Origin of the sequence: Mycobacterium sp. GA-2829 (assembly GCF_001499965.1) — a bacterium.
Classification (GTDB): Bacteria; Actinomycetota; Actinomycetes; order Mycobacteriales; family Mycobacteriaceae; genus Mycobacterium.
On record NZ_LQIT01000034.1, the window covers coordinates 1 to 206,014 of the forward strand.

Genomic DNA, 206,014 nt, shown 5'->3' on the forward strand with positions numbered 1-206,014 from the left:
GACCGGCACCTCACCCCACGTGAGCCAGCCCATCCCGGCCCTCACAACACAATAGGAAGAAAATCCGGGGTAGTTCAGTTCCTTCATGTTGAATAACACCCGACGATAAACTGGCAATAACAATGACTTGCCCAGCATTGACCCCGTTGTCGCATACATAGTTTCGAGCGTGTCGCCGATTCCAGGTAGCGGCCGGTGCCCAGGTGGGCGACGATGTCCCGATTCAGCGCTGGTTGGTGATCGAAGTTGACGTCCTCTAACGATTTGCGGGTCGGAAAACCGGCCGAGCGGATGCGAGTCGCCGCACCGGAGGCCTCGCGGGCCGCGCCCTCCCTGGATAGCACCGCCGCGAGGTACTCCTCGTGGGTCCAGCCGGCGTCGCGGGCTTGCTCGGCCAGTCGGGCGGCGGACTCGCGGATGCGCGGTGCTTTCAGGGCCTGGGCGCAGTGCAGACGGCCTTGATCGGGTCCTCGGCCATACTCACGCCACGTCGCCATCGCAAGTCACTGCGCCGGTGGCGAAGTCGACGCCGAATGCGCGGTCATAGTCGGCAGCCAGGTCGCGCACCAAGTGATCGCCTTCGGTCGGTGGTGGGCCGGCTTAGAACTCACGGCGCAACACCGCGGCGGTCGAGACGTGGGCGGGATCGGTGAGTGCTTGTCGCGCCGCCCAGCAGCATTCATGGGTTGACAGCAAGCCGGCCTGATCGGGTCACCGTCACCCGATCAAGGGTGGTGATCACCTCGACCAGTTGGCCGATCGCGCCCGGATCCACGGAGTAGTCGTTGCCGGCCACCCGCACGTAGTAATTGCGGCCCAGGCGCACCGAAGAAACCGACTGCACCACTGGCGGCACCGGTGGCAGCGCCAGCATGTCAGCTCGATCGCGCGCGCTGCGGTGGCCTAAGTAGCGCGATGCAGAAGGACACGGCGGACAGCATGCTCACCGCGAACGCGAGAAGGAACCACCCGATCCGCGGCGGATGATCTGCCCCACCACCGTAAGAAATAACACGAGCTTCGACCGGCCGGGCGCAGAGTCGCCATCAGCACGTCGTGGGCGGTCGCCGTCTCTGGCGAGGGCTGAAACAAACTGGGGTAGCCGGCGCCGGGTGTCCAGCGCGCGTTCGACGTTTTTCACCGGCGACGGCGCGGCCATCCGCAGCAGCCGCCGCAGCCCGGGCCGCATCGCCGCGAGTTGTTCGGCCTGCGTGGCGAACACCCGCACGTCGACCGCGGCGCCGGCGTCGACGAACGCCGGGTACCCACGGACCGTGTGGCCACCGCTGGCGTTCTCCACCGTGCGCGGCAGTTCGTCGAGGTCATCCGGCCACGAACGCAATCCGCTGCGTTCCAGACCGTCGGCCACCGCGCGGGCCACCGCCGCCCGCACCGGCGCCGCGAGCTGCTCCTGCAGCGCTTCCAGATCCTTACCGCGCGCGACCTCGGCGCCGTCGCGCTCGACCGCGAACGTCACGCGCAGGTGGGCGGGGATCTTCTCCAAGTCGAACGCGTCGACCGGCACCGTCACCCCGGTGCGCCGCCACAGCTCGTGCTGCAGGCTCTCCAACAACCGCCCACTGCCCGGGTCGATGGTGCGCAGGACGTCTCGCGCGGTGTCCGGCACCGGAACGAAGTTGCGCCGCAGCTCCTTGGGTAGCGACTTGATCAGGGCGGTGATCAGCTCCTCACGCAAAGCCGGTACGTGCCAGGCGAATTCGTCGCCACCGAGGCGGGCCAGCACCTCGACGGGCACGTGCACGGTGATGCCGTCGTCGGCCGCACCCGGTTCGAACCGGTAGGTCAGCGGCAGCGCCAGATCCCCGGCCTGCCACTCGTCGGGCAGCTCGTCGGTGCCGTCGGCACGCAGCAGATCCTCGCGCGTCATCGTCAGCAGGTCGGGCGTCTTGTGCCGCTGTTTACGCCACCACGCGTCGAAATGCCGTGCGGAGACGCCATTCTCAGGGATACGCGAGTTGTAGTACGCGAACACTTCCTCGTCGCCGACCAGCAGGTCACGCCTGCGCGCCCGCTCCTCGACCTCCTCGAGTTCCGCACGCAGCCGGGCGTTGTCGCGGAAGAAGTGGTGCTTGGTCTGCCAGTCCCCCTCGACGAGGGCGTGCCGGATGAACAGCTCGCGCGCCAGTTCGGGGTCGATCTGCGCGTAGTTGACCCGGCGGCGCGCGATCAGCGGCAACCCGTAGAGCGTCACCCGCTCGTAGCCCATCACCGCACCGCGTTCGGCGTCCCAGTGCGGCTCACTGTACGTGCGCTGCACCAGGTCCCCGGCGATCCGCTCGACGGTGTCGGGGTCGATGCGGGCGCCGATGCGGCCGAACAGCCGGCTGGTCTCCACCAGATCGGCCACCACGATCCACCGCGGCGGGCGTTTGGTCAGCACCGAACCCGGCGCCATCACGAAGCGGGTGTTGCGGGCGCCCTGATAGTCGCGGCCGTCACCGTCGCGCAGGCCGACGTGGGACAGCAGCCCCGCCAGTAGGGCGGCGTGCACGCCGGCCGGCTGGGCGAGTTCGTCGGATTCGCGGATACCGAGGTCGCGATGAGCTGCTCGGCGGCCTCGGGCGCCGCGTCCTGGACGCTGCGCGCCCGCTCGACGGCCCGGCGCGACTCGAGCAACGTGGCATGCCCGTTGACCAGCGTGCGCGCGAGATTCACCAGCACGGCCTGCGGGTCCATGTCGAAGACACCCTCGCGGGGATCGGGTGCGGGGGCGTCGTCGGCGGTCATCGGACTCCTTGGTGGTCGTAGGCGTGGGTCATCGGCTCACCTGACGGCCCCACCTCGTCTGAGGTCAGTGACGTGGCGGCGGACAGGATCCGGGTGACGGTGGTGTGATGCACCCCGTGGGTGCGGCCGATGGTGCTGGGCGGGATCCCGGCGTCGCTGTCGGCGAGGATGCGGGCCACCAGGTCGGTGTCCTTGGAGGTGACGCCCGCGGACACGAGCGATATGGCGGCATCGCGCCACGGCGCGACCGGCCCACCACCGCCCGCAACATCACCGGTAACGTCCACGTCGTTGGTAGCAGCTTCGCATTCCTTTTGCATCACAACGTTTTCCGTCGCCTGGGCCATCGTTGCTGGGTCACCGCCGCGCCGCCCCACCGACAGCAGACACAAGGTCGCCTGCGCGATGGCGACATCGATCGCGCACGGCCACAGCCAGGCGATCGATTCGGGCATCCCGACGGTGACCGCGAGGTCGCGCAGCGCGGTGAACGACAGCACGAACGCGCTGCCCGCCAGCGCGAGGGTCATCAGCACCGCGCACCAGTACACGGCGCCGCCGACGCGGCTGCGCACCAGCAGCGCCACCGAATGGGTGGCGGCGAGAAGCACGATCGGGGGCACCAGTGCCGCGCCGGCCGCCAGCAGCACGGTGCGCGGCTCGACGACGAGCACGGCGTGGGTGACGTTGCCGGCGATCGACATCGCGGTCGCCACGATCAGCCAGCCCCAGAAGAACCGGGTCGCCGCCGGGGAGGTGCCCGCGGCACCGCCCGCGATCGTTGAGCCTGTCGCCCTCGCCGTTTCGCTCACCGCCGCCGCCTGCCCGGTGCCTCGCCCACGCCCCTCAGCCTAAGCGCCGCACCACCCCGCTCCGGACGGGAATCACCGCGACGGGTTCGCTGCGCAATGTCGAGACTCCGCAGCGACGGCCAGAAATTGTGCACAGACCCCGGTGCGGACGGCCGTAGGCTGCCAGAAGGCAACGAACGAGGTGGAGATGTCGCTGACGCTGGCCGATCTGGACACCTGGGATCCCGACGCGATCCACAGCGTGTTCCAGGCCGCGACCGACCGCGCCACCGGGGTCCGCGACGCCGCCGGGCAAATCGGCGACGTCATCGCGAGCACGCCGTGGGTCGGCGACAGCCACGACGCCGCCGTCGCCGCCACCGGCCGGGTGCGCGCCGACCTGCTCGACCACGGCGCCGAATGCGATGCGGTCGCCCGCGCCGCCGCACTCGCCGAAACCGAAGTCCGCGAGATCAGAGCGGAATGGACACGCCTGCAACGCATGGCCGACCGCTGGGGCATCAGCATCGACGTCGCCTCCGGGGAGCTGTCCTACCTGCCGCCGGCCGATCCCGACGACGCCGCGGAGATGGAGCGGCGGATGGACATCCTCGAAGCCGAGATCGCCGACCTGCTCGCCCGCACCGCCGACGCCGACGAGAACCTCGCCGCCGCCATCCGGGTGGCCGCGGGCCTGGACTCCCTCGACGGGCTCAACGCCGAACTCGCCGACAACCCGCCGGTGACCATGGACGCCGAACAGGGCAGCGCCGACGTCCAGGAGCTCTACACCAGCGGCACCCTGAGCCCAGAAGCGCAGGCCCGGCTGAGCGCCGCGACCACGTTGACCCCCGAGCAGCAGGCCGCCCTCGAGCAGGGCGACCTCGTGCTGCCCCGCGAGCAGATGGAGTACTTGGCGGGCCTGTCGCGCGGGCTGGGCGGCAAGACCACCGAGGAGCTGCGGAGGTTAACCGCCGCACCCGGCGGCGACAAGCTCACCTCCGCGATGCGGCTGGCGACCAATCAGCACGTCAGCGGCGACGCCGCGGGCCGGGGCGCCGCGGTGCGCGGCGAGCTGGCCAACGCGCCGGCCGCGCTGCGGGAGGTGCTGCAGGATCCGGTATCGCGGGTCTCGGAAGACACGTGGAAGTGGCAGTTGGCCAACGGCGGTCACGGATTCGATCCCCGCTCCATGTTCACCGACTGGGCCGGCATGAAGGATCTCGCGGCGATCCTGAACCACGGTGACCCCGCGTTGATGCGGGGCAGCGACCTCGACGTCGGGCTGCTCGGCAAGTCCGAAGAAGCCCTCAGGCTCATGCACACCGGCACCTGGGGCGACACCGCCCCGTTCGCCGACGACATGACCACCGACCTGCAGACGATGCTCGGCGTCGCCGGACGCGACCCGGTCGCGGTGCACGACGCCCTGGTGTCCTACGATGCCACCGGAAAACCGGTGTACGACAACGAGTTCCTCGGCAACCTGATGACCCATCAGTGGACCGACGGCAGCACCGCGGTGGCGAACATGCTCACCGGCATCCCGGACACCGCGGTGATGAGCGACCCGGCCGATTCGAGCCAGCTCGCGGTGGCCACCCGCGCTGGCGAGACCACGCACGCGTTCGCGCAGTACGCCGCCGACCACCGCGACCAGCTGCTCGACATCCCGGGCACCGGCGGCAAGTCGCTCGGCGAGGTCAGCCCTGACCTCACCCGCGCCCTGGCTGCGGCCAGCGTCCCCTACATCGACGACATGCTCGAGCACAACCGCGACGACACCGCCGGGTTCGCCGAGCTCGACGATTTCAACGACCCGGGCAAAACCCGTATGCGCGACTTCTTCGGAGTCATCGACACCGATGATTTCGCCGCCCACACTCTCAACACGGCCGCCTACGCCGAGATGAACCAGTACCAGGAGGACTTCGCGCGCCACGTCGGCGGGGACACCGAGTACTCGGCCCTCAAATCGGCCGGCGCGCTGCAGGGCGTCGTCGACGTCGGCGCCAACATCGCCGCCAACGACGCCATCGCCGACCAGAACGCCGCGGCGCAGCAGGCCTACGAGCACAAGAAGCTCTGGTACGACGCGGCCACCCGGATGCCCCAGTTCGGCGACATCGTCGACAAGGTGGGCAAGGTGCCCGGCGCGGACTCGGTGCTCGAGGAACTCGTCCTCGGGAAGGCGCCGGTGCCCATCGACGCCGAGAGCGTCACCCTCCTCAACGACGCCGGCCTGCGGCACACCCTGGCCAACAAGCTGCTGCGACTTGGCGCCGGCGACACCAGCGTGCTGACCGACGCCGGTGTCGTCAGCCCCGACGGCGGCATCGTCGCCTACGACTCCGGCGCGGTGACCGACACGGCCATCAGCGACGCCATCGACCGCTACCTCGACTCCATCGGGTGGACCACCAACACCGCGCTCGACGGCTACAACGACCGCTACTCGAAAGTGGTCGAGCAGCACTACCTCGAGCGGGAGTAAGGAGCGCGGGCTCCGTCCCGGGCCGCGCGGGTCCCGCTCCTCGAAGGAACGCTGGCCGGCAGACATCGATCGCCGTGACGCGCGCGCGGTGCCGTCGCGCGGACCGTAGCAATACCGACCGTCGGTGCATTCAAAACAGCACTTCAGCGAGCGCACCGCTATGAAACTGTAGCGATATGGCGGTTCGATAGACAATTGCTACGGTTTATTGCTGCGTTTTCGTTCGTCACGCCGACAGGCGCCACCGAGAGACAAGGAGCGGCCCGTGACCGCACGCACCGTCGCCACCGCCGCCGCGGCCACCTTGATCGCGCTCGCCGCCGCGGCGTGCGGCACCCAGTCCGCCACCACCCCGCCGGCGGCCGTCTCGGTGGTCGCCGACGCCTCGGCGTGCGCGCCGGCCACCTCGGCGCTGGAAGAGATCCCCACCCGCGTCGACACCGACCCGGCCATGTCCATCCCCCGCCCGGCCGGCTGGGAGCGCTTCACCATGATGGACAGCGATCTGGTGCGCTACATGCTCGTCAACCGCGACCTGGTCGCCGACCAGTTCGCCCCCAACGTGGTGGTCACCATCGAGTCGATCCCCGGAAACGAATCCGCGGACTCGGTACTCACCAAGAACCGCACCGCCATCGAGACCCTCGGCGGGGCAACAGATCTTGCCTACACGCCGACCACGGTGTGCGGGCAGCCCGCCGAACGCATCACCTACACCGGCGCACCGCAGGGCACGACCCCGGCGCGGCCCATCATCACCCTGGCCACGGTGATCCACACCGGCGGACGGACGTTCGGGATCGCGGTCACCGCTCAGGCCACCCGCCCGGACAACCCCACCTACCAGCGCGACGTCGAGGCGATCCTGACCGGCTTCCAAGTCTTGGCCGCGACCACCGCCAACCCCGCCTGACCCGCACCCCGAGATCGGAGTCCATCATGATCGGCCTGGCCATCCTGCTGTGCCTGCTGGGCGCCGCACTGATCTTCTTCGCCTTCACCCCGAAGCTGTCGTTCTTCCTCGAGGAAGGCTGGAAGTTCCGCGACAAAAGCGGACCCTCGGAGCCCTACGTCGGGGTGAATCTTCTCGGCCGCTTCGTGCTGGGCGTGGTGGGCATCCTTGCGGGAATTGGCTGCCTGATCGCCGCCATCACCGACGCCAACACCGCCGAGGCCAGGGCTGACGCGGAGGCCGCGGCCGAGGCCGCCCACCAACGGTGCGAAGACGTGCTGCTGCCCCGCTTCAACGACACCATCCAGTGGGACGGCGCGGTCGTCGCCAATCCCGACGAGGTGCGGGCGCTGGCCCGCGAACTCGGCGTCGAGGTCGAGATCACCCGCCGTGCCGACTACGTCCACCACGACCAGCCCGCCGACGACGTCGACGTCAAGGACCCCGCCAACCCGCGCACCGACAAGACCGCCGTGTTCTACATCGGCGGCCCCCACAGCAGCTTCGGCGTCGGCAACACCGACAAGTGCTTCTCCTACACCCCCGACCCCCACTGAGTCACAGCACCAACCGAAAGGACAACCATGTATCCCACCTACGCCCATCAGCCCGTCTTCACCGTCAGCACCACCAAGCACACCGGCCTGCTGCTGATGTGGATGGACCAATCCGCCACCGTCGCTGGAACGTTCGAGCAGTGCGACGCCGCGCTCCGGCAGGCCCAAACGCGCAACCTGCTCGCCAGCTGGTGGAGCCCGCTGTCGATGCTGCTGCTCAATTGGTTTGCCCTGCTGGCCAACTGGTCGGCCCGCAAGACCCTGCACCGACAAGCCGCCCGCGCCCGCGCCATGGCCGCCCATCCCTCGGCGCAGCCCACGCATCCGTACCGGTACCCGGCCGGCTTCCCGCAGTATGCGCCGATGCCCGCCCAGCCCGCCGGCTACCGGGCCTGATCCCCGCCGATGCTCCGCCGACTCGCGACACTGCTCGGCCTGGCGGCCGCCGCGGCGGCACTGACCGGACTGATCGCCGGGTATCTCCCGATCACCCGCCACAGCCTGCTGATCGTCGCGTCGGCCTCGCCGTACCTGATGCTCGGCGCGCCGATCGCGGCGGCGCTGCTTCTCGGGCGAGGCTGGATCCTCGCCTCGCTCGCCGCGATCCTGACCGCGCTGCTCGTGACCATTCAACTCCCCCTCTACGCGGGTGCGGAGGTCGTGGAGCCGTCGATGGGTGTGCGAGTGATGACGTCGAACCTCGGGATGGGGCAGACTGATCCGGCCGCGCTGACCGCGACCGCGCAGCAGTCCACTGACATACTGGTGCTGCAGGAGATGACCGGCGAGGCGGCCGAGGGGCTGTCGGCGGCGGGCATCGACCGGACCTTCCCCCACCGGCTACGCAACGCCCGGCCCGCCGCATGCGGTGTCGGGATCTGGAGTCGATACCCGCTCAGCGAAGTCACCGCCGCGAGGGGTATTCGCTGCCGAACCTGCGGGCGCGGCTGCAAATGCCCGGGGCGGCCGTGGCGCCGACGGTGGTCGCGATCCACATCGCGGCGCCGTGGCCGCAACCGATCGACGGGTGGCGGAATGACCTGGCGCGGTACCCGGCGCTATTGCGCTCTCCGGCAACGGGACCCGGCGCGATGATCGTCGCGAGCACTTCAACGCCACCCTCGACATGGGGCCGTTCCAGTAAGTGCTCGCTGAGGGGTACGGGGGCGCGGCCGAGCAGGTCGGCACCGGCCCGGCGCGCACCTCCCCGAATCGAGAGGGGCGGCCCGCGGTCTTGGGCACCGACCATGTCCCGCTGCATGACGCCACCGCGACTTCAGCGCCCACGGTGGCGCAGTAACGACTCGGATCACCATGCACCATGCGTAGCGGTCATCGTTCGGGCATAGCAGCGGGCAGCGTCAAAGACCGTGCAGGCAGTGTCTGCACTGGCGCAGGCGAGGTTGTTTCTCGAAACCGGATCGACGGCGACGTGGTTCAGCCCGGCGGATATGCCGGGGGTGGGTAGTTGCCCCGCAGAATCCAGGCCAACCAGTTGATTCCGTACTCCAGTTCGTCGCTGGCGTCATAGTCGGGATAAGGGTCCATGGCGAAGTCCTCCAACTTCGGCTCGGGGGTGATTGCGTAACGACCTAACTACTATGCGGTCGGCGTTGCGCCACGGCTTCGCCAGGGTCGAGGTCAGGACGCCGCCGCCCGCCGCCCGACGTGCGTGTAAGAACACCGGCAGCTTGGTTCATTCAGGAATAACGCCGACGCCGTCGTTCAGGTGTGCCGTCGACCAGGTATGTAACGGTGAGGTCATCGATGTCAGTTGCGATCCGCTTCCAGTGCTGCGCGGACATCGAACAATGCGCGGCGAGAGGCCTCGTGCTTGGACGCGTACTCATGGGATAGCGCCACGCCGAGGTAGAAGCCCAGTTCGTCGAGGAGAGACGAAGTTGGAAGATTTGCAGTTGCTGGTGGGTCCGCAGGTCGCTCACGGGGCGGGGCCGGGCGCTCATCCGCGAGCAGGTCATCGAGGAACATGCCGCTGTGGCTGGGTGAGTGTTCCATTCTCAGGCCTCCTTCGCCTTGCCGACCGCGCTCACCCTACTGCATGAGCGGTGATATCGGACGGTTTTCGTTCAAGATTAGGTGACTCTATTGCGAGTGCGCCAAAACAACGTCGGTGCCGCGTCTCGGGCGACATCGACGTACCTCGGCGTCCCCCATTCGTCTCGGAGACTCGCTTGACGAGTGCTGCGCGACTTCGACGTAACTGGCGCGGCGGCTGTGGCCGTATTCGGCGTCTCGCCGTCGGTGGGTCATGGCGGGTCATCGCCGATGAGGGTATGCCCGCCGGGGGCCTCGACACGTGTCATATCGTGACGGTCATGGACTTCGCGATGTCGGCAAAGGCGCAGGACTACCACCAGCGGCTCACCGATTTCATGACCGAGTACGTCTTCCCCGCCGAGGCGGACTGCCACCGCTACCGCGAGGAGGCTGGACCGAAGGACCACACCGTCCCGCCGGTCGTCGAGGACCTCAAGAAGCTGGCCAAGGAACGCGGGCTGTGGAACCTGTTCCTGCCGTCGGTCTCCGGGCTGTCGAACCTCGAGTACGCCGAACTCGCCGAGTTGTCCGGCTGGAGCATGGAGATCGCCCCCGAGGTGATCAACTGCGCCGCCCCCGACACCGGCAATATGGAGACCCTGCACCTGTTCGCGAACGAGGAGCAGCGCAAGCAGTGGCTCGACCCGCTGCTCAACGGTGAGATCCGCAGCGCGTTCGCGATGACCGAACCGGCCGTCGCCTCCTCCGACGCCCGCAACATCGAGACCACGATGCTGCGCGACGGCTCCGACTACGTGATCAACGGCCGCAAGTGGTGGATCACCGGCGCCGCCGATCCGCGCTGCAAGATCCTCATCGTCATGGGCCGCACCAATCCCGACGCCGCGAGCCATCAGCAGCAGTCGATGATCCTGGTCCCCGCCGACACCCCTGGGGTCGACATCCAGCGCTCGCTGCCGGTGTTCGGCTGGCAGGACCAGCACGGTCACTGCGAGATCGTGTTCGACAACGTGCGGGTACCCGTCGAGAACCTGCTCCACGAAGAGGGCTCCGGGTTCGCGATCGCCCAGGCCCGCCTCGGACCCGGCCGCATCCACCACTGCATGCGGGCGCTCGGTGCGGCCGAACGGGCGCTGGCGCTGATGGTCGACCGCGTGCAGAAGCGCGTCGCGTTCGGCAAGCCGCTCGCCGAGCAGGGTGTGGTGCGCGAGGCGATCGCCAAGTCGCGCAACGAGATCGACCAGGCACGGCTGCTGTGCCACAAGGCGGCGTGGACCATCGACCAGCAGGGCAACAAGGCCGCGCACGTGCTGGTGTCCCAGATCAAGGCCGTCGCCCCGCAGGTGGCGTGCGACGTCATCGACCGCGCGATCCAGGTGCACGGCGGGGCGGGCGTGTCCGACGACTTCCCGCTGGCGCGGCTCTACGCGTGGCACCGCGCGATGCGGCTGTTCGACGGGCCCGACGAGGTGCACATGCGGACGATCGCGCGCGCGGAGTTGGGTCGGGAGAAGTCGGCGTTCGCGGCGGCGGTGACCCGCTAGTGCCGTCAACCGGCAGCGAGCTGTCCGGGGCGTGGAACTTCCGCGACGTCGCCGAACAGACCGGCATCGCCCCAGGGGTGTTCTACCGCGCCAGCGAGTTGTCCCGCCTCGACGACGACGGCCGGGCGGCGCTGACCGGTTACGGGGTCACCGACGTCGCCGATCTACGCTCGGACCGCGAGGTCGCGCGTCGCGGGGCGGGTCAGGTCCCGCACGGCGTCGACATCCACCGGTTGCCATTCCGGGAAGTCGGTGCTCATGCGCCGCACGAGCAGGGCTTTGAGCAGATTCTGGCGGAGAACACCGAGGGTGCGGAGGATATCGCCGCGGCGGCCGCGCGGTACATGACCGAGGAGTACCGAAAGTACCCCGTGATGGCCGGTGCGCAGGCTGCGGTGCGCCAGGCAATTGCATTGATCGCCGACCAGCGGACGGTACTCACCCACTGCTTCGCGGGAAAGGATCGGACCGGGTTCACGATCGCCGTTGTTCTCGAAGCTGCGGGAATCGACCGAGACGCGATCATGGCCGATTACCTCCGCAGCAACGATGCCGTCCCGCTTTTGCGCGAGCAGATCCTGGAGTCGATCCGCGCCCGCGCCGCCGCCCAGACCGACGAGATCGTGACATTCGCCGAAGCCAACTTCGCCGACGAGGTGCTCGGGGTGCGCGAGTCGTACCTCGACGCCGCTCGTGACGTCATCGATGACGAGTACGGCTCGATGAAGACCTACCTCGATGCCATCGGCGTGACATCCGATCAGATTCGACGGTTGCGCGCCCGACTCCGATGACTTGTGGGGGCGCCAGTCACCGGATGGTGTCAGCGAGCGCGCTGATCCGTGCCTGACATCCGTTGACGAGGTCGAGCACGATGTCCCGTGTGGGGCGCAACTCGGTGAACGACCCCACCACCTGTCCTACGAAGAACGTCTCCAACTCCAGGGCCCCGGCGTGGCCGGCCGCCGCCGCCTCGTCGATGCGGTGGAATGCCTCGTTGACGAGCATGGGTTGAAGCGGCATTGGGAGCGCTGAGATCTCAGAAGCGCTGTCCCACTCCTTGTGATAGGCGCTGCGGAGCTGTCGGGCCGGCTTTCCCGTACGCAGCGCGGATCTGATGGTGTCGCTGCTGCGCGCCGACAGGAATTTCCGCTTGACCGGTAGCGGGGTGATGTCCTCGATGCTGTTCAGCCACACCGACCCACACCACACGCCGGAGGCGCCCAACGCCAGACCGGCCGCCATCTGCTCCCCCGATGCAATGCCGCCGGCCGCTAGTACCGGCCGACCTCCTGCAGCGGAGACCACCTCGGGAGTCAACACCGTGGTGGCAATGGTGCCGGTGTGTCCACCGGCTTCGGTGCCCTGAGCGATCAGCAGATCGACGCCCGCGTCGATCTGGCGGTGCACATGCCTCCCCTGTCCGACGAGAGCCGCTACGACGACATTCGCTCTACGCGCACGATCGACGAGCGATTCAGGTGGGGTCCCGAGCGCGTTGGCGATGAGAGCGATCGGATGGGCGAAGACGACGTCGAGCAGAGCTTCGGTGCCCGTGGGATTGAGGGCGGCGGCGATGTCATCGTTGATCGGGGCCGAAACACCCGGGGGGACTTGTGGAATCTCGAACTTTTCGAGGAGACCCTCGATGAACCTGCGATGGCCATCCGGAATCTGCTGCCGCAGGCTTTCGACGAGATCGTGCGGATCACCAACCGCTACCTTCTCCGGCACGAGAAGGTCCACGCCGTAGGGTCGCCCGTCTAGCTGGCCCTCAATCCACGTCAACTGCGCATCCAGCTCGTCGGGTGTATAGGCGGTCGCCGCAAGAACACCCAAACCACCGGTCCTGCTGACCTCGGCCACCACGGCGGGTGATCTATTGAATCCGACCAGCGGATGTTCGACACCCATGAGATCGGTGAATGGCGTTCGAATACTCATGCGAGTCCCTTCCACGTCGCCTTCAAGCTAACGTATACCAAGACGAAGTTCGTCCGAAAGTGTGGGTTTCGTCGCTACCCGGCATATCGGAAGTCCTCTTTTTTTCGGACTGTTATCGTTCGGTAACCCCATCAACCCCGCTGGTGACCGCGGTGAAGATTCTGCCTGCAACGCAATCACCTCTCGCAGCTGACCCCCGGGTTGCCGCGATCGGCGCGAGATGGATCGCCTCGGAAGAGCTCACCGTCGAGCCGCGGCATCCGCGCCGCATGCATCATGTAGCCGCGTCAGAAAGGTCTAACATCATTGAGCACCTTGACCACTCTCGCCGTCGGCAACTTCATGGACCCGACGTATTGGCTCGGAGAAAACGGCCTTTTCGCGTCGGCGGTACAGCCCGGCATCCTGATCATCGTCTTTGTGGAGACTGGGCTGTTGTTTCCGTTTCTTCCCGGAGACACGCTGCTGTTCACCGGCGGCTTCATGGCCTCTGCAGACAACTCCTCCTTGAGCATCGCGACGCTGGCGCCGACCGTGGCGGTTGTAGCCGTTCTCGGTGACCAGTGCGCGTACTTCATCGGTCGACGAATCGGTCCAGCGTTGTTCGATAAGGAGGACTCCCGCTTCTTCAAGCGGCGGTATGTCACTCAATCGCATGCGTTCTTCGAGAAGCACGGCCCCAAGACCATCATCCTGGCGCGGTTCGTACCGGTCGTGCGGTCGTTCGCGCCAGCGCTCGCCGGCGTCTCTGCCATGCGCTATCCATCCTTCCTCGGCTTCGACATCCTTGGCGGAGTCTTGTGGGGCGGCGGCCTGACGTTAGCGGGTTACTTTCTGGGAAGCAGAGTTCCGTTCGTTCACGACCACGTCGAACTCGTCGTCCTGTTCATTGCGCTGATCTCGCTGCTGCCCGGGGTTCTTTCCGGAGCGCGGACGATGGCGAGGCGATGGCGCGATCCGGACAGGAGCGAGCCGAAGTGCCCGTGAGGCCCGTCGTCAGCGGGCGAATCGTGTGAGTGTTTCTTACTGATCGAGAACCGTCACCACTCCTGTGCATCCGTTGACTTCAACGAACTGTCCGTCGCGGAGTCTCTCGCACGCATCCTCGGTGCCCACGACCGCCGGAACGCCGAACTCTCTAGCAACGATCGACGCATGCGACATCAGCCCACCGATGTCGGTGACCACAGCCGCCGCTGCGGCGAAGAAGGGCGTCCAACCGGTGTCGGTCGACCTCGCGACAAGCACTTCACCCGGCGCTAAGTCGTCGTCGGGAGTGCGCAGGATGCGAACCGGCCCACGGGCGACGCCGCGACTGGCGGGCACACCTCTGACGGTGCCGCCGGGTGTGGTGCCGGCGATGGCGTCGGGGATCATCATCGGGTGCGTGAACCGCAGCGGATAGTCGAGTTTCGCGAGCCGCTCGCGCTCGCCTCGCCGACGGTAGACTACCCAGGACATACCCGAAGCTGGACCGAAGAGCTCTTCGTGTCTCAGGTAGAAGACGTCGTCGACCGCGTACAGGCGGCCCTGGGCAACCAATCGGTTCCCCCACTCGCGCAGCGCAAGGCGTAATTGGTGCGTAAGCCGCATGACTGCATCCCGGCACCTTTCCCGTTGCGAGGTGGTGGACCGGCTGAGCTTCGACAGTCCCGTCCGTACCGGCCCGTGACTCGTCACGACGACAGCGCCGGCCCGAGCGTCCCGCGCACCAGCGATCGCCCGCAGCAGCAGCCACGGCGCATCGGCGTACACGGGGTTCGCCAGTTCGGTTTCACCGGGCCCACGATGGCCCGCCTCGTCGAGCAACTCCGCGACCTGCCGAGCGAAATCCGGATCACGGCGCCGCAGTTCAGGCCAGCTCGCTTCATCGATGCACCCGTCGAGTACTGCGGCCGCGTTCGGCCGTCCGGTGATCGAAGTCGCCAACCTTAAGACCCCTTGCAGTAGACGTGAGCTGGCAAGAGCCCTGGAATGTGCGTTGGCTTGGGTAACCGCCTCAGTGCCATAACGTCTTTCGAGCAATGCGCTTGGAGCGCTGACCAGGAACGTGCACAACAGACCAACTTTCCAGCCCTCGATGCAATCGTCCCACAGCGAGTCGATGCGCGCGCACAGGCGTTCATCGCTCATCTCGGTGAGTGATGTTCTGTGCGCGCACACCTCGTCTGCCCGCTTCTCGAGCTCGGACACGGCCGACGGGATGCCCGACAGCCGAGGGCCGGAAGTCACCGCGAACCTCAGATACTCGAGTACGTCCTTCGCTGTCGTGCGGGGCCTCGTGTATCCCTCGGGGTAAGCCTTGCCGTTGATCTGATGGTCGTAGTCCTCTGGCGTCTGCCCCGGGATGCCGGCGGCCATTTCGCGCAGCACGCTGACGTTCTGGTAGAAGCGGTGACCGAAGATGGCGAGTTGGCGTCGCCGGACGTTGTCACGGATCCGCTCGTTCAACGGGAGCAACTTGGCCACCTGATCGGCGCCGGTGAACAAAGCGTCGCCGATCAACTCGAGCGACAACGGTGTCATGGGGCCTGGAAACGCTTCGGCGAGATTGGCGCACGTCCATTCGGGATACGCGGGATCGGCGCGGGCCGTGTCGAATTCGCCACGCGCGTCACCGGTGACCACCTCGATCCAGCGACCGTCGGAGCCCGCCTGCGCGGCGGGATGGGGCCGGGCCCTGTCCAGCTTCAACGGGCGACGGATCTCCCTCATTCCCAGCACGAAGTGGCTGGTGGCACTGCGGCCTTGATCGGCCATCGCCTCTGCCGACGAGTAGCCCACTTTGAACTTGAAGTCTTCCTTCAACCGGGTGGTGTCGGCGATCGGCCAGTGCAGGAACATGTCGAACAGTTCGGGCGCCGAGCGGGCCACCGGGGCGACCCGGGCCAGGGTTCGCACGGCGGGAACCAGAAGTCTCGGCGGTGTCGGCAGACCCGGCCGACCGGCCAGGCGCGCAACCTCCTCCCACGTGAGAATGTCATCCGCCGCAAGGTTGACCGCACCGACTGAGGTCACGTCGCAGGCATGTGCGAAGAAACGGCCCACGTCATCCTGGTGGACCATCTGAATCTTGGCCGCCCCGCCCAGCGTGGGAATCGCCGGCTGTCGGTACACGTTTGCCGGCGCATTGCGCGCATCGCGTCCCACGACAACGGTAGGTCGGACACGTACTGCCTCAATTCCGCCATCGACGATGATCTGCTCGGCCACGGCCTTATGCCATTCGTAGACCAAGCCGTAGGCTGGCTTGAGCTCTTCGTGCTCCAGCCAAGGTTGGGGGTGGTCCGGGTGCGCGCCGTAGGCCGTGACCGATGACGCGAACACCATACGGCTGCAGCCGGTGTCGGCCATGGCGCGCAGGACGTTTCGGGTACCGCCGATGTTGATCGGCTCCGCGGCCGCATGCGTGACCGAACCGCTCAGCGCCCACGCGAGGTGCACAACCGTGTCGCAGCCCGCCATGCCACGGTGTACGGATTCGGCATCGGCGATGTCGCCCCGCACGAACCGGGCACCCCTGGGGAGGGCATCCGGCTCGTGGCGGGCGAACACGGCGACGTCGTGGCCGGCGCGGGTGAGCCACTTCGTGGTGGCGATTCCGAGGGCACCGGTTCCGCCGGTGACCAGGACGCGACCGTTCGTTGACATGTGGTCAGCCGTTGGTGGCGTCGTCGAAGGAGGGCACCTTGCTCTCGCGGATCCGGTCACCGAAGGTTTCCAGCCAGCTGAAGCCCAGCCGCACCGTGCGATTGTCGCCGACTCGGCGGGTATGACCGGCTTGCGCACGATACCCACCCCACCGGGCCGCGGTGAATTCCGACAGCTTGCCGCCTTCTTCCAGATCGAAGGTCCACTCCTGGCCTGTCGAGGCCTTCCAATGCGCGCGCTGTGCCCAATCATCGTCGCCAAGGTCGATCCCGCCGGTGACGCCACTGTCCATGACGACCGCGCCGTTCTGGTCGCCCACACCCGCGAAATTGAAGCCGTTTCGACCCAGGCACAGATGCCCCCACTCGATCGTTCCGTCCTCGTACTCGTTGGCGAAGGCTTCCCACCCGAGCTGAAGATCTTTGAACACCCGGAATTCTTTCCAGTCGTACCCCGCGGGCCAGTAAGAATGGTCATAGAAGACGAAGCCCTCGACGTCGTCACCCAGGACCTTGCCGCCGACCTTGTACAACTCGCTGATGTAGAGGATCGGCTCCTTCTCGTCGGGCGCGAAGATCTGCACGCCGGGACCGACAAGTTTGCCGTCGAGGCTAAGGAGATCACCTTCCCGCCATTCGAACTCGCCAGGTGTCGCCTCGAAGCGGAAGGCTCCACCCGAGTCGCCCACCTTCTCCATCATCGCTCCGTGCAGCAGCACCCGATCGTCGGAGTACTCGCGTTTCACCTCTCCGCGCACGGTTTTTGCGGACACCGGTTCGATCGACACCGAGCCGCCGCGGGCATTCATCAGCCACAGCCCGGCCGTCATGGGCCCGATGAACTTACGTTCGAAGACGTGCAGAGTGCCGTCCGCTTCGCGCCACCCGCCGTAGAAGTACACCACCTGTTCGGTGAGGCCGAAGGGAGTGTTGAACGGGTGATGCACGCTCACGTCCGGCGCGTAGGGCGCGGTCAGCGCGCGGTGCTGAAACGACCCGATGTCTGATGCCATATCTGTTCCTTCGCTGTAGGGGGTTCCGGTCGGCGGGATCCGATACTGCTGAGCACCGTCAGCGACGTGCCGAAGTGACCTAGACCACCGCGAGCTTATTACCGACACATTGTGTTGGCAATAGTGTTCCGGGGTAATGTTGGGCCGTACTCCAGAACTCCTGAAGGGATTCCAGTGCCCGACACCGCGCACGGCGCCGACGAGTCCGGCACGGATGGGGCGGCGGGCACGGCCTCACGACCGCGCCGACGCCGCCCCGGCGGCGGCCGTCGCCGCGATCCGGCCATCGACGCCCGAGTGCTGCACGCAGCGCGGACAACATACGCGGAATTCGGTTGGGCCGGATTTCATTTCGATCGCGTCGCCAAAGTCGCGGAGGTAAGTCGCGACGTGCTCTATCGGCGCTATACCGACCGAGAGGCCCTCCTGATCGATGCGCTCGCCGATGCTGTTTTACCTACAGTCGGCGGCCCAGGATCGATCCGCGAACAGTTGATGCGGTACGCGCGCGACATCTATGCCTACTTCACGTCACCGGAAGGCATCGCGAGCCTGCGCATCCATCTCGAGGCGGCGCAATTCCCGGACCTGTACCGCACCTACCGCGCCCGAGTGGTCGACCCCAACTTCGACGTCAACATCACCGCCCTCGATGACGCGGTGCGCCAGGGGCAACTTCGCGAGATGGCCGATCCCGTCGCGATTCTCGAGTCCGTTGGCGGCGGCATCCTCATCCATGCGCTCTACAGCCAGCACGCCGGAGCCTCACGTGCGGCGGAACGCGTGAGTCCCGATCACCTCGAGTCCGTACTACGCAATTTCGTCGAACTGGCACTCGACGGCGACCCGGTTCAGTGACCGCGACAGCGACGCCATCCCGCCTCCCGCTACGGTACATAGGGTTAACCAGGTTGACCTGATTTGTTCGGGCGTGGAAGCAGAGGATCAAATGGGTACGAAACCCTTGTCGGGTAAGACCATGTTCATCTCGGGCGGAAGCCGTGGCATCGGCCTTGCCATCGCGAAAAAGGTGGCAGCCGACGGCGCGAACGTCGCGTTGCTGGCCAAGACTGCGGAACCACATCCACGACTCGAGGGCACGATCTACACGGCCGCAGAGGAAATCGAGTCCATCGGCGGACACGCCCTGCCCATCGTCGGTGACGTCCGCGATGGCGACTCGGTTGCGGCCGCCGTCGCCTCGGCGGTGGAACAGTTCGGTGGCATCGACATCTGCCTCAACAACGCCTCGGCGATCAACCTGGGGTCCATCGAGGAGGTGCCGCTGAAGCGGTTCGACCTGATGAACGGTATCCAGGTACGAGGCACCTACGCCTTGTCCCAGGCGTGCATCCCCCACATGAAGAGCCGTGAGAACCCCCACATCCTCACGCTCTCCCCACCGCTGCGGCTCGAAAACCACTGGCTCAAGCCCACCGCATACATGATGGCGAAATTCGGTATGACGTTGTGCGCATTGGGGATCGCTGAAGAGATGCGTAGCCACGGTATCGCGTCGAACACCCTGTGGCCCCGCACGACGGTGGCCACAGCCGCCGTGCGGAATCTGCTCGGTGGTGACGAGGTGATGGCGCGATCGCGCAAACCGGAGGTCTACGCCGACGCGGCCTACGCGGTACTGAGCAAGCCGGCACGTGAATACACCGGCCACACCCTGCTGTGCGAGGACGTGCTCGTCGAATCTGGCGTGCCGGATCTTTCGGCCTACGACTGTATTCCGGGCTCCGAGCTGGAGGTCGATCTGTGGGTGGACACCGTCAACCCGCCGGGCTATCGGCAATGAGCCATCCCGCCGCCGCACGGCAAGTGGTCAAATCAGCTGGTCGCTGATCGGCTGGCGGGAACGCTGCCGGGACACGGTCTTGGGGCTGACCCCTCAGCCGCGGCTCTCGCCGCGCGAACAGGCAAGCAGTCGCCCGCGTGGAACCCCGCCTGAGTGGTCGTTGCGACAGCGTCACGCGTATTCGAATGCTATAACCAGGTTGATGGTATCGTGTTGATCACACAAACCGATAGCGGTGATCCAGGTCACAACGAGGCGCTCCTGGGTGGGTGGCGCCGTCTCGCCGCACACTTCCGGAAGGACGAGTCATGGAGCGCCTCAGCGGCCTCGACGCGGGCTTCCTCGCGATGGAAACCGCGAACGCCCAGATGCACACACTGAAACTCGCGGTCTTCGGCCGGGACGACGGCCAACCGGTGGACACCGAGTGGTTCACCAGCATGCTCACCGAGCGGATAACGCTCGTGCCGTGCTACACCCAACGCATCGTGCGTACGCCGCTCGGCCTACATCGTCCGATACTGGTGCACGATCCGACGTTCGATCCCCGGCAGAACGTTCACGTGATCAAGGTCGAGGCGCCCGGGGGGCGACGGCAACGGGACGAGGCGATCGCCAGAGTGTGTGGCAGCGCACTCCGGCGCGATCGGCCGCTGTGGGAGGTGTGGTTGTTCGAGGGCTTGGCGCACGGCGAACTCGGCTGCCTTCTCAAGCTGCACCATGCGCTGGCCGACGGGCGCGTGGCCGCGAATCAGATACGAGTATTCAGCGACCCGTCGACGAAACCGCCGGCGCGGTCAACCTCACACGGGTCCCCTGGCCGGTCCGTGATCGCTTCCGCGCTGCTGGACCGCGCGGAGACGATGTCGGGGATCCCACGGCTGATCCGCGACACCGCGCGGAGCGGTCGCACGACGCGCAACATCCGCCGAGACAGCACGGTGAGTCCGCCGGGATTGCTGGCAGGTGGCCCGAGGACCCGCTTCCGTCGGCGGATGGATGCACAGCGCACGTTCGGAACGATCTCCGTCCCGCTGGCCGAGATCATCGCCACAGCGAAGGACCACCGAGTTACGGTCAACGACGTCCTGCTGGCCGCGGTCGGTGGCGCTGTCCGCACGTATCTCATCCGCAGAGGTGAGCTGCCGCGCCGTTCGCTGACCACCGGAATCCCCGTCGACACCTCGACGGCGGCCGACACCGGTGCCCTTCGCGGCAACAAATGGGCATACTTGGTCACCACGCTTGCGACAGACATCGGGGACCCTGCCGCGCGACTTCAGCAGATCCACCGAACCACCGCGGTCGCCAAGACACTCCACGCGGCGCGTGGCGACCTGCTCGAGAGATGGTGGGAGTGCGTGCCCATGTCGCTGGTCCGAAGTGTCGCGTCACTGGGTTCAAGGCTGGGCGTGCTACGACTGGCACCGCTGCCCACACTAGGCGTGTCCAATGTGAGGGGTCCGAGCGACCAAGTCGAGATCGGCCCTGCGTGCGTGAGGCAGTTCTACTCCGTAGGCCCGCTGATGGACGGCGTCGGACTGAACGTGACCGCCTGGAGTGTCGCGGGCCATTTTCATATCGCGCTGTGCAGCGCGATCAACATCGTCGAGGATCCCGAGGAGCTGCTGGACGCTCTTCACCACGAATTACGTGTGCTCCGCGATCCTGCCGACGAGCCCCACCGGACGCTGGCCGCTGTGTCCTCCCCGAGGCAGTCGGCATGACGGCGGGCCAGAGTCGAATCCACGAAGCGGTCGGCACCGCCCGCATCTTCTCGCGGGTCGGCGTGCTCCCCGTGGCGTGGCCGTGGACCTATGTGACGCTTGCGAGGGCAATGCGGCGCTACGGCCTATCGCCGGCGGCCACCTTCGCCGCGGCCGCTATTCGCAAGCCAGATCACGTCGCTGTCATCGACGAGCGCGAATCGCTGACCTGGTCGCAGGTGGTGACGCGGTCGTCGACGCTTGCTGCGCGGCTGGTCGAAAGGCATGGCGATTCATTAACCGTGGCGTTGATGGCGCGCAACTCGGTTCCCTTCGTGGAGGCGGTCGTCGGCTCGCTCATGGCGGGCGGTCGCGTTGTCCTGCTCAACACCGGCTTCGGTGCACCGCAGCTGGCAAGCGCCGTAGCCGGCGAGCGCAGCGATCTACTGATTGCCGATGCCGAGTTCGGCGAGCTGTTGGGCGACATCCCCGAGGAGCTTCCGAAACTCGTCGCCGCTACCGAGGCGGGTGCTTCGACGGACACCGTCGACGGCCTCATTGACTCGGCACCGGATGGGGCTCGGGTGTTGCCGAAGAGGCCCGGCCGGATGGTGCTCCTCACGTCCGGCACCAGTGGCGCGCCCAAGGGCGCGGAGCGGGGCGGGACATCATCGGGTGTCGCGACGTTGGCCGGCTTCTTCGATCGGATCCCGCTCTCGTCTGACGACGTCACCGTGATCGCCGCACCGATGTTCCATGCCTGGGGCTTCGCGGGGTTGACGCTGTCGTCGCTTCGCGCGAGCACCGTGGTGGTAAGTCGGCGTTTCGATCCGGAATCCGTTCTGGCGCAGGTGCATCGGCATCGAGCCACCACCATGTGGCTGGTGCCGGTGATGCTCGAGCGCATCATGGCACTCGATCCGGCTGTGCGGCGCAAATACGACCTCTCCAGCCTGCGTGTCGTGGCGTTGTCAGGATCGGCGGTCCGCCATGAGGCAGTGGTCGGATTCATGGACGAGTACGGCGACATCGTCTACAACAACTACTCGTCGACCGAAGTGGGCTGGGCGGCGATCGCAACGCCGCACGACCTGCGGTCCTGTCCCGGGACCGCAGGCAAGCCGCCACGCGGGACGGAACTGAAGATACTCGACGACCACAACCGCGCTGTGCGCGACGGCTCTACCGGCAGGATCTTCGTCCGCAACGACAGCCTGTTCGAGGGTTACACCGGCGGCGGAGGGAAGGCGGTCGTCGACGGGTACATGGAGACCGGCGACGTGGGACATCTCGACGTCACCGGACGCCTATACGTCGACGGCCGATCTGACGACATGATCGTGTCCGGCGGAGAGAACGTCTACCCGAGGGAGGTGGAGATGGTGATCCAAGAACACCCGTGCGTGGTCGACGTGGCCGTGGTCGGGGTGGCCGACGACCAGTTCGGGCAGCGCCTGGACGCGTTCGTGGTCGTCACCGACGACACCGACCCGGCGCGGGTCGCCGACACGCTATGCGGCCACGTGCGGGCAAATCTCGCCCGGCACAAGGTGCCGCGACATGTATATGTTGTCTCCGAACTGCCCCGCAACGCGGCCGGCAAGGTGGTCAAACGGGACCTGACCGCGATGGTGGGTGACGCCTGATGATGTATGAACGCCTCAGCGGGTTGGACGCTTTGTCTCTCCACATCGAGAGCGGCGCAATGTCCTCGCATGCCCTCGGCGTGCTTGTCTTGGATCCATCGACCGCACCCGGTGATTTCGGCGTAGAGGATGTCCTCCGCTCCCTCCGCGAAAGAGCGCCGGCCTCACCCGCCTTCCGGAAGCGGCTTATATCGAAGCCGTTCATGCTCGGGCAGCCGATATGGGCGGAAGACCCCCAGTTCGATGTGTCGCACCACATCCATCGCGCTTCGTTGCCCGCTCCCGGTGGTCACCCTGAACTATCTGACCTCGCCGCCGACATCGCCCGCTACCCACTGAGTCGGCGTCGCCCCCTATGGGAGGCCTGGGTGGTTGACGGATTGGCCGACGAGCGGCTGGGGTTGATCATCAAGGTGTCTCACGCACTGACCGACGGAGTCGGCGGTATCACGTCGCTGCTGCCGCAGTTGATGACCACCGACCCGCGGGAGGGCTTTTCGCTGGTCGCGGTGGATGCGCCGTCGACGGGGCTCCCGTCGGATCGCCAGGTCATCGGCGATCTTCTCCACGAGATAACGGAGAACACGCTCGCCGGCATCAAGTTGGTCGCCAAAGTGGCGCCTAGACTGGCCAGGTCGGCGGTGACCGGCGTCGCCGGTGCGCTGACCAATCCCACGCGACGCTCACGCAACTCGGACGAGGATGACACCGCCCGCGAACCAGCAAGCGGTGTGCCGCGCACGATCCTCAACGAACCGCTCACTGACCGCCGGAGTGTGGCGATGGGGACGGTGGCTCTCTCGGACATGAGGAAGATCGCCGAACACTTCGAAACCACGGTTAACGATGTTTACCTGGCCTGTCTGTCCTCGGCGCTCAGAGAGTGGCACCGCTGCCACGACCGCATACCCGATGGGCCCCTGGTCGGATTCATGCCGATCTCGACGCGCACAGAAGGTGACGATTCGCCGAACAGTTGGACCGTCGCACTGATCAAACTGCCCATGCAGGGCAGTGATACCACTCAACGCCTGCAAGCGATCACGTCCACCACTCGGCGTCTCAAGAAGTCTCGACGCTCGGCTTCGCCGGTGAACGCCGCCGACGTCACGCAACTGATACCCCCCTTGGTGGCCCGGACTGCTGCGACGGTGTATGTCGACTGCGAACTGGGGCGGCTGCATGCGCCGTTGTTCCACACACTGGCGTCGAACGTCCCTGGGCCGGCCGCCGATATCTACGTGGCCGGCGCTCTGGTCGAACGGATGCACGCCTGTGCCCCGTTGTTTGCGGGCGCGAATCTCAGCATCGTCGCGGTGTCGCACGGCGACCGATTCGATCTCGGCATCACCGCCTGCCCAGATAACGTGCCGGCGGTCGACGAGATTGCGACGTCATTCGAAGAGGCTGTCGGCGAACTCCTGGCGAAAGTCTGAGGCTCGAATGAGCTCGACACTCAGCGCCCGCGCCGATGCCGGTGCGAGCTGTGCTACCTCACTTCTGAGCGTATTCGCTGATCCGCCGTGTCGCGTACGCGAGCAGTCCGGGGGCGAACCGCCGCACTCTCCAGAGCACTTTCGTCGTGAGATCGGGAAAGACGAAGGCGCTCTGGCGACGCCGCCGCAGCGACGCGTCGACAGCGTCGACGACGGTTTCCGGCGCGGTGGTACGGGAGAGCTTGCGCATTCCGTCTAAGAGCCCGTTGGCGAAGATGCCGTCCAGCATGGGAGTCGCCACCGCGGACGGGCACACCACGCGAATCCTGATGCCCGTTCCGTACAACTCCATCGCGAGTGTCTCGGTGAAGCCGACGAGCGCGAACTTGGTGGCGACGTAAGCCCCCATTCCAGGGGTGGGCAGGAATCCGGCGAACGACGCGTACAGCACGAGGTCGCCCGAACGCTGCGCCCGCATATGGGGAACGACGGCCCGTACCCAGTGCACCGTGCCGAGGTAGTTCACGTTGGTGATGCGCTCGAAATCCGCGGCACTGACATCCACGATGGCGCCGGGAATGGCGATGCCCGCGGCGTTGACGAGACGGTCGACCGACCCGAAACGTTCGATCACTGCCGCGGTGAGCGCGCCGACCTGTTCAGGGTCGCTCACATCGCACGGCGACGGAAACACACCCGGTGTCTGCGCCAACTGGTCGAGTCGCTCGCCGGGCAGATCCACTGCGATCACCGTCCACCCGGCCGTCGCTTGCCGTTCGACGGACAGGCGGCCCATGCCACTGGCCGCGCCCGTTACCACCGCGACACGTGTCATCGCCGCGCAGCACCCGCCTCGGCCCAAACCCTACGAGCGTGTGCAGCAACGGAATCCAGTGCGTCATCGGCGCTCTGGAGGATGCCAGCGTACGCCTGGAAACCGTGCCAGACGCCCGTGAATGTTTGGTCAACCACCTCGACACCGAAGGATCGTGCGCGTTCGGCGAAGCGGACGCTGTCAGGCGTGCTCGGATCATCGTCCGAGATCTGCATCAGGATCAGTGGCAGTCCGGTCAGATCGGCCAAGAGAAGCTCACGCGCCGGATGGTCGGGTGTCGTACCGGCCAGGTAGCGCGCCGCCGCCACCGCGAGGAACTCCGGCGTCAACGCCGGATCGTTGTTCTCAACGGGATAATTGGGCGACAGATCGACCCACGGACACAGCATCGCCAGCATCCCGGGAGGTTCCAGGCCCGCCTCAATGGCCCGCAGGGCAAGCCCGACCGCGAGCCCGCCTCCTGCGGAGTCGCCGGTGACCACGACGTCGCTCGGCGCTATCCCCGACGCGACCAGCGCCTGAAAGGCGGCGAAGGCGTCGTCCTCAGCCGCCGGCCACGGATACTCGGGGGCGAGCCGGTAGTCGAGCACGTAGACGGGGCATCCGAGCCGCATGGCGACCTGCCCGCCGAGGCCTTGGTGCGATTTCGATGATCCGAAGACGTAAGCACCTCCGTGCAGGTGGATGGCCGCGCGGGTGAGGTCGGGGGCACCCCACGTCACGCGGCGTCCGGGCACGTTCCCCAGTGCGACGATTTCGACCGTGGACCCCTTCGGCGGCGGCAGGACCTTCGCCAACTGGTCAGTGGCGAACCTCTGCAGCCGCAGCGGTGTTCGCGCGTCGAGCAGCGGACGCCCGCTTAGCCTCGTGATCGCCCTCATGGTGTTGGCCGACAATCTCGGCATTGAATCCTCCTGCGCTGTCATAGATGAGTTCGTACTCGTCCAGGTCGGGTTCGCGGAGCTCATTCGTGTGTTCGTCGACTGCGAAAGGCCACAATTCGATCCGCCCGTCACCGTCCAGGTACCAGCTGTTGCAGTCGCCGGTTGCCCACACGGTCGTCGCGATGGCGGCTGCGATCCGCGCCTCGAACCGATCGGTGGCCGCCACGGTCGGATGCAGTGCGCGCGCGCCGGCAAGGGTCGCCTTCTGCAGCGCGCGCACCAGGAACGCCGCCTGCGCTTCGGCCACCGTGGCGATCGAACTGTTGGCCAGCGGACTGTACGGGCCGGTTGTCAGGAAGAGATTTGGGAATCCGGGGACCATGACGCTGCGATGGGCGCGTGCGCCGTTGCTCCACGCCTCGTCAAGGGATTCACCGTCGATGCCGCGGACGTTCATCGGGCGCATGTAGGCGTGCGCGTCGAAGCCCGTCGCATAGACGATGACGTCGAGTTCGTGAAGTACGCCGTCGCCGGTGATGATGCCACGGTTCACGATCCGCTCGATGCGGTCCGTGATGAGCGCGGCATTCGGACGCTGGATCGCCCTGTAGTACCCACCGGAGAGAATCGTGCGCTTGCACAGGATCTCATAGTCAGGCGTCAGGCGTTTGCGCAGATCCCTGTCGCGGACGGTACGAAGGCCGTGGTGCGCGGCGAGCTTGAACAGTTTGCGCATGACTCCGTCGTAGCGCGCCGCGTTGCCCAGCGGGACGAACAGCTTCGTGTAGCGACTATGTCGACGCCGCGCGATGGCCGGAACGCGCTTATGGAGTTCGACGCTTCGCCGACTGTAGCGGAGGTTGGGGAACGGGATGATCCACTGCGGGGTGCGCTGGAAGTGCACCACACGCGTGCCCGACTCGGACAATGCCGTGACGATCTGGACGCCGGTCGACCCGGCGCCGATGACGCCGACGCGCAGTCCGGACACGTCGAGACCTTCAGGCCAACGGGCGGAGTGAAAGGACCGGCCTGCGAAGTCGCCCATGCCCGCGATGGTTGGCAGCGTCGGGTGGTGGAGGTAGCCGGTGGCGAGCACGACGGCGTCGTGCCGCCGCGTGCTTCCATCGGCGAGTGTCAGGGTCCATGCCCCGTCGTGCCAGTCGGCGCCCGTGACCTCCGCGCGATACTGAATGAGGTCGGAAACACCGAAAGTTCGCGCGGTATCGCTCAGGTAGCGGTGAATGTTCTTCGCGTCGGCGAACAGGGTTGGTGATGTGCTATTGGGAGCAAACGAGTAGCAGTACATGCGCGCTGGTGCGTCGCAGTACAGGCCGGGATACCGGTTGTCACGCCACGTACCGCCGAGATCGTCGGCCTTTTCGTAGACGGCGATGTCGCGACATCCGGCGTGTCGCAAATACATCGCGGCGGCGAGTCCGGACAGACCGGCGCCGACGATACCGACGGAGTGGGGTACCACCAGGCTCATCACGGACTCCTAACTCCAAATTCATGACGGCGGGGAGGCCCCGACACGTCAAGATGTCGATGTGAGTGCCTTCTCACCTCCGCCATGATGCGGATCAGCGAGTCAAGCTGAGGCCGGCGGTCCACCGCCATGCCTGCGGTGAATCGTCGTGAGGAACCGATCGACGGCGGCGACGGTCGCCGCCGTGCGGACGCTGGGCACTGCCTCCCACATATGTTGTGCCCCAGGCAGTTCGGCGAATACGACCGGTTGGCCGGACACCTTGCGAAGTTCCTCTGCGAAGGTACGTGCGGTCGAAGGCGGGGTGAGAGTGTCGATTGAGCCGTGCAGTACGAAGAACGGCGGCGCATCCTCCCGGATCCAGTGGATCGGCGATCCCTCGTTCCACAGACTGGGAGCCCTCTCGGGCGAGGCCCCCATCACGATCTTGGTGAGGAACAATCTCTGCTCCGGAGGCGCCTTGTCGCTTCGGTCGAGCAGGTCGTAGACGCCGTAGAACGGGACCGCCGCCGTCACCGAGGTATCCGCGTCTTCGAAGCCGGGCTGGAACACCGGCTCGTTCGGGGTGAGGGCGGCCAGCGCAGTCAGGTGTCCTCCCGCCGAACCGCCGGTCAATGCCACGAAATTCGGATCCCCGCCGTAGTCGGCGATCTCGCGTTTGACCCAAGCCAAAGCGCGCTTGACGTCGACGATGTGAGCCGGCCAGCGCGCGGCCGGCGCCAGGGAATAGTTGATCGCCACACACACCCAGCCCCGCTCGGCCATGTGCGCCATGAGCGGATAGCCCTGCCCGCGCTTACTGCCGGCAACCCAGGCGCTTCCGTGAATCTGGACGAGAACGGGCGCCCGGCCATCGCGCGGCAGGTCTTCGCGATGCCAGATGTCCAGGTTGTTTCTGACGCCCGCCGTCCCGTACGACAAGTCGGCGTGCCGCAGATACCGGCGACGCTCGCTGAACCTGGGGAACCACGTGTCCTGCAGCCGCATGGGTGTGTCCTGTCGAACGGCCTCCGGGAGCGTCGCTTTGTAGTCTGAGCCGAGTGCACCACTCAACGCCTGGTCGAGGACGGCGGCAGTAGCCAGGCCCCGGCGACGCGCACGGCAGAGTCCGAACCACGAGGTCGCCACGGCCGTGAGCGCCCACCGTCCCCGTCGCCGACGTATCGCGCGAGGCCCCACCATCAACGCGGTCGCGGCTTCACCGGCCATCAGATGAAGAGGAAACTCACTGGCGAACAGGCTGATTGAGGCCAGCGGCACCACGGACCCCGCGGACGACAGACGCGGCAGGATGCGCCGGAGCACACGATCGACCGTCGTCGAGTTCCCAACGGCCGCAGCTAGTGCACTGAGCGCGGCCAACGCGATCGCGGAGGCCACTGCCCGCTCTCCATTACGCGATGTTCGTGTGAGCGCTTTGGTACGACGCGAAATCATCATCCGCCTTCGGGGAGGGCCTGCAGTTCGGTGACGAGAAATTCGATGTTGTCCTTGGCGCGCTCGGCCAGTGCCGGCTCTATACGTCCGCTGTAGTCCACGATGGACGCATAGGTCAGGCCGGACATGGCGTACTCCGCCAGCGTCTCGGCGACCTGTTCGCGAGTCCCAACGAAGAACGCGAGATCACCGACGGCCTCTGGTGGAACCTCGTCCACTGCGGCATTCAACTCGTCTGCGGTTGCACGTCCTGGCGCCGCGTGTCGGGCGTAACCCCAGTCGTCGCCCAGCGGGTGCACGTAACCTCTCGCGCGCCACTGCACGCCTCGGTCGGCGCCGAGCAGCATCGTGTAGAAGCGGGCGACTCGGCTCTCGCACAACTCGCGCAGTGTCGCTTGATCTTCGGCGATCAGGCACAGGGCCACACCCGCCACGTCGATCCGTTCGATGCCGCGTCCGCAATCCTTCGTCGCTGCCCGGAATTGCTCGACGTCATGCCGAAAGCCGGGCACTCCCCCTCGATGTCGTTTGAGGCTCGTCAGCATGCCGTCGGCGCACCCGCCGAGCACCTCCCACGGCGGACCCGGTGTCGACCACACCGGCGGCGGACGATCCCCGTACGGGCGGATCGGCATCCGACCGCCGTCCAACCGCCAATACTCGCCGTCGACGTGCACCGGTGCGCCGTCCGAGTCCAGGAGCGCCCGGAGGCAGCGCAGGCTGTCGATCTGCCTGCCCAGTGCGCCCTTTCGGGAATAGCCGTAGCCGGCGAGCTGTTTCACCTCGCCTGCCCCGAGCGCTAGCACGACGCGCCCCTTGGTGGCATGATCCAACGTCAGCAGCGTTTGAGCCAGCACCGCAGGTCCACGACGCACGGTGTCGTAAGCGCTGACCACCAGCTCGATGCCGTTCGTGGCCTGCCCTGCAGCGGAAATCACCGGTGCGGGATCCGGGAAGCCCATACCGATGCGATCACTACCGAGGCGTCGTCCGGTCACCGCCTCGAGTACTTCCGGGTCGTAGTAGCCCTGCATCTGACTGGTGAAGAAGCTGGCGCGATGTCCTCGACGCTCGGCGGCGACGGTCGCCGACACACACACGTCGAAGGTCTCGAAGTGCAGATTCGGTGTCCCGCACTTCATCGGACCGGCGACGGTTGAGCCCAGTGCGTCAGCACGCGACGCTGATCCGGAAGTCGCTCATCTTGGACAAGCTCGGTTCACGGGTGGCGTAACCCCTGGCGTCGCCGTCGATCTTGATCGTCCCGCCGACCACGCTGGACTCGGCCGTCCCTTGCAGCCCTTCCCAGAAACTGCCCGTGAATCCACCGACATCGCGGATGATCAACGACTTGGCGGCTACCCCGCTGGCGTTGTCGAGCGTGATATCGATTCCGTTCGCCGGGCTCCCGATGGCGATTTTCGTCAGGGTGTTGCCCAAGGCCTGACACTTCACGGCGGTCTCGGTCAACTCGGGCTCCGAAGCCACGACCACCGTCGCGGTTCCGGGCTGCAGTGCGCCGGCGGGCAGTGGAGGCGGGCCTTCTTCGGACGAACACGCGACAACGCTTAGCAGGACCGCGCAGGCCGGTACGCACAGATGGCTGCGCATTGGACGACTCCTCTCAAAGTGACGTCTATGCGACGTGCTCGGTCCATCAGCGAGCGGCCGACAGCAGTTCGTCAACCGATCCGACGTTTTCTTCACGGAAGCGCTCCATGAACGACTCCCCCCACGAAAAGGCGACTTTGACGTCGCGGTCGTCGCCGTGGCGTGAAATCCGGCCGGCCTGAGCGCGGTAACCGCCCCACCGAGCCGCCGAGAACTGCGACATCTGACCACCCGGCTCCAATTCGAACACCCACGTACGGCCATCATGTGCCTGGTACCCGATCCGCTGTGCCCAGTCCGCGGGGTCGGGGTCGACGCCGCCGGCAGTGTCCACGTCCATCACCAGGGGACCGTTCTCGTCAGCCACCGCAACGAAGTTGAACCTCTGCCGGCCGATCGCGACCTGTCCCCATTCGACGTGACCGTCGGCGAATTCGGTGGCGAAGGCCGACCACGACAGCTGAGTGCCGTTGAAGATCTGGTATTCCTTCCAGTCCCGGCCGTGCGGCCAGTACCCGTGGTCCAGGAATACGAACCCTTCGACATCCTCGCCAAGGACCGAACCACTGACCTTGTATAGCTCACTGGTGTAGAAGAACGGCTCATTGTGGTCGACGGACGCTATCTGGATGCCGGGGCCGACCAGGGCGCCGTCGAGCTGGAGAATGGTGCCCTCGCGCCAGTGCATCGCGCTCGGCGTCAGCCGGTAGTCAAGTCCCTCTTCCGGTGCGCCACCGGCCTTTCCGAGCAACGAGCCGTGCAAGTGATGCTCGGTGGCCGAATACTCCCGCTTCACTTCGCCGCGGACCGTCTGCAGGGACTCGGGCGCCAGCGTCACCTTGCCCGATCGGTTGGTCATCATCCAGAGACCGGCCGTCATCGGCCCGCAGAACTTTCGTTCAACGATGTGCAGTGCGCCGGACTGGTCGCGCCACCCACCGTAGAGGTACATCGACTCCTCGGTCAGCCCCAGGGGCCGCGCGGTCGGCAGGTGCACAGCCAGGTCCGGCTGGTAACAGCTGACGGACGTGGCGAAATCGAGATCGCCGACCACGGGCGCTGAAGTCATCTCGTGTATCTCCTCAGATGTCTCTTTTATCGAGCGGACGTCGGGATCTGCCAAGCGACGTACTTCACGGTGGTGTACTCGAGCAGGCCTTCCCAGCCGACTTCGCGCCCGACCCCGGACTGCTTGTATCCGCCGAAAGGTGCTTCGTTACTGGACGCGGTGGCGTTGACGCGCACCTGCCCCGCACGGATGCGGCTCGCCACCCGCAACCCGAGCGTCGTGTCAGCTGTCCACACCGCGCCGACCAGCCCGTAAGGACTGTCGTTCGCGATCCGCACCCCTTCATCGGGGTCGCCGCTGTACCGGATGACAGCGATGACGGGTCCAAAGACCTCCTCGCGAGCCACCGTCATGTCATTCGTGACGTCGGTCAAAAGCGTTGGCTGCACGTAAAATCCGCCATCCGGGACGCCGTCGGCTCGTCGACCTCCGAACGCGATACGCGCGCCTTCGGCGGCGGCGGCATCGACAGTGGCTTCGATGCGGTCCCGGGCTACCGCCGAGATGACCGGGCCCATCACGGTCGACGGGTCATCGGCCGGCCCCACCCGCACCTGACGCATGGCTTCCGTCAATGCGTCGACCACACTGTCGTGCAACGCATCCGGAACGAGGACTCTGGTCAGTAGCCCACATCCCTGACCGGCAAGGGTGACGAACCGCATCACTGCCGCGACCAGCGACGGCACGTCGGCATCGGGAAGCGCCAGCAGGGCTGACTTCCCGCCGAGCTCCAACAGGGTGTGCTTGAGGGTGGCGGCAGCCGATTGGGCGATGGCACGGCCGACCTCCGATGAGCCGGTGAACGCCACCATGTCCACGCGCGGGTCGGCCACCAGGGCCTGGCCGACTTCGGCACCGCCGGTCACCACGTTGAGCACCCCTGCGGGCACTCCAGCTTGCGCTGCCAGTTCGCCGAGCAGCAGTGCGCAGCTGGGCGCTTCGGGTGCCGGCTTCAGCACCATGGTGTTACCGGTCGCCAGCGCCGGTGCCACCTTCCACAGGTTGAGCAGGTGTGGGGCGTTCCACGGGGTGATGGCGGCAACCACCCCCCACGGCTCGCGGACCACGCGCTGGCCGGTGACGGGCGGGCCGGGCAGCTGCGGGAGAGTCCGACCCAGTTCAGAACACGCCTTCGCCACCATGTCCCGGTAATGGTCCATCGGGCGGATGACCTGGCCCGGCCCGGCCACCCGGCGGCATGTGCCCACCTCGGTCTCGACGAAGTGGGTGAAGTCCTCGGTGTGCGCTTCGACGAGGTCGGCCAGCCGAATCAAAACTCGGCCACGTTGCTCAGCCGACATTCCGGACCAGTCGCCGCCGTCGAACGCGCGACGCGCCGCAGCGAGTGCCGCATCCGCGTGCGCCGGACCGCCGAGCGGCACAGTGCGCGCCACCTCACCCGTCGAGGGATTCACGACGTCGAACGTCGCGCCGACATCCGCGATCAGGTCACCGTCGATGAGCAGACGGGTGCCGACCGTGTCGAGCGACGTCACTGCGGCGCCCCTGCGGTGAAGACGACGGGCATGCGCTTGACGCCCCGCATCATCAACGGACCGTGCGGTTCGTAGGTGTAGTCGTCGGCCAGTGCCAGGTCGGGGAGTCGGTCCAGCAGCACCTCGAGCACGATGGTGGCCTCGAGACGCGCCAACGAAGATCCGATGCAGAAGTGCTCGCCGAAGCCGAACGTCTGGTGATTTCGGTTGCGCGCGGCAGGGCGGTCCATGTCCCACTCGTAGGGGCGCACGAGCCCTTCAAGGCTGCGGTTCGCGTGCCCGACCGCGTTGCACACCAGCGAACCCGCCGCGATGGTGGTTCCGGCGAGTTCGACGTCGACCGCCGCCTTCCGAGGCACCCAGTACAGCGGCGGGTCGTAGCGCAGTGTCTCCTCGACGACGTTCGGGATGAGCGTTCGATCGGCCTGGAGCCGCTCCCATCGGGACCGAGCCGCAAGCAGCTGATGCAGCATCGACCCGATGAGATTGGCCGTGGTGTCCGTTCCCGCGAGAATCAGCATCCGCACCAGCGCGACCAATTCATCAGTGCTGAGCCGGTCTTCGCCGTCATGGACCTGGATCAGGTGACTCAGCAGGTCGTCGCCGGGGGCGTCACGCCGCTGGTCGATGATGTGCAGGACATAAGCGCGGAGGTCGGGATCAGACGCTGCGTAGCCGGTGGAACCCGGACCGGCGGCGGTGATCGCATCGTCCGCCCACTGGACGAACTGCGAGCGATCGCCGGCCGGGATGCCGACCAGTTCGGCGATCACCATGGCCGGCAACAGGAACGCGAACTCCGCACACATGTCCGCGGTGCCGCGGGCGATGAAGCGGTCGATCAGTTCGTGGGCGATGGCGTAGGTCGGGCCCTCGAGCTTCTTGACCGCCCGCGGCGTGAACGCCTTGACGACGAGCTTGCGCATTCGCGTGTGCTCGTCACCGTCGAGGTGCACCAGGCTGGGTTGGGTGCCGGGCTTCGGCGGGCGCAACTCGCTGCGGAACGACGCCGAATCCTTGAAGACGGTCGCCACATTCGCAGCGCCGGTGATGACCACCGCACCGCCAGGAGCGCGTACCACCGGGCAACGTGCAGCGGCCTCGCCGAGCGGCGTATAAGGATCCTCGACGGGCGTGAAGGGATCGAACTGCGCCGCGGTGTCGGCGTTTTGTTCAGGCATCTGTGTCCTCGCTGACGGAGATCGCGGATTCAGGGCAAGCCTCGGCACCAGCCACGGCCTGCTTCAGTTGGTCACCCTCAACGAAGGGTTTCAGGACAACGCAGAAACCCTCCTCATCGGGTTCGTAGACGTCTGGTCCGTGGGCGTAGCACTGCCCATGGCCCATGCAACGCTCCGAGTCGACAGCTACCTTCATGGCGCCGCCGCTGCCACCGCCGGCGCTCCCACTCGGGCGCGCAGGTCGGCTTGTGTGGCCGGAGTCAAGCCCCGCTTCGTGATCAGGTCGACCGCGCGGTCGACCATCTCCGCATTGGTCGCGGTCGGGTACGCCCACGGGCAGTCGCCTACCCCCACGCGGATTCCCAGCCCGCGGTCGAGCGCTCGTTCCCAGAGCCGTTCGCACCTCTCGACCGAGCTCATCGCATAGGGCACAACGACGGTCTCATGGTCGATGTCGTCGGGGATGCGCGAGATGAGGAAGTCGATCACATCTGGGTCGGGGTCGTTGTTAGACACCCATCGATCCGAGAAGAACAGCTTGATGTTCAGCGGCTGGCGGAGCACGCCGATACGGGCGGCCAGCGCCACCCAGCGCATGTCCGCAGCGTTGAACACCGCGATGTTCGGCACCAGCCCGAGGTCAGCGAACCGGTCCAACTCCGGCGGGTACGGTGGGTTGGAGTTGTTGGGATCGTCGGGACCGAAACTCACTACGCCGAAACGGTTTTCGTCCTCAAGCCACAGCACACGCTTGATGTGCTGCACGGGATCGAACGGCGTCAACAGGAGCCTCGTCCCGGTCGGCGGGCGCTCCGCCAGAGCCCAGATGTGGTCGAGGCTGCCGTGGTAGCTTGGATATGCCAGCGGGTCTACGTCACGAGCGGCCGTCGAGAGAACCGCACGCGAGACCTCATCGTCGACCCAGGCCTGCTTACCGTCGTCGTATCGGGCATGGAAGTGCACCACGGTGGCGCCGTGCTGGATGCACTCGACGACATTCCGCGCGGTCTCCTCGGCGCCGTACGGCACGTGGGGATTGTCGTCTTTGCTGACCACTTCGTTGACGCCGACCTCGAGGTACACCTTGCCCTCATCGCGGAAGCTCATTGTGCTCCTCCTGTTGTGTCGTCAGCCGCTCGATGTGCTGAAGCTCGTTGTAAGTACGCAATTTCCATTGGCCGTCGGAGTCAACGGCGATGCGCGTGAGAGAGCCGTAATGCGGTTCGGTGAGTGGCACGCGCGTGCCGCCGAGGGCCCGTTCGACGCAGGTCCTGATGACGCCACCGTGACAGAACACTGCGGCGATACCGGAGGAGGTTGTCACAGCGATTCGTTCCACTGCAGCGATCGCGGCTCGACGGAAGTCGGCGAGGGGACCTGCCATGTCGGGTTGTGCCATCAATTCCCGCCATCGGTCCAAGCGAGGGTCGCCCTCGGCGATCATGTCCTCGATCGGGATGTAGAAGTCCGCCCCGTTGTCGAACTCGGCCAAGTCGTCGTCGACAGCGGCCCGAAGGCCGAGTTTCTCTGCGGTGGGCGCGGCGGTCTGACGCGCGCGTTGCATATGGCTGCTCGCGATGGTGCGAACCGGCAGGTTGACCAGCACCTCGGCAACGGCTCTCGCCTGGGCGAATCCGGCCTCGGTGAGTCCGGGATCCGGGTTGGCAACGCTTTCGATCCGGTTCGGAAGACCGTGCCGGATCAGCACCACTTCGACGGACCCGCTCATCGGCGCACCAGCAATGCCGCGCCCGCGGTGGGTCCACCGCCGACTCCGACGGCCACCGTGTTGGGCTCGCCCGCCTGCCGGTCGCCGCCGCGGCCCGCCAACTGCACACATGCCTCGTACAGCAGGCCGCAGCCGTGCAGCCGACCGCCCGACAGTTGACCGCCGCCGGTGTTCAGCGGAAGTGGTCCGTCGAGTGCGATCTGCTTGCCCGCCGAGAGAAACGGGCCTGACTCGCCCTTCCCGCAGAAGCCCAGAGCCTCGAGCCACATCAAAGGTAGGAAGGAAAAGCCGTCGTAGAGCTGAACCTGGTCGACGTCGGCGGCGGTGAGGTCACTGCGCTCCCAGAGGTGTGCGGCGGCGTCCCATGCCGCCATCTCGGTCCAGTCGGGCCACTGATCCCACAGTGGTCGGTGCCGCATCGCCCAGCCGATCGACTCGATGCCGATGGAGGGGTGCGGCCCGTCGTCGGCGGTATCGACGTGGGATACCACGAATGCGACGGATCCGTCGCACGGAACGTCGCAGTCGTACATGCCGAATGGCGTCGAGATTATCCGCGCACCGAAGTAGTCCTCGAGCGTCATCGGTGTGCGGTACACCGCGTTGGGATTGCCGCTTGCGTTCTGCCGGTTGTTGACGGCGATCGTGCCCAGATGCTCTCGGTTGGTGCCGAATTCATGCATGTGCCGTTGCGCGTACAGAGCGATCCAGTTGACCGGCGAATGGGCGTCGAAGGGCGCCAGCCACCTTCGGAATCCCGACACCGCGGCATCGGCCCCACCGGCCAGTGCCGCGGCCCGCCCGGCGGCGCCTTGGGCGGACGCTTCTCCGACAGTGCGGTATACGAGGACATGACGGGCGAGCCCGGTAGCGACCGCGAGAACCGCCGAGAAGAAGCCGCCGAGTTGACCTCCCTCGGGCCCCCCGTACTTCCAGTTCGTGGATAGCCCCAGAGCTGCGTGGACTTCGTCAGCGCCCGGCCCGGAAAGTCCGGGGGTGTCGAATCCTCCTCCGGGGAAGGTGGCCAGCCCGTCGATCTCATCGCGCGAGACGCCGGCGTCGGCAAGCGCGGCCAGGCATGCGTCGACGGTCAGAGCCATCTCACTGACTGGTAGTCGCCGCCCCACCGTGGAGGACCCGAAGCCTCGGATCACCGCATGCTGCTCCGGACGTGTCATCGTCTGCTCCCTTCTGCGGACGTGAAGAGCGGGGCGAAAAGTTCATCGCTCAGCGCCTCGAACATGACACGCACCCGCATTCCGATCGCGACGTCATCGACGGGGGTGCCGACGATACGACTGACGAACCGCAGACCGGGTTGTTCGTCGAGTTCGACCACGATGACCGCATACGGTTCGGTCAGATGCGGCAGCCACGGCTGGTGATTGACCGTGAACGAGTACACGGTGCCGTTCCCACTGACGGGTTCGTAGGCCACGTCACGTGACAAACAGCGGTGGCACACCGGATTCGGTGGGTGTTGCCAACGTGAACAGGGCCGGCAGCGCTGCATGCGCAGCGTGCCGTCGGTTCCCGACTGCCAGAACTCCAGCTCATCGGGAGTGGGTGCCGGCCGAACGCGCGTCATCGACCGATAATCCGCCCAGTCGTCTCCCAGGCATTGATGGCGGGCGGGAAGAATTCGTTGTACGAGTGGTAGACCACCGGTGTCCGCGTTTCACCCGCGCGGCGAAGATATCCCTCGGAAGAGCGGTAGAAATCATGCCCGGAGGCCTGGTCAGGTAGTTCACCGTCATCGACGGCCGACCACTCCCAGTCGACACCGTCGACCTCGTAGTACATGTGCTCTGGGAACGTGTCGGGCTTGTACTTGATGTCACGCGCGGCGACATCTGAGGTGCAGTGCAGCACCTCGCCGTCGCCGGTGGCGATGAGCGCGAAGTTGAATCCGTTCGCGCCGTAGCAGATGTGTCCCATCTCGACCGACCCGTCCGAGAACTCGGTGCCGAACGGCGTCCAGGCGAGCTCGACGCCTTTGAAGAAGTCACTGTTGCGCCACGTGACCCCCGGCGGCAGATAACACTGATCCAGCCAGAGGAAGCCTTCGGCGGGGTTGCCGAACGCGGTGCCGGAGACGCGGTGCTGCAGCGAGGTGTAGAACAACGGTGTCGGACCGCTGGGGACGTATACCTGCATGCCGGGGCCGATGCGCCGGCCGCTGAACTGCAGTTCCTCGCCCTCGTGGTAGGTCAGTTCCGCATCGGTACGGCTGAATTCGAACGGTTGCCCGGTGGCGTATCCGGGCTCCGCGGGCTTGCTTCGCATGCGATAGACGTCATCGGCGACGGTGGTTACAACCGGACCGCGGAAAAACTCTCGGCCCTCCGGCATCGCGACCTTGCGCAACGCCCCATCCCGAGATTCGTTGCACGTGAAGTGCATTGATCCCTCGAGACCGAGCACTGTGCGGTATGCGAAGTGCAGCTTGCCGTCGGCGTCGCGGAAGTTCAAGTAGAACCACGTGCACGACAGTGACAAACCGAAGTAGGTGCGCGTCGGATCGCCGTCGGCGGCGGCGGGCTCGTAGGTCCCGACAATGGTGCGATGTCCGTAATCGCCCTTCGTTGACATGGTTGCGCGCTCCTAACGCTCGTTGTGTTCGTCGTCGATGATGCGCACCGCGCCTGCGGTGCCGTCGACCTCTACCAGTTGGCCGTTGGTCAATCTCTGTGTCGCCGTCGCGGTGTTCACGACGGCGGGAATGCCGAATTCCCGGGCCACGATGGCGGCGTGTGACATCGGCCCGCCCACGTTCGTGACGATCGCCGCCGCGCAGCCGAAGAACGGTGTCCAACCCGTGTCGGTCACATTGGCGACCAGCACCTCCCCCGGCTCGAAGTCGTCATCCGGGTGCGAGAGAATGCGGACGGGCCCGCGCGCCACTCCCGGTGACACGGCTTGACCGGTGATCAGGTCGTCGCGCACCGCGCTGACGTCTTCCGGTGTCCAGGGTTGGGTGAAGTGCACGGGATAGTCGAGCGCAGCCAGACGCGCCCGCTCGGCCCGGCGGCGTGTCACCAGATCCTTCGAATCGACCGGTGGGTAGTAGATCTCGTCCATTGACAGATAGTGGACGTCATCCGCAGACGTCAGCGTGCCCCGTGCGGCGAGCCGCCGGCCCCATTCTCGGAGCGCCAGCCGCAACTCATAGGTGATGCGCATGGAGACGTCGCGCCCGTGCTCGCGGCGCTCCATGGCGCCCACCGCCAGCCGTGTGAGCGCTCGAGCCAGAGGTGAGCGGGACTCCGCAGCCGGCGCAGGGGCCGCAGTGCGTATGCTGCCAACGACCGCGCGCAGCAGCAACTCCGGAGCATCGGCGAACACCGGGTTGCTCAACTCCGTCTCCCCGGGACCGCGATGCCCGCAATCGGCGACCAACTGATCGAACTTGGCGGCGAACGCGGGGGCGTCGCTGCGCAACTTGTCCAGGACGACCTCACGTGGACTGTTCTCGATGAGTACGCGGAGGTGGGCGTCGGCGGCGAGGACGTCGGCCAGTTCACGCACTCCGCGCAGCAACGCGGCGCTACGCAGGTTTTGCGTGCCCGCACGAACGTTCATCGCGGCGCGCTCGCCGTACCGCTGCGTGATCAGATTCATGGGAAGACTCACCATGAAGGTGTTCATGTTGTTGAGGTCCCACGCGCGGACGACGAGGTCGCAGACCAATTCGATGCGCGACAACAACTGCTCGTCGGTGAGCGCGGCCAGATCGCCTCTTTCGGCGATCAACTTGTTGGCACGCCGCTCCATGTCCGCCACCTCGCGGCCCAGGCCTGCGATCTGAGGACCGCCCTTGAGTGCGGCTTTCAGCCCGGCCACGGCGTCGTTCACGGTCAACGGCGGATGACGGTAGCCCTCCGGCAGCGGGGTGCCGTTCATCTGCAATTCGAAGCTCTCGGGCGTCTGGCCCGGTACGACCTCGGCGAGCCTCTTCATCACTGTCATGTTGTTGTACAGGCGATGCCCGATGGTGCCGACCTGTTTGGTGCTCACCGTGGTGATGAGGTCACGATCCATCGGAAAAAGGTGGTCGAGCATGTTGGCGCCGCTGAACAGGATGCGGTTGGCCAAGCCGAGCGAGAATGGCGTCATCGGCCCTGGGAAGGCCTCCGACAGATTCGCCGCGCTCCACTCCGGCAGCTGCGGATCAGCTGTCTTACTGTCGAACTCGCCCGTGTACTCGGGCGGCATGATCCGCGTGGCAGCGCCGTTGGAACCCGATGTCACCCGTGGGTACACCGTAGGCACGGCCAGCCGGATCGGCTTGCGAACGGACCGGGTTCCGACGGTCCACATGCTCGAGGACCAGTCGGTCATGTCTGCCACGGCGTCGGCTGAGGAGTAGGCGCACGTGAAGCCGAATTCCTCGCGCAACCGGCGTGTGTCACCCTTCGGATAGTGCAGGAACAGGTCGATGAGGTCGGGTACCGAACTGAATCGCTCGGCCTTCCCCAGTACACCGGCGACAGTCTTCGCGAACTGCTCGCCGGAGTTCACGACGGGACGTCCCACGATGCGGGCCATCTCGGTGAATGTCAGGGCATCGTCGGCGTTGAGGTTGACGGTGCCGGTCGGTCCGCCAAGTGCGGCTTGGGCACAGAACCGGCCGACGTCGTCTACGTGGATCAGCTGCATACGCGCCTCGGGTCCGGGCGTGACGACGACCGGCTGACGGAAGATGTTGGCCGGCGCGCTCCAGGAGGAACGTCCGACGATGACGGTCGGCCGGACGTTGACCGCCTCCACACCGGACTCGACGATCATCTTCTCCGCGCGGACCTTGTTGCGCTCGTAGTGAAACGACGCGGCGGGACGGGGGGTCTCGTCCTCGGTGAAGGGCTGCGGGTGATCGGCGTGACCTCCGTACACGGTGATCGAGGACGCGAACACCATGCGGCGACAGTCGTGCTCCGACATTGCCCGCAGCAAATTGGTGGTGCCGCCGATATCGATGCCCTCAGCGACCTCGGCGCTCTGCATGGCCGACACCGTCCACGCGAAATGGACGATCGCGTCGCAACCGGCGACAGCGCGGGACACCCCGGCCGCGTCTTGAATGTCGGCGGCCACGTACTCGACTCCCGCGATCGGAACCGCGGGGGTCCGGCGGGCCAGCACGACGACGTCGGCCCCTATGCGCTTGAGCCACTTGACGGTCGCCGCGCCGGCTGCACCGGTGCCTCCAGTGACCAGAACTCGTCCCGTCATCTCACCTTCGCAATCTCACCCAGCACGAATAAAGCTAACCTGGTTATATGTTATTCCGACTGTGGCATGAAGCACAACCTTAGCCTCTGACCGAGATTACGTGACGCAATCCGTCCGGAAAGCGTGCGGCCGGTACCTGCCATGCCCTGGTTATACGATTACCGTGACGGAGGTCACTCACCACTCGGCGGCACGCAATGTCTCGAAAGAATCCATCGTTGATGTCGGCGTCTACGGACGTTTCAGCCCGCCAGTGCAGGACGCGGTCGAGTTCTCGGCATCGTGCGAGCAGATCGGCCTCGACCTCGTCGCGTTCACCGACCAGATCGCCGGCAACCTCCCGAACGAGGTGTGGGCGGAAACCGCGGCGGGCAAATACCTTCGGCGGCAACACAACTACCTTGACGCGTCAACCGTCATGGCGCTACCGGCCGCGGCGACGTCGCGCATCGAACCTCTATCTGGGCGCATCGATGTCGTACGGAACGTGCCGTCGAGGCTCGCGCAGACGTTCGTCACGCTGAGTCACGCCGCGCAGGGGCGAGCCTGGTTCGCACTCGGCGCGTCGGATCAAGAACCTCACCGAGTTCGGACACTCGCGGATGGGATCCGCAGCCACCCTCGTTGGCTGAAGAGCTCTGCCAACCTCGACCGCTTCACCAAGGCGTTGAGGGGCGTAGAGCCGGGCTCCAGCGCTCAGGTTTGGCTTGGCGGCGGGCAGGAAACGACGTGACGCTACGTGTCGCTCACTGACCGACCGGCCTGGTCGCTGACCGTCAGTCGAGCAGTCCGTGAATTGCACAGACGCGTCGGCACTCGCCCGCGTCGGTGAAGATCACCCCCACCAGACCAGCCGTCGTGGCGCCGAGGACGTTTTCTTTGGAGTCGTCGAAGTACAGCAGATCACTCACTGCACATCCCATGCGCTCGGCAGTCAGCACGAAGATCGCCGGATGGGGTTTGCGGATGCCTACCTCTGACGAATCGACGATCGCATGGAATCTGTCCACCGGCAAGACACCGCTGTTCCACCACGATTTCGCTTCTTTGGCATTGTTCGTCAGCAGACCAACCTTGACGCCCTTATCGGTCAGTTCGCCGATCAACGAGACCATCTCGGGCCGGACCCGTTGACCGGCAGCCAAGCATTTCGCTAGCCGACGAATGTCGACCGACACCCCGTGACGTTCCTCAACATCTCGGCACGCGAACTTCAAGAAGTCGCGCACCGTGCGATCACCGGTCTCCACCTGCGCGAAGACCGGGCCACGCAACTGTTCGACGAACGTGTCGGTGGGCACCCCGAGTTCGCTGGCGTATTGGCGACAGTCTTCGAATGGGTCGACGGTGAGGACGCCGCCCATGTCGAACACGACGGCGCAAACCGACTGGCTCTGGGAAATCGACGGCACCTCACTCACCGGGGTGCATTGGCTTGTGCAGCCTTGATTCGCTCCGCCGCCCGTATCAGTTCCTCGAGTCGCTTCCGCTCCGCATCGACGCCTGCGGCCTCAGTCGCAGGCGTGTTGGCGCCGTCGGCCAGCACTTCCTCGGCTTGGCGAATCCGTTCACGGGACGCCTTGATCTCCTCGACGAGACGTTCTGACGCCTCGACGACCGTGAGCAGGTCTTCGTCGTCCCAATCGGACGGCCCCAGCATCTCCTCCGGCGGGATGGGAGCCACGGGGTCCTGGCTCATTTCTCGACGCGGGGGAAGTTGAACACCTTGCGGGCGTTGAGTTCGACGATCTTGTGGACGTCCTCGTCGGGGATCTTCATGAAAACCTCCTCGGCGATCTTGCGACTGTTCGGCCAGTTGGAGTCCGAATGCGGATAGTCGCATTCCCACAGGATGTTGTCGATGCCGACCTCATCACGGTTGTGGAGGCCGTGCCGATCCTCGATGAAGCAGGAGTAGACGTGCTGGAAGTACAGCTCGGACGGCCGCCGCTCCTGATTGACGTTCTGGTAGAAGCGGTGCCGCTCCCACACATAGTCGGCGCGCTCGAGCATGTAGGGCACCCAACCGATGCCGCCCTCCGACAGCGCCACCTTCAGCTTCGGATGCCGGTGGAAGACCGGCGAGAAAAGCAGGTCCGTCAGGGCGGACATCGAGTTGGTACCGAACAGGGTGATGCTCACGGCCATCGGGCCCTCCGGCGAGGGCTTCGGGGATTGTCCCGACGTACCGAAGTGCATCGACAGCGGCAGGTCGTACTCTTCGGCGACCGAGAACAGCGGATCCCAGTGATCGGTGTGGATCGACGGCAGACCGAGTGGTGCCGGATTCTCCGGGAAGGCGATGGTCTTGGCGCCCTTGGCGAAGGTGCGGTGCACCTCGTCGACGCACAGTTGCACGTCCCACAGTGGCAGGACGACCAGCGGGATGTATCGGTGCGGCGCCGCGGCACACCATTCGTCGAGGATGAAGTCGTTGAACGCCCGCACACACGCGAGCGCAACGTCACGATCGGCGCCCTCAAGGAACACGGTGCCCGCGAAACGGGGGAAGGAGGGGAAGCAGAGAGCGGCTTCCACCCCGTCGAGGTCCATGTCGGCGAGCCGCTGCACCGGGTCGTAGCACCCCGGCAACATCTCGTCGAACCGCGACGGGTCGATGCCGTACTCCTCGGGCTTCTTGCCCGCGACGGCGTTCAGACCGATCTGAGGGTAGGTCTTGCCCTGGTACTCCCACACCTGGCTGGGCGCGCCGCCCTTGGCGCGCGGCACCTCCACGATGCGCGGGCCGAGCTCGGCGTACTTGGCCGGCAACCGATCGGCCCACACCCGGGGATGCTCGATCAGATGGTCGTCCACCGAAATCAACTGCATGTGATCCTGCAGCGGCATGGTCAACTCCTTCTAGATAACCTGGTTAGTCAATACCCTACCCGTTTCGTGGGCTTGGGAAAGGGTCCAATGGCGCTAGGCGGCCCGGCGCTCGAGGACGTGCACCGCGCACGCGCTGCCCAGGCCCAGGACATGGGCCAGCCCGACGCGAGCGCCGTCGATCTGGCGGTCACCGGCCTCACCCCGCAGATGCGTCACGACCTCGTAGATTCCCGCGATACCGGTGGCACCCAGAGGGTGTCCCTTCGACAACAGCCCGCCCGAGATGTTGACCGGTGTTCTGCCGCCGCGCCACGGCGCCCCAGAATCCAGGAAGTCCGCAGCGCCGCCGGGCTGGCAGAGTGCGAGGTTCTCGTAGTGCGCCAGTTCGGCGGTCGCAAAGCAGTCGTGCAACTCCACCATGTCGAGGTCGGCGGGCCCCAGCCCGGCGGCCTCGTATGCCTGATGAGCGGCGTTCCGGGTGATCGTGTCGACGTCCCAGCACGCCTCCGCTTGTTCGACCCAGGGGTCGCTGACGAGCACCGACGCGCTCACCTTGACCGCCCGTGCCCGGACGCCGGGGTCGAGCTTGTCCAACGCCGAATCGGTGGCCAACACGACCGCCGCTGCTCCATCTCCGGTAGGCGAGCACATCAGCGCGGTGTTCGGATACGCGATCACCTCGCCGCCGGCGATCTGCTCGAGGCTGAACTCCTTACGGTACTGCGCCAACGGGTTGAGCGTCGAGTTCAAATGGTTCTTCTGCGCCACCTTGTAGAAGTGCTCGACCGAGGCCTCGGAGTTGCGCGCGAGGTACGCGACACCCGCCTCGGCGAACACCGACGGCATCAGTGAGCTGCCCATCACGCCTTCGGGATCGACGACCGAACCGTCCCGACCGCGCGGGGTGAACTCCGAGCCGCGCGGTTCCTCGCCGGCTGCGAGCAGCCCGCGCTTGCCGAGCTGCTCGCAGCCGACCGCGAGCGCCAAGTCCGCCTCACCAGCACGCAGAGTGAGCAGGGCGGTGCGCATCGCGGTTGCGCCGGTGGCACACGCATTCGACACGTTGTAGACGGGCGCTCCCGTCTGGCCGATCTGGTGCATGATGCGCTGCCCCACCCCGGTGATAGCTTCAAAGACGTTCCCCACTGCGACCGTCTGCATCTGCCCAATGGTGGTTCCGCTGTCGGCCAGCGCAGCGCGCGCCGCGGCCGCGCCGAGATCGACGACGTCGGACTCGGGAAAGCGACCGAACTTCGTCATCGCTGCACCGACGATCCATACCGTTTCGGTCATGACTGCTGCACCTCGAACTCGTATCCGATGGCTTCCACGCCTCGACTGTCGGTCGCGACCCGGCGCGTTCGCAGCACTGCCCGACGCCCGATCGTGGCGACGACGTCATCGACCGCCCCGGAGAGATTGGTTCGCACATAACCGCCGCCGATCAACGCCACGACGCCGCTGACGAACGGCGTCGGAACGCCCTGGGGGCCGCGATGGACGACAGTTGCGGCCGTTACCACACCGCTGTCACCCAGATCTTCGCGCGCGCCGAAATCCGCTGCCCCGCAACGAGAACACGCCGATCGGCGAAGCAGATAGATGGCGCCGCATTCGGCGCACCGGAAGCCCGCAAGGTGGGGGTGGTCTCCGAGAACCAGGTACTCGGCGACAGGTACGACTTCAGATGTGACCGGAGCACTCACGGTGTGTTCCTTTCGACGTCTTCGGCCAGTTCGAGTTTGACCGTGGCGGTACCCGAAACAGCCATTCCGCCTCCGACGCGCGAGATCGACAGTTCGAGCTCAGCGGTGGTGCCGGCATCGGTTGACTGCACGGATGTGATCGCCCCACCGCACACCAAAATGTCACCGGGCCAGACCTGTTCGGCGAATCGCACGGCGATACGACGCACGCTTTCCGCGCCGAAGAGGTCGACACAATACGTTCCGAGGTACCCCGCTTGCAGCATCCCGACACTGAACACTCCGCGCATGCCTGCGGTCCTGGCGAATTCGGGATCGTGGTGGATGGGGTTGAAGTCGCCACTGGCACCCTGGTATCGGACGATATCGGTGTGTGTCTGCGGACCGAAGGTGCGGTCCGGTAGCCGCGTCCCAGCGACCGCGTCGTCGAATCTCAGGCGGGTCGTCACAACACCCCCCGCTCGATCACGGTTGCGCGGGCCTCCGCCGCGACCGTCGAATCGGGCCGCGTGAATCGGGTGAGTACAACGATGACCGTCATCGCGCCACCCCGACTGCTCCGCTTGTCCGTCACCGATTCGACCGATGTCTCGGCATGCAGGCTGTCGCCGGCGCGCAGCAGCGGTCCGACGAACGTGTACTCCTGACCTCCCTGCAGCACCCGTCCCAGGTCCAGGCCCAGGAGCGTGGCCAGGGGTGGGTCCTGCGGTTCCCAGTGCATGCTCGAGGCCAGGAAGGTCGGCGGCACAGGTGGATTGGGGCCATCGTAAATGGCGCCAGCTGCACCGGTCGCCGCAGCGAACTCGCGGATCTTGCCGCGTTCGATCGGCATGTCGTAGCTGAACAGCACTTTTCCGACGAGGCTCTGCGCCGGATGGGTGGTCGTGGTGCTCATTGCGCAGGCCGGTGCCCGGTCATGTCGGCATTAGGCGCCGCCTTGGCGAGCAGTGCGGGCATCTCCTCGTTGAGCCGGTCGATGGTCCAGCGTTCGTCGCTGCGAATCTCCGGACCGTAAGCCCATCCCTCGACCACGGCGATCGTACCGCCGATCGCGGCGAACACCCGACCGGTCACCTCACGGGCGGCGGGGCTCGCCAGCCACAGCACCACCGGTGAGACACCCTCGGGCGCAAGGTCTACCTTTTCGGCCATCTCGCGTGCGGCGGGAAGGTCGTCGGTCATCCTCGTCAGCGCCGTCGGGGCGACAGCGTTGACGGTGACACCGTAACGCTGTAGCTCCATCGCGGCGATCAAGGTGAATCCAACGACACCCGCTTTCGCCGCACCGTAGTTCGTCTGCCCCGGGCTGCCGAACAGGCCCGACGGCGAGGTGGTATTGATCACGCGAGCGTCGTTGGACTCGCCGTTCTTGGCGCGATTGCGCCAATACTCCGCGGCGTGCCTGGTCGGCCCGAAGGTGCCCTTGAGGTGGACGGCGATCACCGCGTCCCATTCGGCCTCGGACATCGACGTCAACATCCGGTCGCGGAGAATCCCTGCGTTGTTGATCAGGACGTCGAGTCCGCCGAAGGTATCGACCGCCTGGTGGATCAGCGATCTCGCGCCGTCCCACGTGCTGATGTCGTCGGTGTTGGCGACTGCCCGCCCACCCGCTGCGGTGATTTCATCGACCACCTGCTGGGCGGCTCCGGCGGACCCACCGCCACTACCGTCGCGGCTGCCGCCGAGATCGTTGACGACAACGGCAGCACCCGCCGATGCGAACGCCAGCGCGTGCGCCCGCCCGAGACCGTTTCCGGCCCCGGTCACGACGACAACGCGATCAGCCATATCCGACTGCACTGTCGAGCTCCTTTGATTGCGAGATTAGGGTTATTGTGTTGCAGACAAAGTCTTTTCGAAATCATCGCGCACCTGTTTGCGCAAGATCTTCATCGCTGAGTTGCGTGGGATCTCATCCGTCATCTGCACCCGGACCGGGACCTTGTATGCGGGCAGCTTCATTCGCGTCCACGCGATCAGGTCATCTTCCGAGACATCCCCGGCGGCAACCACGACGGCTACCGGCACCTCGCCGAGACGGTCGTCGGCCACGCCGAAGACCACCGCCTCGCGAACGCGCGGGTGTGATTCGAGGCAGTCTTCGAGCTCGGCGGGGAAGATTTTGAACCCGCCACGATTGATCACGTCGTCTGCGCGCCCATGGATCCACACGAAGCCGTCGTCGTCCACGCTGCCGAGATCGTTGGTCCGCACCCACTGACCGTCGCCGCCAGATGCCTGTGCGGAACGCACCTGCAGGATTCCGTGTTCCCCGGAGCCGAGCGGATCGCCGGTCACGGGATCGATTACCGAGACCTCGACGCCCGGATGGGTCCGACCGACGCTGCCGCGCTTGGTGTCCTTCCACTGATGCCAGTCTTTGAGTGACCAGCCTGTGATACCACCGGTGAATTCCGTAGCGCCGTAGCTCAACAGCACAGGGCAGCCGTAGGTCTGCTCGAACTCCGAGGCCAGGTCCGCGCCGGTCGGCGCCGCACCCGCCCAGACCGCCTTGAGGCTCTCGAGCTTGGCGGGTTCGATGGCGGCGTCGAGCACCATGCGCAGCGCAGCAGGCGGCAACGAGACCGATCGTGGTTTGAACTCCGCCACCGCATCGGCCCACGCGACCGGCTCGAACTTGTCCTGGAGAAGCGCACGCCCACCGCCGCTGAGCGCCGTGATGATCGCCCAGAGCCCGCTGATGTTGGTCGACGGCAAGGAGATGATCTGCACTCCACCGCCGCGTACACTGCCGGCCCGCGCACTGCCCGACATGTAATGCTCCTGTGCGCCGCGGAGAGCCTGTTCGATCTCGGTGTACCGCAGCGGGATTCGCTTCGGCGGTCCAGTGGTGCCGCTGGTCGGCATCAGGATGGCGACGCCCTCGTCGAGGTTGGCAGGCTCCAAGGACGGCGACGCCTCCACCACGACGTCCACAGCAGGAGTGTCGCCGGTGGTGACGTCCACACGAAGTCCCAGAACACCCGATTCCGCGACGGCGGCGCGAAGCGGTTCGCGCGCCCAGTCCTCCCCATCAGCCAGAACTGCCGCAGGCCGTACCGCCGTCACGTCGGACCCAACAGTTTCGTCGGGCATTACGGGATTCAGCACGACGAGGGGCCGTTCGGTGGCGAGCACCGCGGTCACCGCCGCGACGAGGCCTGGGCGATTGCGCATGAAGATGCCGACGGGGCTACCCCTGCGCACACCGTGATCGGTCAGCAGCGCGTCGATCGCCTGTGCGGCCTTCCCGAAGGCTTTCTGACTCCGCCACGCGCCGCGGTAGCACAACAAGGGTTCGTCTCCGTCAGCTTGCATCCGCTGCTGCATCGTCTCGATCAAGTTCATTCAGACACCCTCACCATGCAAGGCATCGCCGCTCGCATCTGGCTAATTTATATAACCAGGTTACATTAACAGGACGTGGGCACTCCCCGGAAGATCATGTGGGGAAGTGGTCGTATCCAGAAGTAACGGAAGCTCTCAGGTGATGGCGCCGTCGATCTTCATCTGCACGAGGTCATCCCAGCTGTAGCCGAGATCGAGCAAGACTTGATCGGTGTCGGCGCCGAGTTGGGGCGCCGGCGCGGGATCCGCCTGCGTGGCGTTGATCAGCACAGGTGGCCGGGCGACCGTGACCGTCGCGCGTTCGTCGATCGGCATGGCCGTGACGTAGTCGTTGGCAACCACCTGAGGGTCGGTGCGGGCCTCGCTCGGCGACTGGACGATCGCCCATACGCCGCGCTGACGACTGAGGAGCTCCCGCCACTCGGCTGCCGTACGCGCGGCGAAGATGCCGTCCAACTCTTCGATGCACGCCCTGCTGTTGTCGCGGCGGGCGGCCGAGTCGAGGAACCGCTCGTCGCTCGCCAGATCGGGGCGACCGATGACTTCCATCAGCGGCGCCCAGAAGCGGTCGGACTCCAGCATCACGAGGGCGACGAACCGCCCGTCCGACGTCCGGTAGGTGTTGCTGAGCGGATTGTGCGCCGAGGTGTGGTCACCCCGCGGCATGGCATCGATGTCGAACAGCGAGGAAGCGGCGATATGCGGCGCCGTGGCCCACACCGCCGCCCCGAGCAGGCTGACGTCGACCACCTGCGATGCACCGGTCCGTTCTCTGGCGAACAGGGCTGCCGCGACGCCACCGGCGGCATACATCCCCGATTGCAGGTCACCGAAGGCGGCGCCCGGCATCGGTGGCGGGTAGTCGGCACCTTCTGGTGTGCTGACGTACGCCACTCCCCCTCGTGACCAGTACGAGGCGAGATCGAATCCACCGGTATCGGCCTCGTCGCCGTTCGGCCCCAGCCCGCTGCCGCGCGCGTAGACCAGGCGCGGGTTGACCTTCTTCAGGTCGTCGACGTCCACCTTGAGCTTTTTACGGACGGGCGCAAGGTAATTGGTCAAGAAGACGTCTGCGGTCTCGACGAGTCGATACAGCGCCTCGCGTCCCGCGTCCATGGTGAGGTTGATCCCGACACTGGACTTGTTGCGACTGAAGGTCTGGAACATGAAGCTGACCGGTTGCTCGCCAGGCGGAGTCAGCGCCGCGCTGACTAGACCGCGCATCGGGTCACCATGCGACGGGTGTTCGATCTTGATGACCTGGGCACCCCAATCTGCCAGCGCAACGCCGCAGGATGGGATGAATCCCCAAGTCGCCAGCTCGACGACACGTATCCCGTCCAAGACACCGGGCATGCGGCTCTTCCCTTCATCCGACTGTGTGGGCACAATGGACTAACCACGTTAATGGAATCACGAGTAAGCATGTGCAGTCGACGAGAGGTGTGCAATGGCGCGGGTCGCAGGCAAGAAGGCGTTGGTATCGGGAGCTGCCCGCGGACAGGGGCGCGCGCATGCGATTCGTCTGGCGGAGGAGGGCGCCGACGTCGTCCTGATCGACATCTGCGCCGACATCCCTGGAGTGGGCTACCCGATGGCCACCCCTGAAGACCTCGAGGAAACGGTACGACTGGTCGAGAAGTTCGACCGCAAGGCGATTCCGGCGGTTGTCGACGTGCGGGACCGGCCCGCCCTGCAAGAAGCGGTGGCCGCGGCCGTCGATACCTTGGGCGGACTCGACGTGGTGGTGGCGAACGCCGGCATCTGTCCCATCGGCGCGGGGTACCCCGTGACTGCGTTCGCGGACGCCGTGGATGTGGACCTCATCGGCGTGCTCAACACGATTCACGTCGCATTGCCGTACGTTACGTCGGGTGGCTCCATCATCGCCACCGGATCCGTCGCGGCCATGCTGCCGAATGCCGTCAGCAATCCCGGCAACGGTCCGGGAGGTGCGGGTTACGGGTTGGCCAAGCAGTTCATCGCCGACTACGTCGTGGTGTTGGCACGTCAGCTCGCAGCGCAAGGAATCCGCGTCAACGCGGTACACCCCACCAATTGCAACACCGACATGCTGCACAGCGCGCCGATGTACAAGGCGTTCCGCAAGGATCTCGAGCTGCCGACCCGAGCCGACGTGGAACAGGCCTTCCCGCACATGCAGTCGATGCCCATCCCCTATGTGGAACCCGAGGACATCGCCAACGCAGTGGTCTATCTCGCCTCCGACGAGTCGCGTTATGTGACGGGTCTGCAGCTGCCGGTCGACGGTGGCGCGCTACTCAAGATCTAGGGTCAGTGACCCTGCCGTGCAGGATCTGCTGCACGAACGCCGTCAATTGACGAGCCACCGCGGCGTCCGTGGGTTCCACGGCGCCGAGCGGGGGCGACGCCAAGGCGCAAATCATGACGGCACCGCCGAGGGCCTCGATCACCGCCGATGGCGACACATCCGCATCGATGCGGCCGTCTCGACGCGCCTGTTCCAGGACCTCGACGGCCTTCGCGAGCTGTGGTTCGACGACGCGGTTCCGATACTGCTGGAGAATCGCCGGATGCTGCGGCCCGTCGACGTGCACCCGCAAATTGGCGTAGCCGTCGCCACCCGCGAAGTACCTGAATAGATCGTGCGCGAAGGCGATGAGTGCCTGTTCGGGGGGCTCGTCGGCAGCAAGCGTCGGAATGCTCTGGTCAGCCAAGGCGTCCAGAAGCAGTGCCTGCGCGTCGGTGTATCGCCGGTAGATTGCATCTTTGCTGACTCCGGCGGCCTTCGCCACGCCGTCGAAGTGAAATCCGGCCCAGCCGTCGCGCGCGTAGAGCGCCCGTGCGGCGCGTCTTAACCGATCGTCGATAGATGGATCGCGTCGTCGACCCGCGCCCGGTTTACGACTCGACCGGCGAGTGGTCGGAGTCGCGCTCACCGAGAGGGCCGTTACGTCGTCTGTCATCGACGTCCTTTCGTCCCTTCAAGTTTAGCCGGAACCGGCTATTTGCCGACGGCGCACGTCGGTATTAAGGTAGACGTGGGTCACAGTTCGACCCGGTGCGAAGGGAATTGCATGCTCGAGCGGCAGCCAGGACAGCGGCGGACGCGTGCCGCGCTCACACCCGCACGCTGAGTTCCGCAGGCGTACCAACAGAAAGAACACGATCAAGCATGAACAAGGTCATCGTGACCGGCGCCGGCTCGGGCATCGGTAGGGAGTTCACCCGGTTGTTCCTGGAAGACGGCTCGCATGTGCTGGCGGTGAGTCTTCTTCAGGACGAACTGGATCAGCTGCCCGTCGATTTCGCATTCGCAGCGACGCGGCTGCAGACGCTGCAGATGGATCTCGCCAAGCCCCACGCCGCGGCGGCGCTCCTGCAGTGGTGCCACGACAACGATTGCTTCCCCGACGTTTTGGTCAACAACGCCGGTTTCGCGTGCTTTGGTGACGCCGTCGATCTCTCCCCGCAGCGGGTGGCCGCCATGTTGGAGTTGAACATCGTCACCCTCACCATGACGTCCATGTTGTTCGGTCGTGAGATGAAGCAACGCAGGCGGGGCAAGATCCTAAACGTCGGCTCGACGGCGGGCATGGTGCCCTCGATGCGGTTCGCGTCGTACGGCGGCAGCAAGGCCTACGTCAATGCCTTCACATATGCGCTCGCGGCCGAACTCAAGCCGTTCGGCGTCACCGTCACCTGCCTGACACCAGGAGCGACTCAGACCAAGTTCGCCCAAACCGGCGGCATCGACGCGTTCGGCGGAAAGTCGATGTTGCACAGCATGTTCAAAAAGAACAAGGCCGGATCACCCGCGCAGGTGGCTCGTGCCGGTTATGACGCGCTGGCGGCGGGCAAGAACAACGCTTTAGTAGGTACCGGCTCGAAATTCGCCGTGCTCGCATCACGGCTCGTCGCCCAGCATCGCCTACCTCATCTGGTGAAGAATCCATGATGTCGACGCCGGCGGTGGGCACGCCGTCGCACTTACACCCGCGACGGCTGTCACGCGGAGTGTGGGTCGCCGCGCTCGCTGAGGTCATCGTCGCCATCGTGGTTGCGGCGATCCTCGTTTGGACAGCCCGACCGGGTCACTCGGCGGCCGGAATGCCCGGCATGCACTATCACCACTCTCCGCCGGTTACGTGGACTACAGCATTTCTCGCGTTGGCCGCGGTCGCTGTCACCGTTCTCGTCTGGCAATTGGTCACGCGAGCACGGGTGGCCGCCGCCATCGCCGCCATCAGCCTCGCTGCGGTCACCACGACACCCGAGGTGCGCACCATCGCGTTGCAGTCCCATCTCTGCGCGATGATCGTTCTCGAAGCGCTCCTCGTTGCCGTACCGCTTCTCGCGCTGGCGGCGCTGCCACCCCGCGCGACTCCGAAAAGCTCGGCCAAACAGACATTCTGGTCCGTCGTGGTGGTCATCGCCGTCGGCCTAAACTCGGCACTTCTGATGACGCTTCACCTGCCCGCCGTGCATGACCGCGGCGCATCACTGACCGCCTTGCCCGCGTCGGTCATCCCCCTCACGGCGGCAGTGGGCACCGCATACTGGGCCGCCATCCTCCTCACCGTGGGCCGCGCCCCTCATTCACTGCGCCGGGGCGCCTTGATCGTCGGTCAGGAGGTGGCTGCCGTCCTCGGCCTGGCGGCCCTCATCTGGCCACCGACGACCATGGGGGGCAGCGGTGTCCTCGGTCTGTCCTCGACGCTGGATCAGCGCCTGGGCGGGCTCGTCATGCTGATCACCTGCGCCGCTGTGGCGCTGCCCATGCTCAAACGTCTCGATGCGCAGACACCTTCGCAACAGCTGAGAACGGAACACGATGTCCACTGATGTAGCGAGTTCGAACGCACCCCTTGCGAACGACACCGCAACCGAACTGATGGCGATGCTCGACGCACAGCGCGCGGATTTCCTCAAAGAAGGACCACCGTCGGCCAATGTGCGCCGCAATCGGATCGACCGGTTGACCCTCATGCTCACCGAGCACGCCGACGAGTTCTCCGCGGCGCTCAACGCCGACTTCGGCAATCGGCCCCACGTGGTGAACCTGTTGTCCGACATCGTCGGATCACTGCCCGATCTCGCCGCGAACCGCCGCAACCTCGAGGTGTGGATGCGCCCGGACCGGCTCAGGTTGTCGGGACTCGCCGCGCTACCGACGGTCGTCGAGAAGAAACCCCTCGGCGTCGTGGGAATCATCGGACCGTGGAACTTCCCGATCAGTCTCGTGGTTCAACCCGCCGCGTCGGCATTTGCGGCGGGCAACCGCGTGATGATCAAGTTTTCCGAAGTCACGAGCCGCACGGCTGAAGTCTTCGCCGCTGCGGTCGAAAAGTATTTCGAGGCAACCGAGCTCACGGTCGTCACAGGAGGCGCCGACGTTGGCGCGGCGTTCAGCGCCCTGCCGTTCGACCATCTCTTCTTCACGGGCTCTCCCGGCGTCGGCGCACTGGTGGCCGCTGCGGCGGCCAAGAATCTCGTCCCCGTCACTCTGGAACTCGGAGGCAAGAACCCGGCCGTCATCGCGCCGGATGCCGACGTACCCGCGATGGCCCGTCGAGTGATGGCGGCGCGGCTGGCTAACGGCGGCCAGATATGCCTGTGCCCCGATTACGTGTTCGTTCCAAGGGCCAAGGTAGAGGCGTTCATCTCGAATGCGCTGGCGACGGCGCGAGAGCTGGCGTCGGGAAGTGGCGAGAACGGATTAACAAGCATCGTCGACGACAAGAACTTCCGCCGCGTCACAGGTCTGATTGCCGACGCCGTTGCGCATGGCGCCACCGCGCACGAGGTGGGCGTCCCCGCCGATGAAGCGGCCCGCCGTATCCCGCCGACCGTGCTGACCGGGGTTACCGACGCCATGCGCATTGCGAGCGAGGAGGTCTTCGGGCCCGTGCTTACGGTGTTGCCGTACAACTCCATCGACGAGGTCTGTGAGTACGTCGCCAGCCGACCGTCTCCGCTCGCCGCCTACTGGTACGGACCGAAGCAGTCCGGTCTCGACGAGTTTCGCCGGCGCACGCAGAGCGGTGGCATGACGGTCAACGACTTCGCGATGCACTGCGCCATGATGGCGGCACCCTTCGGCGGGGTAGGCCACAGCGGCTCAGGTGCGTACCACGGCAAGACCGGTTTCGACACTTTCAGCCACCGACGCACCATCACCACGAGCAAGCTACCGTTCAGCTTCGCGAGCATACTCACCCCGCCGTACTCGCCGATGCTCAAGAAGGGCCTCACGGCATACATCGGATGGGTGCGTCGAGCGGCCGCTCGACGCCTCGGTCGCCGAACCGGCAGTTGACACACCGTGGCCTGCTGCCTCTTGATCGCCGCACTGCTCACGCGAATGAACGAGTGGCTGCACCGACGTGGATTCCTTCGGAACCACGCCACTCCTCGAACCAGCCTGTTCCCGGCCACGCACCCGACCTCGACCGGAGGTAGTACGCCATGAGTCTCGTGCTCGACAACGCACTCCGAGAATCGGGAGATGACTCTTTCGAATTGCCGCAGCGGACCCGATTCAACGGTCCGGTGGCGTCACACCGACTGCGCCGCTCGCTGGCGCTGTATGTCACCGTTGCCGTACTCGGCGGTCTGCCAGCGATTCTCGGATCGGCGCTGCCCTGGCAGGCACTCGGGCTGGGCGTCGTGCTGCCGGGCGGCGGGTTCTTGGTGTTGCGATGGTGGGCGGTGCTCGGCATCGCCCTGACGACCGTCCTTTTCGCCGTGGCCTTCCTGCTGTGGTTCGCCACCGGAAACGTACCTGCACCTGTTTTCATATGGCTGGGAGCGGCCTTCGTCGCGGCGGGCATCGCGGTCGGGCACCCGCAACCGGCGTCGCCATACGGCCCGCTTCTCGCCGCCTTGGCGATCGTCGCCGTGATCGCGGCGCTGATGGTCCTGCGCAGGTTCAGCGCTGTACGTCGCGCCCGCCGCGTGCGCGCCGAGCGTGCCGCCTACCTTCCCGCTGAGCTCCAGGCACTCGATCGTCGGCTCGAGCCGGAGGTGACGGGGCCTCGCGAGCTCGATGACACCCAGATCGGCCATCTGCGCTGGCTGCTCGCACTCGGCCTGCGGCCGGTCGACAGCTTTGACGGTTTCGACGTCATCGAGCAGTTCCATCCAGCCGTCGGCATTGCGCTATAAGATCAGCCACGTTTAGTACGCGCTCGCGCAGGTGCAACGCCGCTACACGCCCAACTTCCACGGCTACCTCTCCGAGGCGCAGGAGAGACTGATCGAGCAACTGACCGTACCCAAGGTGTGGAAGTACTGGCGGCTGGAACGACTTTGGGGTCGTTTGAGCACCTACTACGATCCGGCGGGCTTCGAGAACATCATGCTGACCGGTTGGTCGGGGATCTGCCTGAGCACCTTCCACGCGAACACGGGTAGCGACCGGTTCGTCACCCCAGGATCACTCACGCTCACCCTCGGCAACCCGAAGAAGACCTACCGTCACGACACTCATTCGTTCAACGACTCTCTGATGTGGAACTTCGGCCGTTCGCCGCAAACGGCGTTCGCGTGCGAGCCCGATTGGACGTACTCGGACATGCAACTTCTATGGCGTCAACAGTGTCGCGTCCCACGACGCCGCGTTCGGTACCGAGCACCTCAGTGAGCTGAGTCAACCGTTCCTGCGCGGGTTGCGTGAAGAACTCATGAGTCCTGCCGGGGACATCATCCCGTTCCGCTCCGACTACACGGGTGTCTCCATACCGTTCGGCGGCGAGTTGGTGTACTTCCGAGCCGCGGGGTGGATCGCACCGGTCTACCCGCAACTGGCCCAAACGCTCTGGGCCATCGCCTGTTACGAGATCCTCAAGATCCACTCCGGGGGCGTCGAGGAGTATCTTGCGAAGCCGTTCCCCCTGGATGCCGGTAACTACCGGAGCACAGGGCTGTTCGCGCGTGCGATCATCCTGCTGGCTGCCCGTGAATTCGGCGACACGCAGATCGCCGATGCCGCCGAGCGGGCCATGCTGGCGCACAACGACGCGGTCGAAATTTACGGTATGCGCCGCTTTACGAAGGGATCGACCTACGCCAATGCGCTTGCAGCACAAGCACTTCTCACCCGACGCGGGGACTGGAAACGACTCATCACAAGCCCGCCGGCCGAGAGCGCGCTCAATGGCCCGCTGCTCAAGCATGTCCGGCTCGATCAAGCCACGGTCGCACAGGCGATCAGCTCGGGAAGCGACCTCCGGCTCGTCCTGCATGGGACACCCGAGCTCACGCCCACAGATGACGTTGCACTAGAAGTGACTCGACTCCAGCCGAATACGCGATACACCGTTGACATCGACGGTCGGCAGGCGGACCTGGTGGCCGACGGATCCGGCGCTGCACGTCTGACTGTTCGTGTCGTGGGCCGTGCGGAGATAGTCATCACTCCGTCCCGGTGATCAGCCGCATCGCCCGCGTTGCATCGCCCGCGTTGCACCGCGGGCGATGCGCTCGACGTCTTCACCTCAGGAGATAGTCGACCAGTCCGGTGGCGTAGAAGTCGGCTGCGGCCGCTAGGACGCCTCGCTTCGACGGCGGTGTGGCCATCACGTGGTTCATTACTCCGCCGGCGAGGCAGTCCAGTAGCAGATTGACCGGGGTGTCGGCCGAAGTTTCGCCCCGTGAGATTCCGCGGCGGACGATCCGCCGCGCGGCATCTAACTGGGAGCGCCGTAGCGACTCATATTGCGCCGACAGCACCGGCGTTGCCGGCGCCTCGTGGGCAAGGCGTTGTGCGGCTCGGCCGGCGTCACCGAGGTAGAGACCGAGCAGCTGGCGTGCCAACGCGATCAGATCTCCACGCAACGAGCCGGTGTCGACGTCGGCCAGATGCCCCATGTGCACCTCGAGCGCGGCAGTCAACAGCCTCTCCTTGTCCGGCCATCGCCGGTAGATCGACGCCTTTCCCACCCCGGCCCGCCGAGCGACCGCGTCGATCGTGAACCCCGACCAACCGTCTTCCCCGAAGATCGAGACGGCTGCGCTCAATGCGCGCTGATCGACGTCAGGGTCGCGGGGTCGACCCATGGCTGTCACGTTGACCGGACTCGGCATCAACACCTCTTGCGGACGAATTTCGTTCAGTATATCTTCGGCTCGAAATACGGTACTAGATTCGTCCGTAACGCGGATCCCCCCGTTTCAGACACCGCGAATCGAGGAGCAGATGACCACTGCCGACCCATCCATGTCGATTCGCGAGCAGGCGCACGCGTGGATATGTGAGCACTGGCGCGGCACCGATGACCGCAAGTGGCGTACGGCGTTGGTCGAGGCCGGTTGGGCGGTGCCCACATGGAGCACCGACAGCGGCTATGGGCGTGGACTCTCCCGCGCGGACGCCCAGGCGGTCGCTGACGAGTTCGCCACTGCGGGCGCCCCCGGCGCCGCGCTGGACCTACGCTCGTTCCGCGCGTTCCCTTGGTTGCACCTACTCGGTGACCCGCTCAAGGCGTTCGGGTCTCAAGCAATGAGAGACGAGCTGCTTCCCAAGCTCCTGAGCGAAGAATGGGCGGTCGGCTGCCTGCTCTACAGCGAACCGGGTGCGGGCTCCGACCTGGCCGGCCTGCAGACGCGCGCCGACGCCGACGGTGATGAGTACGTGGTCAACGGGCAGAAGAGCTGGACCACCCTGGGCCATGAGGCCCACTTCGCCTTGCTGATCGCCCGCACCGACTGGGATGTCGTCAAGCACGCCGGGTTGAGTTTCTTCGTCATCGACATGGACTCCCCGGGCATCGAGGTACGCCCGATGAAACAGATTACGGGTGATACGGAATTCAACGAGGTCTTCCTGACCGACGTACGCGTGCCGGCGTCCCGGATGCTGGGTAACCCGGGTGACGGGTGGAAGGTCATCCAAACCGCGCTGGCGGCCGAACGCGCCGGAATGGGCGGCGAGGCGTTGGCGTCCTCGGGCGACGCAACACTGACCGATGCGGCAACCGATCTCATCGAGGCGGCGCGGGCGGCCGGACGCGACAACGATCCCATTGTCCGCCAGGAAATAGCGAAGATCCTTTCGTGGCGACTGAGCAACACCTGGACCGGGCAAAGAGCCCTGTTCGAGGCGTATCGCGGGTCGTTCGCGCTGGCAAACACCGGGAAACTCGCCATGTCACGGATCCTGCACAGTGCCGGTGACCTCCAGTACCGACTGCAGGGCCGGCAGTCACTGGTGTACGACTACGACCACCCACAGGACTACCCCGTCGACCACGGGCTGATGTTCGCGTTCATCAATTCAATCGGCGGCGGATCGGATCAGATCCAGCGCAACATCATCAGCGAGCGAGTTCTCGGTTTACCCAGAGGATTCGAGCCCGACAAGGGTGTCCCGTTCCGCGACGTCCGCAAGGGCGGCACCGCCCAGGGCACGCATTGACATCAGGAGAGCATCATGATCAAGGACTTCACCGAAGAACAGCGCGAACTACGCGCCACCGTCCGCCGCTTTCTCGATGAGCACTCGGCCGAAACCGACGTCCGCGCGCAGATGGACACCGAGCGCGGCTACGACCCGAAGGTGTGGGACAGGCTGGCGAACCAACTCGGCGTACACGCGCTGGCCATCCCCGAGCAGTACGGCGGTCAGGGCTTCAGCTGGGTCGAACTCGGCGTCGTCATCGAGGAGATGGGCCGCGCTCTGCTGTGTGCCCCGATTTTCTCGACTGTCGTCCTCGCCGCGACAGCGATCCTGGAATCCGGCGACGAGGAAGCCAAGCAGCGCCTGCTGCCGGGCATCGCCGACGGCTCGACAATTGCCACCCTCGCACTGCCGGATGAAGGAACCTGCGTCGAGGCCACGCTCGACGGAGACGCGTGGACGTTGACCGGCAAGGCCGACCTCGTGCTCGATGGACATGTCGCCGACCTATTCGTGGTGCCCGCCACGACGACCGACGGCGTGCGACTGTTCACCGTCGACCGGTCCGCCACCGGGATGACCGCCACCGCAGTGCCGACTTTGGACCAGACTCGCAAGCTCGCCGACATCTGCTTCGACAGCAGCTCGGCGACGCCGCTCGGCGGCGCTCCGGCCGAAGAAGTGGTGGCCCGAACGCTCGACCACGCGGTCATCGGCCTTGCGCTCGAGCAGGTAGGCGGAGCTCACGCGGCACTGGAGATCTCGGTTGAATACCTCAAGACCCGCGTGCAATTCGGCCAACCCATCGGTTGCTTCCAGGCGCTCAAGCATATGGCCGCCGACATCTTCGTCGAGGTCGAAACCGCCCGATCCGCCGCCTATTACGCGCTTTTCGCGCTAGCTGAAGGGACTGACGAAGTCCCCGCTGCCGCGGCGCTGGCCGCCGCATATTGCAGCGATGCGTTCGTCTCCACCGCACACCAGATGATCCAATTCCACGGCGGCATGGGTTTCACCTGGGAGCTGCCCGCGCACCTGTAGTTCAAGCGCGCCCGCTCGAGTCAACTCCTGCTCGGTGAGCCGCAGCAGCACCGCGAGCGGTTGGCTCAGCTGATCGGACTCTGACCGCAACGGTGCGCGGTAGCGTGGGCGCGTTCTCGGCCCGCTGCTACCGCGACCCGCTTGCCACCGCCCAGCTCGGTTGACGCTTCTCAGCGAATGCGGCGAGCCCCTCGCGACCCTCCTCAGAGGCGAAATAGCCGGCCGAGACGCGTTCGAGATCGCTGAGCTCTGCTTCCAGCGCGGCGATTGCCGCGTCGGTGCGGCTGAGGCGTTTAGTGGCCGCCAGGGCATTCGGCGCGGCCAGGTCGAACGCATCGGTGATCTGCTGCACCGCGCCGTCGAGCTCATCCGGTTCCGCCACGACATCCACCAGACCCGCTTGCTGTGCCCACTGTGCCGACACGGGCGTGGCCGTGAGGTAGAGCCGGTGCAGTGCCGCCGGCGACATCCGCGGCCGCATGACCGCCGAGATGACCGCGGGCACGACGCCGATGCGCACCTCGGTGCACGCGAAAGTGATTGCGCTGCTAGCGATCACAACATCGCATGCGGCGACGAGACCCAGGCCACCTGCCCGCGCGACCCCGCCAAGGGCCGCGACAACCGGCTTCGGCGACCGCCAGATCTCGACGACTATCTGCGAGACAGTCGGAGTTCCGTCAGCCGGCGCGGCGCGGTTCTCCTTGAGATCGGCACCGGCGCAGAACACGGAACCGGTGTGACCGAGGACGATGCTCCGGACACGCGGATCAGCAGCGGCCTCGCGCAGCCCCTCGTAGAGCTCGGTGCGCAGCTGCCTCGAGAGCGCGTTCCGATTGGCCGGCGAATCAAGGAGCAATCGCGCGACGCCACCGGAGCGTTCTACCCGCACGACGCTCATGCGCCGCGTCCCGCCTCGGCTTCCTCGGCGCGCGTCAGACCAGCGAGTCCGATGAGGTCTTCGTGCAGTTCGAACCACACCGTGTGATAGCTGTCGACAATAGGTTTGGAGACGAAGCCGTGATCGCCTGCGGCGACCGCATCGGCGGCTTTGACCAGACGAATCTTGTAGTGGCTCAGCCGTGGCGCGGCCTCGGCAATACGATCGAGCAAGGGGAGAACCTTCTCGTGCAGCGCTTGTAGCCGCTGCAGCACGCTGTCGTCGTATTCGGCATCGGCATGGTCGTTCGGCTCATCGGGCCCGCGGGTCTGCCAATCCGTGATGATCGTCTTCAGGTCAGCGTTGTAGTCGGTGAAAGCGCCGTAGATCTCCTTCACCGTGGCGGAGTCCGCTTGATCGCGTTCGGCGGCAACGAGTTCGGTACACCGCTCACGTCCGCTCGTGGTGATCCGGTAGCCCATCGGGGTGGGTTTGAGGAGCTCACGCTGAGCGAAGTCGTCGAGCTGGGCCGTCACCTCCGATGGGTCGGCGCCCAGGCTGCCTGCCACGGCGTCGGGCGAAACCCGTCCCTTGATCGCCACGAGGCGAAGGATGGTCAACTCGTCGGTCATGCGTTCATTCCTCCGTATTCAGTCCGGCCGACTCGGCGATGACTGCGCGATGCGTTCCTGGCGCACCGAGCAAGGTGGCGTTGCTGCGCGCGCGCCGCAGATACCAATGCGCCGAGTGTTCCCACGTGAATCCGATGCCACCGTGAATATGTATGCACGATTCCGCCGCTGTCACCGCGGCGCGGGTGGAAACCACGAACGCCAGTTCAGCATCGACGAGCGTGCCGGTGTGAACCGCCTGCTTCAGCACCGCATCGGCGAGTTCGGTATCGAGAAGGACGTCGGCGCAACGATGCTTGATCGCCTGGAAGGAGCCGATCGGTGCGCCGAACTGGCTGCGAGTCTTGGCGTACTCGACCGTCATCTCCAGGCACGCCCGCGCCACTCCCAATTGTTCAGCGCCGACGGCCAGCAGCGCGCGACGATGAGCCGTGGCGAGCAGCTGGTGCGTCGCTTCCGGGTCGGCCAACTGTCGTGCCGCGGCATCGAGTCTCACCTCGATCAACCCCCTACCGGGGTCGAATTCGTCGGCGGCGTCGAACGCGATGTCCTCGACCTCGAACAGCGCGACCCCGGCGCCGGTGGCCGCCGGCGCGATCACCCGCGACGGAGACGGCGAAGCGGCCACCGCCCAGGCGGTACCGCGCACGTGCCAGCCACCGTCCTCGGTGGAGGTCGCCGAGACGTCGTTGGATGCAGTCGCCCACGAGCCGTCGCGCCCCGCGATCACCACGGCCAGGTTCGGCTCGACCACAACGCCGCTCAGCGTGGCGCCCAGTACCGCTGACTCCAGAAATGACGACTTCGCCGCTCGACGTCCGATCTCCTCGGCGACCAACACCATTTCGAGCTCACCCATACCGAGGCCGCCGCGATCATCGTCGACCAGTAATCCCGAGAGGTCGAGTTGATCAACAATGTCCCCGCCGTTGGCGGCGGTGAGGGCCTCGCGGGTGGTCGCCCTCAGATCGTCCAACAGCTCTGCGTTCATGTCCCTCTCCTCCAGCCTGACTGGAGAAAAGTATAACCAGGTTATCTCAAACGTCGATAGGCGGTCAGCCGATGAGATCGAGCAGTTCTCGCTGCCCCTGATTCTTCAGCATCTTCTCCGTGGTCTCTTCGAGATGGCGCCTCCAGAGCAGTTCGGCGTCAGCCGCTTTGCCGTCTTCGACGAGACGCACCAGCTTCCGGTGCACTCGGTGAGCGAGTTCGCTGTCAGAGCGCTTCTGCAGCTCATCGCCGGCGTGCTGCCAGACGGCCTGAGTATGAGCCGTCGTGATCTCCGACATGATGTTGGCGAACAATGCAAGCGTATTGCTGCCCGAGAGTTCGACGACCAGAGTGTGGAAGTCGGCGTGCACCTTGCCCCACCGGCGTGAGTCATTGATGGTGTTCGATTCGAGTTCCAACGCTTCGCGTAACCGTTGGATCGTTGTCTGCGTGGCATTCTCAGCGAGTAGCCGCACCGCGGGCGGTTCGATGATGGCGCGGGCGCGGAAGACGTCGAACACAGTGGTGTGCCCGTACTGCAGCAGTCCACCGGCCTGGCGCGCCACCGGCTCAGGTCGCGGAGCGTTGACGCGGGCGCCGCCTTTGCTTCCGCGTCGAATCGTCAGCAGCGACTCGGACTGCAGGATGCGGATGGCCTCACGCAACACCGGTCGTGACACGCCATATTGGGCGAGGAGTTGCGCTTCGTTGGGCAGGAAGTCCCCGTCGTGAAACTCGCCGAGTATGATTTTGCGGCGGATGTTGTCGGCGACCAGCTGACCCGCCGTCGGGTGTGAAATCGCATCGCTATCCGGATACACCCGATGATTGTCGCATCTAAAGAGGAATCCTGGTTAGCCTAATGACCCATCGGCGTTTCTCACCCTGTCCAGGAACGTCCGTAACACCGGGAGGGGGTGCTCCGCGGCAACGATATCACCGGGCGCGACGGTCATCGTTGACGGATCGCGATGATCCACCGTCCGCCGACCGCGTGCCTCGTCGGTGCCGGTCTTGTACACCTGCACCGAGCATCGTTCGCGCGCCCACCCCAACAGGACAGCCAGGTTCGGATCGCCGTCCTCCGACGGACGGGTCAGTGGCAGCAGGCCAGCGTAGATTTTGCCGCTGGAGCCGTCGACGGTGACCTCCGTTCCGCTCAGGTCCTGCAACGAGCCCTTGCCGCAGCCCACCACGCACGGTGTGTGCAGTTCTCGGCTCACGACCGCCGCGTGCGAGGTCGACCCGCCCTGTTCCGTGATGACGGCACGAGCGGCGATCATGCCACCGACATCGTCGGGACTCGTGGTCTCCCGTGCCAGAACCACGTCCTCGCCGTCGTCGAAGGCATCCTCGGCGGAGTCGCTGTCGGTCACCACCCGCCCGGCCCCCACACCGGGACAGGCCGGCAACCCACTGGCGACGACGGTGGCCTCGGCCAGCGCGGACGGCTCGATCACCGGTGTGAGCAACGTGTCGAGTTGCGCGGGCGTGACGCGGTCGAGCGCCTCGGCGGCGTCGATCAAACCCTCGCGCTGCAGCGCAACCGCGATGGCGACCGCGGCCTGAGCGGACCGTTTCGCCGTGCGCGTCTGCAACAGGTAGAGCTTGCCGGCCTCGACCGTGAACTCGATGTCCTGAACGTCGGACCCGTCGCGCTCCAGCCATTTGGCCGCATCGAGCAACTGGCTGTGGATGTCGGGATGCTGCTCGGCGAGCGCCGTCAGCGGCAGTGGGTCGAACTTCCCACTCACGACGTCCTCTCCCTGCCCGCGTGGCAGCCACTCACCGTAGGGAACGTTATCTCCGGTGAGCGGGTTGCGGCTGAAGAGCACCCCGGTTCCGGACTGCTCGTCGAGATTGCCGAAGACCATCGCCTGGATCGTCACGGACGTCCCCGGCATCTTGCCCTCGAGATGATGGTGGCGCCGGTAGGACACCGCTCGGGCCGAATTCCACGAGGCGAAGACGGCGACGACCGCGGCGCGCAGCTGCTGCAGCGGATCCGACGGGACGTCGCCACCGGCCGGGTCGACCACCTGACAGAACAGTTCACGGAATCGGCGGTGGGTGTCCGCGGCAAAGGCGGGACCGCACTTCTGGGCGAGGATCTGCTCGACATCATCGTTGATGCCCAGGTTCAGCACCGTATCCATCATCCCCGGCATACTCGCCGGCGCGCCACTGCGCACGGAGACCAGGAGCGGAACAGGGCCGCGCCCGAAAGTGTGGCCAGACTCCGACTCGAGCCAGGCCAGCCCGTCGAGGATCTGCGGCCAGGCGCGGGCCATCAGGTCGTCGGCGTCCTCGAAATACTGCTTGCACGCATTGACGGTGACATTGAAGGCCGGCGGGGTAGGCAGGCCGGCGGCGCGGATCTTCGACAGGCCGTGCGCCTTGCCGCCCACCGTCATGCGGGGGTAGATCCGACTACCGTCGAGGCGGACGACGAGCTGCCCCTCCTCGATTCCATCCGCGACCAGGGCAGCCGCCGAAGCGGACGACGGAGAGCTCACTATGACTCCTCTGTGCAACGTGATATCACTAACATATAACCAGGTTAGTAATTAGTGTGCCAAGTGCGCGCCCGACTGTGGAGGAGTGTGATGGATACACAGCCACCCTCGATCGAAACCTTCGTCGAGGAGGCGAAGACCTTCCTCGACGCGCACGCCGAACACCGTCCCGACGGCTTTCCCGACGCGATGTTCGCCCAGTTCCGCTACATCGCCGACCCGGAAGCGTGGCGTCAGGACTGCGTCGCTTGGCAGAAGAAGCTCTACGACCACGGATTCGCCGGCCTGACGTGGCCGACCGACGTGGGAGGGCGGAACCTTCCGTCCGAGTACGCGCTCGCATGGGCGGACCTGGAATCGGAGTACGACGTCCCACGCGGCTACTTCGGCGTCACCCTGGAGATGGTGGGTCCCACCCTGCTGGCCGTGGGCACCGCCGAACAGCGGCGGCACTGCAACGCCATCCTGCGCGGCGAGGAGCTGTGGTGTCAGCTGTTCAGCGAACCGGGTGCGGGCAGCGACCTCGCCGGCGTCGCGACCAAGGCCGTGCGCACCGAGTCCGGCTGGCGCGTCAACGGCCAGAAGGTGTGGACCTCCGAGGCCCGCCACGCCCAGTACGGATACCTGCTTGCCAGGACGGATCCGTCGCAGGCGCGCCACCGCGGGCTCACGGCGTTCGTCGTCGACATGTCGGCTCCCGGCGTCGACGTGCGGCCGTTGCAGCAGATGACCGGTGGGGCCTCATTCTCCGAGGTGTTCTTCGATGACGTCGACCTGCCTGAGGAAGCTGTCCTCGGCGAGGTCGGCGGTGGTTGGGCCGTCGCGATGACCACCCTGGGCTTTGAGCGGTTCTCCAGTTTCGGACGGTCCCTGGGACGGCTCGTGCGTCAAGCCGCAGACCTCGGCTGGGGCGATGTCGCCGCGCGGGAGAAGTTCGTCGACGCCGTCATCGACCAACGGGCACTGGCTGCATTTGAGGCCGGGATGCACCGGCGGCTCGTCGCCGGTCAGCCCCCCGGACCGGAGGCCGCCTTGGCGAAACTTGCCACCGGCGCGGTGGTGTCGAAGCTCGCCGACGCCGTCTCCAGCCGGCTCGGCAACGCGCTGTCCAGGTCCAACGCGGGTCTGGACGATTGGCGGCTGGTCGTGCTGTCGGCGCCCGCCTTCCACATCGCAGGCGGCACCGACGAGATCGTCAAGACGATGGTTGCCGAGCGCGTGCTCGGCTTACCGAGGGGATGAGCGGTGGCAATCGAGTCGCAATCGGTGACCATCATCGACGCGTGGGTGCAACCGTGGCTGCCTGACACGGTGGCCAAGATGCCTGAGCGCAACTTCACACTGGCGGACCGCATGGAGCACGGCGCTCGACTGCGGTCAGGGATGCCGCTGGAGACCTTGATCGACGAGATGGACGCCAACGGTATCGACACGGCCCTGTGTTCGGCGGGACCGCTGATCCCCAACGAGGATGTCGTCGACGCGGTACAGCGCTACCCCGATCGCCTGATCGGGATAGCCACGGCGAATCCGTGGTCGGTCGACGGTGTCATGCCCGCGGTGCACACCCTGCGCCGGCTGGTCCATGAACACGGCTTCAAGGGGCTCAAACTCGAGCCGTTCATACTTGACAAGCTGCCCACCGAACCCCAGTGGTATCCGCTCTATGCGGCGTGCGTCGAACTCGACGTCACCCTTCAAGTCCAGGTCGGCGGCACGGGCCCGTCGACCTATACCTCAGAGACCGGCCGACCTGGACACATCGACCGCATCGCCATTGACTTCCCAGAACTGCGCATCGTCGCCGGCCACATCGGGTGGCCGTGGACCGACGAGATGATCGCGGTCGCCGCGAAACATCCGAACGTGTACATCGACACCAGCGCTCACCTGCCCAAGTACTACCCGCCGGCCTTCACCCACTTCCTGCGCACCTACGGCCGACGCAAGTGCATCTGGGCCAGCGACTGGCCGATTTTGACGTTCGAGGCCGCGATGGCAGGACTCGAGGAACTCGAGCTCAAGACGGAGGTGCGACAGATGTTCATGCACGACAACGCCGTCGCGGCGTTCGCGCTGAAGCCGGATACCGGTAATGGTTGATACCGATTCCGCCGCGGTTGCGCCGAGCACCGATGTGGCCCTGCAGGGTCTCACCATGTCCCTGCAGGAGGCGATCGAGACTCAACGGGCCATCCGGCGCCTGCACCCCGATCCCGTGGACGATGCGCTACTGCAACGATTGTTGGAGCTCGCCGTAAAGGCACCCAATGGCGGCAACGAACAAAAAGCCGCCTTCGTCGTGGTGACGGACGCGGCGGTGCGGGCTCAACTGGCCCGGTTGAACCGCACTGGTTTTCCGCTCATGTCGTTGTACTACCGCCGGCGGAATCGCAGCGACACGGCATGGGCGCGCACCTGGAAGGCGATCGAGTGGCAGCGCGACCACTTCGCTGACATACCCGTCGTGATCGTCGTGTGCTGGTCGGGGCGAATCTGGCGGCGGCCGGTGATGCTCAACTCGGCACCCTACGCATCGGTGTACCCGGCGACCCAGAATCTGCTTTTGGCGGCGCGCGCCGTCGGCCTGGGCGCAGGCTTCATCTCCCTTCCGCTGTGGCGAGTGCGCAAGCTGCGCCGCATCCTGGGCATGCCCCGCAGCGTCACACCGGTCGGTGTCATCCCACTCGGATGGCCACGTGGTAAGTACGGGCCCAGCACGCGCCGACCGATCGGCGAAATCGCGCACATCGACCGCTGGGGCAACCGGCCATGGCAATAAAGGCCGTCCCCGGCGCCTACGCACCCACCGCGGCGTGGACCTTGACGCCCGCGCCCTGTCACGCCGCTTGCCTCACGCCCAGAACTTTTATATAACCAGGTTAGAGATTTGGAGGATCTGTGCCCGTACTCCCCAGCGAGGTGATCACCGGTAGCGAGCCCTATCAACGGGCCCGCACCAGGATGAGCGCATTGCTCGCCGAGATCGAGCAGCAGCACGGAATGGTCATCGGCGGGGGATCCGCCGCCTCGGTGCAACGCCACCGCGACCGCGGCAAGCTCCCGGTGCGAGAACGCCTGGCGCTGCTGGCCGACCGGCACGGATTCATCCTCGAGCTCTCCCCCCTTGCAGGCTGGGGCACCACCGATCCGCTGGGCGGAGGCATCCTCACCGCGATCGCCGAGATCAACGGACGTGCCGTCGTGGTCATCGGCAACGACCCGACCGTCCGCGGTGGCTCACTGTCCCCGACGTCGATCACGAAGACGCTTCGCGCGATGGACATCGCGGAGTCCAACCGTCTCCCGGTCGTCACCCTGGTCGAGTCCGGCGGCGCCGACCTCGACAAGCAGGCCGACATATTCGTTCCCGGCGGCGAGCAGTTCCGTCGGCTCACCGAACTGTCCGCCGCAGGCATCCCCACCGTGTCGCTCGTATTCGGCTCCTCCACGGCGGGCGGTGCGTACCTCCCGGGCATGAGTGACTACACCATCTTCGTCAAGGACCGCGGCTACGCCTTCCTCGGCGGGCCGCCGCTGGTGAAGATGGCCATCGACGAGGACGTCACCGAGCAGGAACTCGGCGGCGCCGACATGCACGCGCGGGTCTCCGGGCTCGCCGATTACCTGGCCGCCGACGAGGCCGACGCCATCCGGCAGGCCCGTTCGGTGATCTCCCGGTTCGGGTTCCCGGACCCTGTGCCGGGGGGACCGGCACCCGTCCACGACCCCGACGAGCTGCTCGGCATCGTGCCCGAGGACCCGAAGACCCCCTTCGACATCCGCGAGGTGATCGCCCGCATCGTCGACGGGTCGTCATTCGACGAGTTCAAACCGTTGTACGGGCCGAACCTGGTAGCGGGTTGGGCCGAGTTGAACGGCATGCCGATCGGCGTGCTGGCCAACAACGGCATTCTGTTCTCTCCGGAATCGCAGAAGGGCGCGCAGTTCATCGAACTGTGCAACCAGCTCGGCACCCCGATCCTGTTCGTGCAGAACATCACCGGCTTCATGGTGGGCTCGGCGGCCGAGAAGGGCGGCATCATCAAGGACGGCGCCAAACTCATCAACGCCGTCGCCAACTCCCGCGTCCCGCACGTCACCCTCATGGTCGGTGTCAGCTACGGGGCCGGGAACTATGCGATGGCGGGCCGTGCGTACCGGCCGCGCCTCGTCCTGACGTGGCCGACCCACCGCATCGCGGTGATGGGCGGCCGGCAGCTCGCCGGCGTCATGTCCATCGTGCGGAAGCGCTCGGCGGAGTCCCGCGGTCGCGACTTCGACGAGGCGGCCGACCAAGCCCAGCGGGCCGAGGACGAAGCCCGCATCGAGTCCGAATCCACCGCGCTCTACGCGACCGGTCGCGTTTGGGACGACGGCATCATCGATCCCCGGCACAGCCGCGCCGCACTCACCGTCGCTTTTGCGATGTCCCGCGTCTCCACCGACCGAGCCCGGACCCGGCCGCCGAGCGGTTTCGGCGTCTTCCGCTTCTAGTGAGGAATCCTGTGCATCGCCTGTTGATCGCCAATCGCGGTGAGGTCGCCAGCCGCATCGCACGTGCCGCACGCGCCCGCGGTGTCCGCACCATCGGGTTGTACTCAGATCCCGACGCCACACTGCCCTTTCTCGACGACGTCGACGAGGCGGTGGCACTGCCGGGCGAATCGGCCACCGACACCTACCTCAACATCAACCTCGTGCTGGACGCCGCGAGGCGGACGAACGCCGACGCGGTGCACCCCGGCTACGGGTTTCTCGCCGAGAGCGCCGAGTTCGCCGCGGCCGTCACGGCAGCAGGCTTGACGTTCGTCGGGCCACCGGCCGACTGCGTCGCCGCCATGGGTTCCAAGGTGCGCGCCAAGGAACTGGCCCGCAAGGCGTCGGTGCCCGTGCTGCCGGACGCGGTCATCACCGGCGACGCCGTCGACCTGGGAACGCTCGGCGACAGCGTCGGCTACCCGCTCCTGGTGAAGGCCAGCGCCGGCGGCGGCGGGCGAGGCATCCGGCTGGTCGAATCCGCCGACGATCTCGCCACCGCGGTCACCTCGGCGCAGCGAGAAGCGAGGGCCTCCTTCGGTGACGAGACCGTATTCCTCGAACGTTTCCTCGAGGGTCCGCGCCACATCGAGATCCAGGTCTTCGGCGACACCCACGGCAACGTCGTGCACCTCGGCGACCGCGAGTGCTCGGTGCAGCGTCGCCACCAGAAACTCCTCGAGGAATGTCCGGCCTCGCTGGTCGATTCCCAACTGCGGGCGGCGATGTCGTCCGCGGCGGTGAGGTTGGCCGAGGAGATCGGCTACGTCGGGGCCGGCACCTGTGAGTTCCTGGTTCAAGGCGACGAATTCTTCTTCCTCGAGATGAACACCCGCCTGCAGGTCGAACACACCGTCACCGAGGAGGTGAGCGGCCTCGACCTCGTCGCACTGCAACTCGACGTCGCCGACGGAGCGGCGCTGCCGTTCGGTCAGGCGGACGTCACCTTCACCGGCCATGCCATCCAAGCACGGGTGTGCGCCGAAAACCCATGCGCCGGATGGCTGCCCAGCACCGGCCATGTGCACCGTTACTGGCATCCGGACGACGATGGTGTCCGGTACGAGGACGGCATCGCCTCCGGAGTCACCGTGAGCCCGCACTACGACTCGATGATCACTAAGGTGATCGCGAAGGGCTCCACACGCACCCACGCGATCGCCGCGCTCAGCGGAGCGCTGTCGACCTTGGAGCTGCACGGCCCGGCCACCAATGTGACTGCCCTGCAAACGATCCTCGCGGACGCCGACTACCGCGACGGTGACGTGACGGTCAACTGGCTCGAGCAGCGGACAGACCTCGTCGCCGCTCCTGCGCTGTCCCCGCACGCGGTGGCCGCCGCCGTCGCCGCGGCGCTCGAGGCCGGACCGGACCGGTTCGCGCTGCCCGCGGCGTGGTCGAACATGCCCCGCCCACCTGCGCAGTGGAGCATCGCCGACGACCACGGCGGCACCCACGCGCTGTTCTACCAGCCCTCCGAGCACCCCGGCGGCCGGTTCGTCACCTTCCGACTGGACGACGAAGAGCACGCTGTGCGCCTGCTCGCGCGGTCCGGGAGCCGGTGGCGCATCGAGGTCGATGGGACGGCACAGGTCCTGCGGTTGGACGCCGACGGTGAGCTCGGCTCGGACGCCGCCGTCCGGGTCTGGGTCAACGGATCCGACGGGCAGACGGCCTTCACCATCGATTCTCGATTCACCGACTCGAGCATCGACAGCATCGTCGGCGGCCCCACGTCACCGATGCCCGGGACGGTGCAGTCCGTGCACGTCACCGTCGGACAAGAGGTCTCGGCCGGTGACCGGTTGGTGGTCGTGGAGGCGATGAAGATGGAGCACGTGATCCGCGCGTCCGCCGACGCCGTGGTGGCGCAGGTGCTCGTCGAGGCCGGCCAGGCCGTGACGGCCGGACGTGTCCTGGTGGAACTCGAGGACCGTTCATGACATCCCGTCCGGTTCGGGTCGCGAACTGTTCCGGCTTTTTCGGTGACCGCGTCGTCGCGGCCGCTCAGCTTCTCGACGCGGGGGAGCCACTCGACGTACTGACCGGAGACTGGCTCGCCGAGCTCACCATGTCGATCCTGGCCAAGAGCCGGTCACGCGGACGCGCCGGCTTCGCGGGCACCTTCGTCACGCAGATGGAACAGATCCTCGGCCGGTGCCACGAGCGCGGTGTGCGGATCGTCTCGAACGCCGGCGGCATCGACCCTCAGGGGTGCGCGGATGCCGTCCGCGACATCGCCGACCGCCTCGGTATCCCGATCACGGTGGCCGTGGTCGACGGCGACGACCTGACCGGCCGCATCGAGGAACTGCGCTCGGGCGGCGAGGCCTTCCGCCATCTCGACACCGACGAGCCGTGGACCGGTGCGGTCGATGACGTGGTGTCCGCGAACGCCTACCTCGGCGGGCACGCGATCACCGCGGGGCTGCGGGCGGGCGCCGACGTGGTGATCACCGGCCGCGTCGCGGACGCCGCGGTGGTCACCGGCGCCGCGGCCTGGTGGCACGGTTGGGGCGCCGACGACTTCGACGCCCTCGCGGGAGCCACCATCGCGGGACATGCCATCGAGTGCGGGACTCAGGTCACCGGTGGAAACCTCGCGTTCTTCACCGAGATCGCCGACCTGACCGAACCCGGCTTCCCCGTCGCCGAGATCGCCGAAGACGGCAGCAGCGTTATCACCAAGATGAGCTCCACCGGCGGTGCGGTGACGGTGGACACCGTCACCGCGCAGCTGCTCTACGAGATTTCCGGTCCTCGCTACCCCGTGCCGGACGTAGTCGCCCGGTTCGACACCGTCCACCTCAGCCAGGTGGGCCCTGACCGCGTTCAGATCTCGGGGGCCCGCGGCGAAGCCGCGCCCACGCACGCCAAGGCACTGCTCACCTTTCCCGGCGGCTTCCGCAACGCCATGACGCTGGCCATCACCGGCACCGACCGGCACGCCAAGGCCGACCTCGGGGAAAGAGCCGTATGGGCGCAGATCCGCGGAGGCCGTGAGCGTTTCGCCAAGTCGCACGTCGAGGTCGTCGGCGCCAGCCTGGACTCCAACGCGCCGAACGACCAGAGTTACCTGCGGATCTCGGTGTCCGACGCCGACTCCGCCGCGGTCGGTCGCGAGTTCTCCTCGGCGGTCGTGGCCACAGCTCTGGGGAGCTACCCGGGGCTGTATCTCACCACGCCGCCCACCCCGGCCAGCGAATATATGGTGGGATGGCCGACGCTGGTCGACGTCTCCTGGCTACAGCCCCGTGTCCGCCTCGGCGAGACCCTCCTCGACGTGCCGGCACCGAGCACCACGCAATCGCTGACCGTCGACCGACCGCGTGCCGCGGCGACGACGCACGGCCTCGCAGACACCCAGCTGACCGGCATCGAGGTCGGTCGCTACCTCGGCGCCCGCTCCGGTGACAAGGGCGGCAACGCCAACCTGGGCCTGTGGGTGCGCGACGAGCGGCACCTTCCGCTGCTCGACTACCTGACCGACCCTGCTCGGCTCCCGCAGATCTTCCCCGAGTTCAACGGACACGAGATCCGCGTGTACCCGCTGCCCAACCTCTTGGCGGTCAACGTCGTGGTCATCGGGCTGCTGGGCAACGGCGTCGCCGCGTCGCTCCGCGAAGACCCGCAAGCCAAGAGCCTCGGTGAACGCTTCCGCGCGGTCCGCGCGGAAGTCCCCGCCGCGCTGCTGCCCGAACTCATCGCCACGGAGGCCTGACATGCAATTCACCGGAGAACACGACATGTTCCGCGCCAGTGTGCGCGAGATGCTCGCCAAGACCGTCGAACCTCGCTACGAGGAGTGGGAGGAGCAGGGCCAGTTCCCCGGCCACGAGCTCTTTCCTGAGTTCGCGAAGCTCGGTCTGCTGGGATTGGAATACGACCCCACCTACGGCGGTGAAGGCGCAGACCACTGGTTCACCGTCATCGCCTGTGAAGAGTTCGGCCGGTTGCCGGGCAACGGCATCCCGATGGCCTACAACGTGCAAGCCAACATGGCGACCCCGTCTCTGCACGCCCACGGAAGTGACGAGCTCAAGCGGGAGTTCCTCGTGCCGGCCATCGCGGGTGAGCAGATCTGCTCGATAGCGGTCACCGAACCGGACGCCGGATCGGACGTCGCGGGGATCCGCACCAAGGCAGTTCGCGACGGGGACGACTGGCTGATCACCGGAGCGAAGACGTACATCACCAACGGAGTCCAGGGCGATTGGCTGTGTCTGCTGGTGCGCACCTCCGACGACGGCGGCTACCGCGGCATGAGTCAGGTGATCGTGCCGACGAAGAGCCCCGGTTTGACCGTCAGTCGCTCGCTGAAGAAGCTCGGCAACATCTGCTCGGACACCGCCGAGCTGACCTTCGACCGAGTCCGTGTGCCGGTGCGCTACACGATCGGTGAGATCGGCCGAGGCTTCCAACAGCAGATGGAGCAGTTCCAGACCGAACGCATCAGCGCGGTGTACCAGGCCGTCGGCCAGATGGAGACGGCCATCGAACGCACCGTCGGCTATCTCCAGGATCGCCCCGCCTTCGGCGGCAAGCTGATCGACAATCAGTACCTGCAGTACAACCTTGCCGAATTGGCGTGCGAAGTGGATGCCCTGAAACGGTACGCGCATTCGTGTGCCGAGCTCATCGTCGCGGGCGCCGACGTCACCCGCCGAACCAGCAGCGCGAAACTCCTCGCAGGCAAGTTGATTCGTCGGGTGGCCGACACCTGCCTGCAGTATCACGGTGGCATGGGATACATGGCCGAGACGTGGACGTCCCGCTTCTTCCGCGACTCCCGACTGCTATCGATCGGTGGCGGTGCGGACGAGGTGATGCTGCGGGTGCTCGCCCGCGATGTCACCGCCAAGACCTTCTTCACAGACCCCAAAGGAATGAGCTGACATGACCGCTGCCGAGACGACGACCTCACCACCCGAGCAGGGCGAGCGGGTGCTCCTCGAGAAGGACCACGACAGCCACATCGCCCGCATCACCATCTCGAATCCCGCCAAGAAAAACGCGATGGCGCCCGAGGACTGCGAGCTGATGGGCCGCTACCTCGACGACGTCGCCGAGGACGACGCCATCAAGGTAGTCATCGTCCGCGGCGAAGGTGGGGTTTTCACCACCGGTGTCGACCTGAACCGCGCCTATGGCTGGTACAGCACACCCGGCGACGACCGGCGCCCGAGTCAGCGCCGTCGGTTGACGGTGGACCGCAAGGGCCAGCGCATGTTCCACGAATTCATCGGGTTCCCGAAGGTCACTGTGGTCCAGCTCGAGTCGTTCGCCCTCGGCCTCGGCTTCGAGCTCGCGCTGTCCGCCGACCTGGTGGTCGCGTCCCGTCAGGCGAAGGTCGGGATGCCTGCGGCCCGCTTCCTGGGACCCGTCCTCGGCAATGTCGCGCTGTTCCTGCACCGGCTCGGGCCGGTCGTCATGCGGGATCTCATGCTGACTGGGCGAATGGCGGAAGCCGCAGAGTTCGAGTCAATGAAACTGTTCACCCGGTTCGTCGACGAAGCCGACGTCGCCGCCGAAACCGAGGCGTTGGCCGCACAGGTCGCGAAGATGCCCGCAGACGGCATCACCATCGCCAAGGAGGCCTACCGGCTGGTGGAGGCGAGCTCGGCGCTCGGGCTCGAGGAGACCACCGCATACCTGTTCCACAGCTACGGCACCAACCTGCGTTTCGAGCCGGACGAGTTCAACTTCGTCAAGGAGCGCAAGAAGAGCGGCACGAGCGAGGCTTTCAAGAAGCGTGACGAACACTTCGGAACGGGGTCGGCACAGTGAGCAATGAGACGTACACGCGCAGCATCCCCGACAAGGTGCTCGTGATCGGCGGCAGCCGGGGCATCGGCCGGTCGACGGTGGTCCAACTCACCGCCGCGGGCATCCGGTGCGCCATCGGCTACGTCGAGAATGACACCGCCGCCAAAGAGACCCAGGAGTTGGCGGCTGCCACCGGTGGGCCGGAGCCGACACTGGTGCGTGGCGACCTGGGCAAGGACGCGGCGGGTCTGGTCAACGCCGCCATCGATGCTCTCGGTGGGCTGGGAGGACTGGTCACCACGGCCGTGCCCATCGTCGCCGGCCGAACGCTGAAGGTGACCCGGGAAGAGTACGATCGCGTCTTCGATGTGCAGGTCTGGGGCCTGTGGGAGGCGATCCGCACCGCGCTGCCCGAACTCGAGAAGGTCGGCGGTTCGGTCGTCGCGGTCAGCAGCCTCGGCGCCAACCATTACGCCCGCTACTACGGCGCGATCGGGCCCGCGAAAGCCGCGATGGAGAACCTGGTGCGGTACTTCGGCGCCGAGCTCGGGCCGCGCGGTGTCCGCGTCAACGGCATCTCGCCCTCCCTCGTCGACAACCCGGGACACGGAGGCGAGGACCTCATCGCCGGCGTTGCCGACATGCAAGCCGCCGTGGCGCAGAAGACGCCGCTGCGCAGGCTTGGTCATCCCGATGAACTGGCTTCCGTCATCGTTTCGATGCTGTCGAGCGACTTCCGATTCGTCACCGGTCTGACCGTCCCGGTCGACGGTGGTTACAGCCTGCTCGCCTGACCGGCACGCAGACACGAAAGGTCCCTGCACACATGCGGTTTCGTCTTGACGAGGCAGAGAGCAAGCGGCGTGACGAACTGCGCGCCGGCATCGACGAGTTCAGCGCCGAGGACATGGCGGCGATGCGCGCGGAGATGGCGGAGCTGGAGAGCGACCGCCAAGCCCCAACTGTTTTCCATCCGTGGCTGGTCAAACAAGATGTCATCGGCCTCGGCTGGCCCGCGCCGTCGGGTCGCCCGGCTACACAGACGGAGCGATTCGTCGCCCATGAAGAGATGGACTCAGCGGGCCTGCCGACCTATGGCCTTGAACAGGCTGAGGCGGTGGGCTGGATGCTGGCCACCTTCGGGCCGCATGAGCTTGCGGCAGAACACCTTCCGCATATCTTGGATGCCACGTGGAGCTATGCCGGCGGCTACAGCGAACCCGAGGCCGGAAGTGACATGTTGGCCCTGCGGACGAAGGCCACCCGTGGCGACGACGGCGACTTCGTGGTCAACGGCCAGAAGATGTGGACCTCGGGTGCTCATCTGGCGGACTGGATCTTCACGTTGGTGCGCACCGACCCCGAAAGCACACGTCACCGCGGTCTGTCCTTAGTCATGGTCGATGCGACCGCTCCGGGTGTCACGATCCAACCCGTGCGGGTCATGGGCGGTTGGCGCGTCAACGCGTGCTTCTTCGACGATGTGAAGGTCCCCGCGCGCAACCTCATCGGTGAAGAGGGAAAGGCCTGGACGATGATGTCGCAGGCGCTCGACATGGAGCGCTCGATGAGCTTCGGCGGCCGCGAGGCTCGACTCCTTCTCGCCCGCTACCTCGACCGGATCGCAACCCGAGGCATCGAGCTCGACGACGCCGCCTACCGCCAACTGGGTGAGTTCATCATGGAGTTGCAGGCCGAACGACTGCTCGGCCAGCAGGTCGTAGCGCTCGGTGAGCGCGGCGAAGCCGCCAGTGGTGAGGCGTCGATGAGCAAGCTGCATGGGCCGGCGGTGGCTCAGCGCGTGGCACAGTGGCTCGTCGACCAATTGGGTGCCGACGCGTACACCTGTGGCAGCGGGGACACGCTTGCGGAGGATGCCGAGCATTTCCTCCGCGCGTCGACGGTGTTGTCGATCATCGGCGGCACCAGCGAGATCCAACGCAACATCATCGCTCAACGCGGACTCGGGTTGCCGCGCGGTTAACGGAGAAGGGCGTCGGTTGTGGATCTCGGTTTGAAAGACAAAGTCGCCCTGGTGCTGGGCGCCACCCAGGGTATGGGTCGAGCCACCGCGATGCGTCTAGCGGCCGAGGCCACTCATCTCGTCGTCTGCTCGCGCGGTCACGACACCGGTGACCGTGACTACGACTTCACAACGAAGCCGGAACTGGAGGCGGTGGCGGCCGATGCACGTGCTGCCGGTGCCGCGTCCGCGTTGGCCGTTCCGGCGGACCTGACCGAGCCCGGCCACGCCGAAAGACTGCTCTCCGCAGTGGGTTCCGAGCATGGCAGGCTGGACGTGCTCGTGAACACAGTGGGCCTGTGCGAGCTCGGTGAGTCGCCCGTGGAGCCGGACGAGCTGTGGGAACGGTCGTACCAGTCGGTCCTGATGACCTCGGTGCGCGCCTGCCGCGCGGCGATACCGCTGATGCTGGAGTCGGGGGGCGGTGCCGTCGTCACCACGTCCGCGATGTCGATGCGGCACTTCATCCCGCGTCTCGCGCATTACTCGGCGCAGAAGGCCGCGCTCGCTCACTTCACCAAGAATCTTGCACGCGAGTACGGTCCACAGGGCATCCGCGCGAACGCCGTCTTACCCGGCATGATTGTGAACGAGCAGATCGCCGAGAAGCGGCGACGGTGGATGGCCGAAACCGGCGGCTCGGAGGACGATTATTTCGCCGAGGCCAACGCCCGTTGGCACCGAGCCACCTGGGGCACTCGGCTAGGCGCTCCAGAGGACATCGCCGATGCAGTCGCGTTCCTGGTCTCTGAGCGTGCGAGCTACATCAACGGCGTGCTGCTCAACGTTGATGGCGGATCCGAGTATTTCTGACGGGGGCGCCGATTCCCCCTCAGATTCATCGGACGGTATGCCACTCCGCGGCCTCCGGCGACCGCCGAACATCCGCGACGACGATCTGAAATCGGCTGCTGGACTGCTCGATCTGCTGGTGCCTGAATCGTTCAGCCCCGATCAGCTGATCTTCGGCCAAGGCCTTCCGGGTGATCGCGTCCACATCATCGAATCCGGTGTCGTCAAAATCAGGCGCTCAGACCTGGGCGGACGCGACCGTCTCATCGCGCTTGCCGGGCCCGGCGACATCGTCGGTGAGTTGGCAGTTCTGGATCCGGGGCCGCGTACGAGTTCGGTCGTCGCCCTCGATTGGGTCGAGACCCGGTCGCTGGACCGGAGCGCACTACGCGAATGGATCGCGGGTGATCCTGCGGCCGGCTCGGTGTTGCTGCAACTACTCGCTCGACTGGTGAAGCGCCAACACGACAGGTTCGCCGAGCAGCGAAAGCATGACACCGAGACGCTGGTCGCCCGAGTGCTGGTGGATCTCAGTGAACGGCTGGCCGTCGTATCGGATGATGGATCAATCGCCACACCGCCTCTCACCGATGCTGAACTCGCCGACCTCGTGGGCACATCGCAGGACGAGGTCGCCACCGTCCTCCGCTCATTCGCGGACAAGGGGGTCATCGCCTTCGAGGGAGCCACCGTCGTGACATGTGACCGAGACGAGTTGCGCCGACATTCCGGGCTGGACCGTCCGTAACGTCCGCGACGTCAGCTCGGCCCGACGGGCGTGACCGTTCCGCGAGTGCCGTCGACTTCCACGATGGTGCCGTTCTCGAGATCGAGCGTCGCCCGGTTCGTCCCGACGACGCAGGGGACGCCGAATTCCCTTGCCACGATTGCGGCATGAGAATGCAGCCCTCCGATATCGGTCACCACCGCGGCGACGCACCCGAAGATCGGCGTCCAGCCCACGTCGGTGACATGGACCACCAGTACGACATCAGGGTCGACGTCGTCGATCTCAGTGCTGGAGTGAACGACCTGCACCGGTCCGCGGACGATACCGGGCGAGGCCCCGACGCCTTGGAGCGCACCGGCATTCGTGATGCTACCGGTGCCGGCGTTCAGCGGTTCCCAGCGCAGAGTAAACACGGGCGGAAGGTGCAGGGCAGACAGGCGCGAACGCTCGGCTCGCCGAGCCGGTATGCGCTCGGCGAACAACTCTGGCGCGGCGATCTCTTCGGGGGTCAGGTAGAAGACGTCTCCTACCTCGTCGAACACACCCGCGTCGACCTGCCGTCGCCCGACCTCGCGCAGCGCCACCCGCAGAAGGTGGGTGCTCCGCACGGCGACATCCTTCGACCGCTCACGCCTGCGCACCGCGGAGTTGAGCACTCCAACCGCGCGGCGTGAAACACCCGACAGCGGGATGTGTACGCCGGCTTCACGAGACGGGCCGTCAAGTGCTTTGCGCACCACCTCGAGCAGCTGAGCAGGCTGATCGCCGTACATCAGGTTCGCCAGTTCGGTCTCTCCCGGGCCACGGTGACCGGCGTCGTCGATCAACTTCCAGAATGCCTGGCCGAACATCGGGTCGACATCGTCGAGTTGCTTGAGCAGGTCTTCTCCGCGCTCATCGCGCAACAGCTTCTCCACAGATGGCTGCGCTCGCGCCATGTCAACGAGATGACGAACCCCTGACAGGAGGGAAGCGCTTGCAAGACCCTCGGTTCCACCCCGCATCGCACCGAGGTCGATTTTGGGCGCGACTTTTCGCACCAGTGTCTGTGCTGCCGATGCGACCAAATTGGTCGTGGTGCTATAGGCCCACGCATCCAGCGTCAGCTCACGAGCCGAATCGATCAGCGTCAGCAGCGCATTGCCGTCGAGGTCCCGCAGCTCATCGCTCGACAAGTTCATGGAGCGAACGCGGCTTTCGATATCGGTGACCCGGCGTCCGGTGCCGGCCATCCGCATGGCTGCGTTCGGGACGCTGAACGCGGAACGGACGGTCTCGACGACGGAGTGATGATCGTCGACACCGCCTGTCATACGGGGAATGCCGAGGATGTGCTCGTCGACCTCACGTGCGTTGGTTCCCGGCATGGCGGCGGCCATCGCGTGCACGACGGACAAGTTGGTGTAGAGGCGATGGCCGACGGAGGCGATGCTCAGCGTGCGCTGGGCGGCAACGATATCTTCGTCGCGCATACCCAGCACCTCGACCTGAATGGCTCCTGCGAGCCGGAGCGCGTCGCGGCCGACGCTGAGTGACATCGGCGTGAGGGTGCCGCCGAACGCCTCGCCGACGTTGGCCGTCGTGAGCGTCGGATAGCGGTCGTCGACGTAGTCGTCGAACTCGCCGCGCAACCCCGGCGGCGCGGGGTCGACGCGATGTTCATGGGGCGGAGAGTGATCGCGCGTCCAGCGGTGGTCCGGCGATGGGGTTCTCCATGGTGTCGGCACCTTGGCGGTGCCCAGGTAGGTGACTGCCCTGACACCGGCCCGCGCATCGGCCAGCGCCGACCGCGAGTCGTGCACCGGCGTGTATCCCCACTCGTTGACCAGTCGGTTCGTGTCGAGGGTGGGCATGTAGCGGAAACCGTCGAGATCGGCTGGGCTGAGTTCCAGGAGATCGGCGCGCCACGCGGCGCCGGCACCCGACTTGAGCGCCTTGAACGGCAGTCGGATGAGCGGTTTGCCGAGGATCTCGGCGATCTCGTCGATCGTGATGCCTGTATCGAGCGGCCCCACGTTGACGACGCCGGTTCGGTTGCCCAGTGCCGCTTCCGCGTGGAATCGCCCGACATCGTCGGTGTGCAGGAACTGCCAGGGCCGCATCTCCCCGGCGGGAGCGACCAGCATCGGATGGGCGAGGAACCGGAACTCGTAGTTGTCCATGTCCCGACCGGCAACGACGCACGTGCGCGTGATGACAGCGGGAACCCCGGACTCGTGGATCATCTCCTCGCACAACGCCTTGTGCTTGGCGTACAGCACGTCGGGGTGCGGCCGCAGAGGATGGTCTTCGGGAATCACCTCCGGATTGTCCGGCCACGGCCCGTAGGCCAATGTCGACGAGGTGAAGACGAGGTGGTTCGCACCTGTGGATTCCATGGCGCGCAGTACGTTCCGCGTCCCGCCGATGTTGATGTCCTCGACGCCCGTCGACGATCGAAGTGGGGCGAGCAGGAAGGCGAGGTGGACGACGGTGTCGCACCCCTGCATGGCACGCTCGACGGCCTCGGCATCGCGAATGTCACCGCTGATCGACGAAACCCCGGGGATGTCGACGGTTCGGCGCGCCAGCGCCACCACATCGGCGCCTCGACGCACCAAGTCCCGGCAGATCACGCGCCCGAAGACTCCGCTGGCTCCGGTGACGAGTACTCGCATGGTCACATCCTCTTGAGAGAGTTGAGTTCGAGCGGGTCAAGAGCGCTAGACGCGACTGGGGAAGACTTCCTGCCACGCCCAGTGCCGCTTGAGGGGTCGTGTCTCGCCGACGCGACGGATGACGCCCGTGTGACCGGACCAGCCGGGACGCGCGGCGGAGAAGTCCACCATCTTCCCGTTGGGGTCGGTGACGAACTCCCAGGGCTGGCCGTCACCGACGTCAAACGCGATGCGATCAACGAATTCCTCGTCACGCCAATCGATTTTGGCTTTCACCGACGGCGAGTTCACCAGCACGGAGTCCGCGGAAGACACGGCGACGAACCTGAACCGATCCTTGCCGATGCTCATGTGACCCCACTCGATGGAGCCGTCCTCGTACTCGTTCGCGAAGACGTTCCATCCGCCCTGCAGGCGCATCCAGATTGCACTGTTGTTCCAGCCCACGCCACACGGTAGGTAGCTGTGGTCCACAGCGAAGAACCCGGTGACGGGCTTTCCGAGCATCGTGCCCTCGGCGAGGTACGGCGTGGACGTGTAGAAGCACGCTCCCACTTCGCCCGGCACGCCGCCCTCCCCCGCTTCCGTACGCCACGGCACGTAAACCTGGAAGCCGGGCGCGGCAAGGGTGCCGCGGATGTCGAGTAGCGACTCCTCGGCACCTTGCTCGCGCCAGACGAAGTCTCGATCACCAAGGCGAACCTCAAAATTGGCGCCACGCGACGACCCGCCGACGAACGTCTCCCGTCCGTCGACGAGGCCGCGTTCGACCTTGCAGCCCTTCGCACCCTGCGCGCTCGCGGGATGCACACGCAGCCCGGTGTTGTCGGCGGCCATGATCGAGATATCACGGGTGGTGTACGTGATCGCCTTGCGAATGAAGGCGAACTCGTCGCCGTCCTCGGTGTGCATGATGCCGTAGAAATATGTGCCCTCCAGCGGCAATCCGAAATAGGACTGGTGCAGGAGGTGCTGGCTTGCTTCCGGGCGGAAGAATCCGACAAGCGGCTGGTGACCGAAATCTGCGCGGCGGGGGAAGCTCTTCATCATTGTCGACGTCCTCTCCAGGCGATTAAATGCACAAAATGCAGTTAATTGCCCGCACGCTACTCCCCCAATGTCAGTGCGAGCAAGAGCCAGCCAATCAGCTCGGCGGGCGCCTTCCCTCCAGTAGGAAGTCGACGAGCCGTTCTGCCTCAGACCGAGCGTTTCTGATCCGCTCCGGAAAAGCCATCTGGGTGTAGAGACCTTCGATCATCGTGGCGCCGGTGAGGCTGCGGAGAAACTCGGTCGACGCGACGTCGGCTCTCCACTCCCCACGTGCAACCCCCCGCGCGAGTACCTCTGTGGCGCTGCGTAATCGGACAGTGTTGATCTTCTCCCACTCGATCCGTAGGTCTTCGTCGTCCCGGCTGTCGAGCACGATCCGGACCGTCGCCAAACCCTGCACGCTCGAAAAACCCTCCAGCAGCTGCTGAGCCACCGAGACCAGCTGATCTCGCGCGCTGCCCACATCGGGGACGTCTAGACTCGCATCGAAGGTCCGCACCGCCGCCAAGAGCAGCGCCTCTTTCGTAGGCCAGCGTGAGTACACCGCCGGCCGGCTGCATCCAGCGGTCTTCGCGACCAGGTCAACGGTGAAACCGGCCCGACCGTGGGTCGCGTACACCTGCAGCGCAGCGCTCAGCACTCGGGCGTCCATGCCCACGTCCCGCGGTCGGCCCGGGCCGGTCCCGGCGATCCGACGCACGCTCATCCGCGCATTGTTCCACGCGAATCACCTACTCCGAAGTGTCGACCCCGGCCCCGCGCTGATGAGACGACCGCTCAATCACCTTCGCGGACCCACCGAGGGAGCGTGAAACCCCGGTCGAACTGCCACAGATCTTTCACCTTGTCGCGTTTCGACGGATCCGCCAGCGTTCGCGCAGTATCGGCCAGCCAGTGGGTCGGATCAGGCATCTCGGATGTCCACGAGCGGATCCTGCGGGAGTACAGCTGACAGTCGGCTTCTATCGTGAATCCGTAGCCACCGAGAGCCTGATGTATGGTGCTGGCCGCCTGCCGAGATGCGCTGCGCGCTTTGGCCGCCGCCATGACTGCCGCGGAAAGCGGTAGTACGCCATCGTTTTCGGCGAGATACGCGGCATGCCGGGTCAACAGGTCGGCAGCCTGCACTGCGGTCGCCGCCTCGGCTAGCGGGTGAGCCACTCCCTGGAAGCTCCCAACCGGCACCCCGAACTGCTTCCGGTCGGACACATATGCAACCCCGTACCGGATCAGCGCCTGGGCCGCACCGACCAAGCGCGCCGCCTCCAGAAGGAAGCCCCACGCGCGGAGGTCATCGGCGTCTCCATCGATCGGCTGCACCGTCGCCACCGAGACATCCACCAGGACCAACGGCTCGGATGCCGCGCTGATCCGAACCTCGGTGGGGGCGTCGACGATCCCGATCCCGCCATCAGTGGCGACCGCGACCCTCGGAACGCCGGCGGGTACCGTGGCGCGGTCCACGCCATTGGCGATCCCAGTTTCGCCGAGGACGATTCGGCACGGTGTCACGGACACGAACGGCACCGGCGTCAGATGGACGCCGAGGCTCACCGCGGCGCGCGTCACGAGAAGAGGTTCGGGCGGAAGATCCCAGAGACCGAGCTGCTCGAGCGCCTGCTGCAGCCGCCCGAGTCCGTCGGTGGACTCGGCGGCATGCCGTTCGTCGATGGAGCGCAGCACATCCGGCGCGGAGTACTTGACCAGGACCGCGTCCAGCGCTTCGGCGAGCTCATCGGCCTCCGCCGGCCAACGTTCATCGAACATCAGTGTCTCCGAGCCTTCGTGACCAATTACACCAACCAGGTTATACTATTCGGCGTGCCTCATGACACCACCGCGCCGACGCCGGCCGGTCTCGACGCACTCGACATCGATCTGTCCGACGACGATGCCGCGTTCGCCACGGAGTGGTCGAGCTGGCTGGACGACCATCTGCCCGCCGTTCACGCGAAGTACGCCGAAGCCCGCAGTGCGGCCGACAAGCACTCGCTTGCCCGGCAGTGGCAAGCCGAGATGGCCGAAGGGCGCTGGGCGGCGATCACCTGGCCGCCCGAATACGGCGGCCGCTCCGCGACAGCCCGGCAGCAGTTGCTGTTCTACCTCTCTTCCGCCGAGCGGCGCGTGCCACCGCTCGCCGGCCGCATCGGCCTGAATCTGTGTGGTCCGACGTTGATCGCACACGGCACTCCCGAACAGCAGCAACGCTTCCTGCCTCCGATGCTCGATGGCCGCGAAGTCTGGTGTCAAGGGTTTTCCGAGCCCGGCGCCGGTTCTGACCTCGCTTCGCTGCGGACCAGGGGCGTCGTCGACGGCCATGATCTCGTCATCACGGGGCAGAAAATCTGGACATCAGGTGCCCAGGTCGCGGACTGGATGTTCGCTCTGGTGCGCACGGACCCGGAGGCGCCGAAGCGGCGGGGCATCAGTTTCGTGCTGGTACCGGTCGACGCCGACGGTGTCGAGGTACGACCCATCCGGCAGATCTCCGGGGACGCCGAATTTAACGAAGTCTTCCTCGACGAGGTCCGAGTGCCGCTGAGCAACGTGGTCGGACAACTCAACGAGGGCTGGAACGTCACCCGGACCACCCTCGCCAACGAGCGGGCGATCCTGTTCATGGGCCAGCAGATGGCCTTGTCGGCGACCCTCCGCAAGGCCGTCGCGATGGCGAAGACGCCCGACCCCAACGGTGTTCGAGCCGCCGACGACCCGCATCTGCGCGACCGCATCGCGCAGGCTTGGATCGACGTGGAATTGGTGCGCCTGAACGGTATGCGTAACTTGGCGAAGGTGCTCTCCGGGAAGGAACCCGGTCCGGAGGGAGCCATGTCGAAGCTGTTCGGACAGCACGTCGAGCAGCATCTGCACGAGCTCGCCCTCGACCTCGGCGGTGAGTTCGGCATCCTCGATCGCGGCGCCGCCGACGCTCCGAACAAGGGCAAGTGGGCGCTGGGCTGGCTGCGGACGCGCGCCTCGACCATCGGCGGCGGTACCTCCGAGATCCAACGCAACGTGCTGGCCGAGCGCATACTCGGGCAGCCTCGAGACCCGTGGGCTGACGCATAGATGAAATTCGAATTCACTGAAGAACACGATGCGCTGCGCGCACTCCTCCTGGATCTCTGCGGCGACGAGACGACGGGCCGCGCGGTCTACGACTCGGACGACATCATCGACAGTCGACTGTGGGAGTCCTTGGGCCAGTTAGGATTACTGGGCGTCGGCGCACCGGAGGTATACGAGGGCGGCGGCGCGGGACCCGTCGAGCAGACCGTTATCGCCGAGGAACTGGGCCGCACTGTCGGCGCCGTGCCCTTCACTGAACACACTGCCGCTGCCAAGGTCGTCGCTGACTTCGGTTCCGAGGACCAACGCAAGCGGCTGCTCATCCCGCTGGCACGAGGGGAAGCCGTTGGCGGCATCGTGCTTGCCGAATCCGGCGGCGTCACCGCCCGACGCGACGGCTCACAGTGGCGACTCGAGGGTGCAGTACCGCTGGTGCCCAACGCCGCCGCGGCAACCCTGCTCGCCGTCGTCGTCCGAGTCGACGACCAGGCGCAGTGGTTCACCACCGAGGCCGCAGCCACCACGGCGCTGCCGACAGTGGACCGGTCGAGACCCGCCGCTGCGGTGGAATTCGCCGGATCGGAGGCAGCCCTGCTGCCCGGAACCGGTACGAGTACCCGTCCGCGCGACCTGCTGTTGACGTTGGCCGCGGCGGAGGCGGCCGGCGCCGCGTCATCCGCTCTTGATCGGACAGCCCGCTATGCGACCGAGCGGCACCAGTTCGGCCTGCCGATCGGCACTTTCCAAGCGGTCAAGCACCGACTCGCCGACATGCTGGTGCTCGTCGAGAACGCGCGGTCAGCCGTTTATGGCGCGGCCTGGGCGTTCGCAGAGGGCGGACGAACTGACCGTTCGGCGGCTCTGGCGCAGGCTGTCGCCACCCAGAATGCCGTCTCGGTGGTCAGTGACGCCATCCAGTTGCACGGCGGTATCGGCGTGACCTGGGAGTGTGACCTGCACCTCTATCTGCGGCGAGCCAAGGCGCTCGAGCTCACCTACGGGTCTCCGACCCGGCACCGGGCCCGCATCGCCGCGAGCCTGCTCGACAGCTGAGCCCTCGGCCTCGGTGCACGCAGTGAGAGCTGCGACGGGACGCCCGCGCGATCCCGAGATGGAGGACCGGATTCGGCAGGCCGCGTGCCGCCTGTACGGCCGCGTCGGCTGGGCGGGCTTCAACATCCAGGCGGTCGCGACCGAGGCACGCGTAGGGAAGTCGTCCATCTATCTGCGGTGGCCGGACCGGACCGCTTTACTGCTCGACACTCTCCAATTCCACCTCGATTTTCCCTACCACACCGACACCGGCAGCCTGCGTGGCGATTTGCTGGTACTGAGCCGCACCATCTTCGATCTCCTCGCCAGCGATGTTGGTGACGCACTCGTTCGACTGAGCGCCGAGGCCCGCTCGGTGTCCGAGTTGGCTCCTCGATGGTGGGATTTCACGGCCGCTCAGGTGGCCGTAATTCGCGCGATCGCACAGCGCGGGATCGACCGTGGGGACCTCCCGACCGACGCCGCCGTCCCCCTTATGCTCGACGCGCTTTTCGGCGGCCTCCTGATGCACCAGATCGCGGCCCCGTCGACCCACCTCGACAGGACGGGCTATGGGTCAGACAGTTACCCCGTGGCTCTCGTGGACATGGTGCTGGCTTCGGTCACCAGACGCTGAGTGGACTCACTGGGACTGCGAGGTCGACGAACGCTCGTTCAGTTCGCGGGCGAGCTCGCGACGCAACACCTTCCCGGTTGGCGACACTGGCAACTCGTCACGCAAGACGATTCGGTCAGGCGTCCGCGATCCGCGCAGCCGGGCCCGGACCCACTCCCGCAACTCGTCACCCGGCGGGTTGGTGTCGGGCTCCGGCACCACCACAGCCACGATGATCTGACCCCATTCCGGGTCGTCAGCACCCACCACAGCCACGTTACGTACCGACGGGTGCTCGACGAGCACGTCTTCCAGTTCCGCCGGCGCGATGTTCTCGCCGCCACGAATGATGGTGTCATCGCTTCGGCCGTGGATGAACAGGTAACCGGCGTCGTCCTGTGTTGCGAGATCGCGGGTCGGGAACCAACCCTCCGGGTCGAGCACCGAACCGATGCCGGTGTAGCGGCCCGAAATCTGAGGGCCGCGTAGGAACAGTTCACCGGTCACGCCGGCCGGCACGGGCTGACCGGAATCGTCGCGAATCTGAACCTCGATGCCAGGTACCGGTCGCCCCACCGATCCGAGCCGTCGTGCGGCATCGTCGGAGTGTGCATCCGCGATCGCGGCCCAGTGGTCGTCGGGGGTCAAGATCGCCACGGTCGAACTGGTCTCGGTGAGCCCGTAGGCGTTGACGAATCCGACATGCGGTAGCAGCGAGAGCGCCTTTCGTACCAGCGGAAGTGGCACCCGGGAACCACCGTAGGCCAGAGTTCGGAGCGAGGTCAGCTCTGTTGGGTGCGAGTCCAGCGCGGAGACGATCCGGTCCAGCATCGTCGGCACGACAGTCGCCGATGTCACGCGCTCCTGATCGACCAGGCGAATCCACTGCACAGGATCGAAATTCGGCAGGTACACGAGCCGACGCCCGGCATACAAGTTGGACAGCACCGCTCCGACTCCGGCGATGTGGTAAGGAGGCACGCATACGAGAGCCGCGTCCTCCGGTGTCGCCGAACCGAACTCGACCGTACCGGTCACGTAGCTGAAGAGATTGTCGTGCGACAACTCCACCGCTTTGGGACGGGCGGTGGTGCCCGAGGTGAAGAGGATTACCGCAACGTCGGACCCGTCTGGCGTTGCCGGTGAAGGCTCGCTCTCTGCGGCGCGGCGAAGGAACTCTTCACTGGTGAGCACGTCGACGCCGGCCGTCGGATCGACGGCATCCAGGTATGGCGCGTCAACGACCACCAGTGGCGACTGCAGTCGGGCGAGGAGCTCGTTGAGCGCTGTGCTGCTGAGCCGGTAGTTCAACGGACAGAACGGAACTGCGGCAGCCGCACTGCAGAACAGCAGGAGCGGGAGCATTGCGCCACCAACACCGATGTAGACCACGTGGCGGGCCCCGCTGCTTCGGACCGTTCCTCCACCGCCAGCGGCGAGCCGATGCAGATCGTCCACCGCCCATCTGACATCGGCGTCTACGACCGCCAAACGGTCCGCGTCACTGGAAGCCATTTCCATCAGAAGCGAGAGAGTCACCAGTGAGATTCCTTCTAGACGAAAACACTAACCTGGTTAAGCATAACAAGTTGGGGACGCGGGTATCCGAACACGTCCCAAGATCGAAACTGGGTGACACCATGAGATGCGCGACGAACGGAGAACGACATGAAGCGCCAGCCGAGACGGGTTCCGTCGCCGCGGATGAGTCACCACATCGTCGAACTCGACGACGGTCACCGTGTCGGTGTCATGGTCGGCGGGAGTGGGGTCCCCCTGGTTTTCCTTCACGGCATTGCGCTGAACACTCGCGTCTACATGCGCTTCCTGAGTCGACTGAGTGCGCACGGTTTCCGGGTGATAGCGATCGATGCGGCTGCGCACGGTCGTACCGCCCCACTGCCGGGAAAAAGCTTCAGCGCGAGTGTGGATCTCGTGGCACGCGCCATGGACGCTCTAGGAGTCCGGCGTGCGGTGGTGGTCGGCCACTCGATGGGCGGGCGCGCCACCATTGAACTGGCGGCGGCGTGTCCAGACAGGGTGGCCGCAGCAGTTCTGCTCGACGCTGCGGCCGGCGACGCTTTCGATGCGAGTGCCAAAAAGGCTTTCCAGTCGTTCATAACCCTGCCGGTCGGCGTGGTGGGCGGCCTGTACGACACCACCGTCGACTGGTGGCGATGCTCTGATTGGCGCGAACGGCGTCTCTACGGGATATCAATGGCAGCAGCTCTCGGACGATGGGGCCGACGGCCCCAGTCCTTGGCGGGCGTCATGCGAGCTATCGCCGGCTCCGCGCCGACACAAGAGCTGCTGCGTCAGGCGCGTACGAGCAATGTTCCGTTCATCGTCGTGCACGCGGAGAACGACCTAGTCGTCCCTCGACACAACGCCGAGGCAACGGCGCGGCATTCGAACGCCAAGCTCCACGTGGTCCCGCGCGCGTGCCACTCATGGATGATCGCGGATCCGCAACGGGGTGCAGATACGCTGGGCACGCTGCTCTCGCAGGAACTCCCAAAGAATCTCCGGCGTGACGCGGTCTCATTCCTGGCTCCCGACGCCTTGGTGACTTCGCTGGACGCTCCCGCCCGCGTCAGTTGACTCACTTCGCCAAGTCCAGGACTTCGTCGAATCCCCGCTCCATGCACTCGACGAAGACCTCACCGTCCGGTATGGCGCCGACGTTCGACTGCACAGCCACGTCGACGTTGGCGGCGTACGACACCAGGGTGAGATTCGTGGGCACTGCGCCAATGGGACCGTAGAGCAACAGTTTCGCGATTTCAGCTCCACAGATGCTGAGTGGCACCGGCGGTCCTGGCACGTTGCTGGTACCGAGGTCCAGACCGCGTGCCATGCCGGCCTTGTACACCGGTAGCACCAGCTGCGGCGGCATTCGCGTGAGGACATCCGCCAACGAGGTGAAAAGGTTCAGTCCGGGATCCCGGCGCGCGATGTCAGATCTGTCGTGGATCAGCTGAATCCGCCTCACAGGATCTGACTCCCCCGCAGGCACCGCGAGTTTCGTCACCACCCAACGGTTACCGGCCTCGCCTTCGGTCTTCTCATCGCGGATGTTTATCGGCATGATCATCGTCAGATCTCCGACGTCGACCCCATGACGCTCGTGATAGATCCGCATGCCGCCAGCGACCGCGGCCACGAAGGCGTCGTTGAGCTTGCCGCCTCCTACTCGGCCAGCAGCTTTGAGATCGGCCAGCGGTCGGCTGATGAGGTCACACCGCACACTCAGCGACCGATTGGTGGTCAGCGCGCTCCGTTGGGCCGAGCCGCCGGCCATCACCTGCCCGATGCTGCGGACGGCTCGCACCGCATTGACCGCCGATGTCGCGGGATGACCGGCCGCGGAAGCCACCCACCCCGCCGCAGCCCGAACAGTTCTTGCGCCGAACCGGAATTCGTTCTGCACTCCTTCGCGGGCGAGGTCCAAGGCGGTCGGTCGTTCCGGCAGTGGCGCGGCCGGTCCGGCGACGTCGTCTTCGGCCATCCCGTCGAACAGGGGAGCCAGCATTGCGATGCCACCGACGGCGTCAGTCAAGGTGTGACTGGCCTTGAACAGTAGGGCCGCGCCTCCGTCGGGTAACCCCTCGATGACCGTGATCTCCCACTGCGCACGGTGTTTGTCCAAATCTTGGACTTGTTGCACCTGCACATAGTCGAGGAGGTCGCGCAGCGAGGAGGCCGGTGGCAACGCCAGCCAACGCAGGTGGTAGTTCAAGTCGAAATCAGGATCCACGACGTAGCGGGGGGCCGAGATCCGCAGCGGTACCTCGACGACCTTCTGGCGGAATCTCGGTACGAAGCGCGTCAACAACTCGACACGTTGAGTGAGTTTTTTGCGGTCGGGGGGCGACTGGAGGAGGAAGAGACCGACCCCCGCCGTGCGCATGCTCGGGTCGGTTTCGAACGCGTGCATCAGAGCATCGGTGCCAGACATGAACCGGCCGTAGTTGAAGGGCTGAGCCACGCCGCCTCCCCTGTCCAGAGCATCACGCCCGCCATAGCGGACGGTGTGCGTCCCGAAAAGGTCGTGTACGACCTCTATCGCAAAGGTAACCCGTTGAGGAGGCGGAGAAACAAGGAATGGTCGGCCTACTCCGGCCGGCGCCGCCATCATTACGGACGGAAACCGTACAAAAGGGGGCACGCGCCGACGAGCACGCCCCTATCCGCTCACGGGGACCTCGCCGAGTACCGCGCCACGAGTTCCTGCTTGTACAGCTTGCCGGTTTCAGCTCGTGGCAATCGCTCCTCGAACGAGATCGATCGAGGACACTTGTAATGCGCCAGGCGACCGCGCAACCATGTGAGTAGTTCCGCGCTGAACTCCTCGGTGGCGTCGGAGTGATCGGTCAACTGCACCACCGCCTTGACCGCTTGCCCCATCTCCGGATCCGGGATGCCGAAGACGGCGGCGTCGAGCACTTTCGGATGACCTATGAGCGCATCCTCTGTCTCGCGGGGATAGATGTTGACGCCACCCGAGATGATCATGTGGGCTCGCCGATCCGTGAGATACAGGTATCCCTCCTCGTCCAGGTAGCCGACGTCTCCGACGGTGACCCGGCCCCGGCGATCACGATTCTCAGCAGTCTTGTGCGCATCATTCAGATACGTGAACGGGAGGCCTCCGTCGTAGTAGATGTCGCCGATTTCGCCCGGAGGGAGTTCGGTTCCCTCGTCATCGAGGATGTGGGGGGTGCCGACCAATGGCCGCCCCACCGACCCGGGATGTGACAACCACTCCTCTGCGCTGATGAAGCTTGTTCCGGCTCCCTCCGACGAGGAGTAGAACTCGTCGATGATCGGACCCCACCAGTCCAGCATCTGTCGTTTGATCTCGACGGGGCACGGGGCCGCCGCATGCACCACACGGCGAAGACTCGACAGGTCGTAGGCGTTGCGCACCTCGGGCGGCAGCTTCAGCATCCGCACGAACATCGCCGGAACGAAGTGGGCATGGGTGATCCGGTATCTCTCGACCGCGGCCAACGCCTGACGCGGATCGAACTTCTCCATGACCACCACGGTCCCGCCCAGCGACTGCACCGACAACGACCAGTAGCTGGGCGCGGTGTGATACAGCGGTGCCGGCGACAGATAGACCGACTCGCCGTCGATGCCTACCGCATCGAAAAGGGGCGTCAGCAAGCAGGGCGACGTCGCCGGACTCGTATGCGTCAGGGCGCGCACGATCCCCTTCGGGCGACCGGTAGTACCCGAGGAGTACTGCAGTAAGTCACCCTCGACCTCGTCGGCGATCGGAGTGGGCGGGTGTTGGGCCACGGCTCCTGGATAGCGCTCCCATCCGCCGACATCGGCGTCGGCGATCAACCTCAAGGCGGGCAAGCCACCGGACAGAAACTTCGGCAACTCCTGACACAGCGCACGGGTGGCGCGCGAGCCGATTACCGCTTTCGCGCAACAGTCGTCGACGATGTAAGCGGCTTCTGCCGCCGTGAGAAGTGTGTTGACCAGCACGTAGTACAGGCCGGACCGCCTGGCCGCCCACATGACGGAGTGGATGTGGGCGTTGTTCTCCATGATGACCGCGATCACGTCGCCTTCGCGCAGTCCGGCGGCGCGAAACGCATGCGCCAACCGGTTGGCGGCCTCCTCGAGTTCGGCGAAACTGATCGATGTTCCGGACGGATGCAGGATCAGAGCGGGCTTCGACGAACCGACATGTTCGCGGATCTGCACGGTTCAGCCGCCGGAGACCTCGAGGACTCCCTCGGCGATCAGGTCGTCGACCTGACCGTCGGCCAACTTCAGGATCTCCTTACAGATGTCCCGGGTGTCGGCACCCATCAGGGGCGCCCGCCTCAACTCAGGTTCGGGCAGCTTCTCGAAGAGGGCCGGGCCCATGTCGACGTCGAGTGGCGCGTCGAATCCCGGCTGAACGAGATGTCCCAGCTGCCGCCGGAAAACCAATTGGGGGTTCCGCAGAAGATCGGCAACGTGGGCGGCCGCACCCGCCGGCACCCCGGCGGCCTGTAAGCGGTCCTGTGCCTCCCACGGCGTGAGCGGACCGATCCACTCCTGGACCGCGGCATCGAGGTCGGCCCGCTTCGCGACCCGCTGGGCGGCGCTGGCATACGCGGGATCTTCGGCCAGGTCGGACCTGCCGATCGCCTCGGCCAGGGCGGCCCACTGAGCGTCCCCGTTCACGTCGATCGCGCAGTACGCATCCTCGCCGGTGCAGGCGTAAACGCCCGACGGAGCGTCGAATTCACCGACGTTGCCGCGCGCGACCATCGTGCCGGGTGTCAAGGACTCACGCAGGTAGTCGGTGGCGAGCTGACTGAACACTGTTTCCATCTGCGCGAGACTGATCTTGCAGCCGGCGCCCGATCGCTGCCGGGCGATCAGAGCCGCCATGACAGCAGTGACGCCGACGCGGGCTGCGGAATGGTCCGGGTACACGGTCATGTCGTCGCCGAACGCCTCCGCGGAGTCGGGGTGCCGCCACAATTCGGTCAGGCCGACAGTCGCGCGCACCAAGGGGCCGTAACCCATCTGCCTGCTCCACGGGCCGGTGCTGCCCAGTGCACTGCTCTCGATGCTGATGATGCCCGGATTGATCGTCCGCAGCGCCTCGTGATCCAGACCGAGCGACTCGAGAGTGCCGGGCTTGAAATTGCTCAGAACCACATCGGATTCGGCGACCAGCTTCTTGAAGATCTCCTTGCCGGCGTCGCTGCGCAGGTTCAGCCCGATGCTGCGTTTCCCACGGTTGCCCAGGGCCGAGGTGTAGCTGCAACTGGTCGGCTGGTCGAACTGGCGCAGCCCGTCGATGAACGCACGGTTCTCCACCTTGATGACCTCGGCGCCTTGATCAGCGAGCAGCCGCCCGGTCTCCGCCCCGACCACGATGACGCCGAGGTCGAGGACGCGTATGCCCTCGAGCGGACGGTTCCCGGAAACTGGCCCGGCGTTGCGGTGCTCATGGGACCCTCTCCGCTGCTCCGAGAGTACGGCAATGGTGTGCTCCCCGAGCTCCGGGGCGCGGTGCCTGAATCCTGCACGGTATGAGTCGATCTCGACGAAACCGTTCGCGACCGCGGCGGTCACGCCCGGCGCTACTTCGGCGCGGATGAACGAGTTGCGTTCGCGGACATGCTCCGAGCGGAGCACCTCCTGGGCCGTGTGCAGCGCGGCCACGGCGATACCCAATTCCGTTGCCTTGGCGACGATCTGCTGACGGCTCTGATCGGCGAACAAAACGGTCAGGGCATCGCGGATCTTGTCCCAGTTCATCAGGCGAGTGAACATCTGCTCGTACGACGGGTCCGCGAACTCTTCCGGCTTCCCCAGCCAACCGAACAACGCACGCCACTGCTTGGCCGACGCGATGAACATGCGCACATGGCCGTCTGCACAGGGGAAGATCGGGTAGAGCATCCTGCGGTCCGGACGCTCGTGTGGGGCGTTGACCTGCGGCTGGCCCATGGTCGCCGAACCGCCCACGCCGAACCCGGGATCGAGGCCCCGCAGCACCAGGTCGAAGATCGAGCAGTCGACATGGTCCCCGTGTCCGGTGGCCCTGGCCCGGTAGTACGCCAGCAACACGGCGAAGGCGGCTTCGACCGCGGCCGTTTCGCTGGCCAGCTCGCCCGGCGGAACCAGTGGTTCCCGGCCCGGAGCCCCGGACCGGGTCAGCGCAGCCGACATAGCCGTCAGCACCGGCTCGGTGGCCTGCCACGTTGCGAAGGGGCCGTCTTGGCCGAAGTTGGTGATGGAACCGACGACGAGGCGTGGATTGCGCTCGCGCATGCGCTCGGGGCCGATGCCCAGAGCTTTCAGATGGCCCGGCGGGTACGACTCCAAGACCACGTCGGCGCCGTCGAGTAGCCTCAGCAGCGCCTCGCGGTCGGGCTCGCTCGTGAGATCCAGGACGATGCCTCGCTTGTTGTAGTGCGCGGTCGCGAATCGGAGGCTGTGCCCCTCGTGCTGTGGCTCTTGCCGACGTGAGGGCACACCCTCCGGAGGTTCGACGAGGACGACGTCAGCGCCTAGGTCGGCGAGGATTCGTCCGCTGACGCCGGCGACGCCATCGGTCAGGTCAATGACGCGGACACCGCTGAGTGGGAGGTTCTGATCAGGCATCTTCGCCCCTTCTGTTCGCCGTGGCTACTGCTGGTCGTTTTCTCCGCGCGGTATCGCGGTCACCGGTTCTGCCAGTGCGGCTTTCGTTTCATCGCGAATGCCGTCATGCCCTCGATCGCATCCGCACTGGTCATCAGTTCGTCGACGACATCCGTGGGAGCTGTGACGGCGTCCACAGTGTCGGCAACGCCTTGCGTCTCCAGCATCAGCTGCAGGGACAGCCGCACCGAAGTGGGCGATCCGGCGAGGATCTCTTCGGCAAGTTCTCGAGCCACTTGCAGCGCCTGGCCGGCCGGCGCAATTCTGTTGACCACGCCGAGCTCCCGCGCTTGTTCCGCGCCGATACGGCGACCTGTCAGGATGAGCTCGTTGGCGACGTTCTGCGGAATGGCCCGAGGCAGTCTGACTAGGCCGCCCGCTCCCGCGATCAGCCCGACCCGCACCTCGCTCAGCGCGAAAGTGGCCGACTGGTCGGCCACGACCAGGTGGCAGGCCAGGGCGATCTCGAAGCCGCCTCCCATAGCGAACCCGTTGACCGCGGCGATCACCGGCTTGGTCAATCGCCGGCTGGTGAGGCCGGCGAAACCGTTGAGCGGCACGTACATCGGCTTGCCGCTCGCGCTGTAGACGAGGTCGTTGCCGGCACAGAAGGCCTTGTCTCCGGACCCCGTGATGATCGCCACCCACAGATCCTTGTCGGCCAGGTAGGCGTCGAAGACATCGTCGAGTTCTTCGTGAGCCGGCGGATGCAGGCAGTTGCGCACCTCGGGGCGGTCGATGGTGATCTCCAACAGGTGTCCCGCCCGGCGTACCTGGACGAACTCGTAGTCGTCGCGCAGCGTGGGCGTGCGCGGCGGCAAAAGTTCTGCGGCTTTGGCCTCGCTGATCGTGACCCGGTTGCCCCGACCGGTGGGAGTCACGAAGATCGGCCGCCCGACCGGGTCGTCGGCCTCCTGAAGCAGCGTCATCAGTTCGGTGTCGCCCGCATGGACCATCGCGATAAATCTCTTGTCGTCGGCGATGAGACGACCGATCACGATGCCGGTCTGGCCACGGCGACTGTGCTCGATGGTGAATGTCTCGATCGTGGCCCACCCGCGCGGGCGGGGCTCATGGCGCGGTGCATCCGCAGCATCGATGTCACGCTGAAGGCGATCGCTGGCATCGGGACGGAGCTCCGTCGGGGTCGTGCTGTACACGCCCACCGAGGTCTTGGACAGGACACCGCCGTTCGCGGAGACGAGCGCATAGCTGCCGGGTTTGTCACGCAGCCGTGCCACGGCCTCTGCGACCGCGTGCATCGAGTAGTTGTTGCCTGGTCCCCCGAAGAACGGCAGACCGCCCGTGAGCGTGAAACCACGCGGGTCGTCGGGCGAGAGTCCCAGAGCCTCGGTGATGTTGGTGACTGCGATCGGAAAGCACGAATACAAGTCGATGAAGTCAACGTCATTCATCCCGATACCCGCGACCTCCAGGGCGTGGCGAACCGCCATCGGGGCAGCGGGTGCGGTCTCGAGACGGGCGCGTTCGAGAAGGTCCCTCTCCCGCAGGTCGGCCTGGCCGTGCAGGAACACCCACTTGCCCTCATCGATACCCAGTCGGCGCGCCGCGCCCACCGAGGTCAGCAGCACAGCGGCTGCCTGGTTGACGAGGTCACGAGCGACTACGAAACGGGTGTAAGGCTCGGCGATTTGTCGATTCCGCTCGGTCACGGTGACGAGCTCGGCCGCGGTGCGCACTTCGGGTGCGGTCGAGTAGGGGTTCGCAGAGGCCACCTTGGTGAACGGGGCGAACAGCTCACCCATCGCGGCCTTGTACGCTTCGCGACTTTCGCCTTTCGCCGACCGCCGTGCGTTCTCCAAGAGGGCGTACTGCACGGGCGCGTTCACCAGTCCGTGGTTGGCCTGCTCCATCGTGACGAGACCGCGGAGGCCGAACCCGCGGTCCTCGAAGACGCCGTCCGGATCGTCGGGGTCATCGGAGAAGTCCGGTTTGTTCTCCGACTTCGCGAGATGTCGGATAGTGGAGATGGCCTCGGCACCCGTCAGCAGCACGATCTCGGCGTTGTGGTCTACGATCTCGCGGCTGAATTCGGTCACGAGATGCTGTGGTGACTGTCCTCCGGCGATTTCGAGTACGGCGCGCTTCGGCGTCACACCGAGGCGCTGCGCGACCGATAGCGTGAACTTCGTCGACTTGCCCAGGGGGGCGGGCGCGCCGGGAGTCGAGTCCTCGAACTGGCGCGTCGCAGCAATCGTGTCGATCGCACCGATCAGGCTGTCGAAGTCTGCTCCGGTGTCGATTAGCGCGGCGCGCGATGCGGCCACCGCCAAGTCGATCGGTGAAAGCCCACGGTAATCGTGGTCGTCCACCCTCTCGGCGAATTGCCCGACTCCGACGATGACGGGCGTGCGCGGGTCGACTTCGGTGGTGGTCACGGTCATGCTCCCCAATCATTTGTGCCGCAGATGGACGGAGCCGACTCCAGCACCCGGTGGCCACATGGCGGTGACGTTCCAGGCGCCGAAGCGACCAGGCCCTAATACCGACGAATCTCGTCCGATAACCCCATCGTAGGAGGCAGTCGTCGCGCGTCGCAAGCCTGCGCTCGTCGCGCGAGGGCCGCGAACGTGCAAGCAGTTCAGGAGGTGTCCAGTTCGATGGTCGCGACTACTCGCCGACCGTGGGCGACTTCGACCCGCCGCCCCTCGGATACCCGGTCGAGAATCTTCCCGCGCGCGAGCGCAATTCGGCTACGTTCACGCGCAAGGTTCCGCTCGGCAGCGGTTCCAGATGACCTTCGCCGTCACTTGCCGACCGGATCACTGCGCACGGCCGCCCACGGCGATGAACATGCACGCGTTCACCCGGTCGAAGCGTCAGCACCATGGTGACCACGTCGCTGCGCAACTGACCGACCCCGATCACTCGTCCACCGCCATCCGCCAACGGTGGTCGCGTATCAGTTGAAATTAGAGCCATGATGTTCCCCCGTCGTGCGCGGCGGCCGCACTCAAATGCAGCCCGTCGCGCACGGATCGGGAGGAATCCGCTCCTCCACGGCACCCTCGGGAGCCTCAGGAGTTCTCGGCAGTTGTTGACCATTGACGACCGCCGAGTCCTGAGTGAGGTCTACGTCGTGGTCGAGGCTCGGGGCAATGGGGGCAAATCGGCACAGAAGCGTGACAGCGAGGCCGCAGGGGTCCTCGACCGGCTCAGCGACGGCGGGCGTGGCCAGCACGACGCTCGCGCACATTCCACCGGCGGCAACCGCCGCCGCGGTCATGAATCGCATGCTCATCCCTATCTTTCGTCGCATCGGCTCAGCCGCCGACATGCTGTTGTCAATCGCTTGCCGGCAACGGCGCAGCCTGCTTGAGCACCAACGGCGTCTGCCCCACCGCGAGCGTGCCCACGCCCGCACGAGTGACCAAGACCTCTGCGCCGTCGGGTGTCGTGTACCTCTTGCCCATCAGATTGCCGTCCGACCAGGCCGGGTCGATCGTCGCGGCGCCCGTCGACTCAGCGCCCAGAGGGATCATCGGGACACCGCCGGCCCGCAGATCGGCCAGCGCGTCGGTTGCCCGGACGACGATCACCTGCGTGTCACAAACCTGGCTTTGGAGCCGTTCGCCAGTCTTCACCACAATGTTCTCCTCTTCTTTGGGCCGTGGGCGCCGCGCCCCGTGGTGTGAGCGTCCTCGACGAGTGCCGGCAATGGTCGCTTCCGTAACGGTCGACACGCAATGCGATGACCAGGTTATACTATTTGTGTGAGCCAGGACACTCCGCCGCCGGTAAACCCAGTGGGCGCCATCCCGCCGCTGCTCGACCGTGGCACGTTCGCCACGGTCCGCACGACGTCCGCCGCCACGGGAGGTCGGTCCCGGGGGGCGCAATCCCGGCTGACGGTCGTATCGAAGGCTCGGTCGCACGACGTGACGGTCCGCACCGACCGTGTCGCGGCCGGCGGTCCCGGTAGGCCCGTGACATCGCTTCGGCTGGCGCACTCCGCCGGGCGCTCATCGCGAACGGGTGCAGCGGGGCTGAACGCGGTCAGCAGGACCGAGTGCGAGCGAGGCGAGGCGCGGACTCCACCGTCCAATGACGTCCAGTACCTCCTGTCTCAACACCGCGTCATCGACTTTCTGGCGTTGGCTCGCCGGCAGAAATGGGATTTGAAACCGGTGCTGCAGGCGACGGGAATGGTCTCCGCCGGCCAACACGCTCATTGTCTCGGCATCACCAAGTCGGGCCTCACCAGGCTGCTCCGGGAACTCTGGCGGTCGACCGGCGACGACCTTCTCGGATTGGGCACGCACCCGGTACCCCGCGGCACGTTCCGGATGCTTGGATACGCCCTGTCGAGCAGCCCCGATCTGCGCTCGGCCTTGGCACGGTACGCCCAGTTTCGCTCGGCGGTGCCCGGGGTCCCCGCCATCACCTGCGTGGACGACGGCGAAACCGTCACGCTCGCAATCGAGTCGCACGGCAGCGGGCGCGCCGATCACGCCTACACCGAGGCGATGGTCGCCGTGGGACACCGCATCGTCAACTGGGCGATCGGCCATCCGCTCCCCCTGATTGAGGTGCAGCTTCCGCGGGTCCAACCGTCCGATGCCGCCCAATCGGAGGAGTACGAATCTCTGTTCGGTGCACCGGTGCGGTTCTCGACATCCCAGGCGGCACTGCTCTTTGCCAGCCGGTCGCTTGGGGAGCCCCTTGGCCGGACCTGTGAAGAGGTCGAAACCTTCCTGGACAATGCGCCCTTGGGGCTGATGACCGAATGCACCGCACAGCCAAGCCATGCCGAGCGGGTGCGCACCTTACTGAAGGCATGGGTGGGTTGTCGGGGGGCGAGCGCCGACGACATCGCGGCCCAGGTCGGCATGAGCCGGCAGACGCTCCACCGGAGACTGCGCCTGGAGAACACCTCGTTGGTAGACATCAAGAACGAGGTGCTCCGTGACGAGGCGCTGCAGAGCCTCAGCAGAGGCGAGGAGACCATCGCCGCGCTGTCGCAACGCCTTGGCTTCTCCGAGCCCGCAGCCTTCACTCGAGCCTTCCGACGGTGGACGGGCGTACCGCCGTCGGTGTACCGCACCCGAGGCGTCATGCTCGGCACTGCAACCACGCAATGAGGCACGTAATACACCCGTCACGACCTTGTGACATTGGTATAACGTGGTTAGAGTAATCGCACTCGACTCGTATCCGCGGCGGGCTGTGCCGTCGTTGGCGGGCCGCAGGTTTCGGCGGATGACCGGATATGGGGTGAGGATGGTTAGCGAGAGCGCGTACCGCGGATGGTCACTGAGAGCAGCGCGCGTCATCGCGGCTATCGCCTGCGCGATGGCCACCTTCGCCCCGGCAGCGAGGGCCGCCCCGACCGTCGAGAACCTCTTGGTGCCGTCGGCGGCGATGGGCCGTGATATCCCGGTCTCCTTCATGGCTGGCGGCCCGTACGCGGTCTACCTACTCGACGCCTTCAACGCCGCGCCGGAGGTGAGCAACTGGGTGACTGCCGGTAACGCCATGACCATCCTGGCAGGCAGCGGATTGTCGGTTGCGGCCCCAGCCGGCGGCGCGTGGAGCCTCTACACCGACTGGGAGCAGGATCGAAGCCGGCAGTGGGACACCTTCCTCTCTCGTGAGCTGCCCGATTGGCTGGCAGCCAACAAAGGACTGGCGCCAGGCGGACACAGCGTCGTCGGCGCCTCCCAAGGAGGGACCGCCGCGCTCACGTTGGCCGCATCCCATCCTGATCGCTTCCGCTACGCGGGCTCGATGTCGGGATTCGTTACACCCTCGGCGACCGCGATGAACGGCGCCATCACCGCTGGGCTCCAGCGCTACGGCGGCGTCGACACCCGCAACATGTGGGGGTTGCCGCAGCTTGGCCGCTGGAAATGGCACGACCCCCACGTCAACATCAATAATCTCATCCGCAACAACACCCGAGTCTGGCTCTACAGTCCCCGGTCGGTGGTTGCGAGCGACCCGGCCGCCATGCTCGGTTACGCCGATCAGGCGCAGGGCAGCAACCTGCAGTTCATGGAAAGTTACCGAACCTTCGCTGGCGCGAACGCTTCCTTCCAATTGCCGACGGACGGCGATCACGGCTGGCCGTCGTGGAGCTCTGCGCTGCAGGCGATGGTGAGCGACTTACAAGCCCATCTCAAGTAGACCCCCATCTCGATCAAGCGGAGTGGACTGATGCCCATGAAAGCGACCCGACAGCATTGCGATTCACGATCGGCTACGTACGCGGGTCGCGCCCACCGTGGATCGGTATCCGTGGTGAAATGGGGGGCGGCCGCTGTTGCGGTGGCCGCCACCACCGGGCTGCTTCTGAGCCCGACTGCCTCCGCAGACGAACTATGTGGTTTCACCCTGACTGCACCTGAGGTCGCGCATATGGCCTATGGCGTCGACCTTGTCACCGCGACGTTGACTCCGGGGAAGTGCCCAGGCAAGACGGCGGTCAACTCGGTAACGGTGTGCGTCGCGGCCGCCGGACAGCCCGGCCGCTGCAAATCCGAGCCTGGAAACAACGTCGCCAAGATCTTTCTTGAGCACACAGCCCGTGGGGCCGTCTACACCGCGACAGGAAAAGGCTGCTCTCGCTACGGCGATCCCATTCAGTCCACCTGCGTCACCTACGGGCCGGCGCAAGCGACCCTGTGACCGCTGAAGCAACTGCTATCGAGACATCGCAGAGTCCCTGACTGCAACGCCAGCCGGTTGAGGCCGCCGCTCGAGACGTGAGATCGCGAACGGTCTTCGACCATTACACGTGCCCGAACGCAAGTGGCGGGTGGCAGTTTCGACGATGTGGACCTGCTGCACCGGGGTCGGCGGACCGCACGTCGACATGCGCAGCTGTGGCCGGCCTGGGTACCGCGCTGCCAGACCGGCTTGCTCCTGTGAGCCGACAACGACGCGCCACACGTGAAACTACGGTATCACGAGCGGCTTTAGCCGTGCGTTACGCGTCAGCGAAGGGCGTATCGCGCTTTGCGGGTCTGTGGACCAACACCGCCTGAATGGTCAGCAGACCTCGGATCAGCCGCCCGCATCGCTTGCCGCATGACGGCTCCATAGCTGCCGCCGTTCACGCCGTACGGCATGAAGGCGAGTTGACGATCCCGGTGCCGGCGGTACAGCCGAACGCCGGACTCGAGAGTAAGAAGTGCCACCGCGAAGCGGCCTAGGTGACCGAGTTTCAACGTGCCCCCTTGTGATCCGAAGGGGTCGCCGGCGATGTCTCAGCGCCTCTCGCCGCAATCGCGGTGCGATCTTTCCAGAACTGCCGAAGCTCGAGCAGCCTGCGGTCAAACCTGTGGTATGCGGGCTTGTCGGGCTCCTGTCGATGGATCATGACCATGGCGTCCTGCCAGACCGCGAAGAACAGCAACCGCGCCATCATCTCTTTAGCGATCGGCTTACTCAACGCGCGCAGCACCGGATTCTTGACTCGAGGCATGAAGAAGGTGCCGTACAGGATGTGTGAATCCTTGTCGCAGGGTGTGTGGCTGAGGATGTATGCACCCTCGCCCGCCGCCTCAGCGGCGGCTTTCGCCACAGCCACCCAGAGTCGCGGAAGTAGTTTGACCGAAGCATCGCTGCGATCGATGGGCTGTTGCGACGGCGCGATCGTGTAGAGGTGGATCCCGGAACCGTAGGGTATGGACCGGACGTCTCCGCTGGTCATAGCGTCGACCAGCAGCCCGGGCAACTCGCCGCGGCGGTAAGCGCGCTTCACATCCGCCCATTTCGGATAGGACAGCCTGTCGTAGAAGTGTGCGATGAACTCGAGTTTGGTGGCGTCGTGGACGAGGATCTCGGAATCTCCCCAGCTGCCAAAGCCGTGCAGCGCGCTGAAATGTGCGGCGTCAGGCCCGTTTTCCATCAACGGTTTGCCTGCAAACGGCAGCTTGAAGCGAATGTGTTCGAAGTAGACGTCGTCCTCTCGCAGCCCCGCCTCGGCCAGCGCGTCGGGTAGGTCATGGTCGGGAACACTTGGACCGTTCCACAGGAAAATCGTGCCGTACCGCTCGACGACCCGGTACACCTGCAGGCAGGCTCGGGTCTTGAGGCGCCCCTCAATTCCCGGGATGGCGACGACCTTGCCTGCGGCGTCGTACTGCCATGCGTGAAACGGGCAGCGCAGCGTGTCGTCGATCACCTCGCCGCCATAACCCATGTGTGCGCCGAGGTGTCCGCAATGCGCGGACGCACAATGCAGTTCGCGGCCCGAGTCGCGCCAGACCACGATGTCGCGTTCTAGGACGCGCAGCGGAACAACCTCGGCCACCGCCACGTCCGCCGAGAACGCCACCTGCCAGTACGACGCGGGGTATTCCGGGTTGAGAACCGAGTACATCTGCTCAGCCTCGGCCTGGTCGCCGACTGACGGCTGCATCCGCAGGGCGTCGCCGACTGCCGGGTCGATCTCCGTCGTCATAGCGTCTCCTGAACTGTGTTGGGGTGTGGCGCGGGTCACCTTACTTAAGCAGCATCAGTGATGCTTGTCAAGCTACATTGATGCTGCTTGCAGGACGGCCGATGCCTCTTCGAATACGTTCCTCATTGATCGGCTGTGCCATCATCTGCTCCATGGAAGGCTCCGACCCCGAACTGGCGAATCAGCCCCGCGGCCGGTCCCGTCGACGTCCGGCCGAGGTACGGCAACAGCTGCTCGAGGCGACTGAGCGCGTCGTGATCGAGAAGGGGCTCGCTGTCACCGCTCAAGACATCGCGTCTGAATCCGGTATTCACAGGACTGTGCTTCAGCGCCACTTTCCCGACATCGGGGAACTGATCCGCGAAGCCGCGCTCCGACCGTTTCGCGAATTCCTCGCGGTCATGCAGTCGCGCGCCGAGAAGGGACAGCCGGGCACCGACGTACCGACGTGGGACCTCACACGGGACCTCGTCGCCGAGATGACCACCAATTTCCTACGACACCGCGCCTTCATCACGCGGGTTCTGGCCGATCGCTCCGTTCTCGGCGACGCCAATTGGGCAATGCTCCAGCAGACGCTCGACACGTTGATCGACAGCCTGGCTCCGCTCACCGAAGAGCAGATGCGGTCGCGCGGCTTCACCCCGGAATCGATGCGAATCAAGTCTCGACTTGCTCTCGCGATGATCGCGGGCATCGCGAGTCACGGCGACTGGATTCTGCCCCAAGCCGAAGACTCGCTTCCATTCGATCGGCTCATCGACGAGATATGCGATTTCGCGCTGTACGGAACACGGTCGGAATCCGCAGCTGCAAAGAAACGCGATCGCAAGCCGCCACAAAACCACACCGATGTCTAGCGACCCACCGCGTGTGGCCGGGGAGAGTTACGATAGGACGTCACGCTGGGGCTCAGACGTTTTCGCGATTCCCCAAGACCGCCCGCCCTGATCGATCGCGCAACGTCACGACCGAATACTTGCACGCGCCCGCCGTGCGGTGTAATCACCCGCTGTCGCCGCAGATGCGCGCCACGAAGAGGCCCCTGCGTACGCAGCGGGATCGCGGCCGTTGGCGATGGAGGGCGTCAGCTCCTAATTGTTGGTCAACTCAGTCTCTTGCGTGATGAAGGCGCGCATCGAGTCTCGATCCATGAACTCGGCCTCATCACGGACAAGCACCTGGCCCTCTTCGGTCGCGTACCAGGCCAATGTCTCTTCCAAGTCGCCTTGGCTGTCGAACCAGAATTCGGTGCAGCAGTCAAAATTCAGCTCGGGAATGCCAGGCACGGGCGTCAGGTAGTTGCGCACGTACTTGCGAAGTTTTGGCAGCGTGCGCCGAGCGAGCGGTGCGTGACCGGACTCGTAGCGATCCGCGAACTCCTCGTGGGTGAAGTCGTCACGTCGGCGGACCAACAGAATGAGCTTCGGCATCAGCTCCGCTCCGCCGGTTGAAAGCTAATCGATACTGTCTCAATCATGGTGTCGCAGACACTGTTTGAGCACCTCGGCGATCTCTTGGGCGAGATGCTGCTTGGTCCAGCCTTCCTGCAGACCCCGCACCAAAGTGGGTAGAGCTGCCTGCACCTCACGGGTCGGTCCAGGAAGGGCGATCACCCGCGTCCACTGGACTTGGCCAACTCCTACTCGCACGTGCGGCTTGACGTGGCGCCCGTGGCCAACCGCGTACGTCGCCAGCACCGCTGTCGCCAGATCGGGATCACACCGCTGCAGCGACTCGATCGTGCGGTCCTTGTCTTCGGCCCCCACGCCACCGGTCGTGATGACCACGCCGAAACCGTCTGATACGAGCCGCAATACGCGGCCGACGATGGCGTCCTCGTCATCGACTACGGCGCCCGCAGCCGTGACTTCGAAGCCTGCGCCGCCCATGACGTCGACCACCGCCGCGACGTTGGTGTCCTCGATATTTCCAGCGACCACCTCTGGGCCGGTCGACACGACCGCCACGCGCGATGACACGTAAGTGCGTAGCTGTTGGTCGATCCGCTCTGCTCGAGCGAGAGTCTCGTCCACCTCGTCGGGCGGGGTGCCGATCATGCCGATGACTCCACGGGAATGCACTGACGCATCGTCGGAAAGGGTCACGCCACGAACATCCGCTAACGCCGATAGTAATTCAGATTGTCGGCCAACAATATTCGCCAATTCCATTCGCGGTTGCAGAACGTCGAAGACCACGTGGTCGTCGCGCGCGTCGGTGACGAATACCAGATTCGGGCCGAGCTGTAACGCTTGGGCCGCAGTGGCGGCCAGAGAGCGCAGATCTGTGTGGTGCAAGGTGATTCCGCGCACCCAGACTTCGGTTTTGTCCAGCAGCTCCACTTCAGGCATAAAGCACTCAGCTCAAGGAGACAGTCGGGAGACCACGCTGTGCCAGCCATTTTGGCATGCGCACCTTTTCGACGTCCTCGATCACCCGCGGGGCAGCCTCGCGGAGCTCCTGCGCGAGCGATTCCGAAACGTGCAAGGCACCGGGCAGGTTGTCGTAGACGAGGACGTTGTCCGACTGCGCGATCGCCTTGCCCCGCGCGACGGCGTCGGCCAGACCGTCAGTCACCTCGGCCAGATTACCGATCCAGCACCCCGACGGGTCCTGCTCCAACCAGTCCATCACCTTCCTGCTGGTGACGAAGGTGGGCACGCCCTTGAGGAGGTAGATGTACGGGACACCGCCGGCCATGTAATTGATGACAAATGCCTTGATATTGGCGTTCTCGCCCATCATGTATTGCCCCACCATGCCACGGATCGACTCGGGCATGAGCACCGCATAGAGCGCAGGGTTGTCGAGGTCGAGCCAATCTGCGTTGGCGTAGTACAGGACATCAAACGGTATGCCACCCGCGTAGCTGTAGATCGTGTTGCCGTGACCGTCGAACACAACGGTCACGTCCTTCACTTCGCTCATCAGCCGGATCAACACGGCATAGTTGCGGAAGATGTCGGTGGCAACGCGCTGGTCGAGCAGGCCGAGATCGTTGTCCGCGTCGACGTCGATGACTCCCTCCGGGCTGGTGTTGAGTACCACCGTCGACACATAGCGCTGCTGCACGTAGTGGCTGTCGAAGACGGCGCGGGCCACCAGCTGACCGGTTCGTGGGCCGTAGCCGAAGTGATACGCGGACCTCGTCTCCAGCCGCGTGTAACCCATCCCGAACGGCTTGTACAGGCGGTCGACCATTCGATGGAGGTAGCCTTCGCGCATCTCTGTGACGTGGGTGTGGATGAAGTGATCCCCGTTGAACAGTTGTCGGGTGAGATACATAGGCCCGACGCGGGTTTCGATCTCGACACCCTGACCGATCTGCGGGCATTCCTTGGCGTCGCCGAACCGGCGTTCCAAGTCGTAGATCTTCATCCAGTCGGGATTCTCGATGTGGCCCATCGATTCGGCGATCCGCAGTCTGACCTTGGCACCCGTCGTCTCCTGCACATACTTCTGGATTTCTTCCAGCAGCGCTACGTAGGCCATCCCCGAGAGCGCAAAGCCATGCGGGTTGGCGAGCAGGTTGACCTTGTCCCCGCGTTGGATCTTGGACCAGTCGACCGACTCGAGCCTGGCCCGGGTGCGGCCGCGCACCTCGTCGAGATCAGTGGGCCCGAAACGGGCTTCGGGTGCCCAAATCGGTTTGGGAAGCCAGGGTGTGAGCTCGCGGATCGGCAACGTGACGATTCCGTCGAGCTCAGCCGCTCGCGTTGTCACCACATCTGCCGGCGTGCGCCCGTTCCACGTCGGATACAGCGACGGCGCGGGAATGGCAATGGTCATGATCAGGCCTCATCCATCTTGAACATCATCGCGTTCACATCTTTTTGCATTCGCATGTGCGGATAGGCGTTCGCCAGATCGGGATCGACCTGACCGTCGGCGCCCACGAAATTCATGAGCCTGCCCGGAATTCCGTACCACTGGTAACCGTTGCGCGGGTTTCGTGGGGCATCGCCGTGTCCCGCGGCGGCCAGCAGCCGCAGGATCGGGTCAAGGCAAATTTCCGCGCAACCTGTTCGCGCCCCCGTCTTGATGGCGACGTCCTCCGGTGTGTGTGCTCCGTCGAGAATGGCCGCCGCCAGCTCACCCGCAGTGGTGTCGGTACAGACGCAGATCAACATGTCGGGCAGTACCCCGCACTGCATGCACAGCTGCCCGATCTCATCGGCAGACGCCTCGGGCTCGAATCTGCCGACCTCGAACGGTTCCTCCAACGGACGCATCACAATCGCGTCGTCCGGGCACAACTCCATACAGTTCTGCGCGTTGTAGCAGACATCGTCCTGCACGACGGCGATGTTTCGACCGGGACCCGGTTCGTCGGGACGTCTCGGTCGCATGGTTATCGCCACCGTCGGGCAGGTCAGCACGCATTTGTTGCAGCCTGTGCAGTTGTCTTCGACGATCGCCGCGACCATCGTGATGCGTTTCGCCATCGACTTTCTCCCATTCCACCTTAATCCGGATTAAGTGCAAGGTAATTCGGACGGTGGTCGTTCGTCAATGCCGCTGACGGTCCACCCACCACCCCCGACGTACGCGAGGAACATGTCCACCAACCGGTCGCTCAGGTCGAGCAGAGTCGATTCGGCCAACCCCGTGTCCGAAGCCACCTCGACTCCGAACAAGCAGCTGGTCAACAACTCGACCGCGACATCGAGGTCCACATCGCGACGCACTTCACCACGGTCCACGCCCTTGGCAAGGACATCGCGGACGAACGCGTCCCACGCTCCACGCGCCCGCTGTATGGCGGACTTGACCCTGACAGAGTCGTGGATATGCAAGACGGCGTCGTTGAGCAGACGCAAGCGCGGCGTCGGCATGGCGGCCCACCGGTGTAGCCGAGTGCGAAGTCGCACCTCGACAGAACCCGACGGTTCATCAGTTTGCGCCAGGTCTTCGACATACTCACGAGCAGTGACCTCGAGGACCTGTTCAATCAACTCTGCGCGGCTAGCGAAATGGGTGTATAGAGCCGGCGTAGTCAGACCTGCGGACTTCGCAATATCAGCCAGGGTCAGCTCGGCGAAGCCTCGGCTCGCGGCGACTTGCTGGGCGATCCGGATCAGGTTGGCCTTCCTGCCACCGGCAACCACCGTCTCGGTCGCATGCGTCTCCGCCAGAAAGCGCTGGTGTTCGGGTTTTCGGGTCGTCTCGACGCGACCCAGCGCCAAACCCGCGAGGTTCCAGCAAAATTGCCCCAATTCATGACGCGGTATCGGTTGGTCCGCATGCAGCCGGTACACCGTATGGCTGAGTACGGTGCCCGTCAGGACCTGAGTTACCGCCTCAGCGGACATGTTCGGTACAGACTCGCCCCGCTGAATCGCACGGTCCAGCGCCGTCTCCGCGTGAGCGATCATGGACCGCGACACGTCGGTGATCCACTGCCGAAACGGCTCCGTTTCATCGTGGAATTCAGTCGTCAACCGCATCAACGCCGCACCGTCCGGCGACACGTACAGCTCCATCAATGCACGACAGAACTGCGCCAGTTCCGTCTGCACGTCACCAAGATCTGCGATCGCGCCTGGCAGGGGAATCGAACGTAGCGCGTCCATCAGCAGATCGACGGGCGACGCCCAACGCCGATACAGCGCAGCCTTTCCGATCGACGCCCGCGCCGCAACGTTGCTGAAGGTGACGTAGGACTTTCCGGACTCGCCGTAGATGGACCGGGCGGCTTCGAGCGCGCGCCGTTCGACCTCGGGATTCCGAGGGCGGCCGGCCCCTTGCTGGCGCCGAGAGTTGTTGTTTCGCAACGTGCTCGGCGACACTGACGTAGTCATCTATCCGACACCCGACGGAGCCGTCAAGGTCACGAACGCCCGCCCTGGCGCATAGGGGGCCTCGTCGAGAGTGATGGACCGAAGGCCGGGCGCCGCGCGGCGCATCGTGGCGAGCACGTCGGACAGCACACTCGGCGTCACCTCCTCGCGCGCGTCGGCGCCGACTTCGACGATGACTTCGTCTGCCTTGATCCGGCAGCGCACCACCTGCAGCCCCGTACGCGCCCGCAATACGTTCTCGCCGCGGTCGATCGCCCGCAACAGCTCTGCGGTGACCGCGGTTCCGGTGTAGAGCCGACTAGCCAAGCAAGGCGCCGCGGGCAGATCGTGCCACAGCCTCCCCCGCTGCCGCGCCAGCATGCGGATTTCGGCCTTACTCAGGCCAGCCTCGACGAAAGGGTGCCGAACGTCGTGCTCGGCAGCGGCCGTCAGCCCAGGCCGGTACTCGCCGAGGTCGTCGGTGTTGGCGCCGCTCATCACCGCCCAGTCGACACCGCGCTCGCGGGCTGCCGCACTGACCCGATCCAGTTCGGTGTAAAGGTTGGATTTGCAGAAGTAGCAACGGTTTTTCGGGTTGGCCAGATAGTCAGGATCCGCGAACTCGCGGGAGTTGACCAACTCGAGCCGCCAGCCGAGTTCGCGCGCCGCCTGCCGGACCCGCTGTGTAGCCGATGGCGGAACAGCCGGGGATACCGAGTGTGCGATGATCGTCGTGTTCGGCCGCAACTCATGTGCGACGTCGGCCAGCAGGAGGCTGTCCACACCACCGCTGCAGGCGACCACGCGGCGCGGTGAGCTATCCAGCACCTCGGCGACCGCGTCGAACTCGGCCGGCCCTTTCATACGACGACTTCCATGTGCAGATCCCACAGCGGTGCATCGAGGACCGCGCGGCCGATGTCCACGATGTGCGCGCCGAGATTGGCGATGCGCCGCAGCTGAGTCGCGTTCACCCCACCTGCGTAGGCGAGCAGGACGTCCGCGCCGCACGCGTGCATCGCAGAACTGACCGCCTCGAGATCGGCCAGACGACCGGTGTCGACCATGACCACTTCCGCACCGGCGTCGGCCGCCTCCAAGGCCTGTGCGACGTCGACGACCTGGACGGAAACCGGTCCGTTGTCCAATCCGCGTGCCGCCGTCACCGCGGCCGGCACACCGCCGAGCATCGCAACCTGATTCTTGCCCACGTAGACGAATTCGCCGTCGAGGAGCCGGTGGGACAAACCCGCTACGTCGAGACCGGCGCGCAGCACCGGCTTGAGCTGGGCGGGCAGCTTCTTCCAGCCGCCGCAGACCACGCGAAGCCCTGCCGGCGCTTCGGCCTTGATCTCAGACCCACGCCGAGCGACCCCGCCCGCGAACCCGAGAACCCCCATGACGTGATCCTCGGCCACAGAGATCTCCCAGGCACTGCCCTCGATGTAAACCAGCGGCTGCCCGCGGTCGGCCGATTCGCCCTCGACAGCGAGGATGTCCCATCGTCCAGCCGGATCCGCAGATGCCGGGTGGACCAGCGCCGTTCCCGCCACCAGTCCGGGCTCCGTCGGGCTGACCACCGCGCTGTACCGCCTCGTCAGGCCGCCAACCAGCTCCGCAGTGATGCGCCGCGGCAAATTCGAAAGCGACTCGCCTGCCGCCACGGGCTTCTTCAGACTTGCCCGCGACATGTTGTCGCGGAGCGACGTAAATGCCGTCATTGTGGTCAGTTGCCCTTCAACTTCGCCTAGCCGGTCCTGCGACGGAATCGGAGACCCGCTTGATAGAGACTGTATCGGTCCGTAATCTAGTGCACAAGATGAACGCCATGGACGAACCCGCGAAGAACACCGTTTCCCCGGCAGCCGACACTTTGATCTACGACCGCGATCGGCTGGCCCGAATCGGCCTCCCGGAAGCAGTGTTCTGCTTGAACAAGAGCACTGCCGACGTGGCACGTATTGTCGAGAGCCTCCTCGCTGATGGAGTCGGCCCCGTGCTGTTCACCCGCATGTCGGAGCAACAACGGCAATTGGTCTGCGAGAACACCCACGCGATCGTCGACTATGACGCCTTATCGCAGACGGCATTTCTCAACGGGACGCTGGGGAAGCGGAACGCACGAGTAGGCATCGTCGCCGCAGGCACGTCAGACCGATCAGTGGCGGCAGAGGCGCAGCGCACACTGCAGTTCCTCGGTATCGAATCAAGTCTTCACCTCGACGTGGGCGTGGCTGGGCTGTGGCGGCTACTCGAACGCGTCGACGACTTGCGCCGTGAGCAGGCGTTGATCGTGGTCGCAGGCATGGACGCTGCACTGGCTTCGGTAGTCGGAGGACTCGTGGCGTGCCCCGTCATCGCCGTACCGACATCGACCGGCTACGGCGCCGCGCGCGGCGGCGAAACCGCACTTAACGCGATGCTGGCAAGCTGCGCCCAGGGCGTCGTAGTGACCAACATCGACAACGGATTCGGTGCGGCGTGCGGCGCCGCGCGGATCGTCGGCCATTCATGAGCTGCACGCTCTACATCGACTGCGTCGGCGGGATCGCCGGCGATATGTTGCTGTCGGCGCTGATCGATGCGGGAGCGTCACTGGCCGATATTCTCGCGAAGCTACCCGTCACCGGTGTCGGTCTCGACATACGTGCAGTCGAGCGTCACGGCATCGGCGCAACAGCGTTGACCGTGAACGCTCCCCACGAACACGCCCATCGGCGGATTCAGGATATTCGCGCGATCATCGACTCCAGTTCGATGCCCGCCGGCGCGAAGGCACGAGCCCACCGGGCCTTCGAGGTGCTTGCGGTGGCCGAGGGCCACGTGCACCGCATTTCACCCGACGACGTGACGTTTCATGAGGTCGGGGCGCTCGATGCCATCGTCGACATCTGCGGTGTCGCACTGGCGTTGGACCAGCTGGCGGTCGGTGAGATCGTCTGCTCACCGCTTCCCATGGGCCGCGGAACCACCCGCAGCGCACACGGCGTACTTCCCCTGCCGGCGCCGGCCACCTTGGAAATCCTCCGCGGCAGTCCCGTGTACGCGATTGACGTGGAGGGCGAAACGGTAACGCCGACGGGGGCCGCCTTGGTGAAATCCCTGAGTGATCGGTTCGGCTCGATGCCATCGATGACGCTGTCGGTCATCGGTATCGGATCGGGCACCGCTGATTGGGGGGCAGTGCCGAATGTGGCGCGCGCGGTCCTCGGTACACCAGATCCAGCGCAGCCGGATCCTGGTAGGGCGGCATTAGTCCTGGAGACCAATCTCGACGACATGCTGCCCGAATGGGTGCCCAACGTGCTACAGGCGTGTCTGGATGCCGGTGCGCACGACGCCTGGACGACGCCAGCGGGCATGAAGAACGGCCGACCCGGAATCATGCTCTCCGCCCTGGTTTCCACATCGCACGAACGCGCGGTCGCCCGTGCGCTGCTGCGGCACACTACCACTCTCGGGGTTCGGGTCCGGCGGGTCGAGCACCGATGGGCCCTGGAACGGCGTTTCGAATCAGTCAGCATCGACGGTCATCAGATCAGCGTCAAGTTCGGCACGCTCGACGGCGAAGTCGTCAACGTGAAGCCGGAACACCGGGACTGCGTCGCTACGGCTGAGGCGACGGGACGCAGCGTCAAGTCGGTGTGGATCGAGGCACTCGCAGCAGCACATCGGGGAGACACCAACCGGTGAGCCTGCGGCAGGACACCATTCCAACGATTCATCCCAACCTACGGAGTAACCAAGATGGCCAACGCTGAACCAATTCGACTGGGAACAAGCGGACTGCAGATATCACCAATCGTTCTGGGGTGCATGAGTTTCGGTGATCCCAGTCGCGGTCGGCATTCCTGGGTGCTCGACGAGGACACGGCGCGACCACTGCTGATCGCGGCCATGGAGGCCGGCATCACAACTCTGGACACCGCGAACGAATATTCGAGCGGATCGAGTGAAGAGGTCATCGGCAACTTCGTCGCCGACGTCGGATCCCGTGAACAATTCATAATCGCTACGAAGCTCTTCGCACCAATGCGCCCCGGCCCCAACGGATACGGACTCTCACGCCGTGCGGTTATGGAACAAGTGGATGCATCGCTGCGTCGCCTGCGCTGCGACTGGATCGACCTGTATCAGATCCACCGCTTCGATCCCACGTCACCGATCGAGGAGACGATGGAGGCACTGCACGACGTGGTGAAAGCCGGAAAGGTGCGCTACATCGGCGCCTCATCGATGTGGACATGGCAGTTCGCCCGCATGCAGCACACCGCAGAGCTTCACGGCTGGACGCGCTTCGTTTCCATGCAGGACCAGTACAACCTCGTGCAACGCGAGGAAGAACGCGAGATGCACCCCTACTGTCTGGCTTCCGGAGTCGGAGTGCTGCCGTGGTCACCATTGGCTCGCGGTCGGTTGACCCGCGACTGGGATGATGCGTCGACGGCACGTGCGAGCAAGGACGAGTTCGGCAGGTTCTTGTACCGTCAAGCCGAGGAATCCGATCGCGCCATCGCCGCTGCCGTCGCAAGGATCGCTGAGCAGCGCGGTGTTTCGCGCGCACAAATCGCGCTCGCCTGGGTGCGCCAACAGGCCGCGGTGAGCGCACCCATCGTCGGGGTCACAAAACCCCACCATCTCGACGACGCCGTCGCCTCGCTGCAGATTCGCCTCTCTCAAGAGGAACTGACAATGCTGACCGAGCCCTACACTCCTCGACGGCCCGAGGGCTTCTAGTCAGGCCCGCAACGCGCACCAGCTTCGGACAGTGGCCTGTTACCAACTCATTTCAGGAAGGTTCGAATGGCGATCAGCCGAATCGATTACGTGTCGGACGCCGAGCACCGCATCCAACCCAGCGACTTTCTTGAAGCACCGTCGTCGGCGGCGTCGGACTGGCAAACAAGCTCCCCATGGTTCGACGACGCGGGATGGGTGCTCCCCCTCGGAGGCTTCCTGATCCGCACAGAAGGACGGACAATCCTCATCGACGCCGGGATCGGACCCAATATCGACATCCTCGACCACAGCGGCCAACTGCTGACCTCGCTCGGCCAACTCGGAACCGCCGCCGACGAGGTCACCGACATCATCCTGACGCACTTGCACGTCGACCACGTCGGGTGGATCGCGCCGGCCGGTGAGCCGGTTTTCAGTCACGCCCGCCATTACTGTCACCGCGCCGACTTCGACCGCCTGGGCAGCGACACAGGCAGCAGTCCGGCGATGACGGGGGTGCACGACGCCGTGAAGGCGGTGTCCGACCTTCTGAATGTGGCCGATGGCGACCAGACCGAGATCACCTCGTCGATATCGTTGCGGCTCTTCCCTGGACACACGCCAGGCAACTGCATCGTCGACGTCGACACCGCTGAGGGACCGGTTCTGCTTCTGGGCGATACAGCGCATCACCCCGTGCTGCTCGTCGAGGACGGGTGGACCGACCGGCTCGATGAAAATCCTGCCGAAGCGGCGCGGGCGCGCGTCCGGGTCGCCGAGGAGATGGAGCGCACCAACGCCGTGGGGCTGGGCGCACATTTCCCGGGAGTTCGCGGAGGACGCATCACACGTGATGCGTCTGGCAAACGACAGTGGCGCCCCACGGCGTGAAGCAGGGCGCCCGCGCCTCGCCAATGCAATCCGTGCCAGTCGACCCACGCTCGCGCGTTCGGTTGACACGCTGCGCAAGCGGCTTGCCTGCACCGGCACCACACGGTGTTGAACACTGATCCTGGGACTCGTGCTCACGAGGCACCGCGGCGGCTCAGGAGATCGACATGAGTGAGGCAACACAAAAGGGGCGTGGTCGTCCGCGCGACCCGCAATTGGAGACGCGCATGTACATAGCGGTTGCCGCGTGTACGCCCGGACGGGATGGGGCCGGTACGAGCATCGAATGGGTTGCGCGCGAGGCGAAAGTGGGGAAATCATCAAACTATCGGCGGTGGCCTGACGCCGGCGCCTTATTGGTCGACGCACTCGCCGCGCAGATCCAGTTGCCAGTCGAGATCGACACGGTTCTGTCCGAACTGACCTCGTCATACTGGCCCGCGCGCTGTCCGCCTTGTTCGTCAGTGATAAGGGCGAATCGATCGTGCGGTTGTCGGCGGAAGTGGCGTCGATTCCGACGCTATGGCCGCGATGGCGCGCTTTCGCCGATGCACTTCTCGCGGAGAAGGGACCGGTCGTGCGCCGCGGCATCGACCGCGAGTTGCGAGCCGCTACCGATGTCGGCGTGTTACTCGACATGGTCTTCGGAGGCCTGCTGCTGCACTATCTCGCCTCGGCCGACCGGCGGGCACCCGCGGTACACAGCGACGAGGACTACCCGCAGATGCGCGTCGCCGCTGCGATCCGCACCGCAGCAACAGATCTCACCTGATAACTCTTTGCGGTACGCTGGGTGTCCGTATAACGTGGGTCACATCCCATGGGATGTGGCGTGCAATGCGCATCACTGCCCGACACTCAACGGCGGCTCTCGGCATTGACGCTGATCGAAGCATTCGCAAAATCCGAATCAACAGACGGCTTAAAGGTGCCGACCGAGCGCTTCCGCGATGGCGTTCGCACCGCGGGCATCGACGACGACGGCGAGATCCCGCATCTGTCAGCCACATTGATCCGCAAGTACGTCGACGATCTCGATCTCCTCGGTCTGCTCGAGGGCAGATCGTGGCGGTTCGAGCACTGCCGTGTATTCACGATCCCGTCTGAAAGGATGCTGTTGTGGCACGCTGGTATCCGTTGGAACCGGTCGATGTCGACTTCTTCGCATCGGCACCGCTCGTGTTCTCGTATCGAAGACGATTCGCCGCGACACCTGAACAGGTGTGGAAATCGCTCACGTCGAACGAATCGGTTGCCGCATGGGGTACGTCAATCAAGGCCATCACATGGACCTCACCCTCTCCGTTCGGTAATGGGACTACCCGCCAGGCGGCAGGCCTGGGCGGAGCCGCCCTGCGGGAGCGCTACTTCCGCTGGGAGGAGGGGCACCGCCACTCATTCTATGCGTACGAAGCGAACATGCCGTTCTTCAAACGCTTCGCCGAGGACTATGTAGTCGAACCCTACGACGCTGCAACGATGTTCACGTGGACAGCGGCTGTGGAGCCCACAGCGCCGTTTGCGCTGCCCCTCAAAATGCTCTCCCCGCTTCTGAAGAAGCTGTTCGAACGCATCCCGAACGAGGGTCAGCGGTACTTCGGCGATGCGTGATACAGACCGATGCGAGTACCACCGCGCGTACCGTTGTGTCGATGCTTCTGCCCTGTCCGCGTCCCTACCGTCGGCGAGATCGAGGCTCGCTAGGACTCGTCGGGGTGCTTTGGCCGCATCTACGCGTCTGGAGGCGATCCCCTCACCCTGACATCGAAGCAGCCGTAGCACGTCTCACGCATATCGGCGGCTACCAGTGGACACTCGCCGATCGAGAGCGAGCTGACGATCACGACACCGTCCTCGGAAGTCGACCCGTCGGCCTCGTTCCCTGTGCCGAAATTGAGCGCAGCCAAATTATTTGCCTGCCGCGCTCTGGGGGAACATCCCGCTCCGCACCAGCGAGTTCGCGCTTTCGAGAGTCGAGATTTCTTCGTCAGACAGTTCGAGGTCCGTCGCGGCGACGGCGTCGTCGATGTGGTGTTCCTTCGTCGCACCGACGATGGGCGAGGCCACGATCGACTTGCTCGAGAGCCAGGCCAAAGCAACGCGTGACATCGGCTCGCCTCGTCCGTCGGCGACCTCTTGCAGAGTCTGGACCACCTGCCGATAGGCGGCTTCGTCGCGGTCGTACAGCATCGTCGCCATCGGGTCGTTGCTCGCACGCTCACCGGAACCCGACGCCTGCCACGGCCGCGCGAGCCGGCCGCGTGCCAGCGGGCTCCATGGCAGTATTCCCAGACCGGTAGCCGCACAGAGCGGCGCGATCTCGCTTTCGAGATCGCGGACCATCAAGTTGTACTGCTGTTGCAGTGAAACGAATTTCGTCCATCCGTTGCGCTCGGCCGCCCGCTGCATCAACGCCAGCTGCCAGGCCATAAGGTTCGACGCACCGATGTAGCGAGCCTTACCCGCCCGCACGACGTCGTGCAATGCCTCCATGGTCTCCTCGATCGGCACGGTCGCATCGAAACCGTGCAGTTGATAGAGGTCGACGTAGTCGGTGCCGAGGCGGCGCAGGGACGCGTCGATCTCATGAAGGATCGCGACACGGCTGAGACCGCCGCCGTTGCGTCCCTGGCGCATACGCCCGAAGACCTTGGTGGCGATCTGAAACTCCTCGCGCGGAGCCAACTCCGCGGTCAGAGTACCGAGAATCTCCTCGCTACTGCCGTCGGAGTAGGCGTTCGCTGTGTCGAACGTCGTAATGCCGGCCTCGTACGCGCGCCGGATGAACGGTCGCGCGTCGTCGACACCCAGCGTCCAACTCGGGTAGCCGCGCTGCGGATCCCCGTAGGTCATCATGCCCAGAGTGACGGCGCTCAGTTCCAATCCGCTGGCCCCGAGTCGTACGGTCTTCATTCCTGTGTCCCTTCCTGCTCTTCTGAAAGAGCTGTGTTCTCAACCGGCATCCACCGGCGCTCACCATTTGAGTCGACGACGATGCGTCCCCCGCGACCGCCAGGGAAGTGCGCGCCGATGCCGACTGCGTCTCGGCGAACGATTTCCTCGGCGATCCGAGCCCGCGCGCGGGCGGCTTCGTCGCGGTCCTCGTCGAGGTTGTCGAACCAGTCCTCTTCGACGAGCAGCACCGGATGGTGCGCGGTGTCGCCGAGTAAGAGGACCGGGCCCTGCCCGGTGCTCACGTCGACAATGCAGTTCCCCGGTGTGTGACCGGCGAACAGGCGCAACGCAATCGAGGACGTGAGCTCCGTGCGGTCGCCGTCGGCGAGGACCAGGAGGTCCGACACCGTACGCACGGCGGTCTCGACCCCGGCCATAACCGGGTTGGTGTCGCCGACAGCAGACAGCCAATCGAAATCGGCTCGGTGGCAGTGGTGTCGGGCCTTGGTGAACACGGGGGTACCGGCCGGTGCGACCCAGCCGACGTGGTCGCCGTGCAGGTGCGTAAGCACCACGTCGGTCACGTCCTCGAGAGCGACATCGAGTTCAGCGAGAGACGTCAGGAGACGACCGCTGTGCTCGTGTCGAACCGGTACCCCGACCTGATCGCCGATATCGTCGGGAACGTACGGTCCGAGGCCGGCATCGACGAGAATCGTCCGGCCCTCCTCGCGCAGGAGGAAGCCACCCATCGGTAGCACCCATCCCGCCTCGTCGAACCACGGTGGCGACGTGGCCCAGCCATCAGGCGCGGATGGCGGCGGCTGGAGAAGCACGTCGGGTACCGTGCCGATTCTGGCGTCATCCACGTAATCGATCCGGTCGACGGTCATCGCACGTCTCCTTGGTTGACGAGGCCAAGCACTTTCAAACCAGCGGGATAGGCCATGATGACCTCCTTCGTGATGTGGGGAATCTCGCCGTCGCGACCGATCTTCTGGTCGCGGACCGCCGCCTCGAAGCGCTGCGCCGAGAGCGTGCCGCCGTCGTGCGGGATGTCGGGCCGGCGCCAGAACTCGATCATCGGAAGGATCGAGGCCCGCCGTTGCTTCTCCGGAAGCGTGCGCAGGGCCGCTTCGACGGACTCGACCCACACTCCGTAATCGACCACGCGGTCGATCGGGTATCCGGCGTCGACGAGCCAGTCGACGAACTGATCGAGACCGACGCCATCGTCGTGGACGTTGACGACATGGTAGGTGGCGAAGTCGTGCGTTTGCTCACCCAGTGTCGCAATGGCTTCCGCGGTGAAGTCCACAGGGAGGCCGTCGAAGTGTGCACGCTGACGGCTGCCGTCGCCGGCCGGTTCGTAGAACGTCTCCGGGGCGGTGCCGGTCGCCAGCACGGTGAGCATCAGGCGGGTGATCCGGTCCGGCAGGTTCAGCTGCCCCACGTACTTAGTGCCCGGCAGGATCATCGACGGCCGGAACACCGCCACCGGTAGCTTGCAGATCTCGTGTGCCTCGCGGAGCAGTACCTCACCACCCCACTTGCTGGTGGCGTACCCACTGGCGTATCCGTCGTCGAGCCGCCTTGTCGCGCTGATGATACGGATGTCGGCGTCCTCGGTGAACACGGCCGGGTCCACCTGGTCGGCGACACCTCGCGTCGATACATAGGCGTAAGGCTTGCGCCTGGTCGTCACAGCTAGGCGGATCAGTTCGGCGGTACCGGCCGTATTGGGGCCGAACAACTCGGCGTATTGCAGTGCATGATTGACCAACGCAGCGGGGTCGACGATGAGGTCGACGGTGTCAGCGAGGCGCCGCCACGTATGCTCGTCAAGTCCGAGATTCACCTCAGCCTTGTCGCCGGCGAGGACTAAAAGGTGACCTTCGGCGAGTTCTCGGTAACGGTCGACGAGCCGTGCATCGCCTCCGTCGAAGACCGCGTCAAGACGTCGCCGTGCCGCCGCATCGTCCTCGCCCCGCACCAGACAGATCAGCGTGCCGTCGACACGCGACAGGCGCTCGAGCCATTCCAGAGCGACATATCTGCCCGTGAATCCTGTTGCCCCCGTTAGCAGCACCGTATGAGCCTCACCATTCGCCAGAGGCAGATCGCGAGCGTTTCGCAACGTAGCCTCGTCGATGAACTTGTCCAGTGTCAGGTCGTGAGCGTGCGCGACAGTCGCGCCGCGGCCGTGAACCGCTTCGAACGTGACCTGCCCTGCGGTCGCACCGCGGTGTTCCTCGATGTAGTCCGCGATTGCACGGAGGTCGTTGACGGGACCGATGATGAAGCCGACCGGGACGTCAACGTCGATTGTCTCGCGCAACACGTTGGCGAACGTCACCGCTGACAGCGAGTCCCCACCGATATCAGTGAAGTTCGAATCGGGTCTTACGACAACGTCTGTGGAACCGGTAAGCGCGGACGCGGCGGCAAGCACCGTCTCGAGCACGGATCGGCCACCTGCAGCGCGCCGCATGTCCCGCAGCGCGGTTTGCTCGCCGTCCGCGAGGTCGGCGTACAACTGCTCCAGTCGCTGGCCGTACCGTTCCTCCAGCTTGCGGCGTGCGGGTTTTCCGATGGCCGTCAGCAGCCCGTTCTCCACGGTGAACGGGACGGTCTCCACGATGAACGCCCGAGGCAGCTCGAACGGTTGCAGCCCGGCGTTCCTGGCGACCTCGCGCAGCGAATCACCGATCAGCGACGTCAACTCGTCGCCTTGGGAGTCCGACAGTGCAGCCTCGGTGGGGACGACGACGGCCAGCAGGTACGCGTAGGCACTGTTGCCGTATACGTAGATCTGCTCCACCAGTGGGCTGTTGCGGAACTCGGCCTCCAACCGGGACACGGCGACGAATTCGCCCTGGGCCAACTTCAGCACATCGTTGCGACGCCCGAGATACTGCAACTCATCTGGCCCCGTCTCCTCGAAGACGTCACCGGTTCGGTAGTAGCCGTCCGCATCGAAGACCTCCGCGGTCACGTCGGGCCGGTGGTAATAGCCCGCGAACAACAACTCGCTCTTCACGACGACCTCACCGCGGGGATGCGGTCGATCGCTGGAGAGGTAGCCGAGTTCGGGCACGTCGACGAGCTTGTAGTCGGTGACGGGCGGACGACGGACACGGCCGTCGACGATCCAGCCGTGGCATTCCGTGGACCCGTAACCGACCATCAGCGGCATGTCCAGGAACGCCTCCACCCAGTTGCGCGTCTGCGCGGACATCGGCGCCGAACCCGTCGTCGCCGCAACGTAGCGGCCGCCGAGGACGCTGCGTCGCTGCTCGGCCATGACCTCCGCCTCTGCCGCGGCCGCGTCGCCCCCGGCCTGGACGCGGCGGTCGACTTCGCGGCGCACCTCCTGACGAAGCACGTCCCACACCCGTGGCACGAGACCCAGTTGAGTCGGGCGAACCAACGCCAGATCCTCGAGCAGTGTCGACTGGTCTTCGGAAGATCCGAAGTAGGCCGTCCCGCCGGCGCCGAGTGCTCCGTAGAGGGCGTAGCGACCGCCGTTGTGGCTCATCGGCACGGAGTGCAGGATGATTGTCGGCAGGGCTGGGCCGACGTTGAAGTTGTCGGACATCGTCGTCTCCAGCCACTGGTTGGCCACGACGTGCTCGGTGTGCATCGCCCCCTTAGGGGTGCCAGTGCTCCCCGAGGTGTAAATCAACAGGCGCAATGGATCCGGGTCGTCGAACATCGCCCACCCGACGGGCAACCGGTGGTTGGCCCATTGGATCACCTCATCAAGGGTCGCCACTCGGGTGCGGCTCCCCGTCCCGGCCAGCCGAGCGCGGGCCGCGTCGAGGGCGTCACGATGGTCGTCGATGTCCGGGTGATAATCGAACACCACTACGCGGTCCGGACCACCTTCGGCGCTGACAACGTCGATCATCGTCGCCAGGTGATCGACACTCGCCGCGAAGACCGACGGACGCGTCTCGGCGATCACGGCTCGCAGGTCAGACACCGACGCAACGGTCTGCAACGGCACCGAGACCGCGCCGAGCTTGAGCAGCGCGAGGTCCACGGTGGCGTAATCGACGCTGGGAAAGCCGAGCGTGCAGACGCGATCGCCCGGCTGGACGGGTTCGCCGGCGAGTCCGGTCGCTACTGCGCTCGCGCGGTCCCAGAGCTTGTGGTACGTCACCGTCTCGAACCTCGGCAGCCGTTCGAGGACGGAGCGCCCGGTGACGGAGTCCGTCCTCCGCCGCAGAGCGCGATATCCCAGCGCCGGGCGATCGGCGTACGCAGCCATGACGACATCGACGATGCCGGACAACGGCGTCGCCGGCCGATGGATCGCCTCGGTGACTGCGACGTCGGGACGCGCGGCGGCGAACTGCTCGTCGTTCCGGAGGAGATCTGCGACCCGCCGATCGAAGCGCCCTCGTCGAGCATCCGTCCACATGACGTTTCTCCCGTCCTGAGTTGAAGCGGGGCGATCGCCCCGGTTAAACTCGACTATACGGGGCGCCTGCCCCGTTTCGTCAACGGCAGGATGTGTGAGATGGCTCAACCGGGACGATCCCTGCGCGCCGACGCCGCGCGCAACCGCGCCCGCGTCCTCGAAGTGGCCTACGAGGTGTTCGCCACCGAGGGACTGTCGGTGGCTCTCGACGAGATCGCCCGACGGGCCGGCGTCGGACCGGGCACGGTGCACCGCCACTTCCCCGCCAAGGACGATCTCGTCCGCGCCGTCGTCGAGGAACGTCTGCAGCGCCTCATCGCCGAAGGACGTGCCCTGCACGACGACGGAGATCCCGGCACGGCGCTCTTCGACTTCATGCGGTCCATGGTGCTGACGCGGGGGGCGGCGGACCGCGGCCTCTCGTTTGCGCTGGCAGGCATGGGCACAAGCGTCAGAGGCGTGGTGCCGGAGGCCGAGACGGACTTCCTCGACATGGTCGACGATCTGCTGACCGCCGCACAACGCGCCGGCACCGTTCGGCCGGACATCGGAGCCCGAGATGTCAAGACACTGCTTGTCGGATGTCAGGCCATGCACGCGTCCGACGTTGCGGCGGCACCCCGCCTCCTGGACGTGATGTTCGCCGGGATGCGCGCACCGACTCGCGACTGACTACCCCCCAAGCGCTGCAAACGAGGCGGCATTGACCCGTCGCGGCCGCCGTGTCGGCACGGTCACGTCCAGTCGCCCTTGCCCAGGCCCCTCTCCATGAACCGACCCATGGCCGAAACCGCGACTCGGCGCGGTAGAAGTCGGGTGTTGATGAGCGTGAACACGCGGTTCGGCCAGCCCGGCATCACCATCTGCTTACGTCCGATCGCGCGCAGTGTCTCCGACGCAGCGTCTTCGGGATCGGCGATCTGCCAGCGCGGGTAGTCGTCGAGAGCGGCACCCTGGGTATCCATCAGACCCGCGGACATCACCAGGACGTCCACGCCCGCGCGCCGCACCTCATACGACAGCACCTCGCCCAGCACGATCTGGTACGCCTTATTCGCCGCGTAGGCACCTGTATACGGCGCGGGCACAAGTCCGGCACCCGATGCGACCAGCAATACCGCGCCGCGACCGCGGTCGACCATCGGGTTCACGAACAAGTGCACCAGCTGCAGGTACGCCCGTGCGTTGATGTCGATCATCGCGTTGTGCACGTCCAGGGGCATGTCCAGGATCTTGGGCGTGTCCTTCGGCGTGTACATATGATTGCAGACCAGCACGTCGACGTCGACGTCGGCCACCTCGGCGGTGATACGCGGGTAGACGGACAGATCGGCCAGGTCCGCGGCGATCGAGCGGACCTCGACACCGTGCCGAGACGTCAAATCCGCGGCCCTTTCCGCCAACTCCTCCCCGAGGATGTCGACGAGAATGAGATTGATTCCCCTGCTGGCGATCTCGCGGGCAAACGCGAAACCCAGACCACACTCACCGGCACTACCGGTGACCAACGCCCACGACCCTGCGTATCGGTCGAGCGGATGTGACCGACTCATCACATCTCCAACAGCGCTCGGCCGTCCAGCGTGCGGATCGGACGCCCAAGCTCTTCCAGCAGCGGCAGCGACTTGCAGACCCGTCCGTTGGGCCCGTCTCGATCACCGGTGACCAAGGCAAACGCCGCCTCGGCCATCGCCTCGACGGGTTCGAGAATGCCCTCGCCTCCGATGGCCTCTTCGCTCATGGTGGCCTTGACGCCTTCTGTGAGAACCGCTTTCAAAGGCGCGAGAGCATTCGACACGATGGAGTCGGCGTAATACTCGGACGCGAGCCCCTCGCTGAGCCGGTTCAGCGCTGCTTTGGAGCCGCCGTACGCGGTGCCCTGCATGTGGTACACCGGATCCGGAGGCGGCGTCGTGGGAATATCGCCCGAGAACGACGTGATGTTCAGAATCCAACCGCCGCCCCGCTCCTTCATCGCCGGAATGACGCGCTGGCACAAGTCGAACGGCGCGAAATAGTTGATAGTCGTGATCAGTCGCAGCCGTTTCTCGGAGATCTGAGTGATCGGCGCAAAGATCGACGTCGCCGCGTTGTTCACCAGTATGTCGACCGGCCCCAGGTCAGCAACCACACGCTCGAACATCTCCGCACGGGACTCCGACGACGTGAGATCCACCTGGAACGGCACCGCCCGTCCCCCGGCGGCCTCGATGTCGGCGACGGTCCCGCGCAGCGTCCCCGGAATGACGCCCTGCGCCGGCTCGTCGAGGCTGCGCGCCGCCACGGCGACCATCGCACCCTCGCAAGCCAAGCGCGTGGCTATGGCCGCGCCGATCCCCCGGCTGGCGCCGGTGACGAGGGCGACCCGCCCGTCGAGCGGCCCCGTCATGCCAGCGGCTTCTGCGTGACGAAGCGTCCCTCGGCCACCGGCGGCGGCCACAACGTCGAGGGCAGGTCGGCGTAGCGGAAGTGCTTGGGCATCTCCATGCTCGGAATACTGATCCGGTCCATGAACGGCTTCGGCGCCTTCCCCGACTTGACGATCTCCATGAAGGTGTGCGCGGTAGATCCCAAGTCGAACCAGTCACGCTGCCAACCGATTCGGAGCTCGCCGTCGGTATCTCGCACGACTCCGAGCCAGCTCCCCCCGATCCCGCGGATCTCGTACTCGTTGCCGTCCTCGTCGGGCAATCCGGACAACTGCTTCCAGAACCCGACGACCATCCCGTTCTCCTCGTCCATAACGGTGGCCATGTAGTCGTAGTGCCACCCGTCGAGGCCCGCCATCTCGGTGCCCAGCGCGAACTCGCGGATCTCCTCGCGGCCCATGGCCATGAAGTGCTCGTCTGGCGTGAACATCCAGCCGTACGTGGCGTCCAGTGCGTAGCAGTCGGCCAGTGGACCCCAGTCCTTGGTGCGCTCGGCCACCCGGTTCACCTCGAGCCAATTGGCCCAGAACTCCTTGAGTTCAGCGCGCGTGACGTTGTCGCTCACACGGTTTCCTTCCATCGGTGTGACGTTCAGTACTGGCGGTAGCGCCGTTGTACGTGGTCTTGGCGAACCCGGATTTGCTCGCGTCGTTGCTGCGGGGAAACGCGCGCTGAAGCCGCCACGTGGTCGCCGACGTCGGTCACCCGAACCACGCGCGCGGAAACCGTCGGGAGCCGTTCGGCCGGCTCGGGATATGTCCACCGCATGGCCATGAATCCGCGTCGGAGCCGCGTCGTGTCAACCCAATTGGCCACGCCGGGATCACGATGTGCGATCACGTAGCGGTAGTGACCGTCGTCGTCAGGGACCGCCTGAGTCCCGTTGAGACTACTCACGTGGTTGGCGAAGTCGTGCGACTCACCCCACACATTGGACAGGTGGAACCCCATGTACGCGGGAGGCTCGAACACCTCAACATCGATAACCAGCGCCTCATCCTCTGCGAGGTCGTAGATGCCGCCCGCGTAGACGTTGGTGCTCTGGCCGCCGCCGGTGGCCAGCGAGGCCCCCGCGGGGGCGTTGAAACCGTTGCGCGGCATAGAACCGTCACCGGCGCCGTGGGCTTGCAGTACGACGTCGTAGAACTTGTTCCAGAAGCGTATCTGGTTGTCGACGATCTCACCGATGCGGTGCATCGCCGTGACGGCGGCGGCCGGATTGAGGGCCGGCGGATGCTCACCGACCTTGTCCAAGCGGTGAATCGACAACTCGGGCGACTCCTCGCGTTCCCAGTCGTGGAACAGGAACCGGACCGCGACGTATTCGGCGTAATAGGTGTTCCCGCTGCGCCTCGAAACTCGTCTCGTGGCAATGAAGTTGCCGGTGTAGTCGGCAGGACGCTCCGGTGCGAGCAAGATCGCGACGGTCCCGTCCTCGGCGACGTCGAGGTCGCTGGAGTCGAGCGTGCCGGTGTTGCCACGCACGCCGGGCTGCAACTCGGCGAGGTCGCCGCTGTCACCGGCGTAGCCGGTGTGCGCCTCGATGATCACGTACTGCGGTGCGATCGGCCCCGACACGGCCCGCGCGCCCCGGCGCCAGTGCGTCGTGTCGGCCACGCCGCCGGCGATGACATGCGTGTACCGCCCGTTGATCGGCGTCGACAGGTACATCGCGTCCGAGTTGTCGATCGTGGCCTTGTCGAGCAGGTGAATGCTGCGCCGGAAGTACGGGAACTCGGGATTGCCGTGGAACGCCCGCTCGATAGCGGAGTGCACGAACCCGAGCAGATAGCGATAGCCCTCGGCGGTCTCGCGCGGATCGAGATTCGGCGGGGCGTGTAGCTCGCGGGATTCCAGTGCCTCCCGCGCCCTGCCGAGCTGATCGAGCATCGCGTCCCACGCGGCGCGTAGTTCGTCAGGCACGATCGGTCTCCCATTCGAAGCGGTCGAACAGCGGTGCCAGATGGGTGCGGATTCCATCTCCCTCGAGCCCGAACTCCTCGAGGCTGTAGCTGTGTCCGGATCGGTACTCGCGACCCGTCTCGGCCGCCAACGCCGTGTCCAGTTCCGGGACCATGGTGACGCCGATCTCGGCGTACGCGCGCCGAACGGTGCCCGCGGGGTCCGTGACGAGGTCTCGGTAGTCGATGACGGCACTGGGCACCTCCGGATGTGCTTCGAGGACGTCCAGCGGGTGCATGTAGTAGTGGTACGACGATTCCACGAACGACTGGAACGACCTGTGCATATCCTCCTCCGATCGTTTGCGCGCCGACCAGGCGAACTGCATGAGCTTGAGGAAGCTCGGGATCGTCTCGTGCGGGTTGCGCACCGGCACGACGAAGCGGGCGTCGGGGAACACTTCGATGAGGCTCTCGACCCGGCCGCAGTGGATCGGCGCCTTCGACAGGTGCATGTCGGCTCCGTTGAGCACCAGCTGTCGGCGCACGCACTCCCGGTAGAACCGCATGACGCGTCGCCGTTTTCGGGCCGGCCACCGGTCGTCGACGTAATAGAAGTCCAAGTCGTCGACGTAGGGGTACTGCACGACCCAGAACCCGGACGCGGCCGACATCGTGAGGAGGAACTCGTCCTCCTCGGCTGCGAACAGGCCCGATTCGTGCACGCTGTTGCTCCTGCTGAACAGCCGCTCGTCGAGGGCGTCGATGCGCCGACGCAGCCGCCCCCCGAACCGCTCGTCCCACCTCAGCACGGTCCGCAGCACCTTCTTCTCGATGAGCGAGGGGAAGAACATCTCCCACAGCAGCACGTACGAGGCCCGCGGGTCGTTGGCCATCATGCGGTGCAGATACGTGGTGCCGCTGCGGGCATGGCCCACGACGAAGATCGGACTGCGAATCTCCTTGCGCCGTGACGCTGGAAACACCAACGGGTCGAGCGCGAACGTCACGGTGTGCAGCACGGCGAACAAGGGAACCACCACGCACAGCGTCCGATACGAGTGGCGGCGACGCGCCGGTTCCTGCTCACGACGGACCAGTCGGATCATGGTCCACCACGTCCGAAAATCGAAGTAGAAGACGTTGTCCATCACGGGTTCACCTTGCTGATCACCTCATCGGCGAAACGCTCAAGCCGCGCGATCTTGCCCTCGATCGGCTGCGTGTCCTCGCCCTCGATGTACGGATTGCGGAAGCCGATCACCACATCTGTCACGCCCCTGTCCTCGAGTCGCCGGCAACCGTCGACCGAGCGCGCGTCCGGGGTGACCGCGTGAATCTCGAAAGGCTGGTCCGCCCTTCCCCGTTCAGCGCGTATCGCGTGCAACTTGCCGATCATCGCGTCGAGAAGGTCGTTGGGACCGCCGGCGTGCATCCATCCGTCACCCTTGGTCACCGCCCTTCGCAGGGCCGACTCCGAGTGCCCGCCGATCAGCAATGGAACCGGCTGCGTGGGAACGGGACAGAGCTTGAACGACGGAACGTCGTAGAAGCGACCGTGATACTCGAAGAACTCGCCGGACTCCAACCCACGGAACACGTCGATGGCCTCGTCCATCCGGGCGCCCTTGTGGGCCGGATCCACACCGGCCATCAGATAGTCGTCCGGGAACGGACTCGTGCCGATCCCGATGCCGAGCCCCAACCGGTTACCGGTCAGCTTCGCGACCGAGAACGCCTGCTTCGCGGCCCACACCGGCGCACGCAGCGGGAACTTCACCACGAATGTGTTGAACCGGATGCGCTCGGTGATCGCCCCCAGATGTGCTGCCAGAACGAAAGGTTCGATGAACTCCTTCCCCTCCAGGAAGCTGCGGTCGCCATCGGCGGTGTAGGGATACACGGCATCCGAATGCTCGGGATAACCGATTGAATCGGGAATCGTGAAGCCCTCGTAGCCCGCCGCCTCCGCGGCCACGGCTAAGCGCGGCAGGTACTCCGAGCGCGTCATGGTGTCGCTGAAGGTGAACCTCATCAGTCCGCCATCTCGAAACTCCCCGCGAGCGCCCGCAGCGGAAGGTCGGCACCGGTGATGCATCCGGGACGAGCCTCGACGACGGCCCGAATCGAGTTCAGCGCAGGCAGTCCCGTGACGGTCATCCCCACGGATGCGAGCGCTTCCGGCGACGAGAAGTCGGTGCCGGGCCGCGGCAGGATGAGGTGCTTGCTGTAGATCGCCGGATCGGCGTCGATCTTGGTGATGTAGCAGCCTCGGATCTTGATCTCGGGATCAGTCTTCGGACTCATGGCGAGTTCGATCACCGACTCGATCCGCGGTGCTCCGTTGACCTTCCCGATGTACTTCAGTCGGCAAGCGCCCAACGACCCCTTCGGCAGGAACCACCAGCCCAAGTCGATGCTCTCCGTGCACGCACCCAGCTCGTAAACGAACTCGGGCGGCCCGTCGAGTTCGACGCCGAAGCAGTCGGCCAGCAGGTACACACCGTAGGCGTAGACGCGAGTGCCGATCTCCAGCATCCCCGGTAGTTCCGGGTCGTCCAGCGGGCGCGCGAATCCGCAGTTCTCCCAGCATCCTACGGAGTAATGGCATGACGCGTCCGTCGACTCGGTGACGCTGACGTACTTGATCTCGGCGGTGTCACAGCTGTGGATGACACTGAGAATATGGCACAAGCCGGGGTTCATCCCGGTGCCGTAGAAGGTCGATCCGCCCCGCTGGCAGGCGTCTTCGAGCACCTCGCGCTCCGAACGTCCCGACGGGTGCGAATTGTTCTGTTCGCGGTGGTGCCCGGTGATCCAGTCCGCCGTGGTCACGATGGTGAGTCCCGCGCTCAGCACTCGCTCGTAGAGGTCGAGATCGGGGAACACGCCGTGGAACGTGACGACATCCGGTGCGGCCGCGATGATCTCGTCGATCGTTTCGGTCGCCGTCACCCCGACAGGCGGCAAGCCCGCGATCTCGCCCGCATCCCTGGCGATCTTCTCCGGGCTGTAGTAGTGCAATCCGATGAGTTCGAGATCAGCATGGTCTCGAATGCGTCCGATCATCTCGGATCCGACATTGCCGGTGGCTACCGGAAACACCCGAATCGGCTCCCTCATCGCTATTCCTTGTCGTCCACGTGTGTCTCGCGTCATCGCTCAGCGAGCCGATACCTGCCACTTGGGGACCATCCGCGCGCTGGTCGACCTAGCCGCATCTGATATCCGCGACGACGACAGCCGCACCCTCCTGCGCTCTTCTCCGTGCGGTCGCCGCGCCGATGCCGCTACCCGCACCGGTGACGTGGCCACCTCGTCCGTGAGTCGATCCGTCATGCCGACCCCTCACAGCACCGTCAACGGGATCGATCGACGCTCTATGAAGCTCCACATCGAGCCGCTTCCGAACTTCGCCAACGTGATCTCCTTCGACTCCGGCGCCGGTTCGTGTCCGTCGGTGATCCGGGCAGTCCACCGGTCGTGGTCACCGACCACGTCGACATCAAGGGTGGGACTGACCGCGCGGACGATCGCCTGAAGTGGGCGGACTTCCTCCGGGACGACGAGGGAGATCCACGCTGAATCCTCATGGGCCGGCGACGGCGTCACGGAGACGGTGTGGTGCCCGAACGTCGCCGTCACGTAGGCCGCCGGATTCAGCAGGGGGTGCAGTTCCAGAACGCGCATCGCGCCTTCGGCGTCGGGCTTCACGCCGAGTGCGTCCCGCAGGCGCTCAGCGGCGAATGCACTCCACCCGGTCAGCTGGGCAGTGAACATGGAACGTGCCTTCGGCGATTCACAGCGCAGTTGCGCCCGAAGATAGCCCAGTGCCAGCAGATGCATCTCGACGCACATCTCGTCCGCGAGACGGACTAGCGCGGAGTGTGAGAATACTCGGAAATCGATGTCGCCCCGGAGATCACCCGTGTAGTTGCCTCGGCCGTCCTGCGTGCGGTCGATCAGCTCGAGTTCCAAGGTCGCGATGCGGGTTCGACGCATCTCCTCCAGCCCGCCCGGTTTTGCAACTTCCGGGTGTTCGTCGTCGATGGTCGCGGTCCACGCGCAGTAGGGATGGCGATTGGACGGCACGCGAGGCAGCCGGTGAATCGGTCGCACGTGGGCGCGCCGATTGGTCGCACTGGCCGTCGCGTCGAAAGTCGGGTCTTCGATCGTGTGACACATGCCGTGCACGTAGTCCTCACCCATCGGCTCGAGATCGACGAGCGCGCCGCAGTGGTCGAGCCGGAACTCACCGTGGTATTTGTTGTCGACGGGCCGAATCCTCGACCAATTCGACCAGCTTCGTTCGCGATGCGTCGCGGACCTGGAAGCTTTCGATCGGGAGATAGGGGTCGACAGAGCAAAGCGGATCGGTGCCGCGCTCCAGACCGTGGTAGTACTCGGCGAAACGATCGTCGATCTCGTCGCGGAACTTCTGCCCGATGAGGCACGCGGTCGCGTGCAGATCGTCAAGTCGGCGAAGAAGTCGGGCAGGTTGATCTCGCCGGCATCGCCCCGGTCGGCCGTCATCGTGCGTACTTCGGCCTCGATGCGGGCGGCGTGCCCCTTCATCTGCTCGCCGCGCAGCGCGGAGTTGTGCAGCATCTCCTTGCGCCGCTCACGGCTGGCGTCGAACACCACGCCCTCGCCGAAGATCGGCGTCATGAACGGGTAGGCCTCGGCTTGATTAAGATCCTCATCGGTTGAGCGGAAGAAGAACTCGTTGGCCTCGGCCCCGGTGAGCAGGATGACGTCCCTGTCTGCGAGTCGGAACATGCCGACTTCACCACACTCGTAGCGGACGCGCTGCATCAGCCCGAGTGGGTCGGTGCGGAGCTCCTCGAGATGACCGAGTTCCTCCTCGCCGCCGGACACCCGTGGGACTGCTGCACTGGTCATTGCGGGTCCCCGGTGGTTATCACCGACGGCCGCCTGCAGAGAACCATGGAAACGGCGTCGTTTAATTGCTCGGCGACCTGGAGGTAGCCCCCTGCCGATGATCGCGCGTGCATCATCGCGCCGCTGAACAACAGGTGCAGCGTCGTCGTGACGGCCGGCGGATATCCGGGTCCGAGAGAAGCTGCGATTCGTCGACTCACCTCCGAGGCGATGTGGACCCGGACCTCGTTCACCGCGACGTTGTCGGCCATCAGCGCGATGGTGCACGCGTCGGCGAGGTGCGGACGGTCCGCGATCAGCAGTGCCAATTCGCGCAGTTGCGCCTTCACGCGGGCTTCGGCCGACTCGTTGACGTCCGTGAACACCGCCGCTTCGCGCACCAACCGGAGGTAGACCTCGGCGATCAGTGCGTCCTTCGACGGAAAGTAGGTGTAGGCGGTCGTCGGCGAGACCGCCGCCCGCGCGGCGACCGAACGAACGGTCAATTCGCCGTAGCTCGATTCGCTCAACTCCTCGATCGCCGCGGCGACCAACTTGCGCATGCTCCGCTCAGATCTCACGTTGCGACGCCGTGGCGTGACCGGCGCTGCCGGTTCACGCACCTCGTTTCCGGACACGTGTTCAGATTAACCAGTCAGGCTTCGACAGGCAATAAGAATCGCGATTCAGACCCCTACAGGACAATTTGGGTGCGCCAGACAGTTTCAGCGCAGTACGAGCCGTCCGCTGGCACAAGTGTGCGAACACCTTTGTTGAACACGTGTCCGCCTCACCTCAAGGCCGGTGAACCGCGTGCACCTCCTTGATGCCGTGCAGCCATCCAGACGGCAGCCGACGCGGCTCACCCACCAACCGGATGGCGGGGATGCGGTCGGCTATCCCGTTGACATCAGCGCGAGGGTGGCCGAGGCGCTGCCCCGCTGCGCTTCGAGCGCCTCCGAGTTCGAGATCGCGGCGGGCGGTCCGCTGAAGGCAATTTCGGAGCGGCCCACCTGACATTTTCGCTGGCCGTTGTCGTGGGCCGGTCCCGCTTGACCATCTCCCACTCATCCGATTTCTGCTGGGTTCACCGTGGGCGTCCGCGTTCACCATGGCCGACACCACGTCGCCCCGCCCGGTCATGCCCTGCCGAGTTCCCTCGTCGAAGTTTGGATCCGAGAGCACGCTGAACACCGGCCATGGAACCCTCACGATTCGAAGACTCGCCGCGTGAAAACTGACGTATCGGCTGTCCCTGACGGCCATGCTCGTCCATGTCGTGCTCGATCACCGACTCCGAGCACGCGCCAATTCCGCGAGCCGTCTGCTCGGTGTTGGCGGGGCTAACCGGGACGCCAGACAGCCGCGAGGGCGCACCAACCACTTGCCCACGACGCGAATGCGCACCCCGCCATGCCCGTCCATACACCTAGGACGAAGTGACGACTCCTTCATGACCTCATGGCCAAAATGCGCCGCGAACTGCCGAGTGCGACGCCGATATTCAGCCGACGACGACCAGGAGATCCCCACCGTCTACTTGGGCGGTTTGCCCGACAGCGACCCGGGTCACCGACCCCGACTTCGGCGCGGTAATGGCGGCTTCCATCTTCATCGCCTCGATGGTCGCAATGGGCTGGCCGGCGTCGACCGGGTCTCCCGCCGCCACTGTCACGGTGACAACGCCCGCGAACGGGGCGGCGACATGGCCGGGATTCGACCGGTCCGCCTTCTCCGCCGCCGGCACGTTGCTGTCGATGCTGCGGTCACGCACCTGGATGGGTCGCAGCTGACCGTTGAGGATGCACATCACAGTGCGCATGCCGCGCACGTCGGGATCCGAGACGGCCTCCAATCCGATGATGAGTTCGACACCGCGCTCGAGTTGCACGCGGTGTTCCTCGCCGTGTCGCAACCCGTAGAAAAACTGGTTCGCCGACAGTTGCGAAGTGTCGCCGTAGCGGTCCCGGTGCTGCTGAAATTCTCTCGTCGGGCCGGGGAACAGAAGTCGATTCAGCGCTTCCTGCCTCTCGGTTCCCGGCCGCGCCAGAACCGCTTCGTCCTGGGCCGAAAGGGTTTCGGCCGGGCGGCCGAGCGAGCGTCCCTCGATCGCCCTCGTCCGCAGCGGTTCCGGCCAACCGCCGACCGGTTCACCCAGTTCACCGCGCAGAAACCCGACGACCGAGTCGGGTATGTCGAACTTCGTCGGGGCGGAGGCAAATTCTTCGGCGGTAGTCTCGGCTCCCACCAGCGCGAGTGCGAGATCGCCGACGACCTTACTGGAAGGCGTGACCTTGACGAGGCGTCCGAGCACACGGTCAGCCCCGGCGTAAGCGTCTTCGACCCGTTCGAATTGATCGCCGAGACCCAAAGCAACGGCCTGCTGGCGTAGGTTCGACAGCTGGCCGCCGGGTATCTCGTGCCGGTACACCCGCCCGGTCGGCGCAGGTAGTCCAGATTCGAACGGCGCGTAGACCTTTCGCAGGGCTTCCCAGTAAGGCTCGAGATCGCACACAGCATTCAGCGACAGCCCGGTGTCGTAATCGGTGTGCGCGGCTGCCGCGACGATGGAACTCAGCGCCGGCTGACTGGTCGTTCCCGCCAGCGGCGCAGATGCTCCGTCGACGGCGCTCGCCCCAGCCTCCCACGCGGCGGTGTAAGTGGCGAGTTGTCCACCGGGCGTGTCGTGGGTGTGCACATGCACAGGAAGATCGAAACGCGACCGCAGCGCGCCGACCAGAATACGCGCCGCGTGCGGTCGCAACAGCCCCGCCATGTCTTTGATCGCGAGCACATGCGCACCAGCATCGACGATGCTGTCGGCCAGCCGGAGATAATAATCGAGGGTGTACAAATCCTCCGCAGGATCCGACACGTCACCGGTGTAGGACATCGCTACTTCGGCGACGGCGGTGCCGGTTTCGCGCACCGCGTCTATCGCAGGCCGCATCGACTCAACGTTGTTCAACGCGTCGAAGATTCGAAAGATGTCGATACCGGTGACAGTCGCCTCCTCGACGAAGGCGCGGGTAACCGTGACCGGATACGGGGTGTATCCGACGGTGTTGCGACCGCGCAGCAACATCTGCAGGCAGATGTTGGGAACGGCCGCCCGAAGCGCTGCGAGTCGCTCCCACGGGTCCTCTTTGAGGAACCTCAAGGCCACGTCATAGGTGGCGCCACCCCAGCATTCCAGTGAAAACAACTGTGGTGTCAGCCGCGCGACGTGCGGTGCGACGGCAAGTAGACCGGTGCTGCGGACCCTGGTGGCCAGTAGCGACTGGTGGGCATCGCGGAACGTGGTGTCGGTGACGGCGACGGCGGGTTCGTCGCGCAGCCAGATCGCGAATCGGTCTGGCCCCAGTGCGGTGAGCCGCTGCTTGGTCCCGGCAGCCGGCTCTGTGCGTAGATCGATGTCCGGTAGCTTCATGCGCGGATACACCGCTGACGGTCGCGCGCCGTGGGGCTGGTTGACCGTCACGTCGGCGAGGTAGCGCAGGATGCGCGACCCGCGGTCAGCAGGGGTGCGCGCGGTCAGCAGGTCGGGGCGCTCTTCGATGAATGCGGTTGTCACGAGCCCGGTCTCGAAATCGGGGTCGCCGAGCACCGCTTGCAGGAACGGAATGTTCGTGGCGACGCCGCGGATGCGGAACTCGGCCAGCGCGCGGCGCGCGCGACGCACCGCCGTGGTGAAATCCCCTCCTCTGCAGGTGAGCTTGACCAGCATCGAGTCGAAATGGGCGGTGATCTCGGCGCCGACGGTGGTACCACCATCGAGCCTGACGCCGGCACCGCCCGGGGTGCGGTATCCGGTCACGCGCCCGGTGTCGGGACGGAAGCCGTTGGCAGGGTCTTCTGTGGTGATCCGACACTGCAACGCCGCGCCGCGCGGTACCAGGGTGTCCTGGCTGAGGCCGAGGTCGGCCAGTGTCTGGCCCGCCGCGATACGCAGCTGGCTGGCGACCAGGTCGACGTCGGTGATCTCCTCGGTGACCGTGTGCTCCACCTGGATCCGCGGATTCATCTCGATGAACACGTGCCGGCCGCGTTCATCGAGGAGGAATTCGACGGTGCCCGCGCAGGTGTACCCGATCTCACGGGCGAAAGCGACAGCGTCGGCACAGATTTGCGCACGCAACTCTTCGGCGAGATTGGGTGCCGGCGCGAGTTCGATCACCTTTTGGTGGCGGCGCTGCACACTGCAATCCCGCTCATAGAGGTGCATGACCTCCCCGGCAGTGTCGGCGAGGATCTGCACCTCGATGTGGCGAGGGTTCACCACCGCCTGCTCGAGGAACACCGTTGCGTCGCCGAATGCCGACTCCGCTTCGCGCGACGCCGCCTCGATGGAGTCACGCAGCGCCGATGGCTCGACGACTCGGCGCATACCCCGGCCTCCACCGCCGGCGACGGCCTTGACAAAGAGCGGGAACTCCATCGTCTCCGCCGCTGCCACAAGGTCGTCGGCGCAGTCCGACGGCGCCGAGGAGGTGAGCACCGGCAACCCGGCTGCGCGAGCCGCGTCGATTGCCCGCGCCTTATTCCCCGCCAGCTCGAGGACCCCCGCATCCGGGCCGACGAACGTGATCCCTGCGTGCGCGCACGCCGCCGCCAATTCCGGGTTCTCCGAGAGGAATCCGTACCCGGGATATATGGCGTCGGCTCCCGCGTGACGCGCAACGCGGATGATCTCATCGACCGACAGATAGGCCCGGACCGGATGTCCGACCTCACCGATCTGGTACGACTCATCGGCCTTGAGGCGATGGGGCGAGTTGCGATCCTCGTACGGGTAGACAGCGACGGTGTCGATGCCCAACTCGGTTGCCGCCCGAAACGCACGAATGGCGATCTCGCCGCGATTGGCGACCAGAAGTTTCTTGATCATGCTGTATGCCTTGCGTTGGTGACGGCAGCACAGCGCCCGTCGAGGGAAAGGGAAGCGTCAGTGTCGGCGGCGAGACGCGAATCGGCGCGGGGACCGTTGGCGCAGAACACTGTGCGTGAAGTTGAGTGGATGTTCGGGAGGGCTGCCCACGTCAGGTTCTGGTGTCGGCAGAACTGCGCCCCTATACCCAACAGTTCCGCCACGCGCACAATGGGCGTTCGCTCGCACGGATCGACTCGGGCGTCGATCTTCCGCAAGACTACCTCAGCGACATGGCCTTTCAGACACGCCAGCGACATGCCGAAACGGACAGCGACGTCGTCTTCTGCGGGACCACGGTACGGTATCCACGACAAGAGCAACTCGACGATCTCGCGAACCTTGCGGTCAAGTCGCTGCCCAGCAGGCGCGGAAGCGGGTTCCTCGATGGCTTGGGGCGAGAAGGACACAGCGCTATCCCAGGGCGTAGACATGGCCGGTGTGCACGCCCTCGACCGACTTGACGTACGCCTGCGCGACGTCGGCGGCGTCGACGCTCACAAAACCGGGGAAAAACGAGCCGTATCTTTCCAACGATTCGGTCAGTACTGATGGACTGACGGCGTTGATTCGGATACCGCGCGGCAACTCAGTTGCCGCGGCAGAGACGAATGCTTCGAGGCCGCCGTTGATGGTGGACGAGATGACGCCGGTGGCAATGGGTTCCCGTGCCAGCACGCCGGTGATCAGGGTGAAGGACCCACCGTCGCTGACATGGTGCAGCCCGCGCAGGACCAGGTTGATCTGTCCGCCCAACTTGTCGGCGAATCCTGTCGCGAAATCTTCCGGTTGGGCCGCGGGCAGCGCCACAAAGGGCGCTCCACCCGCGGCACAGACCACGGCGTCCAGGCGACCCACCGTGTCGTACATGGCGGCGATCGAGCTGTCGTCGCGCAAGTCCACGGCGATGTCGCTGGTGCGCGATGCCTCCACGACAGCGTGGCGCTCACGGAGTGCGGAGACGACCGCGCGGCCGACGGTTCCGCCGGCACCGACAACGAGAACCTTCATCCGCCGACCTTCATCCAGGTGTCGCTGGGTGTGTAGCCATGGGGGAACGGATCGGTTGGATCGAGCACCAACTGATTGAACGACGTGATCCAGCACCGACCCGAGATGCTCGGAACCACCGCCGGATATTCACCCAAGGTGGCCGTCTCTTCGACGCGGGAGTCGAAGGTGGAGCCGATGAGCGACTCGTGGCGGAACAGCTGGCCCGTCTCGATCTCGCCTCGTGCGTGCAAGACCGCCAAGCGGGCGGATGTCCCTGTGCCACAAGGCGAGCGATCGACCCGACCGGGCGAGACGATGACTGCGTTGCGCGAGCGCAACATCGGCTGCCCGTCCTCGTCGGTTTCGCGTTCCAGTGGCCCCATGAACTGCGTCTGCGTGATACCCGGGATGTCCGGGTTGGCGGGGTGCGTTACCTGAAGCTGTTGGGCGGCGGCAGTTTTGATCCGCTGCCCCATCTGACACAGCGCGTACGCTTCGTCGGGGTTGAGGTCGAAACCGACGTCGACTGCATTGACCAGGACGTAAGTCATGCCGCCATAAGCGATGTCAACCCGCAGTGGGCCGATGCCTGGTACGTCGATCTTCGCGTCAAGGTAGTAGACGAATGCCGGCTGGTTGTAGAGCTTGGCTCGAATCACCTTGCCGTCGCGGCACTCGCAATGCACCCGGATCAGACCGGCCGGTGACTCCAGCACGAGCTCGGTGACGGGTTCCTGCATCGGCAGCATCCCTGTTTCGAGCAGGACAGTCGCCACGCACATAGTGTTGGAGCCCGACATCGCCGGGTATTCGGTGGACTCCAGGATCACGTATCCCAGGGATGCCTCAGGATCGTTGGACGGCAGCACAATGTTGGCGTTGTGCCACACCGCGCCGCGAGGCTCGAACAGGAGCAGCTCGCGCAGTTGGTCGAGGTTTTCCTCCAGATAGACGCGCTTGTCGAACATGGTCTGTCCGGGCACGTTGCCGACGCCGCCGACCACGACCTTTCCGGACTCACCTTCGGCGTGGCAGTCGACGACGTTCAGCATGCGGCTGAACTTCATTCCGGTCTCCATTCGATGTCGTTCGGCCGGCGGGCGCTTCCGATGCCGCCCCCAGTAGGCTAGCGGACGATCCATCAAAGGTAAATGCCCTTGTCCTTTAATTCTCGGGCTCCGACGGCCTCAAGCGGGTCTAGACCGATATCGATGCAGGTGCAGGCAGCAATCTCGGTCAAGTGCCGCCGCGTTCCTGAAGCAAGGCTTCCCATTTAAGGCTATTTTGACTTACCATTGTCGGGTATCTGATTTTACGAAGGGTGTTCAGGATGGCTCATGGGTTGAAGGGCGTTTACTCTGCGGTGGCGACCCCGTTCACGCCCGATCAGGATCTCGATGAAGCGGGTCTGCGGGCGTTGGTTGATAGGACGATCGAGGCTGGTGTGCATGGTCTGGTGCCTTGCGGATCGACCGGGGAGTTCTCGACCCTCAGCCGCGCCGAGCGCGAGAGGGTCGTCGAGATCGTCATCGAGCAGAGCGCAGGGCGCGTCCCTGTCGTTCCGCAGACCGGTGCCACGAGCACCAGGGAGGCGATCGAGATCTCGAAGCACGCCGAGAAGGCCGGGGCTGAGGCCATCATGGTCGTTGCGCCGTACTACGAGCCCTTCTCGGTCGACGAGACCAAAAAGTACTACGCCGACGTCGCCGGCGCGGTCGGCGTTCCGGTGATGGCGTACAACCTGCCTGCTGCCACTGGTGTGAACCTCACCCCGCGGATCCTTGGCGAACTGATCGATCAGGTGCCCAACGTCAAGTATGTGAAGGACACCAGCGGTGACTTCACCGCCGCGGCACAACTCATTCACGAGTTCGGCGATGCCGTCTCGGTGTTCGTCGGTTGGGACACCCTCTTCTTCGCCGCCTTGATCGAGGGTGCGGCCGGCTCGGTCATCGGTGCGGCGAACGTTGTCCCCCGCGAACTCGTCGCCGTCTACGACGCCGTGCAGGCAGGCGACCTGTCGGGCGCTCGTCGTCGGTGGAAGGCGGTCTTCCCGCTGATGAGCACGTTCGTCAGCGGCGGCTACAACGCCGGCATCAAGGGCGGGTTGGAACTGATCGGCGCGTCCGCCGGGCCGCAGCGAAGCCCTGGCGCCGACGTCGACGGCGAGCGCCTCGTGGCCCTCCAGAAGAACCTGGCCGCGCTGTCGGCTTCCGTTTCGTAACGGCCTCGGGCCCAACTCATCAGCGGCTGCGGGGACTGAGAAGCGACGGTCTCCGCAGCCGCGGTGGCGAATATGCGAAGGTGATGGGACATGACTGAGCCGGCGACCGAGTGGACCAACTGGGTGGGCAACAGGCGCTGCACCCCGGTCCAGCGCACACGGCCAACCTCGGTGACCCAAGTCCGAGCCGCGGTGCTCGAGGCACGCGATGCCGGCCTTCCTGTTCGCGTCGCCGCCAGCGGCCACAGCTACACCGACATCTGCACGACTCCTGGCACCTTGGTCGAGTTGGCGGGGTTCGCAGGCATCACGGACATCGACTTCACCCGCCACAGGGTGACATTGCGCCCCGGAACGCGCATAGAGCACATTGGCGACCCGCTGTGGGAGGCCGGCCTGTCCCTGCACAACCAAGGCGACATCGAGGCCCAGCAGATCGCTGGGGCGGTGTCGACCGGAACTCACGGCTCCGGGCTAGGGCTGCAGAACATGTCGGCGGCAATCACCGCCCTGGAACTGGTCACCGCCGACGCCACCGTGCTCAGATTGGACGAATCCACTCCCGATGCGCTGGCAGCGGCACGCGTTTCGGTCGGCATGTTGGGCGTCATCACCTCGCTGACGCTCGATGTCGCCCCCTCGTTCAAGATTGTGGAGACGGTGCACCATTGGGCATACGACGAGCTGATCGACCGGTGGGAGCACGGCTTCGCCGACCACCGGCACTTCTCGTTCTTCTGGTGTCCGACGTCGACCGCCAACGAGCTCTATGACCTGGAGTGCCCATCCGGTCTCGATATGCGCGATATGGCCAGAGTCAAGATCTGCGACCCGGCACCCGTCGACGCCGTCGACGATATGGCCGTCATCGGATCGCGGACCGGCCGTCCCTACCGTATTTATCCACAATTCTGCGCGCCCAACCTGCACGAGCTCGAGTACATGCTCCCGTTCGAGCGCGGCTTGGAGGCGTTCGACGTCGTCCGTAGCATCGTTCTGGCCGATTCGGAATATGGAGTGTTCCCTGTGGAGGTCCGCGCCACCGCCGGCGACGACGCCTACCTGTCTCCCAACTACGGCACCGACTCGCTGGTCATCTCGGTGTCCGGTCAACCGGGGCGGCATTACGAGCCATTTCTCCGCCGAATCCATAACGCGCTCAGCTACTTTGACGCACGTCCGCACTGGGGCAAGCTGCACTATTTCACGCGCGAGGAGTTGGAGTACGTTCTTCCCCGGCACCCCGACTTCGTGCGGGTTCGGCGCGAACTCGACCCGGGTGGGATGTTCCTCAACGACAGCCTCCGGGCGCTGTTCGCCTGAGCGAACTGGCAGGGATTCGATCGTCGGCCGACGGGACTGATCTCCTGACTCCTCCGCGGCCGTCCGGCGTGCCGGTCGTGTGGACCGTATGCGCACCCGTTGCGGTGTGCTCCGCAACGGCCGACCCATGCGACGACGCGCCCGAACACCAGAAGCCGGCGTCGGGCGCGCGTCGAGGACATCACTTAGAGACGATCGCCGAAGATCGTTCGGTGCCAGTCCTTTCGGGCTGTCCCGGTGATGTCAGCCATCACGTGCTTGACGTTGGTGTACTCGTCGAGCGAGTAAGCGGACATGTCCTTGCCGTAGCCGGACTGCTTGTATCCGCCGTGCGGCATCTCGCTGATGATCGGGATGTGATCGTTCACCCACACGCAACCGGCGGCGATGTCGCGCGAGGCGCGCTGGGCGCGGAAGACGTCGCGCGTCCATGCCGACGCCGCGAGCCCGAACGGGGTGTCGTTAGCCAGAGCGATACCCTCGTCGTCGGAGTCGAAGGGCAGCACCACCAGCACAGGCCCGAAGATCTCCTGCTGCACAACCTCGCTTTGCTGGGCGGCGCCGACGATCAACGTCGGCTCGTAATAGCAGCCACGTTCGAGGTCGCCCCCCGGGATTGCGCCGCCTCGAACCACTTTCGCGCCATCGGCCACCGCCCGCTCGACGAAGCCTGCGACGTGCCGCTGTTGACGCTGCGAGACGAGGGGTCCTTGATCGGTGGACGGGTCAAGCGTGTCACCCAGCCGCACGGTGTCCATCAGATCGCTGACCGCAGAGACGAACCGGTCGTATAACGGACGCTGCACGTAGGCACGGGTGGCCGCCGTGCAGTCCTGCCCGGTGTTGATGAGCGCGCCCGCAACGGCACCATTGGCAGCCGCGTCGAGGTCGGCGTCGTCGAACACCACGAAGGGCGCCTTGCCGCCGAGTTCGAGGTGCAGCCGTTTACCGGCGGCCGCGGCGGCGATACTGTGGCCAACCGGCGTGGACCCCGTGAAGGACACCATGCTCACCGTCGGATGGGTAGTCAGGGCAACGCCCACCGTCAGACCCTTTCCGGTGACCACGTTGATGACGCCGTCGGGAACACCCGCTCGGGTGGCCGCCTCGGCGAACAACAGCGTGGTGACCGGGGTGATCTCCGCGGGTTTCAGCACGATGGTGTTGCCGGCGGCGACGGCGGGCAGGATCTTCCAAGCCGCCATCTGGAGTGGATAATTCCAGGGAGCGATCGAGCCGATGACACCGATGGGCTCACGGCGGATCGACGAAGTATGGTCACCGGAGTACTCCGCGCTGGCCTTCCCATCGAGATGCCTTGCGGCACCGGCGAAGAATGCTACGTTGTCGATCGAGCCCGGGATGTCAAATTCGGTCGTCAACTTGATCGGTTTACCCGCCTGGGTGGTCTCGGCCTCGGCGAGCTCAGCGGCTACCGATTCCAACTCCAGAGCCCACCGGTGCATGACCGTCGAGCGCTCGGCCGGGGTGGACCGAGCCCAGTCGCCGAACGCCGACCTCGCCGAAGCCACCGCCGCCGCGACGTCCTCCCCAGACGACGCGGGGCCTTGCACGACGGTTTCGCCGGTGGCGGGATTGATGACCTCCACCACTTCCGCGTCCGCGCTGCCTCGGCGGCGCTCACCGTCGATGAACTGACAGGCGAAGGTATCGCCCATATCAGAACTCCCTGTCTCGGTGGTTGTTTCAGATGCGTCCATCGATCATGACGTGCTTGACCCGGGTGAACTCGACGAAACCGGCCTCGGCGTTCTCCGTACCGATGCCCGAGTGGCCGAACCCGCTCACCGGTAGGTCTGGACCGAAGACTAGATGGTTGTTGACCCACACGGTGCCGAAGTCGAGTTCGTTCTGCACACGGGTGGCCACGCCGACATTGGTTGTGAACACCGACGACGCGAGACCGTAACGGGTGCCGTTGGCCTTGGCCAGGGCATCGGGCTCATCGGTGAATTTCTGCACAGTGAAGACGGGGCCGAAGATCTCTTCGGTGACGATCTCGTCTTCCTGATCGGCGCCCACAATGATGGTCGGAGGTAGGAAGTAGCCATCACCAGTCGCGCGCTTGCCGCCCAGCACAATCTCTGCCGATTCGGGCAGGTTCTCCAGCTTCGCGATGACGCGGTTCAGCTGCGCGGTCGAATTCAGCGGCCCCATAGTGGTTCTCGGGTTTAGAGCATCCCCGACGACGAATTGAGCGCAGCGCTCCTTGAGACCGGCGACGAACTCGTCGAACACCGAATCCTGAACGATCACACGGGTGGCCGACATGCACTCCTGGCCGGTGTTGTACAGCCCCGCGCCCGCGATGGCATCCATCGCCGCGGGCAGGTCGGCATCGGCGAACACCAGCACCGGCGAGTTGCCGCCAAGTTCCATGACGGCCTTCTTGATGCCGTCGGCGGCCGCAATGCCCACCTTGCGCCCGGTCTCGATCGAGCCGGTGAACGAGACCACGTCGACCTCAGGATGACGGGACAACGCGTCACCGACCACGGCCCCGGTGCCGAACACGATGTTCAGGACGCCGGCAGGCAGGACTTCGCCGGCCAGCTGTACCAGCAGAGCCGTCGAATACGGTGTCGTCTCAGCGGGCTTGATCACCACGGTGTTGCCGGTGATCAGCGCCGGGAAAATCTTCGCGACGGCTTGCAGCAGCGGATAATTCCACGGGGTGATGCCAGCGACGACGCCGAGAGGCTCGCGCCTCATCACCGAGGTGATCCCCTCGAGATAGTCGCCGCCGGCCTGCGCTGACAGGGTTCGGCCCGCGCTGGAGAAGTACCGCATAGCGTCCAGGCAGCCCGGGAGCTCGTCGTCACGGACCGCTGAGACAGGCTTGCCGGCGTCGATCGCCTCGAGCGCCACCATCTCCTCGAACTTCTCCTCGACGGCGGCGACCACGGCCAGCAACGCCTGCGAACGGGCCGAAGGCGGCGTCTTCGACCACGCCTTCTGCGCGGCCCGCGCCGCGGCGACCGCGGCTTCGACATCCTTGGCTGTCGAGGCAGGCACCGCACCGATCACACCGCCGGTGGAGGGATCGAACACGTCGATCGTGTCGGTGGACCCGGCGGCCGTCCACTGGCCGTCGATGAAGTTTCCCGTGACTGTCTTAGCGAATCCGGCTGCGTAGGAACGCTGTTCGTCGGCAGACCAGGCGTGCTGTGCCATGTGAGTATCCTCTGTCTTGTCGTCTTGTCGTCTTGTCGGGTGGTGGGTCGGTCAGTCAGGCGCCGGCCGGTAAGAGCCCCGGTAGTTCATCGCCCGCTCGAAGAGGTCGTCGCCGAGTTCCTCGGCGGCCAGGTCGAGGGGTGCTGCGTTGCGGACCTGTCCGGGATATCCGATGAGCTCACGCACTTCAGGAACCATGTAATAGGCGCCGGCGACAAACGTTGCGAGAACGTCGAAGCGGGCGCGATCGTTTCCGTGCAGCGCCACCACGACGCTCGGCAGGTCGGCGCCAACGAGTTCGTCGAGAATTGCGCCGAGTTCATCGAGAAGGTCCGCCCTGGCAGCGCAGGTCCGTTCGAGCCACTCCCCCGAGGTGTCTGCGTCGCGCAGGGACGGCATCTCATCGGTCCCAGGGATGAGGACGTCCGCGATGTCGAGCAAGACGCTCTTGCGCACGTCGGTGAGCGTGGTCATTGTGCGGTCTCCTGCCAGCGCGCGTTGGCGACGAGGTGCTCCGCGGTGCGAAGCGCCATCGCGACGATGGTGGCGGTGGGATTCACCGCGCCTGAGGTTGGCATGGTGCTGCCGTCGACGATCGCCAGGTTGGGCACGTCGTGAGCGAGGCCCCACCGGTTCACGACCGACGTCGCGGGGTCGTTGCCCATCTTCGCGGTGCCGAGCAGGTGGCCGGGCTGATCCGGCCACAGGTCGGTACGAATGGTCTTGATGGCGCCCGCGGCCTGATGCGCTTCTTCGACGCGGTCGAGGTTGAAGCCGATCAACCGGCGGGTGTTCTCCGACATCTTGTAATGCACTCGCGGCGCCGGAATTCCGTTCGAGTCGACAAGCACGTCGTCGAGCGTGACGGTGTTGGTGTCCTCGGGCATGTCCTGAGAATTGATGGCCCACTGCAGACTGTTGCCAAGTGTCTCCCGCATGCGACTGTGCACGGCCGCACCCCATTGCTCCCCCACGGGCGCGCGGTCGTGCAGCGAGAGTGCCCGCAGTGGCCCGCCGGTCGGCATGACCTGCCACTTGGCACCGCCGACGAACCCGCGCGACACATCCGTCTCATAAAACTCGAGGGAGTGGATGGACTGCCCGGCCGGACCCAGCCAACTGTCCATCGGCTCGTCGTAGACGCCCGTGACCTCACCGTTGGGGTGAAGCATGAGGCGCTTGCCCACCAGACCCGACGAGTTGGCCAGACCGTCCGGCGCACCGGCGTGTGCCGAGAGCAACAGCAGGCGAGGTGTCCCGATTCCGTTCGCGGCCAGAACAACAAGGCGGGCCTTCTGCTCATGCTCGACGCCCGCGGCGTCGAAGTACACGGCTCCGTCGGCACGACCACTCCGGTCGACGGTGATCTGACGGACGCGAGCATTGGTCCGCAGCTTGGCCCCCATCTTGATCGCTGCAGGCCAGTGCGTGATGTCGAAGGAGGCCTTGGCGCCCTCCGGGCAGCCGGTCTCGCACGTCCCGAACCTCACACACCTGGCCAGCTCGCCCATCTTCTGCGACGCGATGGCATTGGGCGACGGCCACCAGTGCCACCCCAACTTGTTCATGCCGCGAGCGGCACGTCGACCGACCTTTCCGATCGGGTGTGGCGGTAGCGGAACCTCCATACCGGCCGGGTACATCGGATCGCCTTCGACACCGGCTACACCGACGGCCCGATCAACCTTGTCATAGAAGGGCGCCAACTCTGCATAGCTCAAAGGCCAGTCGTCGCCGACTCCGTCGAGACTGCGCATGCGGAAATCGGACGGCAACAGGCGCATCCAGTGGCCGCCGTAGAAGATCGAACTGCCACCGACTCCGCCAATCATCACGGGATGCAGATCGCTGTCATCCACGGCGAGCGGATAGTCCTCGACGGTGCCCCGGATGTTCGGGTCATGACTCCAGCGCTGCTGCGAGAGGAGCTCCCATTCCTGCTTGTCGCCCGGGAATTCGCCGTTGTTGAACCACCTGCCCTGTTCGAGGCAGACTACAGAGAAGCCGTTGCGGGCCATCTCGTGAGCGACCACGGCGCCGGACGGTCCGGCGCCGATGATCAGGACGTCGGCACGCTCGGTGGCGGCGGACTTATCAAGCTCGGACATCATGGGTTCTCTTTCAGGGCTGGTGCACACTCGGCCCCAAGACGTCGTTGGGGCTGGCGAGACGAGCGGCAGTCATTAAAGGTTACCTAGATTGGCCTTTTAAGGCAACAGTCACTTCTTATGCTTGCTTGTTCGAGCGGAGCGCCTTGAAGTGCTCGGCATGGACGTGATCGTCGAGCACACGACGAGCCGCGGTACCGAGGCGGACCGACACCACGAAGACTCGGTCGAGGTGGGCTGCCGACGACGCTGCGACGCGAGATCACAGGGATCCAGCGGACCAGTGCCGATCGCCGCAGGCATCGACGCCGCGCCCGTATCTGAGACCGTGCGCGCGGGATTCAGCAAGGATGGGATCGAACACCGCGGCCGTGTCGACGGATCGGACACGCGAATCAAACCGCGGCGTATATCTCAACCATCAACTCGCCATCGGAGTCCTCGGTGAGTCGACTTATGCACCGGCGCGCTGCCGGGGTGCGGAACCACGGCGCCGAGGACAGTCAAACAGGCGCAGTATCACAACCGAACGAGCATGGGCCCGGCACATGCGGGCCACCCGCGCCTGATCGTGTTATGCCGACGAATAAGTCTGCGGCACTGCAAGTCATGGCGGTTCGACATGGCACTTGAGGTATTGCGCGACGTGGTCAACCCAGGGCAGGCCGGGGTTGGTCGTGACTTGGAAGCCGAAAGCGCATTCGTCACTTAGGCTGTCGACCAAGACGACGATGCGCCGGCCGACCGGGTCTGCTACCGCTCGACCCACAGCTCTTTGAAGTTCCAGTTGCCGAGCGGCCATCCACTGACGTCCTTTGCCAACCCACCCACCTGACTCGACGTGGCGTCGATGATCGGATAGAAGACCGGGATGACGTTTCCGCCGCGGTCATAGTCGATCTGCTGCATCTGATGCACGTACTCGGCCTGTCTGCCGGCATCCGAGGTCGTGACGGCCGATTCATAGAGACGACCGTATTCGGCGTCGTTGAAGAAAGTTGCGTTGAACGGCGCGCCGGGAACTGTGGCACCTGCCGCGTTCGCAAGATAGGGAACGTAATACCAGTAGTCCTGTGCCATGTTGGTCGTCTTGAGGTAACTGTTCGCGAAGAACGTCGTCGCGTTCTCGAACTGCACGCTGATATCCACGCCGGCCTCTTTGGTCTGCTGAGCCAGCAACTGCGCGACACTCCGCTGAGCCGGCACCACATCATTGGTGATCATCGTCAGGCTCAGGCGATCGTGACCTGCCGACTTCAACAACGAACGCGCCTCGTCCAGGTTGCGCTCGCGCTGCGGAAACGTCGTGCTCGCCGGATCGTATGGCGCGAAAACGTCGTTGGCGACCGTCCCGTATCCCCCGTACACCACGTCGTTGATCTGCTCACGATCCACCAAGAGCCGGAACGCCTGCCTCACTCGAACGTCATCGAATGGAGCGGTGTTGGTAGGCAGAGTGATCGGCGCCCAGCCTCCTGTCTGTGAGATCGTCAGCACCATGCCCGCTGCCTGCAACTGCGGAACCGCCTGTGCAGAAAGATAATTAATCGCATCGACCTGACCACTGAGCAACGCATTGACTTGAGTGATCTCATCGCTCATGTTCAGCACCGTGACGGCATCGAGATGCGGTTTGCCCTCATCCCAGTAATGCTCGTTCCGCACGAATGTGCTCTGGGCACCGGGCTGGAAATCCTGGAACCGGAACGGCCCGGTGCCCACGACGTTGTCCTCACGCCACGACCTCGCAGCCATGAAGTAGAAGGGCAACCCTGCCAGCGTCTCGACGAGGATCGAGAACGGCTGCTGGAACACCAACTGCAACCTTCGCGCATCCAACACGCGCGTGGCAGCGAAGTCGATCGGACCGATCGTCGTGGCACCCTGCAGGTTGCCGTCCACGATCCGCTTGAAATTGAACAACACATCATCGGCAGTGAACGGCTGGCCATCATGAGCCACGACGCCCTTGCGGAGAGTGATCACGTAACTCTTGCCGGTCTCGTCGGCGATGATGCTTTCGGCCAGAACATATTTCACCTTGCCCTCGTGATCGAGCCCAACCAAAGGGTCGTACAGTAAGGGCAACCGTGCGTAGTCGCAGTTGGTGGTCCCGATATGCGGATCGAGAGTGTCGGATGCTGCGCCGCCGGATCCACCCAGCGTCAGTGTCCCACCACGCTTGGGAGGACCCGCGGGGGCCTGACCGCCGGACAGATCGGCGCTCCCGCACGCTGCCGTCGACCCCAGGAGCGCCGCTCCGGCAAGGCCCATCGACGTGTACTTCAAGAGGTCACGCCGACTGAAGTTTCTTCCGAGCGGTCCGGGACCGCGTTCGTTCACGACGATACTGCTTCGGCGATGCTGCACAGTCACCTGCCGCCTTTCGGGTTCCGTTCCTACAGACACTGTCTAAGCGCTGGCACGCATCGCCGGAATATCGGCGAGGAGGCGCTGCGTATAAGGATGGGTCGGGGAATCCAGCACCGAATCAGTCGATCCACACTCGACGATCACGCCGCCCTCGAGCACCATCACCTCCTGCGCGATACTGCGCACCACGCCGAAGTCGTGCGTGATGAACAGCAGCGATAACTCACGCTGCTCTTGCAGGGCGCGAAGTTCATCGAGGATCGCGGCCTGAACTGAGACATCCAGGGCCGATGTGATCTCGTCGCAGATCAGCAACTTAGGCCCCACGATGAGCGCGCGCCCGAGCGAAACGCGCTGTCTCTGACCGCCGCTGAGCTGGTGTGGGAACTTGTTCAGGAACGACGGTCCCAGCGATACGGCCGACAAGGTGTCGTTGACCCGCTTTACTCGCTCAGAGCGGTTGAAGTCGCAGAACACCTTCAGCGGTGCCTCGATGATCTCGCCGACAGTCTTGCGCGGATTGAGCGAGTTGTAAGGACTCTGGAAGATGTACTGCATGGCCCGACGCTGCTGGTCGGTGCGGCTGGCGGTGCGCTCCGGGAGTCGTTGCCCCTCGAACGTGACCGTCCCCGACCAGTCAGGGTGCAGACCGATCAACGATTGCGCCAAAGTGGTTTTACCCGAACCAGATTCCCCGACAACGGCAAGGCAGCAACCAGTTCTCAGACTGAAATCCACACCCCGAAGGACGGTCCGTGTTCCGTATTTGGCAGACAGCCCCTGACTGCTCAGCGCAACCTCGTTCGACGAAGACGCGGCGGCTGTCACACCGCCGGTGATGCCCGGCGCCTTGTCAACCGACGGGATGGCCTTCAGGAGCGCCATCGTGTACGGGTCTTTCGGATGCTCGAACACCTCGCGGGTGGGACCGCACTCGACGATCGAACCCTTGCACATGACCGCGGTCTGGTCGGCGAGTTCGGCCACCACGGGTAGGTCGTGACTGACATAGACGGCCGCTACACCTGTCTCCTCCGCCAGTCGGCGCACTGTCTCGAGGAAGTGACGTTGAGTGGTCACATCGAGACCGGTGGTCGGTTCGTCGAAGATGATCAGTTCTGGACGCGCGGCAAAAGCCATCGCGATACCGACCCGCTGCTGTTGACCACCGGACAACTGGTGCGGGTACGAGTCGAGCACACGTTCTGGGTCCGGAAGACGGACCGACTCCAGAAGGCCGAGCACTGTGGAATGCTTATCGGCACCTTTCGGCAGGCACTCCGGGTGCACGGTGAAGACCTCACGCAGTTGAGCGCCGAGCTTCATCGCGGGGTTGAGTGCGCTGGCGGGATCCTGCGGCACGTACGCGATGATGCGTCCCCGAACATCCTGGAGTCCCGCAGCGTCGAGCGCCAGTATGTCTCGCTCGCCGACATGCACTGCGCCACCGGTGATCTTCAGGCCGCGTCGCGTGTAACCCATCAAGGCAAGGCCCGCGGTGGTCTTCCCTGAGCCGGATTCACCGACCAGTCCGAGCACCTCGCCCTTGCGGAGTGTGAACGAGACGTCGTCCACGATGGGTGTTCCGCTCTTCTCGAGCGAAACGCACAGTCCCTCGACGCGGACCCGGATCTTTGAGTCCTGCCGGGTGTCAATCGCTTCTGTCGTCATGCTTGCTTCTCCACAACTGTGCCGAGGGAGCTGGACAGGACCGCATCTTCACCGCGCTCTTCGCCCAGCGAGGCCCGGGCGATCGCGTCGGTGAACATGTTGATGCCGACGGCCAGTAGGGCAATGAGCAACGCGGGCAATGCCATGCACCATGGATTGGTGTAGAGCCCCAGTCGATTCTCGTTGATCATCAGGCCCCAGTCGGCCGCAGGTGGTTGGCGGCCGAAGCCGAGAAAGCTCAATCCTGAGATCATGATGACCGAGTAACTCATTCTGAGACCTGCTTCAACCATCAGCGGAGTCAACAGATTGGGAAGAATCTCGGAAGTGATGACCTTGAACGGCCGCATCCCCCACAACTGGGCGACCTTCACGAAGTCGCGTTCGGTGACATCCTGCGCGGCTGCGTACACGACGCGGGCGACCTGCGGGGCGTGTGACATCCCTACGGCAACGACGAGCAGCCAGACTTTCGGTCCGACCACACTGAGCAACAGCAGCGCGAAAATGATCTGGGGAAGCGCGAGCACGATGTCGACGACCCGCATGATTACGGCATCTGTCTTGCCGCCGACGTAGGCCGCCATCAGACCAGCCACGGCGCCCACCGCGAGGCCTATCGCCGTCGCGGCCAGAGCAAGCAGGATCAACGCCCACCCGCCGTGGAGCACTCGCGAGAGAACATCGCGCCCGAGATTATCCCCGCCGACAAGGTGGCCGACGCCGGGCGTATTGAACGTCGCGGTGACGACCTCCGTCGCCGAGTATGGTGCGACAAACGGTCCGATGACGGCGACCGCCAGGACCGCCAGCAGGATCGCTGCCGCGGCACGCCCACGACTGCTGCGCAGCGCACCCGCCAGAACCAGCGACATGCCTGCCCGCCGACGTACCGGATCCACTGAGAATGTGGAGTTTTCGAGGTTATCTACCATCTCAACGGCCTTGCCTCTTGCGCGGACTGACGAGAAGAACCAGCAGGTCGGTGGCTATATTGAGCACGACATAGAACACGGCGAGCAGCACCACGATGAACTGAATGACGGGGACGTCGCGGGTGTTGACCGCGTTTACCAGCGCCAGACCCAGTCCCTGGTAGTTGAACACGGTCTCCACGAGAACGATGCCGCCGGCGAGGTAGAGCAGGTTGAGTCCGATCACCTGAATTGTGGGTGCCATCGCGTTCGGAACGGCGTGGCGGAGAAGGATTCGGTTACGGCTGACGCCCTTGAGCGTTGCGAGTTCGACGTACTCGCTGTCGAGCGCCTCGATCGTGGCTGCCCGCATCATGCGGAACACATAGGGCGTCACGACGATGACGAGAGTCAATACCGGGAGCACCAGTTGCATTGGCCGCTCCCATGCGTGAATCCCCGGAGGTAAGACCGACACCGCGGGAAACCAGTGGAAGATGGCCACCGAGAAGGTGAGGACGACGAAGACGCCGACGACGAATTCGGGCAGGGCGCTCGCCACCAAAGCCACCACGGAAAGGCCGTGGTCGACCGGCTTGTCCCGGCGCAACGCGGCCCACGCTCCCAGCGCGAGACCCAGCAGCGTCGAAACCACTGCAGCGACCACGACGAGCACCACGCTGTTCTCAAGCCGCGGGAGCAGGTAGTCGGTGACGGGCTGGCCGTTGGCAAGCGAGTTGCCGAAGTCCAAGCGGATCGCACCGGTCAACCACTGCCAGTACCGGCTGAGGATCGGATCGTCGAGGTGCAGCCTTTCAGTGAGCTCGGCGATGCGCTCCGGCGTCGCGCTCTGGCCCAAGATGGCGCTGGCCGCGTTGCCGGGCAGGATCAGCGTTGCCCAGTAAACGATCGCGCTGACCACGACGACCGAAAGGACGCCAGATGCGAGCCGGGCTGCGAACATGCGCAGGACCGGGTGGCGGCGCGAGAACGATTGTTTGGGGTCAGCGGGCGCCTGGGCGAGCGGTGTTTCGAGAACAGTCATGCTGTCGACCTCTGCATCGAGTCTGGACGGTGTCTCATCGGGCGAGCCTCATCGTGTGTGGAGCGTCACTGTCCGTTGAAGGATAGCTCAATATGCCTTTATCGGTAAGAGGAATTTCGAGACGTTACGTCGGATTCACAATTGCTTGCTCGACGGCGGCGCTGCGCACATCGCGTCAGTCCACGGTGCTCGTCAGGTGCCGCACCGCATCCGCGTATCCGAGGCTTCTCCGGCTGAACATGTCGCCACCGTTGATCCATCGATCGACACGGTCCAAGAATCCAGGTCGGTCGCCGGGCCCGCTCGATGTCGAAGTGGGCGTGTCCCCGCGTCCTGTCATGTCGTCGCGACCGGACCTCATGTCACTGACCCGAAACCGACGCTCTCACCTGACGGCGCGTCGGCCATGGTGAGGGTCGCGTCCAGGTCGGAGGCGTAGACCGAAACCTTCTGACCATCCTTCAGTGCGGCATAGTGGTTCGGCTCCACGACCACCACGGGCGGCGCGATTTGGTAGAGCTCAGCGGCTACGACCGCACCAACGCAGAGCACGTAATCCGGTTCGGCGAGGACCACGGCTCGGGGGCCGCAGCCGTTCGCCCATGCCTGCGCGAACACCTGCGCGTTCGTGCCCGATCCGCGCGACTCCTGCATGACCAGCACGCGGCCTGCCAGGCATTCGCCGCGCTGCGGGTGACTGTGGTGGATGATGATCCCGGTGTCCGGGTTCAGTCCACCCCACGCATTGAGCGGTTCGGACAACTTCAAGGCTCGGCCCTCCCCCGCGCCGGCAACGAGAGCAGATGCGGTGATGGTTCGTTCAGTAGCCGGCATGCGCCGCCACCTTCCCTTCGACGGCTGACTGGACACATGCATCCAAGTCGGCGAACAACACGTCGACGCCGATGTTCTTCGGCGCGTACCAGGCCCATTTCGCCGAGTTCGTCATGATCAGTCCGTCAACCCTGCCGAGGATCGGTGTGTTGTAGGTGCACGTGTCTGTGACGATGCGAACGCCGGCGTCCGTGAGCACCGACGCGATGCCACGCTCGGAGATGCTGTCGTAGACCCACCGCCCGGCGTTGACGTAGAGCGGTGTGCGCGCATTGATCCGACGCCCGTCCAGCATCCCGACGAGTTGGTCGAACTCCGCGATCGAGAAGTGCGGGGTCCCGATGCAGACGGCACCGAGGGTGCCCTCGTTACGGGTGGACAGCTCCGCCCAGCCGCGGCGGAGGTCCTCCATGGTCACCTGGACAATCTGCTGTGGAGGACCGCCGCCGAACGCGTCGTCGAGATTCGGCGCCTCCGGCGTGACCCCGACGACATGGAACAGTGCGACAGATCCCGTCGATGCGGTTGCTGCTCCGAACGCCTTCAGCTGATCCTCCGTCGCGCCGCCGAGACCGTCAACGACCGGGATGCGCCCGCCGCACCACTGGCCGACCAGATGTCCCAACACGGCAAAGAAGGACTCTCGCGTAAGGGCCTCGTCCGGCAGACCCGTGACATCGATGAGGACCTGGCCGCGCCGCCCTTCATCGGTGTGCAGGCCCGCGAACGGCGCCCGTCCGACGATGGCCGCGGCGATATCGACGAAGTCGCCGTAGCGCTGCGTGCGCGCACCGAGAACACTGTTGGCGAAGACGATCGCATTGGACTCCCCCCATGCGATGTGCGCGCCGAATCGAGGGCGATCCCGCAGGAGATACGGTGCACAGGTCCATGTCGGGGTGCAACCGAGTCTGGTGTACAGCTCCATCAGAGTGCGCGCGTTGTCGGCGAGCTCGGTGCTGCCGCTCCAGTATTCGGGATGAAGTTGATCGATGGAGCCGACATTCAGAGAAGTCGGCACACTGACCGTCGCTGCACCGTCGACCAACGCACGGGCGAACGCGATCGAGATCGGCCCGATGTATAGGCAACCATCGACGTGTGCGCTTTCGATATCAACCAGTCGCGATGCGCCCATGCTGCGGGCGACGGCGACAAGCACGCGCATCGCCAGCGCGGCCCCATCCCCGTGATCCCCGGCGAGGTACCGGTCATCCGACTCGGAGAGCGCGAGGGGTAGCGACTTCATCCGCCTGTCCTTCCAGCGAGCGGCCCGCCCGCTAACACCGTTAAGGTTAGTTCAATTGACCATTGACGGTGTGTCATTATGCCTAGAATGGCTTAGGTAGATGCGTCGGTGCAGAGACAGTGCTCCGTGCGCGGCGAGGTACCTCGCCGGTAACGGCGACGCAAACTATCATTTCGGCTACTGGACCGGGCGGGTAGGAGGCAGACGTGCGGGAGTTCCAACCTGTTCGGACACGCAGTGTCGCCGGCGACGTTGTCGGCCAGATCGTAGACCGGCTGAAGTCCGGTGAACTCATCGTTGGCGACATCCTCCCCGGCGAACGGGTGCTCGCCGCGCAGATGGACGTCTCACGACCGACTGTGAGTGCGGCGATGGCGCGACTCGCCGACGCAGGTGTGTTGAGGCGGCGGCCCGGGCGCCAGGGTAATGCCGAGATCATTTCCATCTGGATACCCGAAGACCTCGTAGAGAAGCCGGCGGCCGTCGGCGAACTCGAGGCCGACGACATCTTCCGCGTACTCGAGGCCCGCAAGACGCTCGAGCCCCGTATTGCGCAGCTGGCCGCGTTCCGTGCGACCGACGACGACTTCGCGGCGCTGCAGAACTCTATCGATCTGCTCGCCGCCAACAGAGACGACATAACCAAAGCCGAGCAGGCGGAACTCCTTTTTCACCGCATCATGTGGCGGACCGCACGCAACGCGTCGCTGCAGTCGATGATGCTCGGGTTGGAGAAAGAGCTCGCGCCGATCCACGACATGATGCTTCGCACTCCCGAGGACTACGCCGCGGGCATCGAACTGCACACCGCTACCCTCGCAGCGCTCAAGCGGGGCGAACCGGCAGAGATCGAAGAGGAGATGTATCGCCATCTCGGACACTTCGAGGCGATCGTGGTCGATGTTCTACAGCGCACGCCGCACCGGCAGATGCCTGCGTTCCTACTCGCCGGAACCAACTAGGCGAGTCGGTGCGGTGTAACTACGGCGTTAACGCGGTCTCATTTGCTCCGGCTTCGAGATAGTGGTTCGACACCTCCGTAGCGGACGGGTCGGCGGCAGTCGGCAGAGGGCAGCAGCTCCCATTCGGCGAACCGCTGTACAAGCGGATCGTCGCCGTGGACCGATTCCGACCGCACACACCAAATGCACCACCCGGTCGCTACGTCGCACGAGCCGTGATCGCCGGCAGGTAGCGAAGGTCGCGATTCCGGCCCGGAGTTGGGTCAGCACGTCGATTACCCCGGATCACGAGTTTGCCTACGCGCACGTGTTCTGCATGCCCCGGTGACCTCTCGGGCGAGCCCAGCCGGCGAACGGAAAGTTCGCATCACCCAGGAACCCTGACACATCTACCGATTCGGTCACCGAGACCTTGCTCCCCTTGGTCGAGACACCGCTCGAAGATCACCGCGCGATCAGATGAGCAAAGCCAGGATTCATGCCGCTGCTTATCAGATCACCTCGAATCGGACCGGCACGGCGCTCATCCGCGGCATGCGTACCACCCGGTCGAGAGTGGCCTCGGTACTCAGCAGATCGGCGACGGAGCCGAATCCACTGTTGCGTTCACCGCCGGCTGCGCTGCCGAAGCCGTGCGAGATGGACACGACCCCGCGCCGCAACGATGGGTCCGAAGCGAGCTCGACGTCGATCGCACCGTGGGCGGAGACCAGACGCATCACTTGCCCGGGTTGCGCGTCGAGACCCTCGAGGTCTTTCGGATGAAGGTACGCCGGGTTACCTGTCGCTGTCTTGGGGAGCTCGTGGCACATGCTGTTATAGACCTGTCCGGTGCGACGGCAGATCATCAGGTGCGTGAATTGACCATCCTCGCCGAACTGACCTTCGACTCCGACGGTGGAATTGAGCAGCGTATCGATCTCGTCGGCGACACCGTCAGGCATGAGCAGGATCCGGTCGTCCATGCCCTCGAGCTTCGGTAGCACTTCGACGCTGGCGAACTACTCGAAGACCTTGCCGCCCTCGTGGGCCATCATCTCCGCCAGCGGTACCCGCGTGGACCCATCCGGATACACCATGCCGATGAACTCGGTGGGCGACGGCAGGTCGTCGAGGTCCAATTCGCCTCCGCGCATGTGCATCGACGTGCCCAGCCGCTTGGCGAGTGCGGCCAGATAAATCCATTCCTCGCTCGCCTCGCCCGGCGGGTCGACGACCGGCTCGGCGAACTGCACAAAGGGTTTGTTGTAAAGAAAGTCGTTGAAGCCGTTCAACTCGGGATGTTCGAGGCCGTAGCTGGCAGGCAGAAAATAGTCGGCGAGCGCGACGGTATCCGTCTCACGCACTTCGACACATACCAGCGTGTCCAGTGACTGCAGCGCTCGCGCTGTCTTTGCCCGATCGGGCCAAGACGTCAACGGGCTGCCGCCGAGGACGATCAACGCCCGAATCTGACCTTCGCCTGGAGTGAGTATCTCGTCGGCGAGCGTGCTGGTCGGCATCTCCTGAAAAAGCTGAGACGCCCCGGATGGCCTGGCACGCTTGGTGTTCGCGTCCGGGTTGATGTGATCAGGCATGAACCCGCGAGGAACGACAGCGGCCACCGACGGCAGGTCCGCCATCAGCACACCCAGGTTTTCGTTCACCTCCCCCGCGCGATTGAATCTTCCGCACACGACGTTGATCGCATAGATCAGGTGTTCGGCGAGGTTGCCGTGAGGCCCCATATCCGGACCCGTCGCGCTCGAGACGGTGCCGCGCTCGACGGCCGTGAACAGATCAACGGCACGCTCGATGTCCGCGGCATCCAGCCCGGTGCGCCTCACGACGTAGTCGAGCGTGAACGGACGGAGCGCCGCGCGCAACTCGTCTATACCTGAGACGAACTCGTCGCAGAAGTGCCTGTCGTAACGCTTCGTGTCAACGATCAGATTGAACACGCCCGCCAAGAGCGTGGCATCCTCGCCGGGGCGGATCTGCAGATGCAGATCCGCGAGATTGGCAGTCGCCGTTCGCCGAGGATCCACCACAATCAGCTTCAATCCGCGTTGCTTGGCCTCCTTGATCGCCGCGGGCCGATAGCCAGGCGCAGCGCCGGGCACATGCAGACCCGAGACCACGACGTTGTTTCCGATCATCATCGCCACGCCAGACGATTCGAAGTCGTGCACTCCGCCACCCCACAGACCCGCGCGGCCGACGGCGATGATCTTGGCCGGCTGATCGATGGTGACCGCCGAATAAATGTGATGGGAGCCGATGCCGCGCATGAACGCGTGCGCCGCGGGCATCGTTGCCGTCTTGAACGAGACCCCATTGCCGCAGTACATCGCGATGGCGGTCGGGCCATGCTCTCGCCGCACGGTATCCAGCCGCTCCGCGATCTCATCGAGCACTACCGACTTCTCGGTGCGCACGAAGTCGCCGTCGCGGCGCGCCATGCTGTAGATCATCCGGTTCTGCGCCGCCAACAGGTGGTGAAACTGCCGTCCCTTGGTACAGCTGAACCCGCGGCTCATGGGGTGATCGGGATCGGGCCTCATATCGGTGATCACGTTGTCGGCCACATGGGCCTCGAAACCACAGAACGCTGTGCAGATCGTGCAGAACGTTTTCTTCTTCGTCGTCATCGGTTCTCCTCACATGGGGATGTCTGTTGTGGCGATGCGCGAAACGTCTGCTGGCAGGCCTCGGCGCCGCACCGTGACGGCAATGCGCGAGGCAACAAATCGATGGACACTGCGGCGGGGCGGGACTCCGCGAGCCTGGCGTCGGAACGAACTCGCTGACGTAGCCGTGGGTCTCCGTCGGCATCACACGACCTCCCCGATCGCCTCGTCGACCCTATACCGCCGTTAGGAAAACTTTGTTATTTTAAAGCGCCGCTGGTCGATCTCGGACTGTCTTATGCCAACCCGCTGACGACCGTCACTACGCACTGGGAGACGAGGTCCATGAAGACGAAGGGCGCCCTGCTCTGGGACTTCAACCAGCCCTGGCAGATCGAGGAGATCGAGATCGGCGACCCCCGTAAGGACGAGGTCAAGATTCAGATGGAGGCGGCCGGAATGTGCCATTCCGACCACCACCTCGTTACCGGCGGCATTCCCATGATGGGTTTTCCCGTCCTCGGCGGCCACGAGGGCGCGGGCATCGTCACCGAGGTGGGGCCCGGCGTCGAGAACCTCGCGCCCGGCGACCACGTGGTGTTGTCCTTCATCCCGTCCTGCGGCACGTGCCCGTCGTGCCAGGCGGGTTCGCGTAACCTCTGCGACCTCGGCGCGGGCCTCCTGTTCGGCCGGGCGGTCTCCGACGGCACGTTTCGCATCACCGCCCGCGGACAGGACGTGTACCCGATGACCCTGCTGGGCACGTTCTCGCCCTACCTGGTCGTACATAAGACATCAGTGGTGAAGATCGACCCGTCGATCCCGTTTGAGGTCGCCTGCCTCGTCGGCTGCGGTGTCACCACCGGCTACGGCTCCGCGGTGCGCACCGCCGACATCCGGCCCGGCGAGGATGTCGCAGTCGTCGGACTCGGCGGCGTCGGGATGTCCGCTCTGCAGGGGGCGGTGAACGTGGGCGCGCGCTACATCTTCGCTGTCGACCCCGTCGAGTGGAAGCGCGACCAGGCTCTGAAGTTCGGCGCCACGCACGCCTACGACACCATCGAGGCGGCAACAGCGGGTGCAGCCGAGGTTACCGCTGGCGGGATGGCCAAGAAAGTCGTCGTCACGGTCGGCGAGGTGCACGGCGAGGACATCGACTCGTGGCTCGGCATCACCGCGAAGGGGGGCACCTGTGTACTGACAGCGATGGGTCGGCTCGAAGCCAACCAGGCGACGCTCAACTACTCGATGCTGACGCTGCTCCAGAAGACCCTGAAGGGCTCCATCTTCGGTGGCGCCAACCCGCATTACGACATTCCGCAACTCCTATCTATGTATAAGGCGCGCAAGCTGAACCTGGACGACCTGGTCACCCGGCAGTATCGGCTGGAGGAGATCAACGAGGGTTACCGGGACATGCTCGAAGGCCGCAACATCCGCGGCGTCATCCGCTTCACCGACGCCGATCGGTGACGAGACGAAGGAATCGACATGACGTGGGATTTCTGCCCCGACACCGAATTCGCGTGCAAACTCGACTGGATCGAGCAGTTCGTCGACGAGGAGATACTCCCGCTGGAGCCGCTGCTCCCCGAACTGCTGCCAGCGGAGGCCGCGCGCCTGCTCGACCCACTCAAGGAGCAGGTAAAAGCGCAGGGACTGTGGGCGGCGCACCTGCCGAAAGAACTCGGCGGCACCGGGTTAGGACAGCTCGCACTCGCGCAGATGAACATGATCACCGGCCGGGTAGGCGCTGCGATGGAGGTGTTCGGCAACATGGCGCCGGATTCCGGCAACGCCGAACTCCTGGCAGACGGCGGAACACCGGAGCAGAAGGAGCGGTGGCTGTGGCCGAATCTACGCGGCGACATCCGCAGCGCCTTCGCCATCACCGAACCGTGGGTGTCCAGCACCGACCCCACCCAGATCCAGTCCACCGCCGTGCTCGACGGTGATCACTGGGTGCTTAACGGCCGCAAGTGGATGATCACCAACGCGTCGGTCGCCGACTTCATCATCTTCATGGTGCTCACCGAACCCGAAGCACCGATCCACCTTCGTTATTCGATGATCATCGTCGAGCGCGGAACCCCCGGAATGACCATTCTGCGGGACATCCCCTCGATGCACGACCCCGTCATCGAGTACGGGCGCCTCGGCAACCACGCCGAGATCCTCCTGGACGACGTGCGGGTTCCCGAGGGGAATCTGATCGGGACCCGGGGCCACGGCTTCGTCCTGTCCCAGGTGCGCCTGGGACCCGGCCGGTTGCACCACGCCACCCGCTGGCTGGGCGAGGCCGAACGCGCCTTCGACATGATGTGCGAACGAGCGCATTCACGCTCTTCGTTCGGCAAGTCCTACACCCGCCATCAGATGGTCCAGGAGTACATCACCGACTCCCGCATCGAACTCGAGACGGCCAAGCTGCTCACCCTGCGCGCAGCGTGGAGATTCGACCGCGAGGGCAATCAGGGCGCGCGTAGCGACATCGCGATGTGCAAGGTCTACAACGCCGAGGTGGTGCACAACGTCGTCGACCGCGCCCTACAGGTACACGGTTCGCTCGGGTACACCTCCGACATGCCCCTGGAGTACATGTACCGGATGGCCCGGATGGCCCCGCTCGTCGACGGTGCGAACGAGGTCCACAAGGTGACGATCGCCAAGGAGGAGCTCAAGCGCTATCAGGGGGTTGAGGGGTGGCCCACCGAGCATGTGCCGACCCGGTTGAAGGCCGCACGAACCCGCTTCGCGCATCTGCTGGAAGCGGGCGTATGAACACGACGTCGGTCGACTTCGACGTCGCGAGGTTCACCCGCTGGCTCGATGACGCCACCGGTGAGCGCGCCGAAATCCAGGTCGAGGCCATCCGCGGCGGCGGCAGCTGTGAAATGTTCCGCGTCGACCGGCTTGGGAGGTCGTGGATGGTGCGACGGGCCCCGCAGGCGGCGGTCTCCGACACCGCACACCAGGTAATTCGCGAGGCGCGCATTATGGAAGCACTTGGCGGGCAGGGTCTCCCGGTTCCTGAGGTCCTCGCCCACAGCGACGATCCCGCCGTCCTGGGTGCGCCGTTCTTCGTGATGTCGTTCGTCGAGGGCGGAGTCATCCGACGCGACGGCCTCCCAGCGGCATTGGCAGCCGAGCCGCAGTCGCACGGAGCCATCGGCGAACAACTCATCGACACGCTCGTCGCCCTGCACGCCATCGACTGGAGGCACACCGCGCTAGCCGAGCTGTCACACCCCGACGGGTTTCTGGAACGTCAGGTCGACCGCTGGCTGAAACAGTTGGACAGCTACCGCGTTCGAGAGCTCGACGGTGTCGACCAGCTCGCGGCGTGGCTCCGCGACGACATTCCCGACAAGGGCGACCTGACGGTAATGCACGGTGACTACAAGCTGGACAACATCATCTGGGCGCCGGCCCCGCCGCCGCGGATCGCATGCCTGGTCGACTTCGAGATGACGACGGTCGGCGACCCCCTCATCGACCTCGCCTGGGCGATGATCTTCTGGCCCGAACCCGGCAATCCCATCGGACTGGCCGATCCCGACGGACCCAACGGCATCGATCGCGCACACTGCCAGACGCCGGAGGCCCTGGTGCAGCGGTACGCGCAGGCGACCGGGCGCGACATGTCGACATTCGACTGGTACCAGGTGTTCAGCGCGTGGAAGCTTGCGATCGTCCTCGAGGGCTCCTACGCCAAACACGTTCGGGGGGAATCCCGTAACCCGTTCCACGAGCTCTTCGGCACCATCGCCGACGGGCTTCTCGATCGCGCAAGGAGTTTCGCCCGATGACCGACCCACTCTTCAATATCGCCGGCCGCGTCGTCCTGGTGACCGGCGGCAGTCGTGGCCTCGGCGCGGCCATGAGCGTCGGCCTCGCCGCCCGCGGCGCGCGCGTCGTGATCGCCAGCCGGAAGCTGGAGGCTTGCGAGAAGCTGGCCGCACAGATTCAGGAGAGCGGCGGCCAAGCACACCCGCTGGCCTGCCACGTGGGTGACTGGGCCTCCCTCGACGCCGTCGTCGACGCGGCGGTACAACGCTGGGGCAGGCTCGACGGTCTGGTGAACAACGCCGGCATGAGCCCTCTCGCGCCATCGCTGCTGGAGACGTCGGAGACGTTGTTCGACAAGGTGATCGGCGTCAACCTCAAGGGTCCGACGCGCTTGACTGCGCTGGCCGCCACCGCGATGTCCGGCACCGGAGGCGGTTCGATCATCAACATCAGCTCACTGGCGTCGGTGAAGCCGACACCGATCACCGCCGTCTACGCGTCGGCCAAAGCCGGGTTGAACGCACTGACGGCCGCGACGGCGCAGGAGTACGCGCCGGCGGGAGTGCGCGTGAACGGAATCGTGTGCGGCACCTTCGACACCGACGCGGCCTCCGGGTTCGTCAGGAACGCGGGCCTGCTGCCCGATATCGTCCGGCCCATTGCGCTGGGGCGTGTCGGCCGCCCGGACGAAGTCGTCGGCGCGGCCGTCTACTTCCTCTCGGAGGCGTCCAGCTACACGACGGGAACGCTGATCACGATCGACGGCGGCGTCGCGGGATGACCGCATCGAAGGAGCGCGCGGCGCCGATCACTGCGGCCGACCCGCACCGCGCCATCGCGCGGTTGACGAGTACGGGACGGCCGTTCGAGGTCGGCACCCGTGAACTGGGCGGCGCGCCATACCGGACGTACACGCACGCTTCTGCGACGCTGCTCGACATCCTCGCGATAGGAGGCAACCACGGCGACACCGATTTCATCGTCGCCGACGGCGCACGGTGGACGTTCCGGGAGTACTTCCGTGCCGTCGACGCGGTGGCGCGTGCGCTGCAGACCGACTACGGTGTGACGGCTGGGGACCGCGTCGCGATAGCCATGCGCAACTGTGCGGACTGGCTCATCGCCTTCGCGGCGATCTGCTCCGTCGGCGCGGTCGCGGTCCCGACCAACAGTTGGGGCTCATCCGAGGAACTCGAGTACACGCCGCTCGATTCCGAGGCGTCGCTGCTGTTCGCTGATCTGCCGCGGTACAAGCTGGCCGTTGGAGCGCTGCAAGGCAACGGAATTCCCGCCGTCCTCACCGATGTCGAAGGCCTGCCGGAGGCGAGCGACAACGGTCCGCGCGCGACACCGATCGGCGATGTCGTCCTCGCGCACGAGGGACCGACACCCACACCTCCGACCCTCGGTCCGCTGGACCTCGCGATGCTGCTGTACACCTCCGGAAGCACCGGCAAACCCAAGGGGGTATGTTACCGGCAGGTCGTCGCCGGACAAGCCCTGATGAACATGTTCCTCATCGGCTTCCTCTCTCTCGAACTGGGCGGAACCGGCGTCGGTGCCGCGAGCAGCGGGACCCAATCTGATCTCATCACCGTGCCGTTGTTCCACGCCACCGGGCTCTTCAGCGGGCTTCTACTCCCGTGCATGCTCTGCCACAAGATCGCACTCATGCGCAAGTGGGATGGACCGACCGCGATGGCACTGATCGAATCCGAGCGCATCGCCGGGATCTCCACCGTTCCAGCCATTCTGAAGGACCTGCTGACCCATCCCGACTACGAGCGACACGACATGTCGTCGATCACGCGCGTGGCTGCAGCCGGTGCGGCGACCCCGGTGGACCTACCGGGGCTCTTACAAGAAAAGCTCGAAATCGCCTCGCGTGCAGCGAGTTTCGGGATGACCGAAACGGCCTCCGTCGGTGCTACGATGAGCGGACCCGTGTTCGACCTCAAGCCCACGTCCTGCGGAATCCCGTCGCCGATCATCGAGATCCGGATCGCCGAATCCGCGGCGGACGCAACCCACGGTGACGACGGCGAAGTGCAGCTCAGAGGTGTGACCGTCACTCCGGGCTACTGGCGGATAGAGGCGGCGACCCGCGAGGCGTTCACGGCCGACGGCTGGCTTCGAACGGGCGACCTCGGGACCATCGACGATGACGGCTTCCTGCACATCACCGGCCGGATCAAGGAACTCGTCATCCGCGGCGGCGAGAACATCGCGCCGATCGACATCGAGAACGCGGCCTACCGGCACCCGTCGGTCAGGGAGGTCACCGTCGTCGGTCTGCCGGACGAGGCCATGGGCGAGGAACTGGCGATGGTGTGCCACCCGCAGGAATCGGCACAGCTAGACGAGGCGACGCTGCGCGCGCACCTGAAGGAGCACCTGCCCGCCCACAAGGTGCCGAGGGACATCACCATCACGCCGCACCCGTTGCCGCGCAACGCCAGTGAGAAGATCCACCGGCTCGCGGTGCGAAACAGTCTGCTGGGGGCCTAGCTGTGGGTCCACTGTCTGGAACACGCGTTGTCGAGTTGGCCGGCATGGGCCCCGGCCCGCATGCCGCCATGATGCTCGGCGACTGGGGCGCCGACGTCGTCCGGGTGGTGCGACCGGGCGCCGACGGAGCGCCGGACGACCTGCTCGGCGAGTCCCAGCTGCGCAACCGCACCGTGGTCGCAGCAGACCTGAAGGATCCGGAACAGGTGCGCTCCGTACAAGAACTGATCCGCCACACCGACGTGCTGATCGAAGGGTTTCGTCCCGGCGTCGCCGAGAAGGCGGGCCTGTCCCCCGATGCGTGTTGGACGGTCAACCCGCGCCTCGTCTACGCACGGATGACGGGCTGGGGCCAGGACGGCCCGCGGGCCCACACCGCCGGGCACGATATCAACTACCTATCCGTCACGGGAATGCTGGACGCGATCGGTGCGGCCGATCGTCCGGCGGTGCCGCTGAACCTCGTCGGCGATTTCGGCGGCGGGTCGATGCTGCTGCTCTCCGCAGTCCTCGCAGCGCTTCTGGAGCGTGGCCGATCCGGCGCGGGGCAGGTGCTCGATGTCGCGATCGTCGACGGGGTGACCACTCTGGCGCAGCAGATCTGGAGCATCCGCGCGATGGGCGCTTGGGACGAGAACAGGGTCAGCAACATCCTCGACGGTGGCTCACCGGTCTACGGAGTGTATGAATGCGCCGACGGCCGCTTCCTCGCGGTCGGCGCGATCGAGCACAAGTTCTCCAGACTCTTCTTCGATGGCCTCGGCCTCGACACGGCGGAGATTCCCGACCGCGACGACCGGGAACATTGGTCCGAACTGCGCCGAATCATCGGCGAGACCGTCAGGACTCGAACGCGCGACGAGTGGTGCGCCCTGTTCGACGGGACGGACGCCTGCGTCACACCGGTGCTGACGATGAGCGAGGCGGTCCACGACCGGCAGGTGAAGGCCCGCAATCTGCTCGGCGACATCGACGGACTGCATCAGACACTGCCGCCGCCGATCTTCAGCAGAACCACGTGTGACGCGCCCGAACCACCCAACTCGCGGCTGATGTCGGTGGCGGACGCAGTGGCACGCTGGAACGCGAACTGACAATCACGTCCCGCTTCGTCTGCGCGAGATCTTGTTGCGCAAGCGGGACCTTCGGAGTTGAAAATCGAACAGTTTCGTCTCCCTGCCCGCGAAGGGCGCAGACGCCAACTGTGCCAGCGAGATCGGCAACGCCGAATACACCACCGAGCGAGCGTGGCTGAGGGTGATGAATCCGTTCCTACCCTGGTAGTTGCCCATTCCGCTGCGTCCGACGCCGCCCAAGGGGAGCTTGCTGGATATCACGGTCAGCATCGTGTCGTTGGCGTTCACCGATCCACTGCGGGTCCGGTTCTGAACCTGCTGAAAGCGGCGGTTGTCCGGTCCGAACCAGTAGAGCGTGAGCGGATGCGGCCTGGCGCTGATGTAGTCGATCGCTTCACCCAATTTGTCGTAGGTGTGGACGACGAGGACCGGCCCGAAGATCTCGTCCGACTCGACGCCCGTGTCCTCGGTGGCGTCGGTGAGAACAGTCGGGGCGATCTTACGCGTGACGGGATCGTCGGGCTCTTCCCCCGGTGGCACCATGCGGTGCACGGTGACGCCGAGGGCTTTCGCGTCGCCGATGAGGTCGACGATACGAGCGAAGTTCTTATCGTCGATAACGGAGGTGTACTCGTCGTTCGTGGCCAGCGTGGGATTGTTGGCCTTCCACCGCGTCAGCACTCCCTCAACGAATTCATCGCATCGCCCCGCGGGTACGAACGCGTAATCCGGGCACATGCATACCTGTCCACCGTTGGCCATTCGCCCATCCGCGACACCCTGAGCGGCAGCGGTGATGTCGGCGTCGATGTCGACGATCACAGGATTCTTCCCGCCGAGTTCGAGCGTCACCGGGGCGAGGTTCGCGGCCGCGTCCTGCGCCACCGACGCGCCGACCTGGGGCGACCCGGTGAAGAACGCGTGGTCGAAGGGCAGCTTGGCGAACTCCGATCCCGTGACCTGATCTTTCGTGATAACTGCGAACTCCTCGGCTGCAAAGTACCGCGGCGCAACCCCGGCGAGGGTCGCCGCGGTCGCCGTGGTCACCGAGGACGGCCTGATCATGACCTGTTGCTGGCCGCGAAGGCCGGTCCAGCCGGCACGATGCAGAGCTTGAGCGGTAGTTCCACGCGCCCATGACGCCCACGACTCCCTTCGGGTCGTGCCGGATCCCCATCCGAAGCCCGGCCAACGACATCAGCCGCGAGGGCTTCTCGGGCCGCATCCACTTCTTGAGGGCGGTGCGCTGGTGATCGACATCGCCCATGCAGCCGACGATGTCCGACGCCAGCGACAGCTGGTGGGGTCGCGTACCGAAGTCCTGCCTTAGGGCGTCGCAGAAGTCATCAGCGTGGGCGAGCAGCATGGCCTGCAGACGCAAGATCCGGTCGATGCGCACCCTCGGCGCTCGGAGTGCCCTCGGCGAGGAAGGCGGCCCGCTGTGCGGCCAGCAGCTCCGCCGCGGCGCTCATGCCGTTGCCCGCGCGTGACGCGATCGGGCGTGGTATCGCACGGGGAGGTTCTTGGCACCGTGAATCCAGCCCGATCGGACGAGCTCGAGGTCGCCGGTCATCTCGATGTCGGGAAGCACGTCGGCGATCGCGTTGAGCATCAGGCCGACCTCCATGCGAGCGAGGTTGGCCCCAATGCAGTAGTGCGCCCCGGAGCCACCGAAACTCACATGCGGGTTCGGGTTTCGAAGGATGTCGAAACGATGGGGGTCGGTGGAGACGTCCTCGTCGAAGTTCGCCGAACCGTAGTAGATGGTGATCCGCTGGCCGGCCGCTATGGGAACGCCATTGATCTCGGTGTCCCGTGTCGCGGTCCGTTGAAAGCACTGCACCGGGGTGGACCAGCGAATCACCTCGTCGACCGCCGTCGCCGGCCGTTCGCTCTTGAACAGTTCCCACTGGGCGCGGTCGGTGAGCAACTGGGCCATGCCGAACGTGATGGCGTTTCTGGTCGTTTCACCGCCCGCGGTGGCAAGCAGCATGACGAAGAAGCCGAACTCCGTCTCGTCGAGCGCCTCGCCCCGTTCGTCGTCGGTCACCAGTCGGGTCACGATGTCGTCAGCCGGATTCTTCCGACGGTCCTCAGCCCACTGATACGCATAGCCCAGTAGCTGGGCACTCGCTTCCCTGGGATCGTCGGCATCCGGATCCTCGCTGTTGAGCATGGAGTTGGTCCAGGACAACACCTTTTCGCGGTCGCCCGGCGGAACTCCGATGAGATCACCGATAGCCTCCATCGGCAGCTTGGCCGCCACGTCGTCCACGAAGTTGCCGCAGTCCTTCTCCGCCGCCGCGTGCACGATGCGGTACGCCGTGTCACGCAGCCTGTCCTCCATGGCCGCCACCGCGCGCGGCGTGAACAGACGCGATATGAGGCGGCGCAGCCGGGTGTGCGACGGTGCATCCTGGTTCAGCATCATGATCTTCGTCAGACCGACCTGCTCGGGTGTGATGTCCTCGGGCAGCCTTGGGATCGACGTGTTGATGTAGCTGGACCACAGTTCCGAGTCGCGCGAGACGGCCTTGACGTCGTCGTACTTGGTCACCACCCAGAACCCGCCGTCGTGGTAGCCGCCGGTGCCGGGGTTCTGCGCGTTCCACCAGACCGGCGCGGTCCTGCGTAGTTCCGCGTATTCCTTCAGCGGCATGCCTTCGGCGTGCACGGCGGGGTCCGTCAGGTCGAATCCCGCGTTGAACGGACACTCTCCCGTGGTGCTCATCAATGGTCCCTCCGAACGCGGCGCAGGGAGTGCGCCGCAACCCGAGCTTAAAATAACATTGATTCCCAGGGCGGGAAAGCGTGTTACCCGCGCCGCGAGGGCCGTCGTCGTGACGTCGACGCGCGGTCGTTCGCTTCGGCGCGCACCGCGGCGATCACCCATTCGACGAGTCGACGAAAGTTCTTGTCGACCTTGACGAACTCGGCCTTGGTCTTCGGCGAGTCGCTCGACTCCCTCAAGGCCCGAACCTCCACGAGCGAGTGGTTGATCGTCATGTTCGTCAACCCCCGGCAGCACTCGATCGCCAGTGTCCGCGGGATACCCGCTTCCAGTGTGGCCTCGAGCAGTGCCTCGACGTAGCCCGTCACCGCGGCGCGATCGTCGGTCGTCATCAGATCGGTGATGTACGGATGTGCGCAGAGAGCGGCATTCAACGCCAGGCACCAGCTCAGCGCCGTCTGCTCCCAGGTCTCGAACTTCTTGAACTCCAGCCGCAACTGGGAGAAGTGACGCGCGACCAGGGCCCTGGTGAGTTCCTCCTGATTTCCGACCTGTTGATACAACGTGCGCGGCGAGATCTTCAGATCGGCAGACAGACGGCGCACGTTGAGCGCCGACGGGCCACCCGAGTCCAGCAGTTCGAGCGCGCGGCTGAGGATGTCCTCCGCCGGAATCAGCGGCTTGGCCATCGATGCATCGTACAAGTAGCTAACGCATGGATGATTCGTCGATGGCAACCCGTGGATGGGATCCACAACCGCCAGACGATCATGCGCCGGCGAGTCGCCGGCGCATGTGCGTGGTTCACGTCGATGACCACTAGCTAGCTAGTGGACCTCGCAGCGTCGCCAATCTGATGAGAACAGGGCTCGACAGATCATCAGAAGTGCCGATAGTCCTCGCTCCACGGCCATGACTCATCGGTCACGATACCAAGGGATATAGCGCTGAACAGGGCTGCCGAGACGACCTTCACGGCAGAGACAGCGATAATGCACGTGCTCGCGGCAAGACCGTGCGTTCTGGCGCGAGGCACGCCGTTAGCCCGGCCGTGCGCAAGGACAGCTCGCCTCATACACGACTATCGATCAGAGACCTGCGGTCGTTGATTGATCGGATAACCGGAACGCTATCTCGGTGCGCCTAGCTTTCTCGTCCCGGAAGGCTGCCGCCAGCTCCCGGGCCATCTCTGAGATCGGATTCTGTGCGCTCGCCATGCTGACCATGCTGATTCGATCCACGATGCCGTAGAGCCGATCGAATGCCTGAACGGCGATCTGGGAGGGAGTTCCGGTAAGAACGTAGGCGTCCCAAACTTCGTTTGGGATCCGTGCGGCCATCTCGTCATACCGTTCTGCGGCCTGGAGCGCGGCCAGCTCCGTTTGCACGTCCTCCCACCCGTGATGGGCCAGCATGGGGCGGTAGTCAGGTACCGAAAGATAGTATGCAAGACGATGCTTCGCTTCAGCCGTGGCAGTTTCGAGCTCCTCGTCATTGCGTCCCGCCGTGACGACAACCGGTGTATTGACCACGAAGTCATCCATCGTCTTCCCCACGGCCGCCCGCGCCGCGGTTAGGGCGGGCACAGTTACCTCACGCAGGTACGCGGCACTTTGAAACCCGATCAGGTGCACCCCGTCGAAGGACTCGCCTGCGACAGTGACCATCTTGGGTCCGACCGCAGCGAGATAAAGTGGCGGAGGCCCGTAGTCGTGGCGCGGGGGCGTGAAGTTGGGCAACATCAACGTGTGCCGGTAGAACGGCCCACGATGGTTGAGCGGTTCACCGCTGTCCCATGCCGCCCACACCGCGCGCACGGCCGCGGCATAGTCGGCCATACGGGCCGCCGGTCGGCCCCACGGCATCCCGTAGCGTTCCTCGACCTGCAATCGTGTGCTGGAACCGAGGCCGAGAATGAATCGTCCTGCCGTGTATCGCTGCATGTCCCATCCCAGATGCGCCATCGTGATCGGCGATCGCGAACTGGCAACGGCAATTGCCGTTCCCAATGTCACCCGCTTGGCGGTCTCGGCGATCCGAGAAAGCTGCAGGAACGGATCATGTTGGACCTCACCGGCCCAGAGTGCGTCGTAACCGATGCGCTCCAGATCACCCGCGATGGTCGGCAATTGCTCGAGCGCGATCGCGTCCCACAGGAATGCGTCCAGGTGCATGAGTGATCTCCTTCGTCGAAACTCTCCATCACCCTAACCTGGTTACACGATTGACTTCGTTGATTTGTCGAAATGCTCCGGTGGTGCAGGTCTTCATGGATGTTGTCGGCCACGGCCGCGATCAACGCGTCGTTGTCACCGGCCTTGCGTAGATCGGTGTCGGCGTGACATCGAGATCGGCTCAACCTCCAACTCGAAGTCCGAGGTCATGTTCCATTCGTCGTGGACTGCCCGCAACCGGTCAGCGCAACAACCTCGGACAAGCCGTAGATCACGTGGTCGGCGTCGTTGACTGGCACGGCCGTCTTCAGCCGTGCCAGCAATGCGGTACCGATACCCGAACGAGCCGGCGGCGTGATGTCATGCATCGGCGTATCACCGACGAGAAGTGGGGACTCAGGCTCGCACCCGGCCTTGCGAAGCGCGTGCGGAAGATGCCTGGGTCGGGCTTACACGATTGCGCCGCTTCAGAACTGGTCCGCCCATCGATCAACTGTCCCAGCCCGAACTTCTCTACGAGACCGTCTATCTGCTCGCTGTCGATGTTGGAGACGATGTGGAGGAGGTTGTCTTGCCTCGCAAGCGTGTCAGCGTTGCGATGCAATCGTCGCGGAGGCGCGCACCGGCAATAGTAGCCGCGTACTGAAGGTCGACCAGCGCTTCCACGTCGTCCCGACTGATTCGAGTCCCCATCAACTTTGCAGTGGCGGCGAAAGCGGCGACGAACAGCGCTCGATGCGGGTAATACCGAGCACAGGCGATCGTGCTGTACGCACTCGCGAAGCCGTGGCGGTATGCCGCGCGCAGTTCGGCGTCGAGCATGCTCACCTCGCATAGCGTCGCGAGGTGTCGCAGCTGAGTCAGGTGCGCATCCCGCGGCGCGTGGTCGTCGAACAGCGTTCCGGCGAAGTCGATAAACACCGCGCGCAGTTCAGCATCGCGAACGGCGGTCACGGAATGGTCAGCGCAATCTTGCCGATGTGTCCGGCCGACTGCATGAATTCGGCCGCCTTGGTGACCTCGGTCCAGTCGAAAACGTCGCTGATGTGCGGCTTGATCTTGTGCTTGGACACCAACGCATTCATCTTTACGAAATCAACTGCGCTTGCCACCGTGATCCCGACGATGCGAATGTTGTTCAACATCGTGTCGGTGATCGGAATGGGTGCCATCTCGTATCCCGTCAGCACGCCGACCACCGCGACCGTCCCAGCCATCCGGACGGCCCTGACCGAATGGGCGAGTGTCTCAGGCCCACCGATGTCCACGACGAGGTCGGCCCCGCGCCCACCCGTGATTTCCCGGACCGCGCTCTCCCAGTCAGGATTCGTACGGTAATTGATCAGATGTGTCGCACCGAGCTGCTGGCCGATCTCGAGTTTCTCATCGGACGATGACGTGAGAATCACCGTGGCGCCGAGCGCATGCGCGAGTTGCACGGCGAACAACGACACGCCTCCCGTGCCTTGCGTGACGACCACGTCTCCCTCGCCGACATTGCCCTCGATCAGCGCACCCCACGCCGTGACCGCTGCGCAGGGCAGCGTCGCCGCTTCGAGGTCGGACAGATGGGCCGGGGTCGTCACCACACTCTGCGCGCTGGCGACCCGGTACTGCTGTAGCCACCCGTCGCACGAGTCGCCGGGCATCTCCGCCTTCTTCTCGGGGGTGGGTGTGCCCTCGTACCATCCGGCGTAGAACACGCTCGTCACCCGGTCGCCGACGGCGAGATCGGTGACACCTGGGCCTACGGCGACAACTTCACCCGCTCCGTCGGTCATGGGAACCCGCGGCCAGGGACCCCAGATCAGGCCTTGCAGGTTCACCGTGTCGTGGTAGTTCATGCTGGTGGCGTTGACCTTGACCAGCACTTCGCCGGCGCCCGGTGTTCCGACCGGCCGCTCCTCCTGCACGGGCGCGGCGAACTGCTCCTTCATAGCCATTGCCTGTTGTGTTTTCGGAACGTTCATGCGATACCCGCTTCCTCGCGTAGTTGTTGCCATTTCTCTTCTGCAGCAGAATGTTCAGTCGGGAGGTGCTTTCGATCTCCGGCAGGTCCGAAGGACTCAGACGCCACTCTTGTGCTAGATAAAATAACGATGTGATCATAAGGTGTGTTCGTGACCGCGCCCAAGCGGGTGAAGCGGTGAGGAGTGATGGTGAAGGCGCTGAGGTGGGACGGACCACGAACCGTTTCCGTAGCAGACGTCCCGGACCCGACGTTGATAGACGAGGATTCCGCGATCCTAGAGGTCAGCTCGTCGGGAATCTGCGGCAGTGACCTGCACACGTACAGTGGCTATGAGTTCGCCCCCGATCCCGGCTTCATCCTCGGGCACGAAGCCGTCGGTCGGGTGCTCGAGGTCGGCAGCGCCGTACGCACCATCGAGAAAGGTCATCGCGTCCTCGTCCCCGCGTCCGCGGGGTGTCTCACATGTCCATCGTGTTCGGCCGGATGGACGATGGGGTGCCTCGACGGACATGGTACGACGTACGGCATCGGCATTGGGCACAGCGGCCTGCAGGCGCAGTACGCCGCGATCACCGGCGCCGATCGCAATCTCACGAGAATATCCGATGCGATCAGCGACGACGCCGCTGTCGTGCTGACCGACAATCTGCCGACCGGATGGAACGCGGTACAGCAGGCCGAGGTCCGTCCCGGTTCGGTCGTGGCGGTTGTTGGTCTCGGACCCGTGGGACTTAGTGCAGTGATGTCCGCGGTGGCGTGTGGCGCCAGCCGCGTGCTGGCCATCGACCCACTGCCCGACCGTCGCGCCGCCGCCGTGGAAGTCGTCGGCGTCGGCGTGTTCGCCGACGACATCGTCGAAGCGGTACGGGATTTGACGGACGGCCACAACGCCGACTGCGTCGTCGAAGCGGTCGGCGCGGCGCCGACCATCACGACGTCCATCGGACTGGCGGCCGTCGGCGGACACCTCGCCATCGCCGGCGTTCCCCCGCTGACCATGGAATGGCCGATCATGCACGTGTTCGCACTGCAATTAACCGTTCGCCAAGGAGCCTGCTCAGTACAGCAGCAATTGCCGCCACTGCTCCGGCTGGTCGAAGTTGGCAAGATGCGGCCAGAAGCGCTGGTTTCACATCACTTTCCACTCACCGAGGGGCCACTCGGCTATACCACGTTCGCGTCGCGCGAGCCCGGCACGCGGAAGATCGTGTTCAATGTCGAGCAGTGAGGTCACCGAATCGACCACAGGTAATCGGTGCAGACCTTGAACGGATCGGCCTGCTGGCGGGTCCGTTCGGTGCGTGGCGAGATCCCTGCCGCGGTTAGAAGCCCTGCGGTCGGTCCCATCACCGCAAGCCGATACCTCTTTCGGCGACTCGCGTTACCTGGAATCCGTTCGACGAGATGTCGGACCTCGTATTCCCGGCTTCCGCGCAATTCGCCACGACCCGCCCGATGCCCCCGTGGAGTGCAGCACGCTGCTGACCCATGAGTTCGCCAGCTCGGTGTGGACCATGGTCTACCACATACCGAGCTACCAGGACTGGATCATGTCCACGGATCTGAGCCGGGCGTAGGAGACTCACCAACTTCAGCTGAAGCTACTTGCAGACCGGCAAACCGGGATAATCGAATCTCCTAGGACCACAACATGGATTCGCGCTCGACACGCTTCGCGAGCGCTACCCGGGCGCGATCCTGAACGCCACCCACCGCGATCCTGCTGCGTGCGCGACATCGGTGGCAGCCTCGCGTTGTATCTCACCGAACACACCATTACCAACCCGGGCCTGCTGAAGTCAGGGCATTGGCAGCGAAGATCATCAAGGGATTCGCGGACGGACTGGTCGCCGATTGTCACAAGCACATTGGGCCTGACTATGCTGCACGTCGCCTACCCAGACCCGGTCGCCGATCTGATCGCGACCGTGTGCGCCTTGACGAGCGGATGGGACGATCTCTCCCACCTGCGGTCGACGCGGTCATGGCAGAGCATGCGACAACAGCACTCAACCGTGTCATGGTGTACACCGTTACGCTGCATCGAATTTCGGTCTTGACGTCGCAGATGTCGACGACCGTTTCCAGGCATATCGTGACTCCTTTGGGCATCGAGATCGATTAGCGTCAGTACATGCCTGTGACGGACCCACGACATCTCTCCGCGGCCGAACGGGAAGGTCTCGCTACGACTACACGAGTGCCGCTCCAGGTCCGTCGAGATCGTCCGAATGCTGTAGGCGGTCGTCTCGTTCACCCTGTACACGTTCGGCGGCCGAACGAACCTGAGTCGGGAGCGGATCCTGCGGGGTGTCGAGCAGGAATTCGCCGTCTTTTACCGAGCTGAACCCTTCCGAGTACAGGTACTGGACGCGTTCGGCGACCGCGACTGCTCACAATAGCCGCGGAGACAGCGTCTGGCCGGACGAATACTCCCGCGATGAACTTCATGACAGCCCGCTCTGGGCGCCGACGGTTCGCGCTTCTGAATCGGAACTCGAGTCTGCCACGCGGGCGGTAGCGTCACCCACAATTTGTGAGCTTGTCCAAAGTTACTGTGCGCTTGGTCTCCGCTGCCGCGCTGTGCAGCTCGGGTCGGCTGTCGCGCTTTGCGTCGCAACCTCTTCGGATCCGCCCTGCCATCGAAGGCCGTCGACGAGAAGATCGACCAACCGACCGGACACAGCGTGTTGACTTTCGTCGGTGATGATCTGCGCGATACCGCCGAGCGTCATGAGGACATCCTGCGGGTCGACGTCCGCGCGGACGGAGCCCTCGGCGATCGCGGCGGTCATCAACGTACGCATTGCCGCCAGGAGGTGCCCGCGCGTCTGCATGCGCAGATCGCCGGCATCGGCGAGGACTGCACGCAGCGATCCGGCCATCCCCTCTTTTGTCAGGAGGTGTTCGAGGAAGTCCTCCATCCACATTCGCAAAGCTGCCAGGGGCGGGTGTTGCTCGAGCAGCGCGGGAACCGACTCGCATAGGCGCTCGCTGTCGGCCCGGTACACAGCCTCCACCAGATGCTCGCGTGTAGGAAACCGTCGGTACAGGGTCCCGATCCCGACCCCGGCCTCTCGCGCGACGGCACGCAGCGACGTGTCGCGCCCCGCCCGAAAGGCCCGCGCGGCCGCCATCAAGATGCGCTGCTCGTTGTGCTGCGCGTCGGCGCGTAGGCGTCGGGCGTCGTCCACGGACATCACCTCTCGTCTCGACATTGCAAGCGGAGCATAATCCGCTTATGGTTGAAGCGGAGCGTGCTCCGCTTATTGTATCCACGAAGGGGCGATCCTCATATGACAACGACACTGGACGGCGCAGTCGCCGTGATCACGGGGGCGAGTAGCGGTATAGGTGCGGCCACGGCGAGACGACTGGCTGCGGAAGGGGCGACCGTCGTCGGATTGGCACGGCGCGCCGATCGGTTGTCCGCGGTCGCCGAAGACGTTCGAGGCGCCGGCGGAACGATGGGTGTCGTGGCCACCGACCTCACCGAACGTGACAGCACCGACCAGGCGGTGGAACGCGTCGTCGCCGAGCACGGCCGCATTGACATCCTCGTGAACAACGCAGGCGTCATGTACGTCGGACCGGTGGCGGACGCCGGTGAGGGTGAGTGGGAGCAGATGATTGCCACGAACCTGCATGCGGTCCTGAACATCACACACTGCGTACTGCCTCATCTGACGGCAGCGGTCAACAGCTCGCAGCGCGCCGTCGCGGACATCGTGAACGTCAGTTCGACGGCCGGCCGGGTGGCCCGGCCGGGCACCGCCGTCTACAGCCTGACCAAGTTCGGCCTCAACGCGTTCTCGGAATCGCTGCGCCAGGAGTTGCTGCCGCGGCGCGTGCGGGTCGGCCTGGTGGAGCCGGGCGTCGTCGACACCGACCTGCACGCGAATCTCGCGCCGGGGGTTCGCGAAACCATCGCACAAAGGGGCGATGCCGTGAAGATGCTGAAACCCGACGACATCGCGGACTCCATCTGCTACATGGTGACGCGCCCATCGCACGTCGCGCTCAACGAGATACTGGTCCGGCCCACTGATCAGACGTGGTAGCCGTGTCCCCCAACGATTCTGGAGAGACCGTGAATTCGGGCGTACTCAATGATCTCATCGACGAGCAATCCACGCTGGACGCCCTCGTCGCGAACCTGACCGATCGTCAGTGGTCCGCACCGTCCGCCGCCGTCGGCTGGCGTGTTATCGACCAGATTGCGCACCTCAGCTTCTTCGACGACGTGGCATGTGACTCGCTGTCCGGTGACGGTGAGGCGAGATTCGCCGATATCGCAAGCCAACTTCGTTCCGGCGCGGGCCGATACATCATCGAAAGGCCGGCGGGCGACCGGACTGGCCCCGCCGTGCTAGCCGACTGGCGGCGAAACAGAGCCGCCATGCTGAAAGCCTTCCGATCGATTGATCCGAGCACGAAGGTGCCGTGGGGTCCGAACCAGATGTCGGCTGTCAGCCTGTGCACCGCCCGGCTCATGGAGACCTGGGCACACGGCCTCGACTGCTTTGCCGGCCTCGGTGTCGATTCCACCGACACCGATCGTCTACGCCACGTATGCCATCTCGTTCATCGCTCCATTCCGAACGCTATGCGACAGGCCGGCGTCACAGCGCCGGGTTCTCTCGACGACCTCGTCGTCGAGTTGGTCAGCCCGGCTGGAGATCCGTGGATTTTCGGCCCCGAGTCCGCCTCGAACCGCATCGTAGGATCGGCGAGCGAGTTCGCACGCGTCGGCGTCCGCCGGATGCCACTTAATGAGACGAACACGCTGACCGCCGACGGGCCGCTCGCGCAGTCGGCCATCCACAACCTAAAGGCCTACCTGTGACCACCAGCCGGTCGTACCCGCTACTCAGTGACATCCTCTCCACAGCCGTATCGCGTCACCCGGATAGGTCCGCAATCGTCGGTGACGGAGTGGATGTCACCTACGGCGAACTCGATGAAAGGATCGGGCGCGCGGCTGGAGCGTTGGCGGCCGCCGGAGTCCGACGGGGCAGTCGCGTAGCCGTGCTGTCGAAGAACCACCCCGCCGTGGTCGAGATCTTCCTCGCCGCAGCGGTTCTCGGCGCGGTGATCGTACCGCTGAACCCACGGTCGGCGGCCAAGGATATCGCTTTCCAGATCACCGACGGCGATATCGGTTTCGCGCTGGTACACCGGGATGTCGAACCGCTCGCCCGCGACGGCCGGCTGTTGAACGGCACCACGTGGTTTTGTGGCGATCATTGGGACCGCGTCGTCCGAGTGAGCGACCCGTACCGGGGTGACCGTGGCTGTGCCGACGACGTCGTTCTGCAGCTCTACACGTCCGGCACCACAGGCCGACCGAAGGGTTGCCTGCTCACTCAACGAGGCTGGCTGTCGAACATCAGCGCTTGGGCGCACGCCACGCACGCGTCGAATGACGATGTGGTGTGGCCGCTGCTTCCGCTGTTCCACGTTGCCGGCCTCCACTTCATGCTGACGACCCTCGCCACCGGCGGCACCTACGTCGTCGACGGACCGTGCCCGCCTGAGCGCTTCTGGGAGGTGGTGCGCGCCCGATCCGTGACGGTCACTTCGCTCTACCCGAATGCCACCGCCCTGGTAGATCATCCCGACTCGACCGCTTCGTCGGCGACCCTGCGCTTCGCGATCGCCAACGGCGATGCCGAGGACCTGGCTCGTGCGCTGCCGCACGTTCTTCTCGCAACCACCTATGGCTCAACGGAATTGGGCGGCATGTCACTTCTCGCAGTCGGCGAGGACCATCGCCGCGGCAATGCCGTGCTGGGGCGGCCACTCGTCGGCATCGGCGTCGCCGTGCTCGACGAGGACGACCATCCCGTACCGACTGGGTCGACGGGTGAACTCTGCTTCCGCACACCGGCCGCCACGATCGGATACTGGAATCTGCCCGACGAGTCGACCGCCTTGGTGGAGAACGGTTGGTTGCACACGGGCGATCTCGGACGCGTCGACGACGACGGGGTGTTCTTCTTCGTCGATCGAAAGAAGGACATGGTCAAGCCGGGCGGCGAGAACGTGTACTCGATTGAAGTCGAAACGACGCTGTGCGCACATCCCGACGTCGCCGAGTGCGCCGTCATCGGCGTACCGGACGATCGCTGGGGCGAAGCAGTGAAAGCGGTTGTAGTAGCTCGGGCGCCGGTGACGGCCCAGGATCTCGACCGCTGGTGTATTGAACGCATGGCTGGCTACAAGCGGCCGCGCTGGTATGAGTTCGCGGACCGATTGCCCCGCAACGCCACCACCAAGGTCGTCAAAACGGAACTGCGCCGGACTCACGATCCGAACACATCGGTTCGGTTGCCAGAGCGGTCGTGAGTAATCCGGGCATTTAATCTGGTTCAGCCAATCCCCAGGAGCGACTCAACCACAACGACCGAATGTACTGATGAGATGGACACTGGCGAAGCTGCTGCACCTTAACCAGTAACTCCATTCGATGACCGCTGCCGCTACCGAAGTGCGTGCGCGTCCAGTCCGACATTCGTACGCTCTGTAAACACCCGGCCTCCCACGACTGTCGGATAGACCGGGCAGGCGACTCCCTACTCGGTAACCCACGCACATGGGTGAGCGGGATCCCGGCCCCGCAACTCCCGGCTCATGCCGACGGTCACCTATACCGTCTAGACGGGGTCGAATCCTGCTACCAACCAACGACCGTCGACCTTGTCGAGGGTCACTCGCACCACCGACGTGGTGTCGGTCGGCGGGTCCGCGCCGATCGTCGTCGTCTGATTGACATACACGACTAGCACCGCATGGTCGCGATCCGCTGATACCGGGGCGACGGCGGCGACTTTCGCGGTGGCTGAAATCTGGTCCTTCTTTGCCCCGGGAATCACCACGTCTCGCACGAGGGAACTGTATGACTCCCGGAACTGGTTGGTCATGAGCTTGCCCGCCGCGTCGAGCTGCGGCTCCACGCTTTCGGGACGGTAGGACAACATCGCAACCGCAGCTTCACGGGCGGCTTGGACGGACTCGACCCGCGCGACATTCTCGGCCCGACGGGTGGCGTCCTGCCACTTGGCGTATGCGCCGACGAGGGCCACGGCCATCACGAGCACCGGGAGGATCACATAGGCCACCGTGCGTACCCAGCGCCGCTCAGTCATCGGCGCCTTGGCCGCCGACGTGGGCTTCTCCGACGTGTCGTCGTCGACCTCGTCCTCCGCGGCGATGGTTGGTGCGTCAGCGGCGCTGACGTCGGCGGGGTTCACGGAATCGGTGTCCGAAGCACTGAGCTGGTCGACCCCTGATGGGGCGGCTGCATCGGCGCCTGTGCTGGTTGTGGCGTCATCGTCCGGTTCGGCGGGACCGGTCGACTCGACTGGTTTGCGTCGAGTCGGACGGTCATGGGTAAGTGCGCTCAGGGGTGATTTCACGGGACGAACTCCACGTTGGAGACCTTGATCTCGTTGTCCTTCTCTTGCACGGTCAGTCTCATCCGCCACGACCGCAGCTGTTGCTCAGGCGCCTGAGCGGTGGCGGTCTTAACCTTCACCGCCACCAAAGCCTGTGCCTCGGTGCCCGATTCGGACTCGAGGGCCGCCTCGGTGATCGTTCCCTCCGACTTAGACTGCGCTTGTTTGACCACCTCGACGAACGGTTGCGCCCGCTGGGCGAAGTCATCATGGAACGGCCCCGTGGCGCCGGCGAGGATGCGTTGGATGTCGGCGTCTGCCTGCTGCCAGTCGATCGTCGTGAGGTTGAGCGCTCCCTGCCGTGCCACCTGCAGAAACGCTTGACGGTCCTTTTCGGCATTCCGCGACTGATAGTTCTGATAGACCAGCCAACCACTGGTGACGGTGACGGCCAACAGCAGGACGATCCCGACCGTTAGAGCGGCCGCGACCGAGGGCATAAACCTGCCGCGCCCACCGCTCCTCTGCGGAGGTTCCCCGTCCGTATCCCGCGGTTTCTCCGTGCGGGCAGCGGACGCCTCCGGCGCCGATGCGTTCGTGTCGGCGGCATCCTCGGCGTTCGCAGATTCTGCTGCCGCGTCTCTCGCACCGATTTCTTGTCCGTTGGTCGTCGCCTTGTCGTCGTCGGCTGTCACGGCGTGCCCTTTCGAGGGAGCATCATGTCTTGCAAGGTCTTCTCCTCTGCTGGCTTCGCCAGTTCGCTCTGGGTGTACACCCGGCCGTCGGGTGCGGTGTACATTCCCGTCGCGGGGTCGTACGGCACCACGGATATGGGCGGAAGTGCAGGATTGGGCCAGCTCGTCGAGGGCGGCACGTCCGGGCGAGCCTGGGGAATGTCCTGCCCTGACAGCGTAGCGTTCGGGTCACCCTTCCAGTTGAAACCCTCGTTGAGGGGTACGTACTCTTCGTCGGAATTGCACATCTTCGCCGTCGGTGCGCGCTTACCGGGCTTCCGGACACACGGCGTGTTACGGACGCCACGAACATTGAACGCGGAATCCTGTGGCACCCGGCAGTAGAGGTCCTCCGCCGGGCGTTCGGGGGCATCGACCATCGACGGCGAACGCTGCTGGGATGCAGGCAAGTATCCGGTCCGGCATGGTGGCGGGAGGTTCAAGTTGAGATTGAACGTCGACCACAGGCCCCGATAGGGGAGATTCGAGTTCATATTCGGAACCGCCAAGGCAGTACCCCACGCGGCCCCTTGCGGCACTATGACCAGCAGCTGCTCGATACTCGCGTTGTACACCAACGCGAGATTGCCGGTGCTGACGAGATTGGCGAGCAGGATCGGCAGTGAGGGCTGGAAGCGGTCCAGCAGTTGTCGAACCGAATCGGCGGCAGGACCGCCGCGCTGTAGCAGCCCGCGCACCGCCCCGTCGTTGTTTTTCACCTGTCCGGTCACGTCGGCGAGACTCCCGGCCCAGCCGCTGATCGAGTCGGACGTTTCGATCTGTGTGTCGAGGATCGGCCTTGATCCGTCGATGAGGGCGGAGATCGACTGGAGCTCCTTTCGTGCGTCAGTCGCCAGCGCCGTGGAGCCCTTCACCAACCGGGAAAGATCAGGTCCCAGACCGCTGAAAGCCGTCGCGCTCTCATCGACGACGGTGCGGAGACTGTCTTGCGGGATGGCTTCCAGTCCGGCGTTGGTCTGGTCGAGCAGCGAGTTGATGTCCGGTGGCACCGAGGTTCGACTCAGGGGGATGACGTCGCCGTCCTTCAATGGCGGCGCGTCCCCTTCAGGCAACAGCAGGACGAACTGCTCACCCACAGCCGACTGACTGTGAACTTCAGCCCTGAGCTCGGACGGAATCTTGACGTCGGACCGCAAGTCCAACTTGGCCTCAACGCCGGTGTCGGTGAGGCGGACCTCCTTGACTCGGCCCACCTCGACACCGCGATACGTCACGTTGCCGCTCGCGTACAGACCTCCGGTCGACGGCAACTGCACCGTCACCGTGTACTGCCCGACGCCGAACAGCAGTGAGGGCAGTCGGATGTAGCCGAAGGCCATCACCGAGCCCGCCACGATCGCGACGACGGCGAAGATGGCGAGTTGGATCTTGATCTTCCGGGTGAGGCGCATCGGTTACCGTCCTTGATCAGCCTGGTACGGCACGACGAGTGGGTTGGCAGCGGTGTACGGGCTGGGCTGTTGCCCGATGGTGCGTCCCCACTGCATCTCCAGCTCGGTCAGGTCGCCCTCGAAGCGAGTACCGGTGAAGAAGCTCTGGTCGAGCCGGCTGAGCGTCAGATCGAAGACGCCGGTGAGGTTCGCATAGTCGCCGCGGACCCAGTTCCGGACGCCAGGGCGGTACCAGGGGTAGGTCGCGAGGTAATCGAACGACCGCGTCAAAGCCGGCCCGGCGTTGGCCAGGGACTCGAGTATGGGACCGACGTTCTTCAACTCGTTGACCAGGCTCTCCTTGGTCTGGTTGACCGAATCGGCCGTCACCGCACTGAATTTTCCGAGTTTGTCCAGTGCGTCGACGAGGTGACCTCGCTGCTCGTTGAGCACGTTGAGGGCGTCGGGAATGGTGTCGATCGCACGGTCGAGGATCGGTTCCTGCGCGGCGAACTGGCCTGAAAGCCGGTTGAGGCTGTCGGTGGCGGCGATGATGTCGTCGGTCTGCTCCCGCAGATGTCCGATGAACGCGTCGATTTGGTCGATCAGCTTTCGAACATCGGTCTCTCGCCCGTCGAACGCGACGCTGAGCGCTTTGGTGATTTCCTGGACTTGGCCCAGCCCGCCTCCGTTGAGCAACAGTGAGACCGCGGACAGCGTCTGCTCGGTTGTCGGATAGCTGTTTCCGGACGACAGGGGGATCAGGGACCCCTCGTGCAACTTCCCCTCGGGTGGAACATCTTTCGGCGGAGACAGCTCGACATGCAACGACCCCAGGAGGCTCGTCTGGCCGACGGTGGCGATGCTATTGGCGGGCAGATCGACATTGCCGTCGAGAGCGATGGTGACCAACGCATGCCAACTCTGACGCTCGATCTTGGTGATGTTGCCCACGGTCACATCGCCGACCCGTACACGCGAGTTCTGCTGGATGTTGGTCACATCGGGCAACTGCGCCTGAATTGTGTAGGAGTCACCCTCGCCGCCCGCGGTTCCTGGCAGGGGCAGTGAGTTCGCGCCGCGCCAGTCGCATCCCGCGCTCAACAGCACGGCGGTGCCGACGACGGAGCTGACCGCTGCGCGTGCGATTTCCCTCACGGTGTCCCTCCCGTCGGCAGGAGCATCCCCTGCAGCCCCTGGCTGGGATCGGCCTGCGTCGGATCCGGCGGAAGTGCCGCGCCCGGAGCCTCTGCGCCGGGGGCTTCTGCGGCTAGCGCAGGCCCGTCGGGCGGAGTCGCTCCCTGCGCAGGCGCCGGCGGCGGAATGTAATCCGGCCGCATCCAATCCTCGCTGTAGGTGATCTCATTCGGCCGCGCTTGGGCGCCGACGAAGAGGTTCTCCCCCAGTGGCGGGAAGTTGTAGGACCGGTTCTTCAGAATGGGCGCCAGATACTGCACGCACAACTTGGCCGCCTGTTCGGCGCCCAGTCGTGATGCAGCTTGAATGGCGCCGCACAGGAACGTGATCGGGTCGGAGAAGTTCGCCAGCACGATCGCACCCGATATGGCCTGCTGCGCAGGCTGAAAGATGTTCACGAAGTTCACGAACAGCGTCGGACCGATGTGTAACAGCTGTTCGACGTCGTCGATGCTGTTGTTCAGCGCGGTGGTGACGGACGCGAGCTTGTCGCTCGACGTGCCGATCGTCTCCCTGTGGTCGTCGGCGAATTGCTGGACGTCTCCAACGACGTCGTTCATCGCGGCGAGTGCATTGCCGACCTCGTTGTTGCTGTTGGAGACCAACGAGGTCACCGTTGACAGGTTCTGATTGAGACCGCGCAGCACTTCGGTGCTGTCGCGCAGAGCCGTCACGACGAGGGCGAGGTTCTTCACCGTCGAGAAGAGGTCGTCGCTGTGATCGCCGAGAGCGGAGAACGCCTGCGACATCCGGATGATCGTCTCGCGGATATTGGCGCCCTCACCGCGCAGATTGTTCGCCGAGGTGTTGATGAACGCGCCCAGGGTGCTGACCCCGCCGGCAGCGGTCGGCTGCAGCGCGGTGGTGAGTTTCTCCAGCTGCTGCCGGAACTCGTCGTATTCGACCGGCACCGCGGTGCGGTCCTGGGGAATCACAGCGTCGTTGACCATTTTGGGACCGCCGGTATAGGCGGGGGTGAGTTGGATCGCCCGTGACGTCACCAGCGACGGGGACAGAATGACCGCTTTGGCGTCCGCAGGAATCGGATATTTGCTGTCGATCCAGAACGTCACCTTCACCCGCTGCGGCTGCGGTTCGATCTGTTCGATCTTGCCGATGCGCACGCCCAGCAGCCGCACTTCATCCCCGGCGAACAACCCGTTCGTATTGGCGAAATACGCCGTGAGATGGGTGCGGTCGGCGCCGTCACGGACGCGGACCACCGTGAACGTGGCACCGATGAGAACTGCGACCAAGAGCACGGCCACACCGAGGCGAGCTCTGTTCCTGGTCATCAGGGGGCTCCGTTCGTCGATGCCTGATCAGGCCCGGGAAGTTGTGTGGGCGGGGCATAGGGATCCACCGTCGGCGGTGTGGTGGGTTCTGCACCCGCCAACCCGGGAGCGGGCAGTGCGGGGGGCCCCGGCGGGGGACCTCCCGGCGCCGGTGCCGGCGGTGGCTCCCGGTACGGATAGCAACCGGGGCCCGGCGCGGGCGCACCGGGAGCACCGCACTGCTGGTCGCCGGGATTGCCGGTGATCGCATCAGGGATCGTCAGACGCGGGTCTCCGCCTTGACCGGTGCGCGGCATCGGCATCGGCAACGCCGGGGTCGCCTTCTGGCCGGTCTGCGGGTCGGTGCGCTGCGAGGGCAGCACCGTGCTCGGATCCAGACCGAGGTCGGAGAACGCGGCCTCGACGAACGGCTGGACGAACTGTCCGGGCAGCAGGTTCGCGAGATAGGCCTTGAAGAACGGGCCGGATCCCACCGACTCGCCCAGCGACATCGCGTAGGCGTTGAGGTATTTCAGGCTCTTCCGGATGTCGTCGCGGTGGTCATCGAGCAAGGTCAGCACCACGTTGAGCTTTTCGAGCGCCGGCTTGAGTGTCTCGCGGTTGTCCCCGATGAAATCCTTGAGCTGCATACTGACCGCGGTGATGTTCGAGGAGATCTGATCGAGCGCGGCGCTCTGCGAGCTCAGTTGAACCAGCAGCGCGTTGGTGTCGGCGACGAGTCCGACGATCTGCCCGCTGCGCTTGCCGAGCACGTCGCTGAACCGTCGGGCACGCTCGAGCAACTCGCGGAGTTGCTTGTCGCGAACGCCGAGCGTCTCGGAAAAGCGTCCCAGGCCCTCTACGGCCACCTTCAGGTCTGGCGGTGTGTTCGCGAACGTTTCAGCGAGCGTGGCGAGCGAAGTCGACAGTTCGTCGGTGTTCAATCCGCTGATCGTCGTGGTCAGGTCACCGAGTGCGTCAGGCAACTGATAGGGCGACGTGGTGCGCTCCTCGGGGATGGGACCCGACAGCTGCCCCTCACCTCGTGGCATCACTTCGAGGATCTTCGCACCGAGCAGTGTCCTCGTCTTGATCGCCGCTTCAGTGCGATCGCCGAGGCGCAGACCTCCGTCGATCTTGAAGGTCACGCGCACGCGCGGACCATCGAGGTCGACACTGCTGACCTGCCCGACCCGCATGCCCGACGCCTGTACCGGCGAATCGGCGCCGAGCCCGCCCGCCTCGGCGAAATACGCGGTGTAGCTCTTGCCGCGGTCGACGAACGGCAGCTTGTCGAAATACAGCGCACCGAGCACCAACGCGGCGGTAATACCGATACCGACGACACCGAGGAGAAGTGGGTCTCGTTCGAAGAGGGACGGCTTTCTCATTTGGGTGTGCATCTCCCTGTCGACTGGCCGGCCAGCTTGATGAACACCGGTTGGCCCCCCTTGCCGTTGACCTTGATGATCAGGTCGCACAGATAGAAGGCGAAGTAGTCGCCGTACAGGCCGAGTCGCGACAGCGCCTTGTAGTCATCGGGCAACGTCGCCAGCACGTTGTCGACATAGTCACGATCGTCGGCGACGATGCCGGCGGTCCGGTCTGTTTCATGCACCACCTTCTGCAGTGGCTTCCGTGCCGCGGACAGCAGATCGGCGACCGAGCCCGCCGCAGCGTTGGTGTAGGCGACTGAATTGCTGATGTCGACCTTGCGGTCGGCTAGGCCGCGGATGAGTTGAGAGAGTGCGTCGACCGCCTTGCCGAACTTGTCGCCCTGCTGGCTCAAGGTGCCGAGCACAACGTTCAGATTGGTGATCACTTCACCGATGAGCTGATCGCGGTCTGCCAGTGTAGAAGTGAACACGGCGGTCTGCCCGAGCACAGAACTGATCGTCGCCCCCTGTCCCTGAAAGGCCTGGATCAGCTGACTCGACAGTGCGTTGATCTGGTCGGGGTCGAGCGCCTGGAACAGCGGGCGGAACCCACCGATCAGGGCGTCGAGGTCCAGTGCGGGAGAGGTGCGCGACGTGGGGATGGTGCCGTCGACGGGAAGCCGCAACGGTGAGCCGGCACCTTCCTCGAGCGCGAGATAGCGATCACCGATCAAGTTGTCGTAACGGATACTCGCCCGGCTGCCCTCGGTGAGCACCAGCGAATCGTCGGTGCTGAAACGAACCTTGACCGTGGAGTCGCTCTGCAGGGCCATGCTCTTGACCTTGCCGACCTCAACGCCGGCGATGCGCACGAAATCACCGGGGTTCAAACCGGTCACCGAGGTGAAGACGGCGTTGTACGTCGTCTCCTTCTGGAATCGCAACTGGGCGAATACGGCGAGGAGCGCGAAGAGGCCCAGCAGGCACACCACCACGAAGGCGGTGAGGCGCACGACGGCACCACCGAGGTTGTCTCTCATAGCTTTCTCACCCCTTTCGAAACGAGCTGAAGATCACGGCGACGGCGCCGGGCCGGGTGGCGGCCCGTACAGCGGTGGCAGCGGAGGCGGCGGCACCGGCGCCGGTGACAGCGGTGTGGGTTGTACCTGTGCCGGCACGGCCGGAGTGAACGGTTCGGAGCCCGGCCTCGGAGCCGGGTCGCGGGGCGCTCCGGGCGGCGGAGCCGGAGGCAGTCCCGGGAACAGCGGAGTCCCGTCCGGCGCGTACAGCGGAGCGCCGTGCGGCGGCCCGTTCAATGGGGGCGGAGCGGTGTTGCCCTGATTGCGCACGCTGGGCGGTTCGGGGGCCGCCCGGGTCACCGGGAAGTAATTCGCATATCCGGGGAAACCGATACCGGGGTTTACTCGGATGTCGTTTCCGGTGCCCCAGCCCGTATTGGTGATCAGTTGGCGGATCGGGTACTGCTTGGTCGGATCCGGTAGCGAACCACAGCCCGGCTTCCCTCCTGGACCGCCCTTGGCTCCGACGATCGGCAGGTTCTTCGGGAAGTTGTACTTGTCGTCGCCGAGTACGAGCGATGCGTCCAGGATCGCGGACTTGCCGTTGGCGCCCAGCGCCTCTGCGAGTCCGTGGTCGATCAGCCACTTTGCTCCGGTGAACAAGCAGGTGTAGGTCGGGTTGTACTTGAACAGCAAATCCGTCGTCGGTGACAGGACGTTGACGGAGTTGACGAGATTGTCCTTGTTCGGTGCGATGAGCTGAATGCCACTGTCGGACAGCCCGATGGTGGACAGAAGTAGGGCGTCCAGTGCTTGGGCGTTCTCGGTGATTGTCGTCGCGGTCGTCGAAGCGTTGTCGAGGGTCTCGATGATGTCTGGCGCCGCGGCCGAATACGCGTCATTGAAGCCCTTGAACGACTGCCAGTCCGCCTTGATGAGGTCCGCCCGCGAGTTGAGGACGCTCAGGACCTCGTTGGCATCGGTGATCGCCTGGCCGATCTGCGGACCCTGCCCCCGCAGGCCCTCGGCCAGCGCGCTGAGCGCCCCGTTCAGTTTGTCGGGTTCGACGTGCTGCAACACGTTGAGGAGATTCTGGAAAACGGTGTTGACCTCGACGCTGACATTCTTCGACTGGATCACCGCACCGGCTGAGATACGTTGCGACGTAGGGTCTTCCGGGTAGATCAGATCCACGTACTTGGCGCCGAACGCCGTGGTCGCGCGGATCCGCGCCTCGATGTTGGCGGGAATGTACTTGATCTGATCGGGCTCGAGTTCCAGCTCGAGCCCGACCCGACTGCCGCCCCCACTGATGTTGGCCACCCGACCCACCGGCATACCGCGGAGCTTGACGTCAGCGCCGGACTCCATCACGAGACCGGCTCGATCCGACGTGAGCATGACCGGCACCGACGAACGGAAGGTGCCACTGAATAGGCCGGCGGTCATGACGGTCACGCCGATGACGAACACGAGGAACAGCGCGGTCCACCAGCCCGGCTTGATCTTCGACAGTCGCTCTTCCATCCGTCAGCCCGCCAGGTTGAAGTTGCCGGACTGCCCGTAGACGGACAGTGAGATGACGAGGGTGACGACGACGACCACGATCAGCGACGCGCGTACCGCGCGTCCGACGGCTTCGCCCACCCCGGCGGGTCCGCCCGAAGCCGTGTAACCGTAGTACGTGTGAATGACCATGATGGCGGTCGCCATAACGATCACCTGGAAAAACGACCAGATGAGGTCCGTCGGGTTGAGGAAGGTGTTGAAGTAGTGGTCATAGACGCCGGTCGACTGACCGCGACTGATTGTGGTGGCTCGTGCTGCGACGAAGGCCATGGTGACCGCGACGCAGTAGAGCGGCACCACGACGACGAGTCCGGCGATTAGCCGAGTGGAGGCCAGGTATGCCACCGTGCGAATCCCCATGACCTCGAGTGCGTCGATCTCGTCGGCGATGCGCATCGCACCCAACTGCGCGGTCGCCCCGCCGCCCAGGGTCGCGGACAAACCGATTCCGGTGACCAGTGGGGCGATGATCCGCACGTTGAAGTAGGCGGAGGTGAACCCTGTGAGCGCCTCGACGCCCACATTGGCCAGCAGCTGATAGCCTTGGACGCCGATCAGCGCACCGGCGGACAGCGTCAAGAAGCCGACGATGACGATCGTGCCGCCGATGACGGCGAGTGCGCCGGTGCCGAGACTCATCGCCGCCACCTGGCGGAACACCTCGAAGCGGTAATGCCTCACCGCGTCCACCGTCGCCAGACCGGTGCGGACGTAGAAGGCCGTCTGTTCGCCGACGCGATTCCATCCCTGCACCCACGACCGGGCGACGCGGCGGACCCGCGGTGCGGTACCTCGGGCGACCGTCACAGCGTGGCCTTTACGCCCACGGTGGTGGCGAGAAGATTGATGACGAAGAGCGCGACGAAGGACAGCACCACCGTCTCGTTGACCGCCGTGCCGACCGCCGCCGGGCCCTGACCAACCGAGATGCCCTTATAGCAGGCGATGAGGGAGGCAGCCAGGCCGAACAGCGCCGCCTTGATGCACGAAATGAGCACCTCCGGCGTGCCGGTGATCACGGTCATACCTGCGACATACGCCCCAGGGGTGACGTGCTGGACGAAGACGGAGAAGAAGAACCCACCGATGATCCCGACGACCGCGACGACGGCGTTCAGCAGCAAGGCGACGAACGTCGCGGCCAATACTCGCGGAACCACGAGCGCCTGAATGGGATTGAGGCCGAGAACGCGCATGGCGTCCAACTCCTCGCGTATCGTCCGTGCGCCGAGGTCGGCGCACATTGCGGTGGCCGCCGCGCCAGCAACGACCAATACGGTCACCAATGGTCCGATTTGGGTCACCGCACCGAACGCGGCGCCCGCGCCGGAGAAATCGGCGGCACCGAACTCGACGAGGAGAATGTTCACCTCAAACGTTGCGAGGACCGTGAACGGAATCGCGAGCATCATCGTCGGCACGATCGATACGCGGGCGACGAACCAGGCCTGCAGCAGAAATTCCCGCCATGCGAACGGCCGCTGCGGCATGACGTACAAGGTTTCGAGAGCGACGGCGAAGAAGCCGCCTACCGCGCGAATCGGTTTCACGACGGGAGCGATCTGGGTCAACCGAGAACCTCTCTTGGCGCCGGCCTCGCGCGTGCCCGAGAACTTCCCAACGGCTAGAGCGCGCAACAGCAATGTGAACTGGCTTCCACACGGTATGCGGATTGGACGCATTGCACGATGACCCCGCGTCTCGCCTGACTTGATTGACCGTCTCAAACTCCCCGGAAGCCAACAGAGCCGGTACCACCCGCACCGTCGAGCCAATCGTGGCAAGTGGCTCAGCCAAGGGCAGAACTCAGACGATAGGGTTGGCGAGTGGAGTGCGCCTACACGGGCGGACGATTCCTGCTGCGGAAGGGTGGCCGAGGGCCAGATGAGCGAGGCAAACGTCAGTGCCGGCCGCCCTCGCGATCCGTTACTTGATGAGCGGGTCTACGCGGCCGCTCGAAATGTGTACGGCCGGTTGGGATGGGCAGGTTTCAGCATCGAGGCGGTGGCACGCGAAGCACGGGTGGGCAAGTCGTCCATCTACCTGCGCTGGCCGGATACGACCGCGCTGCTGTTGGACACGCTGGAGTCGGCGGTTCACCTGCCCTTCAATACCGACACCGGGACGCTGCGCGGCGACCTGCTCGTGCTCGCCCGAAGCATCTTCAATTTGCTCATCGGCGAGAACGGTGACACCGTGCTCCGGCTGTCGACGGAAGCGCGGATGGTGCCCGAGTTGGCGGCTCGATGGGAACGCTTCGTTGCCTCGAACGTGGCCGCGATGCGACGCATCATGCGGCGCGCGGTCGGGCGCGGCGAGTTGCCGGCCGGCACGTCGGCCGCTCTCCTGCTCGATGCCTTGATCGGCGCGTTGATGATGCGTTGCCTCACCACTCCCCCGGACCGTCGTGACCGGCTCGCCCGACAAGCCGAGCGTTATACCAGTTCCGTGGTCGACCTCGTACTGGCCTCCACGGGACATACGGAGGGCTAGCTGGCCGGGCCCGCCTACTGGGGCTGCCCGTAAACCGCTACGACCACACTGCGATCGAGGCTGTTCTCGGACCAGACTCCCAGCGCGGTGTATCGGCAGTCCTGCATGATCGCGCGATAGCCCGGGTTGTGCCACCACTGATTGAGCACTTCGAGATTGTTGATCGCCAGCGCGGGATTGATCGCCACCGTTTCGGCGACCGCGCCGCGGAACCCGGCCCGTTCGGCTCGCTGCTGCGCTGAGGAACCGTCCGAGCCGATGTCACCGCTGAGGTTGCGGTCATCTCGCACGTTGAGCGCGTGCACGCGTGCCGCTTCGTCGAGGCGGCCGTCGCGCTGCGGCTCGACGACGCATCCGTTCTGCTTCTGCGCGGTGAAGATGTTGCTGAACACGCCGTTGTTCAGCCGCTTGTTGTCAGCGTGAGCGGGAACCGCGGTCAAGCTGGCAGCCGCGGTGAGCAAGGCAGCCAAAGCGATCATTGCCGGGACGCTGCCGCACCTTCCAACGTCGCGCATCCTGCCTCCATGAGTCGATGTCCGGCTAGCCGACCATACTGTACGAGAGCCGTCCATCTGGCAATCACTAAGGACCATCCAGGGCGCTGGACGGGAATCGTCCGAAAAATGGTGAAGACCGCACCGGAGGCCGCGCTGGGGCGTTATGCTCCTCTGGATGACGAGCCTTCGTGTGTTTGCTGCCGCATCGTTGGCGGTCGGCACCGCTTTGGCGGCAGTGCCTGCGGCGCATGCAGATGCCACGGCCTACCTGGTCAACGTGACGGTACGCCCGGGTTACAATTTCCCCGATGCGAACGCGGCGCTGGCCTATGGTCGCGGCATCTGCGGCGAGATCGCCGCCGGTCGGCCGTTCGCCGACATCGTCGCCGACATCAAGTCCGACTTCCGAACAACCGACGATTACCAGGGCACCTACTTGGTGAGCCAGGCCGCCCAAGAGCTGTGCCCCGAGTCGATCTGGCAGTTGCGCGAGTTGGCGGCGCATTACCGCGGACCGGCGTGATCCCGGGAACCGCGAGGCAGGGACGCAATCTGCTCGCGCGGTGACCGCTGAGATGTTCTGCTGACCGCCGAGTTCACCCCGGCCCGCCCACGCAACCGTCGTCACCCGCGCACCCGCCGGCTCGATTCCGCCCGAGGGTGCGACGCCTCCGACCGCGTGTGCGGTCGACGCCCAGGCCACCCGCTGATCGCGACGCACCTCGAGTTCGGCGAGATGCACCGCGCCGACGAAGCCAACCACGCTCAGCGCCGCCCCGGCCACCAGGCTCGAGGTCCGCGCATCGGCGGCATGCATCCGCCGCATCATCGGTCACGGGCACCTGCGAACCGTTCTGGGCTCCGATTAGCCAGCGCCATCGGCGGAACGTTCCATGTGGGGAGGCTGCGCAGGTGCGGGACCGTAGCGGCCAGACCGCGCTCGTAGTTGCTGCGAACGCGCCGATCAGTTATTTTCGCATGAAAAGGGCTTCGCTTTGCGGGGCCATGCGCTCGCACTGACAAGTCGCTGCGGGTGGGGCAACAGACACGAGGGCGATGAAGCACGTGAGGACACCATCGGCGCCGGGTGCTTGCTGGCCGCGAGATGGTACCGCGCTGCCATGAGCCCCTGGGCCGTCGTGGGTGGGTCAGGCGCGGTGCGATCGACCCAATTCCATTGGTTCACCGCGCTTTTGGCTGCCCGTGACCTACAGAAGGTGACGTGCCGGATCGTCGCCGCGATCATCGCTGGGCTCGGCGCTATCCCGCTTCTCCTGCTCGCCGGTCCCCTTGCGCCGCCGGGATGGCAGGGTGCAGCGGTCGCTGTGACGGTCGGCGCATGCTGTGTGGGCATGGCCACGATATGGTTGCGGGACGGTTGGCCGACCCGTCGGCAGTCGCAAGGCTGCGTCATAGCTGGCGCGGTGTGCATCGCGTTATCGGCCGTGGCCCAGGAGCAGCCGGCCCTCGGTCTGGCGGGTTGCGGCGGCTTCGTCGTGCTCTCGGCGTTCGCGCTGTGCTTTCACTCGACGCGGCTGCTGTACCTGGTGTGGGTGATCGCCGTCGCTGCTCTAGCGGTCGTGGTGTGGCGCTCGGCCCAGACCGACGTCGCGATGGCGGTGGCTAGCGCGGCGTTGTTTCTGATGACCAATATCTTCGTGGCCTTCACGTGCCACACCCTGCTCGGTCTGATCGACCGCACCGATCACTACGGCGACATCGAACCGGTGACCGGACTACTCACCCGGGATGCGTTCTTCGATCGCGTCGCCACGCTCATTCACGCGCGCAGTCGCGTCGACGACCGCTTCCTGGTGATGATGGCGGTCGCGCTGGACGGATTCTCCGTTCTCGCAGCGACATCGACGGCCGCCGAGACAGACCGTGCCCGCGGCGAAGGATGCTTGGACTCACAAACACTGAGCGGCAAATTACCGGCAGTCGTCGCACAACGGTCCGGAACGAAACCCGTGGTTGCTGTAGTCGGCGCCGACCGGCTCAGGTCACAACAGAACCTGTTCGCCAAAATTTTCGCTGCCACTGACTTCTCTGCCACCGATACATCCCGAGACCGCTTGGCAACGAAACAAGCGCTCTGCGAAATCGCCACCGGCATCGCCGACTGGCTGCCCTGTGCGCCGCAACGATGCACGGTCTGAACAACCACAACGCCGCCACAACGTCTTCAGGGGCGCGTCGTGGCCGCGGTGTGCGGCTCCCCGTTTCAGGCCCGTGCGCACGCACATGCGGGCGTCGACACCACCATCGTCCAGGGTGCCGGCAAGCCAACGCCCCGTCCTGCCCGTCGCAGCGACGGCACACCAAGCGTCGGACGACTCGGCACCGCTGCAGGCGACGGTCTTTGCCGGTAGCCCCGCATATTCGATTTCTGCGTAATCCTTTACTTTACGACATCCGCCGCAAGGTTCAGCTGTGGTCAGCGAGACGGCTTTCGGATCGCCCGTCGCGCAACCGATCTCGCATCTCTGCGATCAAATCAGCAGCGGTCCAGCAGACGCAGAACCTCCTTTGTTAAAGGCTCCTGGTCAGGGGCTCGGCGAGCGGCTAGGGGCGTGGTAGCCGATAATGGTCTATGAACAGTTCCGAATTAAGCGAATGTGGCGTGGGATTAGCCGAACACGGCCGCGCGAGCCTGGCTATTGCCGAACTCAACGCCATACTTATACATCTGGGGACAGGCGGCTACAGCGATGCCATCGAGATTGTCCTGACAGCGATTGACCGGGCGGCCGGGCCGCAGCTACCCGATCAGCTCGCCAAGCGGTTGGCCCCGATCGTGCAAGAACAATATCTCGGCCCCGGTTGTGCCGATCTCCTATCAAAGGTGTCGCGCCCCCGTCGCCCCGCGCCGTAGCTTCGCCCGGTCGGGGAGATCGGCAAACAGCCCGGGCGCTCCTCGAAGCGGTGCTCAAAGTGTTGTTGGCTGACAGGTTCGGCGATTAATGATGCGAGGCCGGGTGGCTGCCGACGCCAATCACCGACTCGCCATGTAGCGATCATCCGAGTACAGCGGCGAGCTACGGACGCCCGCGTTGCCGTCGGGCGATACCTCTCCCACATTTGGACGTAGCCCTCCGCGGCGATGGCTTTCGACTTGCGTGGCCGTCCTCATGAGTGGCTCGCCTATCAGCGAGGCGGCCGGACGGGTGCGATCAGGAGGGAGTCCCGAATGTGCGCCGTTCCCACCAGCGGACCAACCGGGGGTGGGTGCGCGGAAGTAGCCGCACGAGGACATCGACCCCGCGTGCGTCCTTGCCTATAAGCACTCGGCTGCGGTTGGCCCGTACTGCAGCGACGATTATTCCTGCCGCCCGGTCGGGCTTCATCTTCAGAAGCTTCTCGTTATATGTCTGTGCGCGACGCCGCTGCTCGACGGCAATTTCGCGTCCCTCGCGCTCGGCGTCTTCGAGCGCGGAGGTGGCGATGTTGGTGGCAATGCCACCAGGGTGTACCAGCGTGACGCGGACCGGAGACCCTGACGAAAGGAGTTCGGCGCGAAGGGATTCAGTGAAGCCACGGACGGCAAACTTGGTGGTGCAATATCCGGTCATGGAGGCCTGTGCCATCAGGCCGTTCAGGCTGGAGATGTTGATGACGTGACCGTCGCAGGACGCCATGACATACGGGAGGAACTCCTTGGTGCCGTTGATGACGCCCCACAAGTTGATCGCCACAATGCGCTCGTACATTTCGTAGTCGCAATCGAGCACCGATACTGAACCACCGGCGATGCCGGCATTGTTGTAGATCTGATTGACAGCACCGAAGTGTGCCGCGACCGAAACCGCGTAGTCCTTCATCGCGAAGCGGTCACTGACATCGAGCAACTCGGCATGCGCCGGAACGACGCTAACGCTATTGACGAGCGCAGCGGTGCCGGCCAACCGCTCCTCGTCGACGTCGGAGATTGCCACCCGGGCGCCGGCACGGGCAAGCGCCAGCGCTATTTCCCGGCCAATTCCTGACCCCGCACCTGTGATGACCGCGACCTTGCCCTCTATCGACGACACACGGCTTCCCTTCCGGCGCAACGGCGCCGACTAGACGTCGAATAAATTCGGCCGAGGGTGCTGTCAGCGGTGTGCGGAGGCACTACGGACGCTTGCGGCCGCCTCGTCCTACAGGAACCGGGTCCACCTCCTCTCACGCGTGTCCGGATGGCTCGAATTCGGGTTGGCTCTCGCTGGGCTCGCTGGCGTTGATCCGCCCCCCGCCCCACGCGATCCCGGCGGCAATGGCTCCGCGGCGGGCGCGTGCCGGGGCGGCGGACGCCCCTCGAGCGACGTGCCCTCCCCGGGCTTGAGACCCGCTTTCACCACCACCTTCCTCCACTCTTTGGCCAAACTGGTCAGCTTCGGCTGTGTAGGTGACAGCAGGCGCAACACCGCTCCGCCGGGAAGCTCGACGGCGGGCAGGGCCGACGAATCGGGGATCACCGCCGCGCCTCCGACACCGTCTTGAACCGGGTTCGGAAAGCCGCTGTTCCAACGGAATCCGCCGTCGACGATCTTTGACGTCAGCCGTTCGCCGTCAACCGGGCCGAGGACGTCGTCGCGGTAGTCGGGATCGCAGTGTTTGTACCCGTTGAACCAGACAGTGTCGATGAGGTGGCGCAGGTCCGGATCGACGAGGATCCGCAGCGACCCGCCGATGTGGTCCTCGTCGATGTGCGTGACGACGAACGCCTCGAGCCGGCGCGCCGGCAGCTTCTGCAGGAGCGCCGGCCGGACACCGGTTTCCCACGAGTGTGCGGTGCCGCCGTCGATGAGCAAGCGCCGAATGTCGGCTTTGAGGCCGTATTCGAGGATGAGCGCGTCACCGTGCCCACCCGGCAGCATGTCGATGGCCAGCACTGTCAGTCCCGGGATACAAATTGGAGGTCGATCTCACCGTGCGGAACCAGCAGCAGCCCGATCAGTAGCCCGTCCGCGATGAGTTCCCGCCGGGCGCTGTGGAGCGCCGCGGCCAGCTGACGCGGCTGTCCGCTCTGGGCGTGCATCTGCGTCAACACGGCTTCGGCTGCGGCCGCGGCGTGGCTGCCGCGGAACTTGGTGAGGCTGGCGATTACGGCGGCCGCACCGTTGTCGACGAAGGTGCCCGATAGCGGGCCGTAGATATCCGCAGTGGCCGCCGAGCTGCAGGCGAACAACATCACCAGCGGAGGCGGGCCCTCCTTGCCTAGTAGATACTTGGCAGTGATCGAACCCTGCCGGAGAACCGAGCGCTTGCCGATGTGCAGGTCGACCTCGTCCTTATTGGTCTCGGCGTGGCCGAGCACGACCAGCAGTTCGGGCTTGTCCCGTTTCACTGCGCCGCACCACTTCTTCCAGTCCCGCACCGTGATGCACGTGGCGCCGCGTTCGGTCAATGCACGCTCGAGTGCTCGTGACGGCAGGGCGTTGACCGGGCTGGCTTCGTCGGCCTTGTCCGCGGCGCCGTACAGTACGGGCGCCAATGACAGTGGTGAGACGCTCCGCCGCATCTGCAGTCGTTGCACCGGCTGCCCGGCGACCGTGCGGATGATGAGCCGGTTCATGCCCCAAAAGGCGTACGGGCATACCCGGCCGGCAGTGGCGTGCCTACGCGTTCGTGCCGCCTCTGGCGCGTCGAGTGCGACCACGCAGGAGCACAGCTTCGCATTGGCCTCTGGCGGCGGCCCATCATATGCAAGTTCGAGCGGGACGATCACCGAGCTCGCCCGGACCTTCATCGCGATGCTGCGCGCGTCCTGCAGCTCAAGAGGAGCGAGCACTGCCGCCAGGCGGTGCCCGAGACGGGCGAGATCGATGAGCAAGCTGAGGGCCCGCGGGTCGGTCAGCGATTCGGGGGCGTCGAGAACGCCGAGAACGTTCGACGCCCGCTGCTCGAATGCTGCTGCGATCGTCCGGATCTGGGCGAGCGGAACGGCTCTGTCGTCCTCCGGACGCCGCACGAGTTCTCCGGAGACGTCAAGCGTGGCATCCGCCGCGGTCATTCGCGGGTCGGGCTCACTGGGTCCACTCAACGGCACTCCGAGCAGGCGGATCTTGTCGCGGAGGCCGGCGCGGGCGCGGACGTCGGCGTCCAGAACCGCTGAGCGGATCGGCCGACCCCGGTACGTGACGTCGATGTTCAACCGCAATGGTCCCTCACCGCCGGTGGTGAACTCGACCGTCGCGGTCGTGCTGTCCTGGGTGCGGTCGCGCATTGGCAGGAACAACGAGTCACGCTTACGCCAGCTGCCGTCGGCAGTCGAGACCACGACATCCAGTTGGACGGTCTCTTCCTCGGGTAGCTGCGTCGCGTCGAACGAAACGCTCAGCGTTGTCTCTGGGTCACGATCCGGCGCGGGGACGCCTATCCAGATATCGAGGCGGTGAACGCAATCTGGAGATAGCACTTTGGCGCATCGCTCCCCGTCGCGGGAGATTTCGGCTTGGAGCTCACGCTCGCGAGCGGGTGGGGCGACGGCCTGCGTCTCGCTGAGAACGACGTCGGTCGTCGGTAGGCCTGCCGTGGCGGGGTCGAGGAGCACAATTCGTGGCTGCTCCCCCGTCGTGATGTAGCGGTTCCGGCGGGCGAACGATGGGAGTCGCGAACGGACGGAGTCGACCGTCGTGCGGAGAAGGCCACCCGACCCGTGCCCCCCGCTTCCTAATGCCGGGTGCGATCCGTACTGCGCCGATGGACGTGAACTTCCCGGAATCGGATCGGCGCGACGCCCCTGCGCGGTTGGACGGTAGTCGGCGGGGGCGCCATATTGTCCAGGTTGTGGCTCCGGAGGCGTCCACGGAATGCCCGAATCCGGGTAGCCGGCGCCTTGCCCCCAGCTCTCTGTTGGCTGGCCGCCGCCTACCCCTTGCCACCCGCCCCCGGCTAGAGGCGGCGAGTCGTGATTCTCGCCGTCCCAAACAATCTCGAATTCCCCGTCGTCGTCCCATCGCACCCGCCATGTTGGTTGCCCGGGCACAGGATGGGCAGTTGATGGCACCGATTTCGGCGGCTGGCCCGGCTCGCCGTGTGGCGCGGCGCCGAGCAGGGCCGCACCTCGGGCGACGACGGTGCGTGGATCGCCGAGGTCGGCGAGTCGTTCGGCGCCGATGCCGGCGATGCGTCCGCGCAGAGCCGGATGGCGCGCCAGCGCCCCGGTCATGATGATTGCCGTAGGCCCATCCGACGTCCTACGGCTGCGCGCCGTGTGCAGCATCTGCTGCGCCAGTGCGGCAACGGCTTCGATGTAGTCGAGACTGACTTCGGAGAACTGTTCGCGAGTCAGCACGACGGTGTGCGGATCGCCCACGGTACCGAGTGGAATCTCCACCTCGGATGCGGCTGCGAGCACATCGATGGCATCGCGGATCTGCGAAGTGATCGGCGAACCGGCAGCGTCGCCGACTTCGGGCGCAGTGCTTTCGCCCCGCTCCGGAAATTGGGTCGACAACCATGTCGCCACCCGCCCTTCGAGAGCGTCGGTGCCGGAGTCATCGGCTCCCGCGGCCGTTTCGTCGTGCACATAGCCGCCACTCTCGGACCGCAGATACAGCGATGTGGTGCAGCAATCTCGGCGCAGGTTCACGACCACCGCGGCCGGCGGCAACGGCGGTGAAGCGCTGCGGACGAAGCACTCCATCGCGGCGAGGGACTCCCAGCACAGTCGCCAAGCAGACGGCATCGGCTGCTGCGCGATGGCCTCTGCCAACGCGTCTTGATCCCTGAACCGCTCATCGACATCCGCGTTCAACGGGCGGTCCGGGCAGGTAAGCACGATGCGAGAAAGTTCGTGCCGCGCGGCCCGAATCGTGGCTTGACCCAACGCATCGCCGAGCAGCGACGCGATGCTCGCCACTCGGTCACCGGCGGCTGCCCAGTCTCCCCCGTCGTTAAGCGGCGGCATCGCCGCGGCCGTGTTTGCCCGCCCCGAGTCGACGGCCCCCGGCCCATGCAAGCCGGTGCAGGTGACCGTTGCGTCCACATCACGTTCGGGAAAGAGGTCGAAATCGTCGAGGCCCCCATCAGGCCGGCAGAGCGCGGCGGTCGTGCCGCTGCTACCGACACTCAAGCCCAATATCCATCGCGGCGGGTTCCCCATGGTCCTCCCTCCCCCAGCGCCGACAGCTCGCTTCATAGAGGCACGAACATGTCGCCTCGCGCACCGAAGGTGTTAAGGCTGCCGACGCATTGATTATGTGGCCGTCACGCCGACGCCGTACCGAAAACAGGAGAAGGCTGACGGCCTTAGCGAAGGTCATCAGACACCGCTGAAGGGCATCGCTGGTCACCCGAACCGAATCCCCGTAGTGATTGAGAACGCAAACAGCGTAACAACTTCGGGTGCAGGAGTGCTTGTCGTGGTGCCGCCGGTCGACGACGGCCGGTAGACGTCTCGCCATCGGGGTGGCGCAGGTGGGTGTGTGTCGCCTGCGGTTCGCGATCCGCAGCGCCATTTCGAGCCTTGTGGTCGAACGAACCATGACGAGTTGAGGAGGGGTTGCGGACTTTGCCGAACGCTTGCGGTTCCCGTGTCACGGCCAGTCGCGGCTCCGCGGCGGGGCGTAGCAAACACAGACAACCCGCCGACGCTTGATCTCGCCGCACGCTACATGTGCCGATTCGAAAAACACTGTCTCGAAATGACATCCGCGCCTGTCGGTCATCATACCGATCTGGGTCCTCCACGCATGGGTCGACAGCGTGGGCGCGACTCACCGTGGGGCCGTGCAGCACGCCGCACACGTTCGCACGCCTCCGCGATCCTGGGTACTTCGCTGCGTCGAGGGTGGTGGGATCAGTGATCTTGACTTCGGAAAGACGACCCGCACAGACACTTCCGCCAACCGCACCTCTCTGGTAGCCACAACCATGTCATCGACACTTTTAGCGGGAGGCCGGGCCCAGTGAAGCGGTTGATCATCGGCCTCCATTCGGAAGGCTCCCCGGGACCGGACGACGACGCTCCTGCCCTGCCAAGAAGTTCGCCCCCGGGCTTCCGAAGGGCTTCCCGTTCCCGCCCCGGCTGTGAAGAGACACCAGCGGGGCCACGGGCGATCCCGAGCTCGTGGTCGTCGCGGGTCGACCTCGAGGTCGACGTAATCGGAATGCGTCCAGGAACAACGCTAATGATCATAGCCCCGTTCAATCCGCATCCCCGCCGTTAGGTCAGGAGAAGCATGGCCAGCGTTCCCGCCCCCGTCGCAGGACTCACAACACTGGACGAAGTGGTGCAGGCGCTCTCGTCGATCATCGAGTGGTCAACTAATGACTCAAACCGTCTCGGATACTTTGCCGCCCTGTACAAACGGATCACCATCGCGGTCGGCGCGGCGATCGAGCAAGGCGCCTTCCACAACGGGCAGCTGATGGAGCGTTTCGACGTCGCCTTCGCGCAACGCTATTTCGACGCGATCAACGGGCATCTGCATCCAGCCCAGTTCTCTCGTCCGACACGGTCCTGGCAAGTCGCATTCGACGCAGCCGCCCGCCCCGAGCCGATCATCGTGCAGCATATGCTCGGCGGGATCATGGCGCACATCCTGCTGGATCTGGGCATCGTCACGCGGGAGATCAGCCCCCGGCTCTCAGAGGTCCGCGAGGACTTCGACACGATCAACGCGGTGCTGGCGAGCCAAGTTGAGGGGATCGTGCTAGACATCAACGAGCTCTCGCCGGCGCTCGCGGAAGTTTACGCGGTGCTCCGGCAGAACCAGATCTTCGTCATCGTCGAGGTGTTCCGCCAGACGCGCGACAGCGCTTGGCGGTTCGGCTCCGTCTTGGCCGCCGAGCCGAGTTTCGCGCGCCCGGCTACCATCTGGTTCCGCGATCGTCAGATCGCCGCTCAAGCCGCGACGTGTTACCGCCCTCCGCCGCTCACCCAGACGCTGATTGACCGCGTGGGTGACCGTGAAAGCCGGGACATCGTGCGAAACCTGCACGTGCTCGACGAGATCGCATCTACGCCGGCGCCGATCAAAACGGCACTGTGAGACCAAGAAGTGATATTCGATATCGCGTATTCGCGGCGGCGGCCGCCGAACTCGTGCAGGCCCGCCTCGGCGGTTCGTCAACTGTCGCTTTCAGCGGACCGCGAGGTCTGCGGCGACCGATGTCAGACGTACGAAGCGGTCGCGCGGGCGATGTCGACTCGGGGCTACCGGTAGTCAAACGCAACAACGGAACACGACGATCGGCACAACCCGGCTTGTTGAGAATCCTCGAAAATGTCGTGGTAGCGCGCCTCACGTGTGCGACGAGCCCGCTGCAGCGCCCCGGGTTCGCAGCACCTTGATGAGACCGGTCGCCGCTGTGATCAGCCCGGTAAGGGCAATCACAAGCGTCGTGATAGCTCCGACGGTGGCAGCGACGCTATTGAAGAAGCCGCCGTTCGCTGATGCGGTGGGCGGTGGGGGTGCCTGCACGGTCACGGTGGCGGGCGTCTGCGCCGTAACAGTAGGACTCCGTATCGGACTGTCGGCGTCCGCGTCGGATGGGCCGTCGTCGGGGACCAGTGGCAGCGTCGTCAGATTTGGGCCCGGTTCTGTCGGTACGGGGCGTTCGGCCGTGGTCCCCGGCGGTTCCGACAGGGAGGTTCTTTGGTACGAAGTGCTCTGTGTGAGAGGTGGGTTCGGCGTTGACATCGTCCGGTCGTCACGTTGAGTCGCCAGGATCAACGCAAACAAGATCACGGCGAGGGCGGCGATCGACAGTCCCACCACAATCCAGAGGCGGCCGCGACCTGGCTCGAAAGACTTCAGGTCTCCCATGCCTTCAAGCATGACGCGATACCCCGCAAGCTAAGGGGTCATTGGGCACTTTTCCAGGAATGTAATTGACGGAATCGCGCGGCTGGATAGACCGCTTAATTGCAGATGACAAGAGCATGGTGAGCCGCGCCGTCGAATCATTCAACCGGGGCGTTCGGAAGGGTGGGCGCCGTTCTCCTGTGTGGCCGCCGTCCGGCGGCGAATCTGAATGATGGGCGTGCGAGACTCACCGGGGGACGGAGCGTTCGAGAGTTTTTGAGTGAACGTCTCGTCTCACTAGCGGGCGCGTCGTGAAGACGTCGAGGCCGCCCCATAGTTCCGCGCTCGACCGCCGACTTGTTGGCTGCCATTCCGAATCGTCGATGCAGAACCGATAGCGCCGGGCATGATTCAAGGCACTTACTTGACCTGGATCTCGTCGTCGTCCCGGCTGCACGAGATGGCGTACCCGCTCACTTCGGCTGAGACCGCGGTAGGGCTGACGCAAAGCCAGCCGAGAAACTCCGCTGCCTGAGTGTTGCCGGCCCTTTCTAGTCCGGGGTCCATCAGATACCGGTTGACCACAGAACCGGCCTCATCACACCCGACGTCACCGGCGACAACATACATCGGATGCATCGCGTCGGTGGCAGGGAGCCGGACCGTGCCGCACAGTGCGCTCGCCGGCGCCGCCGGAGGAGTCTGCGCGGCGCCTCCCATGAGGGCATGCATGTTTACTTCGGCAAGATGCTCGTTTGACCGACTTGGCTCGAGCTGCGCCGCGCCTTCAGCCGGAAACGCCAACGAGACAGCGGATACAGCCAGCGCGACCAGAACGAGGCCGGCTACCTTCCGCATCGACTGTGCATCCATTGACTGACCTCTCGAGTTTGTTGTGTCCAGCTTTACTGACCGTCGACGCCGGGACTTCTCTGACAGCAGATTGGCCTTCGCATCGACCGTCCCGGCTTGACCGGCCTGTGTATTGCTTCGGGCACACTCTAGGAACAGGGAGCGGCGACTTGTGGCGAGATGCCGATAGATCAGCCGAACGGCCGACACTCAGTAGCGACCGAGAGGCGCGGCCTACATGCAACCCGCGCCACGGGATGCCCCGAATCCCCGTATGGCGCTGACTACGAGAGGGCCGAACGGCGGGCACGAATAGCTGCGCGCCTTTCCGGCCATTACATTGCCGCGGCGGGCGCTGTGATCGTCGCTCAACCAATCCACGTTCCGCCATCTGCGTAATGCGTTGCAGCCCTGCTGGCTTTGGCCTGATACATCGCGGCGTCAGCCGTACGACGAATATCCGCGGCGGTACGCGGACGTGAGAGATTCGCCTCAAACGACGCCGATGCTGGCGGTCACGCGGGGTTTTTTGCCGACCGCCTCCATCGGCGCCGACAGTGCGGCGTGCAGCCGGCTGGTGAGGTGGTCCAATGCCTGACGGTCGCTGTGGCCCGAACGCCAGCGCCACGAACTCGTCACCGCCCATGCGGGCGACGAAGTCATCAGCACGCAGGGTGGAGTGCAACCGTTGTGCGGCAGCCCGGATCACCGCGTCACCGGCGTGGTGCCCCAACCCGTCGTTGATCGTCTTGACGTTGTCGAGGTCGATGAACAGCACTGCCGCCAGGGTGGGCGAATCCGTCTGCAGCGCGCGCGATATCCGCGCCTCGGCGTACGCGCGGTTGGGCAGCCCGGTGAGCGAGTCGTGACGGGCCTTTGGCCACGACAACAAGCGGTATCCAAGCCAGCGACGCCGGGGTGGCCTCGGCGATGGTGAGCACCAGCCAACAGATCGGCGGAGCTGTCGGTACCGCCGCCCCGTCCACCCTCTTCGCCGCCGCGGTCACCCGCTACGTCGAAAATCGTTCGCTCACACCAAATATCGGCACCGCCGCCGCGATCCACGGCTATACGGTCGCGTTCTACATCGCCTGCGCGCTCTTCCTGTTCGGAGTGCTCGCCACCGGGCTGATCCTGCGCAGCGGTCGCCTAGAGGTCACCGGCGAACATGCACCCGTGCCAGTGGGCCCCACGCCGTAGATTCACGCACGCCCTACTTCTCCCCCAGATCCTTCACCGCCTGCAGGCACCCGCGTTTCAACTCCTTGGCCCGGCGGGTCCGCTTCGAGTCGCCGATCTTAATTTTGTCGAGCAGCGCCATGTTGCAGGCCGATTCGGCGTTGCCACTGATGTTGTAGAGGCTGACGGCTCCGTCGCGGCCCGCGGCGTAACCCTCGTTGTACCACTCGGTGTTGCCGTCACCGGGGGCGAAGAAGCTGTACGTCACGAACGCGACGACGAGCACGGCGACCACCGCCAGTGTGATTGGGAGAATTTTCCGCGAGCGGCCGCGTGCCGGTCCAGGGGCGCCGGTGTAGCCGGACCACGGCGTCGATGGCTGCGCGCCGGGGGCGCGCGGGTAGGGCGCGGGCCGGTATGGCGGCGAGGTGCGGTGCTCGGTCCAGCGCTGCCCGTCCCACCACCGCTGTGCGCCGGTACCGGTGCCGTCGTCGTACCAGCCCGCAGGAACGTTGCCGTGGTGTGTCACCGAGCAAGCGTAACCAGAAACGATCCACCTCTCCCGCACAAGATTTCACCACCGCACGTGACAACCCGCGGTCATCGCTGAGTTCGCCGATCCACCCGCCGTAGCCCCGACGCCGGCGGGAACGCCCTCAACGCCGGCCCGTCGAAGCACACCAGCTCGAGGTACTCCAGCCATCCCGCTCGAGCGAACACCAGCACCTGAACGAAATCCGCGCCGGCCCCTTCGGCTTCCACCGGCAGGAGCGGGTCGCCGTGGAAGCGCGCCCGCCGCGCACGCGGATCGACTGACAGCGCGATACTCGGGCAGCCGCAGCCACACCCACCGATCACCCGCGCATGCGCGACTTGATCACGGTAGATGCCCACATCGGGAAAAGCGCCCTCTGGCAGCAGGAACCGGAGCAGTTCCGCCTCGGAGACGGTGAGGTTTCGTGGGTTCATGCGACCACCCCGTCTCGACTCTCGGAAGCGTCCTGCACGGCGCAGCAGTGTAGCCGGCGCCGCACATCGTCACATCAGAATGTCTGTCACCGCCGTAAAGCCGAGATCCGCGAAGAGCTCATTCACGTCCACGCTGAGAAAGACCGCCTGCGCGAACGCGATCGACCCACCCAACTGCAGTGAACTACCCCAGGTTTCCTTCCGATCTTTATAGGAGGATTGGAAGTTATGCCCCGTCAGTATCCGCCCGAGTTTC

General features: G+C 65.2%; 183 protein-coding genes and 5 pseudogenes. 70 read left to right on the forward strand and 118 right to left on the reverse strand.

The window, feature by feature from the left end:
* Positions 1-83: 83 nt before the first annotated feature.
* The 4 genes and pseudogenes from AU194_RS32920 to AU194_RS19670 all read right to left on the reverse strand — a co-directional run bounded on the left by AU194_RS32920 (position 84) and on the right by AU194_RS19670 (position 3,560).
* Entirely contained in the window at positions 84-497 is a 414-nt protein-coding gene (locus tag AU194_RS32920; RefSeq protein WP_304438553.1) for an ATP-binding protein, read from the reverse strand.
* Positions 498-679: 182 nt separating this feature from the next.
* On the reverse strand, positions 680-874 hold the full coding sequence (locus AU194_RS32670) for a hypothetical protein (protein WP_059090941.1): 195 nt from the start codon (positions 872-874) through the stop codon (positions 680-682).
* 225 nt (positions 875-1,099) lie between these two features.
* Positions 1,100-2,572: pseudogene (locus tag AU194_RS19665) on the reverse strand (DUF3418 domain-containing protein); the annotation flags it as partial.
* A 172-nt stretch (positions 2,573-2,744) separates the two neighbouring features.
* The gene (locus AU194_RS19670; protein ID WP_059090942.1) at positions 2,745-3,560 is read right to left on the reverse strand and encodes a DUF2637 domain-containing protein; all 816 of its coding nucleotides are present in this window, start codon (positions 3,558-3,560) and stop codon (positions 2,745-2,747) included.
* Between the two features lie 187 nt (positions 3,561-3,747).
* On the opposite strand from AU194_RS19670, the gene AU194_RS19675 reads away from it, so the two are divergent.
* From AU194_RS19675 to AU194_RS19695, 5 genes are all read left to right on the forward strand, one after another.
* A complete protein-coding gene (locus tag AU194_RS19675; protein ID WP_157576256.1) occupies positions 3,748-6,033 on the forward strand; it encodes a hypothetical protein in 2,286 nt (761 codons plus the stop codon).
* Between the two features lie 265 nt (positions 6,034-6,298).
* A complete protein-coding gene (locus AU194_RS19680) occupies positions 6,299-6,946 on the forward strand; it encodes an LpqN/LpqT family lipoprotein (RefSeq protein ID WP_059090944.1) in 648 nt (215 codons plus the stop codon).
* A gap of 26 nt (positions 6,947-6,972) precedes the next feature.
* The gene (locus tag AU194_RS19685; RefSeq protein WP_059090945.1) at positions 6,973-7,542 is read left to right on the forward strand and encodes a DUF6199 family natural product biosynthesis protein; all 570 of its coding nucleotides are present in this window, start codon (positions 6,973-6,975) and stop codon (positions 7,540-7,542) included.
* Positions 7,543-7,569: 27 nt separating this feature from the next.
* Positions 7,570-7,938 (forward strand): hypothetical protein, encoded by a 369-nt coding sequence (locus tag AU194_RS19690; RefSeq protein WP_059090946.1) that lies wholly within the window; start codon positions 7,570-7,572, stop codon positions 7,936-7,938.
* 9 nt (positions 7,939-7,947) lie between these two features.
* Positions 7,948-8,637 (forward strand): endonuclease/exonuclease/phosphatase family protein, encoded by a 690-nt coding sequence (locus AU194_RS19695; RefSeq protein ID WP_059090947.1) that lies wholly within the window; start codon positions 7,948-7,950, stop codon positions 8,635-8,637.
* 342 nt (positions 8,638-8,979) lie between these two features.
* On the opposite strand, the pseudogene AU194_RS32675 reads toward AU194_RS19695, so the two are convergent.
* Positions 8,980-9,087, reverse strand: a pseudogene (locus tag AU194_RS32675) (CAP domain-containing protein); the annotation flags it as partial.
* Between the two features lie 225 nt (positions 9,088-9,312).
* A complete protein-coding gene (locus AU194_RS31895; protein ID WP_157576262.1) occupies positions 9,313-9,558 on the reverse strand; it encodes a hypothetical protein in 246 nt (81 codons plus the stop codon).
* A gap of 332 nt (positions 9,559-9,890) precedes the next feature.
* Here AU194_RS31895 and AU194_RS19700 point away from each other — a divergent pair, with 332 nt between their 5' ends.
* A complete protein-coding gene (locus AU194_RS19700; RefSeq protein ID WP_197417688.1) occupies positions 9,891-11,105 on the forward strand; it encodes an acyl-CoA dehydrogenase family protein in 1,215 nt (404 codons plus the stop codon).
* On the forward strand, positions 11,105-11,899 hold the full coding sequence (locus AU194_RS19705; protein ID WP_059090949.1) for a tyrosine-protein phosphatase: 795 nt from the start codon (positions 11,105-11,107) through the stop codon (positions 11,897-11,899). Before AU194_RS19700 ends, AU194_RS19705 begins: the two co-directional genes overlap by 1 nt.
* A gap of 16 nt (positions 11,900-11,915) precedes the next feature.
* Here AU194_RS19705 and AU194_RS19710 read toward each other — a convergent pair whose 3' ends face one another.
* Positions 11,916-13,043: a nitronate monooxygenase gene (locus AU194_RS19710; protein WP_059091098.1), complete on the reverse strand. Its 1,128-nt coding sequence runs from the start codon at positions 13,041-13,043 to the stop codon at positions 11,916-11,918.
* A 312-nt stretch (positions 13,044-13,355) separates the two neighbouring features.
* Here AU194_RS19710 and AU194_RS19715 point away from each other — a divergent pair, with 312 nt between their 5' ends.
* Positions 13,356-14,036: a VTT domain-containing protein gene (locus AU194_RS19715; protein WP_059090950.1), complete on the forward strand. Its 681-nt coding sequence runs from the start codon at positions 13,356-13,358 to the stop codon at positions 14,034-14,036.
* Between the two features lie 36 nt (positions 14,037-14,072).
* On the opposite strand, the gene AU194_RS19720 is transcribed toward AU194_RS19715, so the two are convergent.
* On the reverse strand, positions 14,073-16,700 hold the full coding sequence (locus tag AU194_RS19720) for an NAD-dependent epimerase/dehydratase family protein (RefSeq protein ID WP_059090951.1): 2,628 nt from the start codon (positions 16,698-16,700) through the stop codon (positions 14,073-14,075).
* Positions 16,701-16,704: 4 nt separating this feature from the next.
* A complete protein-coding gene (locus AU194_RS19725; protein WP_059090952.1) occupies positions 16,705-17,712 on the reverse strand; it encodes a hypothetical protein in 1,008 nt (335 codons plus the stop codon).
* A gap of 174 nt (positions 17,713-17,886) precedes the next feature.
* On the opposite strand from AU194_RS19725, the gene AU194_RS31330 reads away from it, so the two are divergent.
* The 5 genes from AU194_RS31330 (at position 17,887) to AU194_RS19750 (ending at position 24,304) form a co-directional block, all read left to right on the forward strand.
* The gene (locus AU194_RS31330) at positions 17,887-18,570 is read left to right on the forward strand and encodes a TetR/AcrR family transcriptional regulator (RefSeq protein ID WP_157576268.1); all 684 of its coding nucleotides are present in this window, start codon (positions 17,887-17,889) and stop codon (positions 18,568-18,570) included.
* A 91-nt stretch (positions 18,571-18,661) separates the two neighbouring features.
* Positions 18,662-19,516, forward strand: a complete 855-nt coding sequence (locus tag AU194_RS19735; RefSeq protein ID WP_059090954.1) for an NAD(P)-dependent oxidoreductase — start codon at positions 18,662-18,664, stop codon at positions 19,514-19,516.
* Positions 19,517-19,824: 308 nt separating this feature from the next.
* On the forward strand, positions 19,825-21,243 hold the full coding sequence (locus AU194_RS19740; protein WP_059090955.1) for a wax ester/triacylglycerol synthase family O-acyltransferase: 1,419 nt from the start codon (positions 19,825-19,827) through the stop codon (positions 21,241-21,243).
* Complete coding sequence (locus AU194_RS19745) at positions 21,240-22,868, forward strand: AMP-binding protein (protein ID WP_059090956.1); 1,629 nt, start codon at positions 21,240-21,242, stop codon at positions 22,866-22,868. Before AU194_RS19740 ends, AU194_RS19745 begins: the two co-directional genes overlap by 4 nt.
* Positions 22,868-24,304, forward strand: coding sequence for a wax ester/triacylglycerol synthase family O-acyltransferase (locus AU194_RS19750; protein ID WP_082698718.1), 1,437 nt, complete (start codon positions 22,868-22,870; stop codon positions 24,302-24,304). The genes AU194_RS19745 and AU194_RS19750 overlap by 1 nt, the downstream gene beginning before the upstream one ends.
* A 58-nt stretch (positions 24,305-24,362) precedes the next feature.
* Here AU194_RS19750 and AU194_RS19755 read toward each other — a convergent pair whose 3' ends face one another.
* The 16 genes from AU194_RS19755 to AU194_RS19830 form a co-directional block, all read right to left on the reverse strand.
* Positions 24,363-25,139 carry an SDR family oxidoreductase gene (locus AU194_RS19755; RefSeq protein ID WP_082698719.1) on the reverse strand — a complete coding sequence of 259 codons (777 nt, stop codon included), beginning with the start codon at positions 25,137-25,139 and terminating at the stop codon, positions 24,363-24,365.
* A complete protein-coding gene (locus tag AU194_RS19760) occupies positions 25,136-25,936 on the reverse strand; it encodes an alpha/beta hydrolase fold domain-containing protein (RefSeq protein WP_059090959.1) in 801 nt (266 codons plus the stop codon). Before AU194_RS19760 ends, AU194_RS19755 begins: the two co-directional genes overlap by 4 nt.
* Positions 25,937-25,940: 4 nt before the next feature.
* Positions 25,941-27,515 carry an NAD(P)/FAD-dependent oxidoreductase gene (locus AU194_RS19765; RefSeq protein WP_059090960.1) on the reverse strand — a complete coding sequence of 525 codons (1,575 nt, stop codon included), beginning with the start codon at positions 27,513-27,515 and terminating at the stop codon, positions 25,941-25,943.
* 102 nt (positions 27,516-27,617) lie between these two features.
* On the reverse strand, positions 27,618-28,895 hold the full coding sequence (locus AU194_RS19770; protein ID WP_197417677.1) for an alpha/beta hydrolase: 1,278 nt from the start codon (positions 28,893-28,895) through the stop codon (positions 27,618-27,620).
* A gap of 56 nt (positions 28,896-28,951) precedes the next feature.
* Positions 28,952-30,046 carry an LLM class flavin-dependent oxidoreductase gene (locus AU194_RS19775; RefSeq protein ID WP_197417678.1) on the reverse strand — a complete coding sequence of 365 codons (1,095 nt, stop codon included), beginning with the start codon at positions 30,044-30,046 and terminating at the stop codon, positions 28,952-28,954.
* A 76-nt stretch (positions 30,047-30,122) separates the two neighbouring features.
* Positions 30,123-30,563 carry a lipoprotein LpqH gene (locus AU194_RS19780; protein WP_082698722.1) on the reverse strand — a complete coding sequence of 147 codons (441 nt, stop codon included), beginning with the start codon at positions 30,561-30,563 and terminating at the stop codon, positions 30,123-30,125.
* A gap of 46 nt (positions 30,564-30,609) precedes the next feature.
* Positions 30,610-31,686: a hypothetical protein gene (locus AU194_RS19785; RefSeq protein ID WP_231743489.1), complete on the reverse strand. Its 1,077-nt coding sequence runs from the start codon at positions 31,684-31,686 to the stop codon at positions 30,610-30,612.
* Positions 31,659-33,131 (reverse strand): aldehyde dehydrogenase family protein, encoded by a 1,473-nt coding sequence (locus AU194_RS19790; RefSeq protein WP_059090965.1) that lies wholly within the window; start codon positions 33,129-33,131, stop codon positions 31,659-31,661. The genes AU194_RS19785 and AU194_RS19790 overlap by 28 nt, the downstream gene beginning before the upstream one ends.
* The gene (locus tag AU194_RS19795; RefSeq protein ID WP_059090966.1) at positions 33,128-34,312 is read right to left on the reverse strand and encodes a cytochrome P450; all 1,185 of its coding nucleotides are present in this window, start codon (positions 34,310-34,312) and stop codon (positions 33,128-33,130) included. Before AU194_RS19795 ends, AU194_RS19790 begins: the two co-directional genes overlap by 4 nt.
* Positions 34,305-34,508, reverse strand: coding sequence for a ferredoxin (locus tag AU194_RS19800; protein WP_059090967.1), 204 nt, complete (start codon positions 34,506-34,508; stop codon positions 34,305-34,307). Before AU194_RS19800 ends, AU194_RS19795 begins: the two co-directional genes overlap by 8 nt.
* Entirely contained in the window at positions 34,505-35,395 is an 891-nt protein-coding gene (locus AU194_RS19805) for a 3-keto-5-aminohexanoate cleavage protein (protein ID WP_231743490.1), read from the reverse strand. Before AU194_RS19805 ends, AU194_RS19800 begins: the two co-directional genes overlap by 4 nt.
* Before the next feature lie 7 nt (positions 35,396-35,402).
* Positions 35,403-36,041, reverse strand: coding sequence for a histidine phosphatase family protein (locus AU194_RS19810; RefSeq protein ID WP_059090969.1), 639 nt, complete (start codon positions 36,039-36,041; stop codon positions 35,403-35,405).
* Complete coding sequence (locus AU194_RS19815) at positions 36,038-37,219, reverse strand: thiolase family protein (RefSeq protein WP_059090970.1); 1,182 nt, start codon at positions 37,217-37,219, stop codon at positions 36,038-36,040. The genes AU194_RS19810 and AU194_RS19815 overlap by 4 nt, the downstream gene beginning before the upstream one ends.
* Positions 37,216-37,629: a Zn-ribbon domain-containing OB-fold protein gene (locus AU194_RS19820; protein ID WP_059090971.1), complete on the reverse strand. Its 414-nt coding sequence runs from the start codon at positions 37,627-37,629 to the stop codon at positions 37,216-37,218. The genes AU194_RS19815 and AU194_RS19820 overlap by 4 nt, the downstream gene beginning before the upstream one ends.
* Positions 37,626-38,633 (reverse strand): hypothetical protein, encoded by a 1,008-nt coding sequence (locus AU194_RS19825; RefSeq protein ID WP_059090972.1) that lies wholly within the window; start codon positions 38,631-38,633, stop codon positions 37,626-37,628. The genes AU194_RS19820 and AU194_RS19825 overlap by 4 nt, the downstream gene beginning before the upstream one ends.
* A gap of 12 nt (positions 38,634-38,645) precedes the next feature.
* Positions 38,646-41,273, reverse strand: coding sequence for an NAD-dependent epimerase/dehydratase family protein (locus AU194_RS19830; RefSeq protein ID WP_059090973.1), 2,628 nt, complete (start codon positions 41,271-41,273; stop codon positions 38,646-38,648).
* A 163-nt stretch (positions 41,274-41,436) separates the two neighbouring features.
* Here AU194_RS19830 and AU194_RS19835 point away from each other — a divergent pair, with 163 nt between their 5' ends.
* The gene (locus AU194_RS19835) at positions 41,437-42,006 is read left to right on the forward strand and encodes an LLM class flavin-dependent oxidoreductase (RefSeq protein ID WP_197417679.1); all 570 of its coding nucleotides are present in this window, start codon (positions 41,437-41,439) and stop codon (positions 42,004-42,006) included.
* Between the two features lie 43 nt (positions 42,007-42,049).
* Here the strand turns inward: AU194_RS19835 and AU194_RS19840 are convergent, their stop codons facing one another.
* From AU194_RS19840 to AU194_RS19880, 10 genes are all read right to left on the reverse strand, one after another.
* The gene (locus AU194_RS19840; RefSeq protein WP_157576274.1) at positions 42,050-42,694 is read right to left on the reverse strand and encodes an HAD family phosphatase; all 645 of its coding nucleotides are present in this window, start codon (positions 42,692-42,694) and stop codon (positions 42,050-42,052) included.
* Positions 42,691-42,972: a hypothetical protein gene (locus AU194_RS19845; protein ID WP_059090976.1), complete on the reverse strand. Its 282-nt coding sequence runs from the start codon at positions 42,970-42,972 to the stop codon at positions 42,691-42,693. Before AU194_RS19845 ends, AU194_RS19840 begins: the two co-directional genes overlap by 4 nt.
* Entirely contained in the window at positions 42,969-44,123 is a 1,155-nt protein-coding gene (locus tag AU194_RS19850; protein ID WP_059090977.1) for an amidohydrolase family protein, read from the reverse strand. Before AU194_RS19850 ends, AU194_RS19845 begins: the two co-directional genes overlap by 4 nt.
* 75 nt (positions 44,124-44,198) lie before the next feature.
* Positions 44,199-45,398, reverse strand: coding sequence for a beta-ketoacyl synthase N-terminal-like domain-containing protein (locus tag AU194_RS19855; RefSeq protein ID WP_059090978.1), 1,200 nt, complete (start codon positions 45,396-45,398; stop codon positions 44,199-44,201).
* Positions 45,395-45,811 carry a Zn-ribbon domain-containing OB-fold protein gene (locus tag AU194_RS31900; protein ID WP_157576277.1) on the reverse strand — a complete coding sequence of 139 codons (417 nt, stop codon included), beginning with the start codon at positions 45,809-45,811 and terminating at the stop codon, positions 45,395-45,397. Before AU194_RS31900 ends, AU194_RS19855 begins: the two co-directional genes overlap by 4 nt.
* A complete protein-coding gene (locus AU194_RS19860) occupies positions 45,808-46,260 on the reverse strand; it encodes a MaoC/PaaZ C-terminal domain-containing protein (RefSeq protein ID WP_059090979.1) in 453 nt (150 codons plus the stop codon). The genes AU194_RS31900 and AU194_RS19860 overlap by 4 nt, the downstream gene beginning before the upstream one ends.
* Complete coding sequence (locus AU194_RS19865) at positions 46,257-46,706, reverse strand: MaoC family dehydratase N-terminal domain-containing protein (RefSeq protein WP_082698725.1); 450 nt, start codon at positions 46,704-46,706, stop codon at positions 46,257-46,259. Before AU194_RS19865 ends, AU194_RS19860 begins: the two co-directional genes overlap by 4 nt.
* Positions 46,703-47,602: an SDR family oxidoreductase gene (locus AU194_RS19870; RefSeq protein WP_059090980.1), complete on the reverse strand. Its 900-nt coding sequence runs from the start codon at positions 47,600-47,602 to the stop codon at positions 46,703-46,705. Before AU194_RS19870 ends, AU194_RS19865 begins: the two co-directional genes overlap by 4 nt.
* Positions 47,603-47,644: 42 nt before the next feature.
* The gene (locus tag AU194_RS19875; RefSeq protein ID WP_059090981.1) at positions 47,645-49,162 is read right to left on the reverse strand and encodes a class I adenylate-forming enzyme family protein; all 1,518 of its coding nucleotides are present in this window, start codon (positions 49,160-49,162) and stop codon (positions 47,645-47,647) included.
* 135 nt (positions 49,163-49,297) lie between these two features.
* The gene (locus tag AU194_RS19880; protein WP_059090982.1) at positions 49,298-50,518 is read right to left on the reverse strand and encodes a CaiB/BaiF CoA-transferase family protein; all 1,221 of its coding nucleotides are present in this window, start codon (positions 50,516-50,518) and stop codon (positions 49,298-49,300) included.
* A 94-nt stretch (positions 50,519-50,612) separates the two neighbouring features.
* On the opposite strand from AU194_RS19880, the gene AU194_RS19885 reads away from it, so the two are divergent.
* Positions 50,613-51,455, forward strand: coding sequence for a mycofactocin-coupled SDR family oxidoreductase (locus AU194_RS19885; RefSeq protein WP_059090983.1), 843 nt, complete (start codon positions 50,613-50,615; stop codon positions 51,453-51,455).
* Here the strand turns inward: AU194_RS19885 and AU194_RS19890 are convergent.
* Complete coding sequence (locus AU194_RS19890; protein ID WP_082698726.1) at positions 51,445-52,110, reverse strand: TetR-like C-terminal domain-containing protein; 666 nt, start codon at positions 52,108-52,110, stop codon at positions 51,445-51,447. The genes AU194_RS19885 and AU194_RS19890 overlap by 11 nt on opposite strands.
* A 209-nt stretch (positions 52,111-52,319) precedes the next feature.
* On the opposite strand from AU194_RS19890, the gene AU194_RS19895 reads away from it, so the two are divergent.
* The 6 genes and pseudogenes from AU194_RS19895 to AU194_RS19920 all read left to right on the forward strand — a co-directional run bounded on the left by AU194_RS19895 (position 52,320) and on the right by AU194_RS19920 (position 57,576).
* A complete protein-coding gene (locus AU194_RS19895; RefSeq protein ID WP_059090985.1) occupies positions 52,320-53,102 on the forward strand; it encodes an SDR family oxidoreductase in 783 nt (260 codons plus the stop codon).
* Entirely contained in the window at positions 53,099-53,989 is an 891-nt protein-coding gene (locus AU194_RS19900) for a hypothetical protein (protein ID WP_157576280.1), read from the forward strand. Before AU194_RS19895 ends, AU194_RS19900 begins: the two co-directional genes overlap by 4 nt.
* Before the next feature lie 55 nt (positions 53,990-54,044).
* Positions 54,045-55,463 (forward strand): aldehyde dehydrogenase family protein, encoded by a 1,419-nt coding sequence (locus tag AU194_RS19905; RefSeq protein WP_369804178.1) that lies wholly within the window; start codon positions 54,045-54,047, stop codon positions 55,461-55,463.
* 158 nt (positions 55,464-55,621) lie between these two features.
* Entirely contained in the window at positions 55,622-56,311 is a 690-nt protein-coding gene (locus AU194_RS19910; protein WP_157576283.1) for a hypothetical protein, read from the forward strand.
* Between the two features lie 28 nt (positions 56,312-56,339).
* Positions 56,340-56,789, forward strand: a pseudogene (locus tag AU194_RS32885) (hypothetical protein); the annotation flags it as partial.
* Positions 56,704-57,576, forward strand: a complete 873-nt coding sequence (locus AU194_RS19920) for a hypothetical protein (protein WP_197417689.1) — start codon at positions 56,704-56,706, stop codon at positions 57,574-57,576. The pseudogene AU194_RS32885 and the gene AU194_RS19920, both read left to right, overlap by 86 nt.
* A 61-nt stretch (positions 57,577-57,637) precedes the next feature.
* Here AU194_RS19920 and AU194_RS19925 read toward each other — a convergent pair whose 3' ends face one another.
* Positions 57,638-58,204, reverse strand: coding sequence for a TetR/AcrR family transcriptional regulator (locus AU194_RS19925; RefSeq protein WP_197417680.1), 567 nt, complete (start codon positions 58,202-58,204; stop codon positions 57,638-57,640).
* 10 nt (positions 58,205-58,214) lie between these two features.
* Here AU194_RS19925 and AU194_RS19930 point away from each other — a divergent pair, with 10 nt between their 5' ends.
* Positions 58,215-59,561, forward strand: coding sequence for an acyl-CoA dehydrogenase family protein (locus AU194_RS19930; RefSeq protein WP_231743492.1), 1,347 nt, complete (start codon positions 58,215-58,217; stop codon positions 59,559-59,561).
* 15 nt (positions 59,562-59,576) lie between these two features.
* Positions 59,577-60,584 carry an acyl-CoA dehydrogenase family protein gene (locus tag AU194_RS19935; protein WP_231743493.1) on the forward strand — a complete coding sequence of 336 codons (1,008 nt, stop codon included), beginning with the start codon at positions 59,577-59,579 and terminating at the stop codon, positions 60,582-60,584.
* 127 nt (positions 60,585-60,711) lie between these two features.
* Here the strand turns inward: AU194_RS19935 and AU194_RS19940 are convergent, their stop codons facing one another.
* From AU194_RS19940 to AU194_RS19960, 5 genes are all read right to left on the reverse strand, one after another.
* Positions 60,712-61,485 carry an enoyl-CoA hydratase-related protein gene (locus AU194_RS19940; protein ID WP_059090992.1) on the reverse strand — a complete coding sequence of 258 codons (774 nt, stop codon included), beginning with the start codon at positions 61,483-61,485 and terminating at the stop codon, positions 60,712-60,714.
* Positions 61,482-62,096: a hypothetical protein gene (locus tag AU194_RS19945; RefSeq protein WP_059090993.1), complete on the reverse strand. Its 615-nt coding sequence runs from the start codon at positions 62,094-62,096 to the stop codon at positions 61,482-61,484. Before AU194_RS19945 ends, AU194_RS19940 begins: the two co-directional genes overlap by 4 nt.
* A gap of 4 nt (positions 62,097-62,100) precedes the next feature.
* Positions 62,101-63,087, reverse strand: coding sequence for an acyl-CoA dehydrogenase family protein (locus tag AU194_RS19950; protein WP_059090994.1), 987 nt, complete (start codon positions 63,085-63,087; stop codon positions 62,101-62,103).
* Between the two features lie 64 nt (positions 63,088-63,151).
* Positions 63,152-63,907, reverse strand: coding sequence for a FadR/GntR family transcriptional regulator (locus AU194_RS19955; protein WP_059090995.1), 756 nt, complete (start codon positions 63,905-63,907; stop codon positions 63,152-63,154).
* Positions 63,908-63,940: 33 nt separating this feature from the next.
* Complete coding sequence (locus AU194_RS19960; RefSeq protein WP_255374843.1) at positions 63,941-65,554, reverse strand: pyruvate, phosphate dikinase; 1,614 nt, start codon at positions 65,552-65,554, stop codon at positions 63,941-63,943.
* A 138-nt stretch (positions 65,555-65,692) separates the two neighbouring features.
* Between AU194_RS19960 and AU194_RS19965 the strand changes: the two genes are divergently transcribed.
* From AU194_RS19965 to AU194_RS31905, 12 genes are all read left to right on the forward strand, one after another.
* The gene (locus AU194_RS19965) at positions 65,693-66,844 is read left to right on the forward strand and encodes an acyl-CoA dehydrogenase family protein (protein ID WP_059090996.1); all 1,152 of its coding nucleotides are present in this window, start codon (positions 65,693-65,695) and stop codon (positions 66,842-66,844) included.
* 3 nt (positions 66,845-66,847) lie between these two features.
* Positions 66,848-67,705 (forward strand): amidohydrolase family protein, encoded by an 858-nt coding sequence (locus AU194_RS19970; RefSeq protein WP_231743494.1) that lies wholly within the window; start codon positions 66,848-66,850, stop codon positions 67,703-67,705.
* Positions 67,698-68,384, forward strand: coding sequence for a nitroreductase family protein (locus AU194_RS19975; RefSeq protein ID WP_369804173.1), 687 nt, complete (start codon positions 67,698-67,700; stop codon positions 68,382-68,384). Before AU194_RS19970 ends, AU194_RS19975 begins: the two co-directional genes overlap by 8 nt.
* Before the next feature lie 119 nt (positions 68,385-68,503).
* Positions 68,504-70,099, forward strand: coding sequence for an acyl-CoA carboxylase subunit beta (locus AU194_RS19980; protein ID WP_082698729.1), 1,596 nt, complete (start codon positions 68,504-68,506; stop codon positions 70,097-70,099).
* Positions 70,100-70,110: 11 nt separating this feature from the next.
* The gene (locus AU194_RS19985) at positions 70,111-72,084 is read left to right on the forward strand and encodes a biotin carboxylase N-terminal domain-containing protein (RefSeq protein WP_059090998.1); all 1,974 of its coding nucleotides are present in this window, start codon (positions 70,111-70,113) and stop codon (positions 72,082-72,084) included.
* Complete coding sequence (locus AU194_RS19990) at positions 72,081-73,862, forward strand: acyclic terpene utilization AtuA family protein (RefSeq protein WP_059090999.1); 1,782 nt, start codon at positions 72,081-72,083, stop codon at positions 73,860-73,862. The genes AU194_RS19985 and AU194_RS19990 overlap by 4 nt, the downstream gene beginning before the upstream one ends.
* A 1-nt stretch (position 73,863) precedes the next feature.
* The gene (locus tag AU194_RS19995; RefSeq protein ID WP_059091000.1) at positions 73,864-75,036 is read left to right on the forward strand and encodes an acyl-CoA dehydrogenase family protein; all 1,173 of its coding nucleotides are present in this window, start codon (positions 73,864-73,866) and stop codon (positions 75,034-75,036) included.
* 1 nt (position 75,037) lies between these two features.
* Positions 75,038-75,928: an enoyl-CoA hydratase/isomerase family protein gene (locus tag AU194_RS20000; RefSeq protein WP_059091001.1), complete on the forward strand. Its 891-nt coding sequence runs from the start codon at positions 75,038-75,040 to the stop codon at positions 75,926-75,928.
* Positions 75,925-76,701, forward strand: coding sequence for an SDR family oxidoreductase (locus AU194_RS20005; protein WP_059091002.1), 777 nt, complete (start codon positions 75,925-75,927; stop codon positions 76,699-76,701). Before AU194_RS20000 ends, AU194_RS20005 begins: the two co-directional genes overlap by 4 nt.
* A 32-nt stretch (positions 76,702-76,733) precedes the next feature.
* Positions 76,734-77,891 carry an acyl-CoA dehydrogenase family protein gene (locus AU194_RS20010; RefSeq protein ID WP_157576286.1) on the forward strand — a complete coding sequence of 386 codons (1,158 nt, stop codon included), beginning with the start codon at positions 76,734-76,736 and terminating at the stop codon, positions 77,889-77,891.
* 18 nt (positions 77,892-77,909) lie between these two features.
* A complete protein-coding gene (locus tag AU194_RS20015; RefSeq protein WP_059091003.1) occupies positions 77,910-78,743 on the forward strand; it encodes an SDR family NAD(P)-dependent oxidoreductase in 834 nt (277 codons plus the stop codon).
* A gap of 37 nt (positions 78,744-78,780) precedes the next feature.
* A complete protein-coding gene (locus AU194_RS31905) occupies positions 78,781-79,470 on the forward strand; it encodes a Crp/Fnr family transcriptional regulator (protein ID WP_059091004.1) in 690 nt (229 codons plus the stop codon).
* A gap of 11 nt (positions 79,471-79,481) precedes the next feature.
* Here the strand turns inward: AU194_RS31905 and AU194_RS20025 are convergent, their stop codons facing one another.
* The 4 genes from AU194_RS20025 to AU194_RS20040 all read right to left on the reverse strand — a co-directional run bounded on the left by AU194_RS20025 (position 79,482) and on the right by AU194_RS20040 (position 84,926).
* Positions 79,482-82,109 carry an NAD-dependent epimerase/dehydratase family protein gene (locus tag AU194_RS20025; protein WP_157576291.1) on the reverse strand — a complete coding sequence of 876 codons (2,628 nt, stop codon included), beginning with the start codon at positions 82,107-82,109 and terminating at the stop codon, positions 79,482-79,484.
* A gap of 45 nt (positions 82,110-82,154) precedes the next feature.
* On the reverse strand, positions 82,155-83,159 hold the full coding sequence (locus AU194_RS20030) for a hypothetical protein (protein ID WP_059091006.1): 1,005 nt from the start codon (positions 83,157-83,159) through the stop codon (positions 82,155-82,157).
* Between the two features lie 94 nt (positions 83,160-83,253).
* Entirely contained in the window at positions 83,254-83,865 is a 612-nt protein-coding gene (locus AU194_RS20035) for a TetR/AcrR family transcriptional regulator (RefSeq protein ID WP_082698731.1), read from the reverse strand.
* Positions 83,866-83,936: 71 nt separating this feature from the next.
* Positions 83,937-84,926: an acyl-CoA dehydrogenase family protein gene (locus AU194_RS20040; RefSeq protein ID WP_059091008.1), complete on the reverse strand. Its 990-nt coding sequence runs from the start codon at positions 84,924-84,926 to the stop codon at positions 83,937-83,939.
* 18 nt (positions 84,927-84,944) lie between these two features.
* Here AU194_RS20040 and AU194_RS20045 point away from each other — a divergent pair, with 18 nt between their 5' ends.
* Genes AU194_RS20045 through AU194_RS20055 form a run of 3 tightly spaced genes read left to right on the forward strand, consistent with a single transcriptional unit; the run spans position 84,945 to position 87,897 of the window.
* Positions 84,945-86,228, forward strand: coding sequence for an acyl-CoA dehydrogenase family protein (locus AU194_RS20045; RefSeq protein ID WP_231743495.1), 1,284 nt, complete (start codon positions 84,945-84,947; stop codon positions 86,226-86,228).
* On the forward strand, positions 86,229-87,281 hold the full coding sequence (locus AU194_RS20050; protein WP_059091009.1) for an acyl-CoA dehydrogenase family protein: 1,053 nt from the start codon (positions 86,229-86,231) through the stop codon (positions 87,279-87,281). It begins immediately after the preceding gene.
* 58 nt (positions 87,282-87,339) lie between these two features.
* The gene (locus tag AU194_RS20055) at positions 87,340-87,897 is read left to right on the forward strand and encodes a TetR-like C-terminal domain-containing protein (protein ID WP_059091010.1); all 558 of its coding nucleotides are present in this window, start codon (positions 87,340-87,342) and stop codon (positions 87,895-87,897) included.
* A gap of 6 nt (positions 87,898-87,903) precedes the next feature.
* Here the strand turns inward: AU194_RS20055 and AU194_RS20060 are convergent, their stop codons facing one another.
* On the reverse strand, positions 87,904-89,415 hold the full coding sequence (locus AU194_RS20060; RefSeq protein ID WP_059091011.1) for a class I adenylate-forming enzyme family protein: 1,512 nt from the start codon (positions 89,413-89,415) through the stop codon (positions 87,904-87,906).
* A gap of 129 nt (positions 89,416-89,544) precedes the next feature.
* Here AU194_RS20060 and AU194_RS20065 point away from each other — a divergent pair, with 129 nt between their 5' ends.
* Positions 89,545-90,477 carry an alpha/beta fold hydrolase gene (locus AU194_RS20065; protein ID WP_082698732.1) on the forward strand — a complete coding sequence of 311 codons (933 nt, stop codon included), beginning with the start codon at positions 89,545-89,547 and terminating at the stop codon, positions 90,475-90,477.
* Position 90,478: 1 nt separating this feature from the next.
* Here AU194_RS20065 and AU194_RS20070 read toward each other — a convergent pair whose 3' ends face one another.
* The 6 genes from AU194_RS20070 to AU194_RS20095 form a co-directional block, all read right to left on the reverse strand.
* Positions 90,479-91,864: a wax ester/triacylglycerol synthase domain-containing protein gene (locus AU194_RS20070; RefSeq protein WP_197417681.1), complete on the reverse strand. Its 1,386-nt coding sequence runs from the start codon at positions 91,862-91,864 to the stop codon at positions 90,479-90,481.
* Between the two features lie 206 nt (positions 91,865-92,070).
* Positions 92,071-93,600 carry a fatty-acid--CoA ligase FadD4 gene (fadD4, locus tag AU194_RS20075; protein WP_059091014.1) on the reverse strand — a complete coding sequence of 510 codons (1,530 nt, stop codon included), beginning with the start codon at positions 93,598-93,600 and terminating at the stop codon, positions 92,071-92,073.
* A gap of 3 nt (positions 93,601-93,603) precedes the next feature.
* Positions 93,604-96,006, reverse strand: coding sequence for a CaiB/BaiF CoA-transferase family protein (locus AU194_RS20080; RefSeq protein ID WP_059091015.1), 2,403 nt, complete (start codon positions 96,004-96,006; stop codon positions 93,604-93,606).
* A gap of 59 nt (positions 96,007-96,065) precedes the next feature.
* A complete protein-coding gene (locus AU194_RS20085; protein WP_059091016.1) occupies positions 96,066-98,450 on the reverse strand; it encodes an acetyl-CoA acetyltransferase in 2,385 nt (794 codons plus the stop codon).
* A gap of 569 nt (positions 98,451-99,019) precedes the next feature.
* Positions 99,020-99,292, reverse strand: a complete 273-nt coding sequence (locus AU194_RS20090) for a fibronectin-binding protein (protein WP_231743496.1) — start codon at positions 99,290-99,292, stop codon at positions 99,020-99,022.
* Between the two features lie 58 nt (positions 99,293-99,350).
* A complete protein-coding gene (locus AU194_RS20095) occupies positions 99,351-99,653 on the reverse strand; it encodes a hypothetical protein (RefSeq protein WP_059091018.1) in 303 nt (100 codons plus the stop codon).
* Positions 99,654-99,779: 126 nt separating this feature from the next.
* Between AU194_RS20095 and AU194_RS20100 the strand changes: the two genes are divergently transcribed.
* From AU194_RS20100 to AU194_RS31910, 3 genes are all read left to right on the forward strand, one after another.
* Complete coding sequence (locus tag AU194_RS20100) at positions 99,780-101,147, forward strand: AraC family transcriptional regulator (protein WP_157576293.1); 1,368 nt, start codon at positions 99,780-99,782, stop codon at positions 101,145-101,147.
* Between the two features lie 211 nt (positions 101,148-101,358).
* Positions 101,359-102,192 (forward strand): alpha/beta hydrolase-fold protein, encoded by an 834-nt coding sequence (locus AU194_RS20105; RefSeq protein WP_157576295.1) that lies wholly within the window; start codon positions 101,359-101,361, stop codon positions 102,190-102,192.
* A gap of 141 nt (positions 102,193-102,333) precedes the next feature.
* On the forward strand, positions 102,334-102,693 hold the full coding sequence (locus tag AU194_RS31910; protein WP_157576297.1) for a hypothetical protein: 360 nt from the start codon (positions 102,334-102,336) through the stop codon (positions 102,691-102,693).
* A gap of 538 nt (positions 102,694-103,231) precedes the next feature.
* Here AU194_RS31910 and AU194_RS20110 read toward each other — a convergent pair.
* Positions 103,232-104,473, reverse strand: coding sequence for a Rieske (2Fe-2S) protein (locus AU194_RS20110; RefSeq protein WP_059091020.1), 1,242 nt, complete (start codon positions 104,471-104,473; stop codon positions 103,232-103,234).
* Between the two features lie 152 nt (positions 104,474-104,625).
* Between AU194_RS20110 and AU194_RS20115 the strand changes: the two genes are divergently transcribed.
* Positions 104,626-105,333, forward strand: coding sequence for a TetR/AcrR family transcriptional regulator (locus AU194_RS20115; protein ID WP_059091021.1), 708 nt, complete (start codon positions 104,626-104,628; stop codon positions 105,331-105,333).
* 234 nt (positions 105,334-105,567) lie between these two features.
* Here the strand turns inward: AU194_RS20115 and AU194_RS20120 are convergent, their stop codons facing one another.
* Genes AU194_RS20120 through AU194_RS20150 form a run of 7 tightly spaced genes read right to left on the reverse strand, consistent with a single transcriptional unit; the run spans position 105,568 to position 111,977 of the window.
* Entirely contained in the window at positions 105,568-105,906 is a 339-nt protein-coding gene (locus tag AU194_RS20120; protein WP_059091022.1) for an EthD domain-containing protein, read from the reverse strand.
* Positions 105,907-105,945: 39 nt separating this feature from the next.
* Positions 105,946-106,827, reverse strand: coding sequence for a molybdopterin-binding protein (locus AU194_RS20125; protein ID WP_082698735.1), 882 nt, complete (start codon positions 106,825-106,827; stop codon positions 105,946-105,948).
* A gap of 7 nt (positions 106,828-106,834) precedes the next feature.
* Positions 106,835-108,265 (reverse strand): hypothetical protein, encoded by a 1,431-nt coding sequence (locus AU194_RS20130; RefSeq protein ID WP_059091024.1) that lies wholly within the window; start codon positions 108,263-108,265, stop codon positions 106,835-106,837.
* 2 nt (positions 108,266-108,267) lie between these two features.
* Positions 108,268-108,921, reverse strand: a complete 654-nt coding sequence (locus AU194_RS20135; RefSeq protein ID WP_059091025.1) for a (2Fe-2S)-binding protein — start codon at positions 108,919-108,921, stop codon at positions 108,268-108,270.
* 30 nt (positions 108,922-108,951) lie between these two features.
* Positions 108,952-110,277, reverse strand: a complete 1,326-nt coding sequence (locus AU194_RS20140) for a TetR family transcriptional regulator (protein WP_059091026.1) — start codon at positions 110,275-110,277, stop codon at positions 108,952-108,954.
* Positions 110,278-111,120: an ATP-dependent sacrificial sulfur transferase LarE gene (gene larE, locus AU194_RS20145; protein ID WP_059091027.1), complete on the reverse strand. Its 843-nt coding sequence runs from the start codon at positions 111,118-111,120 to the stop codon at positions 110,278-110,280.
* Complete coding sequence (locus AU194_RS20150; protein ID WP_082698736.1) at positions 111,117-111,977, reverse strand: hypothetical protein; 861 nt, start codon at positions 111,975-111,977, stop codon at positions 111,117-111,119. The genes larE and AU194_RS20150 overlap by 4 nt, the downstream gene beginning before the upstream one ends.
* Positions 111,978-112,084: 107 nt before the next feature.
* Between AU194_RS20150 and larB the strand changes: the two genes are divergently transcribed.
* The 6 genes from larB to AU194_RS20180 all read left to right on the forward strand — a co-directional run bounded on the left by larB (position 112,085) and on the right by AU194_RS20180 (position 117,477).
* Entirely contained in the window at positions 112,085-112,771 is a 687-nt protein-coding gene (gene larB / locus AU194_RS20155; RefSeq protein ID WP_059091107.1) for a nickel pincer cofactor biosynthesis protein LarB, read from the forward strand.
* Positions 112,768-113,949 (forward strand): nickel pincer cofactor biosynthesis protein LarC, encoded by a 1,182-nt coding sequence (gene larC / locus AU194_RS20160; protein WP_059091029.1) that lies wholly within the window; start codon positions 112,768-112,770, stop codon positions 113,947-113,949. Before larB ends, larC begins: the two co-directional genes overlap by 4 nt.
* 54 nt (positions 113,950-114,003) lie before the next feature.
* Entirely contained in the window at positions 114,004-114,993 is a 990-nt protein-coding gene (locus tag AU194_RS20165; protein ID WP_059091030.1) for an aldo/keto reductase, read from the forward strand.
* A gap of 66 nt (positions 114,994-115,059) precedes the next feature.
* Positions 115,060-115,866, forward strand: a complete 807-nt coding sequence (locus AU194_RS20170; RefSeq protein WP_059091031.1) for an MBL fold metallo-hydrolase — start codon at positions 115,060-115,062, stop codon at positions 115,864-115,866.
* Positions 115,867-116,221: 355 nt separating this feature from the next.
* The gene (locus AU194_RS20175) at positions 116,222-116,638 is read left to right on the forward strand and encodes a TetR-like C-terminal domain-containing protein (RefSeq protein WP_082698737.1); all 417 of its coding nucleotides are present in this window, start codon (positions 116,222-116,224) and stop codon (positions 116,636-116,638) included.
* A gap of 347 nt (positions 116,639-116,985) precedes the next feature.
* The gene (locus tag AU194_RS20180; RefSeq protein WP_059091033.1) at positions 116,986-117,477 is read left to right on the forward strand and encodes an SRPBCC family protein; all 492 of its coding nucleotides are present in this window, start codon (positions 116,986-116,988) and stop codon (positions 117,475-117,477) included.
* Between the two features lie 297 nt (positions 117,478-117,774).
* On the opposite strand, the gene AU194_RS20185 is transcribed toward AU194_RS20180, so the two are convergent.
* The 3 genes from AU194_RS20185 to car are packed head-to-tail and all read right to left on the reverse strand — an operon-like array spanning position 117,775 to position 123,187.
* Entirely contained in the window at positions 117,775-118,779 is a 1,005-nt protein-coding gene (locus AU194_RS20185) for an aldo/keto reductase (RefSeq protein WP_059091034.1), read from the reverse strand.
* Entirely contained in the window at positions 118,776-119,654 is an 879-nt protein-coding gene (locus AU194_RS20190; RefSeq protein WP_059091035.1) for an MBL fold metallo-hydrolase, read from the reverse strand. The genes AU194_RS20185 and AU194_RS20190 overlap by 4 nt, the downstream gene beginning before the upstream one ends.
* Positions 119,651-123,187, reverse strand: coding sequence for a carboxylic acid reductase (gene car / locus AU194_RS20195; RefSeq protein WP_059091036.1), 3,537 nt, complete (start codon positions 123,185-123,187; stop codon positions 119,651-119,653). The genes AU194_RS20190 and car overlap by 4 nt, the downstream gene beginning before the upstream one ends.
* 99 nt (positions 123,188-123,286) lie before the next feature.
* Here car and AU194_RS20200 point away from each other — a divergent pair, with 99 nt between their 5' ends.
* On the forward strand, positions 123,287-123,859 hold the full coding sequence (locus AU194_RS20200; RefSeq protein ID WP_059091037.1) for a TetR/AcrR family transcriptional regulator: 573 nt from the start codon (positions 123,287-123,289) through the stop codon (positions 123,857-123,859).
* Positions 123,860-123,921: 62 nt separating this feature from the next.
* Here the strand turns inward: AU194_RS20200 and AU194_RS20205 are convergent, their stop codons facing one another.
* The 10 genes and pseudogenes from AU194_RS20205 to AU194_RS20245 form a co-directional block, all read right to left on the reverse strand.
* The gene (locus AU194_RS20205) at positions 123,922-124,740 is read right to left on the reverse strand and encodes an SDR family oxidoreductase (protein WP_157576299.1); all 819 of its coding nucleotides are present in this window, start codon (positions 124,738-124,740) and stop codon (positions 123,922-123,924) included.
* Positions 124,740-125,576 (reverse strand): SDR family NAD(P)-dependent oxidoreductase, encoded by an 837-nt coding sequence (locus AU194_RS20210; RefSeq protein ID WP_059091039.1) that lies wholly within the window; start codon positions 125,574-125,576, stop codon positions 124,740-124,742. The genes AU194_RS20205 and AU194_RS20210 overlap by 1 nt, the downstream gene beginning before the upstream one ends.
* A complete protein-coding gene (locus AU194_RS20215) occupies positions 125,573-126,181 on the reverse strand; it encodes a hypothetical protein (RefSeq protein WP_059091040.1) in 609 nt (202 codons plus the stop codon). The genes AU194_RS20210 and AU194_RS20215 overlap by 4 nt, the downstream gene beginning before the upstream one ends.
* A 26-nt stretch (positions 126,182-126,207) precedes the next feature.
* Positions 126,208-127,539: a hypothetical protein gene (locus AU194_RS20220; protein ID WP_231743499.1), complete on the reverse strand. Its 1,332-nt coding sequence runs from the start codon at positions 127,537-127,539 to the stop codon at positions 126,208-126,210.
* Complete coding sequence (locus AU194_RS20225) at positions 127,532-128,668, reverse strand: sulfotransferase (protein ID WP_231743506.1); 1,137 nt, start codon at positions 128,666-128,668, stop codon at positions 127,532-127,534. The genes AU194_RS20220 and AU194_RS20225 overlap by 8 nt, the downstream gene beginning before the upstream one ends.
* A complete protein-coding gene (locus AU194_RS20230) occupies positions 128,668-129,552 on the reverse strand; it encodes a TIGR03619 family F420-dependent LLM class oxidoreductase (RefSeq protein ID WP_059091042.1) in 885 nt (294 codons plus the stop codon). Before AU194_RS20230 ends, AU194_RS20225 begins: the two co-directional genes overlap by 1 nt.
* Complete coding sequence (locus AU194_RS20235; protein ID WP_059091043.1) at positions 129,552-130,640, reverse strand: dihydrodipicolinate reductase; 1,089 nt, start codon at positions 130,638-130,640, stop codon at positions 129,552-129,554. Before AU194_RS20235 ends, AU194_RS20230 begins: the two co-directional genes overlap by 1 nt.
* A 225-nt stretch (positions 130,641-130,865) precedes the next feature.
* Positions 130,866-131,609, reverse strand: coding sequence for a hypothetical protein (locus tag AU194_RS31340; RefSeq protein WP_157576302.1), 744 nt, complete (start codon positions 131,607-131,609; stop codon positions 130,866-130,868).
* Between the two features lie 190 nt (positions 131,610-131,799).
* Positions 131,800-132,419: pseudogene (locus AU194_RS31345) on the reverse strand (cytochrome P450); the annotation flags it as partial.
* Positions 132,416-132,961 (reverse strand): TetR/AcrR family transcriptional regulator, encoded by a 546-nt coding sequence (locus AU194_RS20245; RefSeq protein WP_082698739.1) that lies wholly within the window; start codon positions 132,959-132,961, stop codon positions 132,416-132,418. The pseudogene AU194_RS31345 and the gene AU194_RS20245, both read right to left, overlap by 4 nt.
* A 241-nt stretch (positions 132,962-133,202) precedes the next feature.
* On the opposite strand from AU194_RS20245, the gene AU194_RS20250 reads away from it, so the two are divergent.
* On the forward strand, positions 133,203-133,415 hold the full coding sequence (locus tag AU194_RS20250) for a hypothetical protein (protein ID WP_059091046.1): 213 nt from the start codon (positions 133,203-133,205) through the stop codon (positions 133,413-133,415).
* Positions 133,416-133,902: 487 nt separating this feature from the next.
* Here AU194_RS20250 and AU194_RS20255 read toward each other — a convergent pair whose 3' ends face one another.
* The 3 genes from AU194_RS20255 to AU194_RS20265 all read right to left on the reverse strand — a co-directional run bounded on the left by AU194_RS20255 (position 133,903) and on the right by AU194_RS20265 (position 139,385).
* Positions 133,903-137,286: a pyruvate carboxylase gene (locus AU194_RS20255; protein WP_059091047.1), complete on the reverse strand. Its 3,384-nt coding sequence runs from the start codon at positions 137,284-137,286 to the stop codon at positions 133,903-133,905.
* A 453-nt stretch (positions 137,287-137,739) separates the two neighbouring features.
* A complete protein-coding gene (locus AU194_RS20260; RefSeq protein WP_059091048.1) occupies positions 137,740-138,336 on the reverse strand; it encodes a short chain dehydrogenase in 597 nt (198 codons plus the stop codon).
* Positions 138,333-139,385 (reverse strand): proline racemase family protein, encoded by a 1,053-nt coding sequence (locus AU194_RS20265; protein WP_059091109.1) that lies wholly within the window; start codon positions 139,383-139,385, stop codon positions 138,333-138,335. The genes AU194_RS20260 and AU194_RS20265 overlap by 4 nt, the downstream gene beginning before the upstream one ends.
* A gap of 263 nt (positions 139,386-139,648) precedes the next feature.
* On the opposite strand from AU194_RS20265, the gene AU194_RS20270 reads away from it, so the two are divergent.
* Together AU194_RS20270 and AU194_RS20275 are read left to right on the forward strand one after the other, a co-directional pair.
* On the forward strand, positions 139,649-140,542 hold the full coding sequence (locus tag AU194_RS20270; protein WP_059091049.1) for a dihydrodipicolinate synthase family protein: 894 nt from the start codon (positions 139,649-139,651) through the stop codon (positions 140,540-140,542).
* Positions 140,543-140,632: 90 nt separating this feature from the next.
* Positions 140,633-141,865 (forward strand): D-arabinono-1,4-lactone oxidase, encoded by a 1,233-nt coding sequence (locus AU194_RS20275; protein WP_059091050.1) that lies wholly within the window; start codon positions 140,633-140,635, stop codon positions 141,863-141,865.
* A 185-nt stretch (positions 141,866-142,050) separates the two neighbouring features.
* Here AU194_RS20275 and AU194_RS20280 read toward each other — a convergent pair whose 3' ends face one another.
* The 10 genes from AU194_RS20280 to AU194_RS20325 all read right to left on the reverse strand — a co-directional run bounded on the left by AU194_RS20280 (position 142,051) and on the right by AU194_RS20325 (position 155,254).
* Positions 142,051-143,544 carry a gamma-aminobutyraldehyde dehydrogenase gene (locus tag AU194_RS20280; RefSeq protein ID WP_059091051.1) on the reverse strand — a complete coding sequence of 498 codons (1,494 nt, stop codon included), beginning with the start codon at positions 143,542-143,544 and terminating at the stop codon, positions 142,051-142,053.
* A gap of 28 nt (positions 143,545-143,572) precedes the next feature.
* Positions 143,573-145,060 (reverse strand): aldehyde dehydrogenase family protein, encoded by a 1,488-nt coding sequence (locus tag AU194_RS20285; RefSeq protein ID WP_059091052.1) that lies wholly within the window; start codon positions 145,058-145,060, stop codon positions 143,573-143,575.
* Positions 145,061-145,111: 51 nt separating this feature from the next.
* Positions 145,112-145,534, reverse strand: a complete 423-nt coding sequence (locus tag AU194_RS20290) for a hypothetical protein (RefSeq protein WP_059091053.1) — start codon at positions 145,532-145,534, stop codon at positions 145,112-145,114.
* Positions 145,531-147,171 (reverse strand): GMC family oxidoreductase, encoded by a 1,641-nt coding sequence (locus tag AU194_RS20295; protein WP_197417690.1) that lies wholly within the window; start codon positions 147,169-147,171, stop codon positions 145,531-145,533. Before AU194_RS20295 ends, AU194_RS20290 begins: the two co-directional genes overlap by 4 nt.
* A gap of 750 nt (positions 147,172-147,921) precedes the next feature.
* Complete coding sequence (locus AU194_RS20300) at positions 147,922-149,511, reverse strand: ABC transporter substrate-binding protein (protein ID WP_082698740.1); 1,590 nt, start codon at positions 149,509-149,511, stop codon at positions 147,922-147,924.
* Between the two features lie 69 nt (positions 149,512-149,580).
* Positions 149,581-151,212 carry an ABC transporter ATP-binding protein gene (locus tag AU194_RS20305; protein ID WP_059091055.1) on the reverse strand — a complete coding sequence of 544 codons (1,632 nt, stop codon included), beginning with the start codon at positions 151,210-151,212 and terminating at the stop codon, positions 149,581-149,583.
* On the reverse strand, positions 151,209-152,087 hold the full coding sequence (locus AU194_RS20310; protein ID WP_157576304.1) for an ABC transporter permease: 879 nt from the start codon (positions 152,085-152,087) through the stop codon (positions 151,209-151,211). The genes AU194_RS20305 and AU194_RS20310 overlap by 4 nt, the downstream gene beginning before the upstream one ends.
* Before the next feature lie 61 nt (positions 152,088-152,148).
* Positions 152,149-153,171, reverse strand: coding sequence for an ABC transporter permease (locus tag AU194_RS20315; RefSeq protein WP_082698741.1), 1,023 nt, complete (start codon positions 153,169-153,171; stop codon positions 152,149-152,151).
* 357 nt (positions 153,172-153,528) lie between these two features.
* Entirely contained in the window at positions 153,529-153,933 is a 405-nt protein-coding gene (locus tag AU194_RS20320) for an aconitase X swivel domain-containing protein (RefSeq protein ID WP_197417682.1), read from the reverse strand.
* Between the two features lie 58 nt (positions 153,934-153,991).
* A complete protein-coding gene (locus AU194_RS20325; RefSeq protein ID WP_059091058.1) occupies positions 153,992-155,254 on the reverse strand; it encodes an aconitase X catalytic domain-containing protein in 1,263 nt (420 codons plus the stop codon).
* Between the two features lie 206 nt (positions 155,255-155,460).
* Between AU194_RS20325 and AU194_RS20330 the strand changes: the two genes are divergently transcribed.
* Positions 155,461-156,216 (forward strand): FadR/GntR family transcriptional regulator, encoded by a 756-nt coding sequence (locus AU194_RS20330; protein ID WP_059091059.1) that lies wholly within the window; start codon positions 155,461-155,463, stop codon positions 156,214-156,216.
* Positions 156,217-156,707: 491 nt separating this feature from the next.
* On the opposite strand, the gene AU194_RS20335 is transcribed toward AU194_RS20330, so the two are convergent.
* Positions 156,708-157,181, reverse strand: a complete 474-nt coding sequence (locus AU194_RS20335; protein WP_157576307.1) for a molybdopterin dinucleotide binding domain-containing protein — start codon at positions 157,179-157,181, stop codon at positions 156,708-156,710.
* Between the two features lie 36 nt (positions 157,182-157,217).
* A complete protein-coding gene (locus tag AU194_RS20340) occupies positions 157,218-158,846 on the reverse strand; it encodes a molybdopterin-dependent oxidoreductase (protein WP_059091061.1) in 1,629 nt (542 codons plus the stop codon).
* 324 nt (positions 158,847-159,170) lie between these two features.
* Here AU194_RS20340 and AU194_RS20345 point away from each other — a divergent pair, with 324 nt between their 5' ends.
* The 6 genes from AU194_RS20345 to AU194_RS20370 are packed head-to-tail and all read left to right on the forward strand — an operon-like array spanning position 159,171 to position 166,216.
* Positions 159,171-160,298, forward strand: a complete 1,128-nt coding sequence (locus tag AU194_RS20345; RefSeq protein WP_059091062.1) for an NDMA-dependent alcohol dehydrogenase — start codon at positions 159,171-159,173, stop codon at positions 160,296-160,298.
* Between the two features lie 18 nt (positions 160,299-160,316).
* Positions 160,317-161,606 carry an acyl-CoA dehydrogenase family protein gene (locus AU194_RS20350; protein WP_059091063.1) on the forward strand — a complete coding sequence of 430 codons (1,290 nt, stop codon included), beginning with the start codon at positions 160,317-160,319 and terminating at the stop codon, positions 161,604-161,606.
* Complete coding sequence (locus tag AU194_RS20355; RefSeq protein WP_059091064.1) at positions 161,603-162,634, forward strand: phosphotransferase family protein; 1,032 nt, start codon at positions 161,603-161,605, stop codon at positions 162,632-162,634. The genes AU194_RS20350 and AU194_RS20355 overlap by 4 nt, the downstream gene beginning before the upstream one ends.
* Positions 162,631-163,395 (forward strand): SDR family NAD(P)-dependent oxidoreductase, encoded by a 765-nt coding sequence (locus AU194_RS20360; RefSeq protein ID WP_059091065.1) that lies wholly within the window; start codon positions 162,631-162,633, stop codon positions 163,393-163,395. Before AU194_RS20355 ends, AU194_RS20360 begins: the two co-directional genes overlap by 4 nt.
* The gene (locus AU194_RS20365) at positions 163,392-165,122 is read left to right on the forward strand and encodes a class I adenylate-forming enzyme family protein (RefSeq protein ID WP_059091066.1); all 1,731 of its coding nucleotides are present in this window, start codon (positions 163,392-163,394) and stop codon (positions 165,120-165,122) included. Before AU194_RS20360 ends, AU194_RS20365 begins: the two co-directional genes overlap by 4 nt.
* Positions 165,123-165,124: 2 nt before the next feature.
* Complete coding sequence (locus AU194_RS20370) at positions 165,125-166,216, forward strand: CaiB/BaiF CoA-transferase family protein (protein WP_059091067.1); 1,092 nt, start codon at positions 165,125-165,127, stop codon at positions 166,214-166,216.
* A gap of 3 nt (positions 166,217-166,219) precedes the next feature.
* On the opposite strand, the gene AU194_RS20375 is transcribed toward AU194_RS20370, so the two are convergent.
* The 7 genes from AU194_RS20375 to AU194_RS20400 all read right to left on the reverse strand — a co-directional run bounded on the left by AU194_RS20375 (position 166,220) and on the right by AU194_RS20400 (position 173,073).
* The gene (locus AU194_RS20375; protein WP_231743500.1) at positions 166,220-167,263 is read right to left on the reverse strand and encodes an aldehyde dehydrogenase family protein; all 1,044 of its coding nucleotides are present in this window, start codon (positions 167,261-167,263) and stop codon (positions 166,220-166,222) included.
* 403 nt (positions 167,264-167,666) lie between these two features.
* A complete protein-coding gene (locus tag AU194_RS20380; RefSeq protein WP_059091068.1) occupies positions 167,667-168,929 on the reverse strand; it encodes a cytochrome P450 in 1,263 nt (420 codons plus the stop codon).
* An 83-nt stretch (positions 168,930-169,012) separates the two neighbouring features.
* Positions 169,013-169,618 carry a TetR/AcrR family transcriptional regulator gene (locus AU194_RS20385; RefSeq protein ID WP_157576310.1) on the reverse strand — a complete coding sequence of 202 codons (606 nt, stop codon included), beginning with the start codon at positions 169,616-169,618 and terminating at the stop codon, positions 169,013-169,015.
* Between the two features lie 399 nt (positions 169,619-170,017).
* Positions 170,018-171,103 carry a TIGR03617 family F420-dependent LLM class oxidoreductase gene (locus AU194_RS20390; RefSeq protein WP_059091070.1) on the reverse strand — a complete coding sequence of 362 codons (1,086 nt, stop codon included), beginning with the start codon at positions 171,101-171,103 and terminating at the stop codon, positions 170,018-170,020.
* 206 nt (positions 171,104-171,309) lie between these two features.
* On the reverse strand, positions 171,310-171,471 hold the full coding sequence (locus AU194_RS31920; RefSeq protein ID WP_157576312.1) for a hypothetical protein: 162 nt from the start codon (positions 171,469-171,471) through the stop codon (positions 171,310-171,312).
* Between the two features lie 157 nt (positions 171,472-171,628).
* On the reverse strand, positions 171,629-172,057 hold the full coding sequence (locus AU194_RS20395; protein WP_059091071.1) for a hypothetical protein: 429 nt from the start codon (positions 172,055-172,057) through the stop codon (positions 171,629-171,631).
* Positions 172,054-173,073 carry an NAD(P)-dependent alcohol dehydrogenase gene (locus AU194_RS20400; RefSeq protein WP_197417683.1) on the reverse strand — a complete coding sequence of 340 codons (1,020 nt, stop codon included), beginning with the start codon at positions 173,071-173,073 and terminating at the stop codon, positions 172,054-172,056. The genes AU194_RS20395 and AU194_RS20400 overlap by 4 nt, the downstream gene beginning before the upstream one ends.
* A 186-nt stretch (positions 173,074-173,259) precedes the next feature.
* On the opposite strand from AU194_RS20400, the gene AU194_RS20405 reads away from it, so the two are divergent.
* On the forward strand, positions 173,260-174,303 hold the full coding sequence (locus AU194_RS20405) for an alcohol dehydrogenase catalytic domain-containing protein (RefSeq protein ID WP_082698745.1): 1,044 nt from the start codon (positions 173,260-173,262) through the stop codon (positions 174,301-174,303).
* Positions 174,304-175,627: 1,324 nt separating this feature from the next.
* Here AU194_RS20405 and AU194_RS20410 read toward each other — a convergent pair.
* On the reverse strand, positions 175,628-176,269 hold the full coding sequence (locus AU194_RS20410) for a TetR/AcrR family transcriptional regulator (protein WP_197417684.1): 642 nt from the start codon (positions 176,267-176,269) through the stop codon (positions 175,628-175,630).
* A 102-nt stretch (positions 176,270-176,371) separates the two neighbouring features.
* On the opposite strand from AU194_RS20410, the gene AU194_RS20415 reads away from it, so the two are divergent.
* Genes AU194_RS20415 through AU194_RS20425 form a run of 3 tightly spaced genes read left to right on the forward strand, consistent with a single transcriptional unit; the run spans position 176,372 to position 179,423 of the window.
* The gene (locus tag AU194_RS20415) at positions 176,372-177,136 is read left to right on the forward strand and encodes an SDR family oxidoreductase (protein WP_059091074.1); all 765 of its coding nucleotides are present in this window, start codon (positions 176,372-176,374) and stop codon (positions 177,134-177,136) included.
* A gap of 2 nt (positions 177,137-177,138) precedes the next feature.
* Entirely contained in the window at positions 177,139-177,921 is a 783-nt protein-coding gene (locus AU194_RS20420; protein WP_197417685.1) for a maleylpyruvate isomerase family mycothiol-dependent enzyme, read from the forward strand.
* Complete coding sequence (locus AU194_RS20425; protein WP_082698748.1) at positions 177,918-179,423, forward strand: class I adenylate-forming enzyme family protein; 1,506 nt, start codon at positions 177,918-177,920, stop codon at positions 179,421-179,423. The genes AU194_RS20420 and AU194_RS20425 overlap by 4 nt, the downstream gene beginning before the upstream one ends.
* 308 nt (positions 179,424-179,731) lie before the next feature.
* On the opposite strand, the gene AU194_RS20430 is transcribed toward AU194_RS20425, so the two are convergent.
* Genes AU194_RS20430 through AU194_RS20475 form a run of 10 tightly spaced genes read right to left on the reverse strand, consistent with a single transcriptional unit; the run spans position 179,732 to position 190,603 of the window.
* Positions 179,732-180,493 (reverse strand): hypothetical protein, encoded by a 762-nt coding sequence (locus AU194_RS20430; protein ID WP_157576315.1) that lies wholly within the window; start codon positions 180,491-180,493, stop codon positions 179,732-179,734.
* The gene (locus AU194_RS20435) at positions 180,490-181,167 is read right to left on the reverse strand and encodes a hypothetical protein (RefSeq protein ID WP_082698749.1); all 678 of its coding nucleotides are present in this window, start codon (positions 181,165-181,167) and stop codon (positions 180,490-180,492) included. Before AU194_RS20435 ends, AU194_RS20430 begins: the two co-directional genes overlap by 4 nt.
* On the reverse strand, positions 181,164-182,618 hold the full coding sequence (locus AU194_RS20440) for an MCE family protein (RefSeq protein ID WP_059091079.1): 1,455 nt from the start codon (positions 182,616-182,618) through the stop codon (positions 181,164-181,166). The genes AU194_RS20435 and AU194_RS20440 overlap by 4 nt, the downstream gene beginning before the upstream one ends.
* A gap of 3 nt (positions 182,619-182,621) precedes the next feature.
* A complete protein-coding gene (locus AU194_RS20445; protein WP_304438554.1) occupies positions 182,622-183,707 on the reverse strand; it encodes an MCE family protein in 1,086 nt (361 codons plus the stop codon).
* Positions 183,708-183,751: 44 nt separating this feature from the next.
* Positions 183,752-185,089 carry an MCE family protein gene (locus AU194_RS20450; protein ID WP_059091081.1) on the reverse strand — a complete coding sequence of 446 codons (1,338 nt, stop codon included), beginning with the start codon at positions 185,087-185,089 and terminating at the stop codon, positions 183,752-183,754.
* On the reverse strand, positions 185,089-186,471 hold the full coding sequence (locus AU194_RS20455; RefSeq protein ID WP_082698750.1) for an MCE family protein: 1,383 nt from the start codon (positions 186,469-186,471) through the stop codon (positions 185,089-185,091). The genes AU194_RS20450 and AU194_RS20455 overlap by 1 nt, the downstream gene beginning before the upstream one ends.
* Positions 186,456-187,484 (reverse strand): MCE family protein, encoded by a 1,029-nt coding sequence (locus tag AU194_RS20460; RefSeq protein WP_059091083.1) that lies wholly within the window; start codon positions 187,482-187,484, stop codon positions 186,456-186,458. The genes AU194_RS20455 and AU194_RS20460 overlap by 16 nt, the downstream gene beginning before the upstream one ends.
* Before the next feature lie 33 nt (positions 187,485-187,517).
* Positions 187,518-188,990 (reverse strand): MCE family protein, encoded by a 1,473-nt coding sequence (locus tag AU194_RS20465; RefSeq protein ID WP_059091084.1) that lies wholly within the window; start codon positions 188,988-188,990, stop codon positions 187,518-187,520.
* A 3-nt stretch (positions 188,991-188,993) separates the two neighbouring features.
* Positions 188,994-189,839: an ABC transporter permease gene (locus AU194_RS31925; protein WP_059091085.1), complete on the reverse strand. Its 846-nt coding sequence runs from the start codon at positions 189,837-189,839 to the stop codon at positions 188,994-188,996.
* Entirely contained in the window at positions 189,836-190,603 is a 768-nt protein-coding gene (locus tag AU194_RS20475; protein WP_059091086.1) for an ABC transporter permease, read from the reverse strand. The genes AU194_RS31925 and AU194_RS20475 overlap by 4 nt, the downstream gene beginning before the upstream one ends.
* Before the next feature lie 313 nt (positions 190,604-190,916).
* Between AU194_RS20475 and AU194_RS20480 the strand changes: the two genes are divergently transcribed.
* Positions 190,917-191,525, forward strand: a complete 609-nt coding sequence (locus tag AU194_RS20480) for a TetR/AcrR family transcriptional regulator (RefSeq protein ID WP_059091112.1) — start codon at positions 190,917-190,919, stop codon at positions 191,523-191,525.
* Positions 191,526-191,539: 14 nt separating this feature from the next.
* On the opposite strand, the gene AU194_RS20485 is transcribed toward AU194_RS20480, so the two are convergent.
* The gene (locus AU194_RS20485) at positions 191,540-192,004 is read right to left on the reverse strand and encodes a CAP domain-containing protein (protein ID WP_059091087.1); all 465 of its coding nucleotides are present in this window, start codon (positions 192,002-192,004) and stop codon (positions 191,540-191,542) included.
* A 193-nt stretch (positions 192,005-192,197) separates the two neighbouring features.
* Between AU194_RS20485 and AU194_RS20490 the strand changes: the two genes are divergently transcribed.
* The 3 genes from AU194_RS20490 (at position 192,198) to AU194_RS31930 (ending at position 194,897) form a co-directional block, all read left to right on the forward strand.
* Positions 192,198-192,545: a DUF732 domain-containing protein gene (locus AU194_RS20490; protein WP_059091113.1), complete on the forward strand. Its 348-nt coding sequence runs from the start codon at positions 192,198-192,200 to the stop codon at positions 192,543-192,545.
* Positions 192,546-193,143: 598 nt separating this feature from the next.
* Positions 193,144-194,181, forward strand: a complete 1,038-nt coding sequence (locus AU194_RS20495) for a glycerate kinase (protein WP_157576318.1) — start codon at positions 193,144-193,146, stop codon at positions 194,179-194,181.
* A 434-nt stretch (positions 194,182-194,615) separates the two neighbouring features.
* The gene (locus AU194_RS31930) at positions 194,616-194,897 is read left to right on the forward strand and encodes a hypothetical protein (protein WP_157576321.1); all 282 of its coding nucleotides are present in this window, start codon (positions 194,616-194,618) and stop codon (positions 194,895-194,897) included.
* A gap of 298 nt (positions 194,898-195,195) precedes the next feature.
* On the opposite strand, the gene AU194_RS20500 is transcribed toward AU194_RS31930, so the two are convergent.
* From AU194_RS20500 to AU194_RS31935, 3 genes are all read right to left on the reverse strand, one after another.
* Positions 195,196-196,053: an SDR family oxidoreductase gene (locus AU194_RS20500; protein WP_059091089.1), complete on the reverse strand. Its 858-nt coding sequence runs from the start codon at positions 196,051-196,053 to the stop codon at positions 195,196-195,198.
* A 108-nt stretch (positions 196,054-196,161) separates the two neighbouring features.
* Positions 196,162-196,896: a hypothetical protein gene (locus AU194_RS20505; RefSeq protein ID WP_059091090.1), complete on the reverse strand. Its 735-nt coding sequence runs from the start codon at positions 196,894-196,896 to the stop codon at positions 196,162-196,164.
* 2 nt (positions 196,897-196,898) lie between these two features.
* Positions 196,899-200,081: a CHAT domain-containing protein gene (locus tag AU194_RS31935; protein WP_197417687.1), complete on the reverse strand. Its 3,183-nt coding sequence runs from the start codon at positions 200,079-200,081 to the stop codon at positions 196,899-196,901.
* Between the two features lie 1,108 nt (positions 200,082-201,189).
* Here AU194_RS31935 and AU194_RS20520 point away from each other — a divergent pair.
* Positions 201,190-202,002 carry a DUF5995 family protein gene (locus AU194_RS20520; RefSeq protein WP_059091093.1) on the forward strand — a complete coding sequence of 271 codons (813 nt, stop codon included), beginning with the start codon at positions 201,190-201,192 and terminating at the stop codon, positions 202,000-202,002.
* Between the two features lie 252 nt (positions 202,003-202,254).
* Here AU194_RS20520 and AU194_RS31940 read toward each other — a convergent pair whose 3' ends face one another.
* From AU194_RS31940 to AU194_RS32700, 4 genes and pseudogenes are all read right to left on the reverse strand, one after another.
* Positions 202,255-202,779 (reverse strand): hypothetical protein, encoded by a 525-nt coding sequence (locus AU194_RS31940; RefSeq protein WP_157576327.1) that lies wholly within the window; start codon positions 202,777-202,779, stop codon positions 202,255-202,257.
* 399 nt (positions 202,780-203,178) lie between these two features.
* On the reverse strand, positions 203,179-203,631 hold the full coding sequence (locus tag AU194_RS20525) for a hypothetical protein (RefSeq protein ID WP_059091094.1): 453 nt from the start codon (positions 203,629-203,631) through the stop codon (positions 203,179-203,181).
* A 471-nt stretch (positions 203,632-204,102) separates the two neighbouring features.
* Complete coding sequence (locus AU194_RS32695) at positions 204,103-204,273, reverse strand: hypothetical protein (RefSeq protein WP_231743507.1); 171 nt, start codon at positions 204,271-204,273, stop codon at positions 204,103-204,105.
* Positions 204,274-204,283: 10 nt separating this feature from the next.
* Positions 204,284-204,502: pseudogene (locus tag AU194_RS32700) on the reverse strand (diguanylate cyclase domain-containing protein); the annotation flags it as partial.
* Between the two features lie 38 nt (positions 204,503-204,540).
* Between AU194_RS32700 and AU194_RS20530 the strand changes: the two are divergent.
* Entirely contained in the window at positions 204,541-204,810 is a 270-nt protein-coding gene (locus AU194_RS20530) for a hypothetical protein (protein WP_157576330.1), read from the forward strand.
* A gap of 13 nt (positions 204,811-204,823) precedes the next feature.
* Here AU194_RS20530 and AU194_RS20535 read toward each other — a convergent pair whose 3' ends face one another.
* The 3 genes from AU194_RS20535 to AU194_RS32705 all read right to left on the reverse strand — a co-directional run.
* Positions 204,824-205,318, reverse strand: a complete 495-nt coding sequence (locus AU194_RS20535; RefSeq protein ID WP_059091096.1) for a DUF2510 domain-containing protein — start codon at positions 205,316-205,318, stop codon at positions 204,824-204,826.
* A gap of 71 nt (positions 205,319-205,389) precedes the next feature.
* Positions 205,390-205,758 carry a hypothetical protein gene (locus AU194_RS20540; RefSeq protein ID WP_059091097.1) on the reverse strand — a complete coding sequence of 123 codons (369 nt, stop codon included), beginning with the start codon at positions 205,756-205,758 and terminating at the stop codon, positions 205,390-205,392.
* Positions 205,759-205,827: 69 nt separating this feature from the next.
* The coding region (locus tag AU194_RS32705; protein ID WP_231743502.1) for a hypothetical protein at positions 205,828-206,014 on the reverse strand (187 nt) is incomplete at its 5' end.

Bases quoted from the DNA above. Each gene is read 5' to 3' on its own strand.
- AU194_RS32920 (WP_304438553.1), bottom strand. From the start codon at position 497: ATGGCGACGTGGCGTGAGTATGGCCGAGGACCCGATCAAGGCCGTCTG.
- AU194_RS32670 (WP_059090941.1), bottom strand. From the start codon at position 874: ATGCTGGCGCTGCCACCGGTGCCGCCAGTGGTGCAGTCGGTTTCTTCG.
- AU194_RS19675 (WP_157576256.1), top strand. From the start codon at position 3,748: ATGTCGCTGACGCTGGCCGATCTGGACACCTGGGATCCCGACGCGATC.
- AU194_RS19685 (WP_059090945.1), top strand. From the start codon at position 6,973: ATGATCGGCCTGGCCATCCTGCTGTGCCTGCTGGGCGCCGCACTGATC.
- AU194_RS19690 (WP_059090946.1), top strand. From the start codon at position 7,570: ATGTATCCCACCTACGCCCATCAGCCCGTCTTCACCGTCAGCACCACC.
- AU194_RS19695 (WP_059090947.1), top strand. From the start codon at position 7,948: ATGCTCCGCCGACTCGCGACACTGCTCGGCCTGGCGGCCGCCGCGGCG.
- AU194_RS31895 (WP_157576262.1), bottom strand. From the start codon at position 9,558: ATGGAACACTCACCCAGCCACAGCGGCATGTTCCTCGATGACCTGCTC.
- AU194_RS19700 (WP_197417688.1), top strand. From the start codon at position 9,891: ATGTCGGCAAAGGCGCAGGACTACCACCAGCGGCTCACCGATTTCATG.
- AU194_RS19720 (WP_059090951.1), bottom strand. From the start codon at position 16,700: ATGTCAACGAACGGTCGCGTCCTGGTCACCGGCGGAACCGGTGCCCTC.
- AU194_RS19725 (WP_059090952.1), bottom strand. From the start codon at position 17,712: ATGGCATCAGACATCGGGTCGTTTCAGCACCGCGCGCTGACCGCGCCC.
- AU194_RS19735 (WP_059090954.1), top strand. From the start codon at position 18,662: ATGGGTACGAAACCCTTGTCGGGTAAGACCATGTTCATCTCGGGCGGA.
- AU194_RS19740 (WP_059090955.1), top strand. From the start codon at position 19,825: ATGGAGCGCCTCAGCGGCCTCGACGCGGGCTTCCTCGCGATGGAAACC.
- AU194_RS19745 (WP_059090956.1), top strand. From the start codon at position 21,240: ATGACGGCGGGCCAGAGTCGAATCCACGAAGCGGTCGGCACCGCCCGC.
- AU194_RS19750 (WP_082698718.1), top strand. From the start codon at position 22,868: ATGATGTATGAACGCCTCAGCGGGTTGGACGCTTTGTCTCTCCACATC.
- AU194_RS19755 (WP_082698719.1), bottom strand. From the start codon at position 25,139: ATGACACGTGTCGCGGTGGTAACGGGCGCGGCCAGTGGCATGGGCCGC.
- AU194_RS19765 (WP_059090960.1), bottom strand. From the start codon at position 27,515: ATGAGCCTGGTGGTACCCCACTCCGTCGGTATCGTCGGCGCCGGTCTG.
- AU194_RS19780 (WP_082698722.1), bottom strand. From the start codon at position 30,563: ATGCGCAGCCATCTGTGCGTACCGGCCTGCGCGGTCCTGCTAAGCGTT.
- AU194_RS19795 (WP_059090966.1), bottom strand. From the start codon at position 34,312: ATGCCTGAACAAAACGCCGACACCGCGGCGCAGTTCGATCCCTTCACG.
- AU194_RS19800 (WP_059090967.1), bottom strand. From the start codon at position 34,508: ATGAAGGTAGCTGTCGACTCGGAGCGTTGCATGGGCCATGGGCAGTGC.
- AU194_RS19810 (WP_059090969.1), bottom strand. From the start codon at position 36,041: ATGAGCGGGTCCGTCGAAGTGGTGCTGATCCGGCACGGTCTTCCGAAC.
- AU194_RS19815 (WP_059090970.1), bottom strand. From the start codon at position 37,219: ATGACACGTCCGGAGCAGCATGCGGTGATCCGAGGCTTCGGGTCCTCC.
- AU194_RS19820 (WP_059090971.1), bottom strand. From the start codon at position 37,629: ATGACGCGCGTTCGGCCGGCACCCACTCCCGATGAGCTGGAGTTCTGG.
- AU194_RS19825 (WP_059090972.1), bottom strand. From the start codon at position 38,633: ATGTCAACGAAGGGCGATTACGGACATCGCACCATTGTCGGGACCTAC.
- AU194_RS19830 (WP_059090973.1), bottom strand. From the start codon at position 41,273: ATGACGGGACGAGTTCTGGTCACTGGAGGCACCGGTGCAGCCGGCGCG.
- AU194_RS19845 (WP_059090976.1), bottom strand. From the start codon at position 42,972: ATGAGCCAGGACCCCGTGGCTCCCATCCCGCCGGAGGAGATGCTGGGG.
- AU194_RS19850 (WP_059090977.1), bottom strand. From the start codon at position 44,123: ATGCCGCTGCAGGATCACATGCAGTTGATTTCGGTGGACGACCATCTG.
- AU194_RS19855 (WP_059090978.1), bottom strand. From the start codon at position 45,398: ATGACCGAAACGGTATGGATCGTCGGTGCAGCGATGACGAAGTTCGGT.
- AU194_RS19865 (WP_082698725.1), bottom strand. From the start codon at position 46,706: ATGAGCACCACGACCACCCATCCGGCGCAGAGCCTCGTCGGAAAAGTG.
- AU194_RS19870 (WP_059090980.1), bottom strand. From the start codon at position 47,602: ATGGCTGATCGCGTTGTCGTCGTGACCGGGGCCGGAAACGGTCTCGGG.
- AU194_RS19875 (WP_059090981.1), bottom strand. From the start codon at position 49,162: ATGAACTTGATCGAGACGATGCAGCAGCGGATGCAAGCTGACGGAGAC.
- AU194_RS19880 (WP_059090982.1), bottom strand. From the start codon at position 50,518: ATGCCCGGTGTCTTGGACGGGATACGTGTCGTCGAGCTGGCGACTTGG.
- AU194_RS19885 (WP_059090983.1), top strand. From the start codon at position 50,613: ATGGCGCGGGTCGCAGGCAAGAAGGCGTTGGTATCGGGAGCTGCCCGC.
- AU194_RS19890 (WP_082698726.1), bottom strand. From the start codon at position 52,110: ATGACAGACGACGTAACGGCCCTCTCGGTGAGCGCGACTCCGACCACT.
- AU194_RS19895 (WP_059090985.1), top strand. From the start codon at position 52,320: ATGAACAAGGTCATCGTGACCGGCGCCGGCTCGGGCATCGGTAGGGAG.
- AU194_RS19900 (WP_157576280.1), top strand. From the start codon at position 53,099: ATGATGTCGACGCCGGCGGTGGGCACGCCGTCGCACTTACACCCGCGA.
- AU194_RS19905 (WP_369804178.1), top strand. From the start codon at position 54,045: ATGCTCGACGCACAGCGCGCGGATTTCCTCAAAGAAGGACCACCGTCG.
- AU194_RS19925 (WP_197417680.1), bottom strand. From the start codon at position 58,204: ATGGGTCGACCCCGCGACCCTGACGTCGATCAGCGCGCATTGAGCGCA.
- AU194_RS19935 (WP_231743493.1), top strand. From the start codon at position 59,577: ATGATCAAGGACTTCACCGAAGAACAGCGCGAACTACGCGCCACCGTC.
- AU194_RS19940 (WP_059090992.1), bottom strand. From the start codon at position 61,485: ATGAGCGTCGTGCGGGTAGAACGCTCCGGTGGCGTCGCGCGATTGCTC.
- AU194_RS19945 (WP_059090993.1), bottom strand. From the start codon at position 62,096: ATGACCGACGAGTTGACCATCCTTCGCCTCGTGGCGATCAAGGGACGG.
- AU194_RS19950 (WP_059090994.1), bottom strand. From the start codon at position 63,087: ATGAACGCAGAGCTGTTGGACGATCTGAGGGCGACCACCCGCGAGGCC.
- AU194_RS19965 (WP_059090996.1), top strand. From the start codon at position 65,693: ATGGATACACAGCCACCCTCGATCGAAACCTTCGTCGAGGAGGCGAAG.
- AU194_RS19975 (WP_369804173.1), top strand. From the start codon at position 67,698: ATGGTTGATACCGATTCCGCCGCGGTTGCGCCGAGCACCGATGTGGCC.
- AU194_RS19990 (WP_059090999.1), top strand. From the start codon at position 72,081: ATGACATCCCGTCCGGTTCGGGTCGCGAACTGTTCCGGCTTTTTCGGT.
- AU194_RS19995 (WP_059091000.1), top strand. From the start codon at position 73,864: ATGCAATTCACCGGAGAACACGACATGTTCCGCGCCAGTGTGCGCGAG.
- AU194_RS20000 (WP_059091001.1), top strand. From the start codon at position 75,038: ATGACCGCTGCCGAGACGACGACCTCACCACCCGAGCAGGGCGAGCGG.
- AU194_RS20010 (WP_157576286.1), top strand. From the start codon at position 76,734: ATGCGGTTTCGTCTTGACGAGGCAGAGAGCAAGCGGCGTGACGAACTG.
- AU194_RS31905 (WP_059091004.1), top strand. From the start codon at position 78,781: ATGCCACTCCGCGGCCTCCGGCGACCGCCGAACATCCGCGACGACGAT.
- AU194_RS20025 (WP_157576291.1), bottom strand. From the start codon at position 82,109: ATGCGAGTACTCGTCACCGGAGCCAGCGGAGTCTTCGGGCGCGTGATC.
- AU194_RS20030 (WP_059091006.1), bottom strand. From the start codon at position 83,159: ATGATGAAGAGCTTCCCCCGCCGCGCAGATTTCGGTCACCAGCCGCTT.
- AU194_RS20035 (WP_082698731.1), bottom strand. From the start codon at position 83,865: ATGAGCGTGCGTCGGATCGCCGGGACCGGCCCGGGCCGACCGCGGGAC.
- AU194_RS20040 (WP_059091008.1), bottom strand. From the start codon at position 84,926: ATGTTCGATGAACGTTGGCCGGCGGAGGCCGATGAGCTCGCCGAAGCG.
- AU194_RS20050 (WP_059091009.1), top strand. From the start codon at position 86,229: ATGAAATTCGAATTCACTGAAGAACACGATGCGCTGCGCGCACTCCTC.
- AU194_RS20055 (WP_059091010.1), top strand. From the start codon at position 87,340: ATGGAGGACCGGATTCGGCAGGCCGCGTGCCGCCTGTACGGCCGCGTC.
- AU194_RS20065 (WP_082698732.1), top strand. From the start codon at position 89,545: ATGAAGCGCCAGCCGAGACGGGTTCCGTCGCCGCGGATGAGTCACCAC.
- AU194_RS20080 (WP_059091015.1), bottom strand. From the start codon at position 96,006: ATGCCTGATCAGAACCTCCCACTCAGCGGTGTCCGCGTCATTGACCTG.
- AU194_RS20085 (WP_059091016.1), bottom strand. From the start codon at position 98,450: ATGACCGTGACCACCACCGAAGTCGACCCGCGCACGCCCGTCATCGTC.
- AU194_RS20090 (WP_231743496.1), bottom strand. From the start codon at position 99,292: ATGACCGCGGCGGCGGTTGCCGCCGGTGGAATGTGCGCGAGCGTCGTG.
- AU194_RS20105 (WP_157576295.1), top strand. From the start codon at position 101,359: ATGGCCACCTTCGCCCCGGCAGCGAGGGCCGCCCCGACCGTCGAGAAC.
- AU194_RS20110 (WP_059091020.1), bottom strand. From the start codon at position 104,473: ATGACGACGGAGATCGACCCGGCAGTCGGCGACGCCCTGCGGATGCAG.
- AU194_RS20115 (WP_059091021.1), top strand. From the start codon at position 104,626: ATGGAAGGCTCCGACCCCGAACTGGCGAATCAGCCCCGCGGCCGGTCC.
- AU194_RS20120 (WP_059091022.1), bottom strand. From the start codon at position 105,906: ATGCCGAAGCTCATTCTGTTGGTCCGCCGACGTGACGACTTCACCCAC.
- AU194_RS20125 (WP_082698735.1), bottom strand. From the start codon at position 106,827: ATGCCTGAAGTGGAGCTGCTGGACAAAACCGAAGTCTGGGTGCGCGGA.
- AU194_RS20130 (WP_059091024.1), bottom strand. From the start codon at position 108,265: ATGACCATTGCCATTCCCGCGCCGTCGCTGTATCCGACGTGGAACGGG.
- AU194_RS20135 (WP_059091025.1), bottom strand. From the start codon at position 108,921: ATGGCGAAACGCATCACGATGGTCGCGGCGATCGTCGAAGACAACTGC.
- AU194_RS20140 (WP_059091026.1), bottom strand. From the start codon at position 110,277: ATGACTACGTCAGTGTCGCCGAGCACGTTGCGAAACAACAACTCTCGG.
- larE (WP_059091027.1), bottom strand. From the start codon at position 111,120: ATGAAAGGGCCGGCCGAGTTCGACGCGGTCGCCGAGGTGCTGGATAGC.
- AU194_RS20150 (WP_082698736.1), bottom strand. From the start codon at position 111,977: ATGACGGCATTTACGTCGCTCCGCGACAACATGTCGCGGGCAAGTCTG.
- larB (WP_059091107.1), top strand. From the start codon at position 112,085: ATGGACGAACCCGCGAAGAACACCGTTTCCCCGGCAGCCGACACTTTG.
- larC (WP_059091029.1), top strand. From the start codon at position 112,768: ATGAGCTGCACGCTCTACATCGACTGCGTCGGCGGGATCGCCGGCGAT.
- AU194_RS20165 (WP_059091030.1), top strand. From the start codon at position 114,004: ATGGCCAACGCTGAACCAATTCGACTGGGAACAAGCGGACTGCAGATA.
- AU194_RS20170 (WP_059091031.1), top strand. From the start codon at position 115,060: ATGGCGATCAGCCGAATCGATTACGTGTCGGACGCCGAGCACCGCATC.
- AU194_RS20185 (WP_059091034.1), bottom strand. From the start codon at position 118,779: ATGAAGACCGTACGACTCGGGGCCAGCGGATTGGAACTGAGCGCCGTC.
- AU194_RS20190 (WP_059091035.1), bottom strand. From the start codon at position 119,654: ATGACCGTCGACCGGATCGATTACGTGGATGACGCCAGAATCGGCACG.
- car (WP_059091036.1), bottom strand. From the start codon at position 123,187: ATGTGGACGGATGCTCGACGAGGGCGCTTCGATCGGCGGGTCGCAGAT.
- AU194_RS20200 (WP_059091037.1), top strand. From the start codon at position 123,287: ATGGCTCAACCGGGACGATCCCTGCGCGCCGACGCCGCGCGCAACCGC.
- AU194_RS20205 (WP_157576299.1), bottom strand. From the start codon at position 124,740: ATGAGTCGGTCACATCCGCTCGACCGATACGCAGGGTCGTGGGCGTTG.
- AU194_RS20210 (WP_059091039.1), bottom strand. From the start codon at position 125,576: ATGACGGGGCCGCTCGACGGGCGGGTCGCCCTCGTCACCGGCGCCAGC.
- AU194_RS20225 (WP_231743506.1), bottom strand. From the start codon at position 128,668: ATGGACAACGTCTTCTACTTCGATTTTCGGACGTGGTGGACCATGATC.
- AU194_RS20230 (WP_059091042.1), bottom strand. From the start codon at position 129,552: ATGAGGTTCACCTTCAGCGACACCATGACGCGCTCGGAGTACCTGCCG.
- AU194_RS20235 (WP_059091043.1), bottom strand. From the start codon at position 130,640: ATGAGGGAGCCGATTCGGGTGTTTCCGGTAGCCACCGGCAATGTCGGA.
- AU194_RS20245 (WP_082698739.1), bottom strand. From the start codon at position 132,961: ATGCGCAAGTTGGTCGCCGCGGCGATCGAGGAGTTGAGCGAATCGAGC.
- AU194_RS20255 (WP_059091047.1), bottom strand. From the start codon at position 137,286: ATGATCAAGAAACTTCTGGTCGCCAATCGCGGCGAGATCGCCATTCGT.
- AU194_RS20260 (WP_059091048.1), bottom strand. From the start codon at position 138,336: ATGAAGGTTCTCGTTGTCGGTGCCGGCGGAACCGTCGGCCGCGCGGTC.
- AU194_RS20265 (WP_059091109.1), bottom strand. From the start codon at position 139,385: ATGAAGTTCAGCCGCATGCTGAACGTCGTCGACTGCCACGCCGAAGGT.
- AU194_RS20270 (WP_059091049.1), top strand. From the start codon at position 139,649: ATGGCTCATGGGTTGAAGGGCGTTTACTCTGCGGTGGCGACCCCGTTC.
- AU194_RS20275 (WP_059091050.1), top strand. From the start codon at position 140,633: ATGACTGAGCCGGCGACCGAGTGGACCAACTGGGTGGGCAACAGGCGC.
- AU194_RS20280 (WP_059091051.1), bottom strand. From the start codon at position 143,544: ATGGGCGATACCTTCGCCTGTCAGTTCATCGACGGTGAGCGCCGCCGA.
- AU194_RS20285 (WP_059091052.1), bottom strand. From the start codon at position 145,060: ATGGCACAGCACGCCTGGTCTGCCGACGAACAGCGTTCCTACGCAGCC.
- AU194_RS20290 (WP_059091053.1), bottom strand. From the start codon at position 145,534: ATGACCACGCTCACCGACGTGCGCAAGAGCGTCTTGCTCGACATCGCG.
- AU194_RS20295 (WP_197417690.1), bottom strand. From the start codon at position 147,171: ATGATGTCCGAGCTTGATAAGTCCGCCGCCACCGAGCGTGCCGACGTC.
- AU194_RS20305 (WP_059091055.1), bottom strand. From the start codon at position 151,212: ATGACGACAGAAGCGATTGACACCCGGCAGGACTCAAAGATCCGGGTC.
- AU194_RS20310 (WP_157576304.1), bottom strand. From the start codon at position 152,087: ATGTCGCTGGTTCTGGCGGGTGCGCTGCGCAGCAGTCGTGGGCGTGCC.
- AU194_RS20315 (WP_082698741.1), bottom strand. From the start codon at position 153,171: ATGACTGTTCTCGAAACACCGCTCGCCCAGGCGCCCGCTGACCCCAAA.
- AU194_RS20325 (WP_059091058.1), bottom strand. From the start codon at position 155,254: ATGAAGTCGCTACCCCTCGCGCTCTCCGAGTCGGATGACCGGTACCTC.
- AU194_RS20335 (WP_157576307.1), bottom strand. From the start codon at position 157,181: ATGGACGACCGGATCCTGCTCATGCCTGACGGTGTCGCCGACGAGATC.
- AU194_RS20340 (WP_059091061.1), bottom strand. From the start codon at position 158,846: ATGACGACGAAGAAGAAAACGTTCTGCACGATCTGCACAGCGTTCTGT.
- AU194_RS20345 (WP_059091062.1), top strand. From the start codon at position 159,171: ATGAAGACGAAGGGCGCCCTGCTCTGGGACTTCAACCAGCCCTGGCAG.
- AU194_RS20350 (WP_059091063.1), top strand. From the start codon at position 160,317: ATGACGTGGGATTTCTGCCCCGACACCGAATTCGCGTGCAAACTCGAC.
- AU194_RS20355 (WP_059091064.1), top strand. From the start codon at position 161,603: ATGAACACGACGTCGGTCGACTTCGACGTCGCGAGGTTCACCCGCTGG.
- AU194_RS20360 (WP_059091065.1), top strand. From the start codon at position 162,631: ATGACCGACCCACTCTTCAATATCGCCGGCCGCGTCGTCCTGGTGACC.
- AU194_RS20365 (WP_059091066.1), top strand. From the start codon at position 163,392: ATGACCGCATCGAAGGAGCGCGCGGCGCCGATCACTGCGGCCGACCCG.
- AU194_RS20375 (WP_231743500.1), bottom strand. From the start codon at position 167,263: ATGATCAGGCCGTCCTCGGTGACCACGGCGACCGCGGCGACCCTCGCC.
- AU194_RS20380 (WP_059091068.1), bottom strand. From the start codon at position 168,929: ATGAGCACCACGGGAGAGTGTCCGTTCAACGCGGGATTCGACCTGACG.
- AU194_RS20385 (WP_157576310.1), bottom strand. From the start codon at position 169,618: ATGGCCAAGCCGCTGATTCCGGCGGAGGACATCCTCAGCCGCGCGCTC.
- AU194_RS20390 (WP_059091070.1), bottom strand. From the start codon at position 171,103: ATGCACCTGGACGCATTCCTGTGGGACGCGATCGCGCTCGAGCAATTG.
- AU194_RS31920 (WP_157576312.1), bottom strand. From the start codon at position 171,471: ATGCATGACATCACGCCGCCGGCTCGTTCGGGTATCGGTACCGCATTG.
- AU194_RS20400 (WP_197417683.1), bottom strand. From the start codon at position 173,073: ATGAACGTTCCGAAAACACAACAGGCAATGGCTATGAAGGAGCAGTTC.
- AU194_RS20405 (WP_082698745.1), top strand. From the start codon at position 173,260: ATGGTGAAGGCGCTGAGGTGGGACGGACCACGAACCGTTTCCGTAGCA.
- AU194_RS20415 (WP_059091074.1), top strand. From the start codon at position 176,372: ATGACAACGACACTGGACGGCGCAGTCGCCGTGATCACGGGGGCGAGT.
- AU194_RS20440 (WP_059091079.1), bottom strand. From the start codon at position 182,618: ATGCGCCTCACCCGGAAGATCAAGATCCAACTCGCCATCTTCGCCGTC.
- AU194_RS20450 (WP_059091081.1), bottom strand. From the start codon at position 185,089: ATGACCAGGAACAGAGCTCGCCTCGGTGTGGCCGTGCTCTTGGTCGCA.
- AU194_RS20455 (WP_082698750.1), bottom strand. From the start codon at position 186,471: ATGCACACCCAAATGAGAAAGCCGTCCCTCTTCGAACGAGACCCACTT.
- AU194_RS20460 (WP_059091083.1), bottom strand. From the start codon at position 187,484: ATGAGAGACAACCTCGGTGGTGCCGTCGTGCGCCTCACCGCCTTCGTG.
- AU194_RS20465 (WP_059091084.1), bottom strand. From the start codon at position 188,990: ATGGAAGAGCGACTGTCGAAGATCAAGCCGGGCTGGTGGACCGCGCTG.
- AU194_RS20480 (WP_059091112.1), top strand. From the start codon at position 190,917: ATGAGCGAGGCAAACGTCAGTGCCGGCCGCCCTCGCGATCCGTTACTT.
- AU194_RS20485 (WP_059091087.1), bottom strand. From the start codon at position 192,004: ATGATCGCTTTGGCTGCCTTGCTCACCGCGGCTGCCAGCTTGACCGCG.
- AU194_RS20490 (WP_059091113.1), top strand. From the start codon at position 192,198: ATGACGAGCCTTCGTGTGTTTGCTGCCGCATCGTTGGCGGTCGGCACC.
- AU194_RS20495 (WP_157576318.1), top strand. From the start codon at position 193,144: ATGAGCCCCTGGGCCGTCGTGGGTGGGTCAGGCGCGGTGCGATCGACC.
- AU194_RS31930 (WP_157576321.1), top strand. From the start codon at position 194,616: ATGAACAGTTCCGAATTAAGCGAATGTGGCGTGGGATTAGCCGAACAC.
- AU194_RS20520 (WP_059091093.1), top strand. From the start codon at position 201,190: ATGGCCAGCGTTCCCGCCCCCGTCGCAGGACTCACAACACTGGACGAA.
- AU194_RS31940 (WP_157576327.1), bottom strand. From the start codon at position 202,779: ATGGGAGACCTGAAGTCTTTCGAGCCAGGTCGCGGCCGCCTCTGGATT.
- AU194_RS20525 (WP_059091094.1), bottom strand. From the start codon at position 203,631: ATGGATGCACAGTCGATGCGGAAGGTAGCCGGCCTCGTTCTGGTCGCG.
- AU194_RS32695 (WP_231743507.1), bottom strand. From the start codon at position 204,273: ATGACTTCGTCGCCCGCATGGGCGGTGACGAGTTCGTGGCGCTGGCGT.
- AU194_RS20530 (WP_157576330.1), top strand. From the start codon at position 204,541: ATGGTGAGCACCAGCCAACAGATCGGCGGAGCTGTCGGTACCGCCGCC.
- AU194_RS20540 (WP_059091097.1), bottom strand. From the start codon at position 205,758: ATGAACCCACGAAACCTCACCGTCTCCGAGGCGGAACTGCTCCGGTTC.